The sequence below is a fragment of the Methanocella paludicola SANAE genome (assembly GCF_000011005.1).
GTDB lineage: Archaea > Halobacteriota > Methanocellia > Methanocellales > Methanocellaceae > Methanocella > Methanocella paludicola.
On record NC_013665.1, the window covers coordinates 669,169 to 899,854 of the forward strand.

Here is a 230,686-nt window from a genome sequence, read left to right on the forward strand (position 1 = left end):
TTGATCAGCGCATAACTGATAAAGAATTAAACCATAAATACGAACTACTGGTCTCTGTGGTGAAAAACCAAGTAACTGTGCCCATAAATCCTAATTAAGGAGAAAAAACTAAAAAGAAGTTCAGCCGGGGATGAGCCCCTCGCCAACGAAGATCCGCCGGGCCTCCTCGAACGTGAGGTCCGCCGGCGGGATGATGAGGTCCGACTCCTTGATGGCCTTAACATCCATCGGAACGCCATTCTTGCGCACGATCTCGATGAGCTTAGCGTACGTATTCTTAAAGCCCTTCTCGTCGCCCTTCGCGATGAGGTGCACGATCTCGTTGTCCAGCTTATTGATGTCGTCATAGTACAGCGAAGGCACCACGTACTGGTTCTCATTCAAGATGCGCACGATCATCGCTTGACCTCCTGCTTCAGCGTCTCGAGCTCCCGCTTGACGGCGGCGTCGCTCTTGATCTTCTCCAGCTCCTTCTCGACGAGGTCCTTGTTGCCGAGGACGTCCTCGAGCGTGCCCTGCTCGACCATGGTGTCGATGGCCTCGCTCCGGGCCTGCATCTCCTCGGTCTTATCCCTCGCACGCTGGACCGCATATCCGACATCGGCCATCTCTTCGCCAATTCCAGTCGTCGCCTCCTGGATCTTGACCTTGGCCTCGGCCGCGGAGTACTGGGCCTTGATGGTCTCCTTCTCGGTGCGGAACTGCTCGATCTTGACGTCCAGCTTCCTCGCAGTATCGGTGAGCTTGTCCTCCTGCCGCTGCAGGTCCTGGATCTGCGCCGTGATCGAGTCCGCCTGCGTCATCATGTCCATCTTGCGCTGGAGCGCGATGGCGGCCAGGTCGTCCCTGCCGGCGGCCACGGCCTCACGGGCCTGCTCGTTGAGCCTCGTGATGTTCGCCTCGAGCTTGCTCTTCTGGAGCTCCAGCCTTTTGCGCGCCGTTATAACGTTAGCAACGCCTTTCTTCACGTCCGTCTGCAATTCAAGCTGCCGCTTGTATGAATAGTCGAGCGTTTCCCTCGGGTCCTCGAACATGTCGAGGAGGCTGCTAAGCTTCGCCTTTATGGTGGCGGTGAGCCTGCTTAAGAGTCCTGGCATGAAAAATCACTATTGTATACATATGCCATATTCCTATAAGCTTTTTTGCAGGAAAAAGGATTTGAATATCATCCCGCGGCCGGCAGCTTGCCCTTCGCATGCTGGTAGAACCGGGCGAGGATGTAGATGAGCGCAAAGTAGAATGGCATGATTGCGAACGGCAGCGCCAGGAGTGTAATGACCAGCAGGGTCAGTACCGTGCTGACGACCGATAGGATGAGATATAATATCAAGGCGGCTATACCCGCTACGGCGACATACCGGAGGTCGCCCGCGATGAGCCGGGCGGCTTTCACCGGATTGAGGCCGCTCATCAGGCTGCCCGTGTCGGCGAATATCGCCCACTGGACCACGTTCAGGCCCAGGACGAGTATCATGAGGATCAGCTCGATCGGGTAGAGCAGGCAATATCCGATGATCGCCTCCTCGTATCGGTACGATAACAGGATAAATACGATAGACGGGATGAAGACGATGAACATGAGCACGACGGCTTCAATGTATATGGCCGACAGCTTGAGGCCGTCCACGGCCATGCCGGCGAGGTCCGATATATCCGGGACCGTATCGTTGCCTGCGAACAACCCGGAGAGGCAGCGGCGCACGTAGCCTGCGAGGAACACACTCAGTATGAGGACCGGGATAAAGGATATCAGGATTAAAACCCAGGCGATCATGCTCTTTTCATCCATTATCAGGAGGAAAATTCCGCCAATATATCCCGCGAAGAACAACAGCATCGTCACGAGGTACACGGCGCCCCAGATCAGGATGGAGCGCTTATTTGACAATCCGTACTTGATCGAGTTCGATAGTAGATCGCTTAAGCCTTCATAGCCTTCCATATGCCCACCATACGGCTGCTTTACACAGAAAACGCTTGAACGGATATATATAAATTCTCTAACGATCCGCCAACTATTTTTTAAGGCTTTTCAGGCATTCGTAAGCTTTTCTGGCCAGCCTGCGCTTGTATTCCGGGCTGAAGAACGGGTGCCGGGCGATGCGGAGTAACGAGTTGGCCATGTAGATCGGGTTGCGTCCCGTCAGGCGGATGAAGGTGCCCAACTGGTCTTTGAAGTTTCCCGCATAGGTCCAGTATAGATGGCCGATAAATGGGTCGGCCTTATACTCGTTGCCTCCATACTTCATGGCGTAGTGGCAGAGCTCTCCGGCCAACATTCCGAGGTCGTATACGGGGTCCCTGTACCCGGAGCGTTCCATGTCGATGACGTTCAGGCGTTTTTTATCGTATAAAAAGTTGGAAGGGTTGGCGTCGCCGTGTACGAGTCCCCTTCTTGTCTGGCTTATGAGATCATTTGAGGTCACATTATCGACCAGACTTTCAATGCGCTTCAATTCGTGGGGAGCAAAGGCCCCTCCCTTACTGGCCTGTCGGGCATGTTTTTTGAGTTCGTCCCTGATATTCGACGGCTTTACATGTGATGGCCGCTCCGTTTTCTTATGCAGCAGGGCAAGAAACCCGGCAAGCATAGTGAGTTTCTCGTAGAGTTCGCTGTCCCGGCCATTTGCCATGGCATCCCTCATATAGTCGCCCAGCGCCTTACCGGAGACTAACTCTTCTGCGAAAAAGCCTTCGCCATTGCTCTTACACAGAGGCCTTGCGACATGCACCCAGCGCCTGTCATCGACCAGCCGCCCAGCCTGCCGCAGCCTTTTATACTCCTTCTCCATGTGCTGGACAGACTTCGGGCCGCTGCCGGCAAAGGACTTCACTATGCATTTTTTGTGACTACGATGGTCGGAGACCAGGTATACGTTATGGGAGCCACCGAGCTGCTTGACGCGCAGATCGGGATACCTGTCAAAGCCAGCCTTCGCCGACAGTCTTCCACTTTTAAGATAGCGATAAAGCCTCGAACGGCCGTGCATTATTTTTTCTCCAGCTTCTTTAGAACTTCGTTTATCTCGTCGATGTGCTCGATGGTAAAATCAGGAGCTGCAACTTTTCCGTCCTTACTGCCATGTTTGGTCATGATGAGGACCGTGGCCATGCCCGCGTCCCTTGCGCCCTTGATGTCCCGGAACGTGTCGTTACCGATGTAGACGGACTCATGCGGACTGACTTCCAGGCGTTTCAGGCACTCGGCAAAAAGGCGCACGTCCGGCTTGCGGAAACCGAACTCCGAGGAAACGACGACCGCGTCGAAGAAGCCGAAGATGCCCAGCATCCTCAACTCGGGGTACGCGTGGTCGACCTGCGAGTCCGAAACGATGCCCAGCCTGTAGTTGTTGCCGCCCTTGAGCCCGGCAAGGGTCTCGAAGACGCCACGGTATAGCTTGATCTTCTCCACGGTAAGCGCCCGGTGCAGCTTAACGATTTCAGGCACGATGGCTACCACATCGGCGCCCGAGTACTGGTTCTCCCCGAGTATGTCCCCCCAGATGCGCCTATAATCCACTTCCGGATACGTTTCCTTACTCTGCTTCTTCTGGAGCGCCTTCTTCTCGAAAAAGAACCATTTCAGCTCATCTGCCGACAGGTAGACTCCCTGGTATTTCAAATAGGACGCAAGGCGCCTGTATGGGTCTTTATCGACCTCGTCCGTCTTGATGTCGATGAGCGTGGTATAGATATCTGACACAACGGCTTTGATCTTCATGGGATCACTCGGGGAACTCGGGGACGTGCATGGGCTCGCTGCGCTCGACGATCTTTCCGGACCGGATGAAAATGATCCGCTCAGCAATATCGGTCAGGTGGTCTCCGATCCTCTCGAGCGCCCGGGAGGCCATCGTGAGATAGATGACATTCGTGATGGTGTTCGGCTCCCGCAAAATGGATGTGATAGAGCCGACAAAGGAATCGTTATAAAGGTTGTCTATCGACTTATCGAGGTCGAATACCTCTTCGACGTTTACTTCAGATCTCCCTTTGTAGGCCTCCATACAGATATTCAGCATCTGGAGCGCCGTCCTTCCCATTTTAATGATGTCCAGAGCTGTTGTCGTGACCGGCTTGTTCGCGACGGCCAGCGTCACGTTGGCGATGGCCGTACAATAGTCGCCGATCCGCTCGACGTCGCTCACCAGCTTGTACGATGCCGCGACGGTCCTGAGCTCCTCGCCCTCCAGCTTTTTCGCCAGCATGTCCAGGCATTCAGCCTCGATCCGCCTCAGGTACTCGTTAATCTGCCTGTCCCTGCCGATGACGCACTTGGCCGTGTCCACATCCCGGTCGTCCAGCGACCGCACGGCCTCATCGATCGACAGGCCGACGTAGCCCATCATGAGCAATACATCCGCCTTTATACCATCCACACGGCTGCTGACTACCGTAGCCATAACCCTCGACGCTTATTATCTAAATAAAATTATATTCATTTTTGCTTATAATTACGCTTGTAAAAAAAGCTATAAAAAAATAAGAAAATAGGCTATTTCGTCGCCTTGGTGATCTCGTCGAACATCGAGTCCATGGCGGGCCTCATTTCCTGGGCAATGTCGGCCAGCGAAACTACGCCGACGAGCTGGTCGCGGTCATTCACGACCGGCAGCCGCCGCACCTTCATGTCGCCCATGGTCTTGACGGCCTCGAGGATGTCGTCGCTCTCCCGGCATCCCACCACCTGCTTCGTCATCACATTCCCAACGGGCACGTCCTTCGGGTTCTGCTGCTCCGCGACCACTTTGGTCACGATGGCCCTGTCCGTCACCAGCCCCTTCACCTGGTTCTCGTCTACGACGAGCACCGTGCCGACGTTCTGGTCCTTCATCTTCTTCGCCGCATCCGCGGCGGACGATCTCGAGTCCACGCACGCTATTCCCGTCGTCATTACGTCCTTTACCTGCATGATACCAACTCCGTTTTTTAATACCCTTGATATACGGGGATATCACATTGACCCATTTTTATGACGCGCCATATCGACGGGACAAAATAAATAGAATAATAAAGATGTTGTTGAGATGTTAAATCGCGTTCGGCGGAGTCTTTTCGGGCATCAGTCGGCCATCAGGCCGATGCGTAGGCGACGGGGTAATGGACGTTTTGCTCATCAGAGTAAAACGTCGCTTAGCGCTTGCGGAGGCACGGGCGAAGCCCGACGCCGAGGGTGCAAGCGCGGCCCCGGCGGCGAAGCACCCGAAAAGCCGGAGTAGCCCGGCCTGATGGCCGGGCGTCGAACCGCGAAGTGATTGAAAAACAAAAAGTTTTATTTCTAGATGTCGCCCAACTCGCACCACTTGCCCCGCCCTTCCCAGATGCGGATCATGAAGGGCAGCGTGATCTTGCCCTGCAATTTAGAGTAAACCGACTCGCAGATGTTCTCGACGCTCGGGTACTCGATTATATCATTTAACGGCCGGTGGTCGTACTCGCTCAGCACCTGCCGCAGGATCGACTTCATGTCGTAAAAATCCATGATCATGCCGGTCTCTTTCTTTTCGCCCTCGATGATCAGCTCCACTTTGTACGTGTGGCCGTGCCACTGGCCGCAGGTCTTGTGCCCGGGCAGGTAGTGCGCGGCGTCAATGTATTCGATGACTCCCAGTCTCATAGTGCACCCCACATCCTGTGTGTCTGAGGTATGATCCTCACGTTCTCGACTTTCTCTAACGCTTTATCCTGTAATTCGAGAAGCAGCTTCGACGAGGCGGCTTCCACGCCCCCGGTGGGCGTAACGGGCTGCAATATAAGCTCGGTGATACAGTCCTTGATCTGGTCCACGGCATGCATCATGTCCTCTCTGTCGATATCTTCCGAGACAATGATCTTACAGAAGCAGTCCCGGAAGCTGGTCTGCCTTAAAATACTGAACGAGCGGGCCGTGTCGTTGAAGTACTTTTCATAATGCCCTTTAAAGTCGCACTGGTCCTTCAGCTTGAAGTCGCCCGAGACATATTTCACGACGTCCTTCACTTCCTTCGCGCCCTCGGGCAGCGTCATATTCGACTCCAGGTAGAGCGGGAACTTCGATGTTTTCAGTTCCTTAATGAATTTAGCATAAAGGAGAGGCTCCCCGCCAGTCAGCGATACCGAGTGTATGCGCTCATAAAGCTTGATGACGCTCAGGAGATGCTCCGAGGAGAACGGGTTATCGTACTCCACGAACTCTCCGGGCTTAGACTCCACACGGCACTTGCTCTCGGAACTCCAGTCCTTCGGGGTATCACAGTACTGGCATTCTAAGTTACACTTCGGGAACCGGACGAACAATTGCCGGTATCCCACGTAGGGCCCTTCTCCCTGCGCGCTGACGAAAATCTCACGTATCGGCGACTTCATTGGTAGGCCTCCAGGGGCCTCGACTTGCGTATGTCTCTTTCCATGTCTTCGTATTCGGCCGCATAGCGCTGGCCGATCTGCTTTTGTACCGCATCAACGTCTTTTATGCCCATCTTTTCCAGGCTCATGTACTCATCGCACCGGACGTTGATGCCGAAATGAATTTTACAGCTCACGGGGCTCGTGGACGCGATCGAGATGGATAGCTTCCCGTTATTATAGAACAGGTCGTCCCCCTTGCGGCTCACGCTATAGCCCATGTCCTTGAAGACCTCTCCGGCGATGCAGGCGAGCAGGCGCTGCCTTGCATAAGCCACCTTGAGCGAAGGCATATCAAAATGTTCCACGATGAAGTGCAGCATGTCGGGCGACTCAATTTTTTCGTTGTGTATCTTATCCTCGACGTCGATCATGTGCTTTAAAGGAATGGCACAGCTTCCCCGGAAGCATATGATATTGTCGTCCTGCACCTCGAACTTCGTATAAGCCCACAGCGAGCCGATCTGGCTGCCGTCGTAGCCGATGCGCTCTCCGGCGAAAATGCATTTCACTTTACCACCAGCGATGGGTCGGCGACACCGGCCCGCTTGAAAGCTCGGGCCCGGCGCACGCAGCTCTCGCACTTTCCACAGGGCTTCTCGCCCGAAACGTAGCAGCTCCAGCTCAAGTCCAGCGGGGCGTCGATGCTCATGCCCTTTTTTATGATCTCGACCTTATCCATATCGATGACAGGAGCGATTACTTTTGCATGATTTTCCGTCGAATAATACAGGCTCTTATTGATGGCTTCCACGAAGGCCGGCGTGTTATCCGGGAAAGTGGCACCTTCCTCGGCGTTGAAGCCGCAGACGATATGATCCACCTTCAGGGCGTCGGCGAAGCAGGCGGCGATGTTGATGAACGCTCCGTTCCTGTTAGGCACCCAGACGGCATGCGCTGTCTCCCGCGCTTTCCCTTTTATCTCATCCAGCTCTGTCTCGCTAGGCGTGGGAACCGACTCGCCCCGGTTGACGAGCGCTGTCAAAGTCACATCTTCCAGCCAGGGCGCCTCGATGACTTCATGCCGGACCCCGAAACGCTCACAGATCATTTTGGCGCTCTCTATTTCCATGTCAGCCGCCCTTTGCCCATAGTCAAAAGTCAGCGCAAGGTCGACGCCAAAGGCGTCCAGCGCCATCTTAAAGGCCACGGCAGAGTCAAGTCCGCTCGACAAAAGCACGATGGAGCCCATCACTTATCCCTCCCCGTCCGGCTATGCCGCCGGTCGACACGACCGTGGAGGCGGTCGACCTCGTCCAGCGAGTCGAGCATCTTACGTATAGCCGTGCGGACAGCGTCCGACTGGCTCACGAACTTCTTATCCTTCCCCACGTGGGTCATAAGGTCATCCAGTAACTCCTGGGGGATATCGACGCTGATCTTCGGCATGATAATATCACTGTATTACCGCAGTAATATCACAATAATATAAATAGATTATTCAATAAAATTTATCAAAACCTGCCAGTTTATAACATAACTTGCGCATGGAATGCCACTGGAAGCGAAAAAATTTCCAGAGCAGGAAAAAGGATATAAAGCAAAATCGCAAGCTAACCGATATGCTTAAAAACGGCGCGCTCGGCATACTGGCACTTGCTTTGATCCTCTGGGCCGCCAACTTTTCCTACGGATTCTTACACGAGGCCGGCCACGCGCTCGTAATAAAAACGCTGGGCGGCCAGGTATTTGAAATATACGTGAATCCCCTGGGCACAGACGCATACACTCTGCATTCGTTCGTATCCGGCACGCCGGGCGTACTGTCCATGGAAATCGCAGGGCTGACAGTGACGACGCTCCTGGCGTTCTTCACGCTGCTATCTGACTACGCGCCCCTGCCCATCTTCATGGCAATGCGCACGGCGATCTACGCCCTCAACTATGCGCCGGGCACGGACATATTCGAAGTACAACGGCTCATCGGGAACTACTCGCTACTTATAACGGCGGCCCTGGTCTTGCTGAACCTGGCGTGCGCTGCCATAGCGATACAGGCCACGATAAAAAACGTCAGCATCAGGGAGCCGGTACTACAGCGGCTTCTTCATCTTTAAGGCGTGAACGCCGCTCGAATAATAGTTGGGCACGATGCGGGAGCGACGGAAACCCATCTTCTCATAAAGCGGGATAGCCTTGCTATTATCCATCTTCACTTCAAGGAAACAGCTCGTGCAGCCAGCCCTGCGCAGGCTCTCCATCAGCGCATCCATGAGCGTCGTGGCGATGCCCATGCGCCGGAAACGGTCGTCCACGTCAAGGGTGTAGACGCGCCCGTACTTGCCGAAGCGGTTCCGGTTCGTGAGCCCGATGATGAAGCCCGCAAAATCCCCTTCGGCTTCGGCCACGTAAGAAAAAGCCGTCTTCGTGTTAATGAGATACTGGAGCTGGTGCGTGGAGAAGGCCTCGATGTCGAAGCACATCTGCTCCAGCCGGTACATCTTCTCGACGTCGTCTTCCTTGGCCGCCCGGATAAAAATGCAGGCGGAATGGCCGTCATTGCCGCTCATAAAGTTCCTTCAGGAATATTTTTCAGGATAATGATAGAGCGCCTTCCATAGAAAATAGTTTTTGGTATTTTAAAAGAAAGCTTAATGAATACCTAGCTATGTATAATGCAAAATAATGGTTGGATGAGGCGTTCCGATGATAAAACAGCTATATGGGGTCGATGACGCGGCGCTCGACGAGGTCTTTAAGAGGAGGACCAGCATCTCGTCGGTCATGGACACGGCGAAAAAAGTCGCCGACGAGGTCAGGGAAGGAGGAGATGCTGCCGTACGAAAGTACACGAAGCAGTTCGACGGCGTCGACCTGCGGGACCTGGAGGTCACGGATGACGAGATGTACAACGCCGTGGAGCTCATCGATTACGAGACCATCGGGCACCTGGAGAAGGCCATCGATAACATTGAGGCCTTTCACGCTTTGCAGAGGCCGTCCGGCGACATGTGGCTCACCGAGATATCGCCCGGCATTCGCCTGGGCCAGAAGTTCACGCCCCTCGAGAGGATCGGGGCTTACGTGCCGGGAGGCACCGGCTCGTATCCTTCGACCGCGCTCATGCTCATAGTGCCTGCCCAGGTGGCAGGCGTTTCAGAGATCATCGCCTGTACGCCCCCGCGCAAGGACGGTACCATCCATCCACTAACGCTTACTGCGCTTGACATGGCCGGCGCCGACCGTATATTCAAGGTGGGCGGCGTGCAGGCCATCGCAGCCATGGCCTATGGCACCCAGAGCATCCCGAAGGTCGAGAAGATCGTCGGGCCGGGCAACATCTACGTGACGGCGGCCAAGATGTACGTGCGGGACGCCGCCGAGATCGACATGCCCGCGGGGCCAAGCGAGATCGTGGTCATCGCGGACGACACGGCCATCCCCTCTTTCATCGCATCCGACATGATCGCCCAGGCCGAGCACGACGTGAACGCCATGTCTATACTCCTGACGCCCTCCGAGATGCTGGCCGAGTCGGTGGAGCTCGAGATCGAGCGCCAAAAAGAGAATGCGCCGAGAAGGCAGATCATCGATAAGGCGGGCATGGGAATATACGTACTCGACGACCTCGACGCGGCCGTGGAAGTGTGCAACCGCATCGCCCCGGAGCACGTCGAGATCATGGTCCGGGACCCCATGAGCACGCTCAACAAAGTCCGGAACGCCGGGACCGTGTATGTGGGCGATTACGCCCCCGTCGCCGCGGGCGATTACGCGAGCGGCGCCAACCACGTGCTCCCCACGGGCGGCTATGCAAAAGTATTTTCAGGCATGAACACCATGCAGTTCATAAAAACGACCAGCGTCCAGGTCATCGAAAAGGGGGGCCTGGAAGGCATCAAGGACACGATCACGGCCCTCGCGGAGATCGAGGGCTTCGACGCGCACGCAAGATCAGTATATAAGAGGTTCGAATAATGCAGAGGACCCACTATTCAAGGGATATCACGCCGGCCATGAACGGCTCGACCGTCACGGTCAACGGCTGGGTGCACGAGATCAGGGATTTCGGCGGCCTTGCCTTTCTCATATTGAGGGACCGGGAGGGCCTGGTACAGGTTACCATGCCCAAGAAAAAAGTCTCTAAGGAGATCGTCGATACGGTTAAGGGATTGAGCCGGGAATCCGTCGTCTCCGTTACGGGCGACGTTAAGGCGATGGAGAAGGCTCCTAACGGTTATGAGCTGATCCCGACCGCCCTTGAGGTGCTCTCCCGGGCCGACGCCCCGCTGCCGCTGGACCCCACCGGTAAAGTGCCCGCAGAGCTGGACACCAGGCTGGACTCACGCTTTATGGACCTGCGCAGCCCCGAGGTCACCGCGGTCTTCTATGTAAGGGCCAACATGATCAAGGCCATTCGCGATTATTTATCGTCCCAGGGGTGCCTGGAGATCGCCTCCCCCAAGATCGTGGCTACGGCCACCGAGGGCGGCACAGAGCTATTCCCCATCTCATACTTCGAGCGCGAGGCGTTCCTCAACCAGAGCCCCCAGCTATATAAACAGATGATGATGGCGGGAGGAATGGATCGAGTGTACGAGATCGGCCCCATATTCAGGGCCGAGGAGCACGCCACCCGGAAGCACCTCAACGAGGCCACGTCCATCGACGTGGAGCTGTCATTCGCCACCGATGAGGACGCCATGCGGCTGCTGGAGAACACCATCGCTTACGCTTATGCCTATGTAAAGGAGCACTGCCAGGCACAGCTCAAAGTGCTGAACGTGGACCTGCAGGTCCCGAAGACGCCGTTCAGGCGCTTATGTTATAGGGACGCCATCGAGATCGCCAAAAAGGACCCGGAGTGCGCCGACATCGAGTACGGCGACGACCTGTCGACCCAGGCGGAGCACGCCGTCGGGCAGGCCATCGGCGAGCACTACTTCATCGTAAACTGGCCGACCAACATCCGGGCATTCTACACGCAGCCATGCGAGAACGATCCTTCTATATGCAAGGCCTTTGACCTCATGCACCCGCGCATGGAGCTCTCGTCGGGTGCCCAGCGCGAGTACCGCTATGCGGAGCTGGTCAAAAAGATGGAAGAGAAGGGCCTGAGCCCGGAGAGCTTTAAGTTCTATTTAGACTCGTTCAGGTACGGCATGCCTCCACATGCCGGCTGGGGCCTCGGCGCCGAGAGGCTGCTCCAGACGATGCTCAACCTGAATAACATCCGTGAGGCCGTCCTTTTCCCGCGAGACCGTGTGCGTCTCACGCCTTAACATGTACGCCTGACGCCTTAAACCTGTACTATTTTTTTAACCGTGAAGGCCAATCCGCGAACGTATGGCCGAAGAGAAAAAAGGCATCGGGAAGATGACCGTGGAAGAGGCGGGACACCTGGGAGGCCATAAAGGCGGGCAAAAAGTGAAGCGTCTCATCGAAGAGGGCAAGCGGGCGGAAAAAGAGAAAGGGCCTCGCCGGTGAGCCTAGACTCCGGTGATCTCGCTCTTCGAGTTCACGGTATATGCGAACTTCGTGTCCACATAGCCGCCAGGCGTATTGTTAAGGCTAAGGCTCAGCCAGTGGACGATGCCGTCCGCATGGCCGTAAGGGTTCTCTATGTCGTACCGGGCCTTGAGGTATACTAGCGCGTCGTTATAGTCGCTGTCGTTCGGGGCGACCTTGATCTCGGGATAGTAGACGTAGCTGCTCATGCCCTCGTTATAAACTGCCACGATGCGCGCGTCCATTCCCTCTGCCTCGGCCAGAGAGGCCATGAGGACGCTGTAGTCCATCATGGAGCCTTCCATCGTCTCCACGCTCTTGTTCAAGCTCTGGGGCGCCGTGTCGTTGCCGTTGACGAGCGACCATCTCTTGTTCACCGCGTCAAATAGGTCGCATACTTTAGCCAGCTGACCGTAGCTCGTGCCGGTCTGGTTGCTGTTATTCGCCACATAGCCCGTTACCGCCGGGTCGCTGGCGTTGATGGCCGGGGCGATCGTCAGGAGGTTCCTGTATATGTCGCCTCCGCCGGGCAGCGTAGTAGGGGAAGGAGTCGGAGTAGGCGTGACCGTGGGCTCGGGAGTAGGCGTCACTGTGGGCTCAGGAGTCGGAGTAGGGGTCGCCTGGCCAATGAACGGCAAGCCCGAAATGAGGCCGGGCCTGTAGACGGCGATGGCGGCTCCTGCTACTATTAATGCGATCACAAGGAGCGCAAGTATGAGCGGGACCTTACTCTTTTTATGAGGCCTGTTCTCGCCGAGCGAGGCCATTGCCTTGACGGCAGCCTGGGCCTCCTCGGTTGTGGAAGGCTTCTCTTCGGGCGGCTGTTCCGGCGTTTCGAAACACGTTTCCTTCGGGACGCCCTTCGTGCCAGTATCCACGGGCATCGGAGCTATTGCGGGCGTGGGGGCGGCTTCGGGCTCTTTAGATACTTCAGGCTTTATAGCGGGCTCAGGCGAGGGCTCTGGCACAGGTGCCCCGGGAGCCTGCTCTTCGGGCGTCGTCTTCACCAGGTCAGAAATGCTCTTTTCCTTTTCCTTATGCACCGCAGGTATAGGCTTACCTACCGGCTCCACCTCGACGTAGTACTTCGACGGTCCGCCGATATCGGTGGTGACCAGGTAATAGGCCTTTCCCTGCTCATCGTTAAAGAGCTCAGCGTCGCTATAGTCGATCCTGCCCTCATACAGGAAGCTGCCGCCTTCATCGCTGATGAGATGATACGCTTCCAGGCCGTTACTTTTGAATACTCTAGGCTTAAACAAACCGCTTCCCCTTAAGACGTCCAATGTGTATATCTTTCAAATACTATTTTACTGTTGTTGTCTCATAAAAAAGGTTTATGCAGGGCTATATGACTCGATATGAGCCATGCCCCGGCCTTTTTAGCGAAGGTACGGTTGCCCACGGCGCCCGGCGAAGAGGCGGTAGACCACGTACAGCAATACCAGGAACAGCAGGGCTTTGATCACCCAGAGCAGGATACCGAAGCTAAAGCCCAGAAAAACGTCCAGCAGCCGCCATGCCACGATAAATGCGAGGACCGCTATGATCGCCGCAATTATTCTTCCCAGTACCATATGTGATCAATAGGCCGGGATAAGTAAAGCCATATGGACGGTATATACCGGAAATAAAAAAAGAATTGTCGTTTTTACGATGTATAAAGGTTACCGTACGGCCTGTGCGACCGGGGGGCCAGCTTGATGAAGGGCTTGCGCATGATCTCGTCGAAATCGCAGCCGAAGGTGACGCAGTATTCGCCTACCAGCCGGCTGATGATGGCGATATCCTTCGCATCGGGCTCGGACTTGATGACCTCGCGGCCGAGGTAGTAGTCGTCGATGTCGCCCCGGACGTAGATGACGCCGCCGTGCATGCCCGTGCCCACGTAGTCGCCCGTAGGCTGCGGGTGGCTATTTTGCGTGAGGCCCAGGAGCACCATGACGCCGCCCGCCATGTACTCGCCCAGGAAGTCGCTCGCCGTGCCGCCGATGACGATGGTCGGCACCATGTCGCCGTACGCCTTCATGTGGATCCCCACGCGGTAGCCCACGTCGCCCTTGATGAAGACCTTGCCGCCGCGCATGGCGTAGCCGATGACGTCGCCCGCGTTGCCGTGGACGACGACCTTGCCGGAGTTCATCGTGTTACCGATGCCGTCCTGGCCGTTGCCGTGGACGACGACTTCGGCGCCGTCCATGAAGATGCCCAGATCATTACCCGGGATGCCCCGGACGTCGATCTTCATCTTACCCTTCAGGCCGCCGCCGATGTACTTCTGGCCGCAGACGTTGTCCAGCTCGACCGAGTACTCGCCTTCGGCGGCCAGCGCCCTTATCTTTTCATTCAATGCCCGGTAGGGCATTTCCTTTGCGTCGATGTGCACCATGTTATCGCCCCGCCGGCTTCACGCCAAGTATTTCCAGGGTCTTCTCGTCCAGGCCGATGCCGCGCAGCCTCTCCCGGTTCCCGCGCAGGCTCTCGACGGAATTGATGCCCAGCGCGCCCAGCACTTCCTGGATCTCGTGGCTCCAGGCGCTCAGCAGGTTCGTGAGCCGCTGCGCCCCGATCTCGGGGTCCAGCCTCGCGGTGAGGTGCGGCTTCTGCGTGGCGATGCCCCAGGAGCAGTTGCCGGTGTTGCACTTCTGGCAAACGCGGCACCCCAGCGCTACTAAGGCGGCCGTGCCGATCATCACGGCATCGGCACCGAGGGCGATGGCCTTGACGACGTCGGCGCTCTGCCGGATGCCGCCGCCCACGACGATGGACGCCTGGTTGCGGATGCCCTCGGCCCTCAGCCGATCGTCCACGGCGGCGAGCGCGAGCTCGATGGGTATGCCCACGTTGTCCCGCATGATGCGGGGAGCGGAGCCCGTGCCGCCCCGGAACCCGTCGATGGTGACGATGTCGGCGCCCGCGCGGACGATGCCGCTGCAGATGGCCGCGATGTTGTGGACGGCGGCCACTTTGACCGATACGGGCTTCTTGTACTCGGTCGCCTCTTTAAGAGCATAAATGAGCTGCGACAGGTCCTCGATCGAGTAGATATCGTGGTGGGGCGCGGGCGATAGCGCGTCCGTGCCGACCGGTATCATCCGGGTCTTCGAGACGTCCTCGCTCACCTTCTCGCCCGGCAGGTGCCCGCCGATGCCCGGCTTGGCACCCTGGCCGATCTTGATCTCCACTAAGGCGCCGGCATTGAGGTACTCCTCGGTCACGCCGAACCGGCCCGAGGCGCACTGGACGATGACGTTATCCTTGTACTGGTAGAAGTCCCGGTGGAGGCCGCCTTCGCCCGTGTTCATGAGCGTGCCGCACTCTTTTGCGGCCAGCATGAGCGACTTGTGGACGTTGTAGCTGATAGCGCCGTAGGACATGGCGCCGAAGATGACGGGTATGTCCAGTCTGAAGTTGGGGGCCAGGTCCGTCTTGAGCTTGAGACTGCCGCCCGAGAAGTCGAACTCCAGCTTATCGGGCTTCTTGCCCAGGTACGTCCGTAGCTCCATGGGCTCTCTTAGCGGGTCGATGGATGGGTTCGTGACCTGGCAGGCGTCGATGAGCAGGTGGTCCCACAGGATGGGATACGGCTTGTCCGTGCCCATCGCGGTGAGCAGGATGCCGCCCGACTCCGCCTGCTTGTAAATATTCTTGCGGATCTCGTCCGTAAAGCTCGCGTTGGGCTTGAACGTGAGGGGGTTGTGCTCGATGCGGATGGCTCTCTTCGGGCACATGGTGACGCATCTTAAACATGCCACGCACTTCGAGTCGTCGGCGATGATGCAGTCGAACTCCTTGCTGTAGGTGACGGCCCCGAAGCCGCACTCCGTCGTGCACTTCTTGCACCGCACACACTTGCGGTCGTTGACCTCAACGCTGAACTCGGGAGGCACCGTCGATGGAAGGGCGACCGTGGTCATTCCACGTCCTCCTCCACCAGGCCGATGACCGGCGTGCCCGCCTTTGGGGCCCATATCTGGTCCGGCTCGGGCTCGATGATGCGAATGCCGGCCTCTTCCGACGACATGTAGAGCGTGTCGTCCTTCGTGGCCGCCATCATGGGCCTTAATTTTATGCGGTCGTTGAGGCCTATCATGCCCCTGTTGCATCCCACGATGATCGAGAATGGCCCGTTCATGAGGGCGCTGCCGTAGACCATTCGGATGGCCTCATGTGCTCTCCTCTGGGAAGGCTCCATCCTGTCGATGTCCTTCCAGAACGGGGGCGCCAAGGCCTTCGTGGCGACGGTGATGGGCAGCTTATGCTTCCTGACCAGTAGATCGAATAAATAGGCGATGACCTCGGTGTCGGTCAGCAATTCCAGCTTGTAGCCGAACATCTCGAGGTATCTCTTATTAATGCCGTACGACGAAATTTCGCCGTTATGCACGACGGACCAGTCTAGTAAAGCGATCGGGTGCGCGCCGCCCCACCAGCCCGGCGTGTTCGTCGGGAACCGGCCGTGGGCCGTCCAGAGGTAGGCCTTGTACTGGTCGAGCTTGAAGTACTTCGCGATGTCCTCGGGGTATCCCACGCCCTTGAAGCCGCCCATGTTCTTGCCGCTCGACGAAATGAAAGCTCCGGCGAAGTTCGAGTTGATGTCCATGACCTGCTCGACGACGTAGTCGTCCTCGGGCTTGTTCTCTAATTTGGAGTCGTCGACCCGCACGAAGTAGCGCCGTATCAACGGCGCGTTGTGGATGCTGTCGACCTTCACGGTCGGGATCTTCTCGTCCTTCTCGATGACGAAGCGCTGCGCCAGGTGCTCCTCCAGCCGGGCCTGGCAGTCCTCATCGTCGAACATCACGTGAAAAGCGTAGTAGTCCCTGTACTTTGGGTAGATGCCGTACGCTGCGAAGCCGCCGCCGAGGCCGTTGGACCGGTCGTGCATGAGCGCGATGGACTTGATGATCTTAGTCCCGTCGATGCGCTTGCCCTTTTTGTTCAGGATACCCGAGATGGCGCATCCCGAGGGATTTCTCTCGCATCGCACCTTCGTGTCGCATCTCATGCGATATTCACCTCTAGGGTGTTTCGTGTAACGTTCAGCGACTTCATCCGGCTTCAACTCGTTTCCTAGTTCCACTATATATAATATTCGATGATAGTAGGCAAGGATATGCACTGTACATATATTTAAACTTTGTTAGACCTTAGCACACGATATGTAAAACTTCACGCACAATATGTGCAGAAAAAGTAAAATAAAATAGATGACAGGCCGAATGCCTGTCATTAGATCTCTTCTTCCTTCTTCTCGGACACCAGCTTGGCGACGCCCACCACGGCGTCGTTCTCCGACTTGAGCGTGATGATCTTGACGCCCTGGGTGTTGCGGCTGATCTCCGAGATGTCCTTCACGTTGATGCGCATCATGATGCCGTCCCGGGTGACCACGAGCAGCTGGTCGTCGTCGGTGACCGAGGCGATCGCCACGACGCCGCCGTTCCGGAGGGTGGTCTTGATGTTGATCATGCCCTGGCCGCCCCGGTGGTGCGGGGTATACTCCGAGATCGCGGTCCGCTTGCCGAAGCCGTTCTCGCAGACCGTCAGGATGGACGCGCTCTCGCTGACGACTTCCATGCCGATGACCTTGTCCTTCTCGGTGAGCCGGATGCCTATGACGCCGCCCGCCTGGCGGCCCATGGGCCGGACTTCCGATTCGCTGAAGCGGTTCGCCTTGCCGTTCCTCGTCGCGATCAGCACTTCCTGGCCACCGTTCGTGAGCTTGACCGATATGAGCTCGTCGCCCTCGTCCAGCCCGATGGCGATGATGCCCGTCCTGCGGATGTTCTGGAAAGACGAGAGCGCCGTCTTCTTGATCGTGCCCTCGCGGGTACACATGATCAGGTAGTGCTTCTCGTCGAACTCCTTGATGGGGATCATGGCGTTGACCGACTCGTTCGGCATCAGCGTGAGCAAATTCACGATCGCCTTGCCCCTGGACTGCCGGCTGGCCTCGGGTATCTCGTAGACCTTCAACACGTATACTCTGCCCTTGTTGGTGAAGAAGAGCAGGTGGTCGTGCGTGGAGGCCGTGAAGACATCGACGACGAAGTCCTCTTCCTTGGTCTCCATGCCCATGATGCCCATGCCGCCCCTGCGCTGGGTCCGGTACGTGTCCACGGGCTGCCTCTTTATGTAGCCCGTGTTAGAGATCGTGACGACGACATTCTCTACGGGAATGAGGTCCTCGTCGACGATCTCGCCGTCGGACTCCTTGATGATGGTCCTCCGCCCGTCGCCATACTTTGCCCTGAGCTCGAGAAGCTCGTTCTTTATGATGTCCAGCACCATCTGCGGGCTGGCCAGCACCTCCTTCAGGTGCGCGATCAGCTTTATTAATTCGGCGCGCTCGTCCTCGATCTTCCTGCGCTCCAGGCCCGTGAGGCCCCTGAGCCGCATGTCAAGGATGGCCTTCGACTGCTCTTCGGAGAGGCCGTACTTCGACATGAACACGGCCTTCGCGTCGTCCGCGCTGGCGGACCTCCTCAGGATATTGACGAAGTCGTCGATGTTGTCCAGGGCCACCAGCAGGCCTGCCAGTATGTGTTCCCTGGCCTGGGCCTTCTTCAGCTCGAACTGGCTTCTGCGGGTTACGACTTCCTGCCTGTGCTTGAGGTAGTACTCCAGCGTCTCCTTCAGGCTCAGCGTCCTGGGCTGGTTGTCCACCAGCGCCAGGTTGTTGACGCCGAAGGTCGTCTCCATCTGGGTGTGCCTGTAAAGCTGGTTCAGCAGCACGTTGGCGTTGGCGCCCTTCTTGAGCTCGATGACGATCCGCATGCCGTCCCGGTCGGACTCGTCTCTCAGGTCTGATATGCCCTCGAGCTTCTTATCCCTCACCAGGTCGGCGATGTTCTCGATGAGCTTTGCCTTGTTGACCATGTACGGGATCTCGGTGACAAGGATGACGTTCCTGCCGCCTTCCTCCGTGATCTCGGCTTTGGCCCTGATCTTTATGGAGCCCCTGCCAGTGAGATATGCGTCCTTAATGCCTTCCCGGCCGTAGATGTAAGCGCCGGTGGGGAAATCGGGGCCGGTGATGAGTTTCAATAGCTCAAGAGGCTCGATCGCCGGGTCGTTGATCAACGCGACCGTGCCGTCGATGACCTCGGAAATGTTGTGCGGCGGGATGTTGGTCGCCATGCCCACTGCGATGCCCGATGAGCCGTTAATGAGCAGGTTCGGGAGCTTTGCCGGTAGCACGGAAGGCTCCTTCAGCGATTCATCGAAATTGGGCACGAAGTTGACGGTCTCCTTGTCCAGGTCGTCGAGCATCTCGTCCGCGATCTTCGCCATGCGGACCTCGGTGTAACGCATGGCTGCGGCGCTATCGCCGTCCACGCTGCCGAAGTTGCCCTGGCCATCGATGAGCGGGTAACGCAATGAGAAGTCCTGGACCATCCTGACGATGGTATCGTAGATGGCCATGTCGCCGTGCGGGTGGTACTTACCCATGACGTCTCCGACCACCCTGGCCGACTTCTTATAAGGCTTATCGTAAGTGTTGCCCAGCTCGTACATGCCGTACAAAACACGGCGGTGAACAGGCTTCAGCCCGTCACGTACGTCCGGCAACGCACGCCCCACGATAACGCTCATCGCGTAATCGATGTAGGACTTACGCATCTCCTCTTCTATCTTGACCGGTAAAACTGTCTCCTGTGTTGCCATATCTTATACATCCAGGTTCCTTACGAACTTCGCGTTCTGTACGATGAAGTCCCGCCTGGGCTCCACTTTGTCTCCCATGAGCAGCGTGAACGTGCGGTCCGCCTCCACGGCGTCCTCCATGGTCACCTGCAGGACGGTCCTCGTCTGCGGGTCCATCGTCGTCGACCACAGCTGCTCGGGGTTCATTTCGCCGAGACCCTTGTAGCGGTTCACTGCGACCCCGTTCCTTCCCATTTCCTCGAGGATGCCGGCGAGGGCCTCCTCGTTGTACGCGTACCTCTCTTCCTTTCCCTTCTTCGCCCGGAACAGGGGTGGCTGGGCGATGTACACGTAGCCCGCTTCGATCAGCGGCTTCATATAGCGGAAGAAGAACGTGAGCAGGAGTGTCCTGATATGGGCCCCGTCCACGTCCGCATCCGTCATGAGTATGATCTTGTGATAGCGGGCCTTATCGATGACGAAGTCCTCGCCCACGCTGGTGCCCATGGCCGTGATGAGGGCCCTGATCTCCTCGCTCGTGAGGACCCTGTCCAGCCGGGCCTTCTCCACGTTCAGGATCTTGCCCCTTAAAGGTAATATCGCCTGGAACAGCCTGTTACGGCCCTGCTTGGCGGAGCCGCCGGCCGAGTCGCCCTCTACCAGGTAGAGCTCGCACTTCGACGGGTCACGCTCACTGCAGTCGGCCAGCTTGCCGGGAAGCGTGGTGTTCTCCAGCACGGACTTGCGCCGGGTGAGCTCCCTGGCCTTCCGGGCCGCCTCGCGGGCCTGGAACGCCTGCACGGCCTTATCGATGATCTTTCGGGCTTCCGAGGGGTTCTCCTCGAGGAAATCGTCTAAGCCCTCGCCGACGAGCGAGTTGACGATGCCCTGCACGTCGCTGTTGCCCAGCTTGGTCTTCGTCTGGCCTTCGAACTGCGGGTTGGTCAGCTTGACGCTGATAATGGCCGTTAAGCCTTCCCGGATGTCCTCGCCCGAGAACTGCATGTCGCCCTTGAGCAGGCTGTTCTTCTTCGCGTAGTCGTTGAAACTGCGCGTAAGCGCCGAGCGGAAGCCGCTGAGGTGCGTGCCGCCCTCGGTGGTATGAATGTTATTGGCGAAGGCAAGGACGATCTCGCTGTACCCGTCGTTGTACTGCATGGCGATCTCGACGTCGGTGGTGTCCTTCTGCTTCTCGAAGTATATGACCTTCTCGTTGACGGGCGTCTTTCCCTCGTTCAGGTACTGGACGAACTGGACGATGCCTCCCTCGTAATGGAAGGTGTCCGAAACTCCCGATCGCGCGTCCATAAGGGTGATCTTGACGCCCTTGTTCAGGAACGCCAATTCGCGCAGCCGGTTCACCAGGATCTCGTACTTGAACTCCGTCGTCTCGAAGATCGTGGGGTCGGGCTTAAAAATGGTCGTAGTGCCCGTGCCGATGGCCGTGCCTATCTCGTGGACCTCGTCCTTGGGCTTGCCCCGGACATACTCCTGTACCCAGAGCTTTTCGTTCCGGCGTACTTCGACCCGGAGCCACTCGGATAGGGCGTTCACTACCGATACGCCGACGCCGTGCAGGCCGCCCGAGACCTTATACGTCAGGTTATCGAACTTGCCGCCCGCGTGGAGCATCGTCATGACGATCTCCAGCGCCGGCCTCTTGTACTTCTCGTGCATCTCGACGGGGATGCCTCTGCCGTCGTCGCTGACGGTCACGCTCCCGTCCTTATTGATCGTGACCTCTATGTTGTGGCAATAGCCGGCCAGCGCTTCGTCGATGCTGTTGTCGACGACCTCGTAGACCAGGTGATGCAGGCCCCGGTAATCTGTGGAGCCTATGTACATGCTGGGCCTCTTCCTGACGGCCTCCAGTCCTTCCAGGACCTGGATGCTTGAGGCATCGTAGGCTTGTGCCGGGATTTCATTTGACATTCTGTGCTCTACCTCTCCTTTTTTATAACGGGAAAAAATTTCACGTCCATTTAGCTAGAAATTTTTGTCTTTTCGTTAGCTGTGATAAATGAATTTTAGGGCCTATGTATGCCCTTTCCCCTTCCTAGATTTAATAGTCCGACATCACATATATATTTAGTGCTCAGCACAGTTAATTTCATATCTGCGTGAGGCTTTTATGGGGGTAGAAATGAGGCTTGATGAGTACCTGGTAAGTGAGGGCCTGGTCCCCTCCAGGAGCCGGGCGAAGCGGCTTATTGAAAAAGGCCAGGTGAAGGTGGACGGTAAGGCTGTCCTGAAGCCCTCGCAGAAGGTCGAATATGGGCGCAAGGTGGCGATCGAGGGCGAAGACATGCCCGAGGGCTACTTTAAGCTTAAAGGGATCCAGGAAGCGTCGGGCATCCTGCGCCCGGGCGACGTAGTCCTGGACATCGGCTCCAGCGCCGGCGGCTTCCTGATGTTCGCCTCGGGCATAGCCTCCCGGGTGGTGGGCATCGAGTTCAGCCGCGAGTTTCTCGAGCCGCTGTCAAATGTTGAAAAAGAGTATCCCGGCGTGAAGGTGATGTTCGGCGACGCTTTCAGAATGGACCTGGCGGCCCTGGGCGGCCCCTACGACGTTATTTTGAACGACATGACCGTGGAGCCCCTTACGTCCATAGAAGTCTTAAAACGCTTTTTACCGCTGCTTAAAGAGCATGGCCGTATCGTTCAGGTGGTTAAGCTTGGCCCCAGAGGCACGCCCGAGCCGATGATCAAGAAGCTCGCAGAGGCCGGGCTTAAAATACAAAAAGTCATCAGGCCCCAAAAGATGGAGGCCTACATCGTTGCGGAAAAATAGTGTGGGCGCGGGTCACCCGAAGATGGCGCCCATCCCTGAGGCGGCCTCGTCCTCTTCCTTGTGGATGTAATCGAGGATGTGCTTTTCCTCATCGCCTGTGATCTTCGCGATCGGGATCTTGGACTCCTCGATAAGCCTGACGGCTTCCTTCATCTTCTCGGGGTTATCCGCCCGGACGTAGAGATAATAGCCAGTTTTGCGATTGGTGCCCATGATGGCGGCCTCGCGGACGCTCGGGCCCAGGCGCTTGAAGAACTCTTCTTCAAGAAGCTTATCTACGGGCTTCTTTTCCTTGTCTTCGTAAAAATACACTGCTTCCATTTAAACACCTTTCACATAATTACCAGCGATGGTTCATAAATATAATGCTTGAGGCTCACATGCGGTAGTATTTCCGGAGCTGACTGATCGTCTCCCCCATGTACTCGATCTTCTCCATCTCGTTCTCGCCCATGCCTGCCTTTTTTGCGAGCTTCAGGTAGGGGATGTCGTCAGGGCATAGCCCCATGAGGAACGAGCCTACAGCGTCCGTGGCCACGAAGTCCTCGCCCGCGATGATGACATCAGACCGGATGGGGTCACAGGCAAGCTCGTGGCCCTGGCACCCGATGATGCCGTCGATGACCGTGAGCTCGGGCCCGAACACGCGGTTAAGGTCGACGATCTTCTGGTGCAGGTCGTCGTGCATGATGCCCTTCGGCAGTATGCCGCCCATCATGTTCTTCATCGAGAGGGTCGAGAGCGACCAGACGTGCACCTTGAGCTTTGGCACCGAGAGGATGCAGTCATAATCGATGAACGGCTTTGCCACCCGTACGCTTTTCAGCGATTTGCCGCCGGGGATATCTACTTCCACGTGGGGCTGCGCGTTCAGGTCATACAGCGTTACCTCGTAATCCTCGAGGGCGTCCACGAGCCCGGTACTGCGGAACGTCTCCATCGTGTCGTAGCTCGCCATGCCGCCCTCGCCCACGGCGAACTCCTTATTGCTCCAGCCATGGTCCAGCAGGTACTCGACGATCCCTTTGACGACGCGGGGGTCCGTTGTGACTCCCGTCTCGGGCTTGCTCGAGTTCACATAATTAGGCTTGATCAGCACCCGCTCGTACCTGTTTAAAATGCCGCCGGCCCCGATCATGTCCAGCGCCTTCTTCGGGCCTTCGACGGGGTCGCTCGTGTGGACTATCGAAATAAGGGTGCTCTTCGCCATGATAATACCATTTTCATAATTCGCCGTGCGGATTAAAAAATATTGCCTGGGCATCCCCGGCCTAAACACTCTCAATTTATGCTTATAAACCAAAAATGGGCGTATATAGCTACGGTTTAATCCGTTGCTTAAATAATTAATATATACCGGGTATTAGTATAATAACGGCTTGGTGAACTTCATGACTGGAAAACTGACCGATTCGTTGCCGCTGGCCCTGTCCGGGCTGGTCATCGCCGGTATTCTCGTCGCTTTCATTGCGAGCGTTATGCTGCCGTCCCGGGGCATCGAGGCCTCGTACGGCGCAGCGGATAATGGTAAGGAAATCTCTATAGGCGAAGGCACGACTTTCAAGATCATCCTGGACGAGAACCCGACCACGGGGTACTCGTGGAACACGACCGTGACGTCGGGCCTGAGGGTAGAGAACAGCGAATTCATACAGGGCGGTAATGCCGGGCTGGCAGGCGCCGGGGGCACTCACGAGTGGACCATCAAGGCGACCGGCAAGGGCGAGCAGCAATTCACGGCCATATACAAGCGCCCCTGGGAGCCCACGACCGGCAGCGAGAGCGCCTTCACGCTCAAGATACTGGTAAATTAAAAAATATTTTTTTAGCAGCAGCCCGGAGGTTTATCGGTCTCGTCGCAGCCGCAGTCGCAGGTCTCCGGGCCGCCCGTCAGCGCCGCCTTGATCATCGCCGCCGCGCAGCCGACGCCGCTCTCGACCTCGATGGCCGTGGTCGGACAGTTCAGGAAGCAGGCTCCGCACTCCATGCACGCCTCTTTGTTGGCCAGCACCACCTTCTTATCCTGGTATGCAAAAACGGCGTGCGGGCAGACCTTCGTGCACATGCCGCAGCCTGTACATTCTTCAGGGTCGAACTTGAGTGTATTAACTTTGTACGAGTTGAACATTCAGGCCACCCCCATGAATCGTGCAACGTTCAGGCCTATGAATATGAGCGCTCCCAGGCCGAACATGACTGCCATGGGCATGATGTACGTGAATATCTCCCTGCGCACTCCGGTCCTGGACGTGAAGGTCGAACATCCGGTAAAGTTCAGTGCGAGGTATGCCGTCACCGGCGGCATCGCCAGCAAGTAGCCGGCTGCAGCGACAGCATTTAACGTTGCGGAGCCAGGGGCCGTAAAAGCGATATAGGCAAACTGCAGGGCTACCAGCAACCCCAGGATGAGCCCTTTGGCGCTAAAGTCCTTCACCGGTATATACGGTAGTAATACAGGGAATAGCACGACGCCCGCCAGTACGCAGGCCAGCGCTGCCAGGGCGGCCGTCAGCCCCATGATAAAGTAAAGTATGATCGAGGCCGCCGCCATAGCCAGAAAGACGCTGACCAGTTCCACCGGTATGAGCTGTATGCGGTCCCACAGGCCGAACAGGACCTTTCGCATCGCCGGCGTAGCCCTGTGCGTCTTTAAATATTCGGGCAGGTCCTCCGCCCTCACGGGGCCGTACTCGACATTCCACCCGCACCACTCTTTAAGCGAGAATGCGGACACGCCCGCTGCGCCAAGCTGCGGCAGGATCACCTTGCGATGGCTGACCGCCCCCTCAAGGCCGGTCGCCTTGATACGGTTCATCAGCTCATCGGTGCCGAACGTGCCCTTGCCGGCCGCACACCAGACGTTGATGCCCTTCGTGTCGAGCACTAAGATGTAGCAGTCCACGTCCTTTAAATTGGAGCGCAATGCGTCGAAGCTCAGCGTATAGTTGGCCGTGACCAGCACGGGCGACTCCGCCGTCGGATTGCCCAGCGAGTACAGGCCGGGCTCCACCCGGTGATACGCCCGGCGATATCCCCACCGGGTCATGAAGTGGTCGAGCCGGTCCTTGAGCGTTAACGTCGATGTCGTCCGGACGATTTTGGAAACAGAAATACTCTCAGCCATAATATTGCCTTTATTTCCCCGTCGTAAGCTCGCCCATCATGGGCCCGAGCCTGTCCTTCATTATGCTAAGGAAATAGTCCGTCTTGATAAGCGAGATGCAGCATACGTCGCCTTCGCTCTGCCAGCTCAGCACCACCAGCTTGTCGCCGGCCTTTATGCCGATCTTATCCCTCAATTCCTTAGGCATCACCATCTGGCCCCGCTCGTCGACGCTCACCATCGCCTCGACCCTGTAGCCGCCCACGTTCGTCTGGCAGCACGGGGGCTCCATGTCCTTTTTCGCCTTTCTTCCCATAGGCTATCGCCAGAGGAGTAGATGTCTTTCTGAATATTAATACTTTTCTGATAAATCAGAAATATCTACTGCTTTTTCATGAACTCGGCCGGCGTATAGACCTCGCCCACCCATTGAAAATGCTTTTTATTATTCGTCACGAGCGGTATCTTACGCTTATATGCATACGCTCCGATGCCATAATCGACGGCATTGTCCGAAAAATCATGTCCATGCAGGGCATTTTTTGCTGCGATCATAGCCTGTCCCTTGTCAAATGATACGATCTCAATGTCCAGGCCATTCAAAACCCCCAGGAACTTAACCATTGACCCGCCAACTCTTTTCATCTCATAATATGAAAGCTCCATAAAAGCAAGGGAGGACAGATAACCTTTCACGTCTTTTTTTCTCATCCATTCCAGGAAATTCGGACCGCTGCTAAAAACATTAGGATCCATGCAAATGTCCATCAGTCAATACCTTCTCTCTTCAGCCTTTTTGCCCATGCATCCCTGAACTCTTTATCCGTTTTGTCAAAATCCTTGAAACCTTCAACTACCTCGTAGATCAGATCTTTCAGGTTCCTGATAACGACCTTATCGTCCTCCTCGACGAACACGACCTTATCGCCAGGTCCGATGCCCAGCCTATCGCGTACCTCGGCCGGCAACGTGATCTGGTTTTGGCTTGATACTTTACTTGAACTGGCATCCATTTAACATCACAACTAATTAAAGTATTGATAAAAATTTAAAGTTATCTAATGTTCATTTTAAAGTTATTAAAGAAAGTATTAAAAGCTACAAATACATCATGGGACTCGACAATGACGATCATCGAAACGGCAAAGTGCATACTCAAGGAGGGCCCGGTCTGTGATCCGTGCCTGGGCCGCCAGTTCGGCAAGCTCTCGACGGGGCTGACCAACGCCCAGCGCGGCTTCGCCATCAAGACGGAGATGTCCATGCAGGCGGCGGCGGACGGCGACAGGGAGACGCAGCAATTGCTGGCGCCGGCCTTCGCACAGGCGCGCAAGGTGCTCGGCATCGAGGGCCAGGACGAGGAATGCTGGCTTTGCCGCGGGCTCTTCCAGAACCCCGAGAACATACAGAAGTGGGCCGACAGGTGTATCGAGTCCGTGAGCGGCTACGAGCACGACACGCTGCTCGTCGGCACGAAAGTGCCGCCCATATACTCCGAAAAGGAGGAGGTCATCTGGGCCGAGTGCGGCGTGGCACACGCCGAGCCCCTTAAGGCGGAGCTCAACCGGGAGGTCGGCAAGGCCGTATCACAGAAGACGGGGAAGGAGGTCGATTTCAAGCGCCCGGACGTGGTCTTCACCATCGACCTGGCGGCCGACCGCGTTGTGCCGAAGATCAACTCGCTCTTCATCTACGGGCGATACAACAAGTACGTCCGTGACATCCCCCAGACCCGCTGGCCCTGCAGGGAGTGCGGCGGAAAGGGCAAGAAAGGCGAAGCGGAGTGCGAACACTGCAAGGGCACCGGAAAGATGTACCCCACCTCCGTCGAGGAGCAGATCAACCACGAGGTCATCGACGAGTTCAAGGCCGGCGACGCCATACTGCACGGGGCGGGCCGCGAGGACATAGACGGGCGCATGCTCGGGGACGGCAGGCCCTTCGTCATGGAGGTCATCAACCCCCGTGTCCGCTGGGTCGACCTGGATGCCCTGAGGGAGCGCATCAACGCATACGCTTCGGAAAAAGTAGCGGTCTCGGGCCTCCACTACGTCGATAAAGACTCAGTAGAACAGGTAAAGAGCATAAAGCCCGACAAGACCTACAGGCTTAAAGTTATATACAATGACGATATTTCAATAGAAACGCTTAAATCTTCGTTAGCTACTTTATCTAACTCGACTATCCTCCAGCGGACACCCGTAAGGGTCTCGCACCGCCGGGCGGACCTGGAGAGGAAGCGTAAAGTCCACTCCATAACTCTGGGGGAGCTCAACGAAGCCGATAAGTATTTCACTATCACCGTCCGCTGTGAAGGCGGGCTATATGTGAAGGAGCTGGTGTCCGGCGATAATGGCCGGACGAGCCCGTCGCTATCGGCCCTGCTCAACAGGCAGGCACGCGTCACAGAGCTGGACGTAATGAACGTCGAAGGAGGAATATCATGGCAAGATCACATGGTGAAAGAAAAAAGACCAGGTACAAGTTCACAAAGGCGCTAAGAGAGAGGGGCTTCTCGCCCGTCAGCCGCGCCGTTCAGGAATTCACTGTCGGGCAAAAGGTCCACATCGACATCGACCCGAGCGTCCACAAGGGCATGCCGTACCGCAGGTTCCAGGGCAAGACGTGCACCGTCACCGGTACCCGCGGCAGGGCTTACCTGTTAGAGATGTACGACGGCGGCCTCCGGAAGGAGATCATCGCCCGCCCGCAGCACCTCAGGCCCCAGAAGGACCAGCCCGCTGAGCAGTGAACGGTGACATCTTATGATCATCAAGAAGGTAATAAGCGAAGAGTTGATCACCCTCCCGGAAGTCCGGGACACCCTTAACGCCATCAGGGACGAGCGGGAGAAGGCGGGCCAGGAGCTGCGCTACGAACAGAAGCGCGCGGTCGAGCACGCCAATAAGTTCTCGAAGATCGGCGCCAAAGAGTCGAGGGACATGGTGAACGAGCTTCTTACCCTTGAAAAGATGAAGCTGGACATCGCAGTCAAGATCGCCAACCTTTGCCCCCGCTCGAAGGATGAGCTCAGGGCGATCTACGCGAAAGAGCGGTTTACGCTTAATGAAGCAGAGCTTAAGGCTATTCTGGATATAGTCGGTAAGTATATCTAAGCCTAAGCAATCTTTTTTTATTATAACGTGTTATATTGTATGAGGGCGACCCTTGATGCCAATAACCCACACTACTGATATAAAAGAACAATTCGCCTATATCATCGATTTCCTTCCTACAGGGCACGCCGAGGATACCAGGCCCATTCATCTGCGCAAGCCTTTAGCCCAGGCGCTAGGGGCCGAGTTCTTCATCCTGCTCGAGCTGAGCGTCAAGGAGGGCGCCCGCGTGGAGATCGAGAGCAAGGTGTTCGTGGGCAAGGGCGAGAGGGACATCGTCAAGCACGTGGAGAAGCGCCTGCGGTACGATGAGCTGACTCCCAGCGCTAAGGTCGAGCTTCCCTACATGATCGAGAAGATCGTGAAGGAGAACGAGGCTAAGTACGTGGAGTTCTTTAACACCGCTCAGCCTATTACGACCAGGCTGCACATGCTGGAGCTTTTGCCGGGCATCGGTAAGAAGATGATGTGGGCCATTATCGACGAGCGTAAGAAGGGTAAGTTCAAGAGTTTCGCCGATATCGAGACTCGTATCAAAGGCCTGCATCACCCCGATAAGCTTATCGCCAAGCGTATCGAGCAGGAGATCCAGGACGAGCAGATGAAGTACCGTATGTACGCCAGGTAAATGCCCGCATTTACAGCGTTGACCGCATTTATCGCGCCCGATAAGCGCAAAGACCAACATTTTTTAATTGACCTTAATATTCTAAAGAAGATAGTCGCTATTGCTGATATCCATAAGGATGAGGATGTACTGGAGATCGGCACGGGCCCCGGGAACCTGACCGAGCTGCTGGCACAAAAGGCCCGCCATGTTTACACCATCGAGATGGACCCTGCGCTTGTGGCGCTTTTAGAGGAGAAGTTCAAGGGGTCCAACGTTACTATCATTAAGGGAAACGCCCTGAAGGTGGAGTTCCCGCGGTTCGACAAGGTCGTGGCGAACCTGCCATACTCGATATCCTCCGACGTTACGTTCAAACTATTAAAAAATAATTTTAAGCTCGGCATTTTAATGTACCAGCGCGAGTTCGCGCAGCGCATGATCGCGCGGGTCGGGGAGCCGGACTACTCCCGGCTCTCCGTGGACGTCCAGCATTTCGCCGACGTGGAGATACTGATGAAGGTGCCTCCTCAGGCGTTCTCTCCGCCGCCGGAGGTGGAGTCCGCCGTCGTCAGGGTCACGCCCAGGCCGGCAGCATACTCCGTTAAGGACAGGGCGCTGTTCATGGCGCTCGTTACGGCCGCCTTCACGCAGCGGCGCAAGCGCCTCCGGAACGCGCTGGTGAATGGCGCCCACATCATGGGCATTCATGGCATGAAAGCGCTCGTATCCCGACTGCCGCCAGACCTGATGGATAAGCGCGCCGAAGAGGTATCGCCGGAAGAATATGCCGCGCTTGCGGACAGGCTATACGAGTTGACGGCTCATGAGCGTTCGGGTCTATCGAAATAAAGAGTTCGAGCTGCTGGACGACGTTTATGACCCCGGCGAGGACTCCTACCTGCTGGTGGAGGCGGCGCTGAAGGAAGTCAAGCCAGACGACCGCGTCCTGGAAGTGGGCACGGGCAGCGGCGTGGTCTCGCTTTTCGTTAAGGATATCGCAGCAAAGGTAGTGGCCACGGACATCAGCCCCATCGCCTGTCGTAACGCCCGCATTAACGGTGTGCCTGTCGTAAGGGCCGACCTTTACTCGGGGATTTGCAGCCAATTTGACCTCATTATCTTTAACCCGCCCTACCTTCCAACGGTGCCCGAAGAACAGCTCGGCTCGTGGCTGAACCGGGCCTTCGACGGAGGCCTGACGGGGCGGCGGGAGATCGAGCGCTTCATAAAGGACATCGACCGCATCCTGGCCCCTGGCGGCCGGATCCTGGCGGTCATATCGTCCATCACGGGCATCGACGAGACAGAGGCACTATTCAAGGATAAGGGCTTCCATATGGCAACTGCGGCGATAGAAAAGGTGCCTTTCGAAAAGCTGGTGGTCCTGAGATTTTCCCGGTAAGCATTATTACGTCTAAATGAATACTAATTCGCGAGGTACGTAGGTTGAAGCCCATCACCGTGGAGGATATGAGGGCGCTCGAGGCGAACTCGGACTATTTTGGCGTGAGCTACGGGGAGCTGATGGAGAACGCCGGCCGCAAGGCGGCCGAGTCCATCATCGCGCTGTTCAAGAGATGTAACGTGCTCGTCGTCTGCGGCACGGGCAACAACGGCGGCGATGGCTTTGTCACGGCCCGATTCCTCCGTGAGGCCGGGTACGGCGTGCTTATCGTCCTCTTAGGCAGGGTGGGCCAGGTCAAAGAGGGCCCTGCGCTCGCGAATATCGAGATCGTAAGAGGCATGGGGATCCCCGTCGTAGAGTCCATACTGCCTGAGGAGGTCCCGAAGGAAGCGTTCGACGGGTGCGACCTCATCGTCGACGCCGTCCTTGGCACGGGCTTCCAGGGCACCCCGAGGGAGCCTGCTCGAACTGCCATACGTTACATGAACCAAAGCCCTGCCCCCAGAGTTTCGCTTGACGTGCCCAGCGGCCTGGACGCCCATACGGGAGAATGCGCCGAATGCGTCGATGCCGACCTTGTGATCACTTTTTACGCTCCTAAAAAGGGGCTGGACAGGTATAAGGTCGAAGTTGTCGACATCGGCATACCTAAAAAGGCCTTTACTCATATTGGCCCCGGCAGCATGGTGGGGCTCAGGTCCCGCGGCGACTTCGTGGAAAAGGGCGGCGGAGGGCGTCTACTGATCATTGGCGGAGGGCCGTACACCGGCGCGCCTGCGATGGCCGCGATGGCGGCATATCGCGCGGGCGCCGAGATCGTCACGGTCGCCGCGCCTAAACGGGCGGCAGATATCATCGCTTCCTTCTCGCCCGACCTGATCGTGAGGCCGCTGTCGGACGAGGACTTCCTTGTCGAAAAGGACGTTCCCATGTTGAAGGAATTAATATCGAGGCACCACGCGGTCGTCATCGGCATGGGCCTTGGCCGGGAGCCTGAGACGCTTGCCGCGGCCGGACGGATAATACCGCTGTGCGAGCGTGCCGTCATCGACGCCGACGTTTTGCAGACGGAGATACCCCTTAGCGGTATCGTCACGCCCAACGTCCACGAGTTCAACCGGCTCAGCGGCGAGACCCTGGGGCCAAAGGATACTGCAGCAGCCGAAAAAGTCAGAAAATTCTCAGCACAAAATAAGGTGGTCACGCTATGGAAAGGCAGCCCTGCCGTAGTGAGCGATGGCAATGAGGTAAAGATCAATAGTACGGGTAATCCGGGCATGGCCGTTGGCGGGACCGGGGACGTACTGGCCGGCATCACAGGCGCCTTCTACTGCCGCAACGACGCCTTCAAGGCGGCGTGCGCAGCGGCTTTCATCAGCGGCGCCGCGGGAGACATGGCATTCGAGGATAAGGGCTACGGCCTGGTCGCCACGGACGTCATCCACTGGCTGCCGTATGCGGTAAAACGATACCGGCACGCATAAGACGAAAAATAATTAAGGCACATCCGACAACTTCACATATCATGCGTTCCACCGATTTTACTCACGTCGAGGGCGACAAGGTCAAGATGGTCGACGTGGGATCCAAGGAGGAGGTCGTCCGCATCGCCCGGGCGAGCGGCACCATTCACCTTACGAAGGAGACGATGGCCCTCATCAAGGCGGGCAACGTGAAGAAGGGCAACGTCCTGGCTGCGGCCCGCATCGCGGCCATCCAGGCGGCAAAGCACACATGGGAGACCATTCCCCTCTGCCACCAGATACCCATCACGGGCATCGACGTCGAGTTCGAGGTCGGAGATACGGATATCAAGGCCATTGCCGAAGTCCGCTCCGTGGGCAAGACGGGCGTCGAAATGGAAGCCCTGTGCGCCGTCAGCACCGCGCTGCTGACCATCTGGGACATGGTGAAGGCTGTCGAGAAAGACGAGACCGGCAACTATCCTGAAACGAAGATCACTAATATCGTCGTCGATAAAAAGATCAAGGCTAAGCAATGATCTCAATTCGTGTCGTTCTTATCGAGCCGCTCTATGAGGGTAACGTGGGGTCGGTGTGCCGCTCCATGAAAAATTTCGGCTTCGCGGACATCGTTCTAGTGAAGCCCTGCAGGCTCGATAACTTCGCGAAGGCCATGGCCTCGCACGCGCAGGACCTTCTCGCTACCGCCCGCATCGTTGATACTTTTGATGAGGCCCTCGAAGGGGCGGACTTACTGGTAGCAACGACCGGCAAGCCAGGCGCGCATATAAACAGCCACGTCCGGTACCCGTTCTATAATCCTAAAGAGCTCCGCACGATGCTGGAGGATAAATCCGGGACCGCGGCGCTCATATTCGGCCGCGAGGACGCCGGCCTTCCCAACGAGATCGTCGAGCGCTGCGATATAGTCGCATACATCCCCACTTCTAAGGACTACCCGATCATGAACCTGGCCCAGGCCGTCTCTATTTTCCTTTACGAGCTATCGGGCTTCAAAGGCGGCAACGTGGCGCTGGCCGACCGCGAGGACGTAGACCGGCTATACGAGAATTATAGCAATCTCCTCGACGACATCAACTACCCGGAACACAAAAAGGACAAGACCATGATGATGCTCAGGCGCATATACGGCCGTGCCATGCTCAACCGGCGGGAGTATTACACCATGATGGGCGTGCTCCACGAGATAGGCCTGGCGCTTGAGCGGGCGAAAAAAAGATAATCATTAAAAAATCATTTTTCATCATGAGATTTCTCGCAGTCACCGATTTTCATGGCAATTACGATAAGGCCATCGACATACTCCATAAGGCGGGCGCCGGCGGGAACCCGCCCGGCGTCGACGGCACGCTCATCGCGGGCGACCTGACCGAGTTCGGCCCCGTGGAAAAGGCAAAACAGATCATCGACATGCTGCCCCGCCCCATCCTGGCCGTTCCGGGCAACTGCGACCCTAAGGAGATCGTCCGCCTGCTCGAGAGGGAGGACGTGTGCCTACACCGGGAGCGCATCACCTTCGACGGCATAACGTTCGTTGGCATCGGCGGCTCGAACCCGACGCCGTTCGGCACGCCCTTCGAGCTGAGCGAGGACGAGATCCGTAAGACTCTGGAGGAGCTTGTAAAGGGCGTGAAGGGCCCGATGGTGCTGATCTCGCATGCGCCACCTAAAGGCTATCAGGACAGGATTCCGAACGGCGTACACGTAGGAAGCGAGGCCGTCGCTCAGCTAGGGCCGAAGTTCAAGGTCATCGTCTGCGGCCACATCCACGAGGACCCGGGCATTTCGAAGATGGGCGATACAATCGTTGTAAACCCCGGGGTCGCCAGCGAGGGCAATGCCGCCATCGTCGAGATCGACGAAAAAGGCAACGCTAAGGCCGAGCTCATAAAGGGATAAGCATGACAGTGGTCACGAAGACGTTCTCGTTCCAGTCAAAAGGCCGGGACGACATGATCGACATCACGTCGAATGTCCAGGACTCTCTGACCGCCTCCGGCCTCACGAGCGGCATCGTGATCGTGTTCGTGCCTGGCAGCACGGCCTCTATTACCACTATCGAGTACGAGCCGGGCCTGCTCAAGGATTTCCCGCGGGCGATGGAAAAGCTGGCGCCCAGGGAGGCGCATTACGACCATGACGCCCGGTGGGGCGACGGCAACGGCCACTCCCACGTCCGCGCATCGACTATAGGGCCGAGCCTGGTCGTGCCCTTTCAGAACGGCCGGCTGATGCTCGGCACCTGGCAGCAGATTATCTTCATCGACTTCGATAACCGCCCCCGGTCCAGGAACGTTATCGTGCAGGCCATGGGTGAGTAAAATATATCGTTCCCTTATAGTCATGCAGGCTTTGTGTAAATCGGTTCGATCGGTAACATCGCCTTGACCTCATGCACTGCTCCCTGTGGGCGAAAATTAGTTCGGTCGGTAACTCGAACCTCTCCAAAGGAATTAAACCACTAATTCTTCTTTAAGATTTTACTCACTAAATCCCTGAGCCTCTAAAACACCGTCAATGCCCGAACTCCCTAATACTCTGGGCATTGCTCGAATTCTCGAAGCCTCAAACCCGAAAAGAAGGCTCGAAAACTCGAATGCACGTTCGAAACGCTAAACGACATAGCACTAACTCTCTAAGGCTCGGCTAAATCGCCAACGACTCAAACACCCTAAATGCGGGGTAACAACCGGGCTCTTGGAGTGTTCGTGCTCTACTGTTTAGCGTTTCAAACGTGATTTAGAGCCTTAGAGACTTCTTTTCGGGTTAGCGCGTTAGAGGCTTAGAGCACTGCCCTGTGTATTAGAGAGTTCGTGCGTTGACGGTGAGTTCGAGGCTTAGAGGCTTCGTGATAAAAATCTAAAAAGAAAAATTAGTGGTTTAATTCCTTTGGAGAGGTTCGTGATACCGACCGAACTAAACAGCGCAAGTGAAATACTGCATAAGCTAAAATGGATAATCGCATAAACGTAATAAAAAATGGGAAAGATAAAAAGTTATTTTACGTTAACCTGTTTCTTATTCTCCCATAACCCGTGCAGGTTACAGCTCTCCCGGGCCACGAGCGTGGTGCTCTTATCGAGGGCGACCTTGAACGTAACACGGGGATACGAGAACTTTGGTAGCAGCACCTCGCGGCACATCTCAATATTACCATCAGTACGACCCAGGCTGATCCACTCGATGAAGTGCGCCAGCTCGCTCGGGTGGTCGATGCCCACGCCAATATTAATAGTAACGTCGAACGGCTTGTTCGCCTCGACAGTGTCGGGGCACTCGATCCTGGGCCAGTGCTTTTTCTCCAGGTCGGTCATGTTATTCGGGTCTTTCGGGTAGTTGACCTTCTCGAAGAGGTTAGGGGTAGTTTCGGCAACTTTCATCATAATGTTCACCTTTGTGAGGAGCTTATGCTCCAGGCCTATGTTCACTAATTAAATATTACGTATAATTTCCCACATATAAATAACGTTCCCGAAATAAAGTCCGCAGGGGCGGCTTCCTTAAAGAGAGGAAAATATATAGGCTCATATCGATTATGGGCTACTTGCTATGTTCCGGAAGGCCCTCATCACAATTAGTTTTCTGGCATGTATCTGCCTCGCTGTGTCGGCGAACGCCCAGGAAGCGCAAAATGTTACGACGCTTTACTGGTCGCCCGTGACCCTCGTATACCCGTCCACGACATTCACCATCGAAGACGCGAAAGACATCAACTACACGATATACGACGAGCTCGGAGCGCAGAGCGTCCACGTTTCGGTCATCACGGCCCAGCTATACCTGAACGGGGCGCCTTACCACATGGCCAACATCCCGATCACATTCTCATCCGATAACGACAGCATCGCCTACCTGGAGCCCTACAACCGGACCAGGCCCAGCGACGCCAACGGGCAGGCGAAGATACTACTTATCGCCCACAACCGGACCGGATTCGTGAACATCACGGCCGAGTCGGAGATCATCTATGGGCACAGGCTCAGCGACACCTGCCGTGTCCGGGTCGTGGGCTGGGGCACCGTATCGGGCATCGTCACCGACCAGAACCGCAATGGCATCCATGACGCCACCGTGACGCTGTGGCACTGGAACGGCACCGCAAATACGAAGATGCTCGCCTCGAAGGACAACCCGCAGCTTTCAAACGACGGCAGGACCGCCGCGCCGGGCATGTACACGTTCGTCTACGTGCCGGTGGGCTCGTACAACGTGACCGCCGAAAAGGAAGGCCACAGCTATTACCGGCTGATCGACATGTACGAGGGCTCGGGCACTATAACAGCTAATGTCGCCATACCGGATTATGTGTTCATATCCCCCGCCACGCTCACGCCGACGCCCAGTGCTTCGCCAACGACAGGGGCTCCGTCCGCAACGCCCGTCCCGACTCCTGCGCTGCCGGCATTACTGGCAGCCGGGGCTATCGTGGCGGCAGCGACGATAAAAAGAAGGCTCTAATCATAAGATTAGCCCTAATCATAATATCGGCCCTAATATCCTGAGTTGTGCAGGAACCCCGTGGCCGAATCGAGCAGCGCCACGGCTACCCCTCCGCCGATGAGCCCGCTTATGAACCCGGTCTCGATGCCGAACTCGTGCATGCATACGGCCACGATGAAGATGTAGGTGGCGGCCAGCACGCTCAGGTATAGCGAGCCCATGTCGTACTCCCTTTTTCTATTGTAAATGAACTTGTGTATGAGTACGACGCCTGTCAGGATGGCGATGAACTCTACCGCATAGAATATGAGGCCATGCATGCTAATCTAAATTAATATTCATCTTCATTTTATATAAATATATTATTATTTTATTTACGTTAAAATGTTATACAATTGCGGCGCTTACCGATAGTGAAGACCAGCTAATGGTAGGGCTCAACGAGACTGTGCTGATAGATTTCGAGACCCGATTGCCATAATCATATATGTCCAATTATTAATGATATTTGCTGTTCAGAGTTCGCTCTTTTAACATTTTTCTTCTATGCGACGCACGTACAGCCCTTCGGTCGGCATCACGAAAACACGAAATTTTTTTTATATCCCACGTAAGGCTCGAAAACACTAAGGAAGATGCTTTAGCGTTTAAAACACGAAACAACCTCTCTAAAATACGAACCTCTCGAAAGGATTGAAACACGAGAAAAGCATAACCATGGGAGTTCATGCCGTCTCTTGTGTTTCTATCTTTTAGTGTTTTGGAGCCCTTAGGGAGGTTGTTTCGTGTTTTGAACGCCCGGCATGAGCTTGGTGTTTTTGGGTTTTACGTGGGATATAAAAAGTCTTTCGTGGTTTCGTGATACCGACCGAAGCGATCCAGCTCCACAGGAGATACGGTAACGAATTGTAATAATTGATGAATAGGGGAAAAAGGGCGACTAGCGCACCTTCGTCCCTGGCTCGGATGGCTTTTCGGGCGTAAGCAGCGTGGCGCCATTCGAGTCCGCGGCCATGACCATGCCGTTCGACTCGACGCCCATTATTTTTACAGGCTTCAGGTTCGTGATGACGACCACGGTCTTCCCGACCATCTCTTCAGGCGAATACTGCTCCGCAATGCCCGAAACGATCTGCCGGGGCCTGGCCTCGCCGACGTCGATCATGCTCTTCAGCAGCTTCTTGCTGCCCTTGATGCGCTCGCTCGAAATTACCCTGCCGATCTTGATCTCGATCTTCTGGAACTCCTCGATAGAGACCTTCGGGACTTCTTTAAAGCCGGCAGCCTTCGCCTCAGCGGCGGCGACACGCTCGTTCAGGATCTTCTCCATCTCGGCGATCTTCTTGTCCTCCAGCTTGGAGAACAGTATCGTCGGCTTCGGGCGATCCATGCTCACGTATGGCAGCAGGGCGTCCTCGAGGGGGACTTTAGACAGCGAGGCTTTATCGTAGCCGAGCATGCCCCAGATCTCCTCCGCCTTCGCGGGGATCGAGGGCCAGGACAGTATGGCCAGCGCCTTCACGATCTGCGTACAATTGTAGAGCACGTTCTCGCAGGCCGCCTTATCCTCCTTGATGAGCTTCCACGGCTCGTGGCCCTGGAAGTACGTGTTGCCAAAATCGGCCAGCGTTATGATCGAGTCGCAGATCTTCTTGAACTCGTAGTTCTCGATCTCGGCCTTCGCGACGCTCATGGCCGTCTTGATGGCCTCGCTCACGGAGGGGTCGATCTCCCCCTTCACATCAAGGCCCTTAGACTCAATGAAAGTTAAAACCCTGTTAACAAAGTTACCGAAGCTGCCGACGAGCTCCTTATTGACCTTCGTCTGGAACTCCTTCCAGGAGAAGTTGATATCCTTGGTATGCGACGTATAGCTCAGTATGTAATAGCGCAGCAGGTCCGGGTGGAAACCATGGGCCAGGTAGTCGTCCTCGACCCAGACGATGTATCCCCGGCTCTTCGAGAACTTCTTATCGTTGACCTTGATCATGCCCGAAGCGACCACGCCCCAGGGGAGCGTGTATCCGGCGCCCTTGAGCATGGCGGGCCAGAAGATGCAGTGGTGATAGATGATGTCGCCGCCGATGAAGTGGATGATCCGAGAGTCGCCCTTCCAGATATTCTTCCAGTCCTCCCCGATGGAACTCATGTACTCCTCGGTGAAGGCGATGTAGCCGATAGGCGCGTCCACCCATACGTAGACCACGAGGTCCTCGTGGCCCGGGTACTTGACACCCCACTCGAGGTTGCGGGTGATGCACCAGTCCTTCAGGTCCTTCGCCCACTCCTTCGCATAATTAACATTAGAGGTGGCATGTAGCTTGTTCAGGTAATCTGTCAGGAACGGCCCGAACTCAGAGAGCTTGAAGAAGAAATGCTCTTTTACTCTCGTTTCGGCCTTGCCGCCGCAGATCCTGCACCGCGGGTCCAGGATGTCGCCCGGCTCTAAATGTTTCTGGCAGCCGATATCGCACTCGTCGCCTCTCGCGAGGGCGCCGCAGTAGGGGCAGGTTCCCTCGACATAGCGGTCCGGGAGGCCGCGCTGGCAGTGGCCACAGTAGGCGACCTTGATCTCCTTCGGGTAAACGTACCCGTTCTTCTCCAGGTCACGCACGATGGACCGGGTACGCTCATGGTTCTCGAGGTCGTCGGTGCTGCCGTAATGGTTAAAGTCGATCTCGAAATTCTTGAATGTCTGCTCGAAGACCAGGTGATACTTTTTGACCAGCTCGCCGGGCGTGGTGCCCTGCTCCTCGGCGTTCACGACGATGGGCGTGCCGTGCGTGTCGGAGCCGCAGACGAACGTGGTATTCTGGCCCATCATCCTCAGAGTCCTCACGAACATGTCAGCGGGTATATACGTCCTCAGGTGGCCGATGTGCGCCGCCCCGTTCGCATACGGGAGGCCGCAGGTCACCAAAACCGGTCTGTCGCTCGGGAACTCTGTCATAACAATCTCCTGTTGTACGATGATTAAATTCAACTTTAATACTCGATTGGAATGGTATATAGTTTATCATTTATATGTTAAAAAAAGGGGGGCATGGAGCCCCCATGGTTATTGTACGACCGCGGCGGGGCCTTCCTGGCCTCTATTCGCCTTGCGCTCGTCGAAATACTGCTTCGTCTCGGCGACCACGACGCCGCTGAGGGCGACAAGCGCCACCAGGTTCGGGATGGCCATCATGCCGTTGAACGTATCGGAGATGTCCCAGACCAGGCTGACCTTCGTGACGGAGCCGAACAGGACCGCGCAGAGGAACAGAACCTTGTACAGATTTTTCATCCTGTTGCCGAACAGGTAGTGGAAGCATTGTTCCCCGTAGTACGCCCATCCGAGTATCGTCGAGTAGCCGAACAGTACTGCCGATATGACCACCATGATCAGCCCGGGCAGGCCAAGGCTATTGGTAAACGCGGCGATCGTCAGGCTTGTGCTGTTGTATACCCCGTCATCCCACAGGCCGCTCGTGAGCACGACCAGGCCCGTGATGGAGCAAATGACCAGAGTATCCAGGAACACCTCGGTTATGGCGATCAGGCCCTGGTTCACGGGGCTGTTGGTCTTCGCTGCCGCATAGGCGATGGGCGCGCTGCCCAGCCCGGCCTCGTTCGAGAACACGCCGCGGGCCATGCCGTACCTGACGGCCTGGGCCACTGCATATCCGGCAACTCCGCCCACGGCCGCATACGGCGTGAAAGCGTAGTTGAACACCATGACCAGCGCGTCCGGTATCCTGGCATAGTTGATGGCCAGGACGAGCAGGCCGCCGATGATATAGGAGATGGCCATGAACGGCACCAGGATCGATGCCACTTCGCCAATCCTCTTGATGCCGCCGAACGTGACGAGCGCCGTAATGGCGACAAGTATGGCGCCGATGACGAGGCTCAGCACGGAAATCTCGCCGAACACGGGCAGGACAATGGAGCCGCCGACGTCAAGCTGCGAGGTGATAGCGAGCGTGACCGAATTCGCCTGAGTCATGCTGCCGATGCCGAAAGCGGCGACCGTGCCGCACAGCGCGAACAGGACTGCAAGCCACTTCATCTTGAGGCCCTTCTCGATATAGTACATCGGGCCACCCGACATGCTGCCGTCAGGGTTCTTCTGCCTGTACTTCACCGAGAGCACAGCCTCCGAGTATTTGGTGACCATGCCCACGAGGGCGGTCATCCACATCCAGAACAGTGCGCCGGGGCCTCCCATGACGATGGCCGTGGCGACGCCCGCGATGTTCCCGGTACCTACTGTGGCCGACAGGGCGGTACAGAGGGCGTGGAACGCCGGGATATCGCCTTCCTGGTCCCCGGACTTCCGGGTCTTAATGGAATGCATGACCCTGGAAAATGCCAGGGGCAGCTCTCGAAATTGTATGCCTTTCAGGCGGATTGTCAGGAGCAGGCCTGTGCCGACGAGCAGCACCAGCATCGGGATCCCCCACACAAAACCGTTCACCGTGCTGATGACGCTCTGAAATATTTCTAATAAGCCCATTTTTTAATCCCCATTGTTAATAATGAACAATGACCGGGAGAAATGTTGAAATCCATTAAAAAGGTGGCGGTCGATATCCTGTTTATGCCCCGGCCGCCTTCAGGTCGTCCATCTTCGAGCTAAGCCTGAGCCGCAGCGCCAGGTACCCGCCGGCGCAGACGACCTCAAGCGCCCCTAAAATGAGCCACATCATGATGATATTCTTCGAGAAACCATCCATCAGGAACCCTCCGACGGCCGGCCCGCAGGCGTTGCCTCCACTGCCGATGAAACCGGCGACGTTCATATAGCGGCCGCGGGCCTCGGGCGGCGCCATCTCCGAAAGCAGGGTCTGTGATGCCGGGGTCACGACCAGCTCTCCAACGGTGATGATGAACATGCTCATGAAGAGCATCCATACGCTGTTACAAAAGCCCACGAGGGCGAAGCCGGACGCGTAAATGAGCGAGCCCAGGATGAGCGATGTGGTCATCCTGAAACGCTCCAGGTAGTACGCCACGGGCAGCTGAAAGACGACCACCATGAACCCGTTCAGCGAGAAGATCAAGCCTATCATCGACTCGGAGACATCGATGAAGCCTCCGGAGAACGTGCCGAACGTAGTGAACAGGTTTGAGTAAACCAGCGAGCCTATGGCCGAGGCGGCGCAGAAGATGATGAACGGGGTATTAGACCACATAGGGTCATGGTGGGGATGCGCCGCGATGTCCCTCTCGTCCGGCCGGGTGTCGTGTAATAAGTACAGCGAGATCAGCATGTAGGCACCGCTGGTGAGCGCCGTAATGATGAACATGGCCGCATACGAGTACGATGCCAGGATGCCGCCGAATATGGGTCCAAGCGCGAATCCCAGGTTGCCGCCGATGCGCAGCAGGCTGAATGCGCCGTTCCTGTCGCCGGGCTCCACCGTATCCGCCACCATCACCTGCGGCACGTTGCGGTACAGGCCGCCGGAGATCTCCTTGAGCACCATGAGCATCATGAACTCGGAGTATCCCCAGCCGGCCATGATGGCATAGCCCAGGAGGGCAAAAGAGACCATCTGGAAGAACAGCCCGATGTTCAACATGATCTTTCTACCGAAACGATCGCAGAGCTCTCCGGCCCCCACGGATACGAGGCCTCCGGCCGCGGCCGCGGCGAGCAACGCCAGCCCGATGTCCGTCATCGAGACGCCCTGGTACTTATAGAGGTAAAGCGACACGAACGGGTAGGCGATGGACGTGCCGAACGTGTTGAGGAGAGAGCCGGCTACCAGTATCCAGACCTGCCTGTCGTAGCGGCGAAAGACGCTCTCTGCCATCAGGCCGTTGTTAAGGTATTATAGGTATATATGTATGGCGTGATAATCGGAGACATGGAGGGACATGATGATTTCGGGGTTCGACCGTCTGGTGCTTTTGGGCAGGCTCAAGGTGTGGCAGGACCGGCTGGAAAAGGAGCGGAAAGAGCATCGGCTACGATACCTGTTCTGGGAGACCACCCGGGCCTGTAACCTCCGCTGCCGGCACTGCGGGAGCGACTGTACTGTGCCTAAGCCGGGGGAGCTATCGACCGGCGAGATCAAGGCCGCTTTTAAGTCAATTGCCTCTGACTATGATGCCCGCTCTATTATGGTCGCCGTGACCGGCGGGGAGCCTTTGCTACGAAAGGACCTCTTCGATGTTATGGGCTATGCTCACGGGCTGGGCTTCCCGTGGGGCATGGTCACGAACGGCATGCTCGTGGATGATGAAGTGATCGAGAAATGCGGCAGGGCCGGCATGAGCACGGTCACCGTGAGCGTCGACGGCCTCCGGGAGGCGCATGAACACATAAGGCGGGGCGGCTCATTCGAGCGGACCATCGAGGCTCTGAAGCTATTCAAAGACTCGGGCCGGTTCAGCGTCGTGCAGGCCACGACATGCGCCAGCCAGTACAACACCGGCGACCTTCAGGGCCTCTACGAGCTATTCAGCCGCCTGGGCATCGACGAGTGGCGGCTGCTCACCGTGACGCCGATAGGCAGGGCGAGGGATGACCCGAATTTCCGGCTTCAGCCAGGGCAACTGCGCTCCCTGCTGGACTTCATCGTCGCGAAGCGCCGGGAAAAAGGGCTCCGGGTCACGTTCGAGGAGGAGGGATTCCTGGGCCCTGCATACGAGGGCAAAGTGAGGGACTCGCTCTTCTATTGTCCCGCGGGCATCAACATCGCGAGTATCCTGGCATGCGGCGACATAGGGGCATGCCCGAACCTGCCGCCGGAATTCATCCAGGGCAACGTGCGTAAGGACCGGTTCAAAGACGTCTGGGAGAACCGTTACGGCAACATGCGCGACCTCGGCTGGAAGCGCTGCGGCACCTGTGCCGGCTGCGCCTGGTGGGATCTCTGTCGCGGAAACAGCTTGCACCTCTGGGACCTTAAAAATGGCAGGCCCATCATGTGCCACCTCCAGGCGCTCGAGGAAGGCGGGCGATGATGACCGAACGATTTATCATTTGAGTAAATAATATCCAATCATGCTCTTCAAAGGCCTGCAGGGGCTTCTCACGCTGCCCGTCGTAAAGTATGGCCCGCCGCCGGAAACGCCGTCGGTCGTCCCCCTGTATGGGGTGCCCGTGAGCGTCACGCCAGCGCCGATGCCAGGCGGCATTCTATCCTTATCGACGGAAACGTTGCTTGCGCTTATCGCGGCCATACTCCTGGCCATGCTGGGCGGATACGTCCTGTTAAGGATGCTGCTTGCCGGTAAGAAATAAGGCCGCTATCGCTTCTTATATAGCGCCGGGCGTTAAGATTATTTTATATTAATGCGTAAATAATAATTATGTCGTGGGTGGAGAGTATCAGCAGCTATATTGGCGCAAGCCTGCCCCCGGGGAGGGTGCAGCCGATGTATGGCGTGCCCATCGTAAAATACGGCCCGCCTCCGTCCCCCGTGCCATATGAACCCGGCTCTACGGGCCTGCCAGTATCCGGAATGCCGGATTTCGACTGGGCCCGGATATGGCAGCCGCCGGCGTTCAGCATGCCGGACTTCGGGCACCTGGGCCTGTCCTTTCCAAAGCTGATCGCAGGCATCGCCCTCGTGGCCTACGTTGCGCTGATGGCCATGGCCGTCCTCGGCCTGGCACTGCGCGGGGGCACATGGTACCTGAAAAACAGGAAATAGGGCTCACTGCAATTTCTTATCGAAACGCTCCATGGACTCATGGAGGCCCTTGATCTCGAGGGCATTCGTCAGGTCCCCGCGGGTGCGCTCGATGAGCGAGCGTGCCACGTCCGTCTTCTTCCGAAGGCCGTGCATGATGGCGTCCGGGTAGTCGAACGACATCATCTCCGTGTAGAACTCGTCCATTACATCCAGGTATCTTTCTCCCTCTTCGGGCCTTCCTTTCCGGATGAGGTCGAGTATGTGCCTCCTGAGCTCCCCGGATGCGTCCCCCAGTCCCTTGAGGTAGGCCGTATTCTCGATCCGGAGGCTCTCCGGGGTCGGCATCGCCAGCCCCTGCAGCACGGCATATAGGATGGACAACTCGGCAAGCTCAACCTGGGCGTCCTCGACGTAGCCCGAATAGTAGACCTCCGGAAAATCCTCGAGCGATCCGTGGAGGCCGTCGTTCAGGGCCCGGATATCGGCCAGTAACGATTCGGCCTGGGCCCGCTCGCCCCTGTGTATAGCCTTGATCGCGTCCCCCGAGTTCCTGGTGATCTTGCGCGTTGCCGCCAGAGCGCCCTCCCTCGCTTTATCCATCGCGTCAAAGCGGGCCCGGATGCTGTCGCTGATGTCTTTAAGTGATCCCATGCCATTACCCGCTCAATATTAGTGTCGCAAACCGCATTATCCTTACGATAAAAAATAGGCGGGCCAGGCCGATGGCCCTTTTACCTTCTTCTCACGATGACGAATGCCGTGGGCCTCGAATTCGGCCCCGGGGCCGATGAGGGTGGATTGACGATCGTTGTCCCTACAAGGCCCGGGCCTCTGCCGGCATACCTGTTGTCGCTGGCCAGGGCCACACAGCCGCATTGGCCAATAGTGCCTCTCCCGGTCGTGCCCGTGTAAGGAATGCTGACGGAACTCGCCGCGACTCCGGCTGCCGGCCTCGCCGTCGGGGTGGGGGTCGGCGGAACGGTCACGTTCTTACCCGCTCCCGCCTCGCCCGGATACCTGGGTGTATAGAAGCCCGGTACAGGCGTCGGCGAGCCCGACGGGACCGGCCTCACAGTGGCCGTGGCCTTTGGCGGAGACGGCACGTTTCCTCCCAGCCCATAGATGCCGTAGCTTTCTGCCGGGGTCTTTACTCCCTGGGGCGCCGCCAGCATATATTTCATGCCTGGCTTTTTCGTCGGCCTTGCGGTCGCCTTTGCTACCAGGTACTTCGTGGCCGGCTTTTTCGCCGGCTTGGCTGTCGGGGATACTTTCAATGCCATTGTCCCGTACTGGCTAAGGGTTTTCTTTGTTTTAGCGGGCATCATGGATGCCGATGGCTTTGCTTTCGCCTTCGCGGCCAGGTACTTCGTGGCCGGCTTCATCGTGGGCTTTGGCGACGCTTTTACCGCGAGGTATTTTGTCGCAGTCTTTGTCGGCTTTACCGTCGCCTTTGCCGTCATGTATTTAGTCGTTGGCTTCATGGTCGGCTTGACGGACGCCTTAACAGCAAGGTACTTCGTCGCAGGCGAAGTCTTTGCCTTAGCCTTCAGGGACGGCTTCACCGACACGAACGGCGTGGGGCTATACGTCGCCCTCGGGATATTACTGCTCTTATCGCTCAGGTCGCCAGTCCCGACCTTTCTCTTTATCGTGGGCTTTGCCGCCTTCGTCGCCATCGGGGCCTGCCTGGCCATCTCTCCGGCCGACATGGGCGCGCCAGTCTTTTCGAATTTAGCGATAAACTGCTTGCCTTCCGTAGACTTCATCCAGTCGGACATCTTCGCCTGGAAGCTCTTCAGATCGCCCGACCGTGCCTTAATGTTGTCCTGGAGCAGCCTCGTGTCGGCGGACGCTACGAAATCGGAGGCCTTATCCGCCTTAGAATAGCCGAAGGCCTGCATGCCCGCATAGGCGGCATCGGTCTGCATCATCTGCGCAGGCGTAGTGCCCGCAGGCAGCACTCTGACATGCATGCCGGCGAGGTCATACCCATGGACAGTGCAGTGCGCAACTGCCCTCAGGTGCATGTCCGATTTCGCTGGCACCGTCAGGCTTTCCGTCCATACCTCGTCCGTCTTATAGCTGTTCTGGTCATATTTCCATTCCTTGATCAGCTTATTGCCGTCGTAGAGCATGACCCGGTCCACGTAATGTAATGCCGGCGAGCCGGTATCCCGATGAGTCAATACTACCTTGATCATCGCATCGCTTCCCGCCGTAGCCACGTTGGGCGCCGGCGGCGGAGGCGGCGCGTTGATCGCTACGCCCGGCACATTGGCAGCTGCTACGCCCGCCAGAACGCCTAAGAATAAGGCGGACAGTATTAAAGCAATAACTGCTTGTACCAATCTCATATTTTCATCCCCTTTTTCAAATGATAAAAAATAGTTTTGATTTATAATGTTATGGCGATATAATTCAGAGGACTACCGGTGAAATACTTGAATAAAAGCGTCGGCGCATGCCCTTTTACATTTACGGGCGAATCACATTAGCGCTTTCACGGCGCCGTCCTTGCTCACGAGCGCCACCCGGCTGAGCTCTACGTCCGATGCCAGCCTGTATCCGCTGGCGTCGGCTACTTTTCTGGCAAACTCCAGGACCTCGTCGTGCTTCGGCATTGCCTCTCTCGGGAGGCGGTTACGGCTATATCCGAGGTGCATGTACGCTTTTACCTCCACGTAGTCGGGCGCAGCCTTCTTTATGAGCGCCGCATACCCTTCGGGGTCCTTCATGTTGACTCCTTTGACCAGCGTAAGTCTCAGCGCCCGCCGGCTGTCGCGCTGCCCCAGGACCTCGAGAGAATCGTTCACCTTATCCCACAGGTCGGCGACGGGGTTGCACGCCTTCAGGTACGTCTCTCTATCCGGAGCGTCCAGGGACATATAAAGCTGGCTCGGGGTGACCTTTTCGAGCACATCCGGCCGGGTGCCGTTGGTCACGATGAACGTGGACATGCCCCTCTCGCCCAGCAGAGCGACCAGTTCCTTCAGGTGGGGATACAGCGTCGGCTCTCCGACAAGAGAGATGGCCGCGTGCCTGGGCTCGAAGGCGTCCTTCCACTTTTTCTTATCGGTCTCCGGGATGCCGCCGTAGCCCGAGATGAAGCGCTTCTGCTCCTTCAGGCAGCCCTCTATGATCGTCTCCGGCCGGTCCCAGGACCTGACCGCATACGGCTCCTCGACGGGCCTCCAGCAGTGCAGGCAGCGCTGGTTACAGGCGATGCAGGGCGTCATCTGCATGCATAAATGGGATTGAATGCCGTAAAAATGGGACTTATAGCAGGCTCCCTGCGACTTGAGCGAGCGCCCGAGCCACAGGCATGGCTTGATAGCACTATGCTCTCCGATGATATGGTACCCTTGCTTTTTCAATAGCTCTACCAGAGACACTGCCACACCTGACGACGTCGACCCTCATACTTTAAGCGTCCGCCGAATGAAGCTGACGACTTCCCTGTTGGTGAGTATGATGATCAGCGTAACTGGGACGATGATGGTATAAAAATTTAGTCCTATGCTGAAGGTCAGCGCGACCAGCGTCGCCACGACCACCAGCACGGCTACGCTGATGCCGAACACGTAGACGACCAGCTCGACCGGGTTGAGCTTCGATTCCCATCCCAGCGTCCTGACAATGTTAAAGCCTGGCAATATGAGCAGGTACAGCAGGGCCGCGAAGAACGCGATCCAGTTCATGGGGCTGATATCCATGTCTTTGGTCTCCTCTTGCGGGGCAATGCCCGTCACCTCGTATATGTTTACGCCGTCCCTATCGTAGACGGGCAGGAAGTACCGCGCGTCTTTAAGCGCAGTAATGAACGGATGAGTGGATTCCCGATGGCCGACAAAGACATACTTAACGTTATATTCCGAAAGCTTGTCGTAGAGCGCAGCCGGATCGGTGATGCTAAGTATACCGTAGGCGTCGGCCTGTAAGTCCACATTGTGGTACTGTAACGTATATATTTCGCCCGAGTAGGCGACATCCCGCCCGGTGACAACCGGCACGCGCGGGAAGAACCCGGGCTCCTCGTATATGACCGCATTGTTCGGCGTGTTCTCCTTGATCCACTGGAGGGCCTCGTACTCGGCAGTGCTGGCATGGACGTACGTCGAGTCGTTGTAGAAGCCGACCATGATGAGCGTGGAGGGCACCATGAGTAGTATGACCACCGCGGCCGCGGCCATCTTCAGGGTGTTGCGAGAAACGAGCCACCGGGAGAACACGAGCCCGGCGAACAGCGAGACCGGGAGCGCCGCGTATACCAGGAACCGGTAGGTGTTCACCGTGGCCGGAAGCTCCACGACGTTCAGCAGTACGATGTTGATGATCGCGAAGAGACCAAGCAGCCAGGAAGGCTCGTCGTCCCTCTTCAGGTACATGCCGTAGATGGCGAATGGGATGAACAGGCCTATGGAGAATAATATCGTGGGAATGACGTCCGGATGGTGGGCGATGATGATCTGGGAGGCGTTGCCCTGCTGCATGATGGCCAGCTGGTATATCGAGGCCACGAACGCGACAGAGAGCGGTATCGCCGCCACGAGAGCGTCGTCGAACCGCCTTCTGAGCAAAAGGTAAAGGAACATCAGGCCCAACGTGATGAAGACCGGGAAGGCCGTGATCATGTGGAAGAGCACGAGAGAGGCGAGCACCAGGCCAGTGACCGCTGCACAGGCGGGCGACTTTTCTTTGATCGCCTTCAGGAACAACAGGAACCCGAATATCGTGGCCAGCAGCCCGAAGGTCTGGGTCTGGGGCAGGAAGAAGAACAGCACCGTAGGGTCGTACTTCAGCATCATGGTGAATTTGATGCCGGGTATCATTTGGATGATGCCAGGCCACTCGTAGACCATTTCCTTGAATATGTCGGGGCTGGGATTGTTCAGGACGAACAACTGGTAGGCGATGTAGACCCACGACAGCCCGGATGCGGCGATGAAGACCACCGACGAGACGAGCGCGTCCCGCTCCGAATTGAACAAGAATAGCGCGAGCAGGTAGGCGCCCAGGAATATCAGGGCGGAGGCCAGGGGCACTAGCACGTGGAATATTGTGAACAGATCGATGCCGGTCAGCACGCCCAGCTCACCCATCAGCAGGTGCATGAACCAGTTATAGACGATATAATGGCCCGGCAGGTACGGGTCCTCCACCGGTATGTGAGGCGACTCGATGTAGCGCTGGGCGATGGACAGGTGGAAGTTGAGGTCCGACGCGTGGGTCGTGCCGCATACGAATCCGGCGTCCGTCAGCGTGAACGTCTTCAGGCTTATGAAGAGGACTATTGCAAATATCAATAGAGCGATGCCGAGCACCGGCCACTGGAGCTTCGAGTGTACGAGCTCGATATTTGCGCCTCGTCGGTACTTTATAGCAGCTACCGAGACGGCCGCCAGCCCCAGCAATACGGCCCCGGCATGCCACATCCCGAGGAACCAGGCGATGAGGACGGCCAGGGGAAATGCCAGGATGGACAGAGTAAACGAGTACGCGGCCAGCTCGACCACGTCGAAGCGCTCCTTAAAAAGGACGAGCAGGGCAAAGCCGGGAACGGTTAAAAGCAGGATAAGCTGGAGAGGCCCCAGCGGAAGCATGGCCAGGATCCCGGCAAGGGCGAGGGCGAGCCAGTATTCTTTCCTCATGGTGACTCCATGAGCCTCATGGCTTCTCCTTGAGCACGTCAAGGTCGAGCGCCCTGAGGAGGTAGTACATACCGAAGGCCGCGATGATGATGCATATCTGCGCGAAGAAGGTCAGGTAGCGGTCCATGAAGTTGGGGAATATCAGGAACTTATGGTCGGGGAACAGGTAGAATATCTTGTCGTTGAACGTGAGCAGAAGCGTGATCACCGCCCAGGCGACGACAAGCAGCGCCGAATCCTTCGATACGCTATACCCGTACTCGCTCTTCTTTGCGCCGGCGGCCGGGGCGCTCTTCGACCCGAACAGCTCATCGATGATAAATATCAGGCCTATGATGGTGAAGAGCAGCACGAAAATGCCGACCCTCAAAAATAGGGCGATGTCGACCACGTTACCTTCGTGGTTGGCCACCTGCGCGATGCCCATGATGTCGAGCGAGCCCATGGAGTACATCATCCATACGGCGTAAGTCAGGCATGCCGTTAATATCGGCGCCAGGCACCACAGCGCAGTCCGGAACGGCTTCATGTACGCGTCGCGGTCCTCCTTCTTCCTGAAGTAGGCCCATACAGCCCTCACGAGCTGGAAGACCATGTACACGCCAATGATGGAGACGAGCGTGAGCAGCGTCATCTGGTGGGTCAGCGCGGTGATGCCGGCGCTGATCGCCGCCAGCGACCATTTCTCGCTTATGACGAAGAGGAGCGTGAAGGGCACCATGAACAGCCCCAGGATCTCGGGCAGCGGGCGGATGGTATATATGGTGATGTCGGGCGACATGATGAAGAAGAACGCCGCGAACAGCGCGATATAGAGGTTATGGCTCAGGCGGTACGCCACGGCGTATATGACCAGCATGACCATGATGCCGAGCACGATGGTCATCAGGCCGGACATGACCATGGGGTCGATGCCCGTGGCCACGCACATGGACACGATCAGCAGCCTGTAAGCGGGCACATAGAAGTGCGGGAAGCCTCCGCCGTACGATAGCTCTTCCGTGGGATAATACCCGGTGAGTATTGTCTCCCTCTCGATGCCCACATGGTACATCGTGTTACCGTAAGTAGGAATGATATAGCTGTCAATGATCCCCATGCGGTACCAGAGCGCGATGAGCACGATGAGCACAAGCGCCGCCATATACCAGTATTGCCTAACGACCTTTAAAACGCTGTTATCGCTCATGCCGCCGCCTCCAGTATCCTGTAGATCTTAACGTCGTCGTTCTCGTAGACCAGCTTGAAGTACGCCGGGTCCTCGAACTTCTTATGATCGCCATAGACCCAGTCATAGCCCGAGAACGTGTTCCTGTTAGGCAGCCAGACGTAGGTGCAGTTGTTCTCCCTCGCGAGGTCGTAGGCCTCCCACGCGCTGCTCGTCGTATAGATCTGGTTCGTATCGCTCATGTACTTCACGGGGTTCGCCGCGTTCGCCCAGTCGCCCCCGACCGTGGAGACCCGGCAGGTCATCCCCATGATGAGCTCGGCCCCGAAGATGTCGGCTACGAACTTATCGGACATGTTCAGGTTCTCGTTGACCCAGTCAGCGGCCTCAAGCTCCCCCTGGAGCACGACCCGGCCGTACCACGCGTCCGCGTTCGTCTTGACCTCGGGGAACATGTAGTAGCTGTTCTCGGTCATGGGCACCTGGTACGTGCCGCTCATGAAGTACGACGTATAGATGAAGAGCAGGAACATCAGGATGACGAGCCCGTATTTGACGAAGTCGGAAATGCCGGCCATATTAAGCTAAACTTAACGGCCTATTTAATATATAGTTTACTCCCCACCCCTCTGGCGTATGCCACATGAAAAAATATATGAGCCAGGCATCGTATAATCAAAGCCGTGTACCTCTTCGGCTTAGCAGGGCTCCTGTTCCTCGCTCTCACCGCCGTTTTTGGATATTCCCTCCTGAGCGCCCTGAAGCTGCCGCTCAAAGGCCTGGAGGCCGTCGTAGCATCGCCCATCGTCGGCATTATCCCTGCCGCCTGGCTCTGTCTCATTCCCTATATGCTCACGGGGAGCCTTGACAACGGCATCGCCGTCGCATCGGTCATCATGCTCGCCGTACTCGTCCTGGCCCGGCCGGGGCTTCCCCATGTCGAAAGAGAGCACCTGGCCATAGTCGCCGCCCTGGCCACGCTGGCGTTCGCCTTCACCTTCCTCTGCCTGCTGACATATTACAACGGCGAGTACCACGTCGGGTACCCGTTCTACGGCGACGCGTCTTTTCATTCGTCCGTCATCACCTCGTTCGGCGAGGGCTATAACTATCCGCCCTCGTATCCCGTGATGGCCGGCCAGACGCTCAGGTATACGTTCCTCATCGACTTTTTCTCGGCGGCGCTTTACCGCCTCGGCCTGGGCTTGCAGTGGAGCGTCGTGCTCCCCGGCTGGCTGCTGCTAACCGGCCTGCTATCTCTGATATACTTCCTGGGAGACCGGTTTTTTTCGAGGCGTGCGGGAGGAATACTCACCGTCACCCTGGTCATGCTCAGCGGAGGGCTGGGCTTCTTCCTCGGCATCCGGGACCTGCTGGATAACGGCCTCTACGGTTTCCTGCTGGGCAACCTCAACTACACGACCGTCTGGTCGTACAACCTCGTGTTCACCAACTTCATCATCATCGTCCTGGCACAGCGCACCGCCCTGGCCGGATTCGCCATTGGCGCCTTTGTCATGCTCGTCCTCTACGCCGTCCTGGTCCAAGGCAACGAATCTAAGAACGGCCTTCTGCTGGCCGGAATGCTGACGGGCCTGCTCCCCATGTTCCACGTCTACTCGTACATCGCCATCCTTCTCTCATCAGGGCTGCTCCTTCTCATCTTCCGGGAGCGCAAGTGGTATTACTTCATGGCGCCCGCCCTGTTCCTGGCGATCCCGCAGGCGCTCTGGATCGCAGGCCAGATGGGCGTCTCCCACTTTAATGTGCAAATAGGATGGATGGCCGCCTCGCCCGCAGACATCCCGCTGTTCTGGCTGGCGAACATGGGCCTCGAGCTGCTCCTGCTGATAGGCGGCATCTTCCTCGTCGAAAGAAAAAACCTCAAGTTCTACCTGCCCTTCCTCGCCATTTTTATGATGGCCAACATATTCGTCTTCCAGCCCTGGGACTACGACAACCACAAGTTCTTCAGCTTCTGGCTCATGCCCTCGGCGCTCCTCATGGCGGCTTCGCTCCTCTATGTCTACGAGCTCCCGAAGCTCGGGAAGCCCCTGTTCGCCGTCTTACTCACGCTCACGGTGCTCACCGGCGCCCTGGCGTCGGCCTTCATACTTTTCCACCCGTACGTCGAGTACAGCCAGGCCAACGTGTACGTTTCGGACTGGATCAAGGAGAACACGCCGAAGGACGCGGTCTTCCTGACGTCCCAGAGCCCGATCAGCCCCGTCACCAGCCTCTCAGGGCGAAAGTCTTACCTGGGATACGCCGGCTGGCTATACACCCACGGCATCAACTATAACGACCGCCTGTACGAGGTAAAATCCATGTATAGTGCCACGGACGCGGGCAAGGCCCTGAGCCAGCTCTCCGAGAACGGCATCGACTACGTGCTCATCGGCCCGGACGAGAGGGGCTCCGGCCAGTTCTACGTCAACGAGGAATTCTACGATAGCCGCTTAGAGCTCGTCTTCAACTGGACCGACCCGACGTATCATAATACCTATCGTATCTATAAGGTTTAATTTCGGAACGCTAACCAAACACTAATATGAAGCCACAGCCCAGACTAATTCAGGAGTGACGAAATGCCCGAATTACCCGAAATATACAATCTCGCCGGCCAGATGGACGAGGCATTGAAGGGTAAGACCATTCGAGAGATCCAGATACGGCAGGAAAAATGCCTGAATATGCCGGCTAATGAATTTTCTACGCTAGTCGTCGGCAAGAAGATCCGCCAGGTCACGCCAAAGGGCAAATGGATATTCATGAAGCTGGAGCCCGACGGATATTTTTTATTAAGCCTGGGCATGGGGGGTAACCTGTTATACCACCGGCCGGGCGACAACATTCCCGAAAAATATCAGGTGGCGTTGACGTTCGACGATAATAGCCGCCTCTCAATAGGCTTCTGGTGGTTCGGCTATGCCCACGCCGTGAAGGACCTTAAGGAGCACAAGATGACCCACAAGCTGGGCGTATCGCCCGTAGACCCGGCTTTCACGCTCGAAAAATTCTACGGCATGCTGGAAGGTAAAAAGGGCAGCGTCAAAACTGCGCTGCTTGACCAGTCATTCATCGCCGGTATCGGCAACGTGTATGCCCAGGACATCCTTTTCAATGCAAAGTTGCACCCTGACAGGAAGATACCCACGCTGACCGAAGGCGAGAGGCGGGCGCTGTTTGAGGCTATCCGGCATGACCTGGACGAAGCCATCGCATTGGGCGGCATTGCGCCGGAAAAGGACCTTTACGGTAAGCCCGGAAGGCTCACCATCGATGACTTCAAGGCGGGATACCGGGAGGGCAAGCCCTGTCCCGTATGCGGAACGACAATAGAGAAGATAAAGACGGGCAGCACGGCATCATACATATGCCCGAAGTGCCAGCGTTAGTGCATACCCGCAAGATATAAATAATAAGAATAGACTTGTAATGTTGTCTTTTACGGGCTCCGGTAGTGTAGACCGGCCAATCATGACGGACTCTCACTCCGTCGACTGGGGTTCGAATCCCCACCGGAGCATCCTTTACTTTATTTCACGCTTAACAGCTTATTTTTTTAAATAAATCCATATTTAACCTTATTTCATATTTATAAAATTTGATATATCGCTCAACAAGACATTAAAAAACTAGAAGATTCAAATTTAGGTTCTCCCACCAAGATATGGGGGTGTATAGTCAGTTCCTCGTTTTTGGACTATTTTCTTATAAAAATAGCTGAATAATAACACTTTAATCTTTTATCATGCGATTGCACCCATGTTAAGCGAATATATATCTGATTGTGATATAAGGTTCATATACCAACCCGTCGAGCATCTACTAGCAACTGTTTGGGAGGAAGTATCATTATGAGAAGCTGGACATGCGTCATCGCTTTGGTATTTGTTTGCTCGCTTGGGCTTTTTGTGGAGCCCGGTTTAGCTGAATCGAGGATAACTGATGTTTCCGCAGATGCCAGCGGATGCGGCATCGCGCTGAATGATAATGGCACGATATGGCTCTGGGGCACTGTGGCGACGAACGATGATACCGGTCTTCAGCCTATCATCATGCCAGGCGTTGACCACGTGGTGGCGGTGACCGGGCAAATGTATCCAGTCGTGCTCAAGGATGACGGCACGGTTTGGTTGATAAAGAACTACCCGTATTTTGAGAATCCGGAGAAGTTTAAAGGCTCGACAGGTTATGGGTTAGTTAAAGTCGATGGGCTTGATCATATCATCGCCATCGATGGCAATAACCAGAACCTTCTCGCCCTGAAAGACGACGGCACAGTGTGGGCGATGGGTAGCAATATGTATGGCCAGCGAGGTATGGAAGAAGGTTATGGAGCCATTGATTACGAAGGTCCATTGGTCAACCAGGTCCAGGGTCTTTCCGATGTTATAGCCATCTCGGAGGGAGACAGCCATGCCCTTGCACTGAAAAAGGACGGGACCGTCTGGGCCTGGGGCATGAACAACATGGGACAGCTCGGTGATGGTACCACGACATATGACCAGTGGGAGGAAATAAGCCCTGATGGTAAGCCCTACTTGACAACTTGCCCTGGCGGAAAATCGACCCCGGTCATGGTTAAAGGATTGACTGGCGCTACCGCCATCGCCGGTGGCACAGAGTTCAGCATGGCCTTAAAGGATGACGGCACGGTTTGGGCCTGGGGGCGGAATAGCTTCGGCATGCTCGGTGACGGTGTACCGGGTAACATCGAGACACAGAGGACGACCCCCGTCCAGGTAGTGGGCCTCGCTAACGTCATGTCGATCGATGCGGGCCGGTGGTTTGCCCTGGCACTCAGGGACGACGGTACTGTATGGGCCTGGGGTGACAACCGGATCTGCGGTATGTTAGGCGACGGGACGCTCGAGAACAGGAACGTGCCGACACAGGTGAAGGGCCTCTCGGGCATTAGTTCGATCTCGGCCGGAAACACGAACAATTATGCCCTGGACAAGTATGGCATCGTATGGGGCTGGGGTGACAATAGTGCCGGTCAACTGGGCGATGGGCAACATGGAGCGAACGTATATCGGGCTACGGCGGATAAGGTGCCCTTCACAGAAGCTCTGGCGGGGCCTGAGATAAGCCCCGGATGGATGGCCCGGCCGTACCCGCCCATATCCGTTAATCCACCTATTCAGGATAATCCCATCGAATACATGGCAGTGGCAGGCGACCACATCCTTGCCTTCAGCAGGAACAACTTGGCCGCCATGGACGCCAACGGTACGCCCGAATGGAACTTAACGATACCTGGAGCCTGGACATATAGCCAGGCATATGACATCATCACCGACCCCCATGTGAAAGCTATTCGCACCGACACCATCAATGGAGTGACGACTACGGTGGTGGATGAAAACTCCATGATGGCCATGTCGGTAAAGGCGGTGCCCATCTTCACTTCCGAGGATGGGTACGTTTATTTATATGCGTTCTCGGACGCAGTAGATAGCAAGTTCCAGCCAATGGATCGCAAGAGCTATCTAAACGGGTCGAATTACCTCGCAGGAAAGGACCTAATCGCGGTGGCGCCAGATGGCAAGATCGAGTGGACACACCATTTCGTAGATGATATAGCTATTCAAGATAATGCGCATCTAGAGGCACACGGCGACCGGATATACCTCTACAATGGCTACAACGAGACTGTGTTTGATACCTCTGGTAAGGTATTGTTTACAATAGAGAATATTTCGAACCCTGTGTCCGTGGATGAAGACGGTAACATGTATGCCGTCGAGGCCGTCAAGGTGATGCGCCACTGGCTATCATCGTTCGTGGATGGCGTGTACTTCGATTACCGGACCCCGTCGAACGTGGTCGAGGCGTATACGCCCGATGGCAAGCAGAGCTGGCGTAAGGTGCTTGATGCGAATATCGCTTTCTCGTACTTCTTACCCGTAGTCTGGAACGGGGAAATCGGCATTCCGCTATACCATGATGGCGTGCTCTACGTCCCACAGGACGGCGGAGTCACGGCGCTCAATAAGGACGGTTCATTGCGCTGGGCGAAAAACATCACGGGTGAATACAGGGTTTTCTACCTGATGCCGATGGACTCGAAGGGAGACCTATATCTCTACAGCCGCAACGATGACGGCTCCCAGACAGTGATGGTCATTGGGCCGGACGGCACGGTGATAGCCCGGGCGGACGCGGGCCAATCATACGTCGCTTGCGCATCGAACGGGGTACTCTATAAAGATAATAAGCCCATGGCCGAGAGGGATATGGTCCCTACCAAGGACAGCCTAGAAATGGGCGAGGTAGCGGCATATGACCTTTTACAGGGTAAATATTTGTGGAACTTCACCACGCCCATCGGCCAGTCGACGACGGTTGTTTTAAACGAGTCCAATGTCCTTACGTTATTTCCCGATAGGATTGCTACGGGCTTATCTTCCGGAACCATTTATTATGAGCATTCCAATGCACAGGTGATACCAGCTGGTAATGCCACGTACGTATACTTCAGGACTGCTGTCAAGGACAATCCGATCATCTATAACCAGTCCACCTGCACATACTATAGTGCTCTCTATGCCCTGGATAAAACAGGAAAACTAGTCTGGCAGAAGCCGATGGACTCCTTCCTAACGGCGGCCGCGGCGAATAACACCACCATATACTATGGCACGAACGGCGGTAGCATATCCATCGAGACCATCGGCGTCGTCGCTGGCGTAGCCATCGTAGGCTCGCTCCTGGCCTTCTTCCTGCTGGGCAGCGTTACCCGGGCGAGGTCCAGGATCGACAAGAACGAAAACAGAAACCGTATAAACAAGTTCATCATTGACCGTCCAGGCTCGACACTCTACGAGCTGTCGAAGGTGCTCGGAATGAACATCGGCACCCTGCGCTACCACCTGATGATACTGGGGCTCAACCACCGGACCGTTACGTATAACGACGGCAAGTTCGTCAGGTACTTCGCGAACTCGAACACCTACAGTAATGAGGACAAGATGGTCATATCGCTTGTGCGGCGGGAATCCATGGGCAAGCTCCTGAAGGCCGTCATGGACAGTGGTGAGGTCACAAACGACGAGCTATGCGAGAAGCTCGGTCTCCCAGAAAGCGGTATAAGTAAATACTTAAGCGAGCTATCGGACAAAGGCATCGTGACGAAGACGGGACAGGGAACTCGCGTGTACTACTCGATAAGAGAATTACACCGGGAGCGCCTCTCGAAAGCCCTTACCTTAATGGACAATAGAGTAGAGACTGTTAAGAATGAAGGCATGCTTCCCGATCAAGCCGAAACATATGGGTGATACGGAAAATTTTAAATCGTATTTTTTAAATATTTTTATTTATTTTTCAGTCACCATTTTTGCCCTGACCTTATCGTAAAGCTTAACCTTCTTGCCATCGCGAAGGTTTCTCTGGATATACCACAACGTCGACTTGTTTATTCCGAGTTCTTTCCGCTGGTCGGACGTCATGTTCAGGATATACTCCCTAGTGACGTCGTCGTCATTACTGTTAAACTGTTATATGGTTTTTTAATTGCCGTTTCGGTTAAGCTTGTCATTTATAAACTAAGGGATTTGAACCAATGTGGTACCTATCCCCACCGGAGCATCCTATCTTTTTAATTCAAATCTCCTTCTTCATTTTACGGTCATAGCTCCACGGAAATGGCATACGAAGCAACCGCTTACCATCACGTTCCGGTTTTAACATCTAATAGAGGCGCTATGTTAATCTGCAAGGCAAATTTAATCTATCTAGCGAAGAGCCTAGCGACGATGTGTCATATCGTAGGAGTTGAGACGACTACATGAAGGGCGCCCGGTCCGTGGTCATGCTGCCAACCGTAGAAAAGTAAATATTTTTTTCAGTTATTTGGTATTATATTAAGTCACAGTGGTCTTTTTCCGATATGAATATGAATTATAAGAGATAACTATCTAATCGTTGCTTTTTCGTGGGTTGACGACATGGCATCCAGATCTGGGTCCAAAAAGAAGTATGGCAGTACCCGTGGCGAAAATGCTGGAGGCAGGGACGGGCTCATCGGCGAGCGTAAACCAGCTGAGGGTACCGAAGTTAGCTCGCAGGCTGCGAAGGCGCTGCAGCAGGGCGATGGGCTTTATCGCCAGCTCGTCGAAAGCTCGGCCGATTTTATCTACGTGATCAACAGGGACTTCCGGGTAGGATACCTGAACAGGTCGGGTGCCGTTGCGCTGGGAATGAGCCCGGAGGATGCGACGGGGAAGCATCTCAACGAATTATTCCCCATAGACACAGCCGAAAAAATGATAAAGGCCCTATCGTGGGTCTTCGAGTCGGGCAGGCCGCGATCGTATGTGATGACGCACCACTTTTTCAGTGGAGACTTCTACATCCACGTATCGCTTAACCCCATCTTCGACAGCGATGGTAAGGTTGGCTCCGTGGTGGGGGTCTCCCGTGACATCAACGATCTAAAAAAGACCGAGGTGGCACTACAGGAGAGCGAGGAGCGGCTGCGGCTTTGCTCGGCCACCGCCCGATTCGGTACGTTCGACTGGAATATCGTGTGTGACCGGCACATCTGGTCACCGGAGACTTACGAGATCTACGGCGTCCCGCTCGGCACGCCGCTGACGCTGGGCTTTATAAAAAGCTTCATCTACCCCGGAGATGAGCGGGACGATGTCCTCTCGACAGGCCTGGACCCGGCGGGTTTCGGGGAGTACACGATGGAGTATCGCATCAGGCGTGCACCGAATGGAGAGGTACGCTGGGTATATGTGAAGTCGCATGTCTTTTTCGCGGGCGAAGGCGTGGAACGCCGGGCGGTCCGCATCCTGGGCGCGATCCAGGACATCACCGAGCGTAAGCAGGCCGAGGAGGCGCTTAAGGATAGCGAGGATAAATACCGGAGCATCGTCGAGCAGTCCTCCGACGGCATCCTTCTGGTTGACGGAAAAGGTTGGATCCTGGACATGAACCGGGCGGAAGAAATGATCACCGGCTGCACGCGGGAGGATTGGATAGGCAGGCCACTGCTTGATATGCTCTTCCATACGATGCCCGGCGAGAAAAAAACCGGCGAAACGTATGCCCAAACGGAAGCTGCCATGAGCGTAGCCTATCATACCGGGTTCGCCCCGTGGATCGACCGGGTCATGGAGATCGACATACTACGCCCGGACGGAGCCCGACGCACGATACAGATGGTCACCTTTCCCATCAGGACATCGAAGGGCACGATCTTCGGGAGTATCATCCGGGATATTACCGACCGTAAGACCACCGAGGACAAATTAAAGGCCGCAAAAGCCCAGAGCGAGCTATACCTGGACCTGATGGGCCACGACATCAACAACCTGCACCAGATCGCATTGGGCTACCTCGAATTGGCGAGGGGCATGCCGCCCGGCGAGGAGCAGGCCCGGTTCCTGGATACGCCCGTGGAGGTGCTCCAGCGGAGCGCCCAACTCATCCAGAACGTGAGGAAGCTGCAAAAACTCCACGAAGGCGTAGTTCAGGCTCAGGACGTGGACGTGTGCCAGGTGCTCGTGGATATTCAACGAGAGTTCGGGGCCATCCCCCATAAGCCGGTTACGTTAAACATCAACGGTCATGGGCCCTGCCTCGTCCGGGCCAATGAATTATTGCACGATGTGTTCTCCAATCTAGTGAGCAATGCAGTAAAACACACAGGTGACAAGTCGAATATCACCGTATACCTTGACGTCATACAAGATAATGGCACCAGGTATTGCCGGGTGGCGGTCGAGGACGATGGGCCGGGCATCCCCGATGACTTCAAAGCCACGATATTCAACCGGACATTGAAGGGTACAAAAAAAGCTAAAGGCATGGGCCTGGGATTATATCTCGTCAAATCGCTCGTGGACAGCTACTGCGGTCGCGTGTGGGTCGAAGACCGGGTGCAGGGCGACCACATGAAGGGCGCCCGGTTTGTGGTAATGCTGCCATCGGTCATCCAGTGACGCTATTTTATTATAACAAGCGATAAATGGCGATACCGAGTTGTTGTATTTATCTCTAATATTTTGATGGGGCGGGCTCTCGGCGTTAGTGATAACTTTGAAGTGTGCCGATTTAACGGGGGTGGATCATGCTTGGTCGGCACTATAAATCTCTTATAATTTTTTAATTATCCGGGCGTATTTTATTGTGGTGTTCGATTTGTACGAGCAGAAGTTAAAAAATATAAGCGTCGACGACCTGAAAAATCTGATCCACCGCAGGAGTAACGCGTACCTGATCGTTGACGCCCGGGAGCTTGAGGCATACTGTAAGGGACACATTCCCGGCGCTTGTGACGCTTTTGATGCCGAGATCGAGTCGCTTGCAGCCAATATGGACAAGAACGCGCATATCATCGTCTATGGCCCGGGCCAGTGGGTGAGATCCGAGAACCCTGCAGACAGGCTTTCAGGCGATGCCGCGATGCGGCTCATGAAGATGGGCTTCAAGAACGTCATGGAGCTGAACGGTGGCTTCGAGGCATGGGCTAACGCGGGCAACCGTGTGGATACATGCAACCCTACGAGCATCAAGCCGGCCGCGAATCCGCTTAAAAATATGTAAAAGCAGCGACACAGCTAGCAGCTCAGGGGTCGCTCAATACCCTACCGAAGGCTTTAGCTGGCTGGCCTGAATGACAAAAGATAGCCTGGCCCGCTAAGTTCTATATTTATTTGGCCTGAGCGAGAATTACACAAAATCTAGTGCCTTATCTCTTATCCCGATATAGTAGTGGGGGTATATTGATAGAGCCATAAATTTTGCACTTTTTACGATATATAGACAATAAGTTTAATCGCTTACTATACGGCTCAAATCTGCGTTGTCCCCACTTCTATTTCGGGGTATATGGTATCTTTTAAATCTGGACTTTTTCTTATAAAAATGGTTGGATAGTAATCACTTTTCAGCCGATGGCAACAGTACTATGAACCGGGCTCCCTTCGTGTGGTCGCCCTTTACCCGGTCCTCGACCCAGACCCGGCCACCGTAGCTGTCCACAAGCGATTTAACAAGGTATAACCCGAGGCCCATACCCTTCGCCTTGCCCGTACCCATCAACGCCCGGTTGAAGATCTTGCCTTTTAAATCCTCGGGGATGCCCGGCCCGTCGTCCTCGACCCTCACCCGGCAACATCGGCCGCCATTCTCTTCCACGATGTCCAGGTTCACGACGATGTTAGTCCGGTCCCCCGTGTGTTTTATCGCGTTGCTCACCAGGTTTGCGAATACATCGTGCAGCAAATCGTTCGCCCGGACCAGGCACCGTTCACACCCGTTCAAGTTCAACGTGACCTGCTTATACGGTACTCCCCCGAACTCCCGCCGCACGTCCACGAGCAACTTGCATACATCGACCACTTCCGTCCTGAATACGCCGTCATGTAGCTTCTGGAGCTTCCTCACGTTCTGGATAAGCTGGGCGCTCCGCTGCAGCACCTCAACAGGCTTATCCAGGAACACGGCTTGCTCCTCACCCGCTGGCATGTCCCTCGCCAATTCGAGGTAGCCCAGTGCGACCTGGTGCAAGTTGTTAATATCATGGCCCATGAGGTCGAGGTAAAGCTCGGCCTGGGCTTTCGCCTCAGCCAGCTCTTTCTCGGTCTTCTTGCGCTCGGTGACATCCTGGCTGATGCCGTACAACCGCTTCACATTTCCAGCCTTATCCCGGACCGCCTTATCCACGATCGTGTTCACGCTCCTCACCGATCCATCAGGTCTCACGATGCGATAGTCTATGCTTCCCCACTTTCCATCCTTAGTCCTGGCCTCCATGAAGTCAGCCAGCATCCTACGGTCGTCGGGCAGGACACGGGATATCACCCATTCCAGGGTCGGCTTAGCCTCATCGGGCGGATATCCAAAGATCCGGTAGTTTTCAGCAGAACACGTGATTTCACCAGTCTGGAGGTCCAACGCCCAGTTGCCTACATGGGCCGTCTCCTGGGACTTGGCGAGGATATACCTATCTCTATTCAATGTTTCCTCGGCCTGCTTACGCTTTGTAACGTCGAAGGCCATGGCCAGGCCTGCCGGTTTGCCCTCGTAATCGATGAGGCCGGCGGCAAAGTCCACCCAGCCCTCCCGGCCATCCCTGGCACGGTACTTCACCTCGTACTGGCCCGGCAATTTTTCGCCCAGCTGCCTTTTCCTCGCCCTCCCTTTCACCAGCTCTTGAAACTCGGGGTGGATCCACTCCCATGCGTCCCCGGCCAGAAGCTCGTCCTTCGAATAGCCGGTCAAGGTCTCGGCCATGGGGTTAACGTAAACGTACTTCTCACCCTGGTAGAGGAAGATGGCGGCGGGAGAAGTCTCCGCCAGCACCCGGAACTTTTTTTCGCTTTCCAGCAATGCATTCTCGGCCCGCTTGCGCTCGGTGATATCCCGGTCGAACGTGATCAAATATTCCTTATCGCCATACCTGGTATAGCAGGATGTGACCTCCACGGGGAACGCTCGACCATTACGGGCGACGTGCTCCGACTCGAACTTTACGGCATAACCCTGTTGATACGTCTCCCGCCATAATCCCTGGAATTTATCCTGCGAGTAGTCAGGGTCAATGTCCCATATGTGCATGGATAGTAGCTCTTCCTTCGAATACCCGAGGGAATTGCACGTCTCCTGGTTCACATAAACAATACTCCCATCCAGGGAGATCCAGATGGCGGAGTCCCGGAAATTATCCAGGGCGAACTGGGTCAGCTTTAAAGCATCCTCGGCCAGCTTGCGCTCGGTCACATCATCAGCTAATCCTACGAACCTGCGTATCGTTCCATCCTCGCCCTTAATCGGGTACAAGCGGGCCTTTATCCACCGTATCGTCCCGTCGGGCCTGACGATGCGGAAATCGGGAACTTCGACGTTAAAATAGTCTCCGGCAAACCTCTTCTTCATGGCTGCCATGAAGCCTTCCCTGTCCTCTGGATAGATCATCTTTAGCCATTGCAGGGGATCATCGTAAATACGCTCTACCTGAATGCCGAATATTTGTTCAAAGGCCGGGCTCATGTAGACGTACTTCAAACCGGTAGTGCCTGTGATCTCGCTTATCCAGAATACGGAGTTAATATTCTCCGCCATTTGCCTGAACTTGGTCTCGCTCTCCCGCAGCGCTTCTTCTGCCTGTTTGCGTTCGGTGACATCCTGGCCAGTGCCGACTATTTTCACGGGCTTCCCCTGGCTGTCAAACATGACCTCGCCCTCGCTGTGGATGAACCGGATAGAGCCGTCCCGGCGGACGATGCGGTAATCCACATTGTATACGCCTCCATTCAGGGCGTTGTCCACGGCCCTTTGCACCATTTCCCTGTCGTCGGGGTGGACGAATCCCATGTAGAACTCATAGTTAGGCTCGATCTCGCCGGGTTTCAAGCCCCATATCCTATAGGTTTCATCTGACCATTGCAACCGGTCTTTGTCGATGTCCCACGACCAGCTACCGATATGGGCTAGCTCCTGCGATTTAGCAAGGTGGGCCTCACTCTCCCTCAATGCTTCAGCGATGTTCTTGCTTTTAGCCGCGGCTTCACTTAGAATAGCCACCTGAGCCTTAAGCTCTTGTAGTTCGGAAAAAAGCTGTTCCCTGGTCTTATCGACATCCGGGGGGGTAGTGGGGGCGGATTTTGGGCTCATAAAATCTTAATAATTAAATAAATTGGGCATGCCCGTATTTATATCTTCAGGCCCCACCCAAAAAAAGGACGTTAAATCATTTTTGCCTAACTTTATCCTATAACTTAACCTTCTTGCCATCCCGGATATTTTTCTGGATATACCCAAGCGCGGACTTGTCGATGTTCAGCTCCTTCCGCCTGTCACTGATGTAGTTGGCGAGAGTCTGTGCATTACGCACATGGGTCACATATCTTCAACTCGGTCCAGCCATTCGTTAACTAGTGCATTGAATAGCCCTTCCTGTTCAATCTGGAGCATATGTGCGGCACGGTCAAGCACGGCGAATGTTGCGCGGGGATAATCCATCAGTATACCCCAATCATCTTTGTACCCGACATTCGAGTCTTGCCTGCCCGTAAGAATTAGTGATGGCTTAGTAAATGGCTTCACTAGCTCATCGGGATCAAACGAGAGCGGATAGCCATACTTCATAAGTTTATCGGCGAACTTACTGTCCATGAGCCTTACGCCGGGCATTATATCCTTTTGAAAACGCATCCATACTTTATCCGTATGAACAGTTGTCCAGGGTTCAAATTTTTCTCTCTCGAGAGGAGTAAGGCTCAACAGGAGTTCATGGTTTTTAACAAGTATTGTACGTGGTGGTAGACTGCGTTTACCCCTATCGGCTATGATCACCGGGCATATGAGCAATAATCCATCAACTGCATCTTGCCTATTATATACTATACCGCGTGCAAGATAGCCGCCATAAGATTCGCCGGCTAGTAAAAAATTTTCTCCCGGGATCACTTTATCGATGAATTGTAGTATAATATCAAGCATTACGTCGGAGCTAATTATCCAGTCTTCAGGCTTGGTTTTTCCAAAGCCTGGCAGGTCAATATAAATCCTTTTCCAGCCTGGCCGGTCCTTGAAGATCGGCTCCAGGCAACCTTCCATGACGTGATGGTCTATGTAGTAGCCATGTATCGCAAGGATAGGCTTACCCTCGCCATAGGTTTCATAGTAAACTTCCAGGTCCTGGACTTGGCAGTACATTACACTCTCCATTTTATTCGATGTTCAGAGTTAAAATTTATAATGTCGAAAAAAATGAAGTTAATTAGATTTAGTACATATAAAAATGGACTTCAAATAGATAGAGCATCCATAGCATGTCGCGCAGGCGGATATTAAAATATTCCAGCCTACCCGGTGCGCTTCCCGTCGCATTCATACCCGATCTGGCCGGCCATGTGCTCTTTACCCCATTCGTACATCAGCTTGACGATCGGCATCAGCGACCTGTACCGCTCCGTCAGCGTGTACTCCACCCTGGGCGGCACCTCCGGGTACACCTTCCGGACTACGAGCCCGTCGTTTTCCAGCTCACGCAACTGCCTTGTCAGCATCCTTTTGGTGATATTCGGCGTGTACGCCGAGAGCTCTTCCTCGATCTGCCCGAACCGGAGCGTCCCGTCCCTCAGGGCCCAGAGGATCAGCGGCTTCCACCTGCCGGCGAGTATGTCTACGGTCGCTTCGACCGGGCCATGGTAATTTTTCCGTCGCATGGGCATAATTCCCCTGTCATCTACCGGTATACAGGCTGGTACTATATATCACGATGTATTCTGTTCACGTTAAATATTATCGGCATATCTTTTGTATGGCGGCGGAACACCGATCATACGATCGTCGATCATACGCTGCCTGATGAAGCATGAAACAAATGCGTATAGTAAACCAGGAGGAATGAACTGATGCCTATAATTACGCTGGAGATGGGGCCGCTGTCGGCCGAACAAAAGGAGAAGCTGATCGTCGCGTTCACGCGGGATGTCTGCGATGTGACGGGAATGCCGCCTGAGGCGATGATCGTTCTCATCCGCGAGCTCAGCCGCGATAATATGGGCATGGGCGGCCGCCAGCTATCGAAGATGACGCGTTAATCGGGGCGGTCGCATGGTCAAGCTCACGAATGAGATCAAGGACACACTGGCCGCCGCGAAGTTCGCCTGGCTGGCCACGGCGGCGAAGGACGGCACGCCCAACGTGGTCGTCGTCGCGGCGTTCCGGCTGCTGGACGACGAGTCGCTGCTCGTCTCGGACCAGTTCTTCCTGAAGACGCTGGCGAACCTCGAGGAGAACCCTAAGGTCGCCATTTCCTGGTGGAGCGACAAGGGCGGCTTCCAGATCAAGGGCACGGCCGCCGTCCACACCAGCGGCCCCGTCTTCAAGGACAACGTGGAATGGATGAAGGTCAAGTGGCCCCGGTTCACGCCGAAGGGGGCCGTCGTGGTGAAGATCACCGACGCCTACGTGCTCAAGGCCGGGCCCGACGCCGGGAAGAAGCTACTGTAACTCGGGCCAGGCTTTAATGCCCGACCGGATAACCTTTACTTTTTTCCAAAATCCTTCTATGGCTTGCTGCACGACCGCCCCTGCCTCCGAATACACAAAGTGGCGTCGGGCTTTGCACGAGATATTAGATTCACACCAAAATCGTACCTCACCGGCGCTGCCACGCTCGGAGTGCTTGATTTTTCGCTCATGGCATAAAATAGGGTTTTTACAATACTCTACGTGGGTTCCGTGAGGAGGAACAACAATGGACATGAAAAAGCTAGCCATTTTCGTTCTTCTCGCATTAGCTGTACTGGTACTGGCTATCCCGGCGACCGCCTGGTGGGGCGGTCTCGGCTGGGGTGGCTGGGGTCTCGGCAGTCTCGGCTGGGGCGGTCTCGGCTGGGGCGGTCTCGGCTGGGGTGGCTGGGGCTGGCCCCTGTGGGGCGGCTGGGGCGGTCTCGGCTGCGGCACCTGCGGCTGGGGCGGCTGGTGGTAAGACCACTAAGCTCGGTCGATGTATCCTTAATGCTACACGGAAGGATGAAAACAGGATGAATATGGATTGGTAGGTGAAAGCCACCTACCTCTTTATACCATATTGCGGGGTATATGGTATCTCTTAAATCTAGACTTTTCTATATTAACTGGCGAATAACGATCTCTAAGACTTTTTACTATGCGTAATAATTGAGTATCCCTTAGTTTTATTATAAGAATTAGGCAATTACTAATCGAGGAAATGCTAACAGTATAATATAAAAGACTGGAAGCATGATCTAAAGGAGGCTATCGTGAGCTGGAGTAAAAAATTTTTAAAGGCGGCGAGCCCTTTCGTTTTATTTCTGCTGTTTTTAGTCTGTGGCGTTAGCCTGCCTGCTCTATCTGGTCTGCTCGTCTTCCCCTTTTCATTGTTCCCGCCTGAATGGGATCTCATGTATCGCATCATGCTATCGACCGTATTTTTATTAGCGGCCATCGTTTCGTTAAAGGTCGAGCGGTTAAAAAAGTATTGGAAAATTTTTTTCGCTTTTTTTATCGCCTCTGTTGCCATAAACGCCCAGGTGCTGAGCGCTTATGTTAATTTACCGACTACTCCGGTCAACGGTTTAGTCATGAGCATGTTATTTAGCACTGTACTCGTCGTCATCCCTATTATCGCTCTAACCCTCATTTCCGGTGATCGTCTGCCCACGATTTTCCTGCAGAAAGGCGATCTCAAACAGGGCATCATCATCATCGGCCTTATAGCTTTTTTTATTTTGCGATCGCGTCTATCCCCATTGCCACATACATGTTCAATGGGCAAAACCTCAGCATAGGTAGAGTGATCCCCTGGATGCCCGCAATACTCGTCATCGTCATCTTAAATGGAATAAGGGAAGAATTGTTATACAGGGGGCTTTTCCTCAAAAAATACGAGCCAGTATTTGGGCCTATTGTTTCTAATGTTTTACAGGCGTTGATCTTTTCATTGAGCCATACGGTGGCCGGGAGAGGGGCGATCGCATACACATCATTTACTTTAGCTTTCGTCGTTATTACATTTTTATTAGGCCTCGCGCTGGGGTATTTAATGCGGAGAACAGATAGTCTGTTAGGGCCTGTCTTGTTCCACGCAGGGACCGACATACCCATTTTCATGGGAATAATATCAAACCTGCCATAGCTCCGTACCACCGGGGAGGCATGATAGCGGACCTTCTTGTAGTCGCATATGGTAATTCTCGGTTGTGACGAACGCCGATTTTGAGGATTAACGACGATAAAGCACTAGCAAATGGGATTGATAATTACTACTCTTATACGAATTATGTGTATTTGATCTGGACCGGGTATCCCAGTTACTGTACTGTATCGGATATTCCAAGGACTACGGGTTGGCATAATTTTACCATGATAGCCGACGGAACCCAAGTTCAAGGATATATCGATGATCAACTTATCGTTACATCGGGAGAATTTGCGACATTCAACTATATCGAGATGGGTACCTATTGGCAGTCTAGCTGTCCCGGCATTTACTACGATAACGTGTCAGTAACAAGCTTAGACGCTATAGACGATGGAAGTTTTCCTCCTGGCCCCAATCTGACACAAAATGAAAAAATCGTATTCCAGCGCCATATGCATGACAACGGTTTTGACATTTCCGTGATGAATGCTGACGGCTCTGGACTGATAGATGTGTCCAACAACCCTGCTTCCGATATCATGCCTGCATGGTCTCCTGATGGTTCGAAAATAGCCTTTGTATCCTATAGGACTGGCCTACCAGGCCACTAAACTCAGAAATTTATGTGATGAATGCTGATGGATTGGAGCAAACGTGCATATCTAATAATCATGGCCAGAATTGGGAGCCCTCATGGTCTCCGGACGGTACAAAGATCGCATTTACATGTAACTGGGATATTTACGCGAAGAATGCTGACGGCTCGGAGCAGACCGATCTCACAAATAACCAAAAATGGGATTACGAACCCGCTACCGATGCCGGAAAGAGGCTGCTGTAACCCGGGCCAGGCTATAATGCCAGACCGGGGCATCGTGGAAATGGGGTATATCCCCACACCCATAATAACCCTTTTAAATATTCGCTTATCGAGCTGGATTTGTCAATATCGGGAATATATTTTATTTTGGCCATCCGCCCAGTTCCTTTATGCCACAGGATCATAGCTGCTTAGTCCCGGCCAGTTAGCGCAGGTGCACATGCCGGTGTCTAGGCTAGTGTAGTGTATAAAAAATATTTTTATATATCATTTAATATACCGAAATATTTAAGCTATTGTAAATATATAATACGTCTAGTATATGATTATACGGCAAGCACACTGGTCATGAAGTTTTGATTAAAATCTAGCCTGTGGGGGGCATCCCGATATCTGACAATTTATACAAAATAAAAGATTCGAAGGGCCTTGACCTTCATGAATCCTGTAAGCTCTATGGTATGAATTCACTGGGCAAGAATTGTGTCATCATGGACAATGTGACACTGGGATATCCCAGCGCTCAAATAATCTATGAGTCCAGGTCCAGGAATATAGCCATTGACCGCTACTCGTTCGCCGGGTCGACGATCGGGGATGATTCGATCATCCGGTCCGGGGCCATCCTGTATTGTGATGTCGTGGCCGGCAAGAGGCTCAAGACTGGCCACAACGTCGTGATCCGGGAAATGACCACGATCGGGGATAACGTGCTCGTCGGGACGAACTCTGTCATCGACGGCAGGGTATCCATCGGCAACAGCGTCAGCATCCAGAGTAACGTTTACATCCCGACCAATACCGTCATCGAGGATAATGTCTTCCTGGGCCCCTGCTCGGTGCTCACGAACGATAAATATCCGATCCGGCTCAAATATGACCTGAAGGGCCCTCTTTTACGTAAAGGCGCATCGATCGGCGGGAACTCGACAATTCTGCCGGGCGTCGAGATCGGGGAAGGCGCCATGGTGGCAGCCGGGGCGCTGGTCACAAAGGACGTGCCGCCCTGGAAACTGGCAATCGGTTTTCCGGCCAGGATCGCCGAGCTTCCTACGCAGATGAAGACAATTAATTTGATCTGATATGATACCAATTGCTAAGCCGCTGATCGGCCAGGAAGAGATCGATGGCGTAGTGAACGTCATGCGATCCGGAGTGATCGCCGAAGGCCCGAAGGTAAAAGAGTTCGAGGAAGCTTTCGCGCGGTATATCGGCGTTGAGCATGCGATCGCCGTCAACTCGGGCACCGCAGCGCTGCTCGTTGCCCTCCAGGCCAAGGGCCTCGGCCCGGGTGATGAGGTAATTACCACACCTTTTACCTTTATCGCTACGGCGAACGCGATCCTCTATACAGGCGCCCGACCAGTGTTCGCCGATATCCGGGAAGACACTTTCAATATCGATCCCGAGGATGTCAAGAGTAAGATCACGGACCGCACGAAAGCTATCATCCCGGTCGATCTCTACGGCCAGACGGCCGATATGAAAGCGATTATGGACATCGCCTCCGATCACTGCCTCGCGGTCATTGAGGACGCCTGCCAGGCGCACGGCGCCTCCATCGACGGCAAAAAGGCCGGCTCCTTTGACGTCGGCTGCTTTAGCTTTTATCCGACTAAGAACATGACCACGAGCGAGGGCGGGATGGTCACGTCGGCGGACAGCTCGTTCAGCGACCGGGCCCGCATGGTGCGATCACATGGCTCCCGCATTCGGTATTTCCACGAGATGCTCGGCTTCAACCTGCGCATGACTGATATCAGCGCTGCCATCGGCCTCGCACAGCTGCGGAAGATCGATGCCTACAATGATAAGCGGGTCGAGAACGCGACCCGCTATAGTGAAAAGCTGGCGGGCATCCGGGGCCTGGTCACGCCAACGGTGGGGCGGGGCAATAAGCACGTTTTCCATCAGTACACAATCCGCATAACGGACGCGTTCGGCATAGATCGGGATGAGGTCATACGGCGGCTCGGGAGTGCGGGGATCGGCAGCGGCATCTATTATCCGCTCCCCATCCACCTCCAGCAGTACTATAAGCAGCTCGGGTTCAACGATTCTCATCCCATTGCCGAGCGGATGGCAAAGGAGGTTATCTCCCTGCCAGTGCATCCCTCGGTCACTTTCGAAGACATCAATCTCATCACGGATACGATAAGGGGGCTTTCACATTAGAGTCGGTGTCATCGGCGCGGGCATGATGGGCCAGAATCATATCCGCACGTATAGCCAGATGAATGGCGTAGACCTGGTAGGTATCGCGGACGTTGACGAGAAGCGCCTCAGCGCGCTCTTAAAGCAATATGGTATCGAGGGTTTTTCGGATTACCAGGAGCTCCTCAAGCAGGACCTGGATGCGGTGAGCGTCGTCGTGCCGACCACCCTCCATAAGAAAGTCGGGCTGGATGTGATCAATGCCGGCGCCAATCTGCTCATAGAAAAACCGATTGCGGACTCGGTCGAAAATGCCATCGACATCATCAGTGCAGCCCATCAGGAAGACATCAGGCTAATGGTGGGGCACATTGAGCGTTTTAATCCCGCGGTCATGAAGACCAAGGAGATCATAGACAGCGGCGAGCTGGGCAATATCGTTTCCATTTCTACTCTACGCGTCGGCCCGTATAATCCCCGGATCCGTGACGTGGGAGTGATCCTCGACATCGGAGTCCATGACGTGGATGTCATTTCCTATCTCTACAACTCACCCGTGTACGAGGTGTACGCGATCGCCGGGAAAAAGATACACCTGTTCGAAGACCACGCATCGATCATCCTGAGGTTCGAGAACGACCGGGCCGGCGTCGTCGAAACGAACTGGCTTACCCCCCATAAGACCAGGCAGTTCACCGTCATCGGCACGGAAGGCGTCGCTTACGGCGATTATCTCCAGCAAAAGCTGGTCATACACGATAAGGAATGGATCAAAGAGGCCAAGGTCGAAAAGAAAGAGCCTCTCCGGAACGAGCTCGAATGCTTCGTCAAAGCCTGTGGCGACCGGGCGGCGAACATCGTAAGCGGCGAAGACGGGCTGAACGCGCTCATGACTGCAAAGGCCTCCATCTCCTCGTATAAAAGCAAGACCGCGATCAAGATATCCTCCATTTTTACCCGTAATCCAGGGGATGGTGTCGCTGAAAAAGCCTCAGTTTAAAAGTACGGGGGACTCCCATGTCTTCAAGTGTTCTTGCATGTGAAAAGGTGCATATCTCACTGGAGAAATCCATGGCAGATCTGGCGATCATCAACCACCCGATCGACCCTTATGCTATCGGGGATATACTCACCGTCGCGAAGCGCTTTGCGAAGCATGTCTATGTGCTTGCTGGCTATGAGGACGAGACGATCATCGCGATATCCCGGTTTCACGGGGCCGAGGTCATTGACACGTCAACCACTAGCCAATTATCGGCCTTTTATGAGCGCATTTTAAAGAACCCGGACGACACGCTCGTAACCCTATACGGTAATGGTGCCCATGATCCTGAACGGATCGGCGAACTGGTCGAGCAGATCCGATCCGGGTATGATGTCGCGTTCGATCTATCCTCGATCAGTCACGGGCAAATTAATGAAACCATATACCTGTTAAACGGCCGGCTAAGGCCTGGCACCAGCGGGTTCCTCGCGTGTAAGTGCGGCATTCTCAGGGCAATAACGGCGGATGAGAATCATCCGGATATCCTCGGCCATATACTTAAGCGTGTAAAGCGTGACGGCCTAAACGTCAAATATCTTGACCTGTACGACCTGCGATCGTTATTTCGCAAGTATAGTATAGGCGTGGTCGTCCCCGCCTATAACGAGGAGCTATTGATCGAGGAGACCATCAACGGCATCCCGGAATATGTGGAAAGGATCTATGTTATCGACGATTGCAGTACCGATCATACTCCTAATATCGTCCGACGCCTAGGCGATCCCCGAGTCACTTTCATCCGCCATGAAAAGAACCAGGGCGTCGGCGGGGCCATCGTCACCGGCTATAAGCTGGCGCTTGATGACGGAATGGACCTTGTGGCGGTCATGGCTGGGGATAACCAGATGGACCCGGCACAGCTGCCCCGTCTCCTCCTGCCCATTATCGAAGGTAAGGCCGATTATACCAAAGGCAACCGGCTGATCAGTAGAAAATACAGCGAGGGCATGAGTAGATGGAGGCTTTTCGGTAACAACCTCCTATCATTACTGACGAAGATCGCGTCAGGGTACTGGCGCATATCCGATCCCCAGAATGGGTATACCGTCATCTCTCGGCAGGCGCTCCAGGCACTGGATCTGGATTCTGTCTATACCTATTATGGCTATTGTAACGACCTTCTCATCAAGCTGAACACGTTCGGGATGCGGGCGATCGACGTGGCAATACCTGCACGCTATGGCCGGGAGCGGTCTTCGATCAGATATAGCCGGTTCATCCTGAAAGTGGCCCCGATGATATTCCGCGGCTTCCTGTGGAGGCTCAAGACCAAGTACGTCGTGCTCGACTCCAATCCCCTCGTCCTGTTATACGCGGCGGGTATGCTTCTCCTGCCGCTGGGCCTGCTATTTTGCGCCTGGATACTGGTTGAGGCCGTACTTCGGGCTTCCATATCTGCCGGATATCTGCCGCTGGCGGCGATCATCACGCTCACGGGCCTGCAGTTTTTATTTTTTGCCATGATGTTCGACAGGCAGGCCGAAAGGAGTGCCGGCAGCTCAGGCATCGATCAAGGCTTTAGGTGATAGAATGGTCACACATCTCGACTTCACACAGGAAAAATACGAGGATATCTGTGAGGCTATTGTCAGGTCCGGATATGCAACCATCACATTCCAGGATTATTTACAGGCCGAAGAGCTGCCACGTCGCTTCATAATCGTCCGGCATGACATCGACCGTAATCCCCGCAATGCTCTGGATATCGCGGCCATGGAGCACGCATATGGCATCAAGGCGACATACTATTTCCGGTCGGTCCGGGGCGTGTTCAAGCCCCGGATCATCAGGTCTATCGCGAGGATGGGCCACGAGATCGGCTACCACTACGAAGTCCTGAGCGACGCTAACGGCGACCCTGCCAGGGCGATCGAGCTCTTCCAGGGCGACCTGAAAAAGTTCCGGGAGCTCTGTGACGTGAAGAGCATCTGCATGCATGGAAGGCCGTTATCCCGCCAGGACAATCGCGATCTCTGGAAATATTATGATTTTAAGGACTATGCCATCCGTGGGGAGGCTTACCTGTCCGCAGGCCCCGATCTTTACTACTTCTCGGATACGGGGCGCAACTGGAGCTGGAAAAATAAGTTCCGGGATCGTATGCCCCATCAGCGGGAGGACATCTCCATCAATACTACGGATGACCTCATCCGCCTCATAAGAATGGGGTCCGTCGACCGCCTCTATATCCTCGCCCACCCGGAGCGATGGGCGCTTAACAATATCGGATGGGCGCTCAGCTATGCGCAGGATAAGCTGGTCAATCATGGAAAGAATATCATTATGACAGTGAGGCGATAACAGTAATCGTCGCCACTAAAAATATGGAGAATGGTGAAGCGTTTCATGAAAATAATGGTTAACATTGGTCACCCAGCACAGGTCCATCTTTTTAAAAATTTCATATGGGAGATGAGTAAGAGGGGGCACGAATTATTGATCTCCGCGAGCGATAAAGAGATGGCATACACACTCCTCGATAGCTACGGCTTAGGCTATATAAAGTTGGGTTCTCCCGGGAAATCCATGGCTAAAAAGATAATAAATATGCTTGCCATGGATGTCAAGATCTATGCAGCAGCCCGAAAGTTTAAACCGGATATATTTTTAGCTCACGCGTCAATTTGCTCCCCACAAATATCCCGAGCCATGAAAAAACCGATGATTAATTTCGACGACGATGAGCATACTTATGCATTTTATAAACATCTCGCCAGCTGCGTATGTGGCTTTTCCGGATTTAGGATAGCTGGCGAGAATATCATTAAAATCGACAGCTACAAAGAACTGGCTTATCTCCATCCTAACTGGTACCACCCCGATAAAAGCATACTGGGAGAGAAAAACGTCCCATTCGATGGTGACTATGTGGTGCTCAGGTTTGCGGCATGGAACGCGTTCCATGACGTAGGGAAGAGCGGGCTTGGTTTGGAGGAAAAGAAAAAATTGATCAGGGAACTGGAAAAATATGCCCGCGTACTGATTACTTCTGAGGACCCGCTACCCGAGGAATTAAAAAAATATGGGATACAGAGCGATCCCAATAAGATTCATGATATCATATACAACGCGAGGCTCTTGGTATGCGACTCCGGGACAATGGCCACCGAAGCGGCGATCCTGGGGACTCCCACTGTCCGTTGTAACTCTTACGTCGGTAAGAACGACTTGCATAACTTTATCCAGCTTGAGCAAAAATACGGCCTTATCTTTAATTACCGTAACAGCGATGAGGCCATTGGCAAGGCCGTCGAGATACTGAAAGACCAGGGGACGAAGCGCGAGTGGAAGAGGAAAAGCGATGTGCTGTTAGCCGATAAGATCGATGTGACCTCTTTTATGATATGGCTGGTAGAGAATTATCCGCAAAGCCTGCAAGAGATGAAAGACCATCCCGAAGTCCAATACCAGTTCAAGCAGGGAGCCATGCGGAGGCCATTAGCAGCATCGCCGCCGGGTGAGATCAGAGTAAACACTCATAAATATTAATTGGGGCATGTTATGTCGAGCTTAGCATACGATAAGCTAAAGCAAAACAGCCTACTCTGGGACTTATTTACGCTAAGGCATGAGTATGTTGACCGGCCCGTTCTAGGCCGTGCGGACTATCCAAATAATAACATGAATAGCCTGGTCGCTCCCGTGTCTAAATATCTGGTCGATAATAGCTTTACTATGGAATACCCGGAGAATAGAAAATTCGCCGTTTGCCTAACCCATGACATCGATGACATCTACCCCCCGCAATCCCATATGCTCCTTTCTTCGCTATATTGTGCACGGAACCTCGATATCCGGGGAATAAAAAAGCATGTGTCGTGGAAGTTTAAGGGTAAGGATCTTAGCCCCTACCGGAATTTTGCCGATATCGTAAAGCTCGAAGAGGCTTATGAGGCTAACTCTTCATTCTATTTCATTGCTACGGGGCTTGATATCCGCCGGTTCAGGTATGATATCGGGGAGCTAGAAAGCGAACTAGGGTTCTTAACCGATAAAGGGGACGAGGTCGGATTACACGGCGGGTATTATTCGTTTAACAGGCTAGAAGATATAAAAATAGAGAAAAAGCGGATAGAGGAGGTACTCGGGCGAAGTGTCCTCGGATACCGGAACCATTACCTGAACTTTTCGATACCCGATACTTGGGAACTTTTGGCAAAGGCCGGATTCAAGTATGACACGACCCTGGGGTTTAAGAAAAACATCGGGTTCGTGAACGGGATGTGCCATCCGTTCAGGCCGTATAACTTGAATACCGGGCAAAAGATCGATATCATGGAGATCCCCCTGGCTGTCATGGACCAGGCGATATTTGAATTAACCCGCTCTTTCACCGAAGCCTGGGAGGCCGTAAAAGCGCTAATCGATGCGGCGGAAACACACAATGGCATCGTGACACTGCTCTGGCATAACTATGCCTTTAGCTCGGCTTTCAGGGAATCATGGAAAAAGTTATATATAAAAATATTAAAATATTGTTATGAAAAAAGGGCCTGGATGACAAGCGGAAAGGAAATTTACGGATGGTATGTTAAAAATGGATATTGAACTGGTCGATGACCATAGCCTTTGGGACAGATTCATCGATGAAAGCCCTTACGGCACTTTATTCCATAAGTGGGACTTTTTAAAGACCATTGAGAAATATTCGGGCTATCGGCTCTATCCATATGCCATATACACTGGTAACATGCTTATTAGCCTCTTCCCGATCTTTATTAAGTCGTATATGGGATTCAAATTCGTGTTTTCTCCGCCGCCCGGTTCTGGAGTACCCTTTATGGGCTTTGCCCTGGCCCCATCATACACGGACCTTAAGCAAAGTAAAAAGGAGCACACTTTAACGACTATTATGGATTGTTTTAACGATGAGATCTCGACCATATCTCCAAATTATGTTTCAATATCTATGCCCCCGAGATACATCGATATCCGGCCTTTTAAATGGAGTGGCTATGATGCGGAGATCGAATATAACTATATAATAGGTCTGGACAGGCCTGTCGAGACGATATGGGATGGAGTAAGCAAGGTTTGCAGAAAAAATATAAAGGATTTCGAAAATAGATCGGTCTCAGTGGAAGAATCGAAAGACGTGTATACATTTTATGACATGGTAAAAAAGCGATATGCGCAGCAGGGTTTAAAATATACTACCTATTCGGCGGAATATCTGGAAGAGCTAATAAGGGCGTTCCCGAATAACTTAAAACTCTATTACATATACCTTGATTCGGAGATATCGGGCGCCTATTTGACATATCAATATAAAGACCGGTTCATGTTGTGGGTCGGGGGAGTAAACATGCTTACTCATTTGCCGGTTAATGAGTATATGCAATGGGAGCTAATAAAAAAAGCAAAAGAAAATAACTTTAAGGAATTTATGAACCAGGGCGCTAATATTAAGCGATTATGTCAGTTTAAATCAAAATTTAACCCATCGCTGGATACGTGCTTTTTTATTCATAAGAAGGATAACATCGGCAGGCTTGCGGAATGGACATACGCAACGAAGAAGATGTTGATAAAACCACATAATATGGATTATTGAGAGGATCAAAATGAAAATTTGCTACCTGGCTAACATCGGAACTACACACATGCCTAAGCTGGTGCGCTGTTTTGCCGAGAAGGGGCACGAAGTGCATGTTATATCAATGGAAAAGCCTAACATCCCCATAGATGGAGTTAATTTACACCTCATCGATACTAATAGAAAATTTTTATATTTCACATTTCTGTATAAAATCTTCCAGATGAGCCGGATTATTAATTCGATCAAGCCCGATATAATCCATGCTCACTATATCACGAAATATGGTATATTGGGAGCATTACTCGGCTATAAGCCCCTCATAATGTCGGCATGGGGCTCGGACATCCTCATAGATACAAAGGGCATATTTTTATACCCGATCAAATATGCGCTATCTAAGGCGATGGTCGTGCACTGCGACGGTGAAAATGTCAGGGATGAGCTCGTTAAGCTGGGGGTTGATGCGGATAGGATCAGATTGATTTATTTTGGGACGGACCCGGGCAGGTTCAATCCGGATAAAAAGCGGGAACAACTAAAAGAAGAGCTGGGTATTGCCGGCCATCCGATGATCATTTGCACTAGAAATTTTTATCCGTCATATGACGTCCAGACCTTAATACGGTCCGTTCCTCTGGTTTTAAAAAGCATACCGGATGCCGAATTCGTGTTTTTCGGCAGGGGCCCGGGAGATGAGTTGAAAGAGCTCGCCAGCTCGCTGGGCGTCGCCTCGAACGTACATTTTTTGGGGTACGTCCCGAACGATGAGTTGCCGGTATACCTGGCCTCATCGGATATATTCGTGTCGCCATCGCTGAGCGATGGGGGCATTGCCGTCAGTATTACCGACGCGATGGCATGCGGTCTACCCGTGATCGTGACCGATGTGGCGGATAACAGCAAATTAATCAAGGATAATGTGAACGGTTTTGTCATCCCCGTCAAAAGTCCAGAAGTGCTCGCGGAAAAGATAATCTACCTGATCCGTAACGACAATCTACGGGCTAAATTCGGAAATCTAAACAGAAGTATCATTGTAAATGAATATAATTACTTTAAAGAAATGAAAAAAATAGAAAATATTTATAAAGAATCGCTTATATGATAATACACCATGAATATATTGATTATCGCGGTGCCGGATTCGTCGGAAGTCACCTGGGTGATAAATACACCTTTAACGGCGACAAAGTCATCCGCCTCGATAACTTCGTGAACGGCAGCTTGACCATTGGATTATCGCCCTGCCGAGCGACTTGAGTCGGCGTTGGCCGTCTTCTTATCAGGCTTTTTTATGTGGGGACTATTATAGGAAAAGTGTCCAAAAACGACCATTTCCCCATATCCCCCCACTTCTACTTCAGGGCCATGTGCATCGTTATTTATCATCAGGTGATGTCGCGATGCTTAACTAAAAATAACAAAAAAGCGATTTGAAGCTTTGCGTTTGCGCCAAGTCATCTTTATCGTTTTTTATTGATCATTTGGCTTGTTATATTATCCTCCAGGCGTCTGTGTTGTAGTTGTCGGCTACTTCCTGGCTGGTCAGTCCGCGGTTATAGGCTCTCACGGTGGCTATGCTCCCATTATAAGGCCATGCTGCCGATGGGCTATACCTGCCTATTGTCAGATCAACGCTAGATGGTGAAGCCCCGTTGCATGTACTACTTGTGTATTTCACGCCATTGACGTACAGGCTTATCGTGCTTCCATCGTACACCGCGGTGGCCATGTACCATTTATCGGCCGTAAGCCCGGGGTTGCACTTAATGTAGGCCATGTTCTGGTTGCCGTCGTACATGAAGAAGTCCAGTGTCTTATCGCTGTTCAGCCGCATATTATATCCCTGCCCCGTGTTCGTCGAATAACCCTTACTCGCTAACGATTGGGTAGACATAAAGTTACGGGGACTGAATAGTACTTCTATGGTCATGCCGCTAGTCGGGTTAAGGCCCGGCGAATCATGGCACTGGATGTAGCTGGTGGCACCGTTGAAGCTCCTCGAGCCGGCACCGCTCGGAAGCATGACATAAGTTGCACCGTTCACAACGCCAACATTCCCGTTACCGCTCAAATCCGTCAGAGTGCTGCCGGTATCGTTCATATCATACCATAACTCTAGCCCATCCTTAACAATACCCGGACCCGGAGAAGGAGTAGGCGTAGGAGTAGGCGAAGGCGTTGGCGTTGGAGTTGGCGTTGGAGTTGGCGTTGGAGTTGGCGTTGGAGTTGGCGTTGGAGTTGGCGTTGGAGTTGGCGTTGGAGTTGGCGTTGGAGTTGGCGTTGGGGAGGGCGAAATAGCAGTTCTCCAGGCGTCTGTGTTGTAGTTGTCGGCTACTTCCTGGCTGGTCAGTCCGCGGTTATAGGCTCTCACGGTGGCTATGCTCCCGTTGAAAGGCCATGCTGCCGATGGGCTATACCTGCCTATTGTCAGATCAACGCTAGATGGTGAAGCCCCGTTGCATGTACTACTTGTGTATTTCACGCCATTGACGTACAGGCTTATCGTGCTTCCATCGTACACCGCGGTGGCCATGTACCATTTATCGGCCGTAAGCCCGGGGTTGCACTTAATGTAGGCCATGTTCTGGTTGCCGTCGTACATGAAGAAGTCCAGTGTCTTATCGCTGTTCAGCCGCATATTATATCCCTGCCCCGTGTTCGTCGAATAACCCTTACTCGCTAACGATTGGGTAGACATAAAGTTACGGGGACTGAATAGTACTTCTATGGTCATGCCGCTAGTCGGGTTAAGGCCCGGCGAATCATGGCACTGGATGTAGCTGGTGGCACCGTTGAAGCTCCTCGAGCCGGCACCGCTCGGAAGCATGACATAAGTTGCACCGTTCACAACGCCAACATTCCCGTTACCGCTCAAATCCGTCAGAGTGCTGCCGGTATCGTTCATATCATACCATAACTCTAGCCCATCCTTAACAATACCCGGACCCGGAGAAGGAGTAGGCGTAGGAGTAGGCGAAGGCGTTGGCGTTGGAGTTGGCGTTGGAGTTGGCGTAGGTGTAGGAGTAGGTGTAGGTGTAGGTGTAGGGGTCGGAGTAGGTGTAGGGGTCGGAGTAGGTGTAGGGGTCGGAGTAGGTGTAGGGGTCGGAGTAGGGGTCGGAGTAGGTGTAGGAGTCGGAGTAGGTGTAGGAGTCGGAGTCGTGTTTCCGCTTTCCAGGATCGTTATCGTTGCCTCGTCCATTAAAGGATTGATAGTTACATTTACGCCAGATTCTAGCCTTATTGTAAAGTTTTTATCACCCGTGTTCTCTCCGTCGTCTTTCAGGTGAACAACGCAATTAGCCGAAGTCCCACCGGCAGGAATAGTAATTACCTCATTAATAGGAGTATAATCCGTAATAGCGTGTCCAGTACCATCAACCGATGTCACATTAACGCTTATTGGGTACCCGTAGGCGTGGCTCATTTTCATGTTAATCGTTACATTATCGCCCTCTTTCGCCTTGTACGTAGTATTGGTTATTCCAACGGTGAAATACGGGTCTACCAATTCGTTAACGCGATAGAATTTTAAGCCGATGTTATCCGCATATTCCACTAATGCGGTGAGATTGCTAACGCTGGTCTTATAGGGGCCGGGTATGTCGGATATATCGTGGATTAATAGCATGAGCACGACATGGTTTTCTTTAGCCCAGTCCATTAAAGGGTATATGGTGCTATAATCGGCCAGGTTGTCCACATCGTATACGTAATGTAATCGCCGGTTATCCCAGGTGTAATAAATCGGGTATGAGCCGCCTAGTAACGTATCGGATGTTCTTATGCTGGTGAATTGATCTTTTAATAGCAATGCATCGGTTTGAGCATTATTATAACCGCCCGGGTAAGCGAAATCCATTGGGGTAGGTATGCCAATAGCGTATATACTCGCCATTGCCGGGCTTATATCATAATTTAAATACGCCTGCTCGCCGTACGATGTAACATAATCCACCGCATTAGTATGATGTGCGCTATGTGAGCCTATCTCATGCCCTGCTGTATATAATTCTAATAGCATTGTTTTTTGTTGCTCAGTCACTAATTGAGGCCTGCTCAAATAGAATGTTGCATTAGCATTATGGGCGGCGAATAATGGCGCAACTATTGTGTACCAGTCTTCCACGTAGGCATCATCGAAGGTAAATGCTACCCCGCCTTCTTCAGTATGTCCGGGCGCTAGATTATACTGTGATTTCGTGGCATTATAATCGGCCAGTATTGCTTCAGGCGTGTATGCCGTATCATCTATTAGCACAGAACCCATATAGCCCACATATTGATATGAGCCGGGCGAATATGTGCCTATAGTCAAGTTGCTGAAATATGGCGTATACCCATTAGTCGTAATATTTTTAAAACGCACACCATTTATGTACATAATAAATTCTTTCGTGGACGCATTATACGTTATCGCCACATCAAACCACATATTAGACGGTAGATCAGTTTTTAAATAAACCCCTTCCTTATCAGCGTTACCCATTACCGCGTAGACTTGGCTTGAATAGGTGAATATTCCAAATCCTTTTTCCCCGCCGTAGCTGCCACCGTCATACCAGCTTCCGGCAACCATTTGTTTATATCCGAGTGAAAGGTTGCTATCGTTCATCCATACCCTTAACGTGAAACTATTGCTGGTAGTGACCATATTACTATCAATATAAGTAGAACCATTGAAATAACGCTGTGCTCCACCGGTGGGATATGGAATAGTTGATACTGTAGTGCCGTGGTTCGTGCCGTTGTGAATATTGTAACTATCGACGATAGTATTTCCAGAATCATTTACGAACATGTAATATAATTTTTCGTGGGCTATATCAGGTGTAGGTGTAACGGTTGGCGTTGGTGTAGGAGTAGGTGTAGGTGTAGGTGTTGTTGTAGGCGTTGGCGTAGGTGTAGGTGTTGTTGTAGGTGTCGGCGTCGGCGTTGGGGAGGGCGAAATAGCAGTTCTCCAGGCGTCCGCGTTATAGTTGCTGGCTACTTCCTGGCTGGTCAGTCCGCGGTTATAGGCTCTCACGGTGGCTATGCTCCCATTATAAGGCCATGCTGCCGATGGGCTATACCTGCCTATTGTCAGATCAACGCTAGATGGTGAAGCCCCGTTGCATGTACTACTTGTGTATTTCACGCCATTGACGTACAGGCTTATCGTGCTTCCATCGTACACCGCGGTGGCCATGTACCATTTATCGGCCGTAAGCCCGGGGTTGCACTTAATGTAGGCCATGTTCTGGTTGCCGTCGTACATGAAGAAGTCCAGTGTCTTATCGCTGTTCAGCCGCATATTATATCCCTGCCCCGTGTTCGTCGAATAACCCTTACTCGCTAACGATTGGGTAGACATAAAGTTACGGGGACTGAATAGTACTTCTATGGTCATGCCGCTAGTCGGGTTAAGGCCCGGCGAATCATGGCACTGGATGTAGCTGGTGGCACCGTTGAAGCTCCTCGAGCCGGCACCGCTCGGAAGCATGACATAAGTTGCACCGTTCACAACGCCAACATTCCCGTTACCGCTCAAATCCGTCAGAGTGCTGCCGGTATCGTTCATATCATACCATAACTCTAGCCCATCCTTAACAATACCCGGACCCGGAGAAGGAGTAGGCGTAGGTGTGGGTGTGGGTGTGGGTGTGGGTGTGGGTGTAGGTGTAGGTGTGGGGGTCGATCCAGGCAGGTCGCTTATCCTGTAGAACGTCATGCCATTGTCCGACGCGTACTTGAGTATAGCTTCCAGTTTGGAGACCGGGGTAACGTAGTCGTCCGTCGTGGATGTTCCGGGTATATGCGAATAGGTCACAAGCACCTGATCATTCGCCTTTGCCCTATCCAGACCTTTCTGGAAGTCATTTAAAGGATTGCCAAAGTTATTGTCCATGCCGACTCCCCAGACAACCCTCTCACCATTGAACTTGAAATATGCCTGGTCCAGGGTTGGTACGGTAATGCCCCCACCCGTATATGTGGTTCCCCTCAGATGTGTGAAGACGTTGAGGAGGGCTGCATCGGAGACACTGTTACGATCGCCGAACGGATATGCAAAGTCGATAGGAGTAAACCCTTTAGCCTGCATAGCGGCGATAGCTGGTTGAATCTCAGTGCGGATGTAGTCGTCCATGGTGTGCCCTGCATTTAGATAGTCCGTGACGCTCACGTGACGATACCCATGGCAAGCGATCTCGTTCCCATCACTCTGTAGTGCTTTGAGCTCATTGATCTGGCTATCGCTCAGCTGGTCGAATTCTGTGACAAAGAAGGTCGCTTTGGCGTTGTACCGATTCAGCAGGTCCCGGATGCCATACCAGGCGTCCACCGACGAATCATCGAATGTGATAGCAATTCCTGCGTTATTTGAAGGAGATGGGGTCAGCGCCGAGGTTATTGTAGGCGTTGGGGTAATCGATGGACTGGAATCGGCCAGAGTGGGTAATGAAAATATCTGCCCGATAAAAATCGCTATAGCTAAAACTGTTAATATTTTTATAATTTTTTCTCGTTGATTTATATTGGAACAAAATCTCTCACCTAATTCATCAATGTTGAGGACACCTATCACTAACCGTATATTTGTCCTGGAATCCCACCTCATACTTAGAAACCCTCCTTTATTTAGACTACTCTGATTTATTCGTTAAATTTTCATGTATTTGCTAATATACAAATAATTTTATATTGCTTTATTATGTTTATGCAAATGGTAGTTGCGCTTTTTAACAACAAATCGTATACAAGGGTTAAATTGGGCATTAAGGATTAGACACGAACAACATAAAAAGGCTGGAAAGGCCAATTCAAGTGAGGCTATCACTATAGATAAAATGTCCAGCATATACAATAATAGTAATACCTTTAGATATGCACCCTCAGCTTATCGATTTTATCATATAAATTAATATAAAAAAACTTTTTTATTGATTATGTTTTTTAATTTTATTAATATGTAGAAAGTTATATAAGCGTTTGGTTATGTATATATTATTATGAATATATTGATTACCGGTGGTGCCGGATTCGTCGGGAGTCACCTTTGTGATAAATACACTTTAAACGGCGACAAAGTCATCTGCCTCGATAATTTCATGAACGGCAGCTTGACCAATATTAGGCACCTGATCGGCCACAGGAACTTTAAGCTTATCAACGGAGATATCAGGAACTTTGACCTGCTCGAGAAAATCATGCGGGACGTGGACGTGGTGTTTCACCTTGCCGCCCAGATTCACGTCGACCGGTCCGTGGTCGAACCTAAATTGACCTATGATATCAACGTCATCGGCACTCAGAACGTCCTCGAGGCGGCCCGGATGTACGACGTCCAGAAGGTCATCCACGCGTCCACCAGCGAAGTATACGGCTCGACGCAGTACGCGCCGATGGACGAAGACCATCCCCTCAATGCCCCACACCCCTACGGGGCAAGCAAAATCGCGGCGGATCGACTCTGCTTCTCATACATTAACACCTATGGCATGAACATTTGCATCATGCGACCCTTCAACCTCTATGGACCGAGGCAGAAAGATACGGGATACGGGGGCGCTATCTCGATATTTACGAAGCGGGTGCTGAACAATATGCCCCCGATTATCTTTGGAGACGGGGAGCAGACGAGGGATTATACGTATGTCGAGGACATCGTCGAAGCCTATGACCTCATCCTGCACCACGAGGGTAGAATGGGCCAGCCGATGAACTTCGGGACGGGCAACGAAATCAAGATCCTCGACTTGGCCAGGTTAATCATAAAGATGTGCGGTAAGGAGGGCCAGATCAAGCCCGTTTGCGTCGAGCCCCGGCCCGGCGAGGTCGTGCGGCTCATCGCGGACATTTCAAGGGCAAAATCTGTGCTGGGCTGGAAGCCCCACTACTCGATCGAAATGGGCCTGGGAAAATACCTGGACTGGTATGCCAACTATAAGTGCGAGGAATGGAGCAAGCCGACGTGATCCATATGCTCCGAAGCGAATTTTTACCATACTCTTCCCCTTTAATAGCCGAAGATGAGATAAACGAGGTTACTGATACTCTCAGATCAAGCTGGCTATCCCGCGGCCCGAAGACAGCTGAGTTCGAGAGGCAGTTCGCCGACTACGTCGGCGCAAGCCATGCCATCGCCATGAACTCGTGTACGGCCGCCCTGCACGTTGCCCTGATTGCCAGGGGTATCGGGCCCGGGGATGAGGTGATCACTTCGCCCCTGACCTTTGCGGCGACGGCTAATACCATCATACATTGCGGCGCTAAACCAGTATTCGTAGACGTCGACGCTGAAACCGGTAATATCGACCCGTCCGGTATCGAGGAGAAGATAACGAATAAAACAAAGGCCATCGTGCCAGTCCATTATGCCGGGCAGGCTTGCGATATGGACCGGATCATAGGCATCGCCAGGAAGTACGGACTCTTCGTATCCGAGGATGCCGCTCATGCCATTTATACGACATATAAAGGCCGGATGATCGGTGGCATTGGCGATGCCACGTCCTTCAGCTTTTACGCCACAAAGAATCTCTGCACGGGAGAGGGCGGAATGCTCACGACCAACGATGACTCCATCGCTGAGAAGGCCCGGGTCATCAGCCTGCACGGGATGAGCAAGAACGCCTGGAACCGGTATGATAAGAACGGCTCATGGTACTATGAGATACTCTACCCCGGATTCAAGTATAATATGACGGATATCCAGGCGTCGCTGGGTATCCAGCAGCTGAAAAAGCTTGAGCATATGCAAAAAGCCCGGGAGGCTTATGCGAAGCGATATAACGAAGCATTCGCCGGCGTGCCCGGGATCATAACGCCAAAGGAGATCCCCGGGAACCGCCATTCCTGGCACCTCTACGTCATTCAGCTGGACGGAAACCAGATCCGGATTGGGCGGGACCGGCTTATCGAGGAACTCACGAAGAGGAATATTGGAACGAGCGTCCATTTCATTCCCGTTCATTTGCACCCGTATTATCAGGAACGATATGGCTACAAAAAGGGCGCCTATCCGGTCGCCGAACATATGTACGAGCGCATGGTATCCCTGCCGCTTTACCCCAAGATGCGGCCGGAGGATATTGACCGCGTGGTCGACGCCGTGACGGGCATCGTCCGAGAAAATCGCTAACTTTTTTTAATTGATAAAAGAAGGTAAGGCCTATCGGGCTCATAATCCCCGGATTGTTCGACTGGTCCGGAGCAAGCCTGACAGGCCTTTAATTGCTTAAGCTTTACCCGTTGAGCAGGCCGTTTATGAAATCGATCCAGCTCCCGGGGTCGAACAGTTTTGACCGGCCATATGGCTTGTACACGACGACATTCTTACTCACGGTATCGCCGAACGTTCCGTATGTTCCCTGGGCAGTGCGGTACTTGAGCGTATATGAGCCCGCGGCATTGGGGGCCTTAATGTGGACACGCCATGTATAGGTTCCTCCGGGGGCTACAGTGACCCCGGGGGCCATGTTGACGTGCGTACTTCCGAACTGGGCGGCATCGCTGGTATTATCCGCGCTCAGCCATATGCCGCCATTGGTGCTCCACGACACGTTGCCGGTGTTTTTCATTATTATCGATACCGTGTATTGCCTCCCGCCGACCATCGTCGACGGTATCGAGTCGCCAATGTACGTCGCGGCGAGCCCGGGCAGCTGCCTTGGTATCGGCGTTGGCGTTACGGAAGGTTTCGGGGTGGGTGTCGGCGTTATGGATGGTTTCGGGGTGGGTGTCGCCGTTGGTGTGGCAGTTGACGTTGGCGTTATCGATGGTTTCGGGGTGGGTGTCGGCGTTATGGATGGTTTCGGGGTGGGTGTCGCCGTTGGTGTGGCAGTTGACGTTGGCGTTATCGATGGTTTCGGGGTGGGTGTCGGCGTTATCGATGGTTTCGGGGTGGGTGTCGGCGTTGGTGTGGCAGTCGGAGTTATTGTCGGCGCCACTGTTGGTGTTGGCGTTGGCGTGGGGGTGGGTGAGGTGGTTGTCCTCCAGGTGTCTGTGTTGTAGTTGTCGGTTATTTCTTGGCTGGTTAGTCCGCGGTCGTATATTCTTACGGTGGCTATGCTTCCGTTGAATGGCCATGCGGCGTAGGGGCTGTACCTGCCTATTGTTAAGTCGATGGCGGATGGGGATGTTCCGGTGCATGGGGTGCTTGTGTATTTCACGCCGTTGACGTACAGGCTTATCGTGCTTCCATCGTATGTGGCCGTGGCCATATACCATTTACCGGCCATGAGGCCGGGATCGCACTTGACGTAGGCCATGTTCTGGTTTCCGTTGTACATGAAGAAGTCCAGTGTTTTATCGCTGTTCAGCCGCATGTTGTAGCCCTGCCCCGTGTTCGTTGAATAGCCTTTACTCGCCAGTGATTGGGTGGATGTGAAGTTGCGCGGGTTGAACAGTACCTCTATGGTCATGCCGTTGGCCGCCGGGTTAAGGCCCGGCGAATCGTGGCACTGGATGTAGCTGCTGGCGCCGTTGAAGTTCCTTGAGCCGGCGCCGCTCGGAAGCTTGGCGTAGGTGGAAGCGTTCGCAACGCCATTATTCCCGTTACCGCTCAAATCCGTCAACGTACCACCGGTATCATTCATATCATACCATAGCGTCAGACCATTCTTAACAATGCCCGAGCCAGGCGTCGGCGTCGGTGTTGCGGATGGTTTCGGCGTAGGCGTTATAGTAGGCATTGCCGTAGGAGTAGGCGTTGGCGTGGCAGTCGGAGTAATCGTCGGCGTAGCCGTGGGCGTGGGAGTAATGGATGGCGTAGGTGTAGACGTAGGAGTAGGGGTTGATGTCCCGGAAGGTACTATATCAAACCTATGCTCGCTGGATCCGGTGGTAATTGTCATCGTGTTACCGGATATTGCCCAATTCGTATATGGCGTCCCATCCCTTGTGACCGTATAGCCACTTACCGGGTTTATCTGGCTCAAAGTAATGGTTATATTACCGGTACCTTTTACGCTAAACGTAAGGCCATTACCCTGTTTCTTCAGCGTCAGGTAGTCCACCATGGAAGACACGGTCACCAGCGGGACATTCGAATAGTTGAGGTACCTGCCGCCCATCAGGGTATATTCTACAGGCTGGCCGCTGCTTCTGACGAAAACCGTATTGGCATCCGTCGAGTAAGACGCGAAGGAAGAAACGCCCTTGCCGGTGTAAATATAATCTACATAGGTCGGGGATGTCACCGTCAGCGCGTTGCCCGTTCCGCTTACGCTCAATACTTGTGGTGATCTCTGGGATTCACTCGAGTATTTCGGGAGGAGCACGGTAGCCCTGTACATGTTGTTGGTCGGCGGTGACCTGAAGTAGACCACCGGCGAGAAGACCTCGGATTGCACGTCGTAGCCGGCGATCCGACCTACGTGTTTCGTCACCAGCACTTCGCTGGAGGGTACGGTGAACACCTGCAGGTTGACTTTATTACCATATGGGTTCGTCGTATTCCATTTGATGGAATTCGTGGTTACTCCAGTCGTTTTCTCTACTTTATAGGGCTGGGATAGCCAGTTATAGGAGGTATTACCTACTGTAAGGTCGCCGATTACGTGGCCTACCTGGCTCTCGGAAATCCCCGTGGACGGCACGATGTTCAGGCTCGTAGGCCGGAAGATATTCCGGTAGCACCAAGCCTGGCTGCCTTCCATCCGGTCTACCACGATGAAGTAATCCTTTTCCGGGTATAGGATAGAACGGTCATACTGGATCGGTGATGATATGGTCTTACTATCGCTCGAGCCGTCGCTCTCGTGCGTATTAACGTCGTTTATTGTAGCTTTTGCATCGGCGATCTCCATCCACGACGTATTTGCCAGGCTATTAATGACGGCGGGCGTGCGCAGGTAGTAGTATCCCTTGAATATGCCCCTGGCCGTGCTATCCGCCCATGAAGATGGGGCGAAGGGGGTTCTCGGGTCCTCTATGGCGATCGTATTATGGTGTACTTCGTATTGGCCATAGTACGCGTCCAATACGTTCTTGTCTTCGCCGCCATCAGCGAGCAACAGGTCCCCGTGACCATAGTACTCTAAGCTTAGCTGGTCATTATGGGCCATATCCCTGTTCGCTCCGGCGAAAACGTCCCATGTAGTAAAAGACAGCCAGTCACTATCCGTATTCCAGCTGCCTCTGAACACCTGTAACTGCGAATTAGCGTCTAAACGGCTCGTCCATGGCGGGAATTTCATCGGCGTGGAGGAATAGTCCCCGTAAACGGTATACAGGAGAGCGGAGGGCAGCATGGACGTATAGTAGATGTGTGACATACTCCCCGAATATGGTAGCAAGTTCGAGCTATCTATGATATTATCGTGGTTCAGGGCATAAGACCTGTTATCACTATCTAGCAGGTTAGCGATCCCCCGCTGGTAAGAGTACTTAATATTCCCGTCGGTAACAAAATTACTACTGTATTGGTTCGGTAAGGAGTTCCATATCTCGGAGGTCAATGCTTGCTTGGCTATGGGATACACGTCGAACATATTCTTGCCATAATAGAAGCTGTATACCTGTGCCCATAAAACAAGGTCGTCGGTATAATAGGTCTTATAATCTCCGAAGAGGTCCTGTCCAGAGTTATCGCACCCGAAGCTTATCATAGACCTGTTAAAGTTGTGAAGCTTGTCGTTTACGAAGAAGTAGTCAGTGCCCACCTTTATCCAGTCTGCGGGCGTCGATGAGAAGGACAGGTGGTTAGGGTTTGTATAATCGTTGAGTGTCACGCCCGCAATACCCAGGTCAGGATAAGCTTGCCCCATGAAGTCAAAATAATATATATAATTCTTGTAATCATAATTGGGGTTCACCGTAGCCGAGTTTAAATTCGTATAGACGGTGTCCGCCAGCCGGGCTAATTTATCCCTGATCAGCGTATCGCTCGAGGAATCTAGAGTCGGTTGTATCCAATCGTAAGCAAGGCAGTAACTATAGAGGCCAATTGCCTGGAATCCTTCGGGACTCATATATACTGTGTTGGAAGGCTTTCGCGCAATATCCAGGTTTAAAAGCGCTTCTTTTGCCTTTGTCGAATATTTTGAGTCCTTTGTTATCTGGTAGGCAAAGGCCAGATTCATGGCGTATTGTCCTCTCGCCGATATCCAGCCGTCATCGTATGTGCCTGAAGTACCCCAGCTCGGATCGGTGAAATCCTTTGATAGCGCCGTGTTAGCCGAGCTCATGATGTTACTTTTCCATCCGCTCCATGGGGACGAGGAGCTATGCTGATAGCCCGGCGTCTGGCTTATATCGTGGAACAATAAAAAAGGATGGGTAGACTGTGCTATCGAAATATTTCCAGAAGAATTAGCGGAATTATCCGCGATACCGGGCGAATAGCTGGCCGCGAGCGAAGGAGAGATTAATGCAAGTCCGATCATTAATGCGGCAACTGGAAGGATTAAGATTAGGGTCGTTTTTCTATTCATAATATACCGTCCGTTTGTGTTTAAATCGATATATTCTAATTAATTTGTGCTTACTAGCTAATTATAAGCGATAATTATGGAATACCTTAATTAATTAAATATTTTTTGTTGACCAGTTAGTAAATATCATTAGATATGGGAGCTATACTGATAAAAAAATACAATTTTTATTTATATTTTTATTAAATATTGTTAGCTAGCGAGGCTTCCATAAAAGTATGCGTTTGTTAGGCTTCAACATGGATACCAATAGAAAATTATTTAATGAATTGTATACAATACATATTGTTAGTAATAATATTATATAATTTAGCGTACACAACAATAGGTAGCATATCATGAGCGAGCGACTAAAGGCAATTCTTAGTAAAAAAGGAGCAATAAAAAAGATTGGGGTTGTCGGTATGGGCTACGTAGGAATACCTGCGGCCGCCTTATTTGCCGATTCGTGTGCTTACGATTTCGTTTGGGGATTTCAGCGTAACTCGCCATCATCCGGGTATAAGATCGATCTTTTGAACCGGGGTATAAGCCCTCTTAAGGGTAAAGAGCCGATGCTCGATAGCCTGCTGGCCAGGGTCGCTAACGCAGGTAAATTTGCATGCACGTCCGATTTCTCGAATATCTCGAAAACTGATGCAGTGACCATCTCGATACAGACACCGTTCTTGAACAAGGATGACCTGGAACCGGATTTTCGTCCGCTCCTGGAGGGGCTGCGATCCGTCGGGAAACATATCACAGAAGGCTCGCTGGTCGTACTTGAATCGACGGTCACTCCCGGCACGACGGACGGTATAGCAAAACAAATTCTGGAAGAAGAATCCGGCTTGACCGCGGGCGAGGACTTTGCCCTGGCCCACGCGCCCGAGCGTGTTATGGTCGGCCGGCTGATCCAGAATATCCAGGAGCATGACCGTATAGTGGGGGGCATCGATGACGTCAGTACCCAAAGGGCAAAAGAGCTGTATTCACCCATCTTAACAAAAGGGAAGGCGATCCCCATGTCCACCCGCGCTGCGGAAGTAACGAAGACCGCAGAAAATGCTCTACGGGACTTACAGATCGCGGCCATCAACGAATTAGCGCTATACTGCGAAGCCATGGGCATCAACGTCTATGACGTGAAGGCGGGCGTCGACAGCCTTAAGGGCGAAGGCATCACTCGTGCCTTACTTTACCCCGGCGCCGGCGTCGGGGGACATTGCCTGACCAAGGACACCTACCACCTCGAAAGGGGCGTCAAGATGTCCCCCTTGAAGCCCGACCTTCCGGATAATAATAGCTCGATCTTCGTGGTCGCGCGGAATATTAACGACTTCATGCCCCGGCATATGTTCAACCTCACGGTCCAGGGGCTGAAGAGGGCCGGTAAAAAGCCGGAAGGGGCCAACGTGGCCATACTGGGGTGGGCGTTCCTTAACAATTCGGACGATGCGAGGAATACGCCGTCCGAGGCTTATCATGACCTATTATTAAAGGCAGGGGCCAACGTAAAAGTCCATGATCCGCATGTTGAAAATTACCCAGGCGTTGCCATATTGCAAGACCCGTTATCCGTCCTGCGAAATTCCGATGCTATCGCCATCATGACCGGGCATGACGAGTACTTTAAGCTAAATGCACTTACGGTCAAGGAACTGGCGGGAAGTGAACAGCCGGTTATCATTGATGGGCGGAACGTGGTGAGCCCCGACGAGTTCATCGACAGCGGGTTTATTTACAAGGGTATCGGCCGGGGAGACAAGAACATGCACCCGATCAGGCCATTGAACCCGCTAGAATGTATAGCTGTGGGACACCATGCTGGGCCATAAGGCCTTATTATCACCATGCCGAACACTCGAGGAGGTAATCCGGTATATACGAAACTGGCCATCTTTTCCGGTTGATCAAACTGAATAAGACGATGATCGACCTTTACTGGGCATTTATCAGTATAGCGGTGTCTTCTCTCGTCCAGCTATTATTAAGGGTCGTACTCGGCCGGGACCTGGGGGTATCCGGGCTTGGCATATATACGCTGATATTCACGATATATTTATTCGGTATGCAATTCGCGAACTTCGGTATTGGATCGGCCTTAACGAAATATGTGGCCGAGTACAGGGATGACCTTAAAAAGATAACGGAGTATACGACTTCAGGTATCCTGGGCTCTTTTATCTATGGCTCGGCCATCTCTGTAATACTATTTTTATCCTCTGACCTAGTTGCCGTCAATATTTTCCACTACCCGGACATGGGATATCTATTAAAGGTCCTGGCTTTCTGTTTCCCCTTCATAGCGGTACAAAAATCGGTACTAGGCGTACTCAACGGATGGCAAAAAATCACTCATTACGCTATAATAAATATCGCTCAAAATACGCTTGTTTTCCTGTCCTCCATATTGCTGGTCATCGTTTTACATCTTGGGATCAATGGCGCAGTGCTGGGATTAGTCTTACCGACGATCGTAGTCGGTTCACTATCGTTAGCCTACGTTAAACGATCACTGTTCATGCCTCGAAAGCTCCTGGATGGCATCCTAATAAAGCTTTCAGGGTTCGGGTTTTACGTGACCTTGGCGAACTCGGTATCGTTGATCAACTCGCAGGTGAACGTTTTGCTGATCGGGGTTTTTCTGAACGATACGCAGGTCGGATATTTCGCGGTCGCTGGTATATTAATCCAGGGGATGTCCCTGTTGCCGAGCGCCGTCCAGACGATTATTAGCCCGAAAATATCCAGATTACATGGAAATGAAGACTATAGCGGCATCCGAAAGATCATCAAGAGCACGTTCATGTACACGTTTATTATTACGGTATTACTATCGATATCGTTGATACTCTTCGGCCGATACCTTATCGACATCTTTTTTTCCGATGTATTTGCGCCCGCATACCTTCCGCTAGTATTACTGGTCATAGGCCAGATTGCGTATGCGCCTTTGGTATCGATAGGTTCTGCCCTTGCCTATATTGGTAAAGTCAATGTCGTATTCAAGATAGAGATCGCCTCTATGGCCTTCAGCGTATTATTAAACATCCTTCTCATCCCGACATTCGGCATCAATGGGGCGGCGGCTGCCACATCGATCTCATTGATCTTAACTACGGTTCTCAATTTGTATGTACTAAATACATTTATTAATGACCTGGATGGCCGTATAACGGCCTCACGGAGGCAGACCGGTGACTTTTAAGGAGTTAGCGCCTTTCGTTATTGCCATAACAGCATTGGTCTGTATTGCGTTACTTATCCGGACTGATAGGAAAAAAATTTTCACCATCGATGGGATTTTTGCGATCCTGGGCATAATCGCAGGGTTTGCTATAACCTGCATGAATTTGTTATACAGCAATAATTATACGATCACGATAGGCCCGATAGTGGCGATCACGTCCTCGGCCTATCTAAGTCTTAAGGATACAATAAACCAGTATGCGGGCAATTTACCCTTTAGGTTCGGCCAAAAAACCATTAGTTTCATAAATATTATCTTCTGGGGGGCAACGCTTACGGCGCTGGTCAGCTATTTCACGGCGCCCCTGTACTCGAGGCCTATAGTGTTTTTCTTATCCATAGCCTTGGCACTCACGATGCTAGGCCTTGAGCTTTTTTCATTAAAACCGGATAAGGTGAGCGTGCTTATCGCCATTTCTAAAATATTATTTGTATCGGTGATGTTGCGGGCCAGCGCTAACCTGATCTCACCATACCCGATCGGCTCGGACCAATGGTTTCATATGAAGATCATATCCGAAATGATGAGCAGCGGCTCTATCCAAGCTCTGATAGGCCACATATCATCAGAATACCCCTTTTTCCCAATCATGCATTTGTATGTTATCGCATGCCAATTGATCGGTAATATCGACGTAAAATTAGCGATGTTTATCGTGGGGGCCGCCCTCGCACTAAGTACCGTCTTCGTTTATTTGCTTGTTAAAACAATAACGTCGAACGAGAACATCGCGTTAATATCTATGCTGCTCCTGAACTTTGCCGATTTCCACCTGGAATGGAGCATAGAGATCATTGCCATGAGCTTTGGGCTCTCTTTGTATGCCTTACTGCTGTTCCTTATGTTCAGAAAGAAAGAATTTGATAAAATGAACTATTCACTCATCATCTTCACGTTTATACTGATCACTCTGACGCACACCATTTCCTCGTTTATCGCTTTCATCACACTGATCAGCCTTTACGTCGGCTCGATAATATACGGTAAGCTCTATCCCAATGGCAAAAAAGAGTTCTACATCGATATTAGGCTCTGCATAATAGTGATGTTCATACTTTTTGGATATTGGACCTTTTCGAACTGCAATTTCTTTTATTTCGTAATAAGTCAGCTAAAGTTATCATTAATGAATGCAGGATTTTTATCCAGGCCCACGATGTCGTTCATCCCTGACCCGTCTAGCCACCAGTATGGCGACCTCATCAATATTTTAGGCTTTTTAATATTCGTGGTTTTCGGGATCATCGGCGTTCTCTGGTCTACGTCGAAAGCAAATGCCGGACAAGCGAGAATTGCGCTTGTCGTTACGATGCTTGTCCTGTTCTTCGTATTCTTCATATTCCCGGTCATGGGGATGCGCAGCATCGTACCTTACCGGTGGCCCGCGTTTATTTACATGGGCTTCATCTTATTCGTTTCCCAGGGATTGAGCCTGTCATTTAACGTCGTCAGAAAAAATTTCCGGGTTATCGCCTTTGTCCCATTATTTTTCGTTCTGATATTTTGCATGATCGCTAATTCCTTTTCGAATTCGGACACCCCTTACTTTGGAAGTACGTCTTCACTAAACTACTATACGGTGTCGGAGATGATATCTTTTGAAACGCTGAATACGACATACGATGGGGATATTTTCGTAGACTATGACTCTTATGAAATGCCGTTAACCAAATACCTTAACAGGAGCGAGACCAGTAGCTACAGTCTAACGCCACTCGGAGGTTTCGACTGGAGTAATATGACGGATGGCATGGTCGTCTTAAGGGCTAAGACCGTGACACATCCGGTCCGGGGACTGTATAACGGTAGCTATTATGATATCGTCTTAGGTAACGACATCCCGTCGCACCTCAATAATAGCGCTGCCGTTTTGTTCGATTCCGGAAGCTTAAAAGGATACGTGTTGCCATGAGTAATGTAAAAGCCATACAGGAGCATGTTTCATACATAGGCAGGGGCGGGTTTGAAAAAATATTAACTTTCCGGGTGATAGCATGAGAATAGTCGTCGATATTAATCACCCGGCTCATGTACATTACTTTAAAAATTTTATATGGCAGATGCAAAAAAAAGGTCACGAAACGTTGATCACTGCCAGTGAGAAGGACATATCATATAAATTGTTAAATAATTATGAGTTTGATTATATAAAGCTAGGGGCATATGGAAAATCACTATCCTATAAAATTTTAAACATCCCTGCACTTGATGTGAAGATGTATGGGGCTGTAAAAAAATTTAATCCGGATGTATTTCTTGGGCAAGGATCTATTCGAGGGGCGCATGTATCTAAACTAATGAATAGGCCATCTATCGCCTTAGATGATACGGAACATGCAAAACTTGAGCATATGCTATATGTTCCCTTTACCGATGCCGTATTGACTTCCACGTGTTTTAGGAAAGATTTCGGTAAAAAACAAGTCAGGTATAATGGGTATACTGAACTGTTGTATTTACATCCCAACTGTTTCAAGCCCGACCCCGCAGTGCTCGATGAAGTGGGATTAAGTAAAAATGATAACATCATCATCTTACGGTTCGTATCCTGGGACGCAAACCATGACGTCGGACAGAACGGGCTATCGCGTGAGATGAAACATAAGTTCGTTAAGGACCTCGAAAAATACGGAAGAGTTCTCATAACTTCAGAGGTCTCGCTTGATAAGGAGCTTGAAAAATATAAGATGAATATCAAGCCCGAAAGATTACACGACCTTCTTTATTATTCTACTTTGTACATCGGTGAAGGTGCAACTACTGCTTCAGAATCTGCCGTTTTAGGGACTCATGCGATCTACGTGAATACGTTGAGACTCGGATATACGGACGAAGAGGAAACAAAATACGGCCTGGTTTACAATTTCTCCGATAAGAAGACGATGGACAGGCAAGCGTTCAGCAAAGCGATGGAACTACTTCAAAATAACAATCTGAGGAGCGAAGGAAAGGCAAAAAGGGAAAAATTGCTAAGGGACAAGATCGACGTGACTGCTTTCTTGATGAATTTCATTGAAAATTATCAAAAAGACACAATATCCGGAAGGTTATAGAATGGAAGAATTATTAACAAAGATCAATGATCGTACTGCTACGGTAGGGCTCATTGGGCTTGGTTATGTCGGGTTACCGCTCGCAATGGCCTTTTCCAGAAAATTTAACGTCATCGGATACGACACCAACTTAAATATTATTAATACCCTGAAAGATGGCAGGTCCAATATACCTGACATTTCCGACGACGAAATAAAAACTTACGTGAATAATTCGTTCTATCCGACGGCCGATTATGGCGAGTTGAAAAAGTGCGATTTTATTATAATATGCGTTCCAACGCCATTGACCGAAGGAAAAGAGCCCGATCTAAGCTATATAAAAAGCGCCTGTGAAACAATAACTAAGATACTGCGAAAAGGCCAGTGCATCATCTTAGAAAGTACTACGTATCCCGGCACAACGGACGATGTCGTCGTCCCGATGCTTGAAAAAACAGGCCTGAAGGCCATGGTCGATTTTGGGGTAGCGTTCTCGCCTGAGAGAATAGACCCCGGTAATAAGCTATTTACCGTTGAAAAAATACCGAAAATCGTTGGCGGCGTAAATGAAGTATGTACGGAAATAGCCGCACAATTGTATGGGAGTGTTATCGATAAAATAATCAAGGTCAAGGATGCCAAAACCGCAGAAGCTGTAAAAATGGTAGAAAATATCTTCAGGAACGTAAATATCGCCCTAGTCAACGAACTGTCCTTAATATTCGAAAGAATGGGCATCGATGCGTGGGAAGTCATAAGTGCGGCCTCGACTAAACCTTATGGCTACATGGCTTTTTATCCCGGTCCGGGCATTGGGGGCCATTGTATTCCACTGGACCCGTATTATTTGTCTTACCAGGCAAAAAGATACGGGTTCATACCGAGATTCATTGAAACTTCGGGCGAGATCAATGATTTCATGATGATCCATACGATAAATCTCGCAGGCAAAGGGCTTAAGAAAATCAATAAAAAAATATACGGCTCAACCATATCGATAATGGGATTATCCTACAAGAAAAATATCCCGGACACAAGGGAATCCCCTTCGATAAAGATTATAGAGGAACTAATCCGCCTTGGGGCAAATGTAAAAATATATGATCCCTACGCGAATTCAATTAGAATTAATGATCATAATTTAGATTCGGAAAAGGATATCATGAGCGCTGTTAAAGGTTCGGACTGCGCTATTTTCATGGTAGACCACGATAGTTTTAAACGCCAAAGGATAGGGGACCTTGTAAAATCCATGAGGTCGCCGGTGATCGTTGATTGTAAAAATATTTTCGTTAACGATAACGAAAATGTTGTTTATTATGGCCTAGGAAAGGATAATAAATAGAATTTAAAAGATTAAAATAATAATTAAATTCCGATCGGGGGCATAAAAGGATTAGTAACCCGATGATATTTTTATTTGAAAAATAGATCATTATCCAATCCTCCGCTTTTAGTAATACATGCGTTGGTTAAAGGGGGCTTACCTAAAAAATATATACTTTGATAATTATACTATACTTATATGGAAAAATCTGTTAACAACAAATTGTTTGTAAAATAATGAACTGGTGATACGAACGGTATTTAAAAACAATGTGCTGGCAATTTATTTCATAGTGTCTCTTGCGCTATCATTATTGTTTTATTGCATTTTTTACGTTCCATGGGCACAGGTAGACCTTGCTAGCCTCTTGCTGTTTAACCAAACGCCCATAGCGACTGTAAATGATGTCTCATCGCATCCTTTCTTATTGTTCCATGATATCCGCGAGGTGCCGGGTTACCAGAATCGCATGTCCTCTCCCTGGAGCGGATGGGAAAATGACATCATGAGCTCGGCCAATACAGCGCTTTCAAAGGACTTCACCCGCCCTGACTGGGGCACATACGATTCCTATGATGATGGATGGATCTCAGCGCGAGGCCAGTATGCGATGAACCTGGCCCTCGCCTACCAGATCACGAAAAAAACATCCTATGCCGATAAGGCAAAGGAAGCCTTGCTTAACATCGATATCGCGAGAATGCCTGATAGTACTGTCTTGATGACTCCCGAGGGCTTTAAGGCAATAGGCTTATACTCGTATTGTCTCGCCTATGACTGGGTACAGCCGACCCTTGACCCGGATAGCGATAGAAAAATAAGGGATGAACTGGCGAAGCTTGCCGACTCGGTCTATATTGACCTGAACTCCTCCGCGGCCGATGACGGGCTTAACTATAAGGACAATATCTATTTTTATGATTTCCATGGGCAGGCTTATCCGATCATGGGTATTGCAGGCCTGACCCTGAATGATTTTACGAATCCTGACAACCTGTTGCTCTCGTCTACACCTGCAGACTGGATAAAGGTGGGCACTGACGACTTCTTCGTAAACGACAAGCTTCATGATTTCGGCCGGTCTATGATAAGCTTCGGGTTCGACAACTCGGGGCAGGACCTCTTCGGAGCGTATAAGTCATATTATACCGACGACCTTGTTTTATGGGCACAGGTATACAGCCATTATTATAGCAGGAACATGTTCGACGTGTACCCCATAGCGAAGCTTGCGTTAACCAGTGAATTATGGGATTCCCTGCCCAACTATTATGGTAATGATTTCGTTACGAACGGCAACATAAAATACGATTACCACCGGGGGATCATCAACCTCCTCGATGCCAATAATCGCTCGTTTGCACTGAACTTTGACGACTATGTCGATAGCTCGAATACATTGCCATATTCATTCGTCGATAATCACATTTATTATGGTACCAAGCCTTTACCATCCGCTCTCCTGTATACCGTCTACGGGGACTATTCCTCGGTCCAGAGAAAGACTCCCCCCTGGACGAGCCATCTGAGCCCCGATTCCGTGTACCAGGTCTTCAGGGGTAGCTGGGATACGGATAGCGATTGGTTAGCCCTCATTACGTGGAATGTGTTCACAGGGGCGAACAGGGACATGTCGCATCAGGACCAGTTGAGCTTCGAGTACTATGGAAAAGGCGATCTATTATTAGCCGATGGCGGCGAGGATATAAACGTGCTCGACCATTACCAGGGACGCTATGAAGTATACCATAATACGATTGCCATCGAAGACCCTAGAAATCCATACCCTCCGTCCCCATGGGCCGATAGTACTGCTAGGGGAATATTCAAAGGCTATTATTATTTAAATACTACCGCTACGATCAATGACCTTTTCAGCACGCCCTGGATGGAAGCCGTGAATGCGGGAGCGACGATAAAGGATGTGGCTAACATGGTGGGCAGTGATGCCGATAATATGGAACTCTCTTCTCCCATCGAATATGAAAGGATGGTATTATACCCCCATAGAGACTATTTCATCGTGGTAGACCGGATGGAAGGCAGCCAGGCCTGGGGCTACCGGAATATATTCCGGCCGACGAGCCTGAGCATCGTGCCATCCACCGGCACCTCCGAGAGCCAGGTAGGCCATGTGAAGGGCAGCCTCGCCATCGATAATACGCCCTTTAACTGGCTAGCGTTACCGTATAAGGCGGAGACGCCAACGGAAATTACTACGAATTCGTTTAACTGGAGTACCGTTAACCCGTATGGTAATGCCGTCGATCTACAGGTTTTCACAGTTCCTGCCAGCGAAGTGTTGGTGACGAAGCATGTAGGCCGGATCGCCGGCTATACCGAACAATCAGAGGTCTTCTCGCCCGTGGTCTACTTCAGGTCGCCGCCTGCCGATAACACGTATAGGGTGACGGCCCTGATCTCCAGCTACCCATCGGATGTTCATCCGGCTCCGATCGCCATACCTGTAAAGGGCACCGGTAATGCCATGCAGGTCACGTCGAAAGGCTATAGCGATTACGTCTACACCGGAAAGGGCGACGCGTCCTTCGGGAACTATTCCACGGATGCGGACACGGCCTTCGTCCGGGAGGCTCCTCAGCCCTCCGAATTTACAATGATCAACGGCTCATACCTAAACCTTGGCAACACGTTGATGGCGGGCACATCGGAAAAAGCCGATTACCTGTCTTTGAAAAGGGACGGCAGCGACATCAAATTTACCATAAAGTGTGACGGGGATGGCCAGCTTACCCTGGGGCAAATAGCCCCGGCGTTTTGGTATAAGGTCTTTAAGGATGGCGCGGAGTACCCGAACTGGAAGCTCGCCGAAAATGGTGCAGGGATGGTCATAAACCTCGGGCCTGGCGAGCATACCTATGAAATACGGGGCTTCCCATAGAAAGGTTAAAATATTATATAATACAAGTTATATTACTGAGCATATGACTATGAGGAGCTTAAACGTCGGATATATTCATTCCATATGGATACTCACCACGCTGGCAATCCTGATCTATTTTCAGAGCCTGAGTATCGAACGGTTCTTCGTGCTCTACTTTATCGGCTTCATGGTCCTCGAAAAATTATTGAGATCTCCCGAGGACAGTCCCCGGTTTACTATGGTGATGAACGTGATCATGGTCATAGGCGTATTTGTTTTTATAATGCTCATGCTAAACGTGGTGCTTACTATTTTCATCACGTAACTTTTGGGACCCTGGCAAGATAAAAATTTAGCAGGTCATCGTATGTATGAACAAGATATCTCGTATGAAAAGAAGCAGGCGTACAATGGCCCAGGTAAAGAAGCCCTGGGCTTAGACCTGGCATTTATCCTCGGATTTAACATTTTGATGCTAGCCTGCATCTACCTCCCTATCCTTAATGAGACGATGATAAGGCCAATAGCGGGCACTATCATGGTCTTGTTCATCCCCGGCTATTCGCTCGCGGCCGCCCTCTATCCGGGAAAGGCTGATATCGATACCGTGGAAAGGATCGCCCTCTCGTTCGGGCTAAACCTTGGAATCATGCCCATAGCGGTGCTCCTCGCGAATTTTACGCCCTGGGGCATACACCTCGGGCCCATCGTCGCCATTCTCACAATCCTCACGATCTTATTCATTCTGGTTGCAGTTATGCGAAGGCGGAGGATTCCTGCCGACGAGAGGTTCTCGATCGACATCGGCGGGGCTTATCAGGATTTAAAAAGATCATTAATTTTTACGGACAGGAAGCCCCAGTATCTAACGTTCCTGGTAACATCGGTCATAATAATAGCCATATGTTTCACGCTGGCCTATTTCCTTCTTACGCCGGGGCGGACCGATAATTTCACGGAATTTTATATCCTCGGCCCCGGAGGGAGGATGAAAGATTATCCTACGGATTTTTACCTGGGCAGCGGGCAGCCCATCATCGTATGTATCGCGAACCATGAGCATAAAACCGTCGACTATAGCCTGGTCATTTCCGTCAACGGTAGTGCAAATGTCATTTACTCTGAACAGATCCCGCTAGGGGATAATCAGACCTGGGAGAAGACCATCATGTTGAGGCCCAGAACCACCGGGTCGAACATGAAAATGGCGTTCTCGCTCTACGATGACGGACCATCGTCCACTCCTTATCGGGAGTGCGACCTATACGTGAATGTTCTGCCCGCGGCGTCTGTGTCACCGCCCATGTGGCAGCAATTATTGGGCGAGTCCGGGGAAGCATGATATTTAATGGCCGGTTACACGTTCCCAAAGTCCCGACCGTTATGCATTACATTTGTGTAGGAAGGATTCGATGAAAATCGCAATCATAAAGGACGATAAGCTGGATTATTGCCATAGTGCGCCGTTTCACCCGTCCGTGAGCTATCCCGAGTATCCCTTTCAGGACACCGGTACGAAAAACGAATGCTATGACCGTGTCCGGGAGCTGTTCTACCGGCTTGGCATGGATATCGATAACTATGGCAGGCCAGACTGGAACCCCCTCGGCACGATCATCCGGCCGGGAGACAACGTTTTTATTAAACCCAATCTTGTCAGCCACTTCAAGCCCAAAGGCGGCGAGGAAGCGCTGGTCACGCAGGGCTCCGTGATCCGGGCGGTCCTGGACTATGCAAATATCGCATTGAGGGGGACGGGAACCCTGACCATCGGGGATGCGCCTTATATAAACACGGATTTCTCTAAAGTGGTACAAGATACCAGCCTGAACGAGATCGCAGAATATTACGCGCAAAACGCCGGTATCAAGTTGAAGATCCTGGACCTGAGGCTGGAAAAAGGCGAGCTCCGGAGCGGGAGAATTAAAAAGCGGCATCTCGAAGGCGACCCCCGGGGATATGCCTTCGTCGACCTTAAGCACGACTCGGAACATTCAAGGGCCGGAGACTATGAAAAACTCCGGATCGCTTACTACGACCGGCACCAAATGGCGGAGCACCATAATAGCGGGAAAAACGAATATTTAATCGCCAACAGCATTCTTGAAGCCGACGTCATCCTCAACGTCCCTAAGCTCAAGACCCATTCGAAGACCGCCTTTAGCTGCGCCTTAAAGAACATGGTGGGCATTAATGGCTGTAAGGACATGGTCCCCCATCACAAGGCTGGATCGATAGCGGACGGCGGCGACGAATACCTACATAAAGACCCCCTGATTGACCTCTCTAGTAGGATCAAGGACGAGATACCGACGACCGCCAATCTATATAAGATATACCTGCTCCGGGGCATCTATTCTTTGCTATTTATCTCCCGGCTCTTGCAACCGGCTAAAAACATGTATCACGTGGGGAGCTGGTATGGGAATGAGACGCTCCCCCGGACAATTACTGACCTGAACAAGATCATCTTCTATGCCGACCGGAGCGGGGTAATGTGCGATACACCGCAGAGAAGGATCTTCACGGTTGTGGACGGTATTGTCGCGGGTGAAAGGGAGGGGCCGATGGAGAACCAGGCAAAAAAATGCGGTGTTCTAGTCGCAGGGTATAATCCAGTTGACGTGGACATCGTTTGCAGCATGATCATGGGCTTCGATCATAATAAGATACCCATGATTAAATACGCCCTGCACCCCATTAAATATCCTTTAACCCAGGGCGACGCGAGCGATATTGAGGTCTTGTCCGAAAAATGTAATCTATTTCCTTTGGTCTATACTGCCTATAACTGCCATATAGAGCCCCCTAGCGGCTGGAAAGGGCATATCGAATATGAGGATCAAATGGGCGCTAAATACGGCCGGAGCGAGGCTGGGGCAGATACCAGGCCGATCAACATATAAAATCTGCTGCTTTGTGATCGCCATGCAGGGCTATTACCTTCTAATAGGCCAGTTCGCATATTATATAATAATATTTTGTATGATGACCATTTAGTCTATTATCGCATTATCTCCAAACGGACAAGCAGCATGAGGCCTGGCATACGCTAAAATAAATGTAACTGTTCAGGTGTCTTTTTTAGTGGTTAATGATTTGTTTTTGTTGGTTTTATCTTTTGTTTGTCATGGTGTTGGAGAGGGACGTGCTTCTCGGGTTATGTCGGAATGATCCGGAGGCGGTCGTTAGGATTGCTGAGGGGCAGGATGCAAGGATTAGGGAGCTTGAGGCCCGGCTTTCGGAGTTGGAGGCCCGGCTGGGCATGAACAGTGGGAATAGTAATATGCCCCCGTCCATGGACGTGTTCGCCAAGCCGAGGAGCCTCCGGCCCAGGGGGGAGAGGCGTGTGGAGGGCCAAGTGGGCCATTCTGGCCATACCCTCTTGCAGGTTGATGATCCCGACGTGGTCATTATTCATACCGTTGATGTTTGCGATGGGCGCGGAGCGTCTTTGGTGAACGTGCCCGCCACGATCGAGCGGAGGCAGGTCTTTTGATATTCCGCCCCTGCAGTTTGTGGTCACGGAGTACCAGGCAGAGCGGAAGCAGTGCTCCTGCTGCCGCCACTTGTCTCGGGCCGGGTTCCCTCAAGGCGTGTCACATCCGGTGCAGTACGGCCTCCGCCTGGCATCGTTGGTCGTGTACCTCAGCACGTACCAGTTGGTCCCGTACGACCGGATTAGTGAGTTGTTCAATGACCTGTTCGATCGCCCCGTGGGTAAAGGGACGCTCGTGGGGATGGTGGAATCCTGCCACACGGGGCTTGAAGGCTTCGAAGGCGTGTTGAAAGGACTCTTGAAGGGCGTGGGGGTGCTTTACACGGACGAGACGGGGTTTCGGGTATGCGGCAAGAGGCAGTGGATCCACGTGCTATGCACCAGGTACCTCACCTGGTACGGACACCATAAGCATCGGGGTTCGGGGGCAACTATAGAGCAGGGGATACTGCCAGTGTTTAAAGGCGTCTTGGTCCATGATTTCTGGAAGCCCTACTTCAAGTACGGGTGCGGGCACGTCTTATGCAACGCCCACCTGCTTCGGGAACTCCGGGGAGTCTCGGAGGCCTTCGGCCAGGAATGGGGCTGGGGGATGAGCGGGTTATTGCATGAGGTAAAAGCTAGGGTGGACGCGGCCCGGGCCTCATCTCAACCGTTGGATGGTAAGGCCATCGCGGATTATGAGTCAAGGTACACGGAGCTTATCGGGTTGGGCTTATGGGAAAACACGGGGGAGCCCGAACGTGTGGGCAAACGGGGCCCCGGAACGCAGTCAAAACGAGAGTGTAAATTTTTTTGTTGAGACTTCCTTTTTTCTCTTTTATTACTTTTCTCTTTTATGCGAACCGTTCTATATACATGCTTCTACTCGGTCTTTGAAGTAGACCATGAGTTGATTCATGATCGTGCCCCATTCCCTGACGGCCATTTTCCATTTCTCCGACTCGTCCATAACAATCAGGTAGAGTATTTTAAAAAGGCTGTCGTCGGTGGGGAAACTAGATTTGTTCTTGGTGATCTTTCTTATCTTCCTGTTGAAACTCTCGATGGGATTCGTCGTGTAGATAAGCCTTCTTATCTCCGGAGGATACTTGTAGAATGTTGAGAGGCAAGGCCAGTTACTTCGCCAGCTCTTTATGGCGTACGCGTACTTAGCACCCCGTTTCTCCTCTAACCGGTCCAGGGCATCAAGGCCCGCCTCCTCGCTGGGCGCCGTGTAAATTTCCTTCATGTCCTTGCAGAACGGCCTTCTGTCCTTGTAATTCACGTACCTGGTGCTGTTACTTATCTGGTGGACGATGCACCGTTGTATTTCAGTCCTGGGGTACGCGGCATGTATGGCCTCCTCGAACCCATTGAGCCCATCAACGCTGGCGATCAAGATGTCCTTCACCCTATGGTTCCTGAGGTCGGTTAGTATGCTCATCCAGAACTTACTGCTCTCAGCCTACCCAATCCAAATGCCCAGGACCTCCTTACACCCCTCAACCGTGATGGCATACACCAGGTAAGCCGTCTTCTTGATCACGTGGCCGTCCTGCCTCACGTTGAACATCACCCCATCAAGGAAGATGAAAGGGTACAATGGTTGCAACGCGCGGCACTGCCACTCCCTGGCCAACGGTAGGATCTTGTCAGTAACCTTGCTAACCATCTCCGCCGACACTTCCACACCGTACACCCTCCTCATCTGCGCCTCGATGTCCCGGTTACCCAATCCACTGGCAAACAAAGAGACGATGGTATCCTCCAACTCACTACTGATCGAGCGCTCATACTTTTTAACGATTACAGGCTCGAACTCCCCTTTCGAATCCCTGGGAACCTCCAGATTTATCTCGCCAAACTGGCTCCTAACAGTCTTCGAAGAATGACCATTCCGAGAGTTATCCGAGACCTTGCTCTTCCAATCATACTTGGAATACCCCAATGTCTGGGTCCTCTCCTCTTCCAAGGCCTCCTGCAAAACCTCCTTTATCTCCCCGATAAAAGCCTTCTCAACATCCCCGCCACGCTTCAAATCATTATCCTTAAGCCAAGCCAGGCCCTGATCTGCTCCTTCGTAAACAACTTAGACATGCTAAACCTCCTTAACACACTATTAAGTAAAAGAAGTTTCAGCAAAATCCATTACACACCCGTCCAACGCTAAGAACCTCCTTGACCGCTGTAAAAAGTATCGGAATGAAATTTTAGCATTCATGCACGATCCAATGGTGCCATTCGAGAACAACCAGGCCGAACGGGACATCCGCATGGTAAAAGTCCAACAAAAGATTAGCGGCACGTTCAGAAGCGAAAAAGGAGCCAAATGGTTCTGCAGAATCAGGGCGTATATATCCACCCTAAAAAAGAACAAACAACCCATCCTAGCCTCTATCACCAACGCACTCCAAGGACACCCCTACATCCCACAAACCTCCCAATAAAACCAAAACCACAAGCTGAACAGTTACAAAAAAATTAGTTAATGCAGACAGGCTCGACAACAGAAATCAATATGGGCCGTCCCGATGGCGCGAGCCCCCCTTAGGGGCGCTTAGGTCTTTTCGCATTGACCTTTCTATGGCTTACTGCACGACCGCCCCTGCCTCCGAATACCCAAAGTGGCGTCGGGCTTTGCACGAGATATTAGATTCACACCAAAATCGTACCTCACCGGCGCTGCCACGCTCGGAGTGCTTGATTTTTCGCTCATGGCATAAAATAGGGTTTTTACAATACTCTACGTGGGTTCCGTGAGGAGGAACAACAATGGACATGAAAAAGCTAGCCATTTTCGTTCTTCTCGCATTAGCTGTACTGGTACTGGCTATCCCGGCGACCGCCTGGTGGGGCGGTCTCGGCTGGGGTGGCTGGGGTCTCGGCAGTCTCGGCTGGGGCGGTCTCGGCTGGGGCGGTCTCGGCTGGGGTGGCTGGGGCTGGCCCCTGTGGGGTGGCTGGGGCGGTCTCGGCTGCGGCACCTGCGGCTGGGGCGGCTGGTGGTAAGACCACTGCAAAGCCTCTCAACTGATCAGCTACGCGAGAACGACGATAAGAAGTTCAGTAGGCGTCCAGGACGCCTACGATTTTATTTTACCTGTCCCCTTACTAACCGGATGCCTACGAAACTTCTGTTCATTACAAAGCATATCTTTTTATACTATGGTCCCGCTTAATCATGTGCAGAACCAATCTGCATGAGTAATATCAATGAGAGACAGTGGATTTAGGGGTCGCCGGAACTTCGGAGGCCCAAGAGAAATGCACAAGGCAACTTGTTCTGATTGCGGTAAAGAATGCGAAGTACCCTTCCAGCCCACCGAGGGCCGCCCGGTATATTGCCAGGACTGCCTTCCCAAGCACAGGAAGCCCAGGTTCTAAGGTTTTTAACCAATCTTCAGTAACATCCTTAAGTTTAAAATAATACGAAGATCGCATCTTCGTATGAACTATTTATTTTGCGTTATTTTCCTATCGTTCATTCTTTATTCGTTTCTGTTTCTCCGCACATAAATCGTGTATGTGTTATATACCCGGTACTAAGAATTAAACGTGTATGCAGGACGTTAGCGCGGCGATACAGGGAGGGCACGACGGCATCGAGCTAATAGACGTAGTTTTTGTGTTCTCGAACGTGAAGCTCGTCCGGGAGCTTGTGCAGGACCACATCCGCCAGCTCGAGGAGCTGGGCGACGTCAGTAAAGGCCAGACCGAGGGGATGCGGGAGATGATCATAGCAAAGCAGAAATCGCTTTACTTAAGCCTCTCTGAAGTGGAGAGGCTTCTGGAGAACATCATCGACGCCAGCATCACGCCGCAGGCCCGTTCCGAGGGCATGCATAATATTCAGCTTAATTCCGAGCAGTCGAGGGCCATGGTCGGCGCCATCGTGTTCGCGATCAACCACATGTCGAAGTTCGTGCCGGGGTCGGGCATCGGCACAGGGCTTCCCGAGTCCATCTTTTGACCGAAACCGTTATTCTTTTTGCATTGTTATGCGTGTGCATGAGCGGATGCGTCCAGTGCGGCTTGTGCTGTAAGAAGTACGGTATGAGGCTCGAGGCCTCGGCGCTGGATATTGCCCGGTGGCGGCTCGACCGCAGGGACGATATTTTGGCTCACGTAGGCATCGACTTCGTCGACGGGGAAGTCTCGGGCGGGCGTCTCTGGGTGGATGAGGCCGGTAACCGTGTTAAGCAGTGCCCGTTCCTCGAATTGAGGGCCGATAACAAGTACTATTGCGGCATCCATGAGTCGAAGCCTGAGGTTTGTACCTGGCACTATTGTGAAAAATATTTTTAAGCTAGTAGTTCCATGTTTGTGGGTAATACTTTTACATGGTATGCTTTTTGTACAATAGTTCGGTCGGTATCTCGAACCTCTCCAAAGGAATTAAACCACAAATTTTCTTTTTAGATTTTACTCACAAAATCTCTAAGTCTCTAGCACACCGTCAACGCACGAACTCTCGAATACACAGGGCAGTGCTCGAACGGCACTAACGCGCTAACCCGAAAAGAAAGCTCGAAAACTCGAATGCACGTTCGAAACGCTAAAAGAGATAGCACTAACATTCTAAAGCCCGGCTAAAACGCCAACGACACCAATCTATTGCATATTAACTTAATGGGGAACGACCGGGTTTTTAGAGTGTTCGTGCTATCTCGTTTAGCGCTTCAAACGTGATTTAGAGACTTAGAGACTTCTTTTCGGGTTAGCGCGTTAGAGGCTTAGAGCACTGCCCAGAGTATTAGAGAGTTCGGGCATTGACGGTGTGCTAGAGCATTCGAGGCTTCGTGAGTAAAATCTAAAAGAAAAATTCGTGGCTTATTTCCTTTGGAGAGGTTCGAGATACCGACCGAACAAACCAGCGCCTGCAGGAAATACGGCATGAGCTCGGGTAATAAAAAAAATTTAAATCACTCTTTATACGGAACGAGCCTTCATCGCCTGCACGATATTCTTGATCCCTACAAGGTAGGCAGCACGATACATATCGACCTTATAGTCCTTCGAGGCATCATTTACACTACGGAACGCCTTTTTCATGACATCCTTAAGGTTCGCCGACACTTTGGCGCCGCTCCAGCCGTACCCCTCCCGGTCCTGGGCCCACTCGAAGTAGCTCACGACGACGCCACCACCGTTAGCCAGCACATCGGGTATCACGATGATATCACGGTCATGCAGTATCTCGCTCGCCCGCATGTCCACGGGGCCATTGGCAAGAGACAAAACCGACCGCGCATGGATCTTATCGGCGTTCGCAGCAGTGATGACACCCTCACGCGCCGCAGGCGCCAGCACATCCACGTCCATCTCCAGAAGCTCCTCGTTAGTGATGTCCCTGGCCTTATCAAAGCCCTTTACAGAGCCCGTCTCTTCCTTATGGTACATCAGCGCCGGTATGTTCAGGCCGCTCTCGTTATATACCCCGCCGGTGGAGTCGCTCACCGCTACCACCCTCCGGCCCTTCTCGTGCAGGATCTGGGCGATGCTCCCCCCTACGTTACCGAAGCCCTGGATGGCGAACGTGGAGCAGTCGCAGTTATGGATGCGCTTTACCTCCTCCATGACGAAGATCCCGCCCCAGGCGACCGCGGTGGTCCTGCCCTTGATGCCACCGAGCTCGACGGGCTTGCCGGTGATGATGTCAAGCTGGTGGTGGCCCACCATGCGCTCGTACTCGTCCAGCATCCAGCCGATAGCTTCGGGGGAGACGTTCATATCGGGCGCGGGGACGTCCAGCGTGGGGCCTATAACCGGGTAGATGGCCCGGATATATCCCCGGCATACGCGCTCCAGCTCTTTCTTAGACAGGGCCTTATGGTTGGCGATTATCCCGCCTTTTGAGCCGCCGTATGGCAGCCCCAGCAGGGCGCACTTGATGGACATGAGCATGGAGAGCGCAGTGACCTCCTCCTCGGTCACGCTGCAGCCGAGGCGTATGCCGCCCTTGTAGGGGCCGAGCGCGTCATTGTGCTGGGCCCTGAGGGCCGTGATCATCCTGATGCCACCATCATCCATATGGACGGGATAGTTCACGATGAGCTTGCGCCGCGGGTAGGAGAGTATGGTCCTGTATCTTTCCTCGATGCCCGCCAGCTCACAGGAGCTCCCGATGATGTCGAGCGTACTTTTATAAAAGTCCTCATCTTTCATGTGCTATGCCTTAGATATCAGGTACGAGCTATAAATATAAAAATAATCACATTTAAAGGGAAACATTTGTTATTTATCACGACAATAGTACCGTATGCACGTCAGGTACCTCCAGTGCGTCCGGTGCGGCCGCACGTACCCGAAAGGGGAGATACGCTACCGTTGCGACTGCGGGGACAGCATCGAGATCGTCTACGATTACGCTGAATTGATGGGCCACATTAGCTGGGCAGACCTGAGGAAGCGTACGTTCTGCCACTGGCGGTACCGGGAGTTCTATCCTGAGCTGAAGAAAAAGAACATCATCTCCATGGGCGAGGGCGGCACCGGCCTCGTGCGGTCGAGGAACGTCGTGAAAAAGGCCGGGTGCAGAGAGCTTCTTTTTAAGATGGAGAGCCTGAACCCGACGGGGTCATTCAAGGACCGGGGCTCGACGGTCGAGATATCCCAGGCGAAGGCGTATGGCGCCCCGGAGCTCGTGCTCGCGTCGACCGGGAACATGGGCGCCAGCGTGGCCGCCTATACCGCCCGTGGCGGCATCGGCTGTGGCATATACGTCCCGAAGAACACGCCCCGCATCAAGCTGCTCCAGATGGAGGCACACGGGGCCGCCATAAAAAGGGTAAATGGCGACTATACGGCCGCAATGGTGGAGGCCCGTCGGCAGTTCGATGAAAACCATGTGTATCTCGCCGGCGACTACCCGTACAGGAGCGAGGGCGAAAAATCCGTAAGCTTCGAGATCGCCGACGTGCTGGGCTCCGACTACGACTATATCGCCGTGCCCGTCGGCAACGGCACGCTCCTCCACGGCATGTGGAAGGGCCTGAAGGAATTGACGCTTCTGGGCTTGATCGACCGCCTGCCGAAGATCATCGGCGTGCAGGCCGAAGGGTGTAATACCGTGGCGAAGGCTTTCATGTGCAATACGGACCGTATAGAGCCCGTTCTGCCACATACGCTCATGGATGCCGTGGCCTGTGGAGACCCGCTGGACGGGAGCTGGGCGCTGCGTGCTTTAAAGGAGTCAAAGGGCATTGCCGTCACGTGCTCGGACAATGAGGCGAGCTGTGCCCGGAATATGCTGGCCCTTGAGGAGGGCATCTTTGCCGAGCTGTCCGGTGCTTTGAGCACTGCCGGATTGATCAAGGCCTACGAGCAGGGCCAGATAGAAAATGACGCGCGAGTCGTGTCCGTCATCACCGGCCATGGGCTGAAGGAGCCTGAGGCTTTTAAGTGCCGGGTCGACTAATAGTACTTCTCGATCCCGCCATACCCGATGAGCTTATTCTTCCGTGTCATGCGAATAAAATTGTCCAGCCTCTTCGTGAACTCTTCGGGGCGCTTCCGGGCCGAATCGATGTAGGCGATACGTATCCTCTTGTATGGGTCGGAAAATCCACGATAGTTCTTCCAGGCGGTCTCGTCCTTTTGTATCGCTTCAAGAATATCCTTCGGAAAAACATAGCCTTCGTTGATGACATCCATGACGGCCTCTTCTATCGTCGGATGTAGCAGCCCATGCCGGTACAGCCAGCGCAGTCTCTCCTTATTCGCCTGGGAGTAGCTGCTTTTAGGGTTTCTGGGCGTGAATCGCTGTGCCGCACGATGCGCATCGATCGAGCGGACCGTGCTGTCGATCCACCCAAAGCAGAGCGCCTCTTCGACCGCGTCGTTGTAGGCCAGGCGCGGCTCGCCGGAAGCTTTATCAGGGAAAATGAGCCAGACCTCTTTCTCTTTTTTAAAATTCTCCCTCAGCCACTGGCGCCATTCCTTCCTGTCCGCCAGGTACAGGAGCCTGCTATCCTCCGCACGCATAGCTCAGCCTGCCATAAAGACGTTCGGAAAAACAAAGACAGCAATGCTCAATGCCAGGACGAGTACGATAAGCGCTCCCAGCAGTAACGTACCATTAACATGCGGCTTCGTTTTAAGTGACAGCGGCTCGCCCAGCATATCGGGCCTGACCCTCTCCAGGTACGAAACGATATAGCCGGTCACGAACGCCTCGATGACCGCCACCAGCATGTTCACAGCCGCGATGATGACCAGGCTATTCAATAGATCTACAAAGCCTATCTCGATGCCCTGCACTCCGGAGATCAAGATGACCGACATCATGGTCAGGTTACCGATGAAGAGCCCCATGATGGTACTGATCCCGGCACGGGAGAACGCGTCCAGGTTCAGCCGGCCCAGCGTGCGGTAAACCGTGTATGTCACCAGCACTTCGGACATGTTCACGATACAGTTCGCCCCGACCAGGCCCCAGCCACCGTGGCCCACGGCAGCGCTGAAAATGTTCGCGATGAGCACGATGATGCCGCCCATGGCGGGGCCGGCAAGAATGCCGATGAGCGGAGTAAAGTTCAGGTGAAGGCCGCCAAAAAGGGGCAGCGGTATAGGGATCTCCACCTGGAAGATGGCGAAGGCCGCGGCCGTGCACAGGCTGGCCATGATGACCGTGCGGTTATCGATCTTCCGGACCTTACGGAGCCAGAGAAGGCACAGGCTGATCAATAATACTGCTGCGGCCCACCAGACGAGCACCCATACGATGCTGAAGGTGCCGTCCTCAAGGTGAATATGCGCCAATCCTTTGCCTCCTCAATATTTTGGGTACATGCCAAACATTATTTTATCATCATTGCCACTATGCTGGCCAGCTCCTCTTCCTTTACAGGCCTTCCGGCAGGCGTTATGCCCGCTTTCGCCATGATCGAGCGGTAAACGCCCACAATCCGGGGCTGCTTCAGGCCCGCCGACTCCAGCAGGCTGTCATTATAAAATATCTCTGCCGGGGTGCCTTCGGCAACAATGGAGCCGTCCCTGACTACGCAGACACGGTCGGCGACCATCGAGGCCAGGTCCAGGTCATGGGTGGCGATGACGACGCTGATGCCGTACCTGTCTTTCAGCTCCATGATGACCTTCGCGATGACGTCGGTATGCCTCGGATCCAGGTCGGACGTCGGCTCGTCCATAGCGATGAGCCGTGGCCTCATGGCCAGCACTCCGGCGATGCTTACGAGCCTCTTCTGGCCGCCCGAGAGGTACGACGGCATTTTATCTACAAGATGATCCGCCCCCAGCGCCTTCAGCGCCTCCATCGCGGCATTCCGGGCATCATCCGGGCTCATGCCCATGTTCAGGGGGCCGAACATGGCGTCATCTAAAACAGTCGGCGCGAAGATCTGGTCGTCCGACTGCTGGAAGACGACGCCTACCTCCCGCCAGACGCCCGAGCGGAGGTCGAGCTTCTTCCCGCCGATGGAAACGCTGCCGCTCGACGGCTGCAGGAGCCCGTTGAGATGCTCGATGAGCGTGGACTTCCCGGAGCCGTTGGGGCCGCAGAGCGCGACGATCTCCTTCTCCCGGACGCTGAAGCACATATTGTGGATGCCCACCGTGCCGTCCTGGTAGACGTGGCTCGCGCAGTCCACGTGGATAAGCTCGCCCGGGACGTGCCCGTGGCAGACGTGCTCGCTTTGCTGTATGACCTTCAATGACATGATATCAACTCGAACTATGTAACGAACAATAACAGGTAAGCGGCCAGCGCCGTAGACGCCAGCATGAATATGTATTCGGGTAAGCGGATGGCCGGCACCCGCGTAGAGGCCACGTACTTCCCGCTAAATCCTCTCGCCTCCATCGCCTTGCTGACGCGGTCCGCCCGGTCATAGGAGCGTATGAGCGTGAGGGCGAATATCTCGGCGAACATCCCGCTCTGCCTTATCGTGCTCTTGATGAGCCCTCCGCCCCTGGAGCGCAGCGCCTTCAGCATCGATTCGACCATCTTCAGCGTGATAAAAATAAAACGGTACGACATGAGGAAGATCTGGTCGATGGGATACGGGCAGGCCTTGAATATCATGGCCGAGAAGTGGGCGTACTTCGTGGTCATCAGGAATAATAGCGTGTAGGTGACCGAAATGAGCGCCTTCAGCAGGAGAACGGCGACGAGCTCCAGGCCCTCGTCGGTGAGCGTGAAGGACAGGCCCAAAATGCCTATGGTGAAAAGCGGCGTGCCCTCTGCCTCCCAGATCAGTAGCAGGACCAGCGATAGCACGAAGACGACGGGCAATAAATACCACTGGAAGAGCTTGTTCACGGGCAGGCCGGCGAGCCAGAAAGCGGCGAGGCAACATAAATACAATAAAGCCAGCAGCGGCAGGTTTTTGGAGATCGTGATGAACACGATGATGAGCAGCAGCATGAATGCCTTCGTCCAGGGGCTGACCCGGGAGAACAACGTCTGCCCCTTCTCGCCGTAATACGTGATGAGGTCGAGGTCCGGTATGTGAGGCGACAGCTCGCTCATGGTCTCGCCTCAATCCTCGGGACAGCAGCAGCACGTGTCGTGCTTGATGCGGCCGCAGACGCCGGCGCTCGGATGGCCAAGCGACGTGCATATCTTGTCAACGACGTCCTTCGAGACGTACCCTTCCAGCTTCGAGGCTTCGGCGCACGCCTCCTGGGCCGTCAGGCCGTAGTGGGACAGCATGAGCTCGATGATCCCGTGGCGTCTCATCAAGAATTCCGCGTACTCTTTTCCCTTTTTCGTAAGCCGGGCCCCTCGGTAGGGCACATACTCGATGAGCCCCGTCGAGGACATCCCGGCGACAGACTTCGACACGGTCGACGGGTCCAGCCCGAAGTGCTCCGAAATGTCCGTCGTATGCACTGTGCCGCCATGCTCCAGGATGAACTTGATATATTCGCATTTTTTGGGGCTGAGCTCCAGGCCGTCGATGTTCTTCACGGGTAACAATAGGCAGGCCGAAGATATAAAAGTTTGGGCTATACCCAAACATTCGATGACGTGATAGCTTATATATCAGATATGACATATCTTGAGCAATATGCCAAAAGCGGATATCCCCGAGAAGCTTCATAAAGAGGTCAAAAAATTCGCCATCGAGCACGACCTCTCCTTAAAGGACGCCTACGCCCGGCTCATCGAGTACGCGCTCGAGCAGAAGTACGATAAGGCCTCTTTGAAGAAAATATTAAAGGAGCAAGGGGCGAGCCAGGACGATATCATCGTCGGCTCGTAGATCTTTCCTCGTTTTTGTCCCTAAAGTCGATATAACTTTAATACGATGCGTTCCCATTTGAATTCTGGGGCTCAATATAAAACGCATTTTCTGGCCGGTGATCGCGGTCGCCGCTTGCCTTATGGCATTACCTGCGGGCCTGCCGGGCCTTGCTTTGCTGCTCTTCCTCCCCGGCTTCTCTTTATTAACGTTATTTAAAAAAGAGGCCACTCTGGTAGAGCTAATCTCTATCTCTCTCACGCTGTCCGTATTACTTTTCCCCATGGCGGTGCTTATCACTTCACCCCTTTCTACGAACTACGCCCCCGCCCTTCTGGGGCTGATGACCTCCGCCATCGCCCTGTGCCAGTGGGCCCGCGGGACGGGCTTTAAGGTCGGACCATCGAAAGCGATGCCGCTCCTGGTCGGGGCGGCCATCTTCGGCATCGTGCTCTTCGTATCGCTCAAGACGTTCAGGCTCACCGATGCGGGGATGGTCCACGGGTTTACCCACGGGATGGACCTGAACTTCCACCTGTCCATCGCCCGGCGCTTTACTGTAATGCCGCACGTCCCTCCTGAAGACCCTTACCTCCCCGGGCACTTCATCCCGTATAACTGGTTCATGCACGTGCTTTTCGGGGGCCTGTCCGTGGCAACAGGGGTGGAGATGCTGGCAGTCTTTAAGCTTCTCGTGCCCATCGCCTCGGCGTTGATCTTTTTGGACGCATACCTCCTGGCGAAGCTCGCCTTTAATGAGGCTGCGGCGTTGGCCGGCTCGCTGCTCTACGTCCTGGGCTCGGGGCTCTCCTGGCTCTTGGTCCTCTTCAGCTGGAATGGCGCCCGTCTCGACCTGTTCAAGTGTCTGGTCTATGAGCGCCCCGGCATCATGAACATGAAGTATGACGCTACTGCGCTGTATTTTTTCCTGCCCCAGACGCAGCTCTTCGGCCTGTTGTGCATGGTGTTCGGCCTGTACCTGTTCGCGCTTGCCGTGAAGGACCGCTCTATTATCGCGTCGGCCGTCTCCGGCCTCGTGCTGGCATCGCTCGTATTTTTTCACCTTATCAACGCTTTTCCCGTGTTCATAGCCCTGGGCCTCTTCTCCCTCTATTTCATTTTTAAAGAGCGAAAATTCAGGGCCGCCGTCCTCCTGTTCCTGCCCCTGCTCATGGGCGGTGTAGCCGTGCTCTACCAGTACACGCTATTCCCGGCCAACTCCGGCTCCCAGATCGCCATCGGCCAGCACAAGGACCTGCCCGTGACCGTGCTGCTGGCCCTGGGCCCGCTTCTTCCTTTCGGGGCGTACGGGCTCTATCGTTCTCTCACGAACGATACGGCGAAGCTGCTGGCGTCGTTCGCGCTGGTGAACGTCGTCAGCGTAACAGTGCTGATCATGGATCTGACCGGCAACACGTACCGGTTCCTGACCTACCTGTATCTGCCGTTATCCCTGTTTTCGGGCCTGGTCCTGTCTGGCTGGCTGGCCTCGCAGAAAGCCCATAAGATGGCAACGGCGCTGGCGGTAATCGCGCTCATGGTACCGTCGACGTTCCTGATCGCCGATTTTTATAACAACAATACGCCCGTTACCCTCGCCACGGCGCCCGAGGTGAAAGCCATCCGCTGGATCGAGCATGCTACGCCGCCGGACGCAGTGATATATGAAAAGCCGACCTACTTCGTGAAGTCTCCCGTTCTGGCGGGCAGGGACGTGGCCTACTCGGGCCAGGCGTACACGAAACAATACCACGGCGTCGTATACCAGGACCATATGGACCGCATCATGAACGCCACGCACCCGGAGTCCGTATGGAACGCAATGAGGGGCGATAGGGTGGATTACGTGTTCGTCGGGCGCCGGGAGGCCGACTTTCCGTTCGTTAAAGCGCTGGCGGACCCGGAGTTCTATGAAAAAGTGTACGACGAGGACGGCGTCAGGATATATAAAGTGATAAAAAAGTGCCCGATACAGGCTATCTCATGATATTCTGGCCCGCGGCCACTTCGCCCTTCACCAGCGCGCCGGGCCCTATCTGCGCCCCGGCGTAGATCACCGTGCCCACGTTGATGAGGCTGCCGATGCCCGTGTGCACGTCGTCGCCCATGATGACCCCGAGCTTCCGGCGCCCGCTGTCGACCCTTTCTCCCTTTACAATAACGGGTATGGTCTTCTCGTCCAGGCGCAGGTTCGCGATCTTCGTGCCGGCCCCGAAGTTGCACCGGCACCCGATGACGCTGTCTCCCACATAGCTCAGGTGGCCGATCTTCGTGCCATCCATAATAATGGAGTTCTTGACCTCGACGGCGTTGCCGATGTGGACGTTGTCGCCTATGCTGGTCGATGCACGGATAAAACAGTTCGGGCCAATATCGCAGTCCTCTCCGATGGTGACGGGCCCCACGATATATGCGCCGTTTCGGACAATCGTCCCTTTGCCGACGCTCACTTCGCCCTTGAGCGTGGCCAGCGGCTCTACCTCGCCCTCGATCTTGCTCTTCATGAGCTTCAGCGCCATCTCGTTCGCCGTCAGCAGGTCCCAGGGCTTCCCGATGTCGAGCCAGTCCTCCTTCATCAGCACGAAGCCCACCTGGCTGCCGTTATCGATCAAATACTGGATGGCGTCCGTGACCTCGATCTCGCCCCGGGGCGAAAGCCCCGTATTCTCGATGGCGTGGAAGATCGGGCGGCTGAACAGGTAAATGCCGGCGTTCGCCATGTCGGTAGGCGGGTTCTGGGACTTCTCCACGATGCGCTTCACCCGGCCTCCGTCCGCCTCGATGACCCCGTACGCCCTGGGGTCGGCTACCTTCTTCACGGCTATTACGGCCGCTTCCCGCCTCTTCATGAGCCTGCGGACCTGGGCCGCGCTCACGATGACATCCCCATTCAGCGCGATAAAGCGGACGTCCTTGATCGAGGAGGCCATGCCGAAGGCATGGCCGGTGCCCATCTGCTTTTCCTGGACAATATAGTCGATGCGGACGCCGAACTTCGAGCCGTCGCCGAAATATTCCATGACGGCCTCTTTTTTGTACCCCACGATGAGCGTGATATCGTGTATCCCTGCGGCGTGTACCTCGCCGATGATGTACTCGAGCATGGGCTTGTTCGCGATGGGCAGCATGACCTTGGGCCTGTTCTCTGTCAGGGGGCGCATCCTTGTGCCCTCTCCCGCGGCCAGTATTACGGCTCGCATGCCTTGACACACCTCTTGACGATGGACTCCGTCCGGTTAAATAATTCCGTGAGCGTATCGACGTCTTCCGCCTCGGCGGTGATCCGTATCTTGGGCTCGGTGCCCGACGGCCGGACCAGTATCCATCCGCTGCCGTATTCCACGCGCATGCCGTCCAGCGTGTTGACGTCCTTAGCGTCCTTTACGTCGATGGCTCCCTTGACGACCTCCATCAGTTTCGCCTTGTCCACGGAGTGGGAGAACTTGATGCCGCTCCTCTTGATCGGGTACCTGGGCAGAGCATCCACGGCGTCCGAGAGCCTGCCGTTCTTGCTCACGAGCTCCACGAGCTTTGCCGCCGCGTAGATGCCATCCGGGCAGTAGGACATCTTCGGGAATATCCAGGTGCCGCTGGTCTCTCCCCCGAAATCGGCGCCCACGCTCTTCGCCTCCTCCGAGACGAAGGCGTCGCCGATGCGGGTACGGTATATTTTAACGCCATTGACCGACTTGCCTACGACCATCGAAACGTCGACGGGGCAAACGAGCGAATACTTCACCTCGTACTGGCAAAAATAGGCCATCAGCTCATCGCCGCTGACGAAGCGGCCCTCGTCGTCCACGGCCATCATGCGGTCCGCGTCGCCGTCGTGGGCAATGCCAAGGTCGGCTCCGGTGGCGATGACCGTCTTCTTCAGCCCGTCCAGGTTCTCCTCCACGGGCTCCGGCTCACGGGCCGGGAAAAAGCCGTCGGGCTGGCCGTTCAGCGTGATGACGCTGCAGCCCATCTCTCTCAAAACGTAAGGCGTAATGGTCGTCGCCGCGCCGCAGCCGCAGTCCACGACCACCTTAAGAGGGTAATGCTCCACGTTTTTCAGGATAGCGTCCATGTGCTCCCGCACGGCATCCTGCCTGAAGCTCTCCGTGCCCATGCCCTGCCAGCTTGCGCCCTTGATGTCGCTGTTGATGGCCTTTTCCAGCTCGTCCTGCTGGTGAAGAGAAAAGGCCATGCCGTCCGGGTTCCAGAACTTAAGGCCGTTGTACTCGGGAGGGTTGTGGGAGGCGGTGATCATCACCCCGCAGTCATAGTTCCTGGCGGCGTACGCCAGCGTAGGCGTCGATACCAGCCCGACCCGGGTGACTCTCGCTCCCATGGCCAGCAGCCCGGAAACGAGGGCGTTCTCGATCATCGGGCCGGACGTGCGGGGGTCCCTGCCGACGACGACGTTCTTGTTCGCCAGGCCGACCGCCCTGCCTGCCTTAAGCGCGAGCTCGGGCGTGATCAGCTCGTTGACGATGCCCCTGATGCCTGAAGAGCCGAAAAGTGACATGTTACTCCACCGTGACAGATTTTGCCAGGTTCCGGGGCTTATCGATGGGACATCCCCGGGCCAGCGCAACGTAATATGCGAATAGCTGCAGCACGATAGACGAGAGTATGGGCGAGATGTACTCGCACGAATCCGGGACCCGGATGGCCAGGTCGGCCACCTGCTCGACGGACCGGTTGCTCTCGCTCGCGACCGCGATGACGGTCGCGTCCCTCGCCTTTATTTCTCTTATGTTACTTACCATCTTATCGTAGAGCTCGCTCTCCGTGGCGATGGCGATGACCGGAACTCCCGTCGTCAGCAGCGCCAGCGGGCCGTGCTTGAGCTCGCCCGCGGCAAAGCCCTCGGACATCACATACGAGATCTCCTTGATCTTTAAGGCGCCCTCGAGGGCGACCGGGAAATTCAGGTGGCGCCCGACCAGGAAGAAACAGCCCGACTTGCTGAAAAGGCTCGCCGTCTCGGCTATCTTCGCCTCCATATCGAGCACGAGCTGGGATTTTTGCGGAAGGGTTTTTATGGCGCGGATGAGCTTGCTGGCCTTCCCGATGCTGATGCTTCCCCGGGCACGGGCCAGCATGATGGCGATCATGTACATCACTACGACCTGGGCCGTAAAGGTCTTTGTGGCGGCTACCCCGATCTCCGGGCCGGATAGCATGTATATGATGTCGTTGGCCTCCCTCGACAGGGTGCTGCCGACCACGTTCGTTATCCCGATGACGTGAGACCCGTTCCTCATGGCATCCTTAACGGCGGCCAGGGTATCGGCGGTCTCGCCCGACTGCGATATCGCGATGACGAGCGTGCTCTCGTCCAGCGGAAAGTGGGAGTACCTGAACTCGGAGCCGATCTCGATCGAGACGGGCAGGTCCGTCAGCTCCTCGATGACGTACCGGCCCATCATGCCCGCGTGGTATGACGTTCCACAGGCGATGATGACGATGTGCCTGATATTCCGGATCTGCTCTTCCGTGAGCGTTATTTCCTTGATGTTCACGTTCCCCTTTAGCTCATCCAGCCGGCCCGCGATGGCCGCCTTCAGGGACGTGGGCTGCTCGTGGATCTCCTTGAGCATGAAGTGGTCGTAGCCCGCCTTCTCGGCGGCCTCGAGGTCCCACTCGATGGCCTTGATGCTCCGGAACACTTCCCGCCCCTCGAAGTCCATGAGCCTGACGCCCTCGTGCGAGAGTATGGCGACGTCGCCGTCCTCGAGGAACAGGGCCTTCCGGGTGTGCTTGAGGAAGGCGGTGACGTCGGACGCTAAAAAGTACTGGCCTTCGCCGATACCGATGACCATGGGGCTGTCCTTTCTGGCCGCATAGATCTTCCCGGGCTCATCCTGGTTTACGATGGCCAGGGCGAACGAGCCCTTGAGCTGCCTGACCGTCTCGAGAAGCGCGCGCTGCATGTCGCCGGTATAATTATCCTCCAGAAGATGAGACACGACCTCCGTGTCCGTCTCGGAGGTGAACGTATGCCCGCGGGCAAGGAGCATGTCCTTCAATTCCTTATAATTCTCGATGATGCCGTTGTGGACGACCGCGATCCTGCCAGTACAGTCCCTGTGAGGATGCGCGTTGGCCTCGGACGGCTTTCCATGCGTGGCCCAGCGGGTGTGGCCGATGCCCATGGTGGCCATGATGCCGTGGGGCATCTTTTGCCTTAAGTTGAAGATCCGCCCGTACGACCTTATTACCTGGAGGCTGCCATTACAGACGAGGGCGACGCCGGCAGAGTCATAGCCCCGGTACTCGAGCCGGGACAGCGATTCGAGCAGCACTTCCGCCGTGTTATCGTTCCCGACATAACCTACGATACCGCACATAATCTACCTCACAGTACTTTCATATCATCCGGAAGGTTCTCGCGCACGATGGTACCGGAGCCGATACGGCACCGCACCCCGACGACCTTGCCCGGCTTTACGAGCACCCGGCCCGAGATCTCCGTGTTGTCGCCGATGGCCGCGCCCATGTGGGCCTTCATCAGCATGTCGTCCATCTCTACCCTGGTATCGGCCGACTCCGCGATGAAGTGCGAGCCCGTCGAGACGCCCTCGCCGATGATGGAGCTGGAAATGTTGTTGAAGGAAGCCACCTTGACGTTCTTCATGAGTATGCTGTTGGCGATGCGGGCGAACGGCTCGATGGTGCTGTTGCTCCCGATGCTGGTGCCCGGAAGTATGACCGCGTTCGGTCCGATATCGCAGTTGTCGCCGATGCAGACCGGCCCCACGATATACGAGCCCGACATGACCACGGAATTTTCGCCTATGGTGACGGGGCCGACGATGTGGGCGCCGTCCTCGACCCTTCCCGCGATATTCGGCTTTTGCCTCGCAATGGCCGCGGTGTTCATGTCGAGCAGATTCCATAAGAATAAAGCGTCCATCCAGGTGGCGTTCGTGTGGACCGACCGGACGGCGTAGCCCTCGGAGAGCATTTTCCTTATCGCGTCGGTGATCTCGTACTCGCCCCTCTCCGAGATCTCCATGGACTCTAAAAAGCTGAAGATGATGGGCGAAAAGCTGTATACCCCGGCGTTGACGACGTTGCTGACGTCCTCTCCCTTGGGCTTCTCCAGAATGGCCTTGACGAGCTGGTTCTGCGTCCTGACGACGCCGTACTGGTGGGCCTTCTGGACCGTGACGGTGAGCATGGCGGCGTCACCGCTGCTGACCTGGATGATCTCTTTTATTGCGGAGGCGTCGATGACTGTGTCCCCGTTAATGACTAAAAAGCGGTCGTTGATCATGTGGGCGACCTGGCGGAGCGCGTGGGCGGTGCCGAGCTGCTGGAACTGCTCCACGTATACGATGTTGACGCCCCACTTGCGGCCGTCTCCGAAGTAGTCCATGATCTTTTCGCGCTTGTAGCCGACGACCATGATGATGTCGATGATGCCGCTGGCCTGGAGCGCGTCGATGACGTATTCGAGAATGGGCTTGTCGCCGACCGGGATCATGACCTTGGGCCTGGTCACCGTGAACGGCTTGAGCCGGCTGCCTTCTCCCGCCGCTAGAATAACTGCTTTCATAATGGTTTCCTGTATTGTCGATAGCTTAATTACCCTTACTTTTTAATGCATAAGAAAGTCAGGGTATTTGTATTTATTCGTCTTCCGGGAAACTGTATTTTTACCGGGCTCTGACCAAAAGCGTTATATGATACGAAAGACGTTAGAAGGTGCGTCATAAATTAAGTATTACGAGGTAACATTCATGGCAAGATTTCCAGAAGCCGAGGCACGGAAGCTTAACGTACAAATTTGCAGGAAGTGTAATGCGCGGAACGCATTGCGCGCTACCCGCTGCAGGAAGTGCGGGTATACCGGCCTCCGGCCCAAGAAGAAAGAGCTGAAGGCGTAAGTCTTTTTTTGCTCTTATATTTTTTACTTTTTCTTTGTTTTTCCTTTTGCTTTAATGTAGCCAGGATATTTTTTACTGGATGTAGTGGCGGAAGGCGTTTGCCGTTCGCATGGAAAGCTCGATAAGAAAAGGACTAAAAGTTAGTGGGGAATGAGTTTTTTAGGTCCCACCTCACTCCCACTAACAGGGGGCATTAGTCTAAAATCAACCGCTTGCTATTTAATCGTTATGGTCGGTGGATAACAACGCCGGATAACGACGCTGGCGAACATCCGACATAAGCTATATGATAGATTAGCATAAATCCACTTTGTTGACATGGACCTAAAAAAAGAGCTCTCCGACATCAAAGAGATCCTCAAGCTAAACCCGCGCGGCATGACCGTCACCGAGATAGCGCAGGCGGTAAAGATGAACCGGCACTCGGCGGCCAAGTACCTCGATATGCTCGTGATCGCCGGCCACATCGACATGAAGACGTTCGGCTCCTCAAAAGTCTTCTATCCCTCCCGCAGGATACCCATGTCTGCGATCCTCAACTTTTCCTCTGATTTTATCATCGTCCTGGACGATGACATGAGCGTCATCAACGTCAACGACCGCTTTTTGGAGTTCGAGCACATCCAGAAGCAGGACATCCTCAACAGGAGCATCATAAACTCGTCTTTTCCCATGGCCTTCAATCCCTCGATCATCCCGCACATCAAGATGGCGCTGAAGGGGACGGAGTCGTATATCGAGGCGGCCATCCAGAAGAACGGCGACCTGCATTATTTTAACGTCCGATTCATACCCACGGTGTTCGACGATACGGCGCACGGCGTCACCATGATCTTCGAGGATATCACGGCGAGGAAGGAGGCGGAGGCCGCCCTGAAGGATAGCGAGGAGCGGTTCCGCATCATTTTCGAGAACGTCGGTGTAGGCATCGCATACCTGTCGAACCGATCCATGTTCATCAGGCAGAACCGGCGGTTCAGCGAGATACTGGGATATTCCCAGGAAGACCTCCAGAATAAGTCGTACCTGGACATCACCCATCCTGAAGACCGGAATGCCAGCAATGACAACGTTGAACAGCTGAGGGCAGGTACGATGAACCATTTCTCCATGGAGAAGCGCTACATTAAAGCCGACGGCGGCCTTGTCTGGGGGCGCGTGACCTGCTCGCCCATCCGCGGCCCGGACGGCTCCGTGAAGTTCTTCGTGGCCGTTGTCGAGGATATCACATCCCGGAAGGTCGCGGAGGATGCGCTTCGCAGGGCACGTGACGAGCTCGAGTCCCGGGTGCAGGAGCGTACCATGGAGCTGAAGAAGGCCAATGACGCCCTTATGACCGAGATCGAGCGTAGCAAGCGCATGGAGGCACAGTCCATGCAGGCCTTTAACCTGATGCACGACGTGCTGGAAAAGGCCCCGTTCGGCGTTTATATCGTCAACGACCATGGCACCGTCGATTACGTGAACCCGGCAATGTTGAAGATATCTGGCGTCGACGAGCGGGCGTTCAAAGAGCTTAATTTCTTTACGCTCCCGACCTACATAGCGATAGGCCTGGATAAGATGATCAAGTCCGCCCTGGACGGCAGGCATTTCTACCTCGGGCCGGTGGAGTATACGTCTCACGTTGGCAAGAAGAACAGCGTCCGGAACTTCATCGGGATACCCATGGAGGAGGCCGGCAATAAGAAGGCGCTCGTATTCGTCGAGGACTTCTCGAAGTACCGGCTGCTCGAAGAGGCGCTGCTGAATAAGCGCTGACATCGGGAAAAAGTAGTTATATTTTCATATGTTAGGTATTGCTCATGCTTGTCTTCGGCCACCTGGGCATCACGCTTCTCCTGGCCTTCGTCATCTTCTCCGTCTTAAAGGAGGACGTCGATTACCGTTTCGTCCTCGTCGGCGGGCTTCTCCCCGACATCATCGATAAGCCCATCGGAGACTATATCTTTTATTCCATATTCCAGAACGGCCGTATCTTCTCGCATACGCTTCTCTTCGTCGCCGTCGTTACGCTGATCGGCGCCACGGTGACCAGGAAATATAAAGTGAACTTCGTGGAGCTGCTCGCACTGGGCTCGCTTTTCCACATCGCCGAGGACCAGGTGTGGCGCGTGCAGGGGACGCTTTTCTGGCCGCTGTTCGGGTGGGAGTTCCCCAAATTCAATCTTGAGAACTATGCCGGTTACATCCTGTACGTGCTGTTCCACAACCCGGACGCCTACGTGCCCGAGCTCATTGGCATCTCTATTCTTGCGGTGTTCGTCGGCTATTTCCGGCTGTATCAGCGTGATAATCTTAAGGCGTTCCTGCATAGTGGAAAATTAGTCACTGAACGCCCTCCTGTTCCCGCAACGGCGTGAGGCAAACATTTATTTACATTTAAGGAAGCAATAACAATGGTAGCCATGAGGACATCCAGCGTCAGCCGGCAAACAAAAGAAACGAGCATCTCCGTCGAGTTGAACTTAGACGGGAATGGTACGTCAAAAATATCGACCGGTATAGGGTTTTTCGATCATATGCTGGCATCCTTCGCCAAGCATGGCCTGTTCGACCTTACTATTAAGGCCACCGGCGACCTGCACGTGGACGACCACCACCTGGTCGAGGACATGGGAATCGTTTTAGGAGAGGCCTTTGCGAAAGCGCTGGGCGATAAATCGAAGATCGAGCGGTTCGGCCACGCGCTGATACCGATGGACGAGGCGCTGTCAACGGTAGCGGTCGATATCAGCGGCAGAGGATATGCCGTTTTCATGGCCGAGTTCCATTATGAGTCGATCGGCAGCTACTCGACGAGAATGACCAGGCACTTCGTGGACTCCTTCGCCCGGGCGTCGGGCATGAACCTGAACGTCAGGATCGAGGGCGAAGACGACCACCACATGGTCGAGTCTATGTTCAAGGCTTTAGGGGTCGCCATCTGGATGGCCACCCGAAAGAATGAAAAACGGGGTATCCCGAGCACGAAGGGAACGCTCTAGATGAAAATAACGGCCGACGGAAAGACAAAGCTTACGCTCGTCTTCGTAATGGCCCTCTGGGGCGGCTCTTTTATAGCCTCGAAGATCGGGCTCGAAGGGCTGTACCCGGTCGAGCTAGCCACGCTGCGTTTTGCGATAGCAGTACCACTACTAATAGCCATCACGCTCCTAATCGAAGGCCGAAAGGCTTTCCGCATCGCCCCGAAGGACCTGCCGGTGCTCATTATCATGGCTCTCACCGGCGTGACTCTCCAGTACATCGTCCAGTTCGCCGCGATGACCTTCACGTCCGTGACGAACACGGCGCTGCTCATCAACATGGGCACGTTCTTCGTCATCATCCCCTCGGCGCTGTTCCTCAAGGAGCGGCTGTCCATCGATAACATCATGGGCATCGTCATCGCCTTCCTGGGAGCGGCGCTCGTAGCCACGAACGGCGTATTCGCCTTCACGCCAAACCTCATCGGCGACGGGCTGGTCATCCTTTGCGCCGTCATGTGGGCCATCTACATCCTGGTAGGCAACAAGCTTGCGGGTAAATATTCCGTGCTCTCGCAGCTCAACTACATCTTCATCATCGGCTTCATCGGGCTCCTGCCCGTCTATTTCCTGACGCCCCACCACGCGTTCGGCAGCCTCTCGATCACGACCTGGGAATGTATACTGTACCTGGCCGTGGTATGCTCGGTCATCGCCTATTTCTTCTTTAACGACGCCATCATCCGGCTCGGCCCCTCGAAGACGGCCATATACCAGTACCTGGAGCCGTTCTTCGCCATTGTGCTGGCCATCGCCCTTTTAAGCGAGCCCCTGACGGCCGCCATCGCCATGGGCGCGGCCTTCATTATAGCGGGCATCGCGATGGCCGATAACAACCTTAAGATCCTGGGCTACTTCATCAAGAGCCCTGAGCCGGCTAAAAAGGAACATGGCCCGTAGTCACTTTTTTATCATCACGCCACGTTCCATTCATTATGCCCCGATTGTTGATCGTCTATAACAGCACGACCGGCAACACGAAAGCCATGGCCGACGCTATCGCCGAAGGCGCCCGGTCGCTGAAGCTGGATACGGAAGTAGTCGATGCCTTCAATGTAACGCCCGAAGACGTGATGGCGGCCGATGCCATCGGGTTCGGCGTGCCCACTTTTAATTATCACGCAGCCAAGCCGATATTGAAATTGCTGGACGACCTTGCCGGAAAGAACGTAACGGATAAGCTCGCCATCGTATTCGGCTCTTACGGCTGGAGCGGCCAGGGAGCGCCTGTGGTCGCTGAGCGCCTGAGGCAGATGGGTTTCCGGGTGCTGGACCCGGTCATCCGTGTAAAATACAGGCCCACGGAGAACGAGCTCGACGGTTGCCAGCTCCTTGGAAAGGACGTGGCCATGCACTTGAAAAACATCAGGATGACCGAAAATTTAAATGCATAGGGGAGCTTCTTGCTTCTCTATGCCCGGAGAGGTCAAGCGAGACAGCCAATGGCCCCTGATGATCGCCTTATTCGCGATCAACATCTTCTGGGGCGGCTCCTTCGTGGCAAATGCCATCGCGCTCAAAAGCATCGGGCCCATCGAGATCGCCTCTCTCCGTTTCTTCATCGCCGCCCCGCTTCTGGCGGCCGCCACATACCTCTGGAAGGGCAAGGACATTTTTAAGTTCGACATCAAAGACCTGGGCACGATCATCATCATGGCCCTTACCGGCGTCACACTACAATACGTCATCCAGGTGACGGCCCAGGAGTACACGACGGCGAATAACGCCTCCCTCCTCATCAACACGTCCGTGTTCTTCATTATCTTCCTGAGCGCCCTCTTCCTGAACGAAAAGCTTAGCCGCTGGAGGATCGTGGGCTCGGTGGTCGGCTTTCTGGGCGTCGCCGTCCTCGTCACGAAGGGCTCGCTGTCCTTCGACCTGAGCCATTCGACGGGCGACATCATGATCCTCGTCTGCGCCGTACTGTGGTCGGTCTATTCAATTTACGGTAAAAAGATCGCATCGAAATATCACCCCCTGACTGTCCTGAACTACATGTTCATCATCGGCACCATATGCCTGATACCGTTCTATTTACTTACACCGCATTTACCGATCACGTCCATTCCGCTTGACGCGATCGGTGCCATCGTGTTCCTGGCCATATTCTGCTCCATCATCGCCTATTTAGTGTATAACGTGGCCCTGGAGCGTATGGACGCCTCCAAGGTGGGGCTGTACATCTATTTCGTGCCCCTGTCGACCATCGTCCTGTCCTGGCTCATACTGGGCGAGACGATGAGCATGGCCACGATAGGCGGTGGCCTGATGGTCCTGCTGGGCATGTATCTGGCCGAGATAAAGGACCATAACAATTCAAGCAACTAAGCAACAACTAATTGCGATAGGATTATGGACACAGTTAAGCCTGGTCATTACGGTTCTTCCCATCGACCCGGAGGTTAAGATCAATACCCTGACTATCGTCATATTACTGGTGACCGCCGCTCTGGTCTTCGCTGCATGGCGGATATACCAGTATGCCGATAAACTTGTTTCCGGCGACGTGGCATACCGTTAGTTCTTTGACTTGAACTTGGCCAGAAGCTTCTGGTAAAATTCCTTTTTGTCGCCGTCCGAAGACCGCGTGAGCCTCTCCACGATAAGCTCCGGCGTGCTCTTCGCCAGGTAATTGTACCTGGGAGTCCTGTCGACTATTAAGTTGAGATTAGCGTCCAGGCCTTTGGCCTCAATACCGTCGACTCGAATGCTGTACTTCGTGTTCTCCCGTATTTGCTCGGCCAGGTGGCTCACAAAGACGGCGACGCTGCAGTCGTTATCGTATAGCGTCTCCAGGATGCCGGCGATGATCTTGGCGGAGGCGCCGGGCTCCGTTATGGATTCCAGCTCATCGACCAGCACGACCTTGCTGTTCTTGCTAACCACGCGCGAAAAGCCCTTGATCGTAGTCTCGAAGGCGCCGGCAGTCAGCGTGCCCTTGGACTTGCTGAAGTACAAGAGCTCGTCCACGAGGCCTATCTCGGCCGATCCGGCGGGCACCGGGAAGCCCATCTGCCCGAGGATGACCACCTGCGCCAGCAGGTCCAGCATCGTGGTCTTACCGCCCGAGTTCACGCCGCTCAGGATGACGACGCGCTCGCCCTTTGTATCCTTGACCTTGATGCCCACGGCATAGCTCACGGGCTCCACCTTCTGGGCGTGGTCTCGTAAAAAGATGTTATATCCATCGGTGACACGGATGCCGGCATGGCCGTTGACTGCGGGTAATCTCAGGTCATAGTCCAGGGCAAACAGGCCGATGGCGAAGTACGTGTCGAACTCCAGCGTGTCCCGGACCATGTCCTTACAGACGGCCTCGAACTTCGATAGCCGCTTTGCGCTGTTCCTCTTGATATCCAGGCTCCTTTTCACTAGCTGGCGATTGACGGCGTTCTTGAAGCCGTCCACGGCCCGGTAGTTCAGCTCTATCGGGTAGACGATATCGTCGTTGAACATCAGGTCGACGTGCTGCATCTCGAACGGCTTCAGCGCAAGCTGCTCCTTGATGAACGACTTGGCCTCTCCCACGACCTCGACATAGGCTTTGGCGACCTCCTTTTCGAGCATGCCCTTCAGGCCCGCCTCGCCCTTCTCGCCGAACATGCCCAGCAACTGAGAGCCCTTAAGCGTGACCGTATTGTTCTCCATCCGGTCGTGCAGGTCAGCGTTCGCCTTTTTGAGTGCCGCCTTCAATACCTCGTTATATCGCATGAGCACGCTCTTGAGGCGGTCGATCTCGGGGTCCACGCCCAATTCTAATTCCCCTTCGGGCGTTATGCGGCCCATCTCCTGGGACAGCTCGAGCATCTTTGCATCGTCTAAATAATTACAGATATTAAGGTCGGACTTCGAGCGGATGATCCTGATCGCCTCGAGAGAGGCTTCGATGGGCTCCTTATTGGCCGCAAAGAACGAGATGACTACCTCGGGCACCAGCCACCACGCCTCCCCGGCGCCTTCCGAGAAATCGACGTTCATGTCCTCGGGAAAGTCGGCCCCGGCGAACTTGCTGCCCAGAATGAGCGACTGCGAGTAGCCCTTCGCGACGTCGACGAGCTCGCCCATATTCTCTATGCAATAAACATCCAGATAACGGTCAATGTGCTCGCCGAGCAGCCGGTCATAGTCCTTCTTATTATCCGTGAATATGGCCCTGTCCCTCGACTTCGCCACTTTCGACGGCTCCTTCAGGTACCTGGCTTTCTTTAAAGCTGCGCTTAATTCCACGTCGTTGCCCAGCTTTTTGGCAAGCTCAATATAACCCTTCAATTCCGCCTGAATGGCCCTGATCCGGTCGGCCTTATTCGAAGGATAGGGGATATAAGTGCTAAGCTTAGCACGAGAATAAGAGGTATGGGCGTAGGAGCGCATAAGGCCCACGATCTTATCGTAAACGTTAAAGGCCTCGGGCGTCTGCAGGAAGTCCTCGATGGAAGCGCCCTCTTCCTGCGCGATCACCTCATGAATAAGAGAGACGGCGTATTTCTCGCTGATGCCCGGCACGGCCGACAGGCTGGCGACGTCGTGCCTTCGAAGCACTTCCAGCGCGGCGCGCTCGGAGCCGAAATGATCGATAAGCTTGTTAGATATCTTTTCGCCTATGCCAGGCAGCTCAATCAGGCCGTTCACGTGCAACAAATGCGCCATTCTCATATTAATACTTGAGTAAGCATGGCGAAAGTAATAGTGCAAGCGCATATATACAGAAAAGATTTAAAAATGGTATGCTTTCAACGTCATACGAAAATGAGCATACTTATCGATAAGATCAACGGCCTCGCTGGCACAGTGAAGGCGATCCTGAGCGTGCCTAAGCCCGCGGCGTCTAAATTCAAGTTCAAGGACCTCACCTTCTTTTTACAGTTCGTGAAGCCGGTCTGGAAGATCGGGGCGCTGAGCGTGCTCATGGTCATGATGTCCACCGCCATCAGCGCGCTCCTTCCCATGTCCAGCAAGATATTCATCGACTTCGTGATACAAAAAACGGGCTATGCAGGCGTCGAGAACTTTCTCGGCTCGCTTGGGCTGGGCGCGTATGCCCCGGCAGTGAACGGGCACCTGAGCTCCATCAACTTCCTGGTATTGCTGGTCATCGTCGTCGGCGTCGCGAGCTTAGTCCTGAACATCCTGGAGAGCTATTTCTCCTCCATTTACCAGCAGCAGATGACGTTCAACGTGCAGACCAGCCTGTTCGACCACGTCCTCCGGTTCCCCATGTCGTTTATCAAGAGCAAGCAGACCGGGTACCTGATGTCCCGCGTCTCGGACGACGTGAGCATGATGCAGTACCTCTTCTCGGACGCGGTCACCACCATCATATCTAACCTGTTCTACCTGATCTTCGGCGTGGCGATCTTAGTTTCCATGAACGCCCGCCTCGCGGCCATCATCGCCTGCGTGATACCCGTTTACATCGCCGTCCGGTACCTGTTCTCCGACAGGATCAGGGCTTTAAGCCGCAGGGAAAGGGAGTACAACTCCGAAGTATCGAGGGACATGCAGGAGGCCATATCGGGCGTCGAAGTGGTCAAGTCCTACGCCATGGAGAAAAGAGAGGTCGGCAAGATTGCCTCCAAGCTCCAGAACGTGATAAGAACGAGGATCGCCCGGTCCCTTCTCATGGCCTTCGCCAGCTCGTTCATGAGCGGCACCATGTTCGCGCTGACCATCGTGGTCATGTTCTTCGGCGCCTTCGACATACAGGCCGGCCGCATGACGATAGGCGACTACGTCGCCTTTATCACCTACATCATGTTTCTCTCTAACGCCGTAAATATGCTATACAGGACTTACCTGACCTTCCAGCCCGCGTTCGCCTCCATGGACCGGCTTAAGGAGATGTTCGACATCGCCCCGGAGTTCGAATGGGGCCAGCAGTCGATGAAGAAGCCGGGCCATATAAAAGGTAACGTGCGGTTTGATAACGTGTCTTTTTCTTACGGCAGCGAGCCGACCCTGAAAAATATCGGCTTCGAGGTCAGGCCCGGCGAGACCGTGGCCCTGGTCGGCCATAGCGGCGCGGGCAAGACCACGCTGGTCAGCCTTCTGCTGAAACTATACGTCCCCCAGTCCGGCAAAATAACGCTGGACGGCGTCGACCTGAATGAGCTGGACCACTCGTGGCTCCGCCAGCAGATCAGCATCGTCTCCCAGGACATCTTCCTGTTTAACGATACCATCGAGAATAATATCAAGTATGGCCGGCCTGAGGCCTCGAGGGAGGAGGTCGTCCATGTGGCGAAGAAGGCAAGGATACACGATTTCATCGAGAGCCTCCCGGATGGCTATGATACACTTATTGGCGAGAGGGGCACCAAGCTCTCCGTCGGGCAGAGGCAGCGCATATCCATCGCCAGGGCCTTCCTCAAGGATACGCCGCTGATAATTCTGGACGAGCCCACCTCGGCCATCGACCCCGAGACCGAGCTACACCTGAAGGCGTCGCTGGACGAGCTCATGAAAGGCAGGACGACTTTCATCATCTCCCACCGCATGTCGCTCACGGACATCGCCAACTTCATCGTGGTCATCGAGGACGGCGAGATCGTCGAGAGGGGCACGCAGAAGGAGCTAGAGCAAAAAGTAGGCTTATATAACCGGCTCAGGTCGCTCGACCAGACACACCCGGCAGGCACATGATCGGCCCATTTTTTTCTTTCGTAAAAAGGGGCCCCGTTTTTTCAAACGGGTCGTGAAGCCATTATATTCAGTATCTCGTCCGCCACGGCCTTGTCGAGCGGCTTGTTCTTGTTGCCGCACTTGGGCGAGTATATGCACGCCGGGCACCCCTCGGTACACTCGCAGTCCCGGACCAGCTCCAGAGTAGCTTTTGTGAGCCCGGGGAACATCTCGTAGCACTTTTCGGCAATGCCGATGCCGCCCTCATACCCGTCGTAAACGAAGATCGTCGGCAGGTTCGTGTCGGGGTGGTCGGGCGTCGACAGGCCGCCCATGTCCCACCGGTCGCATAAAGCGAATAGCGGCGCCATGGCGATCATGGCGTGCTCCACGGCATGGATGCCGCCGTTAAAGTCCTTATTCTCCATGAGCATCTTCTGGTGGAGCTCTTCGGGCAGCGTGAACCACACGGCCACGGACTCGAAGGTCTGGGACGGCAGGTCCAGCGGGAAATACCCGAGTAATTTTTCGTACCGCTTCATGGCGTACTCGTAGTACTGCTCGGTGACCGTTACGTCCCCCACGTGCACGTCGATGCCGTTTACCGTCTTCTTCAGCCGCTCCTTCCTGATGGCCACGTCCGACAGCTTCAGTGCCTCGGTATAATAGTCGACGTCTTTCTTGACCGCCCGGGCGATGCCCAGCTTCAGGTCCAGGTCTTCGATGAGGTAGGTCTCGCCCTGGTGGAGCAGCACGGCGCCCTTATGGGCCTCGGAACAGGCTCTCGCCGTCTCCATGGTCTCCAGCAGCTCGGAGCCGCACATCACCCGCACGTTATGGCTGGAAATGTTCTTCAGGCTCACGATCTCCGACGGGCTCTTCGTGCCCCCGTAGACCATGCCGCGGGGCGAGCGCCGGATGATGCCGGCGGAGGACATGGCCTCCATGGCCTCGGAAATATCGCCAAAATACGCGGAGTCGGCCGCAGTGAGGGGCATCTCGGCCGATGCGCACATGAGGTGGCCCATTAAGATGTAAGGATTCCTCAGGTCGACGATGGCTTCCTCGTTCCCTGAATTGAAGAACCGCTCCGGGTGCTTCATGTAGAACTGGTCGAGCGGGTTGTCGAAGGCCACGAGCGTTGCCAGCGACTCGCTTGTGCCCCGCCCTGCCCGGCCCGCCTCCTGCCACGTAGATATCCGGGTCCCCGGATAGCCCGAAATAATAACCGAGTCGAGGGAGCCGATATCTATGCCGACCTCCAGCGCGTTCGTGGAGGTGACGCCCTTGAGGCGCATGCTCTTGAAGTCGTTCTCGATGCGCCTCCTGTCCTCGGGCAGGTATCCTGCCCTGTACGAGGCGATCTCGCCGTGGAACTTATGATTATCGTACTCACGGGCCCACTTAGCGATCAGCTCGGCCATCCTCCGGGACTGCGCGAAGCACAGGGTCTGCAGCCCGTGATCGAGCTGGTCCACCATGAGGCGCATGGTCTCCTGGTGCGTCGAGCCTCTTGACTGGCCTTCGATGGGCGGGTTCCAGAACATGAAGTACTTCTTTCCCCTGCCGGAGCCATCGCGTGACACGACGCTGAACTCCTTGCCGGTCAGCTTGAACGAGAGCTCTTCCGGGTTTGCGACCGTGGCCGAGGACAGGATGAACCGGGGGTCCGACCCGTATCTTTTAAGGATGCGCCGCAGCCGCCTGATGAGCAGGGCCACGCCGGAGCCGTATACGCCCCTATACGTATGGGCCTCGTCGATGACGATGTACCTGAGGCCGGAGAAGAAGCGCCTCCACTTGTCGTGCCACGACAAATATCGATGGATAGCGTAAGGGTTGCTGACGATGAGGCGTGAGGTATCGCGGATGCCTATCCGGGCCGACTGCGGCGTGTCGCCGTCATAGGCGGCAGGCGAAGCCTTCGTGCCCATTTCCTCATCCATGGCCTTGAGCGTCTTTAGCTGGTCGTTCGAGAGGGCCTTCATCGGGTACAGGTACAGCGCGGTCGCTTTCTTATCCTCCAGAAGCGCCTCGAAAACCGGCACGTTAAAGGCGAGAGACTTACCCGACGCCGTAGGCGTCGTGATGATGACGTTCTTACCATCCAGGGCCAGATCGATGGCACGGGCCTGATGCGAGTATAGCCGGATCCTGTGAGCATCCAGGTACCCGCGCAATTTTAAATTAAGAATATGATTAACGTCGTCGAAGGAGGGCGGGCGCTCATCGAGCTCCTCGATATGGGCGATCTGCCCCTCGTAATTATCCGAAGACTTAAGGTCCCGGATATATTCCTCAATGGCCCCCATTACAATCCTCACAGAACTTCGAGAAAAGCCGGACCAGCGACACCAGGTCGTTCCGGTTATGCTCGACGATGGGCACCAGCGGCCCCGGATTATGCGTGCGCAGGTACTCCTCGTAGAACTCGGGCACCAGGGCGCCGGGCACATCATCCAGTCTCTCCTGGCCGAATAAATATTTTTCAATGGTCGTAAGGCGGGCGTCCGGCGTTTTCGACTTCATGAAGCGCCTGGCGAAGGGCAGCATGTCGAAGTGGACGTTCTCGATGTCGCCGCCCAGGTCGTAGTACCAGCGGCGCTGGTTTATGTATGGTACATCGAAGGCGCGGCCGTTATATGATACTAGCGGATTATTTTCGACGAGGGCGGTGAATAAGCTTATTGCGGCCGCCTCCTCGTCAATGTCCCTCGCCAGGTACTGCCGGGTGACGATCTTATCTCCACTGGTGAAGGCTGCGCCGAACAATATGATGGGCCGGGAGAACAGCCCCATGGTCTCGATATCCAGTGCCACCAGGCGCTCGACTTCCGTGAACGCCGTGATGTTCAGGTTAAGGGGGTGGGACTTCGGGAGCCAGTGCCATAGTTCCTGCTGTATGCGGCACGCATCGCCCGAGTCTACAATGGATAAAAACCGTTTTGCCTCGTCGTGCCAGCGCCTGTGGCCCAGCAGGCTCTCGATGTCCGAATATCCGGCCTTGCGTAATTTTTGCTCCGTACCCGCGCCGATGCCGCGAAGCAGGCGAAGGTTTGACATAAGGGCATTTCTTGCGTTATCGCGGTCAATTTTACTCAAGGAAAAATCAGTGGAGCTTTCGATCAGGTAGCACTCGCCGATATCGCTCCGGACGGGCGTGCCCCTGATCGCGTCTTCCAGGCAGGCGCCATCGTACGCCTCCAGGTACTTCTTCTTGACTCGCTGGCCTTCGAAGTACGCGTCGTCATAGAGCCAGGAGGGCATGAAGCCGTATTCACGGGCATCGTCCGGCGGAGCCTCGCCGCCAGGGACGACTGCGTATCCCTCGCGGTCGGCCTCCCTGGCCTTTAGCCTGCCGGCGACGGCATCGAGCTTGCCCGTGCTATGACCTCAGAGAAGATTAGCGATAGCAGGGCTTATAGCCTTTTTGTGTGCGCAGCGAAATTATTAACTTTCGTTAGCTCGCCTTTGCCTTACGTTGCCGCGTATTTATGTCCTTGATCTTAATGGAAGAATGCTTTTTGGCATCGGTGTGCGTAGCGTGGTAGATGAGGTCTATTGCGGTATTTAATAAAGCCTCGCGGTCCACGCCGTTCTCTTGCATGATCAGCTCATGGGACCGGAAGGGGTTCATGGCGACCCAGTAAGCCATACGCAGGAAGATCGCCGTTGGAAGGGGGTCCAGGTCGGGCCTGACGGAGCCTTCGGCGATAGCCATCCGGTAGCCATCGCTCATGATCTGGAGCTGCTCGCTCATCTGGCTCACGTATTCCCGCACGTTCGGGTCCGATACGTCCTTGAACTTCAGCATTATGGCGTTCTCGAGCACAGAGCCCTTATCGGGGTGTGACATATTCCACTCGGTAACGGCGGTGGCGGTCGCGACAATCCGGGCGGTGCCTCCTTCGACACCCTCCAGGTTTTCCTTGATCGCCAGGTTCATGTCGGCGATGATCCGGGCCACGACGGCGGCGCAGAGCGACTCCTTGCTGTTGAAATAGAGGTAGATGGTGCCCTTTGCCACGTCGGCATCCGCGGCGACGTCGTCCATGGTCATGTCCCAGTAGCCCTTTTTGGCCATGATCCGCTCTGCCTTATCGATTATCGTGTTCCGTTTTTGGCGCTTCTTGCGCTCCATTCGTTCACTCATTATAACACCAGATGATTTGCGGCCATTAATGACCACGTTAATGTGCCGTTGTATTGTCAATATACGCTAAAACGCTATATAACTATTGATAAGTGAACGTGGCTTAAATTTTATGACTCCACGGCTGCAAATTTGAGCATTTTGTGCCGAAGCGCCCGCAGCAAAATGTGAAAAGCATATATTGGAAGACTGCTACCTGTTACTGTAACTGTATAAAGGTGTTAACGTGGAAAAAGTACCGGGACCCGTTCTGGAGAGCCTGGCGAAGGGCCAGGACAAGTACGTTGAGCGTCTGAACGAATTTTTAAAGATGCCGAGCATCAGCACGCTGCCCGCCCACTCGGGCGACATTCGTAAGGCCGCAAAGTGGCTGCTCCATGAGGCGGAACTCCTGGGTTTCAAAGGCGCGCTATACGAGACAAAGGGGCACCCCGTCATGTACGCAGAGCTATGCCCCCATAAGGACGCCCCGACGATCCTGATCTACGGCCACTACGACGTCCAGCCTCCCGACCCCGTCGACCAGTGGTGTTATCCGCCGTTCACGCCCACTGTTCACGACGGCTGTATCTTCGCGAGGGGCGCCACAGACGATAAGGGGCAGCTCCTTACTTTCTTTAACGCCATCGAGTCCATCCTCGCGGCAGAAGGCCGGCTACCGCTTAACGTCAAGCTGGTCATGGAGGGCGAGGAGGAGGTTGGCAGCCCGAACTTCGGGGCTTTCGTAGAATCGCATAAGGAGCTGTTAAAGGCGGACATCATCGCCCTCTCCGACGGCGAAAAGTACCGGAAGGACATGCCCTCTATCTGCTATGGCCTTCGCGGGCTGCTTTACATGCAGATCGATATCCAGGGTCCCGCCTACGACGTGCACTCCGGCCTTCACGGCGGCTCCGTCATGAATCCCGCGCTCGCGCTCACATGGATATTAAGTAAGCTAAAAGACAGCAATGGGAAAGTGTTGATACCCGGATTTTATGACAGCGCCAGAGATGTAGAGCCGTGGGAGCGTAAGGAGATGGCAGGGCTGCCATTCGACGAAAAGACAGAGGCCGCCATGCTGGGCGTGCCGGGGCTCGTACCCGAAAAGGGATATACCGTACTGGAGAGCACCCGGGCCCGGCCGACGCTGGACATCAACGGCATCTGGGGCGGCTTCCAGGGCGAAGGCTCCAAGACGATCATCCCGGCCGCGGCGGGCGCCAAGGTCAGCATGCGCCTGGTGCCGGACCAGGACCCGGACGAGATCGCGAGGCTTTTCGAGAAGTACGTGATGTCGATGGTGCCGGCCGGAGTGACCGTGAAGGTCACGAAGATCGTGGGTAACAGGGCGCTGATCGTCTCGCGGGAGAGCCCGGCAGTCAAGGCCATGGCGAGCTCCATCGAGTACGCCTTCGGCGTAAAGCCCGTATTCACCAGGGACGGCGGAAGCATCGGTGCCGTCATCGCCATGCAGTCGGGCCTGGGCATCGACGACATCCTCATGCTCGGCTGGGGCGACCCGGACGACGCGCTCCACTCGCCGAACGAGCACTTCAGCCTGGAGAACTTCCGGAGGGGCTCGCTGGCGGCCGCCGCGCTGCTCTACGGGCTCGCTAAAGCGAAAAAGCCGCTGGCCCCGGCGCACATGGCGAAAAAGGAAGCTGTCAAGTAAGCTTAGTGGCCTATGCCGCCGAAAAAGCTCAGCACGGCGGCATTGAACTCGGCATGCGTCTCCACATTGGGCATATGGCCGCTACGCTCGATGAGCTTTACCTTCGAGCCGGCGATGAGCCCCCTGTATTTTTCGGCATCTTCCGCGGGGAGCAGCAGGTCGTCCTCGCCCCATATAATAAGGGCGGGGGCGGAGATGGCCATGAGCGTCCCGGCATAGCTGCCATCATAGCGAAGGATGGACTTACAATTTTTAACGAAAGCGTCCCTGGACTCCTTCGAGTCGGTGACGAGCTGCGTGTCCTCGAGCAGCCTCATGTTAGCGCTATTATGGAGCATCGGCCGGCAGTATAGCCGCCGGCTTCTTATCATCAGGCCCAGGAAGGCGTTATATAGTTCCTTGTTCCGCGAGAGGCTTTCGGGAACGAAGCCCGTGGGGTCCGATAGGACGATCCCGGCTACTCTGTCAGGGCATCGTGCGGCGAACTTCGCTACGACGGCCCCTCCCATTGAGTTGCCTACAAGGGAGGCTTTATGCACGCCGATCGAGTCCATAAATTCCTTCAGGAAACCCACGTAATAGTCGACACCATAGTCCAGGTCCGGCTTATCCGAGAGCCCAAAGCCAGGAAGGTCGGGCGCATACACTTTATAGTATTTCGCCAGGGGGCTTATGTTGAGCTTCCATTGGCCAGCCGAGAGGCCGTTGCCGTGGACCAGGATGACGGCGCTGCCGCTGCCTTCCACCATATAATGGATCCTCAAGCCGCCCACTTCGACATATTCTTCCATTTATCCTCCGGCCCTGCAAACCTGAACGATAGTTAGAATAGTTATGGCTTAATTAAAAATTTAGTGGTCACGACAGAAACTATTTATTTCGAAATGCATCCTGATATTCGAGGGAAACCTTAATATCGGATATTGCACTACTATAGTGCGCATCAGCACTAACATTGTGTTCAGGCACAAGTATTGTGCAGCATTGCGGGGCCCGTGGTCTAGCTGGTTATGACGTCGCCTTGACATGGCGGAGGCCATGAGTTCGAATCTCATCGGGCCCACTCCGTTTTTTTACTTTTAAAAAAGATTTATGACGGGACGATCGTGAACTTATAAAATACATCATACTCGGACAGCGTATCCTTCACCCACCTTGCGTCGGACGAGGGCAGATTCTTTCGGAGCCTGACCACGATCTCCGGCGGCTGGCTCTGGCTGTCCTTGAGGTCGAACGATTCGACGAGCTCCGATAGGCGAAGGCTGTCGTTGGGGTTTCCCAGCAGGCTAAAAATCTCTTCTGCAAAATCTGCCATGGTGTTCACATTCCTTAATGTGTGGTCACATATCCTTCATGTTTAATAAATTGATTCCATAATTCGGGGATTATTGTACGTCCCCGACCACACCATATACTTTGTCATATATTTTATACTGGCCCTGCTGCTTGTCTAGCGGCTTGTAATAGTAGATCTTCGGGTAGCCCGGGGCCATCTTTGCGGGCAGCTCGATAAATATCTCTCCACGCGCCGATCCCAGGCCCGAGCCTATGGTCTTTTCCGGATATTCTATGTAAGGGATGAACGCCCTTGAATCCTGGACGGGGTCGGTCTCATTTACCTTATATTCGACGCCGAACCAGTCAAGCGACGTCTGGACCGGCTTATCCGAGCTTACGTTGACCTTGTAGATATACAATAAATATCCCGGAGCGGCCTTTTGCATTCCGCCGTATTCGGTCTCGGTACCCGGCGAATAGAAGAACTGGATATGTGCCTCGTCGTTGTTGCCTATGAGCGTCGGCACCGGGGAGACTGTAGCCGTAGGGGTCACAGTCGGGACGGGCGTCGGGGCCGGAGAGCTGACGCAGCCCGCGGCCAGCAGCGATACAAGCAAGACCAGAATTATTGTGAAACCCTTCATGATACCTACCACGCGATCTAACAAGCATCTACTGTCATGCCCCCGATATCTACTTTTCGCGGTCGTTCAAAATACGAAATAAACTGATATCCGGCCGCATAGATACTACAACGTATATTTAACGAGAATGGTGCGGAGGAGTCGCTTTTGAAGGTAAAGGATATCATGAGTAAGGACGTCGTCACCATCGGTGCCGATGCCTCGGTGGCGGACGCGGCGAGAAAGATGAAGGAGGCTGACGTGGGGTCGGTGGTCGTACTCGACAAGAACGCTGTAAAGGGCATCGTCACGGACCGTAAGATCGTCACGAACTGCATCGCCGAGAACAAAGACCCGGGAAGGGAGCACATCGGGAATATCACGAGCAAGAGCATGATCACCTGCAGCGAGGACAGCGATGTCCACGACGCGCTGATGACGCTGGGGAAGAACAAGATACGCCGCTGCCCGGTCGTCAACGACAGGAAAGAGCTGGTGGGCGTGCTTTCGGTCGCAGACATCGCCGGGGAGATGAGGGGCTGCATGGACGCCCTGTTCGACGGGCTTTCCAAGTCAGCCGGGGGCGAAGCGGAGCGCCACGAGCCTTCCAGGCCCGTGATTCACTGACCCCTTATTTCTTTTTCGCGATGACCATGATGCTCATGCCGGCCCTGCTGAACGGCCAGGCGCCGTAGACCCGGTCCTCGGCCGCCCTCAGGATGGAGAACATTCCCCTGGTCAGCCGGCCGGGATGGTCCTTGAGCATGACGGTACTCGGTATGATGTTGGTTATCGAGTGCGCCCCATAGGCGGCTACGATCTCGCAGCCCACATCCCCAAGCTCTTTTTTCAGCTCATGGTACGTGAAGGTCCGTAAGTGGAGCAGTTTTACCTTGTTCTCGTCGTAAGTGAGTGGAAATACGTAAGGATAGCCCTCGTGCAACGGCCGCTTCACATATCCGATGACGCCCGGCAGAGTCTCGTGGTATTCCAGCGGGTCCCCGGTCAGCGTGCTCGCCAGGCTCCATAAGATGTCCGGCTTCCACTTGTTGTCGGACTCCAGGAACAGGTATCCGCCAGGCTTGAGCACCCTGCCCGCCTCCTCGAAGAAGCATGAATAGTCCGGTATGTGGTTGACTGTGCTCCCGGCGCTTGAGATGGCGTCAAAGCACTCGTCCGGGAACGGGAGCCTGCACGCGTCCGATGCCATGCAGACGCCCTTGCCCAGCTTTTTATTGGCGACTTTCACCAGGCCGTGGCTTATATCAATGCCCACGACGTCGAAGCCGCTTTTATCGAAGAGCAGCGTCTGCTGCCCCGTGCCGCACCCGATGTCGAGCACCCGGGCGCCCTGTGGCAAAAGAGGAATGAAGCGTTCCTTTAATAGTGAATTGATGCGGCCGAAGAGGTATGGGAAAAACAGCCCCTCGTACGTGTCGTATATGTCGGACGCCTCGTCGTAGGCTTCCGCGTGTTCCCTTTTTGAGGAATCGACGACGAACGTGTGTTTTTCATCGGCCATGGTAATGTGGCTGTTCTAAGCGGTTACAGTTAATAAAATTTGTGGAAGGCATGCTTATTTTTTCTTTGGCTTTGACACCTTTTTGCGTACCGCGGGGCTCTGCAATTCCTTCAGCGCGTCGGCCGCTATCCACCGGGCGCTCTTCGAGTCCAGCGCCTGCATCTGTTTCGCCGTTGCGATGGCCTTCACATTCAGGTCGGCATTGCGCTTGCCTATCTGCCGCAAAGCCCAGTTCACGGCCTTCTTCACGAAGTTCCGCTCATCCATGGAGCCTTTTATGATGAACGGCAAGAACAGCTCAAAGACCGTATCCGGCGCCTTCTTGTCGTGGACGGCCAGGGTGGCCATCATGACGTAGCCGGCACGGCGGACGAACTCCCGCTCATCACGGGTCCAGGCCAGCGCCTTGCCGTAAGCGAACTGCGTCTTATCGAACAGGTTAGAGCAGCACTGGTCGCATACGTCCCAGGAGTCGAAACCGGCGGCCCATGTGTCCATCTGCTTTTCCGAGACCTGGCGGGGGTCATCGATGAGCCCGGCCAGGATCTTCGCCTCATGGTAGCCCGTATCCCAGAGGGCAAGGGCCAGCTCATGATCCTTATCCAGCTCTTTAGCGAGCGCCCGCAGTTCCGGCATTGAAACGCCGAACGCCCTGTCGACGGTAATCCCATATCGGGCCATGCCTTCCCTGTTCCCGGGATTGGCCATCGATCGCAAACGAGCGATCACGTCGTCTGCGCATACTTCAGACGCCATAGTTATCCTCCTGACTGTATGGAGTAAGAAGGATACATACTTAATGGTCTTTAAAGTTGTTTCTACCCATTTTCCGCATGCGAGCTTTATCGTGGGGCACCTCAAGATTTTTATGTGATCCATATGATGCAGGAACCTCTGAGGTGGGGCAAAGATGCCCGAAAGGCACTGGACGAGGCAAAGCGCACGGGCAGGCTGGCGCTTTTATTCTTCCACTCGAACCAGTGCAGCGGATGTAAAGCCACGATAGCGAAGACGCTGCCGGACCCGAAAGTATCGAAGTTCATCGAGCGCATCTTCTCGCCGGCCATGTTCGAGGTCAGCGAGCCGGGCTCCCAGGAGCTGATGAAAAAGTACGGCGCGCAGTGGACGCCGACGTTCGTCGTAACGGATGCGGACGGGAACGAGATATACCACTGGGTCGGCTACCTGCCGCCGGGCGACTTCTGTGCCGAGATGCTGTTCGCCGAGGGCCGGGCCGCCTTCAAGAATAAGGACTGGGACCGCGCAGAGCGCTGCTTTAACTCCGTGGCCGAAAGGTTCCCGGACAGCGAGGAAGCGCCGGAGGCGCTCTACTATACGGGCGTGGCCCGGTACGAGAAGACCCACGATGCCACGGACCTCGCGGACACGAGCAAGAAGCTGAACGCGAAGTACCCGAATAGCAGCTGGACAAAAAAGGCCTCTGTGTGGGGTGAGTGATAAAATTTCGCTAGGGGGCGCTCTCGGCCCCCGGCCGGGCCATGCACAGGCTTTCCTTATACTCGCAGTAGTTGCACTTCCACTTCTCCCGGAACCCGGCACGGGCGGCCTTGCGCTGCCCTTCCCAGAACTGGCCGGCGTGCGCAAGCTTGTGCGTTAAAAACCTAGAGTCGTACAGGATGGCCTTATCGCCGATGTGATCTCCCCTTTCCTGGTGGATGTACCGCACGATGAGGAAGTCCGAGAGCTGCGGGAGCGATGTGAATTGTTCGAACACTTCCCGGGCAAGGCGGGCAACTGAGCCGTCCTCGACGGCCATCCCTTCTGATCCGAGCTGCCCTCGCAGCTCATCGCTGATGGCGCCTCCCTCCTTCAGCCCTGTGTCCGCTATAAAGTCCTCGTACGTGTAATCGCCATTACGCACGTCCTCAAGCAGCTTGCGGTAGAGCATGACCTGGATCTCGGTGGGCTTGACCGAAGGCGGAGGCGGCAGGGTCGGCCTGAGCCGGGTCTTATGGTCGAGAATGACAACGTGGCCATCCTTGAGCGAAAGCTCGTCGATGATCCCGGCGATGGGGAACCCGGCCGCACGGCCGAACACGTACAGCTCGCGAGTTATTCCTTCGCTCATAAGCTGCTCAAGCCCATTACGGATGTTCAACAGTAAAACGTAGGCAGCGTCGTCGGCAGTAAGCGTCGCGACCTCCGTCTCACGCATAAGCTCAAGTAAATACTCCTTATGGATCTCCTGGCCGGCCAGAGTAGCCGCCGTATCCTCACGAGGGCACTCCAGCGAAAGCTCAACCTGACGCTCACACCAGAATTGCTGCGAGACATGAGTCACGTTCAAGTGAGTAAGGCCGTATTTCTCTAAAATGGACCCCCGCATAGAAGGAAAATAAAGGGTTAAAGATAAAAATACTTTCAGTTTTTTATCACTACGCGGGAAGGCGTATACTTGAAGACCTCGCCTTTCCGGCCTTCGGCCTCGGCACGCGGAGCGGCGGGAGCCGACCTGTACTTGATGACCTCATCTTCCCTTTTATCGCTATACTTGATGACCTCGGGCCCGCGAGTCTCATCCCGCAGCGGCTTCAGCGGCTTGTCCGAGTACTTGAAGCGCTCGCCGTCCGCCTTCTTCAAGTCATGGCGCACGACGATGACCCTGCTCGGGTCTACATCGGGCGGCAGTTGCACTACGGGCTTTATGATCTCTACCGGGTTTTCAACGGCCGGCTTTTCCACTGGCGGCAGAATAATGGCCGCCGGCGTTTCCTGCACGGGCATCGGCGCCATCGGGTCCGATAGCAGCAGGACCGGCTTTTTCACCGGCTCATCCTTCGGCTTCAGGAAGCCGCTATTTACGGGCGCTCTGGCCCGTTTTCTTCTGAAAATGCTGAATAATCTTTCGAACATTTTTTCCATCCCCGGGCCCCATATTGGGAGCCCTCCCATATAATATTATTTGTTCAACTTAATTAAAACTTGCTATGCCGGCGCTTGCTGCGAGGTCATTCTCAAGTGATAAAGACTCAGTTTAGCTTATGCTGTGAGCCTGTGGGCGCTGATTTGTTTGGTCGGTATCTCGAACCTCTCCAAAGGAATTAAACCACGAATTTTTCTTTTAGATTTTACTCACGAAGCCTCGAATACTCTAGCTCACCGTCAACGCACGAACTCTCTAATACACAGGGCAGTGCTCTAAGCCTCTAACGCGCTAACCCGAAAAGAAGTCTCTAAGGCTCTAAATCACGTTCGAAACGCTAAACGGTGGAGCACGAACACTCCAAGAGCCCGGTTGTTACCCCGCATTTTGGGTGTTTGAGTCGTTGGCGTTTTAGCCGAGCCTTAGAGAGTTAGTGCTATGTCGTTTAGCGTTTCGAACGTGCATTCGAGCCTTCGAGCCTTCTTTTCGGGTTTGAGGCTTCGGGCGTTCGTGCAATGCCCAGAGTATTAGAGAGTTCGTGCGTTGACGGTGTTTTAGAGGCTTAGAAGTTTAGTGAGTAAAAATTATAAAAAAAGATTTGGGCTTTATTTCTTTTGGAGAGGTTCGTGTTACCGACCGAACTGATTGTAAATGGCTTCTCCAATAAATTATAAAAAAGTCAGTGGCTTTTTATCCGACGCGCCCGACACGAATAAGCGACCGGACGGGAACGGAATCGACACTCTCGATGCCCTTCTTATCGATGATGACCGCCACGACCACGGCCTCGCCGCCGCTGTCCTGGATGAGCTTGATGGTCTCCTCCGCCGTGCCCCCGGTGGTGATGACGTCGTCGATGATGGCACAGCGCTTACCCCGCACGTCAGAGTAATTCTCGCTGAGCGTGGCCTTCATCTCTTTTGCCTCTTTGCCCTCCTCATAGCCATGCTTGCCCGGGTGGACGACGGCCAGGTCCACGCCGTACTGGTAGGCCACGATGTTCGCCAGCGGCACGCCGCTGAGGGCTACGCCCACCACGGCGTCCACGTTCGTGTCGAGCTCGTTAAGAGTCTCCTCCACCATATCGGCCATGCAGGTCGCGATGAGCATAAGCCTGCTCGAGCTCTTCCCGATCGAGCTCCAGTCCACGAAAATATCCTTCGGCGCCGGCACCCCGGTCTCCTTTCTGGCGCGGGTGAGAAGCCAGGTGGCCGTCTCCCGCGAGATGTTCAGCTCGTCGGCGATCTCGCCCGATCTCAGGCCGCGGTTCCTCAGCTCGATCGCCTTTTCAATAAGGTCGTTAACGTTTCTCATCCTGCTTACCTCGTGCTTTTCTCAGCTTCAGGGGGGACCCGCAGACTTCGCACACGTCGCCCTCCTTGTATGTCCGGTTGCATCCCATGCACCGTTTTTCCCACACGATGTTATACTTTATCCGCTTTTGATGAAGGGGCATTATCGTCAGGCCCATTTTCCGGGCAACGTTCTGGACCGCGTAGTCGTCCGTCAGGATGGCCACGTCTTTCCCGGCGGCCCGCTCTTCGGCGGCCAGCGCCAGCAGGTCTATGTCCGACGGCGAGAGGCGCATGATATCCCCCGTCTTACCCGCCTCGATCCTGACCTCCCCGACCCACCGGGCTTCGGGCTCCCGGACGGATAGTCCTGCAAGCATTTCCCGCTTCAGGGCGGAGGATTCATCCTTTACCTCCGCGTAGACTTTGGGCGGGGTCAACATCTCTCCTCCGGGGAACATCCCGTATATGAAGGCGGAGGCATCCAGAACGTACGTTTGGGGCATCAGTGGTCCATTAATTGCTTATAATATAAATAAGATTGACCAGCACATATTAAAACATATTTAAAGAGTCCTCCGATTTTTGCCCCGGCGCTCCGCATATTTTAAAAAATAGGGTGCGGTATGGCGGTTATTAAGCAAGGGTCACATTCTTATATCATAAAGACATATACCACGAGAATGTCCCGCAAGAGGTTTTAAAAAATGGAACCAGGCCTGATGCAGCCGCCCGAGAAGTACTATATCTTAACGCTTGAACAGTACCTGTCGCTCATCAAGGGCGAGAAGGTGCGTGATTGCTACAGCGCGCTGCAGTACCTGGCCATGAGCGAGCATTTCCGGGATAAGAAGATCGTTGTCCGGACTAATATCGCGGAGCTTATCCGTGAGCGGTACCACGTTTCTAAGCGTGCCTTCTACGCTGCCAACCGTTTTGTGGAGTTTACGGCGCAGACTACGCTGGATGTTGACGGGCAGTCCTGAATCACCCACAATATTTCCATAAATTATGCCATGTTCCCTGTGACGTTGATTTGTTTGGTCGGTATCACGAACCTCCCCAAATGAAATAAACCACTAATTCTTTTTTAGATTTTACTCACCAAGGCTCTAAGCCTCTAGCGCACCGTCAATGCCCGAACTCTCGAAGCCTCAAACCCGAAAAGAAGGCTCTAAAGCTCGAATGCACGTTCGAAACGCTAAACGACATAGCACTAACTCTCTAAGGCACGGCTAAAACGCCAACGGCCCGAACACCTAAAATGCGGGGGAACGACCGGGCTCTTGGAGTGTTCGTGCTCCAACGTTTAGCGTTTCAAACGTGATTTAGGGCTTTAGAGCATTCGTTTCGGGTTAGCGCGTTAGAGGCTTAGAGCACTGCCCTGTGTATTAGAGAGTTCGGGCATTGACGGTGAGCTAGAGTATTCGAGGCTTCGTGAGTAAAATCTAAAAGAAAAATTCGTGCTTTAATTCCTTTGGAGATGTTCGTGATACCGACCAAACAAATCACAGCCTGCAAGAACATCAACTTATTCTTTACCCAGCGACCGGGCAAAGTCAATCGACTTGCACATCTGCCCCGTATTTGTCTTAATAATGTCGACCCGTATCTCGCTCCCCTCGACATGCAGTATTGCAATAGTCGGGTCGGCCATGCGGGGGAAGATGGGGCTCCCCGGACAGAGTAAAAGCACGTCGGTCTGGTCTATGACCGGGCTATGGAGATGGCCATAGATGAGCACTTTAACGCCCATCTCGAGCGCCAGGTAGCGCATATTGGTCACGTCGGTACCATAGCGACCTTTATGAATAACTCCGATCTTTACGCCTTCGGCGTCGAATATCACGCTTTCGGGCAGCGTCGACTTAATAGAATCATCGTCGCTGTTGCCGTGAACGGCGACCAGGCGCTTCGAGCTGGCCTTAACGGCCTCGTACACTACCGGAGTAATGAAGTCGCCCGCGTGGACCACCAGGTCGGCGTCCTTGAGCATGTCCAGCAATTCCTGCGGCATCTTAGCGCGCAGGTGCGTATCCGAAAGTACGGCGATCTTCATGAGCGGCCTCTAACGTTTATACAAGCACGTACAAGACTAATAAAGTTACGACCACGAAAAAAGTTGGTTATTCCATGTGCATCTTCGAGGACGGGGCATGGCACTTGGGACACTGCTTGGGACAACACGAGCCATGATGAAGGAAAGCCTGGCAACCTGGCCTGCACAAGAATTTGTGCTCATAGCCGCATACTTCGCATACCCATTTTGGCATGATAGATACTTTACGCTCCTAGAATATATAGATTTTGTTCGCTAAAGTCCGAACAATATTCCCGGCGAGGGCTCATTACTTTCGCCATGCCCATCTTACCTATAAATACGTCAAAACATATATCTGATGAAGAATAACGTTCTCCTGCCATGCCGTCCGCCTATGAAAAATTTTTCCCGAAGCCGTCCTTTTATCCTAACCAGGAGGAGGCCATGGATAAGATCTATGGCGCCCTGTTAGCCGGCCGCCTGGTCCTTTTCGAGGGCGCGTGCGGTACGGGGAAGACGCTGTCGGCGCTGGCGCCGTCGCTGGCCATCGGCCGGGAAAAAAATAAGAAGGTCATCATCGCCACGAACGTTCACCAGCAGATGGAGCAGTTCATCCAGGAGGCCCGCGAGATAAAAGCCATCGCGGACATCAAGGTGGCCGTGGTCAAGGGTAAGACGCACATGTGCCCCCTCGAAAAGGACTATGACGAGTGTAATCTTTTGCGTGAGAATACGTTTGAGTTGCTGGAGCTTGAACGGGACATCGTGAAGCTGAAGCAGAAGGATGGCGAGGCGGCGAAGATGCGGGGCGACCCTGGCTACGCTGACCTCCGCCGGAGTATCGCGGGCGAGGTCATGGCGGGCCAGGACAAAATAGCATTATTAAAGAAGCGCTCGTGCCCGTACCTGATGGCCGTCATGAAAGAGGATAACACGAGCTTCCGCGACTGGCTCTTCAAGGGCGTACGCAGCCCCGAGGACATAACCGAAGAAGCCCTAAAAAAGAAGCAATGCGGCTACGAACTCCTTAAACGCAACCTCAAAGAGGCCGAGCTCATCATCTGTAATTATCACCATCTACTGGATCCTGATATCCGTATGCGCATGCTGACCTGGATGGGCTGCTCGCTGTCCGACGTTATCCTGATCTTCGACGAGGCCCACAACCTGGAGGCACAGGCGCGGTCGCATTCTTCCATCACGCTCTCCGAAAATATAGTTGAGCGAGCCCTGATGGAGGCCTCGTCCGTGAAAAGCCCGTCGAAGGAGGGCATAGAGTACTTCCTGATGCTCCTGCATAAGACGATCCGGGACGCCTACCAATCTAAAATCGGCTTCGGGGAGGCCATGACGTACTCGTGGTTCGACGTCACCATCCGCGACCCCCGGGGCACCGAGGACATGCTCTCCCAAAAAATAAAGGCCGAGATGCAGAAGCGGGGCATCGATATCATGACCGTGCTCGGCGACGCCATCGATATCGGGCTGGACATCGACGAGGCGTATCGGAACGAGTATAAGAATGGCAAGAGCGAAACCAAGAGGTCGTCGTCGCTGCTGGCCGTGGGCGTCTTCATGATGACCTACCTGAAGGAAGCCGGTAAAGTGGACTATTACCCCGTGCTTCAGGCCCGCCGGAGCCGGGACGGCATGATATACGGTCGTATCGAGCTCTTTAGCTGTATCCCGACGGATGTGACGAAGCCCATCATGGAGGGCGCTTATTCCGTGGTGCTGATGTCGGCTACTTTGAAGCCCTTTGACATGGTGCGCTCCACTCTTGGTATACTGCGGGAAACTGCGGAGCTGAGCTATGGTACGACGTTCCCCCCGGAGCGCCGGAGAACATTAGCCGTTGATGTGCCTCCCCAGTTCGCGAAGAACCGCTATATGCCCGACATGGTCAAGTCTCTCACTCAGCTTCTTGAGGATGTCATTAACGGCTCGGACGGTAACGTTCTCATCTTCTTCCCGAGCGCTGCAGAGGCATCACGATATAGCAAACTTCTGAAGGTAGACGTGCCCGTCTTCGTAGACTTGGCGGGTGTGTCGGCGCAGGATACGAAGAACGAGTTCTTCAAGCACGGCGACGGGGGAGGGAAGGCCGTACTTATCTCATACCTGTGGGGCACACTGACCGAGGGTGTGGACTACAAGTTCGACCGGTGCCGGACCGTGGTCATCGTGGGCGTCGGGTTCCCGTCGCTGAACGACCGCATGATGGCGGTACAGAACGCCTACGATACGAAGTTCGGGGTGAAAAAGGGGTGGGAGTACGGCGTGCTGTTCCCGACCATCCGGCGTATCAGGCAGGCGAATGGGCGCGTCGTGAGGTCGCCCGAGGATTATGGCCTGCGCATCCTGGCCGACCGGCGGTTCACTATGGAGTCGGTCAAGGACATGGCCCGGTACTCGATCTACATGCAGTTCCCCGAGGATGAGCGTAAAGAGTTCAAGGATATTAAGCCGGATAAAGTCAAGTTCTCAATGATGAACTTCTTCACGGATATTAAGCGGATGGATGAGATGCCCAAGAAGAAAAAGGGTCGCGGGCAGGGATAAATTTTACTTGCGAGTAACGTATAGACCATCCTGCATACGCCACACATCGCAGTTACAAATATATACCCCTTCATATATCTAATACTCCAGCCAAAATTCAGACTATCATTTTAGCTAGTGTGAAACACCCCGAATGGGATGGCGCCAAAATACGGCGCGGCTACGCCTCGTTGGAGGCGAAATGCGGAGTGGTTCGTTGCAATACCACCCTTAACACTACAGAGGAGATATAAATGGCGAGAAAAGCAGCAAAGAAGGTCGACGCGTTCCGGGCCAAGAACTGGTACCAGGTACTCGCGCCGGCAGAGTTCAACCGGGCTAACATCGGCGAGACCCTCGCGGACATGCCCGAAAAGATGATCGGCAGGATCATGGAATCCACGCTCGGTGACATCACCGGCGACTGGGCCAAGCAGAACACCAAGATGCTGTTCAGGATCGACGAGATCGGCGGCAACAGCGCCTACACGTCCTTTATCGGCCACGAGATGACCAAGGACTACATGCGCTCGCTAGTCAAGCGCCGCACGACCAAGGTCGATGCGAACTTAGTTGTCACGACCAAGGACGGCTACAAGCTCCGCTTAAAGCCCCTGGTCTTCACTGTCAAGAGGGCAAGGACCTCGCAGATCGAGAGTATCCGTAAGATCATGGTCGCCGTTGTCGCTTCCCGCGGTAAGGAGCTTACCTTCAATGAGCTCGTCGCGGACACCGTTAACGGCAAGGTCGCGGCCGAGATATACAAGGCGACGAAGAACATCTACCCGCTCCGCAGGGCAGAAGTCGCCAAGTCCGAGGTCGTTTTCAGGCCGGCTGTAGCTTCGTCTGCAGCGGCTGCACCCGCAGCGGCACCGGCTCCGGCACCCGCGGCCGAGGCTGCACCCGCGCCGGCTCCCGAAGAGAAGCCCAAAGAGTAAGTGTGATCATGCCCCGTAAGGGGCTTTTTAAATTTTTATCCTCTTATTTCTAGCGTATTTGCTTTTTACTTTATGCAGTCCATTATTGTGTAAGGCACTATTCTAAAGCGGGCAGCACGACCACGAAACGGGCCCCCTTCGTATGATCACCAGGTACACGGTCCTCGACCCACACCTCGCCACGATAATTTTCTACGAGCGTTTTTACTATGTAGAGCCCGAGGCCCATCCCTTTAGCACGAGGAGTACCTTTAAGGGACCGTTTGAAAAGTGTTTTCTTGGATTCTTCAGGGATGCCGGGGCCATCATCATCCACCCGGACACGGCAACATTCTGCGCCGTCCTTTCTGGCCGTATCGAGGCTTATGGATATGCGGGCATTGTCCCCGGTATGCTTTATGGCGTTACCCACCAGGTTCGAGAACACGTCGTGCAGCAGGTCGTCCGCCCGGACAGTGCAACGCTTACAGCCGTTAAAGTTTAAGGCGACCGATTTACCGTTGGTCATCGTGTACTCACGATGCACCTCTGTCAGCACCGCGCATACGTCCACATCGTGGGCTTGCATCCGGTTATCCTGGTACTTTTGCAGCTTACGCACATTGTTGATAAGCTGAGCGCTGCGATGCAAGGCCTCCGATGCCTTATCCATGTACTCTTCCCGGGCTTCGCAGGGCACGTCCCGGGCAAGCTCAAGGTATCCCAGCGCCGCCTGGTGGATGTTGTTGATGTCATGCCCCATCAGGTCCAGGTACAGCTCGGCCTGGGATTTAGCGGACTTCAGCTCCTCCTCGGCCAGCTTACGCTCGGTGATGTCCTCGGTGATCCCCATCAGGTACTCCAGCGCTCCGTTATGGTAGATCGGCGTAACGGTCAGGTTTACCCAGACAATGGCGCCATCTTTCCTGACATAGCGTTTTTCACTAGTTAAAGTGGACAGCTCTCCGGCCAGCATACGCTTGATGAGCCGGACCTCTGCGGCCATATCCGGCGGGTATGTAATGTCCATGGCGCTCATTTTCACAAGCTCTCCGCGGGTATAGCCGGTAATATCGCAAAACTTCTGGTTTACCCTTAAGAAACGGCCGTCTTTCCTCGCGTGCGTCATGCCGACGGCCGCCTGCTCGAACGCAGCGCGGAAATTTTCCTCGCTCTTACGCAGCGCTTCCTCGGCCATCTTACGCTCGGTGATATCGAAGAACGTGGCTATCCCCGCAGGCTTCCCCCGGTAAACAATGCGCCCCGCATTGACCTCGACCCAGCGTATCTCGCCGCTTTTTGTAAGCAGCTTAACCTCGTACTTCTGCGGCACTGTCTCGCCCCGCTGCCGGGCCAGCCCTCGCTCCCTGACGAGCCCCTGGTCATCGGGGTGCACCACGTCCCAGAAATTCATCCGCATGAGCTCGACGGCCGTGTACCCGGTCAGGCGCACGCCGGCATCGTTGACATAAATGAAACGGTCTCCCTGGTATAGCCAGAACATGGCGGAGGACGACTCGGCCAGGACGCGGAACTTTTCCTCGCTCTCGCGCAGGGCCTCTTCCGCCTCCCGCCACCCGGTAATGTCCTGTATGGTCGACGAGAACTTGACCGGCCTGCCCGAGGGGTCCAGGATCGCCTTCCCCATGGCATGGATATGCCGTACGCTGCCGTCGGGCAGTACGATACGGTAGTCCACTTCGCGGCGTTCGGTGCTTTTTATGCCCGCCATCAGTTCGGCATCTCTTCGCTCCCGGTCCTCGGGGTGTATCCTTTCCTCGAATTCACGATAAGTATGCCTCCCGGGCGGTAAATGGAGGATCCGGAGCATGTGGTCGGAGTACGTGATCTCGCCGGTGGCCAGGTCCATCTCCCAGCTGCCTGTATCGGTAAGCGCCTGGGCTTCCGCTAGCTGCCTCTCCCTCTGCCGTAAGGACTCCTCGGCCCGTTTACGTTCAGTAATATCATTGCCCACCGACAGTATCTCGACGACGTTCCCCTGTGCATCGCGGACGGCCTTATTGGTCCACGATATCCAGACTCGCTCCCCGTCCCGGCAAATATTCTCGTTCAAATTCGTCTTATAGCATTCGGGTTGCCGCTCTATGTCCCGGATCATCGCCATCAGGTCTCTGCCGGTGCTCTCGGCTTCAGGCACAATCGTGCCTATCACGTTCCTGCCTAACACCTCGCCTGCCCGATATCCGAAAAATTTTTCCGCGAACTCGTTGAAAAATGTGAGGTTACCTTTCAGGTCCCAGCGGATGATGATGCTGTTCGCGTTCTCGACGAGGTACCGGTATTTGGCCTCGCTCTCCCGCAGGGCTTCCAGGGTGCTCTTGCATTGAGCGTTTTCGAGCGTGGCCGCTTTAGCCTTAAGCTCTTGTAGCTCGGATAGAAGCTCCTCCCTGGTCTTATCCTCGTCCTGGGTAGCGGGAGTGTGGCCTGGGCTCATAAGATCCTGTTAATGATGTAGATTGGTATCTAAAATGTTTATATATATTTTCAGGTGCTCCCCTCCTCCCCTGAATTAATGCTGGTGTACGAAGTTTTTCGGTATTCGGGCTCTGTGGAAGCCTCTTTTTGCTCGTATCCCTTCATTCCTTTATTAAAACGGCATAGGCTATGAAAATAAGCCCTACGATCGCCACTACTGCGATCATTATCGGGGTCAGATACCAGATCGTGTAAGATATGAGCCGGAGAGTATAGGACAATGCCAGAGAGCCGGCTATGAGCAATAGGATGAGCCCCACAACGGCGAGGGCGATCCGCCTGAACGAATTGACCAGATAATCCGTGAATCCCATGCAACGACCTTATGGCAATATGCTCCTTAGCACGAATAATTTTTCTATCCATCGCCCACCAGTAAGCATTGTTAGATAATAAAAAATAAGACTCTTCCGCGGTTTTGGGATGAATATTTTTTTATTCTTTTCTAGTTATGCCGTCGTTGAGTGGTCCAACCACAGGGGCACGGAGCGCACGGGAGTTACACAGAGTTATTTTTTAATAATTTGAGACTCAGAGAGCTCGGAGGCCGGTTTATTAGTTTGCCTGGGGCACAGAGTTTATTGAGGCTCGGTTGACCAATAAACAATAATGCGGTTTATCCTCGCCAGTGCCTCTAACTACTCCGTGCCCCGGGAATGTTATAAACCCGTCCCCTGTGCCCTCTGGGTCTCCCTTTATAAGATAACTCCGTGAAACTCAGCGCTCTCCGTGCCCCTGTGGTTGGACCACTCAACGACGGCATAACATAAAAACGAGCGAAGGCATCAGCCAAAGCAATATATCATCCCAAAAACGCACAAGAACCAAAAATAAAATGAGTGACGGGCCCAGGATTTACCTGCTCGACGGCATATCGCTCATGGAAGACATGCCCTGCTGCTCCACAAGCGTCATAATCGACGAGGGGATCCTGTCCATCACATAGATGATCCCGTTTTTGGTCTTGATGGCCTTGACGATATTGGCGTCGTCCACCATCATCCTGCCATCCGTTTTCCTGACCTCCATCGTCATTCCGTTCATCATGGTGAGCTTCTCACCATCGGTCATCTTATCGGGCGTGATCATGCCGCTCACCATGTGGCCTTTGACAAATTCTGTGGCCATCTGCCGGTCTTTCAAATTTTCCCGCATCCTGTTTAATGTGTCCGGGCTTTCAGCTTTCAGGGCCATGTCCGAGGCGACGAACAACGTGTCCATCCCTTCGGTCCTCATAATACGGTCTAATCCTGCGGTTTTCATAATTGATGCAGCCATGCTGGTATCTTTTGTGTCCATCAAGGCGGCCATCATGTCCTTGTTGGACTGCTCTACGGGCATCGCCATGCCGCCGTGCATTTGGCCTGGCATCATGGTCGGTGACCCCATGGGGGTGCCTTGCATTTGCGCCATCGCCGGGGCAGCGAAGGTTAGCACCATCGCAAATAGCGTTAACATCGTTGCGATCTTTCTCAGTTTATCCAATCCATATCACCGAAGCTACGCGATGTCGGGCGGGTTTAATAGGCTAATCGACGTCTTTTTGTCGTTTAATTATAACCAAATAATCTATTATATTCGATATGCGTCATAAAATCAATTACTATAACAAGGGTTGCATCCCGTTCTAAGGATTTAGCAAAATATACTAATCGCCAGTTATCGTTTATATCAATTTTAAACAAGTTGTGTAAGCAATATTCTTTTCTCAGCGATTTTGGTATTCTATCTTTAGGGATGTTCACTCCACGGTTAAACGGATTGTATTCTAATTTTTCCAAAGTCCTTTTAATGGATTTAACAAGGTCTTGATCTTGTTTTGATGTGGACCTTTTCAATGTAGCCCATTTTTCTTTAACCCCTTCGTTCGCCCACCTGAGTTCATATTTCATAATCGCTCTATTATATTTATATTAATGTAACTTAAGAATTACGGTAATTAAATTACGAATGAAAAAAGTGGCTTATAGTAAGAGATTATTCGATTGCCAGGTCTTTTCTTAGGAGATATTTTCTGGCGATCTCCGGGTCCCAGATCCAGACAATATACCCATCTCTATCAATGGCAATTTTATTCGACTCAAGAAGATATTCTATCGTATTTTTAAACGTCTGGTACATCATTTTCTTAGGGAGGTGTTGCCACAATGCCTTTCTCTTGTATTCTCCGCTATGTTCCCCGATAAAACACTCGACCATTCTTATGGTTTCTAATGTCGGCTGGTAAATTTGGTGTTCTCGCTCTTGAATTCTTATCAGGCCCAATACACTCTGAGTTATATTAATTAATATACCTGAGCCCTATTTAAAATTTGTTATTATCAAATTTGTCATATGTTCGATATGCAGATTGATTCAACCATTGGGCGTTGTGGGCATGGGCTATGTAATATCGTACTTATGCTCGCCGCCGCTATTCGTGATTATCAAAGTCTGTCCATCTACCTTCGTCCACCCGGTATACGTCTTCCCATCCTTTAGCACGGTATAACTACCCGACTTCGGGTCCAGCTTACTTACTGTAACGCTCACAGTCCCGGCACTTCTTACCTTGAAGCTGAAACTCGTGCCACTCTTATTGAACGTAAAATAGTCGGCCCTGCCCGATAGGGTAATTATGGGGGCCCCGGCATAGCTCACATAAGATCCATTAAGGAAAGTGATCTCAGTGGCATTCCCGTTCCTCGCCCTGATGAACACCGTATCAGCATCCGTCTTATAGGAAGCGAACCACGAGGCGCCTTTCCCGGTGTAAATATAATCTATATGCCCCTGCCCTTTGACTTGTAGCGCATTCCCATTTCCGCTCACAGTAATGGCCTGTGGCACCTTCTTAGTCTCATCCGCGTATGCCGGCAGGAGGACAGTCGCCCGATACAGGGTCTTCGAGGGTGCCGAACGATAATATACAACAGGGACCAGCACTTCGGACCTCACATCAGGACCGGCAACTCTCCCTACAAGCTTAGTGACACGAATTTCCGACGATGGCACAGAGTACAGCTTCATGCCCACCGCCTGCCCGTAGGGGTTCGTCGTCGTCCAGGCGACCGAGCTTGTTTTGATGCCCGTAGCGTTCTCCTTCTTATAGGCCATCGATCGCCAGTCGTATGAGCCGGGGCCGACGGCCAGGTCCAGGTTCACGTGCCCGACTTCGCTTCCGGAGTACAGGCCGTCGCCGTTCTTATCCTCCGTCGGCGTGATGCTCAGGCTCGATGGCCGGAATATCGTCCGATATGTCCACGTTTCCATCCCTTCCAGCCGGTCCACGAGGATCATATAATCCCTGTCGGGATACAGTACAGTCCGCTCATAGTTTATGGGCGACGATAGCTTCTGGGCGGTATCGAACGTGCTTATTATCTCGGAAATGGCCGTATCCGTGTCCGCTATCACCATCCAGGGCGTCTGTGCCAGGATATTGATATCGACGGGCGTCTCGACGCCGGCCCTCGTGCCCTTAAAGATGCCCCGGGCATTGCTGTTCGCCCAGGAGGAAGCGGTGAACGGCAACCTCGGGTTCTCGATGGCTATCGTATTATGGCTCGATTCCCCGCGGCCGTAGGTCCTATCCAGGATGTTCCTGTCCTCGCCCGCATCGGCCAGCAGCAGGTCGCCGTGGCTGTAATACTCGATGCTCATCTGGTCGTGGTGCGCCGCGCTCCTCCAGCTATATGTCGGCGTGTCCTCTTCATATGTCACGAGAGACAGCCAGTCGCTGTCCGTCGTCCAGCCCTCCCGTATGACCTGGTACACGGAGTCGTCATCCAGGTGGCTGGAATAGGGAGGGCTGGACCTTGCTACTTTTGAATAATCGAGAGCCACCAAATAATACAGGGCATCGGGCATCTCCGTATCATAGTAAATATGGCTGGCCTCCCTGGAGTAGGGCAGCAGGTTCGAATCCTTTACGAGGTCGTCGTACTTTAAAATGTAAGAACGGTCCTGCGTGTCCAGCAGGTTCGCGATGCCCGAATGGTAGGCATATATCAGGTTCGAGTCGGTCGCCAGGTCGCCGGAATAGCCGTTGGGCAGCGAGCTCCATAGCTCTGCTGTCAGCGCTTTTTTCGCCAGCGGGTACGTATTGAGAAAGTTCTTCTGGTAATAATAGCTGTAGACCTGGGCCCACCAGGAGAGGTCATCAATATAATAGGCCCGGTAGGCGCCCATCATGTCCTTCCCGGCATCGTCGACCTCGAAGCTCAACAGGGACTGGCCATAGTCGTGCAGGCCGTCATTAACGAAGTAGTACGTCGTCGCCGCCTTGACCCAGTCAGAAGGCATGGATCTCAGCGCGAGCTTGTGGGGATTCACATAGTCGTGCAGCACGACGCCGGCGATACCTAAGGTCGGGTATGCCTGCCCCTGGAAGTCACAAAACGTGATGTAGCTCCTCTTCGTGCCGTCCCAGTTCAGGTCCCCGTACACATCGTCCGCAAGTACGGCAAGCTTATCCCTGATGGCCTTATCGCTGTCTATATCCAGGGCCGGCTGGACCCAGTCGTAGGCGAGAGAATAGCCGAGCAGGGACATGGCCTTGAATTCCTCGGGTATCATCGAGTTCGGTTCCTCGGGCACTTCGCCTACGTCCAGATCCAGTAATGCCTGTTTGGCCTTATCGGCGTACTTCTTATCCTTCGTGATCTGGTAGGCCAGGCCCAGGTTCATGGCGTACTGGCCCCTCGCCGATACCCAGTTGTCCGCTTCCCAGCTCGTGGCCCAGGTCGGATCGGTGAAATCCTTTGTCAAAGCGATATTCGCTGAATCCAGGATACCTTCCTCCCAGCCGCTCCACGGCTGCGACGACCGGTATTTGTAGCCAGGCGTATTGGCGATGTCATGGAATAATAAAAAGGGGTGCGTTGTGGTCGTGACCCTCCACTGGTCGGCCTTATAATTACTCAGGACTTCCGATGCGGTCAATGCCCGGTCATAGATCCTCACGGTCGCGATGTCGCCGTCAAAATACAGGGACGACGATGGGGCGTACTTGCCGATGGTCAGGGCCATGGTGGACGGCGAAAATCCGCCGCATACGGCGGTGCTGTACTTTACGCCATTCACGTAAAGAGTAACATTAGCGCCATTGTAAACGGCCGTGGCATGATACCAGTTTGTCTTAGTGAAGCCCGGCCTGGCGCTGACGACGACCTTTTTATGGTTGCGGTCGTAGATCAGGAACTGAAGGTCGTTATTGCTGTTGATCCACATCGTGTAGCCGTCGCCTGTGGCACCCGATGCGCTTTTGCTTACCAGCGTTTGCAAGCTGCCCGGACGCCCCGGCCTGAATAGCACTTCAACTGTCAAACCGCCAGCAGGGCTTATGCCGGGCGAATTGTTGCACTTGATATGATCGTTATAGCCGTCGAATTCTCTCTCGCCGGCACCACTCGGCAACAGGTCATATAAAGCGCCGTATACTGTCCCCGGATTTCCATTATTGCTCCGGTCGGTCAACGTGCTGCCCGTATCGTTCATATCGTACCATAACATGAGCCCCGAGCTCACTAGTGACCCCGCAAAAGCGGCCTGAATTCCACAAACGGTGAACAGCAGTAAGAACGGGCAAATATACAGGACAATTTTAATGAGTAACTTCATTCGTTCTCCTGCTGCGCTGGCGATTACTAAACAAGCCTATGTATATACTCACGGGCCATAAATAATATTTTTGGTAGATTTTGAGCTATTTTTGTTTTATATGGCAATTTATTAGCATTTTAAAATTAGAGTGCAGACTTCCCCGTACAAAGCCAGAAAAAATACCACAAGAAATATAAGCCACAAAGACGTTTGCCGATATTTCCAGGCCATTAACGAGCTATCGAAAGATATGTTGGCCCAAGAGGAACAAACATATATATTATTGGTAAATTTGGTTACTTAGCCGTGGAAGGTGAGAACATACTCAAACAGATCATAGACTCAAAAGGCAAAATTAGCAAAATAGGTGTCGTCGGCATGGGCTACGTGGGCATCCCCGCCGCAGTCCTCTTCGCCAACTCAGAAAAATTCGAAAAGGTGTATGGCTTTCAGCGTAACTCGCCCACCTCGGGCTACAAGATCGACATGCTTAACCGCGGCGAGTGCCCGCTCAAGGGGGAGGAGCCCGGGCTCGAGGACATGCTCAGGGAAGTAGTCAACGCGGGAAAATTCGAGTGCACTTCCGATTTCTCCAGGATCTCGGAACTCGACGCCGTCACTCTCGCCATTCAGACGCCGTTCAAGAACCCGAAGGACCTGGAGCCGGACTTCCGCGCGCTGATCGAAGGGCTGCGCATGGTCGGCAAGAACCTTAGCCAGGGTACATTAGTTGTCCTGGAATCTACGATAACTCCGGGAACCACTGACGGCATGGCCCGCCAGATCCTGGAGGACGAGTCAGGCCTTCGTGCCGGTAAGGACTTTGCCCTTGCGCATGCCCCCGAACGTGTGATGGTCGGGCGCCTCCTGAAGAACATCCAGGAGCACGACCGCGTGGTGGGAGGCATCGACGATGTAAGCACGAAACGGGCCATAGAGCTCTATTCTCCAGTGCTCACTAAGGGCAAGGTCATCCCGATGACCGCAAGGGCAGCGGAAGTCACCAAGACCTCCGAGAACACCTTCAGGGATTTACAAATAGCGGCCATCAACGAGCTGGCGCTGTACTGCGAGGCCATGGGCATCAACGTCTACGACGTCCGGGAAGGCATCGACAGCCTGAAGGGCGAAGGCATCACCCGTGCGATCCTGTACCCGGGAGCGGGCGTAGGCGGGCACTGCCTGACAAAGGATACATACCACCTCGAAAGAGGCGTAAAAGTCACCGGATGTCCCGTCGACTACCCCGAAGGAAAAGACTCACTATTCGTATTAGCCAGGAACATCAACGACTTCATGCCCAGGCACATGTACAACCTCACAGTTCGGGCCCTCGAAAGGATCAACAAAAAGCCCGTACAGGCTAAAGTAGCCATCCTCGGCTGGGCGTTCATCAACGACTCCGACGATGCGAGAAACACGCCCTCCGAGGTATACAGGGACCTCCTGCTGAAAGACGGGGCCAGAGTAGAAGTCCACGACCCGTATGTGCTGGACTACCCGAACGTGCCCATCTCGCACGACCTCGGATCCGTCCTCAAGGGAGCGGACGCAGTAGCGATCTTCGCCGGCCACAAGGAATACATGGCCCTCCACGCTCCGCATGTGAAGAAGATGGTCGGCAACGCCCACACCATCGCCATCCTGGACGGCAGGAACGTCGTGGACCCGGACGAGTTCATCTCGAAAGGGTTCGTGTACAAGGGCATCGGCCGCGGAGACAAGAACGAGCACCCCCTCAATTAAAAGGGCTCATGATGACACGGCACTTTTACAGCATGGCCCTGGCAACGGCCGGGGCCATATTATCGCTGATGCTGGCGGGAGGCGTTGCGTTCGCCCAGGACATACCCGAAGACCTGCCGATATCGGGCGACCACGACTTCATAACCTGGCTGCTGTCCCCCATGGACGCGACCATGCTCACCCTGATCGTGGCCTTTCTCGTCGGGGCCGTCGCCATAGGCAGCCTCATGTTCCTCAAATACCACGTGTTCAAGATCAGCTTCGAGCGCCTGGGCCATCTGCTGTTATACGCGATGCCCCTGATCGCCGTCTGCGCCGTGGCGGGCACGCTGGCGCTGCGAAAGTACAACCTGTTCCTGCTGAGCCTGTACCTGGACATACCGTTAATAGGCGCGCCCATCCTCTATTTGCTCTACAACAGCCTGCTCGTCGAGAAAAGCGACCGCCAGAAGCTATGAGGACATTCAATGCACTCGACGGCCCTATCTAAGATCATACACGAACGGCACGCCGACAGGCCCATGTACCTGCTGCTACTCACGTATTTCACGCTCGTATTCACCCTTTCCGTCGTCATCCTCTACATCTACGACGTCAGGCCGTTATTCTATTACGCCGTGATGGCCACGCTCGGGCTTGTCATCCTTCTCCAGATCCTATACGTCGAGCCCACAGGCATGCGGCCCATAGCCATATTAGCTCAGATCATGGCGTTCTCGCTCAACCTCATCTGGGGGGTCACGCTCAACTACGACCTCTTCATCGGCCGCACGGATACGATGCCCCACATCTGGTGGGCCCAGAACCTCTTGCAGGTCGGGCACGTCACGGACTTCCTGAACGTCTACGAGCCGTTCCCGCTCTGGTATATACTCTGCAACTCCGTCTACCTGCTGGGCGGCCTGACGGGCTCCATAGCACAGGTAATGTTCGTCAACAGCGGGCTCATCTACAGTATCCTGGCTACATTTTGCATCTACCTCCTCACGAGAAAAATCTCGGGCGACAAACGCATCGCCCTCCTTGCAGCCCTCTTCCTATCGTTCAACACGACCTTCGTCTTCTACGGGATGTACTCCATCCCCCGCAGCATCGTCATGGTGCTCTTCATCCTCCTCGTCGTATTGCTCATAGACCACGAGGACAAGAAAAAAAGGTGGCTGGCGTATGGGCTCACCCTCCCCATCGTCGTATACCACACGGTGTCCAGCCTCTTCCTCATCTGCATCCTGATGCTCATCTACGCCATCCAGAAGCTCTTCATACGCACAAAGAAAGACCCCATCGTAACGCTCCGTTTCCTCGCCGTCCTCGTGGGCGTGACCGCCTGCTACTGGGCCCTCAACGCGACCAACATCATCTGGACCCTCACCAACTCCCTGACGCAGAGCTCCGCGGGCGCCGAGGGGCTCCAGACCGGCTCTATCTATGAAACGCCCCTGAGCGAGGTGGTCAACTATTCGCAATACTCCGTATGGATCCTGTTCATTCTGGCCGGAGTGCTGCTGATCCTCCGGTACAAGCACGTCGACATCAAGTTGAAGATACTCGCCCTGGCGGCCCTCATCCTCATCCCGCTCTCGTATCCCGGCCCCCTCATGCTCCTGAACACGCTATCGTCTACGGTCAGCATCGGCAGGTTCGAGGAATACGCCTTCATGTTCATGACCGTCATCGCGGCGGCCGGATTCGGCATGCTATACCGGAAAAAAAGCAGCGTCGTCCACGGCCTGCTCGTGCTGGCCTTCGTGCTGATGGTCTTCCTTTCCATCTCGAATGACTTCGTCGCATCGGATAATCCGCTAGTTGAGAGGCCTTTCTATACTTATTACCTCAACGATTCCGAGATCACCGGCATGGAGCATATCGCCAGCCTGGCCGAAGGCTCCGTCATGTCCGACTACATCGCCGTCAGGTACCTCGAAAAATCGCCATACATGGAGCACCAGCACATCCTGGAGGCCAACGTCATCACGAAGAAGCTCATGAAGGAGAACACCACGGACCTCATACTCATCCGGGACGGCGAGCTGGAAAAGCGTCCCGTCAAGCTCTATTCGTCGGATAACGGCTACGTGAGGGCTGCGCCGTGGAACGCGCTCGAATACTATTACGCCGGTGATGCAGTGTTCGCCAGCCTTGGCGAGAGGAACAGCGTCTATAGCTCGGGGACCATGACCGGCTATGACTGAGGAGAAAGAAATGAGCACGATCGAGGCGACGCGCACCAACTTCATTAAGCGGTTTTTCAGCGATAGCCTGTACAAGAACTCGTTCTACCTGGTCGCTAACCGCGGGCTTGTCGTGCTCACGGGCTTCGTGTTCTGGATGGTCGCTACCAGGCTCTACCCTGTCGACGACGTGGGCCTTGCCGTGGCCTTCGTGTCCTCGTCCCAGCTCATCGGCTCCTTCGCCCTATTCGGCTTCGACTCGTCGATCATCCGCTTCTTTAACAGCTACGATAAGTCGAAAATTTTCAACACCGCTTTCTTCGTGGTCATCCTGCTTTCGGCGCTCGGGAGCCTGGCCTATATCGCCGGGGTCAAGTACTTCTCGCCCGACCTCGCCATCATACGACAGCCGCTGTATGCTACGGTATTCCTGCTATTTACCATTGCGCTGTCCGTAGCAGCGGTCATCGCACAGACATTCATCGCCTTTAGAGATGCGAAGTACTCCTTCATCCAGAACCTGCTCCTGACGCTCCGGATACCGCTCTTAGTGCCCTTCGTGTTCCTGGGGTGCTTCGGCATCCTCAGCTCGACGTTCATCGCCTATCTGGCCGCATATGCGGTCGTACTGTACTTCCTCGGCCGTTTCCTCAAGGTAAGTCCGGGAATAGACACGGGCTTCATAAAAATGTCCTACAAATTCTCGTTCGTCAACTACGTGTCCAACCTGCTCTTCGCGGCAACGTTCTCCGTCCTGCCCCTTATCGTGCTCAACCTCACGACAAAGGCGGACGTCAGCATATACTACATGGGCTATACGGTGGGCTATTTCGCGCTCCAGATCCCGCTGGCCCTGAGCACGTCGCTGTTCGTGGAGGGCGTCTACGGGGAGAGCCTCAAGAAGAGCCTGAAAAAGGTGGGAGCGCTTACTTTCGGCATTTTAACGGCCGTCGTGGCCTTCTTCTTCCTCTTCGGGCAGCCGGTGTTGGGGCTCTTCGGGAGCGAATACGTGGCCGCTTTCGACCTGCTAAGGCTCATAGCGCTATCGAGCTTCCTCTATGCAGGCTACGTGTTCTTCACCATCATCCTCAACATGAAAATGCGGACCAACTACATCCTGCTGCTGAACATCATCATCCTGGTACTGATCGACGGCCTGTCCTACCTGCTCCTCCCGAACTTCGGGATTACCGGCGTAGGCTACGCCTACATCGTCGCCTTCGCGGCCGTCGACCTGTTCATTCTATACTTGATAAAAAAGTGGGGCTGGATATGAGGAGGCGAGACCAATACGGCTAGTAGTAGACATCAACCATCCCGCGGATTACCATTACTATAAAAATTTCATCCGCCGGATGATGGATAAAGGGTTCGAGGTGCTCATCACTGCCACTAAAAAGGACGTGTCCCTCGACCTGCTCGAGCGCAGCGGCCTCGAGTTCATAAAGCTCGGAAGCTACGGGAACACGCTGGCCCAAAAAGTGCTGAACCTTCCGCTCATCGACTATAAGATGTACCGGGCCGTGGTAAAATTCGATCCGGACATCTTACTTGGTCTTGGCTCCATCCGGGCGCCGCACGTATCCTTTGCGCTCGGAAAAAAGAGCATCAACTTCGAGGACACCGAGATCGCCTCCCAGCAGATGGTCCTGCGCGTGCCCTTCGTCAACACAATCTGGACTCCCTACTGCTTTAAGGGCGACATGGGCAAAAAGCATGTGCGATACGACGGCTACAAGGAGCTGGCCTACCTGCACCCGAAATATTTTACTCCGGATAAAAGCGTGCTCGACGATATCGGGCAAAAGGAGGGCGACCCTTTTATCGTTCTTCGTTTCGTGTCCTGGGCGGCAACGCACGATATCGGCGAATACGGCCTCAAGAATAAGCTGGCGTACGTAAAGGAGCTGGAAAAATACGGCCGTGTCCTCATAACCTCCGAAACCCCGCTAGACGATGACCTCGAGAAGTACAGGGTCAACATTCCGCCCGACAAGCTCCACCACCTGCTCTACTATGCGACTCTTTACCTCGGGGAAGGCGCCACGATGGCGACCGAGGCGGCCATACTCGGCACGCCCTCTATCTACCTGTCATCCATTAAGGAAAAGCTCGGGTACATCGGGGAGCTCAGGCAGAAGTATGGGCTTCTGTACAGCTATGATGACCAGGAAGCGGCCATGAAAAAGGCCATCCAGCTCCTCAGGACGCCCGGGATCAAGGAGATGTGGAGAAAGAAGCGGGACAGGATGCTGGCCGAGAAGATCGACGTTACGGCCTTTATGGTCTGGTTCGTGGAGAACTACCCGGCGAGCATTAATATGTTAAAGAAGGACCCGGCACTTCAGTATAAATTAAAATGCTGACCATACAATAAACTGATTTTCAGCGGACATTAATCATATTTTCCGTCACCACAGGACCCGTTACCACAGAACACGTGACAGTACATAATAGTACTTACACTAATGGAACAAAATATATCCGATAATTCGCTTGATAAGCAAGCGTTAGCAACTATTCGGGGTATTTATGTTACACAGGATCTTATTTGACATCGTAAAGATCGAAGGAGTCGACACTGCCGTAATAGTCGGCAGGGAGGGCCTGGTCGTCGACCAGTGTTCTAACGTTAAGGTCAATACGGATGCTTTAAGCGCCATGGCTTCGACCAGCGTTGGCATGTCGATGGCAATGGGCGTTTATCTTGATATTGGTATTTGTGAGCAAGTGCTCGTAGAACTTGAGAATGGGCCGGTCATCCTATTGCCGGTCGGCCAAAATGAGATCCTCGTGGTCGTAGCTCAACAAGGTGCCAACATTGGCCGGATAAGGTACGATATAAGAAAGAACAAGGAACGTATCACGGCCGCATTACGACTGGCAGCCCATCGGTGAAGCATTCGGATAGCTGCGATTAAATAAAAAAAAATAACAGTTTTTAATTGAGTGGGTTGTACCAAAGGGGAGAGTAGTCGAGTAAGGGGGTTTTATTTACCAGCCGAAGCCGAAGCCTGGCAGTGACACCGAGCCGACGCCGACGAACGGATATGCGAATTCGGCGAACTCGCTCGTCTGGGCGAAGTCAGTGTGCGTGACCTCCTGGGTCTGGTATACCTCCTGGCTGATCGACGGGAACGCCAGGTTCACCGGGCCGAACGGAAGCACGTTGGACGAGCCGCTAACGCTGACGCCATCCAGGGCGACGTCGCCGACCGTGGCGCCGAGCGAGGTATCATCGTTAAAGATACCGAAGTCAATGTCCACCGTCTCGAAGTCGGTCGCGAACGCAGTGTCCTGGTTGAAGGCGCTGGTCGTGCCACTCTGCACGATCACCGGGAAGCCGAACGAGGTCGATACCAGGTTGGCGGTCGCCGGGATGCCGAAAGCCATGAGGACCACGGCCATGGCAGCTATAATTCCTATAACTTTTGTTCTCAATGTATTACCCTCCTCTATACATGGGGTACTATGAGCTTCGGCAAGTACGTTCTCGACCTTTTGCACAGTGAAAGCATGAAAATCTTAGATTAATATTGTGGGTTAAAGGTTTGAAAAAAGTTAAGGCCGGCATGGCCTTCTTTCGTTAAATTTCGAACGTGTGCTCGCCGGCGCTTATATCGATCAGCAGCCCTCCGTCGCCTGTCGACTCGAACTTGTACGATCGGCCGTCCATCTTTAGCCGGGAGACTACCGACGACATGGCGGGATATAATCGAATTTGCGTGCTCCTGCCGGCCTTAACCTTGAACGTCACGCCTTTTTCCTCCTGCTTGAGCGTAAAGTACTCCAGGGCATCATTCGAGACGATCAGAGGCTTGCCATCATAGCTCACGGATTTGCCGCCCAGCATCGTGTATTCGCCCACGCTGCCGTCCGTGTACCGGGCAAATAGTACGTCGGAGTCAGTCGAAAATGCCTCGAATGAGGAACTACCCTTGCCCGTATAAACATAGTCGGTGTAACCCCGCGAGTCGATGGCCATGGCGTTCCCATTCCCTTTAACATCCAGTGTCCGCGGGATCTTCCGGGGCTCGGTGGTATACTTCGAGAGCAGCACGGTCGCACGATAAAGGCTCTCGCAGGGCTCGCTCCTGAAGATAACGTCGGGCGAGTACACCTCGTTTTGAGCATTATAGCCGCCGACCCTGCCTACATATTTCCCTATAATAACTTCCGAAGACGGCACAGTATATATCAGCAGTTCCACGTCTTTCCCGTAGGGATTAGTCGTCGACCACGTAACACTGCTTGTAGCCGTACCGCTCGAAACCTCGGCTTTGTAGGGCTGATAGAGCCATGAAGAGGAATTATTGCCGATGGTCAGGTTACCTACGACGTGGCCCACCTCCTCCTCCTCCTCAGTATACACCTTATCCCCGTTCTCGTCGGACGTGGGCACGATGTTCAGGCTGGAGGGCCGGAACACGTTCCGGTATATCCAGGGCTCGCTACCTTCCAACCGGTCGATCACGATGAAATAGTCATTCTCGGGGAACAGGATGCATCGCTCGTAGGAGATATTCGAGGAGAGGGACATGCTGGCATACTGGCCGTCCTTCACGACTTTCGAGACAGTAACGTTCGAGTCCACGGCCTCCATCCAGGAGGTCTCTATGATGCTGCTGACGTTCGCGGCAGTGGCCAGGCCACCGTCGGAGCCCTTGAAAATGCCCCTTGCCGTGCTGTTACTCCAGGGCGAAACGCTAAATGCGTTATCGGGATCCTCGAAGGCGACGGTATTGTGGCTTGACTCGAACGCCCCGTAATTCTTATCAAGGGCCAGCCTGTTCTCGCCCGCATCGGCCAGCAGGAGGTCCCCGTGGCCGTAATACTCGAACGATAGCTGGTCGTGATGGGCGTTGTTCCGGTTCGATAGCGTGTTCGTATCATACGTGACCAGGCCCAGCCATTCGCTGTCGCTCTTCCAGCTGCCCCGCAGTACCTGGTACGCGGAGTTCGGGCTTAACAGGCTGGCCCTGTAGGGCGCCAGGGCCGTCACGCCGGAATAATTCCGATAGGTCAAATATAGGAGCCCCGGGCCGGCCGCATCGAGCGACGCCAGCGTACGGGAATAGGGCAGCAGGTCCTCGTCGATCGACCCGAGATAGTACTGCATGACTTCCCGGTCACTGTCGCTCAGCAGGTTCCCGAAAGCGGCATGGTACGTATAAAGCACGTTGCCGTTCGTGACAAAGTCATTGCTATATCCATCGGGAAGCGATAGCAGGACGTCGCTCATGACCATGTCACGGGCGGCAGGATAAACGTTGAAAAAGTTCTGGCCATAATAATGGGTATAGATCTGGGACCACCACATGAGGTCGTCGATATAGTACATCTTGTAGGAGCCCAGAAGGTCATTGCCCTCGCCGTCCCACTGGAAGCTTACGAGGGATTTTTTGTAGTTGTGCAGCGAGTCGTTCACGAAGAGGTCAGTCGTCCCCGCCTGCTGCCACTCATAAGGCCCCGATGATAGCGACAGGTTATTCGGGTCCGTATAATCGCTCAGCGTAACGCCGGCGATGCCTACGATGGGATACCACTGCAGGTGATAGTCCACCGTCTTGATGAGGCTCCGGCGCGTGTTATTATAGTTCAGGCCCAGGTAGGCTTTATCGGCGAGCATTGCCAGCCCGTCCCGTATGGCGGCATCGTCGCCGGCGCTAAGATACGGCTGCACCCAGTCGTATGCGAGGCAGTACCCGAGAAGCTGCGACATGTTCTTCTGGGCATCCGGGGCGTCGCCGAGGTCCATGTTCAGCAGCGCTTCCCGTGCCCCGTCCGCATAAGACTTATTCCCGGTGATCTGGTATGCGAGGGCGAGGTCGCTTGCCTGCACAGCCCTGACCGATACATAATCTCCATCCCACCGGGAGGAGAAATCGGTGGCCAGCGAAGAGTTCGCGGAATTAAGGACGGTCTTCTCCCACGTCTTCCACGGGTCGCTGTCGCTCTGCTGATACCCGGGGGTCTCTTTGATATCGTGAAAGAGAAGGAACGGGTGCGCAGCATTCGTATCATTATGGAAAGGCACCTTCACGGCGGCCGTATTATTATCGAGATCAACGACCGTCTCCGGGTGCATCAGCACAAAGCCGAAGAGAGCCAGTACAACGACGGCCGCGGCCATCACGCCAATATAGACAGTACCCTTTCCCATGAAAACACCCTAGACGATCCAGCGGACAACCTCAAAGGCCTCGGCGAACTCCGACTTCACCTGGACGCCCCGCATCTTCGCCCAGCCCCGGATATAGTCCTCCTGGAAATACGGCCGGTCGAGCTCGATCTGGCTCTTATAACGCTTCAGCAGCTCGATCTTTTTAGAGATATGCCGCTCCTTGACCTTAACGAAAAGCTGCGTGTTGAACGCGATATGATTCCAGGGCAGCTCATAGCAGATTATGGAGGCGCAGTCCTTGAAGGCCCTCAGGGTCTCCTTGGCGACGACCTCGTGATCCTGGTGATTGTCGTCGAGCGACGGCCCCACGACAAGGTTCGGGGAGAACTCCTTTTTCATCTTGACCATCTCATCCAGGATCTCCTGGCGGTGCGAGGAAAGGTACCTGACCTGGAAGTCGAATATCTTAAGGTTATTATCCTTCAGGCCTATGGAGTTCGCAACGTCCAGGAATTCATTGCGCAGCGTGTCGGGAGGCGTGCCCTCGGGGAGCGAAGACTCGGCCGTCGAGAACACGACCCACAAGATCTCCCAGCCCTTCTCCATGAGCTTGGTGAGCGTGCCTCCGGCACCGAGCTCCACGTCGTCGGTATGGGGGGAAATGAACAGGGCTTTCATTGCCTTATCCCGCCGACGTTGAATATCCGGTCCAGGGCGCTCATATACGGCTGGAAGCCGCCCCACCGCTGCTTATATTCTTCTGGCCGGATCGAGGCATATTCCAGCTTGATGCCGTTAGCCTCGTAGCTGGACGCGTCCTGGTACTTGTCGCCTCCGGAGCCGGAAATGTACGTGTCTCCGCCGGCCTTCTTTACTATATCGATGATAAGGTCGGTGGCCTTAAGGCCCGTAGCAATACCAAGCTCGCTCGCCCGGACGATCCTCGTAGCGATGCCCAGCTTCTTCTTCAGGTAAAAGATCCCGGCCTCGTTGAATTCCCGCAAAGTCCGGGGCTCCTGCCCGTAGTAACCGTCCACCAGCCACTCGTCGTAGTGCTCGCACTTCGAGTAGTTCGCGACGATGGACGCCTTGTGTTTCTTCATCCACTTGCCGTCCTCGGGCAGGCGGACCTCGTTAATAGGCTTGAAGTGGTACTCCTTCCTGACCGGGATGGTCAGCCACATCCATCCGTCCTTCGTCCGTATCCTGGTGCGCTGCGTAAAGCTGTCCTTAGAGAACTGCACCGTATCCAGGAGCACGAACACGTCGGCCCTGGACATCTTCTCGAAAAAACCCCACCACGGTAAGTAATTAGGCTGATGTATGGCGACTTTCATGGTATCACCCTACCCTGTACTGTATGCCAGGCTCCGCTTTCATTTGAGAGAAGCTTAGCGGATAATTTTCAACGAACCATACGATGAACTTGTTAAGGTCGATCTTTTCCCCGAGGAGCTTCGCCAGCTTCTGGCGGCCCTTCTCCTTGAGGTGGCCGTCATGTAACAGCGTCTTTGCGATGTACATGCCCTCCGACGTGAAGCCCGTGAACCACAACAACCCGTAGGAGCGCAGGTCGTAGAAGTTCCCGCACTCTCGTGCGGACGTGTCGATCAGGATCGAGTGCGTCCCCAGCAGGGCTGCTTCCGTTGCCGTCGTGCCGCCCTCGCCGATATACAGCGTGGCATAGTAGAGCAGGTCGTGGAACTTCTCGGGCGGCAGGTCGATCCTGTACGGGTCGAATTCCGGCCCAAGCTCGCCCTCGGAGCTGATGAGCACCCTCCCGTACTTCTCTAACTCCTTAACGAACGCCAGCCTGTCCGAGATGCCATGGTGGCCCACGTCGTGGCTCGCTCCCCAGGTGATGAAGCGGACAAGTATGAACCGCTCTCCCTTCTTGATCCCGAGTGAATCAAGCACCCCCGGGTCGGGCTTGAAATAGTCCGGGTGGAGATATGCCAGCTCCTTGTAAGCGTTAAAGCGGACCTGCTTTTTGCCCAGGTCCAGCCGGAAATTAGAAGGCGTGCACACGGTGTCCACGAACGGCATAAAGAGCATCATCTGCTCCCTGCTGATCTCCGTGTCGTCGATGATTATCGATTTTTTATGCAGTGCGTACGACACATGGGCAGCCCGGATCGATCCCAGGCCTATGAACAGGTCCGGATTGAACTTCCTTACCGCACGGTACATCCGCAGATCGATGACCGGCAAATTGATCAGCTTCTGGATAAGCGAATCGCCATAGCTCCCCAGGTTCACATAACGATACCGCAGATTATCCAGCAACTTCAGGGACACGTCCTTCTTCGTGGCAGTAATAAGCACCTCATGGCCCTTCTCCTCCATCTCGCGGATGAAATTCCTGAAACAATGCACATGCGCAGGGTGATTAATATCGACAACGATCCTCATGATGGCTCACCAGTTCCCGCCCAATGTCCGGCTCTTATTCTCCTGCATGTCGAGCACCATCGCGACGAGCAGGGCCATCATGCCCCAGAACACGACGAATGCCATAAAGAGCAGATAGTTCGGGGATACATAGTGCCCCGAAACTGTCTGGTAAACCGCCCATAAACCTAAAAGAACCCCGGCCGGGATCAGGAGCATACTCGACGCGTAGAAGAGCACGAGCGGGTTAAAGTCCAGGACGATGTACTTCGTCTTGAGCCGCCACAGGAAGCCCCGGAAGATCATGGGCGCCACCTTCAGGATAAAGCGGCTGTACTTGATATGGGAGCGCTCGTTGCCGTACCGGGCGGGCATCGCCACGTCGACGGCCCGCAGGCCGAACGCGTTCAGCTTTATTAAAATGTCGTTGCAGTAGCCGTAATAGGTATAGACCGAGTCGAGGTCCAGGGTCTCCAGCGCCCTCCGGGAAATGGCCGTATAGCCGTTCTGAGGGTCGGTGATATGCCAGTAGCCGCTGCCGATCTTGGTGATCATTGTGAGCATGAAATTCCCGAGAGAGCGCCATGCGCTCATGCCCTTTCTCAGGTCCTTCGACAGCAGGCGATTTCCCTTCGCATAGTCCGCTTTCCCGTCGATGACGGGCATCAGCAGCCTCGGCAATTGCTCGGGGTCCATCTGGTTGTCCCCGGCCATGACAGCCACAACGTCCATTTCGTCCTCCAGCGCCATCTTATAGCCCGTTATGATGGCGGCCCCGACGCCTTTGTTGACCTCGTGGCGGATGTAGACGATGCGCGGGTCTTTCACGCCCTTTATGACGTCAGGCGTCCCGTCCGTGCTGCAATCGTCCACAACGTAAACCTTGCTGACGTAAGACGGTATGCCCGAGAGCGTTTCCCCGATGAGGCGTTCCTCGCAGTACGCAGGCACGACGACGCCGATGCGGTACATGCCCAGCACGGGAGACTCCCCTTTCATATCCACGCTATCGATCTTCAGCCCTTTGCCCCGGGCGTTATCGTAAATATCCCTGACGGGCACGCGGTCCGTGGACATGCGCTCCAGGAGAGGCTTGTCCATGAACTTCGAGGAACACGCCATGAAGCCCGAGAACACGGCCTTCGAGGTCTTGTTATTCAAATAGAGCACGTTCTCGTCCACGCATGGCGCCGTCCTGGCCGAGCCCACGGCGATGTCGCAGCCGTCCCTGAGCCTGTCGAGCAGCGCCGGGATATTGTCGGGGCTGTGCGTCCCGTCCCCGTAAAGGAAGACGTAGGCCCCGTCGAAGTAGTCCACCATGATGTGGTTCAGCCCGAACGACCTGCCGGACTGGCTGATGACGTCGGCGCCCACGGACCGGGCGATACTCGTCACCCGGGGGTCCACCCCGTCGACCACGTACACCTTTTCCACGTATTTCTTCGACATGGCGATGATGCTGCCCAGCGTGAGCGGGTTCATCCTGTCGTATATGACGGCGACATTGTTGGCCACGCTATCACTTCGCCCTAAACCTTCTCGGAAGGCCTCTTTTTCATGATGCGGTGCTTACCGGCGGCCAGGCCTGCGTTGAGCAGGACTTTATTGCTCGTCAGGATGGACGGCCCCAGGATGGACGACCTCATGCTGAACAGGCTCTTGACCCGGACCACGGCCTTGGTCTTGTAGGACTCGATGGACGCGAGCGCCACCTTGAGGGCGTTGATGCCGTCCTCTCCCGTGGGTATCAGGGAGTACCCGTTCTGGCAGTACTTCATGAAGTGCTCCAGCTCGTTCCTTAGCGGCTCGATCTTGTCCACCTTGGCCTCCTTGACCCATTCCTTGTCGTGGATGAACACGGTCTGGTTCATGTAGTCCCCATATCCGACGCCGCCCGTGCCGATCACGGTGAACTGGCGGGACTTGTGGGGCGTGAGCCAGTTGGTCTCGACGATGCCAGCCTTGTTCTCCCCGAACCGGAGCATGATGGACGCGTGGTCTTCCTGGGAGTGGATGTCAGCGCCGGCGATAGCGTAGACCTCGGATACTTCGCTGCCCAGCAGGTAGGAAATGATGTCGATGTCGTGGACGCCGATGTCGAGTATTACGCCGACGTCCCTTATCCGGGGATTGTAGGGGCCCACGCGGCGAGTGTTGACCGAGACGATCTTTCCCAGCTCGCCGCTGTCGATGAGCTCCTTCATCTTGATGACGGCCGGGTTGAACCGCTCGATGTGCCCGACCATGACCTTGACCTTCTTCTTTTCCGCCATCCGGACGATGGCCTCCCCGTTGGCGACCGAGTCCGCTATGGGCTTTTCCACGAGCAGGTCCGTGCCCGAGTTGATGACGTCCATGGCCACCGGCAGGTGGAGCGTCGTCGGGACGACGATGCTTACCGCGTCCAGGTCCTGCTTGAGAAGCTCGCGATAATCCGTAAAGCCCTTGGTCCTGTACTGTTGTGCGAGCGATGCCACCCGGGTCTCGTTGACGTCGGCAATGCCCGCCAGCTCGACGCCGCTCATCTGGCTGTACGTGCGGATGTGGTTCTCGCCCATGATACCGGCGCCTATGACCCCGACCCTCACGTTAACACCACCCGGATGTTGTCGGCCATGAACTGTATCTCGTCCGCCGTCACGGACGGGTGGACCGGCAGGGAGATCACCTGCTTCGACATCAGCTCGGAAACCGGGTATCGGTTGCCGTTCACGATGTTCCTGAACGAGGGCTGCTGGTGGATGGGCAGCGGGTAGTAGATGCTGTTGCCGATGCAGGCATGGTTCAATTCGCCCATGAGCTCGTCCCTGCCGAGCTTCGCCTCGTCCGTGACGCGGATAGTGTACTGGTGAAAGACGTGTTTGTAGCCGGGCTTAATGGCCGGTGTAACGATGCCGGGTATGTCCTTGAGCTTCTCGCTGAGGAGCATGGCGTTCCTTATGCGGGCCTCGTTGAACCGGTCGACCTTCTTTAGCTGGGCCAGGCCGATGGCGGCACTGATGTCGGTCATCCGGAGGTTGTAGCCCAGCATCTCGTGGTAGTAGCGTACCTTCGAGCCGTGGGACTTGATCATCCTTGCCTTCTCCGCCACATCATCGTCGTTGCAGGTGATCATGCCGCCTTCGCTCGTGGTCATGTTCTTCGTCGGATAGAAGCTGAAGCAGCCTATGTCGAAGGAGCCTGCCTTTTTGCCGTCGACCGAGGCGCCGTGCGCCTGGCATGCGTCTTCGATGACCGCCAGTCCATGGTCTTCCGCAATATCCATGATCGCCTTCATCTCGGCGCAGTGGCCGTAGAGGTCAACGGGTATGACGGCTTTCGTGCGCTTCGTGATCTTATCCCGTATCCGGTTCACGTCGATGTTGAAGGTATCGGGCTCGATATCGACGAACACTGGCTTAGCGCCCGTGAACAGGATGCTGTTCGCGGTGGCGATGAACGTAAAGGGCGTAGTAATTACCTCGTCGCCCGGGCCGATGCCCTTAGCGAGTAATGCAACATGCAACGCGGCGGTACCCGAATTAACGGCGATGGCGTGGCCCGCGCCGATATATGCCTTAAAGGCGTCCTCGAATTCCTTCGTCTTCGGGCCCTCGGCGATGGTGCCCGACCTCATCACGCCCATGACGGCGTCAATCTCTTCCTGGCCTATGAGAGGCTTCGCTATTGGTATCATACGATCAGATCCTGTTCAAATTCCTGAGTTTTTCAGGTAGTTCGACGACCTTCGCCGGCGTCCCGATGGCGAGCTTCCAGGCCGGCACGTTCTTCGTCACCAGCGCCCCCGCCGCCACCATTGCCCCTTCGCCGATCTCAACATCGGGCAGTATCGTCGCGTTCGCCCCGACGGATGCCCCTTTTCGCAGCCTCGGCCCCTTAAGGCCGTACTCCACGCGTATAGGATATTTATCGTTGGCCAGCACCGAGCACGGGCCCAGGAACACGTTGTCCTCGATGACCGTATTGGTGGGTATGTACACGTTACTCTGGATGCTGACATTGCTTCCGATGGACGTGTGCCCGTCGACGACCGTATTGGTCCCTAAAAGCACGTTGTCCCCCAGCTTCGTGTTCTCCCGGACCATCACGTTGTGGCCCGTGCGCAGGCCATGTCCGGCATCCACGTCACAATAGAATGTCGAATTCGAGCGGATCACGGCATTATCGCCGATGCAGGCCCCCACGAACGGGTAGCGCTCGAGCGTCTGGCCGCTGGACTGGACATCGTTCAGCACCTTATTAGAAGGATAGCCCAGGATCACGTTCTCCATGATCGTGCAGTTCTTGCCGACGACGCTCGTGCCGTAGATCCTGCAGGAGCCATGGATGCGGTTGCCCGTGCTCCTGACGAAAAGTGTGCGGGAGTTCATTTTTCGGGCCTCCGTCATACCAGTGCCCTGGCCCTTTCGGGCTCTTCGCCCGCCCCGCTCTTCAGCCGCAGGTACAGGGAGTTGAGCTTTTCGATGGACGACTCCAGTTTATTTAGCAGCTCCTGGCGGCTCATCCTGTCGGCCGACTGGGCTCTTCCCGCCAGGGCCTCTATCTCCCTGTCGAGCTTCAGGAGGCACCTCATGAGGTCCCCGCGGGGCTCCTGCTGAGCCTCGGCCGCGTTAAGCCCGTGCCTCTTGAGCCCTCTTAAGTACCGCAGGGCTTCGTTGATATCCATGGCTTTGGCACGGATAGACAGGTATGCGGTCTTCTGGAGTTCGGACGGCAGGCGGGCGATGTCCTCGAGGATCTTGATGTTCATCTCGTAGATGTCCCTGCGCTCATCATCCGAAAAAGTATCCTGGATACATTTCGCGGCATCCATGTCGGTGGCGGCGATCTCCTGCACTTCGGGGATGAGCCGCTTGATCAGCCCGACCTTGGAGGTCACGTAGTGCGGCGTCTTACCGATGATCTCGGCGATCTCCTTGTACTGGTAGCCGTACTTCTCCTTCAGCATCACGAAGGCGCGGCCGAGGTCGAAATGGTTGATGTCGTCCCTCTGGACGTTCGCGATGATCTGCTTGAACCGGGCGTCCGCCTCGGTCTCGTCCACGTCCACGACGACCTCCCTGCCTAGAATAAGCTCGGATATTGCCAGGTCCTTCATCGCCCGAAGCCTCCTTTCTCCGTCGATGACCACGTAAGAATCGCCCGACCTGCGGACGAGGATCGGCTGCAGCAGCCCCACGTCGGAGACCGTGCACTTGAGCCGGTCGATCCTCCCGGGATTTTTCCTGATATGCCCGGGGTCGACCTTGATCTTGCTGACGGGTATGCATTCGCATGTTTCGCTTATAATATCACCTCAGTTGTTTTTCGCCCGTTATTCTGTTATTTACCAAAGCCCCCTATTTTAAGCCCTTGGCTGATAATGGGTTAAAATTTGGCATATAAATCCCTTCTGCTAATTTCTATGATTTATGCAAATAAACCATGATAGATCTCCCGGGGATCAAACGTAAGGTTTACAATAAAACAGGGTACAATTGAAAATTTTATAGGGTGGTCAATACGGCTTATACAGCGGAGACATGGCCATCAGCTTTTGCACGATATCGGGTAATACATCCAGCACGTAATCGATATCCTCTTCCGTATTGTATATGCTGTTGGTGAAGCGCAGAGAACCGTGTGCCTGCTCAGGTGGCATGCCCAGCGCCAGCAGCACATGGGAGGCCTGGAGTTCCTTAGATGAGCAGGCAGAGCCGGTAGAAGCCTCTACGCCTTTCATGTCCAGCATGAGCACGAGCGACTCGCCCTCGATATAGTGGAAGCTCAGGTTGGCGTTGTTCGGCGAGCGCATCGTCCTCGAGCCATTCAGCCTCACGTACTCCTCCTTCGTGATGCCGTCGATGAGTTTATCCCTGAGGCGCGTCATGTGGGCGGCGTTTTTCTCCAGGTCCCTGGCCGCCGCCTCACAGGCCTGCCCCATGCCGACGATGCCCGGGATGTTCTCGGTGCCGCTCCTGAGTCCCCTCTCCTGGCCGCCCCCGTACTCGACTGCCTTGACACGCGTGCCTTTCCGCACGAACAGCGCCCCGATGCCCTTGGGCCCGTGTATCTTATGCCCGGAAAGCGATAGCAGGTCGACGCCCAGGTCGTCCACGTCCACGGGTATTTTCCCGAGGCTCTGGACCGCGTCCGTATGAAAAAGAATATCGTTCTCCTTCGCTACACGGCCGATCTCCTCGATGGGCTGGATTGTGCCTATCTCGTTGTTGACGTGCATGACCGAGATGAGAATGGTGTTGGGCGTAACTGCGTCATTGAGGGCGTCCAGGCTTACGATGCCCTCGCAGTCGACTGGCAGGTACGTGACCTCATAGCCCTCCTTTTCAAGGTGCCGGCAGGGCTCCATGACCGCCGGATGCTCGATGGTGGAAGTGATAATGTGGTTACCGTGCTCGCGCATGGCGTGGGCCGCGCCGATAACGGCGATGTTGTCGGACTCAGTGCCGCCTGATGTGAAAATGACCTCCTTAGTATCGGCGCCGATGGCATTCGCCACCTGCTCCCTGGCCTTCTCCATCGCTTCTGCCGCTTGCCTCCCCATCTGGTACAGGCTGGACGCGTTCCCGAAACTTCTGTTAAAGTAGGGCAGCATCGCGTCCAGCACCTCGTCGCTCACCTGCGTGGTCGCCGCATTATCAAGATACACTTGCCTCATGACACCCTCGAATTAATAATATATACTTTATAAAATAATATAATAGCCCAAAAAAAGACAAGCTTAAGTATTATTAATCGAATGTGGCATGTGCATGGCGATCAATACGGCAAAGTTCGGCTTCATCAAGAGAGACACGCCCCGGGAGATCAATCTCGACCCCCTGCAGACCGGGGGCATCCTGACGCCCGAGGCGAGGCAGGCATTACAGGAGTGGGGCGACGGCTACTCCGTATGTGATTATTGCGGAGGCGCGCTGGACCAGATCAAAACGCCTCCCATCTTCGATTTTATCAATAAGGCGCTGCCCGAGTTCCTGGGCTGCGACCAGGCCCGCGTCACGAACGGCGCCAGGGAGGCCAAGTTCGCCGTCATGCACGCCGTATGCAAAGAGGGCGACTGGGTCGTCATGGACGGTAACGCCCACTACTCATCGTTGGTTGCAGCCCAGCGGGCAAGGCTTAACATCAAGCTCGTTGAAAAGACCCCCGCCCCCGAGTATAAGATACTGCCCGAGAAATATGCGGAAGCCATCGATGCAGTCAAGCGCGAGTCGGGCAGGGCGCCGGCGCTGGCCCTCCTGACGTACCCGGACGGCAGCTACGGCAACATTGCCGACGCTAAAGCGATCTCGAAGATCGTCCACGATAATGGCATACCATTCCTCGTGAACGGGGCCTACGCCATAGGGCGAATGCCATTTAACGCAAAAGAGCTGGGGGCGGACTTCGTGTCCGGGAGCGGCCACAAGAGCATGGCTTCATCGGGCCCCATCGGAGTATTAGGCGTCAGTAACCAGTATGCGCCAAAAGTGCTGGCGAAGTCGCCCACCAATAAGAATAAGGAGATCGAGTTCCTCGGCTGCACGGCCAGGGGCGCCACCATCATGACCATGCTGGCCTCCTTCCCGGCTGTCTACGAGCGCACGAGGCCTGAGCGCTGGCAAAAAGAGGTCGAGGACGCCCGCTGGTTCTCCGGACAACTCGAGTCCCTCGGCCTAAAGCAATTAGGCGACAAGCCCCATGACCACGACCTTATGTTCTTCGAGTCCATGCCCTTTTACGATATATCCCAGAAGGCCGACAGGTATTTCCTATACCGGGAGATGAAGGCCCGGAGCATCCACGGCATCAAGCCCGGCCTCACGAAGAACTTCAAGCTGAGCACATTCGGCGTCGGTAGAGAAAAGCTCGGTATCGTGGTCGACGCGTTCAAGGAGATATTGCAAAAGTATAGTACGTGAATTCTGTTTTTATGGAAGCTTTAATGCGCCGACGGACGCCCCGAGCGGGCAAAAATGCCCGGCAAGGAGCGCCCAGACGGCAATTGCTGCGACTCCCGTCAGCAGCGCCAGGAGGATCGTGATGGCCAGGGGTGGTAATCGCATCTTCAAGAATAATTATATATTAATTTATTTATATATTTAGCATCCATTATTCTCAGGATTGGGGAGCAATGACCTGCATAAATAGCGGTTCAAGGGAATAAAAATAAAAAATTAGGGTGTTGAGAGGTCGAACTCTATCTCACCCTTGTAAACCGTCTCGGCGCCGCCTTCCATGTACGCCATGTCATGTTCAAAGGTGATACGGAGTTCACCACCAGCAGTTTTAACGACTGCGGAGTCCCGGACGATGCCGAGATGCCTGGCTATTGCAGCGGCAGCAACGGAGCCCGTGCCGCAGCTTAAGGTCTCGCCCTCGACACCGCGCTCGTACGTCCGGACGCGGAGGTTGCCCATGTCCCTCTGGACGAAGTTCACGTTCGCCCCCTTTGCGAAGACCTTGTCGAAACGTATCAGGGGCGCCGCATCCATGAGGTCCGGGTCCTCGAGGGAATCCACGAAGACGACGGCATGAGGCACGCCGGTGTTGACCGCGGACACCTCGTAGCCGTGCAGCGGAACATTAATGAATTCGCCGTGGCCCTGGGCAGGGATCTTGACGCGGTCGAAGAGGGGCTTGCCCATGTTTACCTTGATGTATGTCTTGCCGTTCTCCGTCTTCGTCTCGATCTCCAGCACGCCCGCCTTTGTCTCAACCCTTGCCAGGCCGGGCACGATGTAGCGCTTATCGAGCGCATACTTAGCGAAGCAGCGGATGCCGTTGCCGCACATCTCCGCCTCGGAGCCGTCCTCGTTGAAGATGCGCATTTGCAGCGGGGCTTTGACGCCCTTGGTCAAAAAGAGGACGCCGTCGGCGCCGATGCCGAAGCGCCTATGGCAGTACTTCTTCGCGAAGGCGGCCTTCCTGTCGTCGGGCACGAGGAGGTCGTCCCACTCGTCGATGAGGATGAAATCGTTGCCGTTTCCCTGGAGCTTGGTGAACTGTATGGTCATAATAATCTTCCCGGTATCAACTGGTTTTGTATCAGGTCATCATATGTCTCTCGCTTGCGGATGAGCTCGGCCTGGCCGTCGTGTATGAGCACTTCCGCACTGCGGGGCCTGGCGAGGTACTGGGAGCTCATGCAGAAGCCATAGGCCCCCGCGTCGAGTAAAGCGATGATGTCGTCCTTCTTGACCTGGGGGAGCTTGCGGTCCCGTGCGAGGATGTCGCCGCTCTCGCAGATAGGGCCGGCGACGGTGTAGGTGCTGGCGCTTTTCTTGTCTGCCTTGTTGGCCACGACAACCTCGTGGTACGAGTCGTACATGGCCGGGCGGATGAGCGTGTTGAAGCCCGCGTCGACGCCGATGAATGTCGAGTAGGCTTTCTTGACCGTGTTGACGTGCGTTAAAAGTACTGTCGTGTCCGCCACGATGTAGCGGCCCGGCTCGATATGCAGCTCGGGGCTGATGCCGATCTCCTTGCACCGCTTCCGGTACAGGGGCAGGATCGCCTTCGCGTAGTCCTGCGGCGTAGGCGCCTTGACGTCCTTCTGGTATGGTATGCCGAAGCCGCCGCCGATGTCCACGAACTCCAGGTCGACGAACTTCGAGATCTGCGCCACCAGGTCCATCATGCGGTTTACAGTCTCGACGTACGGACTGACCTCGAGGATCTGGGAGCCGATGTGGCAGTGGATGCCTACGGGGTTGATGCCCGGAAGCTTCGACGCTTCCTTGTACGTGTCTACGATCTCCTGCCTTGGAATGCCGAACTTGGAGATCTTGAGTCCGGTGGCAAGCTTGGGGTGCGTGTCGCCGGAGATCTCGGGGTTGACCCGGAAGGCCACGTTCATCGTTTTGCCGTGAGCCTTAGCGATATGTGAAAGGGATATGAGTTCGTCGTGCGAATCGATGGAGACCATGACGCCCGCCTCTACCGCGTAGGCGAGCTCGGCGTCGGTCTTGGAGTTGCCGGTGAAAAGGATCTTCTGTGCCGGGATGCCCGCAAGTCGGGCAAGGTATATCTCGCCGTCGGAGAACGCGTCCGCTCCGGCGCCTTCCTGCGCCAGGATGCGCTGGACGACCAGGCTGTTGTTCGACTTGGCCGCGAAAAATAAAGGAACGCCCTTGAACGCCTTAGCGAATCTACGGTAATTATCTCGGAGCCTGTCCTCGTTGGTCACGTACAGCGGGGTGCCGTACTGTTGTGCTAGCTGGACGGTGTCCACGCCGCCGATGTGCAGGTGACCCTTTTTTACTTCCAGGTGACCGGGTATCTCGTAGTTCATATCTTCTTCATCCTCTCTACGGCTTCATTGATGCGCTCGATCGGGCGGGTCAGCGAGAAGCGCACGTAGCCTTCGCCGTACTTGCCCAGGCTGACGCCGGGCGTGCACACGACGCCCGCCTTATCGATCAGGAATTTTGCGTACTCGGTGGAGTTGCCGCCGGGCACGGGGGCCCATACATAAAAGGTCGCCTTCGGCGCCTCCATCTTGATTCCCAGGGTCTTGAGACCGACCAGCAGCGCGTCTCGCCTAGCCTGATAGACCTTGCTCATCTTCTGCTTGAACGTCTCGGCACCCTTAAGGGCGTCAATTGCGGCTAGCTGGACGGCCAGGAACGCTCCCGAGTCCACGTTCATCTTGACCTTGCCCAGGCCGGCGACAATATCGGCGTTGCCCACGGCGAAGCCGATACGCCAGCCGGTCATGTTGGACGTCTTCGATAACGAATGAATTTCTATGCAGCAGTCCATGGCGCCCGGGACCTCCAGGATGCTCGGGGCCTTGTAGCCGTCGTAAGTGACCTCGGAGTACGCATTGTCGTGGACGACCACGAGGCCGTTGTCCTTGCCGAAATCGACCGCTTCCCTGAAAAACTTTTTATCGGCGATGGCCGCCGTCGGGTTGTTTGGATAGTTGATGAAAAGCATTTTGGATTTCTTTACAATGTCCTTAGGGATCTTTGCGAGGTCGGGCTTAAAGCCGTTCTCGGCAAGCAGCGGCATGGCGTACGGAATGCCCTCAGCAAAAGTAGTCGCTGTCCCATAGACCGGATAGCCCGGGTTGGGGCAGAGCGTATAGTCGCCCGGATTCACGAACGCCTCCGGGATATGCGCGATGCCTTCCTTTGAACCAATTAGGGTGATGATCTCCTTTTCCATATTCAGCTTTACGCCGAACCGCCCGGCGAACCATCCGGCGGCGGCGTCCCGGAACTCGGTGGAGCCCGAATAGGACGGGTACTGGTGAGTTTCAGGGTTGTGCACGGCCTTACAGAGCGAGTCAATGACATAATCCGGCGTGGGCGTATCGGGATCCCCGACTCCCAGGTCGATAACATCGACGCCTTCCTTTATCTTCTGATGCTTCGCTTTGTCTACCTCTGCAAACGCGTATGGAGGCAGCGAGTTGAGCCTGTCCGCATACTTTATCATTACCCGAAAACGCTCCTTCGTGCGCTGGCGCACGGTTTAGTAATAGTGTAAAAGGTATAAATAAATGTGCCCATTAGCGAAATTCGAAACCTTTATCCCACATTCGACGAAGTAATAACTTGACCTATTATGAAACCCATTTTGCAGGTCGCACTCGATGAAGTGGAGCTCGCTAGGGCCGTGAACATCGCCCGAGAGGCCGTCGCCGGAGGCGCCGATTGGCTGGAGGCTGGCACGCCGCTCATCAAGAGCGAAGGCATGAGCGCCGTTCGCACGCTGAAAAATGAGTTCAGGGACCACGTCATCGTGGCCGACATGAAGACCATGGACACCGGCGCCATCGAAGTCGAGATGGCCATCAAGTCGGGCGCCGGAGTGGTGAGCATTTTAGGCGCGTGCGACGATTCTACGGTCGAGGAGTCGGTGCGCTCTGCCAGGAAGTACGGTGCCAGGCTCATGGTCGACCTTATTAACGTTCCTGACCCAGTGGCCCGTGCTGTTCGCCTTCAGGAGCTGGGCGCCGACATCATCGGCGTTCACGTAGGAATCGATCAGCAGATGGTGGGCAAAGACCCTCTTGATATTCTTAAGGGGGTCCGTAAAGCCGTTACTATTCAGATCGCCGTTGCCGGAGGGCTGGACGCTGACTCGGCGGCGGGCGCTGTGGCCCTGGGGGCTGACATCGTCATCGTTGGCGGTAATATCATCCGGGCCCGGGATGTGACAGCTTCGGCTAAAAGGGTCAGAGAGAGCATCGACTCGGCTGGAAAGCATTATATCGTCAGGGAGAAGAAGTCCATCGACGAAGAGACCAGAGAGATATTCATGCAGGTCTCGACGCCGAATATATCGGACGCCATGCACCGTGCCCCTGCCATGCGGGACGTGAAGCCCCTGTACGAGGGCATCAAGCTCGTTGGTAAGGCTGTTACGGTCCAGAACTTCCCTGGAGACTGGTCGAAGCCGGTGGAAGCTTCTGATGTGGCGCAGAAAGGCGAGGTCATCGTCATCTATAATGGCAGTAACTACGTTGCGCCCTGGGGCGAATTAGCCTCGAGGGGGTGCCAGCAGAAGGGCATTGCCGGCGTTGTGATCGATGGTGCCATCCGTGATGTTGACGATATTAAACGGATCAAGTTCCCCGCCTTTGCCTCGGCGAGTGTTCCAAATGCAAATGACCCTAAGGGCTTCGGCGAGATCAATGCTGAAATTACTTGTGGTGGCTTACGTGTGAGACCTGGTGACTGGATCATCGGCGATGATAATGGCGTCATGGTGGTGCCCGCTGAGCGTGCCTACGAGGTTGCCCGGAGGGCTCTCGAAGTTAAGAAGTCTGAGGACCGGGTGCGGACGGAAATCGAGCGGGGGAAGACGCTCGCACAGGTGATGGATCTCTATAAGTGGGAGAAAAAATAATAAGGTCTAGAATAGACCCGCTATGTTCACTGTCGTGCTAACCTGTTCGGTTGGCATCACTTGCCTTGAATCCATGCAATGTTCCCTATATGAGCTGGATTGTTCGGTCGGTATCACGAACCTCTCCAAGGAAGTAAAACACGAATTTTTCTTTAGATTTTACTCACTAAGCCTCGAATGCTCTAAAACACCGTCAATGCCCGAACTCTCAAATACACTGGGCAGTGCTCTAAGTCTCTAACGCGCTAACCCAAAACGAAGGCTCTAAATCCCTAAAAAGATTTGAAACTCTAAACGGTGGAGCACGAACACTCTAAGAGCCCGGGGCGCTGTCCCGAGTTGTCTGTAAAATTATATTTTTGGTGTTATATATTTAGCCCTGTATTCTCATAAGGTATTTTGGAGAGATACAATATGAGAAGTACAAGGCCAATTAGTAGTACGGAGTCTGATGAGAAATATTTTGAGTTTGATAAAGATGCGGTGAGGAATGTTATCAGGGAGTTTTTGAATGGCGTGATGGAGGCCGAGGCCTGTGAGCAGGCCGGGGCCCGGCCTTACGAGAGGACCGATGGGAGGATGGCTTATCGTAACGGGTCTAAGAATCGGGACCTGGTCACTCGGTATGGCAGGGTAGAGTTGAAGAAGCCTCAGCTTCGTGGTGTGCCGTTTGAGACTAGCGTGTTCGCCAGGTACAGTAGGGCGGAGCAGGCGATCGTGAACACGATCTGCGAGTCCTACCTTCAGGGCATTAGCACTCGGAAGATGAAGAACGTGCTGTCACTGCTCGATGTGGACGTGAGCAGAAGTACCGTGTCAAGGATCACTAAGGAGCTTGACGAGGCGGTCCATGAGTTCCTCTCGAGGCCATTGGGGGTGATGCCTTACATCTACGTGGATGCCACTTACATTAAGGTGAGGGATCATGGCATGTACCTGTCCAAGGCAGTGTATACGGCTATGGGCATCAACGAGGAGGGGTACAAGGAAATGATCGGTGTGAGGGTGATGCAACGAGAAGATGAGGACTCGTGGAAGGAGTTCTTCCAGGAACTATTGAAAAGAGGGCTGCAAGGAGTGAGATTGGTGGTCAGCGACGGTCACAGGGGCATAAAGCAGGCTGTTCGAAAAGAGTTCCTGGGGAGTGCATGGCAGTATTGTCACGTCCATTTCAGGAGGAACGTGTTGAAGACAGTGCCAATGAAGGAGAGGAGGGCGGTGAATGAGCTTCTTAAAGAGCACATGGAATCCCCTCACCTGCTGGCAAACTTTTCAGAAGAGTTGAAGGCTAAGGGGTATGAGAAGGCGGGGAGTATCATCGAAAAGAACCTGGAAGACCTGTTCAATTATCTTGCGTTCCCCGCTTACCAGTGGCCGAAGCTTAGAACAACAAACACCCTGGAAAACATCCACTCAGTGATCAAAAAAAGAATCAAGCCCATAGGAGCCTTTCCAAACGACGATTCAGTACTGAGAGTCGTGGTTTCCATGCTTATCGACGTAAATGAAGAATTTGCCACGGATAAAAGACATATCAACGTATACCGAAACGAACAATGAGAACCACGGGGCTAAAACACCAATTTACAGAAAAAACGGGACAGTCCCGAGCCCGGTCGTTCCCCACTCGTTAGGGTGTTAGTTGCGTTGGCGGTTTAACCGTGCATTAGGGTGTTGGTGCAAGGCTCGTTTAGCGTTTCAAACTTGAATTAGAGTTTTAGAGAATTCGTTTTGGGTTAGAGCATTAGTGGCTTAGGGCATTGCCCAGTGTATTAGGGACGTTCGAGAGTTGACGGTGTTGTAGAGACTTAGGGATTTAGTGAGTAAAATTATAAAAGAAAATTTGGGCTTTATTTCCTTTGGAGAGGTTCGTGATACCGACCGAACAAATCAACGCCTAATGGTAATATTAACAACTGGCATTGCGGGTATTGCACATCGGTAATATTTGTGTAGGTATATAAGAAAAATACGATTAAGATTTAAGATCAACGATTTCTTTTAACCCAGCGCTTAAAGTGATCTTCGGCGAATATCCCAATATATCCCGGGCTAAAGTAATATCCGCGTAGCTATCTTTAATATCGCCGGGGCGCTCTGGCAGTAACTCCGGACGCATCGAATCTTTACCATATAATCGTATGACCATCCGCGCCAGCTCATCGATCCTCGTCTTAGTACCGGCGCCGCAGTTGAATGCCTTACCGATGGCGGCCGAGTTTTCTAGCATGAGCATGACCATATTCACGACATCGTGTACCGAAACGAAGTCCCTGGTAGCGCTCCCATCGCCGAAGATGACGGGCGGCTTACCTTTACTCACACTATCCATGAACTTCGATATTACGCCGCTGTACGGGTTCGACGGATCCTGCCTCGGGCTGTAGATATTGAATGGCCTGATGACGGTCGAAGGCAGGCCGTAGGCCCGGTGGAACATGAGGGCGTATTTTTCTCCGGCGAGCTTGCTGGCGCCGTACGGGGACAGCGGCTCCTGGGGGTGCGATTCGTCGACCGGCAACCGGACAGGATCGCCGTATGTAGCAGCAGAGCTAAAATAAACAAAGCGCTTTATGTCGGCTTTTCGTGCGGCGTTCAGGAGGTTGAGCGTGCCGATAATGTTGTTCTGGGCATCGAACAATGGGTCTTCCATGGAGCGGGAGACGTAGATCTGCGCCGCACAGTGGATAACGGCATCGGCGCTGTGCATGAGGATGCTCACTGTGCTCGCATCCCGGATGTCGCCCTTTACAAAGTTAGCCTCCGAGGGATAAGGATTAACCGTAGAAGAGAGATTGTCGATGATAGTAACGATATTGCCACGTTGAACAAGCTCCTCGCAAAGATAAGAGCCCACCTGGCCCAGGCCGCCGGTAAGAAGAATACGAGATGACATTTTACACCATTAACTCGACGCCTTCTTTTACTGCCTCACTCACAATTCCGATCATCTTCTTTTTTCCTCGAACTCGGCAGGAGTATAGCAAATAGGCTCCAGCGGTACCAGGCCTTCCCAATAAACGGCTACATCTCTTATGCGCTTTAGCCAATTAATACCTTCGAACTTTTCACTCATGATGATCAAATCCACGTCGCTATCGATCAGATTGTCTCCCCTTGCCCTGCTTTCGAATAGCAGGACTTTCTCGGGCGAGTATTTTTCTTTTATCACAGCCAGAAAGCGGTCTATCCAGTCTTTGACCTTTTTATCTGTAATCTGCTCCATCATACCTCTCATTATTGAGCTTATAAAGGACACTATAGACCGCTCTGGATGGCATTGAGTCTATATTGGGATTTTGGGTTTATTAAGGGTTTTGGAATGTGATGACTTGGTGATGCTATAAACTTTAGCTGATATGGATTCTTGCATTTTCCCGTTATGCCTTGGTGGCGTGTCCTTAACCACAGGGGCACGGGGAGCGCAGAGTTCACAGAGATTTTTTTTATAGATGGAGGCTCAGAGGGCACAGGGCCGGTTTATTGGCTTTCCTGGGGCACAGAGATTATCGAGGCACGGTTGACCAATAAACAGTTCATGAGGAATAACATATATTTTCATTTTAATGAAAAAACCTATAACCTATTACAATAATTACATTTTTACGAGTAAGGTATTGAAAAAAGATCCCATACTCAATGAGATTAATAAGATCACCGGACAGATCGTTGACGCAGCGTTCGTCGTGCATACGACATTCGGGCCGGGACTGCTCGAAAGCATTTACGAGGAATGCTTGATACACGAATTAAAACTCAGAGGCATAAAAGTAGAATCACAGATCAACGTGCCTCTCGACTTCAAAGGTTTATACATTGAACGAGGCCTCATCCTCGACGTATTGGTAGAAGGCCAGGTAATCGTCGAAGTAAAATCGGTCAAAGAACTCCACCCCGTCTACGAACAACAATTACTAACATACATGAAGATAACAGGAAAACGAGTAGGATTATTAATTAACTTTAACGCACCGCTGATAAAAGACGGCATAAAACGAATGGTCCTATAAACCATTTTTCCCCACCAGTGCCTCTACAATCTCTGTGCCCCAGGAAAATAAAAAATGAGACTCTGAGTACTCCGTGTCTCAAATTATAAAAAAGTCTCCGTGAAACTCCCGTGCGCTCTGCGCCCCTGTGGTTGCTCGAATTCGCATCAGCGAAAAGGACACTCAACGACAGCATAACTCGGAAAGGATAGAAAATGTTTATTTCAAAATAGTAAAAGACTCAATTTGAATTATTATATCACATTGGTAAAAAGTCAAATAAGCACCAATACTACTAATTATATTAGAGATAATTCGTCAGATTTTTGTATAATAATGTCTCCTTTAATAAAATAATGAAATTTTGCATCATCCTCGGCACACGCCCCGAGATCATTAAAATGAGCCCCCTCATAAGGGAATGCGAGAAACAGGGCCTGGATTATTTCGTCATTCATACAGGCCAGCACTACTCCTATGAGATGGACAAAATATTTTTTGAGGAGCTTAAGCTACCCCAGCCGAAATATTATCTTGACGTGGGGTCAGGAAGCCACGGGCACCAGACCGGGAAGATGCTCGCCGGGATCGAGGATGTATTAGTTAAAGAGAAGCCCGGTATCGTCTATGTCCAGGGCGATACGAATACGGTCCTTGCGGGTGCGCTGGTCGCTTCCAAGCTGCATATCCCGATAGGGCACGTCGAGGCCGGGCTGCGCTCCTTTGACCGCTCGATGCCCGAAGAGATCAACCGGGTCGTGGCGGACCACGTTTCAGACTACTTATTTGCCCCGACGGAGGCGTCGAAAGCGCTGCTATTGAAAGAAGGGATACCGGAGAGCAAGATATTCGTCACGGGCAACACGGTCGTTGACGCAGTTTACGAGAACTCGAAGATCGCTGTAAATTCGGATGTGCTGTCTAAGCTCGGGTTGAAGCCGCGGGAGTACATGCTCTCGACTTTGCATCGTCAGGAGAATGTGGACGATAAGGCACGTTTATCTGAGATCATTCAAGGTCTCGGGGAGGTATCTAGAAAGTACGGGATGCCCATCGTGCTGCCGATCCACCCGAGGACGAAGAAGATGATGAACGAGTTCAGCTTACAGCCGCCCGCCGGTATCATGATGATCGAGCCGCTGGGCTTCATGGAGTTCTTAAAGGCCGAATCGAACGCCCGGCTCGTGCTGACGGACTCGGGCGGAGTGCAGGAAGAGTGCTGCATCCTGGGGGTGCCTTGTGTCACGATACGTGAAAATACCGAAAGGCCCGAGACAGTGGATGTGGGGGCTAACGTGCTTGCAGGGTATAAATGCCAGAATATCGTGAATTGTGCAGGCATGATGATGAATAAAAATAATGGCTGGGTCAATCCCTTCGGCGATGGTAGGACGGGAAAAAGGATCATTCAATTATCTAGAGGTATAGGGTGTTGCATAATTAGTTTATGATGGTTGTTCTGGGGCTTTTCTGGTGAATTAGTTGGTGGAGTGCTTGGATTAGTCTTGCGATGAGGGTTATGCCGACTTTAACAAGGACTTTTTCTCTTCCAGTGGTTTTTAAGTCTTTTAGGCTTAGCTGTTCCTTGAGTAGGAAATTCGCGTGTTCACAATCCATCCTGTTTTTATATAATTGGTCAATCGTTTCTTCGGGGATCTTGAAGTAGTCCTGTATTCGGTATTTGTTCACCGGTTTTCTGGTATTCCTCTTGTTTCTGGCTGCTATGAATAATACGCCTGCCTCATGGTGGTTTTCTATGTTATCCTTGGTGTCGTAGGCCTTGTCAGCGAGTATTGTATTCACTTTGAATAGACGTGCGCCGAGTCTTTTTATCAGTGGCCTGGTCTGAGTGTTGTCGTGACGGTTGGCCCTGGTAACCGTATAACAGACCGGGGTCATGGACCCTAGATCGTACAGCAAATGTACCTTGTAGCCGTAATAGTACTTTCTTCTGACATGGTCGAAACCCCAGGCGGCGTCCTCGTCTCGGAGGCTGAAAGCATCCAGTTTGGTACTGTCGATACCCAGCAGGGACATATGCATAGGCTCCTCATTCATGATTCTCGTGTTAATGATCATCATGATCCTCGGGATATGCCCTCCAAATCGTTGTTTATACCTGCTAAACAAGGTATGGTCTGGCAACCTGTTGAAGCCAAGATTTTTCATTTTATATTTATCATGGGCTAACCGTACCAGGTTTCTTACCGAGGTAATACCAGCAAGTTCCATGTACAAAAACGCCCGTAGGAAGGCGATCACACTATACTCCCGGGGCCTGCCCATACAAGGATAACGCTCCAAGAATACAAGCAATTGCCAATCAAACGAATCCAGCACCTTGATATGCACATCAGAAAGTATATTTAACTGACAATCAAGACAACTATGGGTTATCAGCAAGCCGTTTTTACTAAGCATAAACACTGCTTGACCAGATAACCCAAATACTTTCTAAGACTTTTACAACACCCTAATTATGATTAATCAAAAGCACTATAATAATTTGTAAACCTGGCTATACCCTAATAAATATTCGGTATATTTTATATACTCATTTGTATTATTATGTTCTGTTTTAAAGGGAGAGCATGTTGTGGCCATGGGGTTATTCGATATGGCAAATCGCTGGCTTCGAGTTAGCCCATGGCGTCTTATCGGCATTGTGTGCGTTACTGGTTTCCTTGCCGGCGGTCTACTGGACCTGGACCACGTACTTGAGATCTTCGGCTTCAAGATCGGATATGTCCCATTTCAAATACCGGGCAGGTATCATAGTGGCCGTATTTTGCATGGTATTGCTTTCGTTGGGGGCGGGGCTCTGTGCACATGTGCTGGAGGATATCTTTATTGGAATATTCTAAAGGATGTTGTGGTTAAATTTAAAAATAAAGTGCAGGAACGGCTCGCATCCTTATCTTCTTAAGGTGGGCGCATGCAGGCTAACATAATAAGTGGGTGGATAAAGGATATTCATAGCATTTTTATGAAGCCCGAAGCGCCCAAAGCAAGCTTTAAGCTCGACGACCTGTCCTTCTTTTTTCAGTTCGTGAAACCCATCTGGAAGATGGGCGTGCTGAGCCTGTTGCTCACGACATTGATCAGTGGCGTAAGGACCGTGATCCCGCTGAGCAGTAAGGTGCTCGTCGATTTTGTGATCCTGAACACCGGCTTCAGCAGCATTACGAATATTCTGACTTTGCTGGGCCTCGGGGAATATGCTCAAACGGCGGTCAACCTGTTCAGCTCGGTCAACTTCCTGATGGTCGTCCTGTTTTTCATCGGGGTCATTTATGCGCTGCTACAGATCCTCCAGGGATACATGACTACTAAATATCAGCAGGAACTGACCTATAACCTGCAGACGAGGCTGTTCGACCACGTTCTAAGGTTCCCCCTGTCCTTCTTCAAGAACAAGCAGACAGGGTACCTCCTATCCCGGGTGTCGGACGACGTCGATACGCTCCAGTACCTGTTCTCGAGTGCCGTCATCAAGATCTTATCGAGTGCATTATTTTTACTTTTTAGCCTCTTTATCCTTTTATCGCTGAACGCTACCCTGGTCATCTTTATCCTTTGCACCCTTCCCCTTTACGTGTTGCTGCGGTACTTCTTTTTCGGCAGGATAAGGGCCCTGAGCTATAAGGAGCGAGAGACTCACGCCAAGCTGTCGCAGGATATACAGGAAGTGCTGTCAGGGGTGGAGGTCGAGAAGACACATGCCACGGAGGACCGGGAGGTAGAGAGAGTCTCCAGCAGCCTGAGGAACGTCATCCAGGTGCGGCTGGTCAATACGGTCATTACAGCCATCTCCAAGCCATCGTGGACGGCATCCAGTTCATGCTGATGATGGCGGTGATGTGGGTGGGCGTGTACGAGATACAGCGGGGCGCCATGACGATGGGCGACTTCGTCGCCTTCCTCGGGTATGTGCTGATCATGACGGGCGCCGTCTATAGCCTGTTCACCACGTACCAGTCGTTTCAGCCCATGCTGGCCTCGATGGACCGTTTGAAGGAATTGTTCAGTATGGTGCCCGAGTTCGAAAGGGATAAGGATGCGCGAAAATTGTACGTTCCTGAAGCTTTTATTGGGCGCGTCAAGTTCGATAAGGTGTCTTTCGCCTACGGTAAGGAGCCCGTGTTAAAAAATATCAGCTTTGAAGTGCTGCCTGGTGAAGCGGTTGCGCTCGTTGGGCCGAGCGGGGTGGGGAAGACTACGATGATTAATTTGCTGCTTAAGCTATACATCCCTCAGTCCGGCGCGATCTACCTGGATGGGGTGAATCTGAAAGGCATTGACCATGTCTGGCTGAGGAGGCAGATTGGTGTAGTCTCGCAGGAGATTTTCCTGTTCAACGATACAATCGAGAATAACATCAAATACGGCAAGCCAAATGCTGGCCATGATGAGGTGGTAGCGGCCGCCAGGAAAGCGCAGATACATGATTTCATCATGGGCTTGCCCGATGGCTATAATACGGTCATTGGCGAAAGGGGTACTAAGCTGTCAGTGGGGCAGAGGCAGCGGATCTCTATTGCCCGGGCGTTTCTAAAGGATTCGCCGCTGCTGATACTGGATGAGCCGACGTCGGCCATTGATGTTGAGACTGAGCGGTCTATCAAAGAGTCTTTGAGTAATTTGGTGAAGGGGAGGACGACGTTCATCATTACCTACAGGATGTCGCTGGCGGATATCGCGGATAAGGTGGTGGGGATAGTTGATGGGAGTATTGCCAGGGCGGGGACAAATCAAGAAATATTAAAAACCGTTTAGCCCCGTCTATGTTGTTTTCGTGGCGTTTACCCAGAGATGGCATTCTCTGTAGGGGGCTGTCTTGTTCCCGTCCGCATACAATAGGAACTCCATCTTCATGTTAGTCCCTACACGGTCCGGTTTCAAGTCGATCTTCTTTTCCCATGTCTGGTTATCGCCCAGTGTCAGCTGTTCAGTGTAGATATTCGATATGGTAGCACTGTCGTTGAGGGCGACGACGAGGTCGTAGGTCACGTTACGGTACTCATGGTTCACGATGCCGACGATGACCGGCTTCTGGTCGCCCAGCGTATATTTCGTCGGATAGTTGTCGGCCTTACCGTCCGGCCCTAGAATGTAAAACTCGGTAAACTTCTCGCCCTGCTTGGGTACGGCGATGACATAAGCAAGCGTGGCGATCGACAGTAGAATGGATATAATGAGAACAACTGTGAGGGCCTTATCTAGCTTAGTCTTGTCCTCCGAGAACACTTCGCCCCTGAACTGATGGTAAACACCGACAAAATCGATCCCAAAGCGCTCTGCTACCGGTAACTCATGTCGCCGCTTGTTAGCGACCAGCATGCAGATGAAGGTAAATATCGAAAGGCAGACGACGATAGGGTCGAGCCGGATGCCCCAGGGCGTATAGTTCAAGCCCAGGCCGATCAGCGGAGATACGGCGATGCTCAGGCCGAACGAGAGGGCAGTCCTCTCGATGCCGTCGATGTCCTTTTTACCCGGGAATAGGGCGGCGATCAGCGCGTAGCCGGGTATGAATAATACCATGATCAGGCCCAGCGCCGACCTTATGATACTCTCGTTAATAATGGGCACGTAAATGAACGCAAGCGTGATCACGGTAAAAAGCACTACGAGTTTCAGATCAGCCGCCATGCCAATAAAGAAATCGCCGATAGACAGTTCAATCGTATCGGCATCAACATTTTTCGAAGCCATGAAACCTCATAATAATCTTAAAGTAATGTTTATAGCCTTGCCGCTCTCCTCGATTTTCTCGATGCGGGCTTTCCTGCCGGTGGCCGAGACGGCCATACATGCCAGAAAGCTACAAATGGGACAGCCCGTTCGCGTGCATACGTCCGGGTTGCCCGTGCGAATGGAGCGGCATAAGTCCTCGTTCGCCATGCCACTCATGGATATCGTAATGGTGCTTCCATCCAGGCGGACGCTGACGGAGGATGCCAGTTCCAGGCCGTTCTCCAATACGTCCTTCATTTCGCTCTCCAGGCCTTCCCGCGTGAAAACGGCTCCCATACCGGATGTGAGCTCGAAGAGCCCATACCCGGGAGGCGTGAGGGAAATGCCCTTGATAGGCCCCTTAACGTCGAACACCTCAATGCCCGGGTTAAGCGAGGCCACGTCCTTTTCTTCAACGCGGGATATTGGTATGAAGACGCGGATGAGGCCGCCATTGCTCGAGGTAATGCCCCCGGTACCCACGAGCATCGAAGACAGAATCTGGTTCAGCGACAGTACGGTCGATATGGCGGTCGCGTCGCAGACCTCATCCCTCAGGTAGCGTGAGGGCGTGAAGAAATAGAGCATGATGGCAAGCGATATGACGCCCGTGCCCGCGAGGGCCAGGAACATGGACATGGATGAGCCATCGTTCGTGGCCAGCCACAGGACCATCAGCAAGACCCCGAGAATAGCAAATACAATGGTAACCACTTTGACCCTGCCACTGCCCAGGGCTTCTCTCATCATACTCCGCCAGCTTCTGCCATCGTCGCTCATCCTTTCATCTCCTGATATGGCCCCTGCCGCGACGGATCCTGCCCTCGGGCTTTTCCCACTCATGGGCAGAAGTCACATCGATCGAATATGACCTTAATTTTTTCTCGGCGTACGCCAGCTCCATGATACGCTCATGGTCCGGGCCCGGCGGGCCGCAAAGGATGACCCGCGCCGAATGCCCATGGTAACGGGCCAGCCGCAATCCGTTCATCAGCCCTGGCAGGCCCATCGATAGACCGGTGACTACCCGGATGTCGCAGGGATTTTTCAAATCACCGGCGACGGAGAGTATTGCCTTTATGAAGCCGTCCTCCCTGACATTTGTCAGATATCCCTTAAAGGTTTCTTCGATAACGGGTTTCAGGACGTCGATGCCGGATTCACTCTGGATCGCATGCCCGGCGTCATAGACTTCGCTGATCGATATACAAGGCCCGGCGCCGGCCCGGTCATCGACCGCGTGCAGCTTCGATAGCACGTCCGATAGCCGCCGGATGTGCTCCCGGCCCATGCCCGGGCGAACATGTTGCACGATCTCCGACCGGGAGAAGCAGATGAGCCCGACCTTTTCGCCTTTGTACAGCTCGCGGTCGATGAGGCCGGAGACGATGGCGATGGATGACTCGAATGCCCGGGGGCTCAGATCGACCAGGAAATACGCCGGAAGAGTTCTATCGGCCTCGAACTCCCGGACGACCAGCTTGCCAGCCCGGGACGAGAGTGCCCAATCGATGTTCTTGATGGCGTCGCCGGGCATATACAGCCTGACGCCATAGAAATCGCTACCTCTCTGCTTATCCACGTTGCTGCCCCCTGCCGCAGCATTTTTCTGGTAGTCGTGGAGGCCCGGCTTCGGCCGCAGCATATGTTCCCCGAGTGATAAACGTACCCTGAGGACCTTTGCTTCGCCTGCCACGGCGGTAATGGCGAATAATAAGGATGAAACGCGCACTTCTACGGTCCCGACGGTATAATCGCCAGGCTTCAGAGGGAAGAGATCCATGCTCAACGTGCGCTCCTCGCCCTTTCGAAGCTTGATGGTCTCGCCGGGCGGCGTTGCTTCAAGAGAATCGTCGAGCACTGGCGTGACCGAAAGCAAGATGCCGGATAGTTTTCCACTATATGAGGCCGTGACCATATGAATCGTGCGCATGCCCGGCGACAAGACGGGACGCGAGAGGCTCGAGGACAGGGACAGGTCACGCTCCAGCGAAGACGCCGCGAGCAGCAGGGACAGGGCGTCCGATGCGATGAAGACGAGAATGATCGTGAACACCGTGTAAAAAAGCAAGCTCCCGGTGACGAGTGCAAGGAGCAACAATGCCAGCGCCGATGCCAGCATCGGGAGGGCGCTATCTTTCAATTCCATGGCGATCAGGATGGGACTTTAACCGCTGCCATAAGGTCCTCGACAATGCGGTTCACCGTCATCCCTTCCTGCTCGTACTCGGGCTTGACGATCAGCCGGTGGTTAAGCACCCGCGGAACGAGATATTTCACATCGTCGGGGATAACGTAATCGCGGCCCCTAAGCGCCGCAACCGCCTTGGACGCCTTCAGGAACGATATCGAGGCACGGGGGCTGGCACCCAGCAAGAGTTTTTCATGCCGCCTCGATGCGATCACGAGGTCCCGAATATACTCGAGGACCTTGTCATCGATATATACTCGCTTAACCGTATCGATCATATAGCCCACCTTTTCACTGTTCAGGGCATCCTCGATGTTAACGCCCGATCCGGCATTCTTCGACTTGAGCAGGGCGAGCTCATCGTCGTTATCCGGATAGTCGATATCCAGCTTGAACATAAAGCGGTCGATCTGAGCCTCGGGCAGGGGGAAGGTGCCGATGATATCGATGGGATTTTCAGTCGCGATGACCATGAATGGCTCGGGTAACGGGTACGCGACGCCATTGATGGAGACCTGCTTTTCCTCCATCGCTTCCAGCAATGATGACTGGATCTTCGGCGACGCGCGGTTTATCTCATCGGCGAGGAGCAGGTTAGTGAATATCGGGCCCTTGTACACGTTGAACTCCATGGTTTTCTGGTTAAATACCGGGCCGCCGGTGATGTCCGAGGGCATAATGTCCGGCACGAACTGGATACGCTTGAAATTGAGGCCGGTGGACGCGGCGAAGACCTTGGCGATGGTCGTCTTGGCCACGCCCGGAACGCCCTCGAGCATAATATTGCCGCCCGCCAGAAGGGCCGTGAAAATGTCGAATACCAGGGATTCCTTCCCAATAATCGCCCGCCTGGTCTGAGCGTTGACTCGATCGACCATCGAGCTAAAATCATTAATGCCACTGGCGGCTTTTGAATTAACCTCGATCACCATGCTAATCCTCTAAGTTCAATCCGATTTTTTAATGTCTTTTTCTTTAACAGTTAACCTATTCAATATAAGGTTTTTTATGGATCGCCTGATCATCCCTAGCCGAGGGATGAACATATCCCGGCCGATATATGCGATACAGGCGACGATTATCAACAGCAGGACGGTCAACTGAGCAATGATATCGCCTTTTAAGGTAAAGTAAACGGACCCCAGCGGTGTAACGGCGTTTCCGTGAGAGACGTCGACCAGCACACGGCCGCGAGATAAATCCTGGAGGAAGGCGCGATTGTCGCCTTTATCGAGCATGCTATTGATGAAGATATCGGCATCGCTGACGACGATGAGCTCACCGTTGCCTGCACTATAGCGGGCTGCTACCGGGTATATCCCCATTCTATCATTATAGTCTAACCATATATCGTCGTTATAGTCCAGCCAGGCGTCCGGGGAAGTCGAGGCGAGCACCACCGCGTTCCCCGAAATGTTAAGCACTGCCGGGTGGTTGAGCACAAGTTTACTAACGTTCGCAGTGTAAGGGGTAGCCGCTATGTCCGTTATCGTCGGGAAAGACTGGTTAACATAATAGTTCTCGTACTGGCACATCGGGACCGGATCGATCGTGAAGGGCGAGCCGATGCCCGTGAGCAGGCTGTTCGCCTTTCCGAAGTCGTCCAGGACTACGACGGTCCCTCCCCGGCCAAGAAACGCGGCCACCTGCGATGACTCGCCGGCTGTATAGTTCACGGCGGGGCTTATGACCATTAATATATCACCGCTGCCCGCATTATCCAGGCCGGATAAATCATAAAGGGGCTGGATACCGGCATGCCGGGCCATATTATTTAATCCATTCCAGTATGGATTGGTCAGGCGAAAATCCGCATCTGTGACATAGAGCCTCGCCGCAACGACCACGAGCACTATACTGACGACAATAACGATAAGTAGTGTCGTTTTTCTCATCGGCCCGTCTCCCTGATGCGGTCGTCCAGCTCTTTTAGGCTTCCGATAGCCCTATCGAGTTCTGAAGAGGTGATCGTACGGTTCGCAAATACGGCCTTTTCATAGAGGAGGATTATGTCTTTTAACGGCAAGGAAAGGGATGGCATGGCAGCTACAGCCGCATTATAGAGCTCATGATGCGTCAAAGACTCATCGAACTTGAAGCGGTCGGAGATTAATTTTCTCGAAATGGCATATAACCGTACCATCGCTTCGCGAGTGTCATTCACGCCAATGGCCCTTATCCGATCGGACTCTTTCAAAACGTCCAGCGGCGGCTCTACGTGTTCCCTGGGGCGCTCTACGGGCCTGGATACTTCGGGCATAACAACGGCCTTTTCAGGCATCGGGGCATTGTACCGGCGATAGGCAAGGACAGCGGCCGCAGAAACTATCAGCAGGATAATGGCCCCAAGTATTATGGTCGTTAGCTGGTCTACAAGCGGCCCTGCCGGCTGGAAAATGACCGCCAGTGGAGAGCTCGAAGAACCTGTGAGCGACATGCCCGATCCGGGATCGTATGAGGCAATTATCGTGTAATTTCCAGCAGATGAATTATTCTGTAAAGTAATACTGGCATTGTAGGCCCCATCATCTCCGGTAGGGAAGGTACCAGCGGCCGAGCCATCGACGTAAACGGAAATGTTTTCCCCTCCGACGGGCACGCCATTATCGGCTAAAAGATAGCCATATACATTATAGGTACCATCAGCGCTGGCTGCATCCGATGCGCTAAGCGTTAAGCTCGTCGACCGGGCCGCGATGTTCAATGCAATATCGCCGGAGGACGCGCCAAGAAGAATATCATTAGCCCCTCGATGGTATGTAGCATTAATGCTGGATATACCGGCAGGCAGAGACGGTCCGATGCGCAGCGTATATGAATATGAGCCATTCTTATCCGTCGATACATTTGCCAGGGAAGAGCCGTTAAAGAATAATTCGACGGACCTATACGGCATACCCATATCGCCGGCCGTCAGCTCGCCCATCACACTCACGGTGTCCCCGAACGACGCCGCATCCCTGTCGAGCCTGATCGACAACGTTGCGGGCATATCCTGAAGAGTTAGCTCGATATAGTTGCTGGTAATGACCGGGCCCGACGAAGAGTCAGGTAAGTATTCCGCATGGGCGAGAACGTGGTCGCCGGATACGCTTACCGGCACTTCGTAACCGACAGTGCCATCGCCATTTACATCCGTTATGAAGGTGCCCGCAAGCCTGCCATCGACGTACACGCTTACGCTCGCATTACTGATGGGCATGCCATTCATATCCTGGAGATCCCCGGAAAAATATATAATATCTCCCACGGACGTCCTGTTCTTGTCAACGCTCAGCTTTAGCCGGGAATTGTTTTCAGGTATGCGTAAATCGCTATAGGACTGGTTCAGCTGGTACATGTGATGGTCCAGGCTGCTTAAGGAACTGTCCAGCAGGCCCACGTCCACACCACGGCCAGTGAGGAAATCCTCTATGACCGTAGCGTTACGCCTCAGGCTCCCGTAGGACGAAGAGATATTCATATAGCTGTCCCGGACCCGTGCCGCGGCGATGCTGGCATTAGCCTGGTCGCCGGCGGACAATGAAGTATTATATAGCAGAACGCCCCGGTCGTAGGCATCGGACGCATCGATAATGGCCCGAATATCATCGTTCGTAAGGTTCATCTGGCGTGCCATAACCTGATAATCGGACTCCGAGAGGTTGAGCTGCCATAGGAGGTCGCCGAAGTCTTTATAAGAGGACGAGAATTGCGAGTAAGCCTTCCTGGCCGCAGTGATATTACCACTGTCAAGGGCGGAGGACACATCATTCAGATAGTCAAGCATATCCGCGAGGAGCCAGTTTAGCTGGTCTTCGAAGCTATCGCTATAGCTCGGGGTCGCAGTATCCGGGTTTTCATGGACGACCTGCGAATATGCGGGAGGACATAAAAGTAATAGTATGGCTACAGCCAGTCCAGTCAGCTTCGTCGGGAATGTAATTGAAGTACGCACTTTTTTACCTGCCATTTCTCTCCCAGCTCAAATCCCCAGTATGGCCAGAACCTTTTCGACAACGATGAAGGAAAAGACGATGACGCCAAGGATGATCACGATGTTTACACGCGAGCGCCATGCGGGCCGGACGGTAAAAGGGCCGCTGAGCTCGACGATAACGAGGAAGCCGATGAGGCATAGGACAAAGAAATATTCGTAGCTGATGCTGTCGAACAGCGCCAACAGTGCCAGCACTACGAAGATCCAGCCCCCGAAAATATATACAAGTCTCTGGCTCCTGGTCAACATCTTTATACCAAATTATTCGATAGTATAATAATTTTGTTATCAGGGGAGTAATGTATATATCCTTACACAGATATTAACTATGGGTCGAGAGCTTGAAGTGGAAAAATAAATTTTCGGAAAGCGTAATAGTTATTACGATTATTTTTGCCATTATTTTTGGGGCAAATGGAATTGCTGTCTCTCAATCAGTAGGGGACTCTATTAGCGTTACGCGCATGATCAACGGATCTACGAGCGGCCCATTTGCTTATCAGCAGGGTGACGAGTTTACCGTAGAGTTGAACTATGCGGTCACAGGTAAGCAATATGGGGTAACGATTGGGGAAATATTACCGGAAGGATGGCAAATCATCGACAGCTATCCAAAATATTCGGCATTTAATGCCGCCACAAATACTTACCGGTGGAATACTTCCACCTTTTTGAACGGCGTAAGTGACGGAACGATACTGTACAAGGTAGAGATCCCGGACGATGCTATCGATGGCACCATCACCGGATATTCGAAATGGGTCAGTACCTTAAACGACGTCGCGAATGGCGAATACACCGGCAAAGCCTACTCGCCCGACTCGAGCATATTTATTGTCCCGGCCGAAGGTAATGGCCCGTGCAGCTGGATCTCCGGCGTAAAGGAGGAGATCGGCGACGGCGACGGCCACCTGGAAAACGGCGAGACTGCCGCATACCGGTTCACCATTACGGATCGCGACGGCATAAGCGATTTCAAGCTATACTATAATGGCGCCGAGATACAGGCAGCAGACTATTCCTTTGATGATGAAGGATCTATCATGACGGGTACTGCACATGTCTTGATCACCGGGAAGGCAGGCTCGAACGACCTCGAGAATATTCTGAGCATCCAGGCGACAGATGGTACTGGCGTGACCAGCGAGTTCTCGCTGCCCGTTTATGCGCCAAAATACGATTATACGGCATGGACGAAGGGAGAATTGAGCGGCTGGAGCCTCCAGGCGGCCAGCTTCGAGCCGAGCAGCTCCCTGACCGACGGCGGCTGGATCGTCCTGGAGGGCGGTAACCCGATCAGCATACCCGCCCTTGAAGCACACTATAAGGGCCCCTGGAAGACAATTAACGAGGGTAAGTTCGGCGTTATATCGAATGTGCCCATCCTTGGCGAATTCGGCCTCTGGGGCCTGGGCGAATCGGGAGCGAGCGTGAACGTCACGCCCCGGACGGACGTCAAGGTGCCGATGAGCACGTATCCGATCTATGTGGAGAATTCGGCGAATAGCGCCTCGGCGATATTCTACGGTACGCCCGAGATGGGCGGCGGCCAGCAGTTCCACGTCGTCCTGGTCAATACCAGCAAGCTGGCGAGCGCTGCCAGCCTGTCGGATATCGATGACGCGATCGACCAGGCGGACATATCCACGGACGCTTCCGGAGATTTCCAGATTACGAGCGCGAGCCTGCCTCACCTCGATGGGCTTAAGGAAGGCTACTATGCGCTGCTTGTCCTGGACTACCGCATGCCCAATACGCCCTGTCTCGTTGCCATGGCGCCGATCGTCGTGACGAAGAGCGAGATGACGGCAGACCTGATCGACCCCGCGACGCCCATGCCTGGAGACCAGTTGTTATATAGCCTGAACATGGTCGGGGACACGAGGAGCGGAGCGGACTACATGTACATAGCGGCCATGATACCCGAGAAGGACTATTCGGGCACGTTCAACATGACCAGCGATGGTACCGCGACGGGGACATCGTTCTCGTTCGATGGGTTTACCCTCCGGGAGAACATCTCCGTAAGCCCGGATGGTTCGACCATCATCGTCAAGGGCACGAATGGCACGTATTACTTTGACGAGGACAGCGCTGTGAATGACCTGCAGCAGATGCTGATGTCGGAGTTTGGCCGGCTGAACGTATCGTTCGCGAATACGTCGGTGACCAAACTGACGAGCGTCGAGCTTCAGTTAAATACGAAGGCGACGATGCCGACGGGCAGATATATGCTGCTAACGCTGGCCCTCGACCAGGATACGGGAAAGATCGCGGCCATAAACCAGACGTACGTTGACCTGGGCCAGGCAACCTATACCTATGACCTGGTGAAAGATTGGAATCTGATATCAATCCCATTAGCTTTACAGGATAATAGCATATCCGCCGTCATCCCGGATGACGTGAGGAGCAACATCGTGAATATCTGGGCCTGGGACGAGTCGGCGCAGAACTATATGTACTACTCGCCGAACCCCGAGCCCTATTTTGAGTCGCACTACCCTGCACTGACGAAACTCGAGACTGGAAGGGCTTACTGGGTAGAGATGAATGAAAGTGGATCATTTACCATCACCGGCACGATACCGTCTACAGCGCCCGCGAGCCCGGTGCCGTTAGTGTCTGGATGGAGCTTTGTCGGGCCCACGGGCCTGACGCCATCGACTCCAGGTGCCTTATACCCCGGCAACGTGGTTAATGTCTGGGCCTGGGACGAGTCGGCGCAGAACTATATGTACTACTCGCCGAATCCCGAGCCCTGGTTTGAAGCGCATTACCCGCCGTTGACCTCGATCAATGCGGGCCATGGCTACTGGGTGGAGATGCCGGAGTCAATCGGATAGAGGTCGTGATATCAATGAAGATAACATTAAAAGCATTAACAGCCCTACTGGTGCTGGCATTGTTCATCGGGGCATTATCGGCATTTGCGACGGCGGGCACGCCGCCGCCCGTTCCGACGATACCGCCGGCCACCGCGACGCCTACAGCGACGCCTACCTCACAACCAAGTGGTGGGGGCGGTAGCGGCGGCTCGTACAATCCTCCCCATGAGGTCTACCCTAAGATCATCCCGGTGAAGAATAGCATGGGCGCAGTCATCGGCAACGTGACGGCGAAATCGGCCAGCGATATTAGCGTATCGATCGAACAGCCGGTGACGGTAAATGGCCAGACATATACCGTACACATCGATGCAAAGCTGAACAGCCTGCCTTCGGATCCGAAGCTGGACATCGTCGGCGAGACCGGAGATAGTTCTAAATTACCTTCCTATCTGACGCTGAACTACATCCTGACGCAGGTAAACCTCACCAGGTTTAGCAACGGATGGAGTATCCAGGATGGCAGCCTGAAGCTCACCCTTACGGTACCGAAGGCACTTGTAGAAAATGCGATCCTGAGCAAGAGCACGATGGTCAGGTACGATGGAGCATCATATGAGCTGTTGACCGTGAACATTCAGGGTCCTGACGCAAACGGTAACGTCACGTTCAGCGTCGTATCGCCCAACGAGCAGTTCAAGTACGATAGCTATACCAGGTATGTCCTCGTGACGGATATCGTCCAGCCGACGGTAACGCCGACGCCTACGCCGACACCGATGCCGGAAAGCGGGACGAGCTTCTCGACCCTACTTATAGCCTTTATTCTGATGGGCGTGGTCGCAGCTGCAGTCGTACTGTACTACGTGTTGACGAAGAAACAATAAGCAAATAGAAATAATGGGTATTTTTACCCATTATTCCACTTTTTTATGATGGATTTTATTACATTAATTTGCCTTGAAATTGTATGAGAGATAATTATATGCGTGATTAGCGCATGTACGCTAACGGAGAACTATGGAGAAGAATACCCAGCAGGTACTATTACCAGCACTCGTAGTCGTTATCATATTCGTTATCCTGGGCCAGTGGGCCCCGATCGCGAATTCCCAGACCGTGCAGATCATATCGGCGTCCCCGGGCCAGACGGTATCGTACCAGGGCCAGGGGAGCCCGAACTCCCAGGTAACGATGGAAGTGTCCGCGACGATAAGCGTGGGCGTTAGCAATAATCACTACGTTTCCCATATGAACGGGGTAAATATACCGGGAGGAAGCCGGTTCAGTATCTCGGCAAGCCCCGTCGATTCCCTCACCATCTCCGGAAGTATTTCCGGGCTGCCGTTCTCCACATCGATACAGGGCAACGTGAACGGCCATACGGGCAGCGCATCCTTGAGCAACATACCGGCCGGCACGTATAGCATAACGGTCTCGGGCATTGCGAACGGCTCGGGGCCCGTATCGGTCACGGTGCGCGCTTCGCAACCGCAAAACGTCGGCGCCGATGGCACCTTCAAGGCGAGCATAAGCACATCCGGCCTGCCGGTTGCCGTGTATTCGGTCAAGCAAAATAGCCAGGAGGTGGCGAGAGTGTACCTGGGCGTTCAGGCGCCCGCTACCCCGACACCGACGGCCACGATCACCGTCACGCCATCTCCGAATGGCACGATAACGCCCGTTCCCTCAATAACGCCCGGCATGAATACGACCATAACGCCTGAGCCTGTAAAAATAACGCCTACGCCCATGCCGAACCAGGGAAATAACACGTTCTTAGGCATCCAGCTGCCATCGTTTAACCTCTTCGGCGGATCGCCATCGGCATCGGGTTCACCCTCCGCCCAGCCGCCGGGGACCGAGGCTGTGGCCGGGGGGCAGGAATCGACGGTAACGACGATCTTGATCTATATCGGCGCGATTGTCGCCGGACTGCTGATCGGGTACGCAGTGGTGTTCTTGGCATTCAAGAAATGAACCGTCGCTTATGAAAGCCATAAAGCTCCCTGAAAAGCTCATGGCGCGCTTATGATAAAAACGAGCAGGCGGTAACACATAAGAGTTAAAAGGGTTTTATAGTTTAAAGTATAGTATTTTTAGTAATTCGAGGGATGCCTGTCGAGATGCCGGATCATATTTTAAGCAAGCTAAGCAGGGCGATGGATCAGCTTAAGGGCGTTTTCCGGAAGCGCGACACATCGAAGAATACGTTCGGATTGGGTGACCTGGCGTTCTTTTTTCAGTTTGTCCGACCGGTATGGAAACTGGGCGTCCTGAGCCTCATATTGACCGTCGCCATCGCGGCCTTCAGGTCCATGATACCACTGGGCGGAAAAGTGTTCATCGACTTTATCGTCAATCAGAACGGCTTCGAGGCCATTTCGGACATTCTTACGCCAATAGGCCTCGGATCCCTTGCACCGGCCATAATGAGCCTTTTCAGCTCGCTAAATCTAGTCATTGCCTTGCTGTTGATCGCCGGCATCTTTTACGGGCTGATGCAGGTCGTCCAGGGATACCTGACGGCAAAATACCAGCAGGAGCTGACATTTAACCTGGAGACACAGCTTTTCGACCATGTCCTGCGATTTCCCCTCACCTTCTTCAAGAATAAGCAGACAGGGTACCTGATGTCCCGGGTCTCGGACGACGTGGATACGCTGGAATATCTTTTCTCGAGCGCCATATCTCAGATCCTGTCGAGCGGGATGTACGTTATTTTTGGGGCAGCGATCCTGATATTATTGGATGTTAAGCTTGCAATTATCATGGCATGCATGTTCCCGGTATATCTCCTGATACGATACTTCTTCTTTGCCCGGATCCGGGCCCTGAGCTATAGCGAGCGGGAATCGCACGCCGAGCTTTCGCAGGACATGCAGGAAGTGCTCTCCGGCGTCGAGGTGGTCAAGTCCCACGCGACTGAGGAGAAAGAGGTCGCAAGAGTCTCGGATCGGCTCCGGAAGGTCATCCAGGTGAGGCTCAACAACACGATCCTGATGTCCACGGCCAGCTCTGTCCTGAATAGCTTCCAGTATCTCTTATTATTAGTGATCATGATAGTCAGCGTCGGCGAGATACGCAGCGGCGCTATGACGATAGGCGACCTCGTGGCATTTATCGGCTACGTATTAACGCTGACCGGCTCGGTGAACAGCCTGTTTTATACTTACCTGTCATTCCAGCCCGTGTTCGCGTCGATGGATCGGTTAAAGGAGATGTTCAGCATCGTGCCGGAGTTCGAGCGGCAGGGGAATAATAAAGCCCTGCTTAAGCCCGATAGAGTGACCGGGAATATAAAATACGCAGGCGTTTCCTTCGCCTATAACGTGAACGAGCCTGTGCTTAAGGATATTAGCTTTGAGGTGAAGCCTGGCGAAGTCGTGGCGCTAGTCGGCCCCAGCGGCGCAGGCAAGACCACGATGATCAATCTACTTCTTAAGCTGTATATCCCGCAATCGGGAGCCATCTACCTGGACGGGAACGACCTGAACAAGATAGACCACGCCTGGCTGAGAAAACAGATAGGGATCGTGTCGCAGGATATTTTCCTGTTTAACGATACCATCGAGAACAACATTAAGTATGGTAAAGCGTCTGCCACCCGGGAAGAAGTAATAGAGGCGGCGAAGAAAGCCCATATTCATAATCATATCCTGCAGATGCCGGATGGGTATGATACGGTTATCGGTGAGCGTGGCGCTAAGATGTCGGTGGGGCAGAGGCAGAGGATATCCATTGCGCGGGAGTTCTTGAAAGATGCGCCCATACTTATTCTGGATGAGCCGACGTCGTCCGTTGATACGGAGACCGAGAGGTCTATAAAGGAGTCGATGAAGGAATTGACCAAAGGGAAGACTACGTTCATAATTTCACACAGGATGACGCTGGCGAATATGGCGGATAAGATCATTGTAATCGAGAATGGAAAGGTCGTGCAGACGGGGTCTCATCAAGAGCTCGTGATGAAAGATGGCTTATATAAAACATTTTTTTCGACAGATGCTGCGGAATCGCCTGAAAGGACGTCCCCTGCGTATGGTTATAATGTAAACAATTAAAGATGGAAAGATTATAGCAGCATTAATGCTTTTTATTATTTGCAGACATAAAGTTGAAATTGGTTATCTAATCATTATATAGAGGCAATTAGTAATACCACGCTTAAGGGGACGAGATGTTGTTGAGATAAGTAAAAAAAGTATATGGAACCGAGGTTAGTACCCCTTAGCAAAATCGGGGAATGGATAAAAGAGGATGTAGACAAATACGCCTAATAACTATAATAGTTTTAACGAGCTAACGGATAAGGTTCATAACAATGATGATCTATTGCATAAAATGGATATGCCTAAATTGAGTAATATGATAAAAAAAGAGTGATAGGGTGTTGCATAATTAGTTTATGATGGTTGTTCTGGGGCTTTTTTCGTGAATTAGTTGGTGGAGTGCTTGGATTAGTCTTGCGATTAGGGTTATGCCGACTTTTACTTGGACTTTTTCTCTCCCAGTGGTTTTTAAGTCGGAAAGTCCTAGCTGTTCTTTGAGTAGGAAATTCGCGTGTTCGCAATCCATCCTGTTTTTATATAATTGGTCGATCTTTTCATCGGCGAGTTCGAGGTAATCTTGTATCCTGTATTTGTTTACTGGTTTTTTAGTGTTCCTTTTATTCCTCGCAGCGATGAATAATACGCCTACTTCTCCATGGTTTTCTATGTTCTCTTTTGTGTCGTAGGCCTTGTCAGCGAGTATCGTGTTTACCTTGAAAAGGCGTGCTCCAAGCCTTTTTATCAGTGGCCTGGTCTGAGTATTATCATGACGGTTAGCCCTGGTAACCGTATAACAGATGGGAGTCATGGACTGTAGATCGTATAACAAGTGAACCTTGTAACCGTAGTAGAACTTTTTCCTGATATGGTCATAGCCCCAATCGGCGTCCTCGTCTCCGAGGCTGAAAGCCTCCACCTTGGTACTGTCAATGCCCAGCATGGACATGTGGAGCGGTTCTTCTCTCATGATCCCTGTATTAATGATCATCATGATCCTCGGAATGTGCTCTCCAAATCTGTCTTTATACCTGCTAAACAGGCTATGATGTGGTAATCGATTAAAGCCAAGATTCTTCATTTTATATTTATCCCGTTCCAACAATCGTACCAATTTTCTTACCGAGGTAATACCGCTAAGCTCCATGTACAAAAAAGCTCGCAGGAAGGCGATCACACTATACCCGAAAGGCCTACCCCTACCCGGGTAACGCTCCAGGAAAACAAGAAGTTGCCAATCAAACGAATCCAAAACCTCAAGATGCACATCAGAAAGTATATTTAACTGACAACCAAGACAACTATGGGTTATCAGCAAGCCGTTTTTCACTACCATGAACAAAGCTTGCCCAGATAACCCCAAATACTTTTATGAATTCTGCAACACCCTAAAAGAGTGAGAAAAATAGATTTAGTTATCGAGATCTAATCGATTTTTTTATCTCGATAACCGTAGTCATACAATTTTTTCCGAAGGCTTCGGAAGCGACTTATCATCAATAAAAAGTCTAAACGGCGGCCGTATATTCCATTTACCGGTTGCGGGCACATATTTTCCAAGCATATGCTGCCCAACGACTAATAATAGCTCGTCGCCATCGGGTCTTTTAATGGTTATGACACGGTATTTGATAAATCTGGGTAAAATGGCTCTACATATTCCGAATCTCGAAAGTATTCTATAAGGCCAATTGAGTACTTTTAATAACAGGGCATTTACGGATAAAATATAGCCGTAGATTTTAGAAAATATGATTCCACAACCCCCATTATATACCCTGGATATCCTTTTGCCATGCTTTACATAGTATACCATGCCCATGATATATTCAGGGGTGCGGAAACCTCTGTCAGGTAGTATATTATTATCGCCCTTGGTCGTTACTCCGTTTTGATGGATAGAGATAACCCGATGGGCGATAATTTGAGAGTCGTATTCGTCTTTCCATTTAAAAACGATTACATCTCCGGATTGTATATTATTACAGGGAGCAATATAAAGGACATCTAAATCTCGGAATAAGGGATACATGCTGTTACCGGTATAAACGATCTGCTTGAAGTCATCTAAAGACTTGACAGAGGCATTCATAATCGATTCCTTTAATCAATAATGTATTATTTATGATATGTAGATTGTCTCTACGAGATATCTGGAAGCACCTTTTCAATTTCTTCCCAAAATTTACCCGTTAGGCTTACGCTAAGCCTGTATGAGCGTATTTTACGGGATATGTCACAGGCATTATTGAACATTTGCTTTCTTATTCGGGCTTTTTCTGAATCCTCTAGATTATAAAATAGCCTGCCTCCCGCCTGCATTGCAAAAGTAAAGATCTCCGTTGCTGCAGTACCCTGCAAAAGTGGGATGACTTTATCTGAGCTGGCCTGCTCAAGGAAAAAGATAGCTTCTACGGGCACATGGCTCTGGGCATCCCATGTATGCCCAGGTTTATGCAATAGGAAATTACTCCAGGTGGGAAAAGGATGCGCATGGTAATTTTTCTCTGCATCACATACTATTAAGGCTTCATCATCGCAGAGGGGATGCCATGGGGGGGAAATGCGCCGACAACACGTGGATTTACCAGTCTGGCCATTCGCTGCAAGTAGAATGCCATGACCGTTCTTCTCAATGAGAGCACAATGGAACGGAAGCCCGCCGGAATTAATAGCTCTTGAATAGAACGGATATAACAAATAGCTCATTTTAAATATTTCTACTTCATAGGGACCCTCCGTGCCAATATCACATATCGTATCCAATGTTTCAGTGTTTTGCCATATCTTAGCGAACCCTTCATCGATAAAGACCCATTTATCTCCCGGTAAATTTATTATTTTTTTCGCCTCCGATAATAATTCCTGACTCGGAACATTACCTGAAAAGGAACGTATTATAACCATTTTTTTTGAACAGCATGTAAAACTTTCGCTTAATCCCATTATTCCGGCAAATGTTTTTGTAAAAAGCTTAGCGTTGTCATTGGCGATAATGTACCAACTTTGGCCGCCAAATAAATTAAAAGAAAATTCATTTTGGTTTTTAACGGATTTCATAAAAAGTATATAATCAGAGATGGTATGAATTTCAACATCTCTTGCTAAATTACACGATAATAATCATACAACCGTGTATCCACCAGCGCATCCACCATTACCGCCGGCATTATATCCTGCACCACAGGACCCTTTACCTCCAGGGTTATTTGGTGCTGAACCGGGACCACAACTATAAGGACTGCCGCCCAATGCTTTTTCGTTCAATACAATGATTTTTGGCTCTTCATATTGTATTTTAACCATTATTACACCCCTTTTGGATACCTTTTTTCCTAATAGATAATTTTTTACTAGCTATAATACTTTACTTGTTAACCTATATATCATTTTTGATTAATCGGGAGCCCGGGAACATATTGAGCTTCAGGGATTCTTCACAGTACCAGAAGGGCGACCAGAGGCTACTCGTTCGATAATAATTCTGCGCGATACAGCTCCCGAGGCAAATATTTTTCATCAGACAACCCTTACAAACACCCTCGAGATGTCCCGGGATTTTTTCACGTATCTCTTTTAATGTAAGCGTATTATTCCAAACATCGCTAAGGCGGTCTTTAGTAGCATTGCCGAAAACCATCTCGGGAATGGACTCTCCGATACCGCACAGGGCATAGGACCCATCCGAGAGGACCCCTATGATGCCCTTGATACCACAGATGCCGCATCCATTGCTATTTTCGCCGAACATCCTTGCCAGCGGCCTGAAAGCAGGTGGATGGCCGAAAAATATCTTAAGGCTCGTGGAGCTGGATAATATATTCTCTACCCACTCGCCTATATGTATAAGCTCCTCAATGGATAGTGTTTCACCCGAGTTGTGTAAATGTTTTCCCCGGGCAGTCGGCTGGACAATATTGAATTTTACTGACGATGCGCCCAGTGTTTCCGCCAGCCGGATCATCTCCTCCATCTGGCCTTTATTGTGCCGCATGACGGTCATGATGATCTGTGGCGATACACCAGTCTCTACAAGATTTTTAATCCCGCTAATAGTATCATTAAAACAACCTTTTACTCCTCTGACCCATTCATGTGTATCCGCATTCACCCCGTCGAGGCTTACGCTCACGAACGGCGCATTGCATTCGGCTATCCTTCTCGACACATCAGGAGTACAGAACACACCATTGGTCTCTATACCGAGCCCTAGGTTCTCCTGTTTTATGAGCTCAAGGATATTATTGATATCCGGGTGCATGAGCGGCTCTCCGCCGGTCAATTTAACGGCAGCAAGGCCAAGCGGCCTAGCCTGTTTAATGATCGATTGGAAGAGATTAAAGGGTAAAGATGGATATGTGTGCTTACTGTCCTGGTATTTTGGCGCAATCCAGCAATGGCGGCAGTGCAGGTTACAGCCTTCCGTCAAGTAAAAGTATATCTGGTTTAGGGGATATTTTTCAACAACAGGCTCTTGCATTATTCCACATCCCACTTTTCCGTGTCGTTATAGATATCAGCGACCCTTCCACCTTCCTCGATGAAACGGCGAAGGCATCCTTCAGGGCTCGGATGATTCACTTCGCCCGTCAGCGTATAGGCAAGCGCAGGACAGTTCCCCGTACAATAGGGAATGTACTTGCATCTATTGCAAAACTCGAACTGCGACAGTGGTATCGTATGCCGCTCTCTTAACATGGTAAGCTTCGGGTGATGCTGCCAGATCTCTAGCAGGCTATCACGGTTGATGTGCCCCAGCTCCATGTGGCTGAGCTGGAGGCATGGCACGATGACGCCGTCAGGCCTTACCGCGAACTTTTCCAGAGGCCCGTTACATCCTGTAAGATAGCCTCTATCCGGTATAGATCTCTCCCCTTTGCTCAACGCTTCTTCCATTCCCGCCCATCTTCTAGCATCTGATAATGGACCTGCCGAGGCGCTAATACGCCCATCATATTTTTTATTGAGCCTTAGAAGACTTTCCATCGCGAGCATATATTCATCGGCAGTCAATTGCACCTGCTTTTTATTTTTCCTGCAGAGGCCCATATAGGAGGCCGCATTCGTAGAAAATTCAGGGAGCCCAAGGTCTTCTAGCAGAAGCTTTGCGATATTGTCCAGGTCGCCGACGTTGCCCCTATGTATCGTGACACGTATGGATACGGGAACATCGTGTGCCCGGAGGAGCTTAACGCCTTCCATCGCACGCATGAAGTTGCCTTCTCCCCTGAATACGTCATGAGTCGATGGGATCGACCCGTCAATCGATACCTGCACCGTCTTACAGCGCCGGGTAGACGATAAAAATGCCGCAAGCTCGTCGGTGATCAGCGTCCCGTTCGTTAATATGCTGAACCTCATCCGGTTCAGGATGATTCCTTCTATGATCTCTCGGATGTCGCTTCGGCAGAACGGCTCTCCGCCGCTTAAAGTGACGTCCATGACGCTGCAGCGGTTCAGCCCTTTAAAAAACTCCAGCCATTCCTCTTTCGGCAGGTCGTTGCTAATGTCGGACGCGCTAGTAAAATGGCTGCAGTAGAGGCACCTAAGATTGCATTTTCCCGTGATCTCGATATCTACGGACCTGGGTGACCTCATGAGCTTCATATGAATAACCTGTCTTTTAAACTTCTTGTCCAGCTAGGCCACGCTTTGTCAGGTCGCTAACGAAGTTGTTGATATGGTCTATTGATTTTTCCGGCACTCTATCGAATTGCGATATCAACTCGTTATAGATGTCTTCTACGGTATGCCGGCCATCCAGGCGTTTCCATATGAAGACGCCGATGGGGTTTAAGCCGTATACCTCGCCGGTGTCCGGATCGAAGAGTAATGCCCAGTCGTCGAACTCCTCGCGGAGGACGACGGACGGGTTCGCTATAGCTCTATTTATTGTTTCCAATTTGTTTAGCCCCCTACACCCAGCGATGTTTGGATGCTTATGTCTAGCACATAATTAATGTACAGTATCTGCGGTTCCTTTGTTTACCTTTACACATAAATAGCTAGTGGTGAACGACAATCAATTTGATTAAAATTGATAAAATTTCTGCATTTTAAAATAATTTTGTTCAATAATTTAGATAGTTATTGTAAAATTGTTTACTAGAACATAGGGTGTTGCATAATTAGTTTATGATGGTTGTTCTTGGGCTTTTCTGGTGAATTAGTTGGCGTAGTGCTTGGATTTGTCTTGCGATGAGTGTTATGCCAACTTTAACCCTGACTTTTTCTCTTCCAATGGTTTTTAAGTCTTTTAGGCCTAGCTGTTCTTTGAGTAGGAAATTGGCGTGTTCGCAGTCCATCCTATTTTTATAAATACGGTCTATAGTCTCATCCGGCATGTTTAGGTAGTCCTGTATCCTGTATTTGTTTACAGGTTTTTTGGTGTTTCTCTTGTTCCTTGCCGCTATGAATAATACGCCTGCATCCCAGTGTTTTTCTATGTTTTCCCTGGTGTCGTAGGCCTTGTCGGCGAGTATGGTGTTTACTTTCAGGAGGCGTGCTCCGAGCCTTTTAACCAGGGGAGTGGTCTGGGTGTTATCATGACAGTTAGCCCTGGTAACTGTATAGCATACGGGTGTCATGGACTCCAGATCATACAGTAAATGTACCTTGTAACCGTAGTAGAACTTTTTTCGTACATGGTCGAATCCCCAGTCAGCGTCCATGTCTTCCCAGCTGAAAGCCTCCAGCTTGGTGCTGTCAATTCCCAGTATTAACATGTGTAATGGCTCCTCCTTCATTATGCTTGTATTAATGATTGTCATGATTCTCGGAATGTGGTCCCGCAGCCGTTGTTTATACCTGCTGAACAGACTATGGTCTGGTAAACGGTGAAAGCCAAGATTCTTCATTTTATATTTATCACGCTCTAATACCCTCACCAGTTTTCTTACCGAAGTAATACCACTTAGCTCCATGTACACGAGAGCTCGCAGGAAGGCGATCGTGCTGTACTCAAGAGGCCTGCCTCTGCCCTTGTAACGCTCCAAGAAAACAAGGAGTTGCCAATCAAACGAATCTAAAACCTCAATATGCACATCAGAAAGTATTCGTATCTGACAATCAAGACAACTATGGGTTATCAGCAAGCCGTTTTTACTGGACATAAATACTGCTTGACCAGATAACCCAAATACTTTCTAAGACTTTTGCAACACCCTATACTAGAACATATAATATGTATACGAATAACAAGTTATTTATTTTAGTGTTATATTTTTTTAATCAGTCTAAACCATCGTTTGATATAGCATAATAAAACGAGCCGATTACTTTTGAGATGATAATGTCCCCGCATATCTATGAATGATGGGAAGATTAAGTATATTAATATTTTAATTTTTTCCAAAAATGGAGCTGACTTAGGCCATCGAAGTTTAAACCGGCCAATAGTATTATTTCGTCCAATCATAGCATAAGAAAAAGCGGTAATTTCATCTTTTGTTGGTTTTGGCCATTTTGAGAAATCGCTGAATTCTGAGGGTATTTTTAACCCAGTCCAGTACTGGGATAGGATAAGAGACTTTTCTAATGATAGCCGAGCTCTACATTCGACACTTCTTTTTTGAAGAATTCTCCAATCAGCAATTGTAAGGTTTTTACATAATTGAGAGATATCATAGATCCAATTTAATCGTACTTCCTTGCTATGTTGTAGAAATAAATGTAGCGATAGATAGATAATTGTATCAATTGTAGTTAAAGTTTCAAATGAAAAGTTAGTTGACTCTATTTTTACCGATCTATAAAAAAAATTACGAATATCAACTATATCAAGTAGAGGGACAAAAATTAATCTCCAATGGAGTTCTACAATCATGGAATTTTTTGAACATTTATCATATGTTTCATGATGGTAGTAATATTTCGATATATCAAATCTTTTTTTCAGGCATTTATAGCCCAAACTTTCCATAATTGTTCTTGAGCGGACAACGTCTTGTGGTAAAACCAGTATATCAATATCACTGCATAATCTCAAGGCTGGATCTAGATATAAGGTTCGTGCCAGAGCAGAGCCTTTTAAGATAATCATAGGGATATTTTCTTTGTTAAATACATCCACCAATTCTTTAAGTTGCATATCAGTAGTAATTGCACATGCCTTACTCTCAAGAAAGTTTCTTCGGAGTTCATCGACTAATTCTTTTGCTGGTCGCGATTCTTGAGGAATATGTAAAATTTGCCAATATAGTAATGGTAATATCCCATGAGGCTTTAGTGCTGAAAAAAGTTCATACCATTGTGATATAGATGAACTGGGAAGCCTAGGGATTTCGTTTTTAAGCAAGGATATAACATATAACAGAAGATCGTCTGGAAAATTTGAAAGAGCATTCTCTGGATCTCCGTACAAAGGATAATGCGTATGAATAGAACGTATATTATTTAAATCGTTATAACAACTTTGGGTACATTCGTTTTGCTCGTTCATTAGTTCTCAATTGAATTAGATAATACATAAGTTTTACTCGGATAGCCATTATAGTGCTAATTAATAACAATGTTTACTATTATATAGACTATACAATCCTCAAAACAGGAAAACAAATATTTATGATTACCTTATGAGAATACAGTCTTGAACCATTGTATATTCATTAGATAACAATATGTAAAACTTCAATAGGTCATACTATGAGTAATAAATTAAAAGATATACTTGATAAGAAAGGTCCAATCAAGAATATTGGTGTTGTAGGAATGGGCTATGTGGGTATACCGGCTGCCATGTTGTTCGCTAATTCGCCGGCATTTGATCACGTTTATGGGTTTCAGAGAAACTCCAAGTCATCTGGTTATAAGATCGATATGTTAAATCGGGGCGAAAGTCCGCTAAAGGGCGAGGAGCCCGGTCTCGAAGATTTGATTAAGAAAGTCGTTCAAGCTAATAAGTTCAAATGTATATCCGATTTCTCAAAAATATCTGAGCTCGATGCCGTTACGTTATCTATACAAACGCCATTTAAAAATCCGAAAGATTTGATACCTGATTTCAGCGCTTTAACTGAAGGTATTACATTAGTTGGAAAATATATCAAAGAGGGCTCTCTAGTCGTTCTTGAATCGACTATTACGCCAGGGACAACAAATAGTATGGCTAGACAGATCCTTGAAAAAGAATCCGGTATGAAAGCTGGTGTAGATTTCGCACTTGCACATGCACCTGAGCGTGTAATGGTCAGTAGACTTTTAAAGAATATCCAGGAACATGACCGAGTGATTGGCGGCATAGATGATATTAGCACTAAAAGGGCGATCGAGCTATATTCGCCAGTACTGACGAAAGGAAAAGTTATACCGATGACAGCAACAGCTGCTGAGGTAACGAAGACTGCTGAGAACACATTTAGAGATTTACAGATTGCTGCGGCGAATGAGTTAGCATTGTATTGCGAAGCAATGGGCATTAATTTCTATGAAGTTAGAGCTGGTATCGATAGCTTGAAAGGTGAAGGCATTACTAGGGCGATATTATGGCCAGGAGCCGGTGTCGGAGGACATTGCCTGACAAAGGACACCTATCATCTTGAGCGCGGTGTTAAGACGAACGGAGGTAAGCTTGATTATCTTCAAGAGGAGGAATCGCTATTTGTGTTGGCTAGACATATTAATGATTTCATGCCGAAACACATGTTTAACTTGACAATAGCAGCGTTAGAAAGGGTTGGGGAAACTCCTAAAGATGCCAATATTGCAATGCTCGGATGGGCATTCCTTAAAAATTCTGATGATGCTAGGAATACACCTTCAGAATATTATAGAGATTTAATGTTGAGTGTAGGAGCGAAAGTCAAAGTACATGACCCATATGTCAGAGAATATCCGGGTGTAGATATCTCACATGATTTAAATGAAGTGATTAGTGGATCTGATGCGATTGCGATATTCACTGGACATGATGTATATATGGATATGGTTCGAACTGCTAATAATATTAAAAGGTTGATGGGAAAATATAATCCTATCATAATAGATGGAAGGAATATAGTTAACCCTGATGAGTATATTGAAGCTGGGTTTATTTATAAAGGCATAGGAAGAGGAGACAAAAATAGCCATAGCATAGTAAATTTATAGGCTAGAATTAAAAAGGTTATATAGAGTTAATATAGGCCGATAATACGGAATAGTCAAAAATGTCAGATATAAAAAAATATTATACTGAACCCATATATAGGAATTCGATAGGAATTATATTATTCCAAATATCCGGTTCTTTATTGGGTTTTATATTTTGGGTTATAACGGCTCATGTAATATCTTCTAGAGAAATAGGATTAGCGACAGCAGCAATTTCAGCGGCGACGCTTATTACAAATTTTTCTAAATTTGGAATAGATGTTGGTCTTGTACGATATTTACCCCAAGTAAAAGATAAAAACGTCTTGTATAGCACAGTTTTAATAGTTACTACGATACTAGCACTTGCATTCGCTGTTATCTTTTTATTATTTTTAAATATTATTTCGCCATCGTTGACATTTTTACTTGATTTTGCATTATTAATAATGTTTGTAAGTTATGTCATATTAACTTCAATTACTACTATGCAAAATACAACATTAATAACTTATCGAAAATCAAATCTTGTAGTTTTACAAAATATAATTTTAGGTGTACGTATACCATTAATACTATTAATTTCATCGTTCGGTGTTCTTAGTATATTTTTTTCGCTAGATGTAACATTTTTAATTGGGTTATTAATAAATACATTAATACTTTATAAATATGGAACTAAATTTATATTAAGGGTTGATATTATAACATTTAAGGAGATTATCGGATTTTCGTTAGGTAATTATACTGCAGGAATATTTTCATTGATTCCTACAACGATTATTCCAATAATGATAATTAATACATTAGGTGCTGAGCAGAATGCATATTTCTATATAGCTTATACATTCGCAGGAGTACTTCTCATGATTCCGAGTTCAATAACTATGGCTCTTTTCGTTGAAGGATCACATAATTTACCAGTAAAAAGTAATGTATTTAAATCAATCAAATTAATATCTTTAATTTTGATACCTGCGGTAATATTTGTATTTTTATTCGGTGATAAACTTTTATTATTATTTGGAAAAGAATATGCTAATAATGCATTTAATTTGTTAAAGTTACTTGCGATATCGAGTCTATTTTCATCCGTAACATTGATTTATTTATCAATTAAAAAGATAAAGAAAGATATTAAAATATTAAATATTATGAATTGTATTTCATGCATATTTACGTGTTTAACGGGATATATAATGCTTGTGAATTATGGGCTTATTGGATTAGGATATAGTTGGTTAATAACAAATTTCCTTCTATGTGTAATAACAATATATATTATAATAAAATATGAACACTGGATAAATTCTAGTCTCATTAAAACTTTTAAAAGTAGATCAGTAAATTAACAATTTATATACTGAGATTGGGATATCTCCTACCTTTTATTCATGGTGCAAATATTAAAAATTGGTTACTAGTCTTATAGGCATTATACTTGTAAATATTCGATTCAAAATTAATAAATAACGTATAAAAACTCATTATAATCACTTTAATCTCTTCTAGTATACCAGATATTACCAGTTTTGTGTTCAGAATTTGGAACCTTATCAATATAGTATGTAGCAACTCTGCCTGAATCATATATTTGATAACTTAATGATCTTGTATCTAATTGGGTAAAATCATAATTGGTATAATAACCACCGTAAGGAAATTCCATAAACTTTCTCATTAAGTCGGTAACGACTGCATAATTAACATTATATATCTCAAGTTTGCTAACATTAATACCAATAGGTTCAGTATTACTAATTTCAGTTTGCATTAGTGTTGCATCTCTATCGCCATAACCAGCTATAAACCCTATTGTATGTGTTCCCTCAGTCCAGATAAGTGAATTATCATTAGTATACTTATTAACCCATACAGATACATCTATATTATAATGCTCGATAAAACGAGGCGTCTGGCCTTGTGAATAAGCGATAACATCTTCAGGATTATTACTATATAACCAGTTACTTGGTAATACGACTTCCCCAGTAAAAAACGGGGCTGGTAATATTATAACAATTAGTATTAATAAGACAGCGATTAATTTTATATGTTTATTTGAGATTATTTTAAAAAATTTATTTAATAAATAACCGGTAGCAATAATTAACCAAAGAGATGAATAAACAAGCGTTCTATAGAATGTAGTACTTCCAACACCGCCTGAATAATTTATTATAAAAAATAACAATGCGAAAGCAGATAAAGGTAAAATAACACTAATAAATTTTTTTTCTCGAATTATAACTGTAAAACCAATTATTGACATCAATATAAAAAAAGCTACCCTTAATAGACCAAAATATCTAAGTTCGGTACTAGCAATTGAATAAGAAGTTGAAGGGGCACTGCCAGTTGCAATTGCGCCAATAATCGAATCAGTAAATAAATTGTTATATGAAGTATAAAATTGGTGAATAATATGGATAAATGGATATAGCAAAAACGTATAATATATCCAAATGACGACAAGGCAAATCGTTAAAATAGCAGCAAAGAATGTAAAATTTTTATTACTTATTGGTGAATTATCAATAATTTTACTATATTTTATTGGAACATGCGATCGAATAAGTTCATATATCACAATCGTAATAAGGCTAAGAACCCCGAATAACGATACAACAGGATGAGAGAATAGGAGCACTAATGCAAATATATACAATAGAATAGATATTGATACCGATTTATTACTTTGATATAATTTAATTATTAGGTATCCGAAGATAATTAAGACTGATACACCTATTGTTGTCCTTGTAAATTGAATCATCCATCTACTTACAAAAGCAAGAGAAATCCAAATCATCGATGTGATAAGAGCAGATTTATCATCATTAGTGATTTTTTTAATTATTGTGTATATAAAAATAGTTGTAATTAAACTTAGAAGCGTTGGGACCCATATAGCGATATAATAAATTTTAAGAACATCCCCATACCCAGTTATTAACCCAATAAAAGCAGTATATAAATGAATAATCGGATAATGCCCAGAAATATAATAATTAGCTGTTTCGATAAACCCATTCCTAATAATATATTGTACTGATGCAAGATCGGTTTGTGAATCTCCTTGGAATAACCCAAACCTAAATGCGAAAACTGATATAATTGACATAGTATAAAATATTGATAATAATAGATAAATTGTCTTTAAATTATATATAATAGCTAAAAAAATAATTATCCAAATAAATATCATTAACAATAAATATGAGTATGGAAGAAAAATATTATAATGTAACACAATGTAGAGTAATATAATGATATTGATGAATACAGATACTAATAAGTAACTTAGCGACTTGTTTAATTTATTTTCCATAATCATTTTACCTTATATTGATTCATATAATTTTAAATATTCTCTTGCCATACGCTCTAATGTAAATTTATCAAGAATACGCCTTCTATTATATAACCCCATTTTATTTTTTAAATCGTCGTCTTCAGCAATCAACTTTATATTAGATGAAAAGTCATTGATGTTATCTTTCTCACACAAAAAGCCTCCTTTGCCATCTATTATTAGTTCTGGCATTGAGGAACAATTCGTAGTTACAACAGGCTTTCCACAGGACATAGCCTCAGCAATTGCTAATCCAAATCCCTCTAATCTTGAAGGAAAAATAAATATATCGCATAAATTGTAAATATTAACGAGGTCGTTTATATTTATTTTACCTAATGTTCGTATATTATTATAAGAATCTGCATGATAATTTCGTAAACCTGAAGTTGCAATCAACAAGTAGTCATCATCCAATTTTTTCATAATTTGTGGTAATAAATCGGATCCTTTCCTCTTAGAAAGATTTCCAACAAATAATAAAACTTTTTTATTACTGTCTATGTTATAATGCGATTTATCAACTGTTCTTGGAGAAAATAAATTTTCATCTATTCCATTATAAATTACCTTTGAGTCAGTATAGCCAAGAATCTTCTCGAGTCTTTGCTGAGTATATTTACTTACACACGTAACAATATCTGCGACTTTTAAAGATTTTTCTTCATATTTTTTAATTAATTGATAATAGATCTTTTGCCTTTGAGATAAATAATTAGAATACATAGGATCATACATTATATGATGCTCTGTTACTACTAATGGGTTATCATTTTTAAAGGGAAATCCACAGGAGATATTGGAATGCGTTATCGTATGTGGTTCATCATGTATATTCGTTAGATGTAATAAATATGGGCAAAATGCATCATACAATGGATAATATTTAACAGAGCTAATTACACCAAAGTTAACTAATTCAGCAGATAAATTATTACTCCATACGTCGATACCTGAATTACCCTTTATCTGTTTAAAAATAACTCTCACTATTCCACCTCTTGGAGTAATTTTTCATATTCTAACGAGAAGTTATTAGCTATTATCTCCCAAGTAAAGTAATCATGCATTGTATTTAAACCATTAATTATAAATTTTTTAGATAATCCATTGTCAGATAATATTTGTATTATCCTAGTTGATAATTCCTCTGGCGATTTTTGTTGAACTAAGTAACCATTATAATTGTCCTTAATAATATCTGGTATTCCACCAACATTTGTGCCGACAACTGGTACCCCGTATGACATAGCTTCTAATAGTACAACACCAAGCCCCTCTGTTTGCCCATCGATATCTATAGATGGTAAAACAAAGACATCTGCTGAAAGATAATACTTTTCTAACTCTGCATTATCCACTTTATCAAGAAAAATTATATTACTATGTAGATTCAATTCATTTGAAAGTTTAATTAAACTTTCTTTCTCTGGACCTTTCCCAACAATTACTAATTTTGCATCGGGATATTGTTTAATAATATTCGACATTGCTATAATAAGATATTTTGTACCCTTCCAATTAATTAACCTGCCAACGTTTAATATTAATTTATTTGTATTTAATTCTTTTTTCAGGTTACATATATCATTACTAATCATATTTTCAGGAATAAATATGCCCATAGGAATTATCTTTACTTTACTTTTTTCAATTTTACATATTGATAGCAACTTGTCTCTCGTGTAACTACTGTTTGTAGTTATTAAATCTGAATTATTACAAATAAATGAGCATACTTTACGTAAAATCATAGATTTTTTTATTGTATTGATATCGCTTCCATGAATCGTAGCGATATGATAGGTTTGAAATATTTTTTTACATATTGCACCATTAAATCCTTGTGGCAATAGCCAGTGAGAATGTATTATTTGGATATTTTCTTTTTTTATTATTATAATAGTATTATATAATTCTAATATAAAGAATAAAGGTAATTCAATTTTAGCTAAGTTGCTATTTTTTAAATTATTTGCTATGCCCCCACCATAAGATAATTTTTGTAAATTATTTGGATAAAAATATTTAAATCTATAAACCCTTAGAGAGCCTATAGATTCAATTAATTTCGAATTCATATCGTATGGCGCTAAAATTATCATATGATAACCTTTCTTTGCGATACTTGCAGACAATTTAAAAATAAAATTTCCCGCATAATCGCCGTTATACCGAGGAAAAGAGCTTGTGATAGTTAATATGTTTTTCATTATTACTTACTCCATCAAGAAAAATATTGGACTAATTAATCCTATTATGTTTATCCGCCTGCATATCAAACAACATTGCGAACATGAGGAATTGTAACCCAATTAGAGTAATAAATACTGCAAGTAACGGATAGTTTTGAGAGACAAATCCATGCATGATTTTTACAATTAATATCCAAAAGCAGAAAAATACTCCAATTGGCAACGTTATCATGCTTGCCGCATAGAATAAAACTAATGGATTAAAGTCAAGCAATATATACTTAGTCTTCAATCTCCATAGGAACCCACGAAACAGCATTGGAGATACTTTACGGATATATCGGCTATACTTAATTTTTGACCTCTCTCGCCCATATCTCGATGGCATTACGACATCCACCGTCCTCATGCCGTAAGTATTTAGCTTCACGAGAAGGTCGTTACAATACCCATAATAAGTATAAACTGTATCAAGATCCATTGATTCTAATGCTTGCCTGGATATTGCTGTATACCCATTCTGCGGGTCCATAATATGCCAATAGCCACTCGCGATCTTGGTTAACATCGTGAGAATAAAATTACCAAAGGATCTCCATTTGCTCATGCCCTGCCGGAAATCTTTGCTAATAAGCCGGTTTCCTTTTGTATAATCAGCCTCCCTCTCAATAATAGGCATCAATAACCTTGGCAACTGCTTAGGATCCATCTGGTTATCCCCTGCCATAATCGCAACAATATCCATATTATCTTGGAGAGCTCTTTTGTATCCGGTTATTATCGCAGCTCCGACGCCCTTATTCACTTCATGCTTGATAGGAACGATGCGGGAATCTTTAAAGGAGTTAATGACATCCCAGGTGTAGTCCTTACTACCGTCGTCTATTACATATATACGATATACATACTTGGGAATATCCTGTAATGTCTCGCCAATCAATATTTCTTCATTATAAGCAGGAACTACGACAGCGATCTTATACAGGCTAAATAGATCGAAGTTCTCATCGCCATTTGAATCGAGCCGGTTTATAATTAGGCCTGCGCTCTCGAACCTTGCAGCAAGTTGCTCAGAAATATCAGAGCTTATATCCATTACAAAATCAGTTTTTATTCTATCAAAACATTTAACCGAGCATGCGATTATGCCCGAATTCCCTGTTCTCGGCCCTTTATTATTCAGGTATAAGATCGTCTCGTTGACATTATGCCCATAGGTATAAGTTTTCGGGCCGATGACAAAATCAAATCCCTTATTAATATTATCGATAAATTCTGGTATTTTATCTGGATTATGAGACCCATCCCCATATAGAGCGATCAGTAGGTCAGCTTTACTATCAGTAGCAATTGTTTTTATAAGCCTGACATAGGGGGTCTCCGCTTTATGAACAATATTTGCTCCTGCAGAAGTAGCCAATGAGACTATCCGGGGGTCTCCACCGTTTACAATGACGTATACTTCATCGACATAATTCCTGACTGATAACACAGTGCTGCCGATGGTCAGGTAATTTAGCTGGTGATAAATAATGCCAACAGTTTTTTTATCTCTTACCTGTATATCAGCTGTTGAATCGGGCAAAATGCCACTGGCTAGAACTATATTATTCATATACAAATCCCCATTTAGCTCGTAGCCTTACCTTTTTCTTCATAGATGGCGCTTGAGCCCTCTACAGAAGATACTTCTATGGCACTGCTTGTCTTATATGACTGTACCGCCGCAAGAGCAGTCTTGAGAGCATTTATACCGTCTTCACCTGTGGTCAATGGCGCATCACCATACTTACATGAATGGATGAACCCCTCGAGCTCACATCTTAGCGGCTCCTTCTTTTCGACCTTCGCTTCTTTTATCCAGTCCTTATCGTGAATGAACACTTTCTCCTCAATATAATCCCCATACCCAACGCCTTCCGTGCCTATCACAGTAAAATTCCTCGTCTTATGGGGTGTAAGCCAGTTGGTCTCCACCAGGCCGGCACGATTGTCGTTAAACCTCAACATGATCGTTGCGTGATCCTCATGCGGATGGATCTCTGAGCCTGCGATGGCATAGACCTCGGTTGCAGGAGAGTTATAGAGATAAGAAATAATATCGATATCATGGACGCCTATGTCGAGTATCACACCGACATCCCTGATCCTCGGATTATTTGGGCCAACACGGCGAGCCGAAATTGAAACCACGCGGCCTAATTCGCCACTGTCGATGATCTCTTTCATCTTTGTTACCGCCGGGTTAAACCGTTCTATATGGCCGACCATGAGCGTAAGATTTTCTTTTTGGGCGGCTGATACGATTGTCCTGGCATTCTCGATCGTGTCTGATATAGGTTTCTCGACAAGCAGGTTAGTATTAGCGTTAATTGCTGCCAGTGCGACCTTCTTATGCAGCAGCGTCGGCACCACGATGCTCACTGCATCCAGGTCCTGCTTAAGCAGTTCCTCATATTCCGTAAAGCCCATCGTATTGAACTGCTTTGAAAGTTTATTCACACGGTTATTATCGATATCCGATATCCCGACCAGTTCGACGTTCGGCATCTGGCTATACATACGTATATGATTCTGCCCCATCGCTCCTGCGCCAATAACTCCCACTCTCATTTATATCGACCTTATTGTATCCATTATGAAATCAATATCCGTTTTAGAAATTGATGGATGAACTGGAAGCGAGATCACTTCTTTTGCTAATTGTTCTGCGACCGGATAAGAGCCATTATAACCAAGCTGTTTATAGAACGGCTGCTGGTGTATCGGTAATGGATAATAAATTCCCGTGCCAATGCCCGCCTGGTTTAATTTCTGGATGACCTCATCCCTGGGTATGCCGAAATCTTTTGTAACACGAATTGTATATTGGTGGAAAACATGCTTGCAGCCAGGCTTAATCGTAGGCGGAATAATCCCTTTGGTGCCACTTAGCTTTTCGGTAAGGTATTTTGCATTCTCGATCCTTTTTTGGTTAAATGCATCAATTTTTTTCAACTGCGCAAGGCCTATCGCCGCTCCGATGTCGGTCATCCGCAAGTTGAAGCCGAGCATTTCATGATAATACCTTACTTTTGACCCATGCGACTTTATCATCCGTGCTTTTTCGATAAACTTCTCATCGTTCGATGTAATGATGCCGCCTTCGCTGGTGGTCATGTTTTTCGTCGGGTAAAAGCTAAAACAGCCTATATCAAAAGAACCGGCCATTTTACCATTATACAGTGCACCGTGAGCCTGGCATGAATCCTCGATCACCGATAAGTTATGGTCTCTGGCAATATCCATGATCGCTTTCATTTCTGCCGGGTGTCCATAAAGGTCCACTGGAATGATTGCCTTTGTTCTTTTCGTGATCTTATTCTTGATCGCTTCAGGATCGATATTAAACGTACTGGCCTCGACATCGGCAAATACCGGCTTTGCACCTGTATACAGGATAGAGTTCGCCGTGGCAATGAATGTAAAAGGAGTCGTGATCACTTCGTCGCCTTTGCCTATACCCTTTGCGAGAAGCGATACATGTAATGCCGCAGTCCCTGAATTGACCGCAACAGCATGCTTAACACCGATATATTTTGCGAATGCTTCTTCGAATTCTTTGACCTTTGGACCTTCTGCAATAGTCCCTGATCTTAAAACATTTATTACGCCATCAATCTCTTCTTGACCTATCAATGGTTTTGCTATTGGGATCATTTCAACTCATATCCGGTTTATTGTTTTTAAGGCATCAGGTAATTCCACTACTTGTGCAGGGAATCCGATAGCTAATTTCCAGGCAGGCACGTCTTTCGTTACGAGAGCACCTGCAGCTACCATTGCGCCTTCTCCTATCTCGACACCTGGTAAAATTGTAGCATTGGCACCGACTGATGCACCTTTCCTTATAACAGCACCTTTTAGATCATATTTTACACGAATAGGATACTTATCATTCGTTATTACTGAACACGGCCCCAGGAAAACATGGTCTTCAATTGTCGTATTCGTCGGAATGTAAACATTACTTTGAATACTAACATTCGAGCCTATCTGTGTATTTCCATCGATGACCACATTGGTACCAATGAGCACGTTATCCCCTATTCTAGTCTGTTCCCGAACAAGGATGTTATGGCCAGTACGTAAGTTATTACCAATTACTACATCGCAATAGATCGTTGAGTTTGGCCTTATTAGCACATTATTTCCGATTATGGTTCCATTAAAAACATACTGGTCAATAGGGACGTTTTTAGCCTTAATTTCGCTCAGAATGTTTCCACTTGGATAGCCAATGGTAACATTTTCAAGGATAGTACAATTTCCACCGATCTCATTATTTCCATAAAATTTACATGAATTATCGATATAACAATTATTAGCTTTCTTTAAATGAGGAATAATAATGCATCCTCCATAATTTTGTATAATTGGTATAGTAAATTAATAAATTATTAATTACGGCTATATCAGTCGCCATTATTGCTCACCTAACCCCTCTCTCCAATACTTTAACTAAGCATATTTATATCTTTGTATGCAAGCGGTAAATATTTGAGCGAAATCACTTGAAATAAAATAATTTTCATACAAGAGCCTTGTTTTCCGGGTCATTATTGACTTCAGAATAAAGTTGATTTAATCGTTCGATTAGCGCTTTAAGAGCAGATACTACTTTCCGGCGATCAATATCATTACCGGCCTTTATCGTGACAGACAGCTTCTCGAGATCCCGGTCGATTTTCTTGAGGTATCTCTTTAATTCTTTTTCATGCCCTTCATCTTCTTCCGAGCATGCCTGCATGTGCCCTTTAACATCATCAGCCATCTTCAGGACCTCAGCATCTTCCTTGATAGTCTTAAGATACCTGAGCGCCTCTTTCTTATCCATCTCTTTATCCTTGATGGTCTCGTAGGCTGCCTGCTGAAGTTCCGCCGGCAGGCGGGCTATATCCTCGATGACGTTAACGTTCATCAAGTATGGCCCGGGCACGACATCGTCAATATCGCTCCTTGATGTATTCCGACTACATTTAGCCGACTGCCAGTCACTTATGACCATTGACTGAACTACCGGAACAAGCCGCTTAGCCAGCCCAACCTTGGCAGCCACATAATGCGGAGTCTTCTCGATGATCTCGGCCATTTCTTTAAACTGGTACCCGTACCCTTCATTGAGGGCGACAAAAGCATGGCCGAGCTCGATATCGTTGATATCTTCCCGCTGCACGTTGGCAATGAGCTGCTTGAACTTCTCATCTGCCTCAGTCTCCGCGGTCTCGACGATGACATCCTTCCCGATAATAAGCTCCTCGATGCCTAGCTCCTTCAGTGCTTCAAGTCTGCGCGCCCCGTCGACGACGGTATAGCCTCTATTCGTTTGTCTTACGAGGATGGGCTGTAGCAGGCCAACGTCCGCTATTGTACTTTTTAGCTCCTTGATGTCCTTCACATTCCGGCGAATATGGGTCGGATCAATTGAAATACGTTTAATATGGATAGTTAAAAAATCCGATGCATTGCTTTTTGAGCGCGTTTTCAAGCATACCAAACCCCAATGATGCATATTATTGATGTTATTGATAAGTTGTAGGTCGGTTAAATAGTTTTTTGCTCTCACTTTGAGAAAATTGTAATTGTCACAATAGTATTTTAGGCTAACGGTAGACCATTAATATACTTTAATGATTATTATTGAGTGTCCCGTGTAAAATGAATTCTTTTAAGTTGGCTGGCACATATAATTTGTAGTAAAAAGCGAACATTGAGAGGATAATAATCCCGATAAACTCTGTCTGATACGTGTACAGGTTGTGGGAATTACTATGAATAATGGAGGCGCTATAGTCAATGGTCCTTTCCGGGATCGTACTGTTGG

Annotated in this window: 213 protein-coding genes, 2 tRNA genes and 2 pseudogenes (1 of these 217 cut by a window edge); 98 read left to right on the forward strand and 119 right to left on the reverse strand. The window is 52.4% G+C overall.

The genetic code is table 11. The features are described 5' to 3' along the window. Positions 1–120: 120 nt before the first annotated feature. The 12 genes from MCP_RS03510 to MCP_RS03565 all read right to left on the reverse strand — a co-directional run bounded on the left by MCP_RS03510 (position 121) and on the right by MCP_RS03565 (position 7,773). Positions 121–399 carry a PspA-associated protein PspAA gene (locus MCP_RS03510; protein ID WP_012899442.1) on the reverse strand — a complete coding sequence of 93 codons (279 nt, stop codon included), beginning with the start codon at positions 397–399 and terminating at the stop codon, positions 121–123. After that, complete coding sequence (locus MCP_RS03515) at positions 396–1,097, reverse strand: PspA/IM30 family protein (RefSeq protein ID WP_012899443.1); 702 nt, start codon at positions 1,095–1,097, stop codon at positions 396–398. The genes MCP_RS03510 and MCP_RS03515 overlap by 4 nt, the downstream gene beginning before the upstream one ends. Before the next feature lie 68 nt (positions 1,098–1,165). Then, positions 1,166–1,942, reverse strand: a complete 777-nt coding sequence (locus MCP_RS03520; protein ID WP_012899444.1) for a DUF4013 domain-containing protein — start codon at positions 1,940–1,942, stop codon at positions 1,166–1,168. Positions 1,943–2,015: 73 nt separating this feature from the next. Next, positions 2,016–2,990 (reverse strand): phosphotransferase family protein, encoded by a 975-nt coding sequence (locus MCP_RS03525; RefSeq protein ID WP_012899445.1) that lies wholly within the window; start codon positions 2,988–2,990, stop codon positions 2,016–2,018. Continuing rightward, a complete protein-coding gene (locus tag MCP_RS03530; RefSeq protein ID WP_012899446.1) occupies positions 2,990–3,721 on the reverse strand; it encodes an HAD family hydrolase in 732 nt (243 codons plus the stop codon). Before MCP_RS03530 ends, MCP_RS03525 begins: the two co-directional genes overlap by 1 nt. Positions 3,722–3,725: 4 nt before the next feature. Then, positions 3,726–4,403, reverse strand: coding sequence for a phosphate signaling complex protein PhoU (gene phoU / locus MCP_RS03535; protein WP_012899447.1), 678 nt, complete (start codon positions 4,401–4,403; stop codon positions 3,726–3,728). 92 nt (positions 4,404–4,495) lie between these two features. Beyond that, entirely contained in the window at positions 4,496–4,912 is a 417-nt protein-coding gene (locus MCP_RS03540) for a CBS domain-containing protein (protein ID WP_012899448.1), read from the reverse strand. Positions 4,913–5,278: 366 nt separating this feature from the next. Continuing rightward, positions 5,279–5,617, reverse strand: a complete 339-nt coding sequence (gene queD / locus MCP_RS03545; protein WP_012899449.1) for a 6-carboxytetrahydropterin synthase QueD — start codon at positions 5,615–5,617, stop codon at positions 5,279–5,281. After that, entirely contained in the window at positions 5,614–6,345 is a 732-nt protein-coding gene (locus MCP_RS03550; RefSeq protein WP_012899450.1) for a 7-carboxy-7-deazaguanine synthase QueE, read from the reverse strand. Before MCP_RS03550 ends, queD begins: the two co-directional genes overlap by 4 nt. Continuing rightward, positions 6,342–6,896, reverse strand: a complete 555-nt coding sequence (locus MCP_RS03555) for a DUF366 family protein (protein WP_012899451.1) — start codon at positions 6,894–6,896, stop codon at positions 6,342–6,344. The genes MCP_RS03550 and MCP_RS03555 overlap by 4 nt, the downstream gene beginning before the upstream one ends. Next, the gene (gene queC / locus MCP_RS03560) at positions 6,893–7,576 is read right to left on the reverse strand and encodes a 7-cyano-7-deazaguanine synthase QueC (protein WP_128567006.1); all 684 of its coding nucleotides are present in this window, start codon (positions 7,574–7,576) and stop codon (positions 6,893–6,895) included. The genes MCP_RS03555 and queC overlap by 4 nt, the downstream gene beginning before the upstream one ends. After that, on the reverse strand, positions 7,576–7,773 hold the full coding sequence (locus MCP_RS03565) for a ribbon-helix-helix domain-containing protein (RefSeq protein ID WP_012899453.1): 198 nt from the start codon (positions 7,771–7,773) through the stop codon (positions 7,576–7,578). Before MCP_RS03565 ends, queC begins: the two co-directional genes overlap by 1 nt. A gap of 173 nt (positions 7,774–7,946) precedes the next feature. On the opposite strand from MCP_RS03565, the gene MCP_RS03570 reads away from it, so the two are divergent. Next, the gene (locus MCP_RS03570) at positions 7,947–8,441 is read left to right on the forward strand and encodes a hypothetical protein (protein ID WP_128859918.1); all 495 of its coding nucleotides are present in this window, start codon (positions 7,947–7,949) and stop codon (positions 8,439–8,441) included. Here MCP_RS03570 and MCP_RS03575 read toward each other — a convergent pair. Beyond that, complete coding sequence (locus MCP_RS03575; RefSeq protein ID WP_012899455.1) at positions 8,418–8,894, reverse strand: GNAT family N-acetyltransferase; 477 nt, start codon at positions 8,892–8,894, stop codon at positions 8,418–8,420. The two genes, MCP_RS03570 and MCP_RS03575, sit on opposite strands and share 24 nt — an antisense overlap. Positions 8,895–9,030: 136 nt before the next feature. On the opposite strand from MCP_RS03575, the gene hisD reads away from it, so the two are divergent. The 3 genes from hisD to MCP_RS15835 all read left to right on the forward strand — a co-directional run bounded on the left by hisD (position 9,031) and on the right by MCP_RS15835 (position 11,811). Next, positions 9,031–10,302 carry a histidinol dehydrogenase gene (gene hisD, locus MCP_RS03580; RefSeq protein ID WP_012899456.1) on the forward strand — a complete coding sequence of 424 codons (1,272 nt, stop codon included), beginning with the start codon at positions 9,031–9,033 and terminating at the stop codon, positions 10,300–10,302. Further along, a complete protein-coding gene (aspS, locus tag MCP_RS03585; RefSeq protein WP_012899457.1) occupies positions 10,302–11,606 on the forward strand; it encodes an aspartate--tRNA(Asn) ligase in 1,305 nt (434 codons plus the stop codon). The genes hisD and aspS overlap by 1 nt, the downstream gene beginning before the upstream one ends. A gap of 64 nt (positions 11,607–11,670) precedes the next feature. Further along, the gene (locus MCP_RS15835; protein ID WP_173332313.1) at positions 11,671–11,811 is read left to right on the forward strand and encodes a hypothetical protein; all 141 of its coding nucleotides are present in this window, start codon (positions 11,671–11,673) and stop codon (positions 11,809–11,811) included. A 2-nt stretch (positions 11,812–11,813) separates the two neighbouring features. On the opposite strand, the gene MCP_RS03590 is transcribed toward MCP_RS15835, so the two are convergent. The 7 genes from MCP_RS03590 to gyrB form a co-directional block, all read right to left on the reverse strand. Then, the gene (locus tag MCP_RS03590; RefSeq protein ID WP_128567007.1) at positions 11,814–13,094 is read right to left on the reverse strand and encodes a transglutaminase domain-containing protein; all 1,281 of its coding nucleotides are present in this window, start codon (positions 13,092–13,094) and stop codon (positions 11,814–11,816) included. 120 nt (positions 13,095–13,214) lie between these two features. Continuing rightward, positions 13,215–13,409, reverse strand: coding sequence for a hypothetical protein (locus tag MCP_RS03595; protein ID WP_012899459.1), 195 nt, complete (start codon positions 13,407–13,409; stop codon positions 13,215–13,217). Positions 13,410–13,483: 74 nt separating this feature from the next. Further along, complete coding sequence (locus MCP_RS03600) at positions 13,484–14,221, reverse strand: hypothetical protein (RefSeq protein WP_012899460.1); 738 nt, start codon at positions 14,219–14,221, stop codon at positions 13,484–13,486. A 1-nt stretch (position 14,222) separates the two neighbouring features. Next, entirely contained in the window at positions 14,223–15,749 is a 1,527-nt protein-coding gene (locus MCP_RS03605; protein ID WP_012899461.1) for a glutamate synthase-related protein, read from the reverse strand. Beyond that, positions 15,746–16,840, reverse strand: coding sequence for a class II glutamine amidotransferase (locus MCP_RS03610; protein ID WP_012899462.1), 1,095 nt, complete (start codon positions 16,838–16,840; stop codon positions 15,746–15,748). The genes MCP_RS03605 and MCP_RS03610 overlap by 4 nt, the downstream gene beginning before the upstream one ends. Positions 16,841–17,064: 224 nt before the next feature. Then, complete coding sequence (gene gyrA, locus MCP_RS03615) at positions 17,065–19,503, reverse strand: DNA gyrase subunit A (protein WP_012899463.1); 2,439 nt, start codon at positions 19,501–19,503, stop codon at positions 17,065–17,067. 3 nt (positions 19,504–19,506) lie between these two features. After that, the gene (gene gyrB / locus MCP_RS03620) at positions 19,507–21,414 is read right to left on the reverse strand and encodes a DNA topoisomerase (ATP-hydrolyzing) subunit B (RefSeq protein WP_012899464.1); all 1,908 of its coding nucleotides are present in this window, start codon (positions 21,412–21,414) and stop codon (positions 19,507–19,509) included. Positions 21,415–21,625: 211 nt separating this feature from the next. On the opposite strand from gyrB, the gene MCP_RS03625 reads away from it, so the two are divergent. Beyond that, positions 21,626–22,273, forward strand: coding sequence for a S4 domain-containing protein (locus tag MCP_RS03625; protein WP_012899465.1), 648 nt, complete (start codon positions 21,626–21,628; stop codon positions 22,271–22,273). Between the two features lie 12 nt (positions 22,274–22,285). Here the strand turns inward: MCP_RS03625 and MCP_RS03630 are convergent, their stop codons facing one another. Together MCP_RS03630 and MCP_RS03635 are read right to left on the reverse strand one after the other, a co-directional pair. Then, positions 22,286–22,594: a hypothetical protein gene (locus tag MCP_RS03630; protein WP_012899466.1), complete on the reverse strand. Its 309-nt coding sequence runs from the start codon at positions 22,592–22,594 to the stop codon at positions 22,286–22,288. 55 nt (positions 22,595–22,649) lie between these two features. Continuing rightward, on the reverse strand, positions 22,650–23,483 hold the full coding sequence (locus MCP_RS03635; protein WP_012899467.1) for a DUF362 domain-containing protein: 834 nt from the start codon (positions 23,481–23,483) through the stop codon (positions 22,650–22,652). Between the two features lie 181 nt (positions 23,484–23,664). Between MCP_RS03635 and MCP_RS03640 the strand changes: the two genes are divergently transcribed. Continuing rightward, positions 23,665–24,087, forward strand: a complete 423-nt coding sequence (locus tag MCP_RS03640) for a protease inhibitor I42 family protein (RefSeq protein WP_012899468.1) — start codon at positions 23,665–23,667, stop codon at positions 24,085–24,087. Positions 24,088–24,098: 11 nt separating this feature from the next. Here MCP_RS03640 and hgcB read toward each other — a convergent pair whose 3' ends face one another. The 5 genes from hgcB to MCP_RS03665 form a co-directional block, all read right to left on the reverse strand. Next, positions 24,099–24,401 carry a mercury methylation ferredoxin HgcB gene (gene hgcB, locus MCP_RS03645; protein WP_012899469.1) on the reverse strand — a complete coding sequence of 101 codons (303 nt, stop codon included), beginning with the start codon at positions 24,399–24,401 and terminating at the stop codon, positions 24,099–24,101. Further along, positions 24,402–25,397, reverse strand: coding sequence for a mercury methylation corrinoid protein HgcA (gene hgcA, locus MCP_RS03650; RefSeq protein ID WP_012899470.1), 996 nt, complete (start codon positions 25,395–25,397; stop codon positions 24,402–24,404). Positions 25,398–25,407: 10 nt separating this feature from the next. Further along, positions 25,408–25,692: an HgcAB-associated protein HgcC gene (gene hgcC / locus MCP_RS03655; RefSeq protein WP_128567009.1), complete on the reverse strand. Its 285-nt coding sequence runs from the start codon at positions 25,690–25,692 to the stop codon at positions 25,408–25,410. 65 nt (positions 25,693–25,757) lie between these two features. Next, positions 25,758–26,000 (reverse strand): hypothetical protein, encoded by a 243-nt coding sequence (locus tag MCP_RS16005; RefSeq protein WP_231845154.1) that lies wholly within the window; start codon positions 25,998–26,000, stop codon positions 25,758–25,760. A 143-nt stretch (positions 26,001–26,143) separates the two neighbouring features. Continuing rightward, positions 26,144–26,389: an AbrB/MazE/SpoVT family DNA-binding domain-containing protein gene (locus MCP_RS03665; RefSeq protein ID WP_012899473.1), complete on the reverse strand. Its 246-nt coding sequence runs from the start codon at positions 26,387–26,389 to the stop codon at positions 26,144–26,146. Between the two features lie 111 nt (positions 26,390–26,500). On the opposite strand from MCP_RS03665, the gene MCP_RS03670 reads away from it, so the two are divergent. Genes MCP_RS03670 through MCP_RS03720 form a run of 11 tightly spaced genes read left to right on the forward strand, consistent with a single transcriptional unit; the run spans position 26,501 to position 34,312 of the window. Then, positions 26,501–27,877 (forward strand): tRNA pseudouridine(54/55) synthase Pus10, encoded by a 1,377-nt coding sequence (locus MCP_RS03670; RefSeq protein WP_012899474.1) that lies wholly within the window; start codon positions 26,501–26,503, stop codon positions 27,875–27,877. Beyond that, positions 27,820–28,128: a 50S ribosomal protein L21e gene (locus tag MCP_RS03675; RefSeq protein WP_012899475.1), complete on the forward strand. Its 309-nt coding sequence runs from the start codon at positions 27,820–27,822 to the stop codon at positions 28,126–28,128. Before MCP_RS03670 ends, MCP_RS03675 begins: the two co-directional genes overlap by 58 nt. Positions 28,129–28,141: 13 nt before the next feature. Next, positions 28,142–28,492, forward strand: a complete 351-nt coding sequence (locus MCP_RS03680) for an RNA polymerase Rpb4 family protein (RefSeq protein ID WP_012899476.1) — start codon at positions 28,142–28,144, stop codon at positions 28,490–28,492. A 55-nt stretch (positions 28,493–28,547) separates the two neighbouring features. Then, positions 28,548–29,120, forward strand: a complete 573-nt coding sequence (locus tag MCP_RS03685; RefSeq protein ID WP_012899477.1) for a DUF655 domain-containing protein — start codon at positions 28,548–28,550, stop codon at positions 29,118–29,120. Then, positions 29,121–29,951 (forward strand): 16S rRNA (adenine(1518)-N(6)/adenine(1519)-N(6))-dimethyltransferase RsmA, encoded by an 831-nt coding sequence (gene rsmA / locus MCP_RS03690; RefSeq protein ID WP_012899478.1) that lies wholly within the window; start codon positions 29,121–29,123, stop codon positions 29,949–29,951. Then, on the forward strand, positions 29,926–30,504 hold the full coding sequence (locus tag MCP_RS03695; RefSeq protein ID WP_012899479.1) for a HemK2/MTQ2 family protein methyltransferase: 579 nt from the start codon (positions 29,926–29,928) through the stop codon (positions 30,502–30,504). The genes rsmA and MCP_RS03695 overlap by 26 nt, the downstream gene beginning before the upstream one ends. Positions 30,505–30,548: 44 nt before the next feature. Beyond that, on the forward strand, positions 30,549–31,991 hold the full coding sequence (locus MCP_RS03700) for a bifunctional ADP-dependent NAD(P)H-hydrate dehydratase/NAD(P)H-hydrate epimerase (RefSeq protein ID WP_012899480.1): 1,443 nt from the start codon (positions 30,549–30,551) through the stop codon (positions 31,989–31,991). A gap of 41 nt (positions 31,992–32,032) precedes the next feature. After that, complete coding sequence (moaC, locus tag MCP_RS03705; RefSeq protein ID WP_012899481.1) at positions 32,033–32,509, forward strand: cyclic pyranopterin monophosphate synthase MoaC; 477 nt, start codon at positions 32,033–32,035, stop codon at positions 32,507–32,509. Beyond that, entirely contained in the window at positions 32,506–33,213 is a 708-nt protein-coding gene (locus tag MCP_RS03710; protein ID WP_012899482.1) for an RNA methyltransferase, read from the forward strand. Before moaC ends, MCP_RS03710 begins: the two co-directional genes overlap by 4 nt. 23 nt (positions 33,214–33,236) lie before the next feature. Beyond that, entirely contained in the window at positions 33,237–33,890 is a 654-nt protein-coding gene (locus tag MCP_RS03715) for a metallophosphoesterase family protein (RefSeq protein ID WP_012899483.1), read from the forward strand. A 2-nt stretch (positions 33,891–33,892) separates the two neighbouring features. Continuing rightward, positions 33,893–34,312: a secondary thiamine-phosphate synthase enzyme YjbQ gene (locus tag MCP_RS03720; RefSeq protein ID WP_012899484.1), complete on the forward strand. Its 420-nt coding sequence runs from the start codon at positions 33,893–33,895 to the stop codon at positions 34,310–34,312. Positions 34,313–34,987: 675 nt separating this feature from the next. Here the strand turns inward: MCP_RS03720 and MCP_RS03725 are convergent. Beyond that, positions 34,988–35,374: a class II SORL domain-containing protein gene (locus MCP_RS03725; RefSeq protein WP_012899485.1), complete on the reverse strand. Its 387-nt coding sequence runs from the start codon at positions 35,372–35,374 to the stop codon at positions 34,988–34,990. 166 nt (positions 35,375–35,540) lie between these two features. Here MCP_RS03725 and MCP_RS03730 point away from each other — a divergent pair, with 166 nt between their 5' ends. After that, entirely contained in the window at positions 35,541–36,449 is a 909-nt protein-coding gene (locus MCP_RS03730) for a carboxypeptidase-like regulatory domain-containing protein (RefSeq protein ID WP_012899486.1), read from the forward strand. 32 nt (positions 36,450–36,481) lie between these two features. On the opposite strand, the gene MCP_RS03735 is transcribed toward MCP_RS03730, so the two are convergent. The 4 genes from MCP_RS03735 to MCP_RS03750 form a co-directional block, all read right to left on the reverse strand. Continuing rightward, on the reverse strand, positions 36,482–36,751 hold the full coding sequence (locus MCP_RS03735) for a hypothetical protein (RefSeq protein WP_012899487.1): 270 nt from the start codon (positions 36,749–36,751) through the stop codon (positions 36,482–36,484). Positions 36,752–37,371: 620 nt separating this feature from the next. Beyond that, positions 37,372–39,381, reverse strand: coding sequence for a methionine--tRNA ligase (gene metG / locus MCP_RS03740; protein WP_012899488.1), 2,010 nt, complete (start codon positions 39,379–39,381; stop codon positions 37,372–37,374). Positions 39,382–39,489: 108 nt separating this feature from the next. Beyond that, positions 39,490–40,929, reverse strand: coding sequence for an alanine/glycine:cation symporter family protein (locus MCP_RS03745; RefSeq protein ID WP_012899489.1), 1,440 nt, complete (start codon positions 40,927–40,929; stop codon positions 39,490–39,492). An 82-nt stretch (positions 40,930–41,011) separates the two neighbouring features. Then, complete coding sequence (locus MCP_RS03750; protein WP_012899490.1) at positions 41,012–42,232, reverse strand: MDR family MFS transporter; 1,221 nt, start codon at positions 42,230–42,232, stop codon at positions 41,012–41,014. Positions 42,233–42,296: 64 nt separating this feature from the next. Here MCP_RS03750 and MCP_RS03755 point away from each other — a divergent pair, with 64 nt between their 5' ends. The 3 genes from MCP_RS03755 (at position 42,297) to MCP_RS03765 (ending at position 44,081) form a co-directional block, all read left to right on the forward strand. Further along, positions 42,297–43,388 carry a radical SAM/SPASM domain-containing protein gene (locus MCP_RS03755; protein WP_128567010.1) on the forward strand — a complete coding sequence of 364 codons (1,092 nt, stop codon included), beginning with the start codon at positions 42,297–42,299 and terminating at the stop codon, positions 43,386–43,388. A 40-nt stretch (positions 43,389–43,428) separates the two neighbouring features. After that, entirely contained in the window at positions 43,429–43,668 is a 240-nt protein-coding gene (locus tag MCP_RS03760) for a hypothetical protein (RefSeq protein ID WP_012899492.1), read from the forward strand. Between the two features lie 68 nt (positions 43,669–43,736). Then, a complete protein-coding gene (locus MCP_RS03765) occupies positions 43,737–44,081 on the forward strand; it encodes a hypothetical protein (protein ID WP_012899493.1) in 345 nt (114 codons plus the stop codon). 3 nt (positions 44,082–44,084) lie between these two features. On the opposite strand, the gene MCP_RS03770 is transcribed toward MCP_RS03765, so the two are convergent. From MCP_RS03770 to MCP_RS03795, 6 genes are all read right to left on the reverse strand, one after another. After that, positions 44,085–44,714, reverse strand: coding sequence for a haloacid dehalogenase (locus MCP_RS03770; RefSeq protein ID WP_012899494.1), 630 nt, complete (start codon positions 44,712–44,714; stop codon positions 44,085–44,087). 80 nt (positions 44,715–44,794) lie between these two features. Next, positions 44,795–46,417 (reverse strand): hypothetical protein, encoded by a 1,623-nt coding sequence (locus tag MCP_RS03775; RefSeq protein WP_012899495.1) that lies wholly within the window; start codon positions 46,415–46,417, stop codon positions 44,795–44,797. Between the two features lie 132 nt (positions 46,418–46,549). Beyond that, complete coding sequence (gene twy1 / locus MCP_RS03780) at positions 46,550–47,455, reverse strand: 4-demethylwyosine synthase TYW1 (protein WP_012899496.1); 906 nt, start codon at positions 47,453–47,455, stop codon at positions 46,550–46,552. 24 nt (positions 47,456–47,479) lie between these two features. Next, on the reverse strand, positions 47,480–49,711 hold the full coding sequence (locus MCP_RS03785; RefSeq protein ID WP_012899497.1) for a DUF2298 domain-containing protein: 2,232 nt from the start codon (positions 49,709–49,711) through the stop codon (positions 47,480–47,482). A 16-nt stretch (positions 49,712–49,727) separates the two neighbouring features. Continuing rightward, positions 49,728–50,900 carry a hypothetical protein gene (locus MCP_RS03790; protein ID WP_012899498.1) on the reverse strand — a complete coding sequence of 391 codons (1,173 nt, stop codon included), beginning with the start codon at positions 50,898–50,900 and terminating at the stop codon, positions 49,728–49,730. Next, positions 50,897–51,457, reverse strand: a complete 561-nt coding sequence (locus MCP_RS03795; protein ID WP_012899499.1) for a hypothetical protein — start codon at positions 51,455–51,457, stop codon at positions 50,897–50,899. Before MCP_RS03795 ends, MCP_RS03790 begins: the two co-directional genes overlap by 4 nt. 105 nt (positions 51,458–51,562) lie before the next feature. On the opposite strand from MCP_RS03795, the gene MCP_RS03800 reads away from it, so the two are divergent. The 4 genes from MCP_RS03800 to MCP_RS03815 all read left to right on the forward strand — a co-directional run bounded on the left by MCP_RS03800 (position 51,563) and on the right by MCP_RS03815 (position 58,168). Next, positions 51,563–53,404, forward strand: a complete 1,842-nt coding sequence (locus MCP_RS03800; protein ID WP_012899500.1) for a hypothetical protein — start codon at positions 51,563–51,565, stop codon at positions 53,402–53,404. Positions 53,405–53,467: 63 nt separating this feature from the next. Further along, positions 53,468–54,277, forward strand: a complete 810-nt coding sequence (locus MCP_RS03805) for an Fpg/Nei family DNA glycosylase (RefSeq protein ID WP_012899501.1) — start codon at positions 53,468–53,470, stop codon at positions 54,275–54,277. Positions 54,278–54,333: 56 nt separating this feature from the next. Next, positions 54,334–54,408 (forward strand) — tRNA-Glu (locus MCP_RS03810). A 331-nt stretch (positions 54,409–54,739) separates the two neighbouring features. Beyond that, positions 54,740–58,168 (forward strand): PQQ-binding-like beta-propeller repeat protein, encoded by a 3,429-nt coding sequence (locus MCP_RS03815; protein ID WP_012899502.1) that lies wholly within the window; start codon positions 54,740–54,742, stop codon positions 58,166–58,168. Positions 58,169–58,207: 39 nt separating this feature from the next. On the opposite strand, the gene MCP_RS16130 is transcribed toward MCP_RS03815, so the two are convergent. After that, the gene (locus MCP_RS16130; RefSeq protein WP_269446000.1) at positions 58,208–58,339 is read right to left on the reverse strand and encodes a hypothetical protein; all 132 of its coding nucleotides are present in this window, start codon (positions 58,337–58,339) and stop codon (positions 58,208–58,210) included. A gap of 498 nt (positions 58,340–58,837) precedes the next feature. On the opposite strand from MCP_RS16130, the gene MCP_RS03820 reads away from it, so the two are divergent. Both MCP_RS03820 and MCP_RS03825 read left to right on the forward strand, forming a co-directional pair. Then, the gene (locus MCP_RS03820; protein ID WP_012899503.1) at positions 58,838–60,841 is read left to right on the forward strand and encodes a PAS domain-containing protein; all 2,004 of its coding nucleotides are present in this window, start codon (positions 58,838–58,840) and stop codon (positions 60,839–60,841) included. A gap of 190 nt (positions 60,842–61,031) precedes the next feature. Beyond that, complete coding sequence (locus MCP_RS03825) at positions 61,032–61,445, forward strand: rhodanese-like domain-containing protein (RefSeq protein ID WP_231845155.1); 414 nt, start codon at positions 61,032–61,034, stop codon at positions 61,443–61,445. A gap of 336 nt (positions 61,446–61,781) precedes the next feature. Here MCP_RS03825 and MCP_RS03830 read toward each other — a convergent pair whose 3' ends face one another. From MCP_RS03830 to MCP_RS03840, 4 genes are all read right to left on the reverse strand, one after another. Continuing rightward, positions 61,782–64,517 (reverse strand): PAS domain S-box protein, encoded by a 2,736-nt coding sequence (locus MCP_RS03830; RefSeq protein WP_128567012.1) that lies wholly within the window; start codon positions 64,515–64,517, stop codon positions 61,782–61,784. 97 nt (positions 64,518–64,614) lie between these two features. Further along, complete coding sequence (locus tag MCP_RS16135) at positions 64,615–64,737, reverse strand: hypothetical protein (RefSeq protein ID WP_269446001.1); 123 nt, start codon at positions 64,735–64,737, stop codon at positions 64,615–64,617. Positions 64,738–64,742: 5 nt separating this feature from the next. Next, positions 64,743–65,561 (reverse strand): alpha/beta fold hydrolase, encoded by an 819-nt coding sequence (locus tag MCP_RS03835; RefSeq protein WP_012899506.1) that lies wholly within the window; start codon positions 65,559–65,561, stop codon positions 64,743–64,745. A gap of 149 nt (positions 65,562–65,710) precedes the next feature. Continuing rightward, a complete protein-coding gene (locus MCP_RS03840; RefSeq protein ID WP_012899507.1) occupies positions 65,711–66,079 on the reverse strand; it encodes a winged helix-turn-helix transcriptional regulator in 369 nt (122 codons plus the stop codon). Between the two features lie 183 nt (positions 66,080–66,262). On the opposite strand from MCP_RS03840, the gene dmpI reads away from it, so the two are divergent. The 16 genes from dmpI (at position 66,263) to MCP_RS03920 (ending at position 79,183) form a co-directional block, all read left to right on the forward strand. Beyond that, entirely contained in the window at positions 66,263–66,451 is a 189-nt protein-coding gene (gene dmpI / locus MCP_RS03845; RefSeq protein WP_012899508.1) for a 4-oxalocrotonate tautomerase DmpI, read from the forward strand. A 13-nt stretch (positions 66,452–66,464) separates the two neighbouring features. Next, the gene (locus tag MCP_RS03850; protein WP_012899509.1) at positions 66,465–66,863 is read left to right on the forward strand and encodes a pyridoxamine 5'-phosphate oxidase family protein; all 399 of its coding nucleotides are present in this window, start codon (positions 66,465–66,467) and stop codon (positions 66,861–66,863) included. Positions 66,864–67,110: 247 nt separating this feature from the next. Continuing rightward, positions 67,111–67,344, forward strand: a complete 234-nt coding sequence (locus tag MCP_RS03855) for a hypothetical protein (RefSeq protein WP_012899510.1) — start codon at positions 67,111–67,113, stop codon at positions 67,342–67,344. A gap of 295 nt (positions 67,345–67,639) precedes the next feature. Then, a complete protein-coding gene (locus MCP_RS03860) occupies positions 67,640–68,167 on the forward strand; it encodes a hypothetical protein (RefSeq protein ID WP_012899511.1) in 528 nt (175 codons plus the stop codon). Positions 68,168–68,184: 17 nt separating this feature from the next. Next, positions 68,185–68,514 carry a CPBP family intramembrane glutamic endopeptidase gene (locus MCP_RS03865; RefSeq protein WP_012899512.1) on the forward strand — a complete coding sequence of 110 codons (330 nt, stop codon included), beginning with the start codon at positions 68,185–68,187 and terminating at the stop codon, positions 68,512–68,514. A 227-nt stretch (positions 68,515–68,741) separates the two neighbouring features. After that, a complete protein-coding gene (locus tag MCP_RS03870) occupies positions 68,742–69,131 on the forward strand; it encodes a TolB family protein (RefSeq protein ID WP_128567014.1) in 390 nt (129 codons plus the stop codon). 17 nt (positions 69,132–69,148) lie between these two features. Beyond that, complete coding sequence (locus tag MCP_RS16225) at positions 69,149–69,361, forward strand: TolB family protein (RefSeq protein WP_128567015.1); 213 nt, start codon at positions 69,149–69,151, stop codon at positions 69,359–69,361. Positions 69,362–69,831: 470 nt separating this feature from the next. Further along, positions 69,832–70,422 carry an acyltransferase gene (locus MCP_RS03880; protein ID WP_197525927.1) on the forward strand — a complete coding sequence of 197 codons (591 nt, stop codon included), beginning with the start codon at positions 69,832–69,834 and terminating at the stop codon, positions 70,420–70,422. 1 nt (position 70,423) lies between these two features. Further along, positions 70,424–71,515: a DegT/DnrJ/EryC1/StrS family aminotransferase gene (locus MCP_RS03885; RefSeq protein ID WP_012899516.1), complete on the forward strand. Its 1,092-nt coding sequence runs from the start codon at positions 70,424–70,426 to the stop codon at positions 71,513–71,515. 22 nt (positions 71,516–71,537) lie between these two features. Next, entirely contained in the window at positions 71,538–72,494 is a 957-nt protein-coding gene (locus tag MCP_RS03890) for a UDP-N-acetylglucosamine 3-dehydrogenase (protein WP_012899517.1), read from the forward strand. A 71-nt stretch (positions 72,495–72,565) separates the two neighbouring features. Further along, entirely contained in the window at positions 72,566–74,065 is a 1,500-nt protein-coding gene (locus MCP_RS03895; protein ID WP_012899518.1) for a glycosyltransferase family 2 protein, read from the forward strand. Between the two features lie 4 nt (positions 74,066–74,069). Beyond that, positions 74,070–74,840, forward strand: coding sequence for a hypothetical protein (locus MCP_RS03900; protein ID WP_012899519.1), 771 nt, complete (start codon positions 74,070–74,072; stop codon positions 74,838–74,840). Positions 74,841–74,885: 45 nt separating this feature from the next. Beyond that, a complete protein-coding gene (locus tag MCP_RS03905) occupies positions 74,886–76,028 on the forward strand; it encodes a DUF354 domain-containing protein (protein ID WP_012899520.1) in 1,143 nt (380 codons plus the stop codon). Between the two features lie 12 nt (positions 76,029–76,040). Then, the gene (locus tag MCP_RS03910; protein WP_012899521.1) at positions 76,041–77,087 is read left to right on the forward strand and encodes a polysaccharide deacetylase family protein; all 1,047 of its coding nucleotides are present in this window, start codon (positions 76,041–76,043) and stop codon (positions 77,085–77,087) included. Further along, positions 77,077–78,093: a GNAT family N-acetyltransferase gene (locus MCP_RS03915; protein WP_012899522.1), complete on the forward strand. Its 1,017-nt coding sequence runs from the start codon at positions 77,077–77,079 to the stop codon at positions 78,091–78,093. The genes MCP_RS03910 and MCP_RS03915 overlap by 11 nt, the downstream gene beginning before the upstream one ends. A gap of 10 nt (positions 78,094–78,103) precedes the next feature. Beyond that, positions 78,104–79,183 carry a glycosyltransferase family 4 protein gene (locus MCP_RS03920; RefSeq protein WP_012899523.1) on the forward strand — a complete coding sequence of 360 codons (1,080 nt, stop codon included), beginning with the start codon at positions 78,104–78,106 and terminating at the stop codon, positions 79,181–79,183. A gap of 387 nt (positions 79,184–79,570) precedes the next feature. Here MCP_RS03920 and MCP_RS15930 read toward each other — a convergent pair whose 3' ends face one another. Further along, entirely contained in the window at positions 79,571–84,676 is a 5,106-nt protein-coding gene (locus MCP_RS15930) for a LamG-like jellyroll fold domain-containing protein (RefSeq protein WP_012899524.1), read from the reverse strand. A gap of 391 nt (positions 84,677–85,067) precedes the next feature. Between MCP_RS15930 and MCP_RS03960 the strand changes: the two genes are divergently transcribed. After that, positions 85,068–86,033, forward strand: coding sequence for a dTDP-glucose 4,6-dehydratase (locus MCP_RS03960; RefSeq protein WP_012899525.1), 966 nt, complete (start codon positions 85,068–85,070; stop codon positions 86,031–86,033). A 5-nt stretch (positions 86,034–86,038) separates the two neighbouring features. Then, positions 86,039–87,199: a DegT/DnrJ/EryC1/StrS family aminotransferase gene (locus MCP_RS03965; RefSeq protein ID WP_128567259.1), complete on the forward strand. Its 1,161-nt coding sequence runs from the start codon at positions 86,039–86,041 to the stop codon at positions 87,197–87,199. A 103-nt stretch (positions 87,200–87,302) separates the two neighbouring features. Here MCP_RS03965 and MCP_RS15295 read toward each other — a convergent pair whose 3' ends face one another. Further along, positions 87,303–91,247, reverse strand: a complete 3,945-nt coding sequence (locus MCP_RS15295) for a LamG-like jellyroll fold domain-containing protein (protein WP_158301438.1) — start codon at positions 91,245–91,247, stop codon at positions 87,303–87,305. Between the two features lie 584 nt (positions 91,248–91,831). On the opposite strand from MCP_RS15295, the gene MCP_RS03990 reads away from it, so the two are divergent. From MCP_RS03990 to MCP_RS15620, 11 genes are all read left to right on the forward strand, one after another. Beyond that, a complete protein-coding gene (locus tag MCP_RS03990; RefSeq protein WP_012899528.1) occupies positions 91,832–93,310 on the forward strand; it encodes a nucleotide sugar dehydrogenase in 1,479 nt (492 codons plus the stop codon). Between the two features lie 71 nt (positions 93,311–93,381). Beyond that, on the forward strand, positions 93,382–94,683 hold the full coding sequence (locus MCP_RS03995; protein WP_012899529.1) for a flippase: 1,302 nt from the start codon (positions 93,382–93,384) through the stop codon (positions 94,681–94,683). Continuing rightward, entirely contained in the window at positions 94,673–96,637 is a 1,965-nt protein-coding gene (locus MCP_RS04000) for a hypothetical protein (protein WP_012899530.1), read from the forward strand. The genes MCP_RS03995 and MCP_RS04000 overlap by 11 nt, the downstream gene beginning before the upstream one ends. A gap of 82 nt (positions 96,638–96,719) precedes the next feature. Beyond that, the gene (locus MCP_RS04005) at positions 96,720–97,778 is read left to right on the forward strand and encodes a DUF354 domain-containing protein (protein WP_012899531.1); all 1,059 of its coding nucleotides are present in this window, start codon (positions 96,720–96,722) and stop codon (positions 97,776–97,778) included. Position 97,779: 1 nt separating this feature from the next. Continuing rightward, positions 97,780–99,105 (forward strand): nucleotide sugar dehydrogenase, encoded by a 1,326-nt coding sequence (locus MCP_RS04010; RefSeq protein ID WP_012899532.1) that lies wholly within the window; start codon positions 97,780–97,782, stop codon positions 99,103–99,105. Between the two features lie 487 nt (positions 99,106–99,592). Next, positions 99,593–101,989 carry a heparinase II/III family protein gene (locus tag MCP_RS04015; protein ID WP_158301439.1) on the forward strand — a complete coding sequence of 799 codons (2,397 nt, stop codon included), beginning with the start codon at positions 99,593–99,595 and terminating at the stop codon, positions 101,987–101,989. A gap of 43 nt (positions 101,990–102,032) precedes the next feature. Beyond that, positions 102,033–102,296, forward strand: a complete 264-nt coding sequence (locus tag MCP_RS04020) for a hypothetical protein (RefSeq protein ID WP_012899534.1) — start codon at positions 102,033–102,035, stop codon at positions 102,294–102,296. Between the two features lie 42 nt (positions 102,297–102,338). Beyond that, the gene (locus MCP_RS04025; RefSeq protein WP_012899535.1) at positions 102,339–103,313 is read left to right on the forward strand and encodes a DUF1616 domain-containing protein; all 975 of its coding nucleotides are present in this window, start codon (positions 102,339–102,341) and stop codon (positions 103,311–103,313) included. A gap of 70 nt (positions 103,314–103,383) precedes the next feature. Continuing rightward, positions 103,384–104,877, forward strand: coding sequence for a DUF362 domain-containing protein (locus MCP_RS04030; protein ID WP_012899536.1), 1,494 nt, complete (start codon positions 103,384–103,386; stop codon positions 104,875–104,877). 224 nt (positions 104,878–105,101) lie between these two features. Further along, the gene (locus tag MCP_RS16010; RefSeq protein ID WP_012899537.1) at positions 105,102–105,470 is read left to right on the forward strand and encodes a DUF6444 domain-containing protein; all 369 of its coding nucleotides are present in this window, start codon (positions 105,102–105,104) and stop codon (positions 105,468–105,470) included. 163 nt (positions 105,471–105,633) lie between these two features. Beyond that, positions 105,634–106,272 carry an IS66 family transposase gene (locus tag MCP_RS15620; protein WP_231845197.1) on the forward strand — a complete coding sequence of 213 codons (639 nt, stop codon included), beginning with the start codon at positions 105,634–105,636 and terminating at the stop codon, positions 106,270–106,272. Between the two features lie 48 nt (positions 106,273–106,320). Here the strand turns inward: MCP_RS15620 and MCP_RS04045 are convergent. Further along, positions 106,321–107,490, reverse strand: a pseudogene (locus MCP_RS04045) (IS256 family transposase). A gap of 112 nt (positions 107,491–107,602) precedes the next feature. Here MCP_RS04045 and MCP_RS04050 point away from each other — a divergent pair. The 5 genes and pseudogenes from MCP_RS04050 to MCP_RS04070 all read left to right on the forward strand — a co-directional run. Next, a pseudogene (locus MCP_RS04050) lies at positions 107,603–107,899 on the forward strand (transposase); the annotation flags it as partial. Positions 107,900–108,224: 325 nt separating this feature from the next. Beyond that, positions 108,225–108,458, forward strand: coding sequence for a hypothetical protein (locus MCP_RS04055; RefSeq protein WP_012899510.1), 234 nt, complete (start codon positions 108,225–108,227; stop codon positions 108,456–108,458). 204 nt (positions 108,459–108,662) lie between these two features. Further along, complete coding sequence (locus MCP_RS04060; RefSeq protein ID WP_128567022.1) at positions 108,663–108,833, forward strand: CxxC-x17-CxxC domain-containing protein; 171 nt, start codon at positions 108,663–108,665, stop codon at positions 108,831–108,833. A 175-nt stretch (positions 108,834–109,008) separates the two neighbouring features. Further along, positions 109,009–109,419, forward strand: a complete 411-nt coding sequence (locus MCP_RS04065; RefSeq protein ID WP_012899542.1) for a hypothetical protein — start codon at positions 109,009–109,011, stop codon at positions 109,417–109,419. Between the two features lie 38 nt (positions 109,420–109,457). Further along, on the forward strand, positions 109,458–109,754 hold the full coding sequence (locus MCP_RS04070) for a YkgJ family cysteine cluster protein (protein ID WP_128859926.1): 297 nt from the start codon (positions 109,458–109,460) through the stop codon (positions 109,752–109,754). A gap of 624 nt (positions 109,755–110,378) precedes the next feature. Here the strand turns inward: MCP_RS04070 and MCP_RS04075 are convergent. Beyond that, entirely contained in the window at positions 110,379–111,614 is a 1,236-nt protein-coding gene (locus MCP_RS04075) for a Glu/Leu/Phe/Val family dehydrogenase (protein ID WP_012899544.1), read from the reverse strand. Positions 111,615–111,708: 94 nt separating this feature from the next. Here MCP_RS04075 and thrC point away from each other — a divergent pair, with 94 nt between their 5' ends. Next, positions 111,709–112,866 (forward strand): threonine synthase, encoded by a 1,158-nt coding sequence (thrC, locus tag MCP_RS04080; protein ID WP_012899545.1) that lies wholly within the window; start codon positions 111,709–111,711, stop codon positions 112,864–112,866. On the opposite strand, the gene MCP_RS04085 is transcribed toward thrC, so the two are convergent. From MCP_RS04085 to MCP_RS04105, 5 genes are read right to left on the reverse strand one after another with little or no spacing between them, the layout of a single operon-like run. Next, entirely contained in the window at positions 112,863–113,432 is a 570-nt protein-coding gene (locus MCP_RS04085; RefSeq protein WP_012899546.1) for a YdeI/OmpD-associated family protein, read from the reverse strand. The two genes, thrC and MCP_RS04085, sit on opposite strands and share 4 nt — an antisense overlap. A gap of 3 nt (positions 113,433–113,435) precedes the next feature. Beyond that, positions 113,436–114,209 (reverse strand): energy-coupling factor ABC transporter permease, encoded by a 774-nt coding sequence (locus MCP_RS04090; RefSeq protein ID WP_012899547.1) that lies wholly within the window; start codon positions 114,207–114,209, stop codon positions 113,436–113,438. Between the two features lie 38 nt (positions 114,210–114,247). Beyond that, a complete protein-coding gene (locus tag MCP_RS04095; protein ID WP_012899548.1) occupies positions 114,248–115,126 on the reverse strand; it encodes an energy-coupling factor ABC transporter ATP-binding protein in 879 nt (292 codons plus the stop codon). 14 nt (positions 115,127–115,140) lie between these two features. Continuing rightward, positions 115,141–115,938 carry a cobalt ECF transporter T component CbiQ gene (gene cbiQ / locus MCP_RS04100; protein WP_012899549.1) on the reverse strand — a complete coding sequence of 266 codons (798 nt, stop codon included), beginning with the start codon at positions 115,936–115,938 and terminating at the stop codon, positions 115,141–115,143. 9 nt (positions 115,939–115,947) lie between these two features. Continuing rightward, positions 115,948–116,379, reverse strand: a complete 432-nt coding sequence (locus MCP_RS04105; protein ID WP_012899550.1) for a metal-dependent transcriptional regulator — start codon at positions 116,377–116,379, stop codon at positions 115,948–115,950. Positions 116,380–116,479: 100 nt separating this feature from the next. Between MCP_RS04105 and MCP_RS04110 the strand changes: the two genes are divergently transcribed. Together MCP_RS04110 and MCP_RS04115 are read left to right on the forward strand one after the other, a co-directional pair. Beyond that, positions 116,480–116,674 carry a hypothetical protein gene (locus MCP_RS04110; protein ID WP_128567023.1) on the forward strand — a complete coding sequence of 65 codons (195 nt, stop codon included), beginning with the start codon at positions 116,480–116,482 and terminating at the stop codon, positions 116,672–116,674. Between the two features lie 121 nt (positions 116,675–116,795). After that, the gene (locus MCP_RS04115) at positions 116,796–118,640 is read left to right on the forward strand and encodes a hypothetical protein (RefSeq protein WP_128567024.1); all 1,845 of its coding nucleotides are present in this window, start codon (positions 116,796–116,798) and stop codon (positions 118,638–118,640) included. Here MCP_RS04115 and glmU (MCP_RS04120) read toward each other — a convergent pair. The 4 genes from glmU (MCP_RS04120) to glmU (MCP_RS04135) are packed head-to-tail and all read right to left on the reverse strand — an operon-like array spanning position 118,630 to position 124,202. Next, positions 118,630–119,853, reverse strand: coding sequence for a bifunctional sugar-1-phosphate nucleotidylyltransferase/acetyltransferase (glmU, locus tag MCP_RS04120; protein WP_012899553.1), 1,224 nt, complete (start codon positions 119,851–119,853; stop codon positions 118,630–118,632). The two genes, MCP_RS04115 and glmU (MCP_RS04120), sit on opposite strands and share 11 nt — an antisense overlap. Next, positions 119,841–121,163 carry a phosphoglucosamine mutase gene (gene glmM / locus MCP_RS04125; RefSeq protein ID WP_012899554.1) on the reverse strand — a complete coding sequence of 441 codons (1,323 nt, stop codon included), beginning with the start codon at positions 121,161–121,163 and terminating at the stop codon, positions 119,841–119,843. Before glmM ends, glmU (MCP_RS04120) begins: the two co-directional genes overlap by 13 nt. A 1-nt stretch (position 121,164) precedes the next feature. Then, on the reverse strand, positions 121,165–122,991 hold the full coding sequence (gene glmS / locus MCP_RS04130; RefSeq protein WP_012899555.1) for a glutamine--fructose-6-phosphate transaminase (isomerizing): 1,827 nt from the start codon (positions 122,989–122,991) through the stop codon (positions 121,165–121,167). 8 nt (positions 122,992–122,999) lie between these two features. After that, a complete protein-coding gene (gene glmU / locus MCP_RS04135; protein WP_012899556.1) occupies positions 123,000–124,202 on the reverse strand; it encodes a bifunctional sugar-1-phosphate nucleotidylyltransferase/acetyltransferase in 1,203 nt (400 codons plus the stop codon). Between the two features lie 184 nt (positions 124,203–124,386). Between glmU (MCP_RS04135) and MCP_RS04140 the strand changes: the two genes are divergently transcribed. From MCP_RS04140 to MCP_RS04170, 7 genes are all read left to right on the forward strand, one after another. Continuing rightward, entirely contained in the window at positions 124,387–124,533 is a 147-nt protein-coding gene (locus tag MCP_RS04140; protein WP_012899557.1) for a 50S ribosomal protein L40e, read from the forward strand. 318 nt (positions 124,534–124,851) lie between these two features. Further along, the gene (locus tag MCP_RS04145; RefSeq protein WP_012899558.1) at positions 124,852–126,294 is read left to right on the forward strand and encodes a PAS domain-containing protein; all 1,443 of its coding nucleotides are present in this window, start codon (positions 124,852–124,854) and stop codon (positions 126,292–126,294) included. A gap of 44 nt (positions 126,295–126,338) precedes the next feature. Beyond that, positions 126,339–126,896, forward strand: a complete 558-nt coding sequence (locus MCP_RS04150) for a metal-dependent hydrolase (protein WP_012899559.1) — start codon at positions 126,339–126,341, stop codon at positions 126,894–126,896. A gap of 45 nt (positions 126,897–126,941) precedes the next feature. Continuing rightward, entirely contained in the window at positions 126,942–127,520 is a 579-nt protein-coding gene (gene hisB, locus MCP_RS04155; RefSeq protein WP_012899560.1) for an imidazoleglycerol-phosphate dehydratase HisB, read from the forward strand. Further along, complete coding sequence (locus MCP_RS04160) at positions 127,521–128,459, forward strand: DMT family transporter (protein ID WP_012899561.1); 939 nt, start codon at positions 127,521–127,523, stop codon at positions 128,457–128,459. 35 nt (positions 128,460–128,494) lie between these two features. Next, complete coding sequence (locus MCP_RS04165) at positions 128,495–128,953, forward strand: flavodoxin domain-containing protein (RefSeq protein WP_012899562.1); 459 nt, start codon at positions 128,495–128,497, stop codon at positions 128,951–128,953. A 19-nt stretch (positions 128,954–128,972) separates the two neighbouring features. After that, complete coding sequence (locus MCP_RS04170) at positions 128,973–129,887, forward strand: DMT family transporter (RefSeq protein WP_012899563.1); 915 nt, start codon at positions 128,973–128,975, stop codon at positions 129,885–129,887. A gap of 189 nt (positions 129,888–130,076) precedes the next feature. On the opposite strand, the gene MCP_RS04175 is transcribed toward MCP_RS04170, so the two are convergent. Then, a complete protein-coding gene (locus MCP_RS04175; RefSeq protein WP_231845159.1) occupies positions 130,077–132,188 on the reverse strand; it encodes a MutS-related protein in 2,112 nt (703 codons plus the stop codon). A gap of 117 nt (positions 132,189–132,305) precedes the next feature. On the opposite strand from MCP_RS04175, the gene MCP_RS04180 reads away from it, so the two are divergent. Continuing rightward, the gene (locus MCP_RS04180) at positions 132,306–134,198 is read left to right on the forward strand and encodes an ABC transporter ATP-binding protein (protein ID WP_012899565.1); all 1,893 of its coding nucleotides are present in this window, start codon (positions 132,306–132,308) and stop codon (positions 134,196–134,198) included. 41 nt (positions 134,199–134,239) lie between these two features. On the opposite strand, the gene MCP_RS04185 is transcribed toward MCP_RS04180, so the two are convergent. The 3 genes from MCP_RS04185 to MCP_RS04195 all read right to left on the reverse strand — a co-directional run bounded on the left by MCP_RS04185 (position 134,240) and on the right by MCP_RS04195 (position 138,330). Next, positions 134,240–136,489: a DEAD/DEAH box helicase gene (locus MCP_RS04185; RefSeq protein WP_012899566.1), complete on the reverse strand. Its 2,250-nt coding sequence runs from the start codon at positions 136,487–136,489 to the stop codon at positions 134,240–134,242. Continuing rightward, positions 136,476–137,444, reverse strand: coding sequence for a ribonuclease H-like domain-containing protein (locus MCP_RS04190; RefSeq protein ID WP_012899567.1), 969 nt, complete (start codon positions 137,442–137,444; stop codon positions 136,476–136,478). The genes MCP_RS04185 and MCP_RS04190 overlap by 14 nt, the downstream gene beginning before the upstream one ends. 193 nt (positions 137,445–137,637) lie before the next feature. Then, a complete protein-coding gene (locus MCP_RS04195; protein ID WP_012899568.1) occupies positions 137,638–138,330 on the reverse strand; it encodes a TetR/AcrR family transcriptional regulator in 693 nt (230 codons plus the stop codon). 226 nt (positions 138,331–138,556) lie between these two features. Between MCP_RS04195 and MCP_RS04200 the strand changes: the two genes are divergently transcribed. Continuing rightward, positions 138,557–139,984, forward strand: coding sequence for a dipeptidase (locus tag MCP_RS04200; RefSeq protein WP_012899569.1), 1,428 nt, complete (start codon positions 138,557–138,559; stop codon positions 139,982–139,984). A gap of 2 nt (positions 139,985–139,986) precedes the next feature. Here MCP_RS04200 and MCP_RS04205 read toward each other — a convergent pair whose 3' ends face one another. Continuing rightward, complete coding sequence (locus tag MCP_RS04205) at positions 139,987–140,775, reverse strand: alpha/beta fold hydrolase (RefSeq protein WP_012899570.1); 789 nt, start codon at positions 140,773–140,775, stop codon at positions 139,987–139,989. A 198-nt stretch (positions 140,776–140,973) separates the two neighbouring features. On the opposite strand from MCP_RS04205, the gene MCP_RS04210 reads away from it, so the two are divergent. Further along, positions 140,974–141,047: transfer RNA gene (locus MCP_RS04210), tRNA-Val, on the forward strand. Positions 141,048–141,074: 27 nt separating this feature from the next. On the opposite strand, the gene MCP_RS04215 is transcribed toward MCP_RS04210, so the two are convergent. Then, positions 141,075–141,299 carry a hypothetical protein gene (locus tag MCP_RS04215; protein WP_128859927.1) on the reverse strand — a complete coding sequence of 75 codons (225 nt, stop codon included), beginning with the start codon at positions 141,297–141,299 and terminating at the stop codon, positions 141,075–141,077. A gap of 70 nt (positions 141,300–141,369) precedes the next feature. Beyond that, positions 141,370–141,906, reverse strand: coding sequence for a hypothetical protein (locus MCP_RS04220; protein WP_128567025.1), 537 nt, complete (start codon positions 141,904–141,906; stop codon positions 141,370–141,372). Positions 141,907–142,053: 147 nt separating this feature from the next. Here MCP_RS04220 and MCP_RS04225 point away from each other — a divergent pair, with 147 nt between their 5' ends. Further along, positions 142,054–142,512, forward strand: a complete 459-nt coding sequence (locus tag MCP_RS04225) for a CBS domain-containing protein (RefSeq protein ID WP_012899573.1) — start codon at positions 142,054–142,056, stop codon at positions 142,510–142,512. A 4-nt stretch (positions 142,513–142,516) separates the two neighbouring features. Here MCP_RS04225 and MCP_RS04230 read toward each other — a convergent pair whose 3' ends face one another. Both MCP_RS04230 and MCP_RS04235 read right to left on the reverse strand, forming a co-directional pair. Next, positions 142,517–143,407 carry a class I SAM-dependent methyltransferase gene (locus MCP_RS04230; protein WP_012899574.1) on the reverse strand — a complete coding sequence of 297 codons (891 nt, stop codon included), beginning with the start codon at positions 143,405–143,407 and terminating at the stop codon, positions 142,517–142,519. 54 nt (positions 143,408–143,461) lie between these two features. Then, complete coding sequence (locus tag MCP_RS04235) at positions 143,462–144,163, reverse strand: DNA alkylation repair protein (RefSeq protein ID WP_012899575.1); 702 nt, start codon at positions 144,161–144,163, stop codon at positions 143,462–143,464. Positions 144,164–144,286: 123 nt separating this feature from the next. Here MCP_RS04235 and MCP_RS04240 point away from each other — a divergent pair, with 123 nt between their 5' ends. Further along, positions 144,287–144,865, forward strand: coding sequence for a thioredoxin fold domain-containing protein (locus MCP_RS04240; protein ID WP_012899576.1), 579 nt, complete (start codon positions 144,287–144,289; stop codon positions 144,863–144,865). A gap of 10 nt (positions 144,866–144,875) precedes the next feature. Here the strand turns inward: MCP_RS04240 and MCP_RS04245 are convergent, their stop codons facing one another. The 4 genes from MCP_RS04245 to MCP_RS04260 form a co-directional block, all read right to left on the reverse strand. Beyond that, positions 144,876–145,754, reverse strand: a complete 879-nt coding sequence (locus MCP_RS04245; protein WP_012899577.1) for a PD-(D/E)XK nuclease family protein — start codon at positions 145,752–145,754, stop codon at positions 144,876–144,878. 35 nt (positions 145,755–145,789) lie between these two features. Further along, entirely contained in the window at positions 145,790–146,281 is a 492-nt protein-coding gene (locus tag MCP_RS04250) for a hypothetical protein (RefSeq protein ID WP_128859928.1), read from the reverse strand. A 700-nt stretch (positions 146,282–146,981) separates the two neighbouring features. After that, the gene (locus tag MCP_RS04255; protein WP_012899579.1) at positions 146,982–147,605 is read right to left on the reverse strand and encodes an orotate phosphoribosyltransferase-like protein; all 624 of its coding nucleotides are present in this window, start codon (positions 147,603–147,605) and stop codon (positions 146,982–146,984) included. Beyond that, positions 147,592–148,089, reverse strand: coding sequence for an NOB1 family endonuclease (locus MCP_RS04260; RefSeq protein ID WP_012899580.1), 498 nt, complete (start codon positions 148,087–148,089; stop codon positions 147,592–147,594). Before MCP_RS04260 ends, MCP_RS04255 begins: the two co-directional genes overlap by 14 nt. Positions 148,090–148,290: 201 nt before the next feature. Between MCP_RS04260 and MCP_RS04265 the strand changes: the two genes are divergently transcribed. Further along, the gene (locus tag MCP_RS04265) at positions 148,291–148,569 is read left to right on the forward strand and encodes a hypothetical protein (RefSeq protein WP_012899581.1); all 279 of its coding nucleotides are present in this window, start codon (positions 148,291–148,293) and stop codon (positions 148,567–148,569) included. Positions 148,570–149,114: 545 nt separating this feature from the next. Here MCP_RS04265 and MCP_RS04270 read toward each other — a convergent pair. Further along, positions 149,115–149,642: a metallophosphoesterase gene (locus MCP_RS04270; protein WP_012899582.1), complete on the reverse strand. Its 528-nt coding sequence runs from the start codon at positions 149,640–149,642 to the stop codon at positions 149,115–149,117. Between the two features lie 363 nt (positions 149,643–150,005). Here MCP_RS04270 and MCP_RS04275 point away from each other — a divergent pair, with 363 nt between their 5' ends. Both MCP_RS04275 and MCP_RS04280 read left to right on the forward strand, forming a co-directional pair. Next, positions 150,006–152,186 carry an ATP-dependent DNA helicase gene (locus tag MCP_RS04275; RefSeq protein WP_012899583.1) on the forward strand — a complete coding sequence of 727 codons (2,181 nt, stop codon included), beginning with the start codon at positions 150,006–150,008 and terminating at the stop codon, positions 152,184–152,186. Between the two features lie 233 nt (positions 152,187–152,419). Continuing rightward, entirely contained in the window at positions 152,420–153,103 is a 684-nt protein-coding gene (locus tag MCP_RS04280) for a 30S ribosomal protein S3ae (protein WP_012899584.1), read from the forward strand. Positions 153,104–153,200: 97 nt separating this feature from the next. Here MCP_RS04280 and MCP_RS04285 read toward each other — a convergent pair whose 3' ends face one another. From MCP_RS04285 to MCP_RS04310, 6 genes are all read right to left on the reverse strand, one after another. After that, positions 153,201–155,537: a PAS domain-containing sensor histidine kinase gene (locus MCP_RS04285; protein WP_012899585.1), complete on the reverse strand. Its 2,337-nt coding sequence runs from the start codon at positions 155,535–155,537 to the stop codon at positions 153,201–153,203. 142 nt (positions 155,538–155,679) lie between these two features. Continuing rightward, complete coding sequence (locus tag MCP_RS04290) at positions 155,680–155,892, reverse strand: hypothetical protein (protein ID WP_012899586.1); 213 nt, start codon at positions 155,890–155,892, stop codon at positions 155,680–155,682. 541 nt (positions 155,893–156,433) lie between these two features. Further along, positions 156,434–156,952, reverse strand: a complete 519-nt coding sequence (locus MCP_RS04295; RefSeq protein ID WP_231845160.1) for a fasciclin domain-containing protein — start codon at positions 156,950–156,952, stop codon at positions 156,434–156,436. Positions 156,953–157,128: 176 nt separating this feature from the next. Beyond that, on the reverse strand, positions 157,129–157,470 hold the full coding sequence (locus tag MCP_RS04300; protein ID WP_012899588.1) for a hypothetical protein: 342 nt from the start codon (positions 157,468–157,470) through the stop codon (positions 157,129–157,131). Positions 157,471–157,555: 85 nt separating this feature from the next. Further along, a complete protein-coding gene (locus MCP_RS04305; RefSeq protein ID WP_012899589.1) occupies positions 157,556–157,843 on the reverse strand; it encodes a hypothetical protein in 288 nt (95 codons plus the stop codon). Between the two features lie 117 nt (positions 157,844–157,960). Continuing rightward, positions 157,961–161,179 (reverse strand): LamG-like jellyroll fold domain-containing protein, encoded by a 3,219-nt coding sequence (locus MCP_RS04310; RefSeq protein WP_012899590.1) that lies wholly within the window; start codon positions 161,177–161,179, stop codon positions 157,961–157,963. Positions 161,180–161,467: 288 nt separating this feature from the next. Between MCP_RS04310 and MCP_RS04315 the strand changes: the two genes are divergently transcribed. From MCP_RS04315 to MCP_RS04340, 6 genes are all read left to right on the forward strand, one after another. After that, positions 161,468–162,907 (forward strand): nucleotide sugar dehydrogenase, encoded by a 1,440-nt coding sequence (locus MCP_RS04315; RefSeq protein ID WP_012899591.1) that lies wholly within the window; start codon positions 161,468–161,470, stop codon positions 162,905–162,907. Positions 162,908–162,915: 8 nt separating this feature from the next. Continuing rightward, positions 162,916–163,365, forward strand: a complete 450-nt coding sequence (locus MCP_RS04320; RefSeq protein ID WP_012899592.1) for a hypothetical protein — start codon at positions 162,916–162,918, stop codon at positions 163,363–163,365. A gap of 9 nt (positions 163,366–163,374) precedes the next feature. Continuing rightward, a complete protein-coding gene (locus tag MCP_RS04325) occupies positions 163,375–165,099 on the forward strand; it encodes a hypothetical protein (RefSeq protein ID WP_012899593.1) in 1,725 nt (574 codons plus the stop codon). A gap of 10 nt (positions 165,100–165,109) precedes the next feature. Next, complete coding sequence (locus MCP_RS04330) at positions 165,110–166,354, forward strand: hypothetical protein (RefSeq protein WP_012899594.1); 1,245 nt, start codon at positions 165,110–165,112, stop codon at positions 166,352–166,354. Positions 166,355–166,385: 31 nt separating this feature from the next. After that, entirely contained in the window at positions 166,386–167,444 is a 1,059-nt protein-coding gene (locus MCP_RS04335) for a DUF354 domain-containing protein (RefSeq protein WP_269446011.1), read from the forward strand. 166 nt (positions 167,445–167,610) lie between these two features. Further along, positions 167,611–167,976 carry a roadblock/LC7 domain-containing protein gene (locus MCP_RS04340; RefSeq protein WP_012899596.1) on the forward strand — a complete coding sequence of 122 codons (366 nt, stop codon included), beginning with the start codon at positions 167,611–167,613 and terminating at the stop codon, positions 167,974–167,976. A gap of 96 nt (positions 167,977–168,072) precedes the next feature. Here the strand turns inward: MCP_RS04340 and MCP_RS04345 are convergent, their stop codons facing one another. From MCP_RS04345 to nifS, 11 genes are all read right to left on the reverse strand, one after another. Beyond that, positions 168,073–168,519 carry a hypothetical protein gene (locus MCP_RS04345; RefSeq protein WP_012899597.1) on the reverse strand — a complete coding sequence of 149 codons (447 nt, stop codon included), beginning with the start codon at positions 168,517–168,519 and terminating at the stop codon, positions 168,073–168,075. 145 nt (positions 168,520–168,664) lie between these two features. Beyond that, on the reverse strand, positions 168,665–171,241 hold the full coding sequence (locus MCP_RS04350; RefSeq protein WP_012899598.1) for a heparinase II/III domain-containing protein: 2,577 nt from the start codon (positions 171,239–171,241) through the stop codon (positions 168,665–168,667). A 9-nt stretch (positions 171,242–171,250) separates the two neighbouring features. Beyond that, a complete protein-coding gene (locus tag MCP_RS04355; RefSeq protein ID WP_012899599.1) occupies positions 171,251–171,880 on the reverse strand; it encodes a PIG-L deacetylase family protein in 630 nt (209 codons plus the stop codon). Further along, positions 171,877–172,539 (reverse strand): WbqC family protein, encoded by a 663-nt coding sequence (locus MCP_RS04360; protein WP_012899600.1) that lies wholly within the window; start codon positions 172,537–172,539, stop codon positions 171,877–171,879. The genes MCP_RS04355 and MCP_RS04360 overlap by 4 nt, the downstream gene beginning before the upstream one ends. A gap of 4 nt (positions 172,540–172,543) precedes the next feature. Beyond that, positions 172,544–173,614 carry a DUF354 domain-containing protein gene (locus MCP_RS04365; protein ID WP_012899601.1) on the reverse strand — a complete coding sequence of 357 codons (1,071 nt, stop codon included), beginning with the start codon at positions 173,612–173,614 and terminating at the stop codon, positions 172,544–172,546. A 6-nt stretch (positions 173,615–173,620) separates the two neighbouring features. Then, a complete protein-coding gene (locus tag MCP_RS04370) occupies positions 173,621–175,108 on the reverse strand; it encodes a glycosyltransferase family 2 protein (RefSeq protein ID WP_012899602.1) in 1,488 nt (495 codons plus the stop codon). 14 nt (positions 175,109–175,122) lie between these two features. Continuing rightward, entirely contained in the window at positions 175,123–176,181 is a 1,059-nt protein-coding gene (locus tag MCP_RS04375) for a UDP-N-acetylglucosamine 3-dehydrogenase (RefSeq protein ID WP_012899603.1), read from the reverse strand. Further along, entirely contained in the window at positions 176,178–177,269 is a 1,092-nt protein-coding gene (locus MCP_RS04380; RefSeq protein WP_012899604.1) for a DegT/DnrJ/EryC1/StrS family aminotransferase, read from the reverse strand. The genes MCP_RS04375 and MCP_RS04380 overlap by 4 nt, the downstream gene beginning before the upstream one ends. 4 nt (positions 177,270–177,273) lie before the next feature. Then, positions 177,274–177,963, reverse strand: a complete 690-nt coding sequence (locus MCP_RS04385; RefSeq protein WP_012899605.1) for an acyltransferase — start codon at positions 177,961–177,963, stop codon at positions 177,274–177,276. A gap of 14 nt (positions 177,964–177,977) precedes the next feature. Beyond that, the gene (locus MCP_RS04390) at positions 177,978–178,883 is read right to left on the reverse strand and encodes a ParB/RepB/Spo0J family partition protein (RefSeq protein ID WP_128859929.1); all 906 of its coding nucleotides are present in this window, start codon (positions 178,881–178,883) and stop codon (positions 177,978–177,980) included. Between the two features lie 207 nt (positions 178,884–179,090). Continuing rightward, positions 179,091–180,251 carry a cysteine desulfurase NifS gene (gene nifS, locus MCP_RS04395; RefSeq protein ID WP_012899607.1) on the reverse strand — a complete coding sequence of 387 codons (1,161 nt, stop codon included), beginning with the start codon at positions 180,249–180,251 and terminating at the stop codon, positions 179,091–179,093. 88 nt (positions 180,252–180,339) lie between these two features. On the opposite strand from nifS, the gene pscS reads away from it, so the two are divergent. Beyond that, positions 180,340–181,494 (forward strand): O-phospho-L-seryl-tRNA:Cys-tRNA synthase, encoded by a 1,155-nt coding sequence (gene pscS / locus MCP_RS04400; RefSeq protein WP_012899608.1) that lies wholly within the window; start codon positions 180,340–180,342, stop codon positions 181,492–181,494. 9 nt (positions 181,495–181,503) lie between these two features. On the opposite strand, the gene MCP_RS16140 is transcribed toward pscS, so the two are convergent. The 4 genes from MCP_RS16140 to MCP_RS04415 all read right to left on the reverse strand — a co-directional run bounded on the left by MCP_RS16140 (position 181,504) and on the right by MCP_RS04415 (position 185,017). Next, positions 181,504–181,638 (reverse strand): hypothetical protein, encoded by a 135-nt coding sequence (locus MCP_RS16140; RefSeq protein ID WP_269446003.1) that lies wholly within the window; start codon positions 181,636–181,638, stop codon positions 181,504–181,506. A gap of 111 nt (positions 181,639–181,749) precedes the next feature. Then, a complete protein-coding gene (dapF, locus tag MCP_RS04405) occupies positions 181,750–182,589 on the reverse strand; it encodes a diaminopimelate epimerase (RefSeq protein WP_012899609.1) in 840 nt (279 codons plus the stop codon). Continuing rightward, positions 182,586–183,866 carry a diaminopimelate decarboxylase gene (lysA, locus tag MCP_RS04410; protein ID WP_012899610.1) on the reverse strand — a complete coding sequence of 427 codons (1,281 nt, stop codon included), beginning with the start codon at positions 183,864–183,866 and terminating at the stop codon, positions 182,586–182,588. The genes dapF and lysA overlap by 4 nt, the downstream gene beginning before the upstream one ends. Further along, positions 183,863–185,017 carry an LL-diaminopimelate aminotransferase gene (locus MCP_RS04415; RefSeq protein WP_012899611.1) on the reverse strand — a complete coding sequence of 385 codons (1,155 nt, stop codon included), beginning with the start codon at positions 185,015–185,017 and terminating at the stop codon, positions 183,863–183,865. The genes lysA and MCP_RS04415 overlap by 4 nt, the downstream gene beginning before the upstream one ends. A 129-nt stretch (positions 185,018–185,146) precedes the next feature. Between MCP_RS04415 and hxlA the strand changes: the two genes are divergently transcribed. Then, positions 185,147–186,433, forward strand: coding sequence for a 3-hexulose-6-phosphate synthase (hxlA, locus tag MCP_RS04420; RefSeq protein ID WP_012899612.1), 1,287 nt, complete (start codon positions 185,147–185,149; stop codon positions 186,431–186,433). Between the two features lie 414 nt (positions 186,434–186,847). After that, positions 186,848–187,993, forward strand: coding sequence for an IS256 family transposase (locus MCP_RS04425; protein ID WP_128859930.1), 1,146 nt, complete (start codon positions 186,848–186,850; stop codon positions 187,991–187,993). A 415-nt stretch (positions 187,994–188,408) separates the two neighbouring features. Here the strand turns inward: MCP_RS04425 and MCP_RS04430 are convergent, their stop codons facing one another. Together MCP_RS04430 and MCP_RS04435 are read right to left on the reverse strand one after the other, a co-directional pair. Further along, positions 188,409–189,329 (reverse strand): NAD-dependent epimerase/dehydratase family protein, encoded by a 921-nt coding sequence (locus MCP_RS04430; RefSeq protein ID WP_012899614.1) that lies wholly within the window; start codon positions 189,327–189,329, stop codon positions 188,409–188,411. 51 nt (positions 189,330–189,380) lie between these two features. Beyond that, positions 189,381–189,662 carry a nucleotidyltransferase domain-containing protein gene (locus tag MCP_RS04435; protein WP_197525928.1) on the reverse strand — a complete coding sequence of 94 codons (282 nt, stop codon included), beginning with the start codon at positions 189,660–189,662 and terminating at the stop codon, positions 189,381–189,383. Between the two features lie 388 nt (positions 189,663–190,050). Here MCP_RS04435 and MCP_RS04440 point away from each other — a divergent pair, with 388 nt between their 5' ends. Next, positions 190,051–190,443: a GxxExxY protein gene (locus MCP_RS04440; RefSeq protein WP_012899616.1), complete on the forward strand. Its 393-nt coding sequence runs from the start codon at positions 190,051–190,053 to the stop codon at positions 190,441–190,443. A gap of 335 nt (positions 190,444–190,778) precedes the next feature. Beyond that, a complete protein-coding gene (wecB, locus tag MCP_RS04445; protein WP_012899617.1) occupies positions 190,779–191,873 on the forward strand; it encodes a non-hydrolyzing UDP-N-acetylglucosamine 2-epimerase in 1,095 nt (364 codons plus the stop codon). On the opposite strand, the gene MCP_RS04450 is transcribed toward wecB, so the two are convergent. Further along, positions 191,863–192,843, reverse strand: a complete 981-nt coding sequence (locus tag MCP_RS04450; protein WP_012899618.1) for a transposase — start codon at positions 192,841–192,843, stop codon at positions 191,863–191,865. The genes wecB and MCP_RS04450 overlap by 11 nt on opposite strands. A 565-nt stretch (positions 192,844–193,408) precedes the next feature. On the opposite strand from MCP_RS04450, the gene MCP_RS15315 reads away from it, so the two are divergent. Continuing rightward, positions 193,409–194,269, forward strand: coding sequence for an ABC transporter ATP-binding protein (locus MCP_RS15315; RefSeq protein WP_158301440.1), 861 nt, complete (start codon positions 193,409–193,411; stop codon positions 194,267–194,269). Next, positions 194,245–195,198 carry an ABC transporter ATP-binding protein gene (locus tag MCP_RS15320; protein ID WP_012899620.1) on the forward strand — a complete coding sequence of 318 codons (954 nt, stop codon included), beginning with the start codon at positions 194,245–194,247 and terminating at the stop codon, positions 195,196–195,198. The genes MCP_RS15315 and MCP_RS15320 overlap by 25 nt, the downstream gene beginning before the upstream one ends. A gap of 6 nt (positions 195,199–195,204) precedes the next feature. On the opposite strand, the gene MCP_RS04465 is transcribed toward MCP_RS15320, so the two are convergent. The 7 genes from MCP_RS04465 to MCP_RS04495 are packed head-to-tail and all read right to left on the reverse strand — an operon-like array spanning position 195,205 to position 202,577. Then, a complete protein-coding gene (locus MCP_RS04465) occupies positions 195,205–196,137 on the reverse strand; it encodes a DUF1616 domain-containing protein (RefSeq protein ID WP_012899621.1) in 933 nt (310 codons plus the stop codon). A 6-nt stretch (positions 196,138–196,143) separates the two neighbouring features. Continuing rightward, positions 196,144–196,938, reverse strand: a complete 795-nt coding sequence (locus MCP_RS04470) for a hypothetical protein (RefSeq protein ID WP_128859931.1) — start codon at positions 196,936–196,938, stop codon at positions 196,144–196,146. A gap of 4 nt (positions 196,939–196,942) precedes the next feature. Then, positions 196,943–198,307, reverse strand: a complete 1,365-nt coding sequence (locus MCP_RS04475) for a DUF58 domain-containing protein (RefSeq protein ID WP_012899623.1) — start codon at positions 198,305–198,307, stop codon at positions 196,943–196,945. A 5-nt stretch (positions 198,308–198,312) separates the two neighbouring features. Then, on the reverse strand, positions 198,313–199,281 hold the full coding sequence (locus MCP_RS04480) for an AAA family ATPase (RefSeq protein ID WP_012899624.1): 969 nt from the start codon (positions 199,279–199,281) through the stop codon (positions 198,313–198,315). Between the two features lie 15 nt (positions 199,282–199,296). After that, the gene (locus MCP_RS04485; RefSeq protein WP_012899625.1) at positions 199,297–200,244 is read right to left on the reverse strand and encodes a DUF4350 domain-containing protein; all 948 of its coding nucleotides are present in this window, start codon (positions 200,242–200,244) and stop codon (positions 199,297–199,299) included. Next, complete coding sequence (locus tag MCP_RS04490; RefSeq protein ID WP_012899626.1) at positions 200,241–202,301, reverse strand: DUF4129 domain-containing protein; 2,061 nt, start codon at positions 202,299–202,301, stop codon at positions 200,241–200,243. The genes MCP_RS04485 and MCP_RS04490 overlap by 4 nt, the downstream gene beginning before the upstream one ends. Before the next feature lie 12 nt (positions 202,302–202,313). Continuing rightward, entirely contained in the window at positions 202,314–202,577 is a 264-nt protein-coding gene (locus MCP_RS04495) for a hypothetical protein (RefSeq protein ID WP_012899627.1), read from the reverse strand. 422 nt (positions 202,578–202,999) lie between these two features. Between MCP_RS04495 and MCP_RS04500 the strand changes: the two genes are divergently transcribed. The 4 genes from MCP_RS04500 (at position 203,000) to MCP_RS04515 (ending at position 209,220) form a co-directional block, all read left to right on the forward strand. Beyond that, a complete protein-coding gene (locus MCP_RS04500; protein ID WP_158301441.1) occupies positions 203,000–205,174 on the forward strand; it encodes a TIGR04279 domain-containing protein in 2,175 nt (724 codons plus the stop codon). Positions 205,175–205,188: 14 nt separating this feature from the next. Further along, the gene (locus MCP_RS04505) at positions 205,189–206,043 is read left to right on the forward strand and encodes a hypothetical protein (protein WP_012899629.1); all 855 of its coding nucleotides are present in this window, start codon (positions 205,189–205,191) and stop codon (positions 206,041–206,043) included. Positions 206,044–206,176: 133 nt separating this feature from the next. Continuing rightward, positions 206,177–207,136, forward strand: coding sequence for a hypothetical protein (locus MCP_RS04510; protein WP_012899630.1), 960 nt, complete (start codon positions 206,177–206,179; stop codon positions 207,134–207,136). A gap of 134 nt (positions 207,137–207,270) precedes the next feature. Next, positions 207,271–209,220, forward strand: coding sequence for an ABC transporter ATP-binding protein (locus MCP_RS04515; protein WP_012899631.1), 1,950 nt, complete (start codon positions 207,271–207,273; stop codon positions 209,218–209,220). A 337-nt stretch (positions 209,221–209,557) separates the two neighbouring features. Here the strand turns inward: MCP_RS04515 and MCP_RS04520 are convergent, their stop codons facing one another. The 9 genes from MCP_RS04520 to MCP_RS04560 form a co-directional block, all read right to left on the reverse strand. After that, a complete protein-coding gene (locus MCP_RS04520; protein WP_012899632.1) occupies positions 209,558–210,541 on the reverse strand; it encodes a transposase in 984 nt (327 codons plus the stop codon). 120 nt (positions 210,542–210,661) lie between these two features. Continuing rightward, positions 210,662–211,297 (reverse strand): signal peptidase I, encoded by a 636-nt coding sequence (locus MCP_RS04525; RefSeq protein ID WP_012899633.1) that lies wholly within the window; start codon positions 211,295–211,297, stop codon positions 210,662–210,664. 50 nt (positions 211,298–211,347) lie between these two features. Continuing rightward, a complete protein-coding gene (gene scmC, locus MCP_RS04530) occupies positions 211,348–212,265 on the reverse strand; it encodes a SynChlorMet cassette protein ScmC (protein WP_012899634.1) in 918 nt (305 codons plus the stop codon). A 63-nt stretch (positions 212,266–212,328) separates the two neighbouring features. Next, positions 212,329–212,511 (reverse strand): SynChlorMet cassette protein ScmA, encoded by a 183-nt coding sequence (gene scmA, locus MCP_RS04535; protein ID WP_128567035.1) that lies wholly within the window; start codon positions 212,509–212,511, stop codon positions 212,329–212,331. Between the two features lie 73 nt (positions 212,512–212,584). Continuing rightward, positions 212,585–213,685: a SynChlorMet cassette radical SAM/SPASM protein ScmF gene (gene scmF / locus MCP_RS04540; protein WP_012899635.1), complete on the reverse strand. Its 1,101-nt coding sequence runs from the start codon at positions 213,683–213,685 to the stop codon at positions 212,585–212,587. Then, on the reverse strand, positions 213,685–214,803 hold the full coding sequence (scmE, locus tag MCP_RS04545; protein WP_197525929.1) for a SynChlorMet cassette radical SAM/SPASM protein ScmE: 1,119 nt from the start codon (positions 214,801–214,803) through the stop codon (positions 213,685–213,687). Before scmE ends, scmF begins: the two co-directional genes overlap by 1 nt. A gap of 25 nt (positions 214,804–214,828) precedes the next feature. Continuing rightward, on the reverse strand, positions 214,829–215,107 hold the full coding sequence (gene scmD, locus MCP_RS04550) for a SynChlorMet cassette protein ScmD (protein ID WP_012899637.1): 279 nt from the start codon (positions 215,105–215,107) through the stop codon (positions 214,829–214,831). 226 nt (positions 215,108–215,333) lie between these two features. Next, complete coding sequence (locus MCP_RS04555) at positions 215,334–216,317, reverse strand: transposase (protein ID WP_012899638.1); 984 nt, start codon at positions 216,315–216,317, stop codon at positions 215,334–215,336. Positions 216,318–216,421: 104 nt separating this feature from the next. Then, positions 216,422–217,645, reverse strand: coding sequence for a nucleotidyltransferase domain-containing protein (locus MCP_RS04560; protein WP_012899639.1), 1,224 nt, complete (start codon positions 217,643–217,645; stop codon positions 216,422–216,424). 203 nt (positions 217,646–217,848) lie between these two features. On the opposite strand from MCP_RS04560, the gene MCP_RS04565 reads away from it, so the two are divergent. Together MCP_RS04565 and MCP_RS04570 are read left to right on the forward strand one after the other, a co-directional pair. Beyond that, entirely contained in the window at positions 217,849–219,291 is a 1,443-nt protein-coding gene (locus MCP_RS04565; RefSeq protein ID WP_012899640.1) for a nucleotide sugar dehydrogenase, read from the forward strand. 59 nt (positions 219,292–219,350) lie between these two features. Further along, entirely contained in the window at positions 219,351–220,625 is a 1,275-nt protein-coding gene (locus MCP_RS04570; protein ID WP_012899641.1) for an oligosaccharide flippase family protein, read from the forward strand. Positions 220,626–220,771: 146 nt separating this feature from the next. On the opposite strand, the gene MCP_RS04575 is transcribed toward MCP_RS04570, so the two are convergent. The 9 genes from MCP_RS04575 to MCP_RS04615 all read right to left on the reverse strand — a co-directional run. Beyond that, positions 220,772–222,397, reverse strand: a complete 1,626-nt coding sequence (locus MCP_RS04575; protein WP_128859932.1) for a glycosyltransferase family 39 protein — start codon at positions 222,395–222,397, stop codon at positions 220,772–220,774. A gap of 219 nt (positions 222,398–222,616) precedes the next feature. Next, positions 222,617–223,618 (reverse strand): glycosyltransferase family 4 protein, encoded by a 1,002-nt coding sequence (locus tag MCP_RS04580; RefSeq protein WP_012899643.1) that lies wholly within the window; start codon positions 223,616–223,618, stop codon positions 222,617–222,619. Then, positions 223,618–224,841: a glycosyltransferase family 4 protein gene (locus MCP_RS04585; RefSeq protein WP_012899644.1), complete on the reverse strand. Its 1,224-nt coding sequence runs from the start codon at positions 224,839–224,841 to the stop codon at positions 223,618–223,620. Before MCP_RS04585 ends, MCP_RS04580 begins: the two co-directional genes overlap by 1 nt. Before the next feature lie 31 nt (positions 224,842–224,872). Continuing rightward, positions 224,873–226,438 (reverse strand): glycosyltransferase family 2 protein, encoded by a 1,566-nt coding sequence (locus MCP_RS04590; RefSeq protein ID WP_012899645.1) that lies wholly within the window; start codon positions 226,436–226,438, stop codon positions 224,873–224,875. 14 nt (positions 226,439–226,452) lie between these two features. Next, positions 226,453–227,436, reverse strand: a complete 984-nt coding sequence (locus tag MCP_RS04595; RefSeq protein ID WP_012899646.1) for a UDP-N-acetylglucosamine 3-dehydrogenase — start codon at positions 227,434–227,436, stop codon at positions 226,453–226,455. Beyond that, positions 227,437–228,522 carry a DegT/DnrJ/EryC1/StrS family aminotransferase gene (locus tag MCP_RS04600; RefSeq protein ID WP_012899647.1) on the reverse strand — a complete coding sequence of 362 codons (1,086 nt, stop codon included), beginning with the start codon at positions 228,520–228,522 and terminating at the stop codon, positions 227,437–227,439. A gap of 6 nt (positions 228,523–228,528) precedes the next feature. Then, the gene (locus MCP_RS16145) at positions 228,529–229,176 is read right to left on the reverse strand and encodes an N-acetyltransferase (RefSeq protein ID WP_128567036.1); all 648 of its coding nucleotides are present in this window, start codon (positions 229,174–229,176) and stop codon (positions 228,529–228,531) included. Positions 229,177–229,393: 217 nt separating this feature from the next. Further along, complete coding sequence (locus MCP_RS04610; protein ID WP_128860145.1) at positions 229,394–230,374, reverse strand: ParB/RepB/Spo0J family partition protein; 981 nt, start codon at positions 230,372–230,374, stop codon at positions 229,394–229,396. Between the two features lie 115 nt (positions 230,375–230,489). Beyond that, positions 230,490–230,686: the 3' end of a metal-dependent hydrolase gene (locus tag MCP_RS04615; protein ID WP_012899650.1), read on the reverse strand. The gene runs 376 nt beyond the window's last position; only the last 197 of its 573 coding nucleotides appear in the window; its start codon lies beyond the right edge, outside the window — the gene reads right to left on this strand; the stop codon is at positions 230,490–230,492.

Bases quoted from the DNA above. Each gene is read 5' to 3' on its own strand.
- MCP_RS03510 (WP_012899442.1), bottom strand. From the start codon at position 399: ATGATCGTGCGCATCTTGAATGAGAACCAGTACGTGGTGCCTTCGCTG.
- MCP_RS03515 (WP_012899443.1), bottom strand. From the start codon at position 1,097: ATGCCAGGACTCTTAAGCAGGCTCACCGCCACCATAAAGGCGAAGCTT.
- MCP_RS03520 (WP_012899444.1), bottom strand. From the start codon at position 1,942: ATGGAAGGCTATGAAGGCTTAAGCGATCTACTATCGAACTCGATCAAG.
- MCP_RS03525 (WP_012899445.1), bottom strand. From the start codon at position 2,990: ATGCACGGCCGTTCGAGGCTTTATCGCTATCTTAAAAGTGGAAGACTG.
- MCP_RS03530 (WP_012899446.1), bottom strand. From the start codon at position 3,721: ATGAAGATCAAAGCCGTTGTGTCAGATATCTATACCACGCTCATCGAC.
- phoU (WP_012899447.1), bottom strand. From the start codon at position 4,403: ATGGCTACGGTAGTCAGCAGCCGTGTGGATGGTATAAAGGCGGATGTA.
- MCP_RS03540 (WP_012899448.1), bottom strand. From the start codon at position 4,912: ATGCAGGTAAAGGACGTAATGACGACGGGAATAGCGTGCGTGGACTCG.
- queD (WP_012899449.1), bottom strand. From the start codon at position 5,617: ATGAGACTGGGAGTCATCGAATACATTGACGCCGCGCACTACCTGCCC.
- MCP_RS03550 (WP_012899450.1), bottom strand. From the start codon at position 6,345: ATGAAGTCGCCGATACGTGAGATTTTCGTCAGCGCGCAGGGAGAAGGG.
- queC (WP_128567006.1), bottom strand. From the start codon at position 7,576: ATGGGCTCCATCGTGCTTTTGTCGAGCGGACTTGACTCTGCCGTGGCC.
- MCP_RS03565 (WP_012899453.1), bottom strand. From the start codon at position 7,773: ATGCCGAAGATCAGCGTCGATATCCCCCAGGAGTTACTGGATGACCTT.
- MCP_RS03570 (WP_128859918.1), top strand. From the start codon at position 7,947: ATGCTTAAAAACGGCGCGCTCGGCATACTGGCACTTGCTTTGATCCTC.
- MCP_RS03575 (WP_012899455.1), bottom strand. From the start codon at position 8,894: ATGAGCGGCAATGACGGCCATTCCGCCTGCATTTTTATCCGGGCGGCC.
- hisD (WP_012899456.1), top strand. From the start codon at position 9,031: ATGATAAAACAGCTATATGGGGTCGATGACGCGGCGCTCGACGAGGTC.
- aspS (WP_012899457.1), top strand. From the start codon at position 10,302: ATGCAGAGGACCCACTATTCAAGGGATATCACGCCGGCCATGAACGGC.
- MCP_RS15835 (WP_173332313.1), top strand. From the start codon at position 11,671: ATGGCCGAAGAGAAAAAAGGCATCGGGAAGATGACCGTGGAAGAGGCG.
- MCP_RS03595 (WP_012899459.1), bottom strand. From the start codon at position 13,409: ATGGTACTGGGAAGAATAATTGCGGCGATCATAGCGGTCCTCGCATTT.
- MCP_RS03600 (WP_012899460.1), bottom strand. From the start codon at position 14,221: ATGGTGCACATCGACGCAAAGGAAATGCCCTACCGGGCATTGAATGAA.
- MCP_RS03605 (WP_012899461.1), bottom strand. From the start codon at position 15,749: ATGACCACGGTCGCCCTTCCATCGACGGTGCCTCCCGAGTTCAGCGTT.
- MCP_RS03610 (WP_012899462.1), bottom strand. From the start codon at position 16,840: ATGAGATGCGACACGAAGGTGCGATGCGAGAGAAATCCCTCGGGATGC.
- gyrA (WP_012899463.1), bottom strand. From the start codon at position 19,503: ATGGCAACACAGGAGACAGTTTTACCGGTCAAGATAGAAGAGGAGATG.
- gyrB (WP_012899464.1), bottom strand. From the start codon at position 21,414: ATGTCAAATGAAATCCCGGCACAAGCCTACGATGCCTCAAGCATCCAG.
- MCP_RS03625 (WP_012899465.1), top strand. From the start codon at position 21,626: ATGAGGCTTGATGAGTACCTGGTAAGTGAGGGCCTGGTCCCCTCCAGG.
- MCP_RS03630 (WP_012899466.1), bottom strand. From the start codon at position 22,594: ATGGAAGCAGTGTATTTTTACGAAGACAAGGAAAAGAAGCCCGTAGAT.
- MCP_RS03635 (WP_012899467.1), bottom strand. From the start codon at position 23,483: ATGGCGAAGAGCACCCTTATTTCGATAGTCCACACGAGCGACCCCGTC.
- MCP_RS03640 (WP_012899468.1), top strand. From the start codon at position 23,665: ATGACTGGAAAACTGACCGATTCGTTGCCGCTGGCCCTGTCCGGGCTG.
- hgcB (WP_012899469.1), bottom strand. From the start codon at position 24,401: ATGTTCAACTCGTACAAAGTTAATACACTCAAGTTCGACCCTGAAGAA.
- hgcA (WP_012899470.1), bottom strand. From the start codon at position 25,397: ATGGCTGAGAGTATTTCTGTTTCCAAAATCGTCCGGACGACATCGACG.
- hgcC (WP_128567009.1), bottom strand. From the start codon at position 25,692: ATGGGAAGAAAGGCGAAAAAGGACATGGAGCCCCCGTGCTGCCAGACG.
- MCP_RS16005 (WP_231845154.1), bottom strand. From the start codon at position 26,000: ATGGTTAAGTTCCTGGGGGTTTTGAATGGCCTGGACATTGAGATCGTA.
- MCP_RS03665 (WP_012899473.1), bottom strand. From the start codon at position 26,389: ATGGATGCCAGTTCAAGTAAAGTATCAAGCCAAAACCAGATCACGTTG.
- MCP_RS03670 (WP_012899474.1), top strand. From the start codon at position 26,501: ATGACGATCATCGAAACGGCAAAGTGCATACTCAAGGAGGGCCCGGTC.
- MCP_RS03675 (WP_012899475.1), top strand. From the start codon at position 27,820: ATGGCAAGATCACATGGTGAAAGAAAAAAGACCAGGTACAAGTTCACA.
- MCP_RS03680 (WP_012899476.1), top strand. From the start codon at position 28,142: ATGATCATCAAGAAGGTAATAAGCGAAGAGTTGATCACCCTCCCGGAA.
- MCP_RS03685 (WP_012899477.1), top strand. From the start codon at position 28,548: ATGCCAATAACCCACACTACTGATATAAAAGAACAATTCGCCTATATC.
- rsmA (WP_012899478.1), top strand. From the start codon at position 29,121: ATGCCCGCATTTACAGCGTTGACCGCATTTATCGCGCCCGATAAGCGC.
- MCP_RS03695 (WP_012899479.1), top strand. From the start codon at position 29,926: ATGAGCGTTCGGGTCTATCGAAATAAAGAGTTCGAGCTGCTGGACGAC.
- moaC (WP_012899481.1), top strand. From the start codon at position 32,033: ATGCGTTCCACCGATTTTACTCACGTCGAGGGCGACAAGGTCAAGATG.
- MCP_RS03710 (WP_012899482.1), top strand. From the start codon at position 32,506: ATGATCTCAATTCGTGTCGTTCTTATCGAGCCGCTCTATGAGGGTAAC.
- MCP_RS03715 (WP_012899483.1), top strand. From the start codon at position 33,237: ATGAGATTTCTCGCAGTCACCGATTTTCATGGCAATTACGATAAGGCC.
- MCP_RS03720 (WP_012899484.1), top strand. From the start codon at position 33,893: ATGACAGTGGTCACGAAGACGTTCTCGTTCCAGTCAAAAGGCCGGGAC.
- MCP_RS03725 (WP_012899485.1), bottom strand. From the start codon at position 35,374: ATGATGAAAGTTGCCGAAACTACCCCTAACCTCTTCGAGAAGGTCAAC.
- MCP_RS03730 (WP_012899486.1), top strand. From the start codon at position 35,541: ATGTTCCGGAAGGCCCTCATCACAATTAGTTTTCTGGCATGTATCTGC.
- MCP_RS03735 (WP_012899487.1), bottom strand. From the start codon at position 36,751: ATGCATGGCCTCATATTCTATGCGGTAGAGTTCATCGCCATCCTGACA.
- metG (WP_012899488.1), bottom strand. From the start codon at position 39,381: ATGACAGAGTTCCCGAGCGACAGACCGGTTTTGGTGACCTGCGGCCTC.
- MCP_RS03745 (WP_012899489.1), bottom strand. From the start codon at position 40,929: ATGGGCTTATTAGAAATATTTCAGAGCGTCATCAGCACGGTGAACGGT.
- MCP_RS03750 (WP_012899490.1), bottom strand. From the start codon at position 42,232: ATGGCAGAGAGCGTCTTTCGCCGCTACGACAGGCAGGTCTGGATACTG.
- MCP_RS03755 (WP_128567010.1), top strand. From the start codon at position 42,297: ATGATGATTTCGGGGTTCGACCGTCTGGTGCTTTTGGGCAGGCTCAAG.
- MCP_RS03760 (WP_012899492.1), top strand. From the start codon at position 43,429: ATGCTCTTCAAAGGCCTGCAGGGGCTTCTCACGCTGCCCGTCGTAAAG.
- MCP_RS03765 (WP_012899493.1), top strand. From the start codon at position 43,737: ATGTCGTGGGTGGAGAGTATCAGCAGCTATATTGGCGCAAGCCTGCCC.
- MCP_RS03770 (WP_012899494.1), bottom strand. From the start codon at position 44,714: ATGGGATCACTTAAAGACATCAGCGACAGCATCCGGGCCCGCTTTGAC.
- MCP_RS03775 (WP_012899495.1), bottom strand. From the start codon at position 46,417: ATGAGATTGGTACAAGCAGTTATTGCTTTAATACTGTCCGCCTTATTC.
- MCP_RS03785 (WP_012899497.1), bottom strand. From the start codon at position 49,711: ATGAGGAAAGAATACTGGCTCGCCCTCGCCCTTGCCGGGATCCTGGCC.
- MCP_RS03790 (WP_012899498.1), bottom strand. From the start codon at position 50,900: ATGAGCGATAACAGCGTTTTAAAGGTCGTTAGGCAATACTGGTATATG.
- MCP_RS03795 (WP_012899499.1), bottom strand. From the start codon at position 51,457: ATGGCCGGCATTTCCGACTTCGTCAAATACGGGCTCGTCATCCTGATG.
- MCP_RS03805 (WP_012899501.1), top strand. From the start codon at position 53,468: ATGCCCGAATTACCCGAAATATACAATCTCGCCGGCCAGATGGACGAG.
- MCP_RS03815 (WP_012899502.1), top strand. From the start codon at position 54,740: ATGAGAAGCTGGACATGCGTCATCGCTTTGGTATTTGTTTGCTCGCTT.
- MCP_RS16130 (WP_269446000.1), bottom strand. From the start codon at position 58,339: ATGACGTCCGACCAGCGGAAAGAACTCGGAATAAACAAGTCGACGTTG.
- MCP_RS03820 (WP_012899503.1), top strand. From the start codon at position 58,838: ATGGCATCCAGATCTGGGTCCAAAAAGAAGTATGGCAGTACCCGTGGC.
- MCP_RS03830 (WP_128567012.1), bottom strand. From the start codon at position 64,517: ATGAGCCCAAAATCCGCCCCCACTACCCCCCCGGATGTCGATAAGACC.
- MCP_RS03835 (WP_012899506.1), bottom strand. From the start codon at position 65,561: ATGTACTGCCAAGTCCAGGACCTGGAAGTTTACTATGAAACCTATGGC.
- MCP_RS03840 (WP_012899507.1), bottom strand. From the start codon at position 66,079: ATGCCCATGCGACGGAAAAATTACCATGGCCCGGTCGAAGCGACCGTA.
- dmpI (WP_012899508.1), top strand. From the start codon at position 66,263: ATGCCTATAATTACGCTGGAGATGGGGCCGCTGTCGGCCGAACAAAAG.
- MCP_RS03850 (WP_012899509.1), top strand. From the start codon at position 66,465: ATGGTCAAGCTCACGAATGAGATCAAGGACACACTGGCCGCCGCGAAG.
- MCP_RS03855 (WP_012899510.1), top strand. From the start codon at position 67,111: ATGGACATGAAAAAGCTAGCCATTTTCGTTCTTCTCGCATTAGCTGTA.
- MCP_RS03865 (WP_012899512.1), top strand. From the start codon at position 68,185: ATGCCCGCAATACTCGTCATCGTCATCTTAAATGGAATAAGGGAAGAA.
- MCP_RS03870 (WP_128567014.1), top strand. From the start codon at position 68,742: ATGATAGCCGACGGAACCCAAGTTCAAGGATATATCGATGATCAACTT.
- MCP_RS16225 (WP_128567015.1), top strand. From the start codon at position 69,149: ATGAATGCTGATGGATTGGAGCAAACGTGCATATCTAATAATCATGGC.
- MCP_RS03880 (WP_197525927.1), top strand. From the start codon at position 69,832: ATGGACAATGTGACACTGGGATATCCCAGCGCTCAAATAATCTATGAG.
- MCP_RS03885 (WP_012899516.1), top strand. From the start codon at position 70,424: ATGATACCAATTGCTAAGCCGCTGATCGGCCAGGAAGAGATCGATGGC.
- MCP_RS03890 (WP_012899517.1), top strand. From the start codon at position 71,538: ATGATGGGCCAGAATCATATCCGCACGTATAGCCAGATGAATGGCGTA.
- MCP_RS03895 (WP_012899518.1), top strand. From the start codon at position 72,566: ATGGCAGATCTGGCGATCATCAACCACCCGATCGACCCTTATGCTATC.
- MCP_RS03900 (WP_012899519.1), top strand. From the start codon at position 74,070: ATGGTCACACATCTCGACTTCACACAGGAAAAATACGAGGATATCTGT.
- MCP_RS03905 (WP_012899520.1), top strand. From the start codon at position 74,886: ATGAAAATAATGGTTAACATTGGTCACCCAGCACAGGTCCATCTTTTT.
- MCP_RS03910 (WP_012899521.1), top strand. From the start codon at position 76,041: ATGTCGAGCTTAGCATACGATAAGCTAAAGCAAAACAGCCTACTCTGG.
- MCP_RS03915 (WP_012899522.1), top strand. From the start codon at position 77,077: ATGGATATTGAACTGGTCGATGACCATAGCCTTTGGGACAGATTCATC.
- MCP_RS03920 (WP_012899523.1), top strand. From the start codon at position 78,104: ATGAAAATTTGCTACCTGGCTAACATCGGAACTACACACATGCCTAAG.
- MCP_RS15930 (WP_012899524.1), bottom strand. From the start codon at position 84,676: ATGAGGTGGGATTCCAGGACAAATATACGGTTAGTGATAGGTGTCCTC.
- MCP_RS03960 (WP_012899525.1), top strand. From the start codon at position 85,068: ATGAATATATTGATTACCGGTGGTGCCGGATTCGTCGGGAGTCACCTT.
- MCP_RS03965 (WP_128567259.1), top strand. From the start codon at position 86,039: ATGCTCCGAAGCGAATTTTTACCATACTCTTCCCCTTTAATAGCCGAA.
- MCP_RS15295 (WP_158301438.1), bottom strand. From the start codon at position 91,247: ATGAGCTCGGCTAACACGGCGCTATCAAAGGATTTCACCGATCCGAGC.
- MCP_RS03990 (WP_012899528.1), top strand. From the start codon at position 91,832: ATGAGCGAGCGACTAAAGGCAATTCTTAGTAAAAAAGGAGCAATAAAA.
- MCP_RS04005 (WP_012899531.1), top strand. From the start codon at position 96,720: ATGAGAATAGTCGTCGATATTAATCACCCGGCTCATGTACATTACTTT.
- MCP_RS04010 (WP_012899532.1), top strand. From the start codon at position 97,780: ATGGAAGAATTATTAACAAAGATCAATGATCGTACTGCTACGGTAGGG.
- MCP_RS04015 (WP_158301439.1), top strand. From the start codon at position 99,593: ATGAGCTCGGCCAATACAGCGCTTTCAAAGGACTTCACCCGCCCTGAC.
- MCP_RS04020 (WP_012899534.1), top strand. From the start codon at position 102,033: ATGACTATGAGGAGCTTAAACGTCGGATATATTCATTCCATATGGATA.
- MCP_RS04025 (WP_012899535.1), top strand. From the start codon at position 102,339: ATGTATGAACAAGATATCTCGTATGAAAAGAAGCAGGCGTACAATGGC.
- MCP_RS04030 (WP_012899536.1), top strand. From the start codon at position 103,384: ATGAAAATCGCAATCATAAAGGACGATAAGCTGGATTATTGCCATAGT.
- MCP_RS16010 (WP_012899537.1), top strand. From the start codon at position 105,102: ATGGTGTTGGAGAGGGACGTGCTTCTCGGGTTATGTCGGAATGATCCG.
- MCP_RS04055 (WP_012899510.1), top strand. From the start codon at position 108,225: ATGGACATGAAAAAGCTAGCCATTTTCGTTCTTCTCGCATTAGCTGTA.
- MCP_RS04060 (WP_128567022.1), top strand. From the start codon at position 108,663: ATGAGAGACAGTGGATTTAGGGGTCGCCGGAACTTCGGAGGCCCAAGA.
- MCP_RS04065 (WP_012899542.1), top strand. From the start codon at position 109,009: ATGCAGGACGTTAGCGCGGCGATACAGGGAGGGCACGACGGCATCGAG.
- MCP_RS04070 (WP_128859926.1), top strand. From the start codon at position 109,458: ATGAGCGGATGCGTCCAGTGCGGCTTGTGCTGTAAGAAGTACGGTATG.
- MCP_RS04075 (WP_012899544.1), bottom strand. From the start codon at position 111,614: ATGAAAGATGAGGACTTTTATAAAAGTACGCTCGACATCATCGGGAGC.
- thrC (WP_012899545.1), top strand. From the start codon at position 111,709: ATGCACGTCAGGTACCTCCAGTGCGTCCGGTGCGGCCGCACGTACCCG.
- MCP_RS04085 (WP_012899546.1), bottom strand. From the start codon at position 113,432: ATGCGTGCGGAGGATAGCAGGCTCCTGTACCTGGCGGACAGGAAGGAA.
- MCP_RS04095 (WP_012899548.1), bottom strand. From the start codon at position 115,126: ATGTCATTGAAGGTCATACAGCAAAGCGAGCACGTCTGCCACGGGCAC.
- cbiQ (WP_012899549.1), bottom strand. From the start codon at position 115,938: ATGAGCGAGCTGTCGCCTCACATACCGGACCTCGACCTCATCACGTAT.
- MCP_RS04110 (WP_128567023.1), top strand. From the start codon at position 116,480: ATGCCAAAAGCGGATATCCCCGAGAAGCTTCATAAAGAGGTCAAAAAA.
- MCP_RS04115 (WP_128567024.1), top strand. From the start codon at position 116,796: ATGGCATTACCTGCGGGCCTGCCGGGCCTTGCTTTGCTGCTCTTCCTC.
- glmU (WP_012899553.1), bottom strand. From the start codon at position 119,853: ATGCGAGCCGTAATACTGGCCGCGGGAGAGGGCACAAGGATGCGCCCC.
- glmM (WP_012899554.1), bottom strand. From the start codon at position 121,163: ATGTCACTTTTCGGCTCTTCAGGCATCAGGGGCATCGTCAACGAGCTG.
- glmS (WP_012899555.1), bottom strand. From the start codon at position 122,991: ATGTGCGGTATCGTAGGTTATGTCGGGAACGATAACACGGCGGAAGTG.
- glmU (WP_012899556.1), bottom strand. From the start codon at position 124,202: ATGAAAGCAGTTATTCTAGCGGCGGGAGAAGGCAGCCGGCTCAAGCCG.
- MCP_RS04140 (WP_012899557.1), top strand. From the start codon at position 124,387: ATGGCAAGATTTCCAGAAGCCGAGGCACGGAAGCTTAACGTACAAATT.
- MCP_RS04145 (WP_012899558.1), top strand. From the start codon at position 124,852: ATGGACCTAAAAAAAGAGCTCTCCGACATCAAAGAGATCCTCAAGCTA.
- MCP_RS04150 (WP_012899559.1), top strand. From the start codon at position 126,339: ATGCTTGTCTTCGGCCACCTGGGCATCACGCTTCTCCTGGCCTTCGTC.
- hisB (WP_012899560.1), top strand. From the start codon at position 126,942: ATGAGGACATCCAGCGTCAGCCGGCAAACAAAAGAAACGAGCATCTCC.
- MCP_RS04160 (WP_012899561.1), top strand. From the start codon at position 127,521: ATGAAAATAACGGCCGACGGAAAGACAAAGCTTACGCTCGTCTTCGTA.
- MCP_RS04165 (WP_012899562.1), top strand. From the start codon at position 128,495: ATGCCCCGATTGTTGATCGTCTATAACAGCACGACCGGCAACACGAAA.
- MCP_RS04170 (WP_012899563.1), top strand. From the start codon at position 128,973: ATGCCCGGAGAGGTCAAGCGAGACAGCCAATGGCCCCTGATGATCGCC.
- MCP_RS04180 (WP_012899565.1), top strand. From the start codon at position 132,306: ATGAGCATACTTATCGATAAGATCAACGGCCTCGCTGGCACAGTGAAG.
- MCP_RS04185 (WP_012899566.1), bottom strand. From the start codon at position 136,489: ATGGGGGCCATTGAGGAATATATCCGGGACCTTAAGTCTTCGGATAAT.
- MCP_RS04190 (WP_012899567.1), bottom strand. From the start codon at position 137,444: ATGCCCTCCTGGCTCTATGACGACGCGTACTTCGAAGGCCAGCGAGTC.
- MCP_RS04195 (WP_012899568.1), bottom strand. From the start codon at position 138,330: ATGAGTGAACGAATGGAGCGCAAGAAGCGCCAAAAACGGAACACGATA.
- MCP_RS04205 (WP_012899570.1), bottom strand. From the start codon at position 140,775: ATGGAAGAATATGTCGAAGTGGGCGGCTTGAGGATCCATTATATGGTG.
- MCP_RS04215 (WP_128859927.1), bottom strand. From the start codon at position 141,299: ATGGCAGATTTTGCAGAAGAGATTTTTAGCCTGCTGGGAAACCCCAAC.
- MCP_RS04220 (WP_128567025.1), bottom strand. From the start codon at position 141,906: ATGAAGGGTTTCACAATAATTCTGGTCTTGCTTGTATCGCTGCTGGCC.
- MCP_RS04230 (WP_012899574.1), bottom strand. From the start codon at position 143,407: ATGGCCGATGAAAAACACACGTTCGTCGTCGATTCCTCAAAAAGGGAA.
- MCP_RS04235 (WP_012899575.1), bottom strand. From the start codon at position 144,163: ATGGCGTCTGAAGTATGCGCAGACGACGTGATCGCTCGTTTGCGATCG.
- MCP_RS04240 (WP_012899576.1), top strand. From the start codon at position 144,287: ATGATGCAGGAACCTCTGAGGTGGGGCAAAGATGCCCGAAAGGCACTG.
- MCP_RS04245 (WP_012899577.1), bottom strand. From the start codon at position 145,754: ATGCGGGGGTCCATTTTAGAGAAATACGGCCTTACTCACTTGAACGTG.
- MCP_RS04250 (WP_128859928.1), bottom strand. From the start codon at position 146,281: ATGTTCGAAAGATTATTCAGCATTTTCAGAAGAAAACGGGCCAGAGCG.
- MCP_RS04255 (WP_012899579.1), bottom strand. From the start codon at position 147,605: ATGAGAAACGTTAACGACCTTATTGAAAAGGCGATCGAGCTGAGGAAC.
- MCP_RS04260 (WP_012899580.1), bottom strand. From the start codon at position 148,089: ATGCCCCAAACGTACGTTCTGGATGCCTCCGCCTTCATATACGGGATG.
- MCP_RS04265 (WP_012899581.1), top strand. From the start codon at position 148,291: ATGGAACCAGGCCTGATGCAGCCGCCCGAGAAGTACTATATCTTAACG.
- MCP_RS04270 (WP_012899582.1), bottom strand. From the start codon at position 149,642: ATGAAGATCGCCGTACTTTCGGATACGCACCTGCGCGCTAAGATGCCG.
- MCP_RS04275 (WP_012899583.1), top strand. From the start codon at position 150,006: ATGCCGTCCGCCTATGAAAAATTTTTCCCGAAGCCGTCCTTTTATCCT.
- MCP_RS04280 (WP_012899584.1), top strand. From the start codon at position 152,420: ATGGCGAGAAAAGCAGCAAAGAAGGTCGACGCGTTCCGGGCCAAGAAC.
- MCP_RS04285 (WP_012899585.1), bottom strand. From the start codon at position 155,537: ATGAGCCCAGGCCACACTCCCGCTACCCAGGACGAGGATAAGACCAGG.
- MCP_RS04290 (WP_012899586.1), bottom strand. From the start codon at position 155,892: ATGGGATTCACGGATTATCTGGTCAATTCGTTCAGGCGGATCGCCCTC.
- MCP_RS04295 (WP_231845160.1), bottom strand. From the start codon at position 156,952: ATGATGCCAGGCCAAATGCACGGCGGCATGGCGATGCCCGTAGAGCAG.
- MCP_RS04300 (WP_012899588.1), bottom strand. From the start codon at position 157,470: ATGAAATATGAACTCAGGTGGGCGAACGAAGGGGTTAAAGAAAAATGG.
- MCP_RS04310 (WP_012899590.1), bottom strand. From the start codon at position 161,179: ATGAAGTTACTCATTAAAATTGTCCTGTATATTTGCCCGTTCTTACTG.
- MCP_RS04320 (WP_012899592.1), top strand. From the start codon at position 162,916: ATGATGACACGGCACTTTTACAGCATGGCCCTGGCAACGGCCGGGGCC.
- MCP_RS04325 (WP_012899593.1), top strand. From the start codon at position 163,375: ATGCACTCGACGGCCCTATCTAAGATCATACACGAACGGCACGCCGAC.
- MCP_RS04330 (WP_012899594.1), top strand. From the start codon at position 165,110: ATGAGCACGATCGAGGCGACGCGCACCAACTTCATTAAGCGGTTTTTC.
- MCP_RS04340 (WP_012899596.1), top strand. From the start codon at position 167,611: ATGTTACACAGGATCTTATTTGACATCGTAAAGATCGAAGGAGTCGAC.
- MCP_RS04350 (WP_012899598.1), bottom strand. From the start codon at position 171,241: ATGGGAAAGGGTACTGTCTATATTGGCGTGATGGCCGCGGCCGTCGTT.
- MCP_RS04355 (WP_012899599.1), bottom strand. From the start codon at position 171,880: ATGAAAGCCCTGTTCATTTCCCCCCATACCGACGACGTGGAGCTCGGT.
- MCP_RS04360 (WP_012899600.1), bottom strand. From the start codon at position 172,539: ATGAAAGTCGCCATACATCAGCCTAATTACTTACCGTGGTGGGGTTTT.
- MCP_RS04365 (WP_012899601.1), bottom strand. From the start codon at position 173,614: ATGAGGATCGTTGTCGATATTAATCACCCTGCGCATGTGCATTGTTTC.
- MCP_RS04380 (WP_012899604.1), bottom strand. From the start codon at position 177,269: ATGATACCAATAGCGAAGCCTCTCATAGGCCAGGAAGAGATTGACGCC.
- MCP_RS04385 (WP_012899605.1), bottom strand. From the start codon at position 177,963: ATGAACTCCCGCACACTTTTCGTCAGGAGCACGGGCAACCGCATCCAT.
- nifS (WP_012899607.1), bottom strand. From the start codon at position 180,251: ATGAGGCAAGTGTATCTTGATAATGCGGCGACCACGCAGGTGAGCGAC.
- pscS (WP_012899608.1), top strand. From the start codon at position 180,340: ATGTGCATGGCGATCAATACGGCAAAGTTCGGCTTCATCAAGAGAGAC.
- MCP_RS16140 (WP_269446003.1), bottom strand. From the start codon at position 181,638: ATGCGATTACCACCCCTGGCCATCACGATCCTCCTGGCGCTGCTGACG.
- dapF (WP_012899609.1), bottom strand. From the start codon at position 182,589: ATGACCATACAGTTCACCAAGCTCCAGGGAAACGGCAACGATTTCATC.
- lysA (WP_012899610.1), bottom strand. From the start codon at position 183,866: ATGAACTACGAGATACCCGGTCACCTGGAAGTAAAAAAGGGTCACCTG.
- MCP_RS04415 (WP_012899611.1), bottom strand. From the start codon at position 185,017: ATGATAAAGTATGCGGACAGGCTCAACTCGCTGCCTCCATACGCGTTT.
- hxlA (WP_012899612.1), top strand. From the start codon at position 185,147: ATGAAACCCATTTTGCAGGTCGCACTCGATGAAGTGGAGCTCGCTAGG.
- MCP_RS04425 (WP_128859930.1), top strand. From the start codon at position 186,848: ATGAGAAGTACAAGGCCAATTAGTAGTACGGAGTCTGATGAGAAATAT.
- MCP_RS04430 (WP_012899614.1), bottom strand. From the start codon at position 189,329: ATGTCATCTCGTATTCTTCTTACCGGCGGCCTGGGCCAGGTGGGCTCT.
- MCP_RS04435 (WP_197525928.1), bottom strand. From the start codon at position 189,662: ATGATGGAGCAGATTACAGATAAAAAGGTCAAAGACTGGATAGACCGC.
- wecB (WP_012899617.1), top strand. From the start codon at position 190,779: ATGAAATTTTGCATCATCCTCGGCACACGCCCCGAGATCATTAAAATG.
- MCP_RS04450 (WP_012899618.1), bottom strand. From the start codon at position 192,843: ATGCTTAGTAAAAACGGCTTGCTGATAACCCATAGTTGTCTTGATTGT.
- MCP_RS15315 (WP_158301440.1), top strand. From the start codon at position 193,409: ATGAAGCCCGAAGCGCCCAAAGCAAGCTTTAAGCTCGACGACCTGTCC.
- MCP_RS04465 (WP_012899621.1), bottom strand. From the start codon at position 196,137: ATGGCTTCGAAAAATGTTGATGCCGATACGATTGAACTGTCTATCGGC.
- MCP_RS04470 (WP_128859931.1), bottom strand. From the start codon at position 196,938: ATGAGCGACGATGGCAGAAGCTGGCGGAGTATGATGAGAGAAGCCCTG.
- MCP_RS04475 (WP_012899623.1), bottom strand. From the start codon at position 198,307: ATGGAATTGAAAGATAGCGCCCTCCCGATGCTGGCATCGGCGCTGGCA.
- MCP_RS04480 (WP_012899624.1), bottom strand. From the start codon at position 199,281: ATGGTGATCGAGGTTAATTCAAAAGCCGCCAGTGGCATTAATGATTTT.
- MCP_RS04485 (WP_012899625.1), bottom strand. From the start codon at position 200,244: ATGAGAAAAACGACACTACTTATCGTTATTGTCGTCAGTATAGTGCTC.
- MCP_RS04490 (WP_012899626.1), bottom strand. From the start codon at position 202,301: ATGGCAGGTAAAAAAGTGCGTACTTCAATTACATTCCCGACGAAGCTG.
- MCP_RS04495 (WP_012899627.1), bottom strand. From the start codon at position 202,577: ATGTTGACCAGGAGCCAGAGACTTGTATATATTTTCGGGGGCTGGATC.
- MCP_RS04505 (WP_012899629.1), top strand. From the start codon at position 205,189: ATGAAGATAACATTAAAAGCATTAACAGCCCTACTGGTGCTGGCATTG.
- MCP_RS04510 (WP_012899630.1), top strand. From the start codon at position 206,177: ATGGAGAAGAATACCCAGCAGGTACTATTACCAGCACTCGTAGTCGTT.
- MCP_RS04515 (WP_012899631.1), top strand. From the start codon at position 207,271: ATGCCTGTCGAGATGCCGGATCATATTTTAAGCAAGCTAAGCAGGGCG.
- MCP_RS04520 (WP_012899632.1), bottom strand. From the start codon at position 210,541: ATGGTAGTGAAAAACGGCTTGCTGATAACCCATAGTTGTCTTGGTTGT.
- MCP_RS04525 (WP_012899633.1), bottom strand. From the start codon at position 211,297: ATGAATGCCTCTGTCAAGTCTTTAGATGACTTCAAGCAGATCGTTTAT.
- scmC (WP_012899634.1), bottom strand. From the start codon at position 212,265: ATGAAATCCGTTAAAAACCAAAATGAATTTTCTTTTAATTTATTTGGC.
- scmA (WP_128567035.1), bottom strand. From the start codon at position 212,511: ATGGTTAAAATACAATATGAAGAGCCAAAAATCATTGTATTGAACGAA.
- scmF (WP_012899635.1), bottom strand. From the start codon at position 213,685: ATGCAAGAGCCTGTTGTTGAAAAATATCCCCTAAACCAGATATACTTT.
- scmE (WP_197525929.1), bottom strand. From the start codon at position 214,803: ATGAGGTCACCCAGGTCCGTAGATATCGAGATCACGGGAAAATGCAAT.
- MCP_RS04555 (WP_012899638.1), bottom strand. From the start codon at position 216,317: ATGTCCAGTAAAAACGGCTTGCTGATAACCCATAGTTGTCTTGATTGT.
- MCP_RS04560 (WP_012899639.1), bottom strand. From the start codon at position 217,645: ATGAACGAGCAAAACGAATGTACCCAAAGTTGTTATAACGATTTAAAT.
- MCP_RS04565 (WP_012899640.1), top strand. From the start codon at position 217,849: ATGAGTAATAAATTAAAAGATATACTTGATAAGAAAGGTCCAATCAAG.
- MCP_RS04570 (WP_012899641.1), top strand. From the start codon at position 219,351: ATGTCAGATATAAAAAAATATTATACTGAACCCATATATAGGAATTCG.
- MCP_RS04575 (WP_128859932.1), bottom strand. From the start codon at position 222,397: ATGTCAATTATATCAGTTTTCGCATTTAGGTTTGGGTTATTCCAAGGA.
- MCP_RS04585 (WP_012899644.1), bottom strand. From the start codon at position 224,841: ATGAAAAACATATTAACTATCACAAGCTCTTTTCCTCGGTATAACGGC.
- MCP_RS04590 (WP_012899645.1), bottom strand. From the start codon at position 226,438: ATGAATAATATAGTTCTAGCCAGTGGCATTTTGCCCGATTCAACAGCT.
- MCP_RS04595 (WP_012899646.1), bottom strand. From the start codon at position 227,436: ATGAGAGTGGGAGTTATTGGCGCAGGAGCGATGGGGCAGAATCATATA.
- MCP_RS04600 (WP_012899647.1), bottom strand. From the start codon at position 228,522: ATGATCCCAATAGCAAAACCATTGATAGGTCAAGAAGAGATTGATGGC.
- MCP_RS04610 (WP_128860145.1), bottom strand. From the start codon at position 230,374: ATGCATCATTGGGGTTTGGTATGCTTGAAAACGCGCTCAAAAAGCAAT.